Origin of the sequence: Sphingomonas sp. (genome assembly GCF_048595155.1) — a bacterium.
Classification (GTDB): Bacteria; Pseudomonadota; Alphaproteobacteria; order Sphingomonadales; family Sphingomonadaceae; genus Sphingomonas_I.
This window is the reverse complement of the sequence record NZ_JBMDXN010000101.1, coordinates 57,672-224,842: the sequence shown is the minus strand read 5'-3', so window position 1 is coordinate 224,842 and position 167,171 is coordinate 57,672. Positions and strand designations below refer to the sequence as shown.

The following is a 167,171-nucleotide window of genomic DNA, read 5'->3' as shown; positions in this document are numbered from 1 at the left end:
CTAGCCAGTATGAAACCGCCGAGAGCGGGACGATTTACGACATCGTTTATGTCGGGATCCAGAAGGGCCAGCTCACCTTCGATCTGCGCGGCTACAGCATCGACGATCTGGCCCATGCCAGCAGCAGCCAGACGATGCGCTTCCCGCTGCCCCAAAAGTCGGTCCGCATCCACAATATCGACATCGCAATCGTGGAGGCCACGCCCCAACGCCTCCGCTTCCGCGCGGGCCTCGCGCCCAAGGAAGGAGACGACATGCCGTTCGTCTGCAACGATCCGGCCTGCGCATCGAAATGATGGGCGCTACTTGCGGCGGGCATCCTTGAGCATTTGCTTGAAGCGCTCCGCAGGTGCAGGACATCATGGCAATCTCGTGCCATGATCTCCGCATGTCGGACGATCCGTCTCAAGCACACTATCCGCCTGGACATCGATGGGGAGACCGTCATCCATCGCACTCACGCTTCAGGATGGGAGCGCTACGCCTCTTCCGTGCGGGCTTTTCAATACCGCCATTCTAAACGATGGCACGCCGAAATTGCGCGTTCACTTCCCCGGCCTTCCCCGCCGCATCACGAACACGAACACCGCCACCGACAGGCAGACCGTGGCGATAGCTATCCCTTTGCCATAGCGCGCTTCCGCCTGCTCGAAGGCCGGCCCCGCCAGATACCCCAAGCCGGTGAACAGGCAGCCCCACACAATTGCCGCGACAATATTGAGTGGCACGAACAACCAGGTCGGCAGCCGCGACGCGCCGATCGCCACCGGCGCCACTGCGCGCAGTCCGTAAGCGAAGCGGAACAGCAGGACGAAACGGATCGGATAACTCTCGATCAGTTCGATCGCGCGCTGGAAAGCCGGGCGCTCGGAGACTCGCCGTACGATGCGGGTCCGGCTGAAATAGCGGCTGAGATGGAACCAGAATTGGTCGATGCAGCAGGATCCGCCGATCGCCGCCAACACCGCGCCATAGACCGGCAGCGAGTGGCGGTGCGCCAATACGCCCCCCGCCAGCGCAAATGGCTCCCCTTCTATCCCTGCGCCCAAGAAGAGGAGGATCACGCCATAGCGCAGGATCAGCTCCTCCACAGCCGCTCCCAAGCAGGACCAGCCATTCGCGCGTTTCTTATGGACAAAACAGGAACAAATCCGTAGGCAAGCGGGCGGGCCGCCGCGTACTCCCGTCGCAACGCGTCGACGCTGTTTGACATTGTCTGTTTGAGTTTGCGGGTCGCCCAGGTCCGCTTCTGCCGCCGGACGCGCCATATCGGCAAAATCATCTAGTTCGTTTCTGATGTTTTTTGAATTTGCGGCACCGCCGAGCCGCTCTGAACCGCCACCGTCCAGCCCGGAGGCAGATAGTCGGTCGACATATAATAATACAGCCGGCAGCGCCCGTCGCCGGTATAGCTCGATCCCTTCACCAACCCGAACGCGATCGTGCCGCTGAACACCGGGCCGCCGCTGTCGCCGCCTTTGCAGGTGGGGCCGCGCACCGCGACCCAGGTCGGCGTGCACGGGCCGGCGCACAAATCGCCCGGCGGCGCATAATCGACGAACAGCACCTCCGCGCAGCTATAGCCGGTACGCTCGCCGCGATGGCACACGACATCGCCCGATCGCGTACTGTCGCGATTGCGCCAGGTCATCACCGGTCGCGACACGGTCTTGCCCTTATCGGCATAGAAAAGCGGCGCGAAGGCTGCACCGCCAAGGTGGATCTGCACGTCCTGATAGCGTGCCCCCCAGGCGCCGATCATCGTCAACGGCACGTCGCCGCCGCTAGGCTCGACATAATCGAGCTGATCCGGGCAATGCGCGGCGGTGGCAAAGCCGATCTGGGTGCCGTCGGTCACGACAAACCCGCTGGTGCAGACGCCGCGGCGGCCGATCGCGGGATCCATGCCGATCACCCGTCCCCCGCCCTGTGCGGCGAGATCCACGTCGGCATCCGACCACACACGGATCTGCACGGGGACGCCGGCAATTTCCCCCAATCGTGCCGCCAGTGCATCGGCACCGTCGTTGCCGACATCCTGTGCCTTGACCATCACGACCAGCGTGCCCGTCCGGGGATCGACGCCCATGCCCGGCGGGCTACGGAGCTCCGCCCGAATATCCGCCTGATGCGTGGCGATCGCGGCAAGGATCTGGCTGCGCGTCGCGGGTGCGCCTGTCTGGAACGTCACGGGGATCGTCAGGCCGGCGGCCTGGATCGTCTGGTCGGGCACCGCTGCATCGCCGGTCAACAGCACGACAATGCGAAGCCCGCCGTCATGCGCGATCCACAGGCCGGCCAGCCGGTCGCGATAGCTCTGCTGCAACGCATCGGTGGCCGCGACACTGTCCTGCTGCGCCTCCAACTCCCGGATCGCCTGCGGCAGCGTCACGCCATAAAGACGCGCATATTCGGCGCCGTCCTGTGCCAGCGCCTCAACCGGCGTCTGGATAACCGGCGGCGCGGCTATTGCCCGGTCGGGCACGACCGGCGCAGCGCGCGACATGACCGTCGGCTGTGCCATGGCCGGGGCCCCGCCCAGGACCAGAAGCCCCACCTCCATTGCCGATCTCCACCGCACACCCGGCTATTGAAATGGATATGGCGCAGAAGCCAGTGAAATGGATACGTCTGGGGAACAGGCCCTCTTTCATGCGGTCCATCGCTTCTGTTAAGAATCCGACGTGGTTACTCAGACTTCGCCCGCCGGCCCGATCCGCTCCTTCGCTCTCCTGCTCCAGAAATGGGGCGGGATGGCCAAGTTCCGCCACCGTCCTCGACTGGCGGGCCTGCTCTATCGCGCCGCCCTTTTACTGGATGAGGACCTGCCCCTGTCCCGACGGGAATTGGCGAAAGCGCGCCCGCGGACTGCCAATGATGTCCCGCATCTGAATTCTGTCGGGATCGGCACGACCGGAACATGTAACGCGTCCTGCGTCCACTGCCCGACCGGCAAGGCCAGCACCGCCAATTCTCCCCGCGGCACAATGCCGATGGATCTGTTCCGCAAGATCATCGACGGCATCGTAGAAGAGGGCGTCGCGATCAACAGTCACATCGCTTTTGGCTTGTTCGGCGACGGCCTGGTCGATCCGTTGGTGGTGGAACGCGCCCAATATCTGCGCGCCGCCCTGCCCGACGCGTTGTTTTCGGTGAATACCAACGGGGCCGCCTTCAATGCCGTCAAGCATGCGCCGCTCTACGACCATGTGACGTTGCTCTCGCTCCATTGCGAATCCCTGACGCCGGCGACCTATGATTATCTGATGACGCCACTGCGGGCGAAGAACGTCTTCCCCAAATATGAGGCGATCCTGAAGACCTTCCCCGGCAAGGTGCGGGTGAGCGTGCCGGTAAGCCGCGCCAATCGCGACGAGATCGAGATGATGCGCGCCTGGTTCATGGATCGCGGTGCGCATGAGGTCGTGTTCGATCCGATGTCGAGCCGCTGCATGGAAGATCGCAGCCTGTACGAGAAATTGTCACTCTCCCCTGCGCGGATACACTGCACGTCCAGCGTGACGCGTGACCTGATCATCGATTGCGACGGCGTCGTCGTCCCCTGCTGCAATGATTTTGCGCGCGAACAGCCTCTGGGCGACCTCACCAAGGAAAGTTTCCGCGCGCTGATGACGAACTTGCAGCGGCGCGAATTCGCCGCCGCGATGGACGCCGGCAAGCACGACGCCATCCCGCTCTGCAGTCGCTGCTATGGCGATGTCCGCACCGCCAATTTCCCGTTCGATCATCCAGTCGTACCGCTCTCCGCCTGAGCGCCCCTCCTCCGGCGGCGGCGGGTTCACTCTTCGAAAGCTTGGCGATGCTGAATTGGCTGCGCAGGCGCCGCGAGCGCCGGACCGGATTTCCCGCGGCCCGCATCAACAATCGCGATCTGACCGCCTTGCTGTCCCATGTCAGCACGCGCGGCCATCCCAATCTGAACCGGCTGCGGCTGATCGCGAATGCGATCGACCCCTTGTCGCTGAACATCAAGCAGATGGGCTATCAGCTTGCCCGGCAGCTGGCCGACGCCCTGCCGCCGCCCACTGCGACCACCGCGCAGAAGCTTCACTTGCCCAGCAGCCTGTCGACCCAGGCGGCGATGGAGAGCGCTTGGGTCGCCCATTGGTGCGCGGAGCTCAAGATTCCGGTCACCTATCATCGCAAGCTGTGGGAGCTCTGCTTCGTCCTCCAGTGCCTGTACGATTATGACATGATCGCGCCGGGCCGCCGCGGGCTCGGCTTCGGCTGCGGGGTCGAACCTATCCCCAGTTATCTCGCCGCGCACGGCGTCTCTGTGACCGCCACCGATCTTCCGCCGGACCATGCCGGCCGATCCGGCTGGATCGACACGGGGCAGCATGCCACGCTGGATGCGCATTCCTGCATGGATCATCTGGTCGACCGCGCGGTATTCGACGCGCAGGTCGAGCTGAGGTTCGTGGACATGAACCGCATCCCCCCGGATCTTGCGGATTATGATTTCTGCTGGTCGATCTGCGCACTCGAACATCTCGGCTCGATCGCCGACGGCTTGGCCTTCGCCGAAAATGCGATGCGCTGCCTGCGTCCGGGCGGGGTGGCTGTGCACACGACCGAATTCAATATCCGCAGCGACGGCCCCACTATCGACAATTGGATGACTGTCGCGTTCCAGCGCCGCCACATGGAAGAGCTCGCACAACGGCTCCGCGCCAGCGGCCACGACGTTTCACCCTTCGACTTCACCCTGGGGAGCGGCGTGCTGGATCGCTTCGTCGATCTGCCCCCCTACCATGGCGATCTGCCGCCCGAACTCGCCGACTGGCTCGGGCCGCCGGCCCATCTCAAGATGACGATCGACGGGATGATCGTGACCTGCATCGGCCTGGTGATCCGCAAGGGCGGCCATTAACGGAGGGGCGCCGCCGGCCGGACGCGAGAAGAAGGGTGAAACGCAGCCCGTTATGCGCCATGAACAGCGCGAGCTATCGGGGCGAACCGCTTGGAAAACATGATCCTGCCAGGAAAGGTCCAGTTGGACAGCCGGGCGCTCGGCTGGCGTCACCTGCATCTTCTTCGTGTCGAGGATCCCAACGAGACCGATCCGTTCGACGTTTATTCTCCGGACGCGCAGACGATCGTCTTGGTCAAACATGCGGCCGAAAATAAGGGCGGTCCCAATATCGAAAGTCGGCGCGGTACCGGCTGGGTCGGCGCCCGCTACCGTGCCGGCGATGTCGGTATGACGGCGGCGGGCCGTGGCGCGACGCTTCGCTGGCGCAACAGCTCTCCCCACACCACGCTCCACCTCAGGCTGAGTGCACATCTGCTGGAGCAAGCAGCGCGGGAAACGAGCCGCACTCTCTCTCATGACGACCTCGATCGGCTCTCCCTGCACGATCCGATCCTTCAGACGATGATATTGGCGATGGAGACGGCCGTAGAGCGTGGCGCGACCCGCTTTTATGCCGATGCGGCGGCCCATTTCATCGCGGCACACCTGATCGATGGCGCGCCGCCCGTCACTCGCGTTTCGGCCGCTGCCAAGCAGAGCTCGGTCACGCTGCGCCGCATGGACGATGTCCTCCGTGCGCGGCTTGCCGACCAATTCGCCCTAACAGAACTCGCCGACTATGTCGGCCTGGGCGTGTTCCAGCTCATCCGCCTGTGCAAGCTGCACCATGGCGAAGCGCCGTTCCAGCGCCTGCAGCGCTTCCGGATCGAACGGTCCCGCCAGCTGCTGCAGCAGCGCCGCCTGAGCATCACCGATATCGCCTTCGAATGCGGTTATTCCAGTCCCAGTGCGTTCGGTGCCGCCTTCCGGCGCGCAACCGGCATGACCCCGCGCGCTTATCGCGATCTCTAGCGTGATGAGCTGCGCGATCTTCCCGGCCGCGCAATGCTGCGAGAGTGGCGCAGCCGTGCGAGAGACGCGCCGAACAGCCCTCGTATAGGAAGGGAGCCGCGACCATAGAAAGCGGCGACATCCATGTCAGGACAAGATTTCGGCCCGTCGGCAGCGGCGGCAGACCTTGAGCGGCGAGACGTTCTGGCGGGCGGTCTCGTCGGCGGAATAGGAATATTGGCGACACTTCCGGCCGGCGAAGCGGAGGCGGCAGCGGTCGCCGTGCGCGGCGAGACGTCCAGCCGGCTGTCCGTCACGATCAACCAGGCCCCACATGATGTCGACATCGACAATCGCGTTTCGCTGCTCGATCTGCTGCGCGAACGACTGGGCCTTTTCGGCACCAAGAAGGGCTGCGATCACGGCCAGTGCGGCGCCTGCACCGTCCACATCGACGGGCGCCGGGTAGCGTCGTGCCTGACCCCAGCCGTGCAGACGTCCGGCCGTTCCATCACCACCATCGAAGGCATTGCCCAGGGGGACAAGCTCCACCCCATGCAAGCCGCGTTCATCGAGCATGACGCTTTGCAGTGCGGCTATTGCACACCGGGCCAGATCATGGCGGCGATCGCCTGCGTAGGGGAAGGCCATGCGACGTCGCCGGACCATATCCGCGAATATATGAGCGGCAATATCTGCCGCTGCGGCGCCTATGCCAACATCGTTGCCGCAATCCTCTCGGCCGCGCCCAAGATGGAGCGGGAATGATGCAGCCTTTCAGCTATTTTCGCCCGACCTCGCTCGCCGAAGCGGTCAATAGTGCCGCACGCGTGCAGAATGCGCGATTTATCGGCGGCGGAACGACATTGTTCGATCTGATGAAACTGGACATCGAAGTCCCGACCACGCTGATCGATGTGACAGCCATTCCCGGATTGACGGGAATCGAGGCCGAGACACACCAGCTCATAATCGGGGCGCTCGCGCGAATGTCTGATGTCGCGGCCCATCCGATCGTCCGGGACCAGTATCCGGCCCTTTCCGAGTCCCTGTGGAAGGCGGCGTCGCAGCAGCTTCGCAACATGGCCACGGTTGGCGGCAATCTGCTGCAACGGACCCGCTGTCCCTATTTCCGTGGCGGCGAACCCTATCGCTGCAACAAGCGGGCTCCGGGCAGCGGCTGCTCCGCCAAGGATGGGATCGACCGTGGTCTTGCGCTGTTCGGCGGAAGCGACGCCTGTATCGCCAATTATCCGGGCGATTGGGCCATTGCTCTCCTTGCCTTCGACGCCGAAGTCGAGGTGGTAGGGTTGGGCGGCGTGCGCCGCATCCGGGTGGAAGATCTGCACCGCGAACCCGGCACGACGCCTCACATCGAGACCGTGCTGCGTCCGGGAGACTTCATCAGCAGGATCCTGGTTCCAACAACGAAATCAGCGCGCGCATCGACCTATCACAAGATCCGCGACCGGGAATCCTACGCCTTTGCGCTCACCTCGGCTGCTGTTGGCGTTGAGATGGACGGGAAGCGGTTCGGCGACATCCGGATCGCACTCGGCGGCGTGGGTGCAAAGCCGATACGCGCCCGGGCGGCGGAAGCCCTGCTTAAGGGGCAGCCTTATTCGCGCGAGATCGCGCTGCAGGCGGGCGAAGCCGCGTTCAGCGGCGTTCGCACATCCCCCCATAATGCTTTTCGCGTGCCGCTCGGCATCCAAACGGTCGCTGACGCGATCGACATCGCTGTGAAGAGGGCCTGAGCGATGACCAGAAGCTATCCGGAAATCGCGCGGGTCGATGCCGAGGACAAGGTCCGCGGACGCCCCATCTATGCCGCCGACCGGCATGTCGAGGGCATGCTCTACGCCATCCCCGTCACGGCAACGATCGGCAAAGGCAAGGTCACCGGCATCGATGCACGTGCGGCCCTTGCACGGCCGGCGGTACGCCATGTCCTCACGCATGAGGACATGCACGGATTGCAGTCCGCCGGCTTCCTTTTGGGTGGGGGATATGGCTTCCAGAGCATCCAGCCGATGATCGGAACCGACATCGCCTATCGCGGACAGCCGGTCGCGCTCGTCGTCGCCGACACGCTGGAAGAGGCGATAGCCGGAGCCAGTGCCATACGGATACGCTATGCGCCGGCACCCTTTCGCGCGATCCTGAACGGCGCGTCGGACGCCGATATTATCGATCAAGAGGGGTCCCCGCTCCCCCAGGAGATGTTCGGTGACCGCAAGGTCGGCGACGCCGATACCGCCTTTGCCGCAGCGCCAATCCAGGTCGATGGACGCTATAGCTCCCCGCCCCAGCATCAGAACCCGATGGAGCTGATCGCCACTGTGGCCGAATGGAAGAGTGACGCGCTAATCGTTCACGAAGGCACGCAGAATAGCGGTGCCATCAAGTTCGGGCTCGCCAAGCTGTTCAGCATCGATCCGGCCAAGGTGACGATCATATCGCCGCAGGCGGGTGGCGCATTCGGCCAGAAGAATTCGATGCAGATGCAGACGGCCCTCGCCGCAGTGGCCGCCCGCAAGACCGGTCGGCCGGTCAAGCTGGTCGTGCCCCGGACCCAGATCTTCCACGATGCCAGCTTCCGCCCGGCCAGTCGCCATCGCGTGCGCCTGGGCGCCAGGACTGACGGCAAGATCACGGCGGCAATCCACGAGGTGGATCAGCAGACCTCCCGCCATGACCTGTTTCCCGGCTCCTACGCCGAGGTGACATCGCGCTTCTACGCCATCCCCAACTTCCGCGGGCGTGAGCGGCTGGTACGCAGCGACGTCCAGACACCCGGCTACATGCGCGCGCCCTATGAGCATCCTGGCAGCTTCGCCTATGAAAGCGCGGTCGACGAGCTCGCCTATCGGCTGCGGATGGATCCGGTGCAGTTACGGATCATCAACGATGCCACGGCAGACCCGTTGACCGGCAAGCCCTTCTCGTCCCGCCATGTACGCGAGACGCTGGAGGAAGGGGCGCGGCGGTTCGACTGGCAGCGGCGTTCGCCAGCCCCCGGATCGATGACGACGCCATCGGGCGACAAGCTTGGCCTGGGCGTCGCGATCGGGATGTACAAAGGTGCGACAGCTGCAGCCCGCGCCAATCTCACGGTGACCGCATCGGGCTCTGCCGAGATTGCGGTGACCGGTCACGAAATGGGCCAGGGCATCCGTTCCGCCGTTGCCAATTATGTGGCCGACCGGCTCGGCCTTGCGTCGGACAAGATCGCCGTAAGCGTCGGTGATCCAGCTGCGGTAGCACAGCATTTGACCGCCGGATCCTGGGGCACCGCCACCGCCCTGCGCGCGGCGGCTGCGGCGATCGACGCTTTGGGTGAACAGTTGGCGATCGCGAATGCACGCGAGTTCCGGCAGGCCCTGCGCGCGCAAGGACGAGACCAGGTTCGTGTCACCGCGCAAAGCAAGGCGCCTGGGCAACCCGATCAGATTTTCGAGCGGCTCGATAGCGGCCAGGTGGCGGCGCTCGGCCCGGTCTATCCTGAATTCGTCACGATGAGTTCAATCGCGCAGTTTGTGGAAGTGCATGTCGAGCCGTCCACCCGCCGGATACGCGTGGCGCGGGTTGTCAGCGTCGCCGATTGCGGCGCGGTCGCCAGCCCGGTCACAGCGAAAAGCCAAGTGCGGGGTGGTGTCATCTGGGGCATTGGCGCGACGCTACGGGAAGCGAGCGAAACCGATCCCCGCTTCGGCGGCTTCCTCAATGCCGACCTTGCCGACTATGTGGTACCGGTGAACGCCGACATCGGCTCGATTGAGGTTGCTTTCGTCGACAAGGCCGATCCGCTGCTCAACGCGGCGGGTGTCAAGGGTTTGGGCGAGGTGGCCATGACCGGCGTTGCCGCAGCGATCGCCAACGCCGTCTACCATGCGACCGGCCAACGGTATCGCGACCTTCCCATCCGTCTGGATCAGATGTTCGCCTAGCCGGCGTCACGGCGCGGTCAAAGCAGGCGGAAACGCTGCTTGTCGCCGTCGATGGAACTCGTCGCGATCCACAGGTCGAACTCGCCCGGCTCGGTGATCGAACCGGTCTTGTTCCAGAAGGCGAGATCCTCGGGGCGGAGTTCGAAGCGTATTATCTTGCTCTCGCCGGGTAACAGGGAAACGCGCTCGAACCGTTTAAGCGCGCGCACCGGTTGAACCCGGCTCGCGACGACATCGTGGATGTACAATTGCACGACCTCCGCCCCCGCGCGAGGTCCGCTATTGGTCAGGCGCGCGCTGACGGAGAGGCGCTCCGTCATCGTCGCCGGCACAGACACGTCGCTGATGGTGAAGCTGGTATAGCTCAGGCCATGACCGAACGGGTAAAGCGCCTCGTTGGCGGTTTCACGATATTTGGCGCCGTAGGATTGGTTTGGATCCTTGGTGGGGCGCCCGGTGCTGGAATGGTTGTAGAAGTAAGGCTCCTGCCCGCCCCGGTTCGGGAAGCTGACGCACAGCTTGGCGGACGGGTTCACGTCGCCGAACAGCACATCGGCAATAGCGTGGCCGGCTTGCGAGCCCAGAAACCACGTGGCCAGGATGGCCGGTGCGTCCTTCACCGCACCTTCCAGCATCAGCGCACGGCCATGACGCAACAGGATCACCATCGGCTTGCCCGTTGCGGCGACCGCTTCGGCCAGGGCCATCTGCGCCGCGGGAATGACGATGTCCGTCCGGGATTGCGCTTCGCCTGACATGCCCTGCGTTTCGCCCAGCGCCAGCAGCACCAGATCCGCCGCACGCGCCGCAGCCACGGCGGCATCGATTCCGCCCGGCAGCGGGGTCTCCACACCCGAACCCGCGACGACCGTCATACTGGCATTACGCGCTCGCAGGCCTTGCGCGATCGACACACCGAGGGAAGGATCGGCCATAAAGGCCCAGGGACCCACAAGATTATCGCGATCTTCCGCGAAAGGACCGATCAACGCCAGGCGCTGCGATCCCGCCTTCAACGGCAGCAGGCCGCCATCGTTCTTCAACAGCACGATCGACCGGGCGCCGGCTTCGCGGCTGAGCCCGATCATGGCAGGCGTCGCCACGCTGGTGCGTTCCGCGGCAGGGTTGAGCGAGCGATAGGGATTATCGAACAGGCCCAGTCGCTCCTTCAACAACAGCACGCGCCGCACCGCTTCGTCGAGCCGCGCCATCGGCACCTCGCCCTTCGCGACGAGATCGGGCAGCCACTGATTATAGAGGTTGGACTGCATCGCCATATCTAGGCCGGCAAGGATCGCTTTCTTGGCGGCATCGCGACCGTCGGCCGCGAAACCGTGCGCAACCAATTCTTCATCCGCCGTATAGTCGCCGACGACCATCCCGCCAAAGCGCCATTGATTCCGCAACAGCTCCGTCAACAGCCAATGATTGCCGGTGGCAGGAACGCCGTCGATCGTGTTGAAAGCACTCATGATCGTAGCGACACCCGCGTCGACACATGCCTTGAAGGCCGGCAGATGGACGTCGTGGAGCGTGCCGGGCGACACTTCGGTGTAATTATACTCCATGCCACCCGACACCGCGCCGTAAGCCGCAAAATGTTTCGCACAGGCGGCAACCCGGGTCGGATCACGCAGGTCTTCGCCCTGGAAGCCGCGCACGCGAGCGGCGCCCAGCATCGCGCCCAGATAAGGATCCTCGCCCGCCCCTTCGACATTGCGGCCCCAGCGCTGGTCTCGCGCGACATCCACCATCGGCGCGAAGGTCCAGTGAATGCCCATCGCCGTGCTTTCCAAGGCGGCGGCGTGGGCCGTGCGCATGGCGAGGTCCGGGTCGAACGCGCATGCCTCCGCAAGCGGGACGGGATAAGCGGTCCGCAGGCCATGGATCACGTCGGCTGCGAACAGCAACGGAATGCCTAGCCGGCTTTCCTTGACGGCCGCATCCTGCGCCCGCCGCGCACCGGCCTGGCCGATGCCGTTGAACAACATGCCGACCTTGCCGGCACGGATATCAGCGAGTTGTGCGGCCGCGCCATCGGTGGGAAGGTTGGGATTGAACGTCTGCTGCGGCGGTCGGATCTGGTCCGAAAAGCAGCTGAGCTGGCCCGCCTTCTCGGCCGGTGTCATGCGGGCGATCAACGCTTCCACGGATCCGCTGCGCGCCGCGGAGGATCCCGTGCTCAGGGCCAGGCCGCCAAGCGCCAGGCCGCCTTTGATGAGATCGCGGCGTTGTAAGACAGGGGTCATTGCATCCTCCGGATGATGGCAGAGCCACAAGGCCGGCCAACATTCAACCATGATGCCGCGAGCGCCGTTGGGTCCAGGGTTGGCGACCGGAAGGCAGCATGAACCAATGCTAACAGCGTAATTCAGGAAGCTTCCATGCGGTCGCCTCTACTTCCCTGTTCAACAGAAAAGGAGAAGAATGATGTTCGGGAAGATCACCACGTCGTTGCTGTTGGGTGCCACGCTGGTGACGGGCGCTGCAGTACCGGCCGAGGCACGCAACCGGCACTACTGGAACGATCATGGTCGCTACGACCGCGCCTATGCGGGCCGGGACGGCTATTATCACCGGAATTATTACGGCCGCCGTTATCAGCGCCGCTGCTACGACAAAGGCAACGGCGGCCTGGCGATTGGCGCCATTGCCGGCGGACTGCTGGGCAACACCGTGGCCGGCCGTGGCGACAAGACGCTTGGCACCGTGCTCGGCGCGGCAGGCGGCGGCCTGCTCGGCCGGTCGATCGACCGCAGCGACGGGCGGCCTTGCTGAGGACCGAACCCTGAGAACTAGGATCGGGTGGTCGTACAGGTGCTCTACCGACGATCACCCTTCCTGCGCAGCGCCGCAATCGGCAGCGGCGGTTCACCGTGCGACACGATTGACGGCCGGATAAAATCAACCGCGTCATCCTAGTTGGACGGCGCCGCACGACCGGCATAGTCATCCTGAGGCTTGAGGATGATGGCATGCAAGGACCGGCCGCAAAGGGGCATTGGACGGGAGCCGCGGAGCCCTTGGCTTACGGCGGCCTCATGCCCGGTCACAGCTATGAGGTAGCCAAAGCCTTTCGCGACTATGATGGCGACCTGCATCCGCAAGGCGAGCGCTGGCGCTACCTGACATACAGCTTCCTGCCCTATGATGACGGACTATCCTTGTTCGTGGCGATCACGCCAGATCAGGAATGGCATATCCGGCTGCAGGATCGGCCGGAAGAACAAGGCGAAATCGTTCGCCATCTGAGCGACTACATCGCTCCGGATCTTGATACGGCTCCGCAGATCGCGCTCCTTCTCCCGTCGGAATGGGCGCGCACCCGTTCGCAACGCACTTTCCGCGCGCTCGGCGCGGCGGCCGGAGTGCTGATCCTGCTCCCCATCGCGGCGATCGGCGCGGCTGCGGTGCCCGGGCTGCTCCTGGCATGGGCCTGGTCGGTCGTGGCGGCCGGCGTCGCCGGCTGGTTCGTCGCCGGCAAAATCTGGGCGAAACGGCGGCTGCAGGAGGTACGGGGCACGTTTCCGCCGGGGATCGATGCCGCCGCAGTTGCACGATGGATCGGCGCGCCGCGTCAGGATCTGGATCTCTTCCCCGGCGACATCATGCGCCGGATGATCTACCCGCCGGAAACAATATTAGCTGGTGTACCACTCGGCATCATGCTGGCATTTGACTTCGACAGCCGTGATCGCCTTGTATCGGTCGAGCCGCTGCGGTGACCGTGGATCAGCCGCGTCCACCCCGCTCGCGTGCCAGGAGTTCCTGCTTGATGGAGAGACCCCAGGCATAACCCCCGAGGCTGCCGTCGCCGCGCTGGGCACGATGGCAGGGGATCAGCAGCGCGACGGGGTTCGCACCGCAGGCCGAGCCTGCGGCCCGGGCCGCGCCGGGCTTGCCCGCCCGGGCGGCAAGCGCTGCATAGCTGAGCGTTTGGCCCGGCGGGATGCGCGACAATTCGCGCCAGACCGCCTGCTGGAAGGCCGTGCCGCGCACGTCCAGCGGCAGCGTCATCGCCCTGCCTGGTTCGCTTACGTAGGCGACCGCGCCAGCGAGCAGCTCACGGAACTCCGCCCCGGCAGGTTCGATCCTGGCGTTGGGGAAATCGGCCTGCAAGCGGCTGTCGTCTGGCTCAAACGCGACGCGGCAGATCCCTCGCTCCGTCGCGGCAACCAGCAGGAGGCCAAGATCGGTTTCGGCGACACCCCAGCGGATCGTCTCGCCGCGGCCGCCATCGCGCCATCGCGTCGGCGTCATGCCCAAACGATCGGCGGCATCGGCATAGAAACGCGCGGGCGCGGCATAACCGGCCTCATAGACGGCATTGGTCACGGTAGCGGCTTCCTTCAGGCTTCGTTCGATCCGCTCGGCGCGGCGGCCGCGTGCATAAGCCGCGGGCGTAACGCCGGTGGCGCGGCGGAACAGGCGGTGGAAATGATAAGGACTATAGCCGGCCACGGCGGCGAGTTGCGCCAGCGCCGGCGGCTCTTCCGATGCTGCGATCAGCGCCAAGGCACGCGCAAGCCCGGCTTCGTCGGCGGCGATGTCGTCCGGACGGCAGCGCAAGCAGGCGCGCAATCCGAAAGCGCGCGCCTCTGCACCACTCGCAAAGAAGCGAACATTGCCTCGGCGGGGGTGCCGCGCGGCGCACGAGGGCCGACAATAGATACCGGTCGAGAGCACGCCCGTCACGAACTGGCCGTCGACCGCACGGTCGCGGCGCAACACAGCATCCCAGCGTTGATCATCGGTTTCAACCATCTCGGTGCCTCGTCCGCCCCATGATCCCTCTCGATCGCTGCAGCATCCTAGCTGCATCCGGTATCAAGCGCTTCCCGCAGCTTGCGGCCAAAGCGCGCCTCCGCCGAAATCCTTCATCCAGCGGGAGACGTGCCCCGCGATTGCCGACGGGATTGATATTACGGTTATTTGACCCCCCTTGCCTTGCATTCCGCGGCTGCCATTGCTAGTCGGCGCGCGACCGAAGTGGGTGGCTTTGCGGCCTGCCCGCTTTCGCCTTGCTCAACTGGCGCGAGGCACCACGAAATCAGGGGACGACGAGCGCGTGGAGCATTCCGGCGGCATACAGGCAAGTCTTAGCGGTCGATATGCGACCGCCTTGTTCGAGCTTGCGCGCGACAATGGCAAACTGGATCAGGTGGGCACCAGCCTGCGCGCGCTGCGGCAGGCGCTGACCGATTCGGCCGATCTGAAACGGCTGGTGGCGAGCCCGCTGATCAGCCGCAGCGACGCCGCCAAGGCGGTCTCGGCCCTAACCGGACCGCTTGGCCTGGATCCGTTGACGGCGAACTTCCTGGGAGTCCTGGCGCATAATCGCCGGCTGGGCGTGCTCGGCGCAATCATTCGCGACTTCACGACCCTTTCGGCACGGCATCGCGGCGAAACCAGCGCGCAGGTGATCACGGCACATCCGCTCGACTCCGGCCAGATGGCGGCACTGACCGCCCGGCTGAAGTCGATGGTCGGCAGCGAGGTCGCCGTTGACGCAACCGTCGACCCCAAGATTCTCGGCGGGCTGATCGTCCGCCTCGGCAGCCGTCAGATCGACGGCTCCATCCGTACCAAATTGAACGCACTCGCGACTGCGATGAAAGGCTGAACATGGAAATCCGCGCGGCAGAAATCTCCAAGGTCATCCGCGACCAGATTGCGGGCTTCGGCACGGATGCCGAAGTGTCCGAGGTTGGTTCGGTGCTTTCGGTCGGTGACGGTATCGCCCGCATCCACGGGCTGGACAACGTTCAGGCCGGCGAGATGGTCGAGTTCGCCAACGGCGTGCAGGGCATGGCGCTGAACCTGGAGGCCGATAATGTCGGCGTCGTGATCTTCGGCTCGGACGCCGAGATCAGGGAAGGCGATGTCGTCAAGCGCACCCAGACGATCGTCGACGTGCCGGTCGGCAAGGCCCTGCTCGGCCGCGTGGTCGACGGTCTCGGCAATCCGATTGACGGCAAGGGCCCGATCGAGACGACCGAGCGCAGCCGCGTCGAAGTGAAGGCGCCGGGCATCATCCCGCGCACCTCGGTGCATGAACCGGTGCAGACCGGTCTCAAGGCGCTCGACGCGCTGGTTCCGGTCGGTCGCGGTCAGCGCGAACTGATCATCGGTGACCGTCAGACGGGTAAGTCGGCGGTGGCTGTCGACACGTTCATCAACCAGAAGACGGCCAATGCCGGCACGGACGAGAGCAAGAAGCTTTATTGCATCTATGTCGCCGTCGGCCAGAAGCGCTCGACCGTGGCGCAGCTGGTGCGCACGCTGGAAGAAAATGGCGCGATGGAATATTCCATCGTCGTCGCAGCCACGGCCTCGGAGCCGGCCCCGCTGCAGTTCCTGGCGCCCTACACGGGCTGCGCCATGGGCGAATATTTCCGCGACAACGGCATGCATGCCGTCATCGTTTATGACGATCTGTCCAAGCAGGCGGTTGCCTATCGCCAGATGTCGCTGCTGCTTCGCCGCCCGCCGGGCCGCGAAGCCTATCCGGGCGACGTTTTCTACATCCACTCGCGTCTGCTCGAGCGGTCCGCGAAGATGAACGAAGCCAATGGTTCGGGCTCGCTGACGGCGCTCCCGATTATCGAAACCCAGGCGGGCGACGTTTCGGCTTACATTCCGACCAACGTGATCTCGATCACGGACGGCCAGATCTTCCTGGAAACCGAGCTGTTCTACCAGGGCGTGCGTCCTGCGATCAACGTCGGCCTCTCGGTCAGCCGCGTCGGTTCGGCCGCGCAGACGAAGGCGATGAAGAAGGTCGCCGGCTCGATCAAGCTGGAGCTCGCCCAGTATCGCGAGATGGCCGCGTTCGCGCAGTTCGGTTCGGACCTCGACGCCTCGACGCAGAAGCTGCTGAATCGTGGCGCGCGCCTCACCGAACTGCTCAAGCAGCCGCAGTTCCAGCCGCTGCCGTTCGAGGAGCAGGTTGCGTCGATCTTCGCCGGCACCAATGGCTATATCGACAGCATCCCGGTTGGCGACGTCGTCCGCTACGAAGCGGCGATGCTGGCCGACATGCGCGCCAATCATGCCGACGTGCTCGGCGCGATCCGCGACAGCAAGGATCTGAGCGACGACAGCAAGGCGAAGTTGAAGAGCGCGCTCGATCAGTTCGCCAAGACCTTCGCGTAAGGGAGTGGATTAACCCAGTTCGCCCCGAGCATGTCGAAGGGCTGTTCTTCCGGCGAAGAGCGAGGACGGGGTTTCGACAGGCTCAGCCCGAACGGGTTTATTGGATGACGAATGGCTAGTCTCAAGGCACTCAAGAACCGGATCAGCTCGGTCAAATCGACCCAGAAGATCACCAAGGCGATGAAGATGGTCGCCGCTGCCAAACTGCGTCGCGCGCAGCAGGCGGCCGAAGCCGGCCGTCCCTATGCCGAGCGGCTCAACGCGGTGATGGCGAGCCTCGCGTCCAAGGTGACGATCGGGCCCAACAGCCCGCGCCTGCTCGCGGGTACGGGTTCGGACCAGAAGCATCTGCTGGTCGTCGCGACGTCGGAGCGCGGCCTGGCCGGTGCGTTCAACACCAACATCGTCCGTGCCGCCCGCCGCACCGCGGATACACTGACCGCGCAGGGCAAGGACGTTCGCTTCTACCTGATCGGCAAGAAAGGCCGTGCGGTGCTGCAGCGCCTTTACCCGGGCAAGATCGTCCATCAGGTCGATCAGTCGCACATCAAGAATGTCGCCTTCACGGACGCGCTGGAGGTTGCTCGCGATCTGACCGCACGGTTCGAAGCCGGTGAGTTCGACGTGGCGCATCTCTTCTATGCGAAGTTCCAGTCGGCGCTGGTCCAGATCCCGACCGAACAGCAGATCATCCCTGTCTCCCTGCCCGCGAACGATCAGGCTCCGGCAGGCGCGACCGCCGCGGTGGAATATGAGCCGGATGAGGAAACGATCCTCGCCGAGTTGCTGCCCCGGAATATCGCTATTCAGCTGTTCCGAGCGATGCTGGAAAATGCTGCGTCCGAACAGGGCAGCCGCATGAACGCAATGGACAATGCGACGCGCAATGCCGGCGACATGATCAACCGGCTGACAATTCAGTATAATCGTACCCGCCAGGCCGCGATCACGACCGAGCTGGTGGAAATCATCTCGGGCGCAGAAGCGCTCTAAGTATCCGACAAGGCAAGGAAAGATAATGGCAACCGCCCCCGCAATCTCCGTCGGCACGAATAATGTCGGCCGCATCACCCAGGTGATCGGCGCCGTCGTCGACGTTTCCTTCGATGGCGAGCTTCCGGCAATCCTGACCGCGCTGGAAACGCGCAACCAGGGCAACCGCCTGGTGCTCGAGGTCGCGCAGCATCTGGGTGAGAACACCGTCCGCACGATCGCGATGGATTCCACCGAGGGCCTGACGCGCGGCCAGGAAGTGACCGACACCGGCGCGCAGATCAGCGTTCCGGTCGGCCCGCAGACGCTTGGCCGCATCCTGAACGTGATCGGCGAGCCGATCGACGAGCGCGGCCCGGTCACCTCCGACACCCGTTCGCCGATCCATGCCAAGGCGCCGGACTTCGTCGACCAGTCGACCGAGAGCAGCATCCTCGTCACCGGCATCAAGGTCATCGACCTGCTCGCGCCTTATGCGCGCGGCGGCAAGATCGGCCTGTTCGGCGGGGCTGGCGTCGGCAAGACCGTGCTGATCCAGGAGCTGATCAACAACATCGCCAAGGGCCATGGCGGCGTGTCCGTGTTCGCGGGCGTCGGCGAGCGTACCCGCGAGGGCAACGATCTCTACCACGAATTCCTCGACGCGGGCGTCATCGCCAAGGATGCCGACGGCAACCCGACGCCGGAGGGCTCGAAGGTGGCACTGGTGTTCGGCCAGATGAACGAGCCGCCGGGCGCGCGGGCACGCGTCGCTCTGTCGGGCCTGACCAATGCGGAATATTTCCGCGACGTCGAGGGCCAGGACGTGCTGTTCTTCGTCGACAACATCTTCCGCTTCACCCAGGCGGGTTCGGAAGTGTCGGCGCTGCTCGGCCGTATCCCTTCGGCCGTGGGTTATCAGCCGACGCTGTCGACCGACATGGGCGCGCTCCAGGAGCGTATCACCTCGACCAACAAGGGTTCGATCACGTCAGTGCAGGCGATCTACGTGCCCGCCGACGACTTGACCGATCCAGCGCCGGCAACCTCGTTCGCCCACCTCGATGCGACGACGACGCTGAGCCGCGCCATTTCCGAGCTCGGCATTTATCCCGCAGTCGACCCGCTCGACTCCACCAGCCGCGTGTTGACCCCGGCCGTCGTCGGCCAGGATCATTACGAGACGGCCCGTGCGGTCCAGGAAGTGCTGCAGCGTTACAAGTCGCTGCAGGACATCATCGCCATTCTCGGCATGGACGAGCTTTCGGAAGAAGACAAGCTGACCGTGCAGCGCGCTCGCAAGATCCAGCGCTTCCTGAGCCAGCCTTTCCACGTCGCCGAAGTCTTCACCGGTATCCCGGGTAAGTTCGTGCAGATCGAAGACACGATCAAGTCGTTCAAGGCGGTCGTTGCCGGCGAGTATGACCATCTGCCGGAAGCAGCCTTCTACATGGTCGGCGGCATTGAAGAGGCCGTCGAAAAGGCCAAGAAGATGGCGGACGCGGCCTGATATTTGCTTCCCCTCCCGCGTGCGGGAGGGGTTTAGGGACGAGCTGACACGGCTACTCCCTCGGACTTCCCTCCCCCGACCCCTCCCGCCCGCGGGAGGGGGGAGAATTAAAGATGCTGCATTTCGAACTGGTCACGCCTGAAAAGCTGCTCCGCTCGGAGGATGTCTATATGGTCGTCGTCCCCGGCACCGAGGGTGACTTCGGTGTCCTGGAGGGACATGCGCCGGTCATGTCGGTGATCCGGCCCGGTGATCTCACCATCTATTCCGGCCCGAACAGCGTGGCCGCGCGGATTCATGTCGAAGGCGGATTTGCCGAGGTGAACGAGCAGGGTCTCACCGTCCTGGCAGAGGCGGCCGACGAAGTCGCCTAAGGGACGCCCCCGTGCGGGGCGTTCCCGTTGCAACGTGCGCCGCGCCCCTTATTTGGCCAGCTTGTCGAGCTTCGCCTGGAGGGCCGCCAATTGATCCTTCAGCGCCGACAGATCGTCGCTTTTGGCTGCAGGCGGCGTGGCTTCGGCCGGCGTCGTCTCGCCCGGCACCTTGAACGCCTTGGCGGCGGCTTCAAAAATTTCCATGTTCCGCTTGGCGATCTCCGCAAACGGACCGCTCGCGAAGGTCCCCTCGATAGCCTGCCGGAATTGGCTCTGGTTGCGCCGGAAAGCTTCCATCGACGCTTCCAGATATTGCGGCACCATCGACTGCATCGAATCGCCATAGAGCGAGATCAGCTGACGCAGGAAGCTTACCGGCAGCATCGTCTGCCCGCGCGTTTCCTCTTCCATGATGATCTGCGTGAGGATGTTGTGCGTGATATCCTCTTCGCTCTTCGCGTCGATCACCTTGAAGTCACGCCCGTCGCGGGTCATCTGCGCCAGGTGCTCAAGCGTGATGTAGCTCGACGATTCGGTGTTGTAGAGCCGGCGGTTGGCGTATTTCTTGATTATCACCGTTCCCGAGTTTTCGGACGATTTCGCCATGCCTGTACAGCCTCCCGTTGATTGTAGCAGCGTAGCATCGTTCCATGATGCAGCGCAACACAGGCCGCGGCCGCTGCCTCTTTTCTTGAGTATGTTGCGCAGCGAAACCAGTGGAGAACCGGACCGCACCGCAGCAGCTCTGGCAGGATTGCGAAAATACCAGCAGGCAGACCGAACTTCCGGTCCACCCCCCTGCCCGATCCTTGCGCGCGTGGGCCGCGCGTCTGTTCGTGACTTTGGCGGCCACGGCCCGCTTGTTCTGTTCGTCCCGTCCCTGATCAACCCACCCGACGTACTGGATCTGGATTCCGATCGCTCGTTGTTGCGGTGGCTGGCGACGCAAGGCATGCATCCGCTGCTGGTGGACTGGGGCGCGCCAACGGCTGAGGAGCATGACCTGACTGTCGCGGGCCATGTCGAAACCATGCTGCTGCCATTGATTGATGCGATCGGTGCCCCGGTTGCGCTGGCGGGCTATTGCCTGGGCGGTACGATGGCGCTGGCAGCCGCGGCGCTGCGGCCGGTCACCGCCCTGACCCTTATCGCCTCCCCGTGGCGCTTTGCGGCTTATCCGCGCAAGACACGGGTGGCTCTGGACGAACTGTGGCAGACCGCACAGCCGGCGACCGACGCGCTGGGCCTGCTGCCGATGGAAATATTGCAGGCCGCCTTCTGGCGTCTCGACCCCCATCGCACGGTCGCAAAATACGAAGCCCATGGCCGGCGCGATCCAGAAGAACCGGCTGCACGGTCCTTCGTACGGCTGGAGGACTGGGCAAATGACGGACCGCCGCTGACGCGGGGCGCGGCACGCGAACTGTTCATCGACATGTTCACGGAAGACTTGCCCGGCCAGGGTAAGTGGCACGTGGGCGGGAAACTCATTGATCCCGCCGCATTGACGATGCCGGTGCTTGAGATCGCATCGACCACCGACCATATCGTGCCGGCATCCACCACGCCCGCCATCGGCGAGCGTATCGATCTTTCGCTGGGACATGTCGGGATGATCGTCGGTGGACGCGCCAAATCATCGTTGTGGGAGCCGCTCGCCGGGTGGCTTTCGCAAGCAACGCAGCCGCGCTAGGCGCGACGGCACATCGCAAGCAGGAGCATTCATGACCGACGTCGTCATCACCGCCGCCAAGCGCACTCCGGTGGGCAGCTTCCTTGGCCATTTCGCCTCCACGCCGGCCCATGAGCTTGGCCGCACTGCGATCGTGGCGGCGCTGGAGCAGGCAGGTGTGGACCCGGCCGACGTCGATGAAGTTATCCTGGGCCAAGTGCTGACCGCCGGCCAAGGGCAGAACCCGGCGCGTCAGGCATCGATGGCCGCAGGTGTCCCCAAGGAAGTCCCCGCCTGGAGCGTGCAGCAGGTCTGCGGATCCGGCCTGCGCTCGGTGGCAGTCGCAGCACAGTCGATCCGCTCGGGCGATGCCAGCATCATCGTCGCCGGCGGCCAGGAAAATATGTCGATGAGCCCGCACGCGCAGGCGCTGCGCTCCGGCACCAAGATGGGCAGCCTGGAACTGGTCGACACCATGATCAAGGACGGTCTGACCGACGTTTTCAACGGCTACCACATGGGTATCACCGCCGAGAACCTGGCCGAACAATATCAGATCACGCGCGAAGCCCAGGACGAATTTGCCTGCGCCAGCCAGAACAAGGCGGAAGCGGCGCGCCGCGACGGCCGGTTCGACGCGGAAATCGCGCCCGTGACCGTCAAGGGCCGCAAGGGCGATACGGTGGTCGACAAGGACGAATTCATTCGGGAGGGCGTGGTCGTGGCCAGTCTGGCCGGACTGCGCCCTGCTTTCAAGAAGGAGGGCACCGTCACCGCCGCGAACAGCTCCGGCCTCAATGATGGTGCCGCCGCGCTCGTCATCATGTCGTCCGAAGAGGCTGAAAAGCGTGGATCGCCGGTACTGGCACGGATCAAGAGTTGGGCGTCGACCGGCGTAGACCCGTCGATCATGGGTATCGGCCCGGTCTCCGCCAGCAAGAAGGCGCTAGAGAAAGCAGGCTGGACGTTCAACGAGCTCGATCTCGTTGAAGCGAACGAGGCGTTTGCGGCACAGGCGCTCGCGGTCGGGCAGGAGCTTGGCTGGGATGCATCGAAGGTCAATGTCAATGGCGGTGCGATCGCAATCGGCCATCCGATCGGCGCATCCGGCGCGCGCATCCTGACGACCTTGCTTTATGCCATGGAAGCGCGCGACGCGAAGAAGGGGCTGGCCACATTGTGCATCGGCGGCGGCATGGGCATCGCGGTCTGCGTCGAGCGCGATTGATCGCGGAACCGGCCGAACGGCGGAACAAGTTTCGGCTCCGCATCATTTCGGCCTGTATATGACGATGCCGACATTCCCTCTTCCCTCCCCCAGCCGCCGGCAGGCCATCGCCGGCGGCCTCTCTCTAGCGGCCGGGCTGGCACTGCCGGCGCAGGCAGCGGCCGGCGAGACCTTTTCGTGGGCCTGGCTGCAAGCCACCGCTGCGGATCTTGCCAAGAGGCCTTATGTCGCGCCGGCTGAGGCATCCAAGGCCGTATCGGCTGTGACCTATGATGCGCTGAACCATATCAGCTATCGGCCTGCGGCCACGATCTGGCCGCAGGCGGGCAGCGGCGGCGTCCGGCTCTTCCCGCTCAGTGCGATGTCTCCCCATCCGGTCTCGATCAATCTGGTCGAAAATGGCCGGACCAGGCCGCTGAGCTTCAGCCGCGACATGTTCGATGGCGCGGACCGCCTACCCCCCGACGCCGCCGGTTTCTCGGGTTTCCGTATCATGAACCCGGGTGGTCAAGGCGATTGGCTGGCCTTCCAGGGCGCGTCGTATTTCCGGACAGCGGGACCGCTCAACCAATATGGACTCTCCGCACGCGGATTGGCGATCGACACCGGGCTGAGCCGGCCCGAAGAATTTCCAAGCTTCACGAAATTCTGGCTCGAGCAAGGGCCGGGCGATGTGATCACCGTCTATGCGCTGCTCGACAGTCCAAGCGCCGCCGGAGCCTGGCGCTTCGTCAACCGGCGTACGCCTGCCGGCATTATCCAGGATGTCAGCATGTCGCTGCAGCTGCGCAAGGATGTCGAGCGTCTCGGCCTTGCTCCGCTGACCAGCATGTTCTGGTATGGCGAAGGCCAGCGTGACAAGGCGGTCGATTGGCGCCCCGAAATCCACGACAGCGATGGTCTGGCGATGGTCACGGGTCGCGGCGAGCAGATTTGGCGCCCGCTCAACAATCCGCCGCGCGCCATCCTCAACAGCTTCGCGGATCGCGATCCGCGGGCCTTCGCGCTGCTGCAGCGGGACCGCAATTTCGATCATTATCAGGATGACGGCGTCTTCTACGAAAAGCGGCCGGATCTCTGGGTCGAGCCCAAGGGCAGCTGGGGACCGGGATCGGTCGGCTTGTTCGAGATCCCCACCAACGGCGAAACATCGGACAATATCGTTGCTTTCTGGATGCCGGCGTCGCCCGCGCGGCGCGGCGCGCGCTACAGCCTCAATTACCGCCTGCGGTGGGCAGCGGGATCCGGCACGGCCAACGCGATTGCACGGATTGTGGATACCTGGCGGGGTGTCGCCGGCCGGCCTGGCCATGATCCGATCCCGAATGCCACGCGCCTGGTGGTGGATTTTGCCGGCGCTGCCCTGCGGGGCCTTGACCGCAATAGCGGCGTCGAGCCTGTCGTCACCTTGTCGTCCGGAGCGCCGATCAGCGTCGATGCCTATCCCGTCGTGGGTGCATCGGATCGGTGGCGGATGATCGTCGACATTCCCTATAGGAACGGCGAGACGCGCGATCTTCGCGGTTACTTGCGCCTAAAAGGTGGCGCACTGACTGAGACGCTATTGTATCAGTTGGTTTAATTTCGGCTCCGACACGGAACTTGCCGTCCGGATGAGCGATTGCAACCCGAGCTCCTAGAGAGAGCATCGGAGGGTAGCGTTTTGATCGGCGTCCATAAGGCGCAACAATGATGGTTCAGGATATTCGTTTAGCGATAGAGCGCAGCGACGCCGCGGCCGACTTGCCGATAGAGGCACCACTGGCGATGCCGGTGCAGGACTTCTATCGCCCGCCACATCCGGCGCCCGCATTCGTCACGTCCGCGGGCCTGTGGCGGCGCATTTTCCTGATCATTGGCAGCGGCATCATCGGCTTCATGGCCAGCATCGGCATCGCCGACGGTCTAGCCGGGGACGGCTATGATGCGATCGACCAGGTTCTGGCCATTCTTAGCCTGTCCCTGTTTGCCTGGATCGGTTTCGGTTTCCTGAACGCCGTCGTCGGCCTGATCGTTTCAATCCGGCGGCGTCACAAACAACCGGCCGCCGTGCCGTCCCCGACGCGGCCCGTGGCAGTGCTGATCCCCATCTATAATGAAGACATTTCGGCGGTCGGCGCGCGGATCGCGCGCATGACGGAGGAATTGCGGCAGAGCGGCGCGGCCGACCTGTTCCACTTTTTCGTCCTCAGCGATTCCAAACCCGGTGCGGAGGCGGCCGAACGTGCCGCATGTCGTCTGCTGCGCAAACGCGGCAGCTGCCCGATCTATTACCGCCGGCGCGAAGCCAATGTGGGCCGCAAACCCGGCAACATCGCCGAGTGGGTCAAGCGGTTCGGCGCCGCTTATGAATCCATGATCGTATTGGATGCCGACAGCCGCATGAGCGGCGAGGTGATGCTGCGGCTCGCGGGCAACATGGAAGCCGATCCAAAGCTGGGCCTTATCCAGACAAACCCGCAACTGACGGCCGGACAGACCCTGTTCGCGCGCTGGCAGCAATTCGCCGCCGCGCTCTACGGCCCCGTCTCCAGCGCGGGACTCAACTGGTGGTCAGGCGACGAGGCGACTTTTTGGGGGCATAACGCCATCTTGCGGGTCAAGGCGTTCGCGGAAAGCTGCGGGCTCCCCGCCCTGCCCGGTCGCGAACCGCTGGGCGGCGTCATTATGAGCCATGACATGGTCGAAGCCGCCTTGTTGCGACGCCGGGGTTGGCGCGCCCGCATGATGTTGCTGTCGGAAGGGAGCTATGAGGAATGCCCGCCGACGATGATCGATCATGCGATCCGCGACCGGCGCTGGTGTCAGGGTAATTTGCAGCACCTGCAGTTGCTGGACGCGGCGGGGCTTCACTGGGTGAGCCGACTGCAGTTGCTGATGGGGGCTTCGGCCTACCTCACGTCGCCCCTGTGGCTGTTCCTGCTCATGATGGCGCTGCTGCAGTCGATCCGCGTCGGCGCGCCGGTGCTGGATCATGGCACGCCGACTTGGCTGCTGGTCGGCACCCTGCTGCTTCTGTTCGGCAACAAGATGCTCGCGCTGATTTGGGCTGCGTTCGATCGCAAACTGGTGATCATGCTGGGCGGATGGCGCGCAATCCTTTTCGGTGTGCTGGTCGATATCCCGCTGTCCGTGCTGGCCGCGCCCATCATCATGGGATCGCAATGCCTGGCTATCCTCGAAATCTTGACCGGGCGGCCAAGCGGATGGGCGGCGCAGCGGCGCGAAGCCAGCAACATCTCAATCATCGATGCCTTCGATCATTATCGCTGGCACGTTTTGCTGGGCCTGCCCTTCCTGCTGGTCACCATGGATCCTTCGGCAACGGGCCTTTGGAACTTGCCGGTGGCGCTTGGCTTGCTGGGCGCGCCTTTGCTGGTGTCAGCCACGTCCCGGGTGGACTGGGGCACCCGGGCAGCCCAGTTCAAATTGTTTTCGGGCGACCCGGGCGAGCAACCGTCGGCGCTCCTGGCCGGGGCGGAACCGCCGCGCCCGGCCAGCACAGCGCTCGTTTAACGCTCTGGTGGCGTCTGTTCGGGCCGCCCTTTCGATTGAGTGTCGGCATCGTCCAGCGCCTTACCCGGATTAGGGTGTGGCGATTTCGACGGCGTGCCGATGCGTGCATCGCGATTGACGCCGTCAATATCGGAATGTGGGGTTGCTTCGGGCGGTTTTGCCATGATCCTTATCCTTCTGTGCGGATGATCAACGCGTAACAGAGCACTTCGCCGCATTGCCGGCGGCGTGGCCCGACGAAGCCCGCGACACCGTCTTACTCGGCCGATTACCATTGCGCCGCGAAACGCTTACAAGGACGGGCATCTGAAGATTAAGGGAACACGCATGGCGGACGACGTCACCAATAACGAAGCCAAAAACCGGTATGAAATCCACGCGGACGGCGGGGTCGCATTCGCCGTCTACGAACGGCAGGGCGACGTCGTCGCCTTTACCCACACGATCGTGCCGGAACGACTGCGGGGGCAAGGTCTGGCCGGGAAGCTGATTGAAGGCGCGCTGGCCGATGTTCGGCGTCAGGGCCTTAAGATCCTTCCGGAATGCTCGTTCGTCGTCTCCTACGTCGAACGCCATCCCGATGTGCAGGATCTGCTTGCTGCCCCGATGCCGGAGTGACTGCGCGCAATCACTCCCAGGTCAGGATCAGCCTTCCGCTCGCGGGAACCTGATAGTCGATGCGGTCGGCGGACGTGTCATGAGGACGGATTGTGTCGCCTCCCCCCGTGCTCAAGGACAATTTGGGCATTCTCTTGTGCTTGAGCCGGATCAGTCGCAGATTGGCGGTACAATTCTCCGCCCCATGCAAAGCAAGGGTGACGGCACGATCGCCCGTCCGCTCGATCCCACGCAAGAAATAGTCGCAAAAGAGCCGAAAGGGCGCATCGTCGATATCGTGAAAGGCGCGCGAGGCAAAGATCAGAGCGGCGCCCGCGCCATAGACTTCCTGGCCAACTTGCCCCGCCGGTTGGCCATCGGGATACAGATCCTCTAGCGGGAACGACAATCCCCGGTCGACATGACCGTTGAACTCGCGCTGCTTATCCGAGATCGCCGCCGGCGGCAGTGCGTCGGGATAATAATACCAGGCGCGCGACAATGCATATTTGCAATATTCGCTAACCAGCATGTTGGCCTCAGACTCAAGGTCGGGGCCACCGTCATTCAGATAGCGTTCGAAGGCGACGAAGCTGTCGAAGCATTCGTAAAGCGCCATGTAGGGCGCATCCTGCAGGCAGCTCACGCCCAAGAAGGTTTCGTAATGCGCCGCATGGCCGAGCTGACTTTCCCAGATTACCGCATTGTGCAGGAAGCTTCCGAGATAGACATAGCTCTGCTCCAAATACACGTCTCGATTGGTAATACGCCACATGCGCATGCAGGCGGCCGCGCCCCAGGCGGTCAGGTTGGCCTGATAATTGACGTTGAAGCGCAGCCCCATCGCGGCATCGAGCGCGGCACGGGCTTCATCCAGGAAACGCTTCTCGTCCGTCATTTCGAACGCCTGGAGCATCACCCAGGCATAGATGCCGCCGACGTCCGTCTGGCCGCGCCCATCGACTGGTGCGTCCTCCTCGATCACAGTGAAATCGGTGATCTTGTATTGGACCGGCCAGCAATAGTCGAAATGATGCGCTGCCTTGATCGCATAATCGATCGAATCGAGAAACAGGCCGCGCGCCTGCCTGTCGCCATTCAGGGCCAGGAGGCCCAGGTTCAGCAGGGGATGGTAGAGGTACCAGCTGTCGACCGCGTCGGCATCCTTGTCCTCGCCAACATTTGGCAGGTAGCGACGTAAGGTCTTCAGCTTCGGATCGTAAAATTTGCGCAGCCCGGCCTTCAGCTCCGCCTCCAGAGGATGCGGTTCGTTGCGCCACCTGCCCCACTGGTGCAGCGCCGCGATGACGGACATCTGCACCATGATGTCGGGATATTCGGCGGCCGTATAAGGATGGACGTACAGGTGCCCATAGTGGCGGACCGTGGCTTCGTCCGCGGTCGCGAGATCCCGCACCGTCCGGTCGGCTCGCTCGATCCAGTCGCGATACTGCACCGGCGGCAGCTCAAGCATCTGGTAGGCCGCCCCCAGCATCTGCACGAACTGTTTGGCCGAAGCCCGCTCCTGCGCGGATGCGTCATGCCGGAACACCAGGATCACATCGGACAGCGTGACCGGCTTACCTGGCTGCAGCGCCACCGCACCGGCATCCGCTTTCAAGGGCGGAGTCGGCAATGCGTAACCAAGCTCCGGCCATTCCCCTGCCACGGCCTCATCGGGTTTGGTGCCAGTCGCCCGAAAATAGTCGTTCGATGCGGTGAGATTCTGAAGATACAGAACGTTGCCAAAGGAAGGCCTCTCGATCCGGAAATAGAGCAGCCCCGCATTGATCCCGCGTTGGGAGGCTTCGACGACGCCTTCGGCTTCCAGCGGATCGTCCTTCGCACCCAGAGGATAAAGGTCGCGCGGCGCAAAAGGCAGCGTGATCGGACCGGCGGGCGTGAGCATTACCTGCACACGCAGCCGCTCCAGCGCCGTACGATTGGCAACGAAACTGATAACATGTTCGCCCATCGCGCTGTCGACGCGCACCCGGGCCGCTTCTTCGTCCTGCGCGGCAATGAGCTTGCAGGTGAAGGGAACACCCAGATAGGCGCAGCGCAATGCCAGTCCGCCACCATTGGGGCGCCGGATGAAGGCGAATACGGAATCCTGCGTTGTACGGATCTCCACTTCCAGCTCCCCCGTCTGGAAGCGGGCGAGCGGTGCGGCTGGCTTGTCCAGTGCATCTCGCAGCGCCAGCAGATAGGGGCTGGCCGACGGAGGTGTGTCGATGGTTGCCGTCTCTGACATTCAGCAGTCCTGCATCCAATAACGATGGACTTTTAAGCCGCTTGGCAACGGGTGGTTCCATCGTGAATCGATGTTTCCGACCTGTCCGTAATGTAGGTTAACCAATATCTTAGCCGAAACGGTGGTGCTGTCTGGCTTGTTACCAGGCTAGTCCTTTCGGCGGCTATAGCAGCGCCTGCTAGAGCAAAGGCCAAGCCGCTCGGCCGTTACGCCAGACGACTGACGCCCCCGATGGATGAGATGATGCCTTGCCATCATCCAACGCACCAGGATGGAGATATCCGCCATCGGCGCTGCCGCCATTCCCGCCTAGAGGCGCAGTCCCCGTCGCGCACAGCCCTCACCCTCGCGCGACCAACGGAGACAGACGTTGACGAACCCGGACGATACTCTTCCCGTACGGTGGCTTCCCGCGGCACCCTCGCGCGCGGACAATCCGCACATGACGCTAGCCTTCGCACGTGCCTATGAGCAGACCGCAACACGGATCACCGGCCCGGTCTCCTTCGCGGCGCTACGGCACATTCCCGCGTTCGGCCATGGTCTCCGAATTCTGGACGTGGCGGCCGGCACCGGCGCGCTGAGCGTGCCCGCTGCCCATGCGGGTGCCGCCGTCACCGCCGTCGACATTGCGCCCGGCATGGTGGAGGTGCTCGAGGAGCGGCTGGCGCCCTTCCCCACCGCCCAAGCCTGCCAAATGGATGGCGAAGCGCTGTCCTTCCCGGACGCAAGCTTCGATGCCGCGCTATCGGTGTTTGGTGTAAGCCTGTTCGGCGACTGGAAGGCCGGCCTCGCCGAACTGACCCGTGTCGTCCGCGGCGGCGGACATGTGGTAGTGGCGACCTGGCGTCAGCCGCCCGGCGGCGGCCCCTTCGTCGTCATGGCGGAAGCCCTTCGCGCTACGTTTCCCGACCGTCCGGTACCCGCCGGCCCGGAAGGCTTCCTGAAATTGGCCGCGCCCGATGCGATGACCGCAGCGCTTACGGAAGCGGGTTTGATCGATAGCGAGGTGGAGGAAATCGAAGCGATCTGGGAGGGGCCTGCCGGATTTGATTATCTCCTGCAGATGGCAGAACTCCATTCCTATATGGGCCCCTATGCCGCGCTCGATCACGAGCAGCGGCGTAGGGTCGATCAAGCCATTCTGGAGGCGGTCGATCGGCACGTGACTGACGGTCGGCTTAGCATGCGGACGACGGCAACGATCGGCACCGGGCTTCGGCCGGTCCGCCGTACCTAATCGCCCCTGCCCCTCGCCTTCCGCTGCAAAGCTGATCGCAGCGGAAGGTCCCACCATCGATATGCGGCCGTCGCGAAGAGGATCGTGAACAGGAAAAGCGAGACGGCGATGGCCGCTGTGGCCGCCGCCGTGCCGGTCTTCCCCACGACCCAGTTCATGTAGAGATACACGAAGGGGTAATGGGTGATGTAGAGCGGGTAGGAAAGCCGGCCCGCCGCCTTGCACAGGCGGAGCGTCGACGGCCCGCCAGCGGAATGGCGCCCCACGACCAGAATGGCGGGGAACAGGATAAGCACGCACGCCGCCTGATAAACGCCATTCCATTTGATGGCCCCGGAAGAGGGCCAAACCGGCGCGATGAAAGCGAGCGCCAGCACGATGCTGAGCGGGATGAAGCCGACCCGAAAGCGCGGCAGCCGATCATGCAGGCGGTAGATGAGCAGTCCGATCAGGAAGGGATAGGCCAGGCGAACGGGCGCGCCCCAAAAATTCGCAAGACCCCAGCCGGTATCGTAGGAACCGAGCGAAAGTGCGGTGACGGCCGAGATGATCGCTGCAATGACCGCCATGCCCGCCAAAGCGCGCGTGCGGAGCCGTCGCAGCACGAGAGCGTAAGCGATATTCCCGATATATTCCTGCAGCAACGTCCATGCGGGCGCGTTCAGTGGATGACTGTCACCCAAACGATTGGGAAGCGGCGCGGATGGCAGGGCGAGTAGCGCCGTGAGGAAGGCGAAGACAACCAGCGCGGCCGACGCCTCCTGCCGATCCCCTGCGAACGGATCGCCGAGATAACTCGCCAATCCTACGATCGCGCCGAGCACCACCAGCGGGTGGAGCCTGATTAGCCGACGAACCAGAAATTGACGGGTCGTCATCGTTCCCCAGCGGTCATCATAGGCATAGCCGACGACGAACCCTGAGAGCGCGAAGAAGAAATCCACGGCCAGATATGCGTGCGGCAACAAGAGACGCGGTGCATCGAACAGGACGGTAATGCCCTGGATGTGGAAGGCCACCACCAGCAGCGCCGCGGCACCGCGCAGGCCGTCGAGCACCTCAAAATGGGCTTTGCCGTCACCCGTACGGTCGGCGTCTGGATAGGTGTCCGAGGCGCTCATCGTGTCTGCAATCGCGCTGGATTACCCATGGCAGTGGCACCGGCAGGTACGTCACGCGTCACGACGCTACCGGCGCCGATAATCGCATCATCACCGATCGTAACGCCTGGCATAATGAGCGCGCCACCCCCGATCCAGACGTTCGCGCCGATGCGGATGGGCCGGCCAAATTCCAGCATCTGCGCGCGCAATGCGGGATCGCGCGGATGATCGGCCGTAAGGATCTGGACGCCCGGCCCGATCTGCGTTCCCGGCCCGATATCCACGCGCGCCACATCCAGGACGGTGCAGCCAAAGTTGATGAACACACCTGCGCCGACATGGATGTTGTAGCCATAGTCGCAATAGAATGGCGCCCGGATCGTCACGCGATGCCCGACGCTCCCAAGCCCCTCTTCCAGCAATGCGGCGCGGTCGCAGGTGACGGGATCGGTCGGCGCATTGTAGCGCGCGATCCAGGCCGCCGCGCGTGCACTGTCGGCCGCAAGCTCCGGATCATCGGCGGTATAAAGCGCGCCGGAAAGCATCTTCTCCTTTTCGCTCATCATGCTCAGCTCAGGTCGTGCAGATTTTTGCCGAGCGGCGGCGTGATCCGCAGATCGGAAAACAGGACACGCAGCCCCTGGCGCTCAGGCGTGCAGGCCATCGGCCCCACCTGATAAGAGGATGCCACGGGAAAAGGTGCAAGGCGCACGAGCGGCCAGATCTTTCCGTCGGAAGAGACCTGCAGGCGCAACACGCCGTTCGCAACGGTGGCGCGCATCCAGAAGTCGCGGGGGTCAGCCGCATAAGGCCCCGTCGCCCAGTCCGAACGGCCATCGGTCAGCACGCTGCTCAGCATCGCCCGCCCGTCGGACAATTCGATGCCCGCCTTGACCCAGCGGCGCTCGTCGAGGCGGACCATGATGCCGGCTTGATCGTAAAGCTCCTTATACTCACCGCGTATCCGCACCTGCGCCGTAAATGCCGCCGGAGTAGCGAAGCCAAGGAAGTGGCCGGAATCCCGCGTGAAGCCGTAATGCGTTTCGCGCCAGAAGTCGGTCGCCTTATCCGTCACAATTGTCAGGTCGCCTGCCGCGTCGCTGCTCCACACTTTGGGCGGATTGAGCCACTGGCCATCCCGCCGCCCCAATATCGAGCGGCTCACCGACGACGGCTGGGCGATCGCCGCACTGGGGAGCCCAAGCGCGATCGCGCCGCCGATCACGCTTCGGCGCGAGACTTCTGCTTCCTGCATGACCCAAGACCTCCTTGTGCGCTACGAGCCGCGGATGCCGCGGCCCTTTCCGATCCATGTGTACAAATGTACACATAAATGCAATGCAGCTCGTCATGGGTAGCGAAGCCGGCAAGCGAAACGACCCTGCACGACGCCAGCGCATCGTCGATGCGACGCTGGAGGCGATCGCCCAATTTGGCGTCACGGGTACGACGCACCGTCGTATTGCCGGGATCGCCCAGGTGCCGCTGGGATCGGTCACCTATTATTTCGAAACGCTCGACGCGCTCATCACCGCGGCCTTCCTGCAATTGGCCGAGCAATCGTCCCAGGATTTCGCCGCGCGAATGGCGCAAGCGACGGATCCCAGCAGCGCCAAGGACGCGATCATCGACATCATCGCTGGGTCGGTCTGGGCTACGCCTCGCACCTTGCTGCTCAGCTATGAGCTTTATGCGTTTGCTGCGCGTCACCCGCCCGTCGCGGCGGTTATGCGCGGATGGATGGGCAAGAGCCGGGCGGCGCTGGAACGCTATTTCGATCCGCTTACCTCCCGCGCTCTCGATGCGCTGGTGGAGGGCATTGGTATCCACAACTCGATTGACGATCACCCGCTCGATCGGGATGCCATCCGCGCGATCGTCGATCGGATCGCGAATTCCGCCTGATCGGGCGGACGCCGACGTCAGCGTAATCAGTCGCGATCCAAACCCTCATACCGGAAGAAGGCGAAGTCCGCTGGCGTAGCGAGGCCCGCCACATCCTGACAGGCAACGCCCACGAACGCGCCGGTGAAGTTGGGAAGCCCGGGCAGAGACGCCTCGTCCGAAAGAATGCTTGCATCCAGCGGATCGCCCCCGGCGCGCCAAGCCTGCTCCCCTGCCGCACGCCAGCTGAAGCGCAGGTCCGCCATGTTCAGCTCGGCCCGCAACTCGATCGGCCCGTCTGGCAGGTCGGGCGCGACGACCGACATGCGGAAGCGGCGATCGTCCGGCCAGGCCGACATGAGCTGCAATACCCGCCGGCCCTCATCACGGCTGACGTGCAGATAATGGAATTTGGTGCTGTTATAATAACAGATCAGCCCAGCCGCCTGCTGGTGGTCGATGGGATCGAACTCGAGCCGCGTCGTTGCGACATACTGGAAATGCTGCTGGCGCCGCGCGACCAGCGCCTGGCTGAACAGGCTGCCGACCGTTTCCCGTCCATAGAGCCGCAGGAAGCCTGGACGCGCCGACAGGCTGAACAAATGATCGGGCTCGGGAGAGCGCAGCCATTGCAAATCTCGCGGCAGTTCGCCGGGGCCGAAGCTGCCGTCCCATTCCGCCTCGTGCCAAGGTGCGGCCGGAAGATCGGGCACCGGGGGCGAAAGGTCCGGTTCGGCGTCGCCAGCGAGCGTCCGTAGCCAGCCATCCTCACCCCAGCGCATCGGCTGCAGCGCGGTTTCACGTCCAAGCGGGCACCGTTCCAGGCCTGGCAGCGGCCGACCGCATAGATAGACCAGCCACGGTGTGCCATCGGCCAGCTCTACCAGATCGCCATGGCCCGCCCGCGTCAGCGGGACGTCGCGACGGCCGTGGGATGTCAATACGGCGCCCTCGGGATGCACCTCATACGGCCCAAGCAGGTGGCGCGATCGCGCCATTACGACCGCATGGCCCCAGCTGGTGCCGCCTTCCGCCACCAGCAAATGATACCAGCCGTCACGCTTGTAGATGTGCGGCCCTTCCGTGAAGCCACGGTCGGTTCCGGTAAAGATCAGGTGCCGCTCGCCAATGAGCGCGCCGTGATCCCGATCGAATTCCTGTGCCACTATGCCGGCGAAGCGCGGCTTGTTCGGTCGATGGTCCCACAGCATGTTGAGCAGCCAGCTTCGGCCATCCTCGTCATGGAACAGCGCCGGATCAAACCCGCTGCTGTTCAGATAGACTGGATCCGTCCATTCGCCGTCGATGCGATCCGCACTGACCACATAATTGTGGAAATCGCGCAGCGTCACGCCGGTCGATCCATCCAGCGTCGACTGCCCGAACCTTTTCACATCGGTGTAGACCAGCCAGAAGCGGCCATGCGCGAAGCTCAGGTCCGGCGCCCATACGCCGCAGGAATCCGGATCGCCGCGCATGTCGAGCTGGGAGGCTCGCGTCAGCGGTCGTGCGGCCAGCCGCCAATTTACCAGATCCCGGCTGTGGTGGATCTGCACGCCCGGAAACCATTCGAAGGTTGATGTCGCGAGATAGATGTCCTCGCCGCGCCGCAGGATAGACGGATCCGGGTTGAAACCGCGCAATATAGGATTGCGGAAATGGGTCATGCGGGTTTGCGCACCATCGTCCAGAGAATGAAGGCACCGACCAGATCGAGCAGGCCCAGCACCACGAAGAAGGGGCCATAGCCGACCGTGTCGACCAAATGCCCCAGCGTCAGCGTGAAGATCAGGATACCGAGATTGCCAGCAAGGCCGGCGAAGCCGGCGACGGTCGCCACCTCGTCGCGCCGGAACAGATCGGACGCCATGGTGATGACCGTGACCGACAAGGTTTGGTGGGCGAAGCCGCCGATGCACAGCAGCGCGATCGCCACATAAGGATTGGTGGCCAGGCCAACCATCGTCATTGCCGTCATCAGGACAGCACCCAACGTGAAGGCCCAGCGCCGCGCATCGATGAGGTCGACGCCCTTGCGCTGAAGGAAGGCGACCACTGCCGGGCCGAAAAGACAGCCAAGGTCGGCGGCCAGAAACGGAAGCCACGCAAAGATCGCAATCTGGCTGAGATCGAAGCCACGCACACGCGCCAGATAGAGCGGCATCCAGAAGGACAGCATGCCCCAGACCGGATCAGCCAGCAGCCGCGGCAGTGCGATGCCCCAAAGCTCCCGCCGCCGGATCAGCTGCGCGAGCGGAGTGCGCTTTGCACCGACGGCAAGACGTGCCTCCTGCCCCCCTTCGATATAGGTTCGTTCCGCCGTGCTGAGGCGGCGGTGGCGGCTGGGGATCTGATACCAGAGCAACCAGGCGACACACCATAAAAGTCCGAGCGCGCCCGCGACGACAAAGGCAAGGCGCCAGCTTTGCGTCAATACCGCCCAGGCCACTAGCGGAGGCGCGAACACCGCGCCGAAGGATGCACCAATATTGTAGATGCCGCCGGCAACGCCGCGTTCCCGCGAGGGGAACCATTCCGCGATCAGCTTCTGCCCCGCCGGCTGTGCCGATCCTTCGGCCAGCCCGAGACCAAAGCGCAGCCCGGCAAAGGAAAACCAGCCCTGCGCGAAAACATGCGCCATCGTAATGAGCGACCACAACGCAGCGCACATCGTGAAGCCCAGCCTCAGCCCGGCGCTATCCAGCAGGAACCCGACCAGCGGCTGGAACATCACACCCAGCTGAAAGGCGCTGGTAATCCAGGAATATTGTTGGCTGGAGATGGACTGTTCGGCCAAGATCACCGGCGCCGCGACACCCAGAACCGATCGGGCGAGATAGTTGAGGATCATCGCGCCGACGAACAGCCCGATGATGGTCCAACGCACATACGGGAAGGCGTATCGCCCTGCCCCGTTCGGTGCCATGTCGCCGCTGGAAATCGCCACTCCACCCCCACGCTGTGCTTGTTGTGTTTGGGTAAACCATGTGCAGCAATGCCCCAGCGACACGCTCATGGCCAGCCCGCCAGGCCGTTCACGACCGATTGTTCCCTGCCCCAACTGGATGAGCTTATCCCGAGAGGAGACATCGCTGCCAATCGAGAGCTGATCGGGAGCGATCCATCACCATCCGACTTAGTCCGTATCCTCGCCCACCCCGGCCATCATTCTCGACCAGCCACGCGAGGATCCATGACTATCGCGCGCTTTCCGGAGAGGGCCGCCAACGGCCCAGCGATGCGGGCCGCACCGACCGGCTTTCCGAAGAAATCGTTCCCGATTGGGGCGATCTCGCGTACGGAGGGTAGCCGGCTGTCGCGATCGACCGTCAGCTTCAGCGTTGCTGGGTCAAAATCGATCGTCGTCTGTGAGGTTACGGACTGCATGTCCCAACCATAGGCCGCGCGCCAATGTGGCAAATCGCTATAGCCGATCGAGCGCCAGGCGGTCCCACCCGCTGCTGCCGCCGCCTGTGGATCAAGAAAGCCCTGAAAATCTTTGTGCATGTCGGCATAAACGTTGCCGTTCGCCTTGTTGTTACGGTTCAGGAAGACGATCCCGACCTTGCAACGCGTGATGATGTTGTTGGCCACGACGTTGCCGTCCGCCACCGGGCGCCCACGATCTGCCCGGACGATGGTAAAGACGGCGGCATTGTCGCAGCGCCCGATAAGATTATGCGCGATAATAAGGTTGCTGCTCGCATTGTCGAAGATGCCGGAGCCGGCGCATCCACGCTGCCCCGCTGTGCCAGGTTCTGCGTTGCGCACGTCCCAGATCACATTGTTGTCGATCATGTTACGCGTCGGCGTCATCTCGAAATGAACAGCCGCGGACACGGTCATCACATCGGTGAAGACGTTTTGCGTCACCCTGCAATTGGCGTTGTCGACATCCCACCAGGCGGCATTGCCGTGACGGATGTGGCGGATGACATTGCGCCGGAACAGCATGTTCTTGGCAAAATGGAATTTGACGGCGGAGGCTTCCCAACCGCGCTCGGCATCAGCCCAGCCGCACCATTCGAATAGATTGTCTTCGATCAGCGCGTCCGTGGTGCCCATGCCGCCGAGCCCTTCGACCCCGCAATAGCGGATGGTGTTGCGGCGGACGATGATCGAGGCGCCTGGCCGCGGCGCGTCGGTGCTCGCGCCGTCACGGCCGATCGCGAGAGCCATTCCGTTGGCCCATTCGAGAACATTGTCTTCCAGGATCCAATGATCGCCGCCGGCCAACGAGATCATGCCGTATTGCGGAAAGGGGTAGGCATTGCCGACGTGCTGGAAGGTAATGCCCTTCACGCGGATGAAGCCGATGCCGCTCCGTGCCGGGATCAGCGCATGTTGCCGGGTCGTGACCTCGATCCGATGGTCCGCCGGGGTGCCGGACGCCAAGCGGACATAGACTGCGGTTCCCGAATGATCCGCCCAGAAGCGTGCATTGGGCGTGCCGCCAATCTCTTGCATCAGCGGTCCGCCGCGACGGCGTGGCGGCAAGCCGTTCTGCGGCACCGCAGGACGCGTATAGTCGGGCGCTGCGGGCAGATCCGCCATGGCGAGCTCGCGCAACTGCTCCATCGGCTCGAGCGGCTTGCCGTCGACAAAGATCAGGCCGCGACGCCGCAAATAGGGGCCAAGGTCGACCGACGCCCCGTCCAGCCACCCCCACGACCCCATAATGCTGGGCAACGCGAACGGATTATAGGCATCGGGAAACATCGTGCCGGCCAGATCATGCCGCCAGACAGTGACCTCCGGACCGGCGGGACGACCGGGACCCGGGAAGCTGGACGAAACCGCTTGCTGCTGCCAGCCGTCCTTCAACACTTCCGATCCGGTAACCACCACCGTCGCGCCAGGCGCCGCTTCATAGCTGATCATCTGCCCCGGCCCACTGCCACCGCGCGCCGGACGAACACATTCGCGATAGGTGCCGGTGGCAACAACCACCCGCTCGCCGGGCTGCAGCACCTCGGCGGCTTTGCCGATGGTGCGGAAGGGCTGCGCCTCACTGCCGGGGCCGGAATCGTCGGCGTTGGGCGACCGATTGTCGACATGATAGGTCCGGGTGAAGACCAGCGGCTGTTCCCAGCGCGCGAACGCCGAACCGTCGGGCAAGAGTGCGTCGGCGGACGTTGGATCAGTGTGGCTTGCTCCTGCAGCGCCGGCGGGATCCCACCCCCTTAAGCCCAATATAGCGCTGGTCGCGGCAGCCTTCCGTAAGAACAAGCGGCGGTCGATGCTGCGATCGACGGCGATCAGCGGCGACGCGCATTCCGGCTGTTGTTCGCGATCGTTCGCCACGCCCTACTCCCTTGTTCTCGCTGCTTTTCTTGATCGCGCCCATGCACGACATAATGGAGCGGCTCAACTGGCCTTTCGGAACGATGTCATAAGACCGGCGCACGTGGCAGTTGCTGCGATCGCACGCCATATCGGACTCGATTGGCGATGGCGGCGCTCCGGGTCATCGCTTCGCCGCAGGTCGGAAGCTGGATCTCGCTGTGGACCGCCCGAAATTATCGACCTGCTGACGGCCTCGCAGATGCATCGACCCGCCCGCAGCGCTGATCCCACCATTGTCGATTCATCAAGGAGCGCGCGAGGTTGACCACCGTCCGCACCGGCGGCCATTCGGACCTTAGCCGAGTGACGCCGCGGGAGTGTGGATATGGCCGCAAAGGCACCGTCTTCGACACGCCGGACCCTGATTGCCAGCCTCGTCGGCACAGGGATCGAATGTTATGACTTCAACATCTATACCACCGCTGCCGCGCTGGTGTTCGGGGAGCTGTTCTTCCCGAAGGCATCCCATCCGGTTCAGCAGATGCTATCGTTCGCGACCATCGCTGTTGCCTTTGCTGCTCGGCCGCTGGGCTCGATCTTCTTTGGGCATTTCGGCGACCGGGTGGGTCGTAAATCGACCCTCGTCGTCTCGCTGTTGACGATGGGCATCTCGACCACTCTTGTCGCCTGCCTTCCCACGTATCACAGCGCCGGCTGGATCGCGGCGCTAATGCTTTGCGTTTTGCGCTTTGGTCAAGGCTTTGGACTGGGCGGGGAATGGGGTGGCGCAGTGTTGCTGGCGGTGGAGAATGCGCCGCCCGGCAGCAGGGCTCGCTACGGCATGTTTCCGCAGCTCGGCGTGCCGACCGGTTTCATCGCGGCTAACGGCCTGTTCCTGACGCTCGGCGCAATTCTCACACCCGAGCAATTCCAAGATTGGGGCTGGCGCATTCCGTTCGCGCTCTCAGCCATGCTGGTCGGCGTAGGCCTGTGGATCCGGCTCAAGCTTACAGAGACGCCTCAGTTCGCGGCCTCACTCGCCGAAGCGCCGCCACCGACCATACCCCTGGGCGAACTGGTGACGCGCCATTTCGGACCGCTCGCCGCCGGCACGATCGGCGCGATCGTCTCGTTTACCCTATATTATGTCGCGACCGCCTTCGCGCTTGGCTACGGCACCAAGACGCTCGGCTATGGCATGCGGCAGTTCCTGGCAGTGCAATTGGCTGCCATTCCCTTCATGGTCGCCGGCATCTATGCCTCGGCCCGGCTGGCGGATCTGCAGTTCGACGAACGCCGAATGCTGATCCTTGGCTGCATCGCGGCCATCGCGAGCGGTGTGCTGCTGGCGCCGCTGATGAGATCGGGCTCCTTGCTGCTGGTTTTCCTCTTCCTCGCACTGGCAATGACCAGCAAGGGCATGATTTTCGGCCCGCTCGCCTCCTGGCTCGCCAGCCTGTTCCCGGCGCGCGTGCGCTACACAGGCGTGTCGATGGCCTTCAACGTCGCGGGTGTGCTGGGCGGCGGCCTGACGCCGCTCGTCTCGCAAACGCTCGTCGTGCGTGGCGGCCTCTCTCTCGTCGGCGCGTATTGCAGCGCCGCAGCGGCGATGAGCCTGGTTGCGCTTCTCTTCGCCGGACGCGCCAAAGGTCTTCCTATAAGCCAGGCAGTTACACAGCCAGGCTAGGCATGATGCAGTCGATCAAGCCCAGCCAATTGCATGCGCTTAAGACACAGAGATCGGAGTGGATCGCCCTCCTCAGCGCCCAAAAAGCGATTCGCGTTAGCGTGAATCACGCCGCGAGCCGGGAGCATGAGCGAGGGTTGCGCTATGGCAGACCTATGCGCGGGATACGCCCGCTCATCGTCCGCGGAGTTATATTCGACTTATCAGGAAAATGGTGGAGCCGTGGGGGATCGAACCCCAGACCTTCGCAATGCCATCGCGACGCTCTCCCAGCTGAGCTACGGCCCCATCCTTTTCGCCGGCCCTGGGAGGTTCCGGCGTCTTCGAGGGCCGCGCCTTAGATCAGGCGCGGCGCTCGTGCAACGGGCGAAAACGCGCCCGCTGCATTTTTAGTGATCTTCTTCCTTTTCGCCGGTGTCGACGCCGATATCGTCGTCGCCGCCCAGATCGACATCGTCGTCCGCGCTCGGCTCCTCATCCTCATCGACATCCAGATCTTCGGCCAAATCCGCGTCATCGTCCTCCTTCTGCGCGGTCGGCTTCGGTGCGTCGAACGGCAGCGGCTGCTTGGACTTCAGTACGGTTTCGGCTTCGAAATTGGTGCCGCATTCGACGCAGGCGATCGGATCGTCCTTGCCAAGATCGTAAAAGCGCGTGCCGCACTTGGGGCAAGTGCGCTTGGTGCCCCATTCAGGTTTCACCACGGTAAAGCTCCGATAGAAAGAGGAGGAAGGCGATCCGGCCCGTGAAGGCGGATCAGCCCGACACCGCGCGCCTTGCCACGGGCCGGAGCCGCTGGCAAGGACCGCTGCCAATGCACCAGATGGCCCCCTCCCCCGCGGCGTTCAAGAGTGCGGGGCCGCTTTCCGGCCGCGTACGTGTTCCCGGCGACAAATCGATCTCCCACCGATCGCTCATGCTATCCGCGCTTGCGGTCGGCACCAGCAGCGTCGAAGGCTTGCTGGAGGGCGAGGATGTGCTCGCCACCGCCGCCGCGATGCGCGCGATGGGCGCACGGATAGAACGCGGCGCGGACGGCCGCTGGACGATCCATGGTGTCGGCGTGGGCGGCTTGCTCCAGCCCCAACAAGCGCTCGACATGGGCAATTCGGGAACCTCCACCCGCCTCCTCATGGGCCTTGTGGCAAGCCACGCGATCACCGCCACCTTTATCGGCGATGCATCCTTGTCCAAGCGCCCGATGAACCGCGTGATCGATCCGCTGTCTCTGATGGGCGCGGAATTTACCGCCAGCCCGGGCGGCCGATTGCCGCTGGTGCTGCGCGGCATCGCGCCTGCCGTGCCAATCGAATATCGCCTGCCGGTCGCATCGGCCCAAGTGAAGTCGGCGCTTCTGCTCGCCGGCTTGAACACGCCCGGCATCACACGCGTGGTCGAGCCGGTGCCTACCCGCGACCACAGCGAGCGTATGCTCCGTGGCTTTGGTGCGGAGCTGACCGTGGACCAGGACGGAACCGGCGCTAGGGTCATCTCAATCCGCGGCGAGGCGGAACTCCGTCCGCAACATATCGTCGTTCCCGGCGACCCGTCTTCCGCTGCCTTCCCTGTCGTGGCCGCCTTGCTGGTGCCGGGATCGGACGTGATTGTCGAAAATGTCGGGCTCAATCCGACCCGCGCCGGCCTGTTCGATGTGCTGCGGATGATGGGCGCTGATATTGAATTGGTCGATGCGCGCGAGGTCGGCGGCGAGCCGGTGGCCGATCTGCGCGTCCGCGGATCCTCCCTGCACGGCGTGGAGGTGCCGCCGGACATTGCGCCAAGCATGATCGACGAATTTCCGATCCTGTTCGTGGCAGCGTCCGTCGCCAAAGGGCGGACGGTGGCGCGCGGCCTTGAGGAACTGCGCGTCAAGGAAAGCGACCGCCTCGCCTTGATGGCGCGTGGGCTGGCGCGTCTCGGCGTGCGCGTGGAAGAGAGTAAAGACGGATTGATCATCGACGGCACCGACGGAGCGCTGCTCGCCGCCAACGGGCCGGTCGAGATCGCCGCGGAACTGGATCACCGCATCGCGATGAGCTTCGCTGTTGCCGGCCTGGTATCGGCGAACACCGTGACGATCGACGATATGGCGCCGGTCGCCACGAGCTTTCCAACCTTCCAGAGGTTGATGCAGAGCCTGGGTGCGACGGTCGCATGACCCTTGATCTCGATTTCCCGACGATCGTCGGTCTCGTCGGCAGCGGACTGATGATGGTCGCCTTCGCCTATTCCAATCTCGCTACCGTCGTGAACCTTGTTCTATTCAACCTGTTGAACCTGATCGGCGCGATCTTGCTTGGCTGGTCGTTGACGATCCATTTCAACATGGCCTCGCTCGTGCTGGAAATCGTGTGGGCGGCAATCGCCCTGTTTGGCCTGATCAAGGCCCTTGTCTTGCGGAGTCGCGCATGATCATCGCTGTCGATGGACCCGCCGCTTCCGGCAAGGGAACGATCGCGAAAGCGCTAGCCCGCCACTATGGCCTGCCCCACCTTGATACCGGATTGCTCTATCGCGCCGTGGGGCTTGCCGTGCTGGAGGCTGGCGGTGATCCCGCATCCCCCGACGATGCCCTGGAGGCGGCGCGCCACTTGAGCAGCGCGCTCGACGATCCAGGCTTGAAATCCGAAGCTGCCGGCAAGGCGGCCTCGCTCGTGTCCGCCCATCCCGGCGTGCGCGCCGCTTTGCTCGAACGGCAAAAGCGATTTGCCGAGCAGCCGGGCGGCGCTGTGCTCGACGGCCGCGACATCGGTACGGTGATTGCGCCTCATGCGGATGCGAAATTGTTCGTTACGGCCAGCCCGGAAGTCCGCGCGAAACGCCGCTGCGACGAGCTTCTCGGTATGGGCCTCGACGTGCATCTGACAGCCGTGCTGAACGATATCAGGGCGCGCGATGAACGGGATTCCGCGCGTTCCGCTGCCCCCCTCAAAATGGCCGAGGATGCGGCCTTGCTCGACACCAGCACACTTACGATCGAGCAAGCAGTCGCGGCGGCGATCGCGCTGGCCGAAGAACGGCCATTCACGGCTGCGAACGATTAGTTTCGGGATTACAAGATGGTACGGTCGCTTGTTGCGTCTTTGTTGTTGCTTGCTGTTGCTCCTGCCAACGCCGCGCCGGCACCACTTCCCAAGGTTGCCATCGTCACGAGCGAGGGGACGATCGTGGCGACGCTCGAGGCAAAACGTGCGCCGATCACAACCGCCAATTTCCTGCGTTATGTCGATGCCAAACGCTTCGACAACACCACCTTCTATCGTGCAGCCCGCAGCAAGCGCATCCCGGGGAAGGGGTTGGTCCAGGGTGGGATCAACCACAATATTCCCAAGAGCTTCCTGCCGATCAAGCATGAGCCGACCACGGTGACCGGGCTGCGGCACGTCGACGGTACGCTCTCGATGGCGCGCAACGCCGTGAATTCGGCGATGGGTGATTTCTTCATCACGGTCGGTCCGGCGCCCGATCTCGACGCGCGCCCCTCCTATCCGGGTTATGCCGCCTTCGGCCATGTCGTCAGCGGGATGGACGTGGCCAAGAAAATCCTCGCAAAACCGACATATCCCGGCGGCTTTGACGAATACACGATCGGTCAGATCATCCGCCAGCCCGTCAAGATCATCACCGTCCGCCGCATTCGGTAGCCGCCTTTCGCGCGTCCTTGCGGGCTGCTCCGACACCAGATGACGGATATAACATGCCGCGGAGCGCGGATGGAGGCGGACTTTCCCATTGGCCGTCTGCTCTGCCGGGCCTAAAGGGGCCGCCCGACAGCAGACGTGGACATCATGACCAAATCCGCCACCGATCTCATGCAGGAGATCATCTTTTCTTCCCTGATCGACGCCGTGGGCGCGTTGCGTACCGCGTCGAAGGGCGTGCCGAATGCGATGCTGCGGGACATCCAGGCGATCGGCCCGAACACCACCTTTGCCGATTTGCCTAAAGAGTTACAGGCAAGTATTGGAGAATCGGTGCGAACTGCCTTCAACCGACTGTTGAAGGAAGGCTATAGCGTTTCGCCCGGCAGGCCGGCCGCGCCACCGCCGCGCCCGCCAGCCCCCGGCGGCGGTCGTCCGTCCGGCGCCGGCGCTGGACGGCCGCCGCAGGGTCGACCCGGCCCGCGCCCCGGCAATGGCGGGCCCCGGCCCGGCAATGATCGTAACCGCCGCCCGCCCAAGCCACGCGGCTCCTAAGGGCGCGCGCTTGCCCGTAGCGCGCCTGTGCGCTATATACGACCTATCCAGCGAGCGATGCTCGCGGAGGACGGCGCGGAGTTGGGCGGCATGACCGCACCTCACGCGCCCTTTTCGCATTTTGCGCTGAGCCTTCCTCCGCATGCTTCATTTGAAGGATGCCGCTCGCGCATGAGGCTCGGGCGGCGGTTCGGCTGAAGACCTCCGGAGACAACCGGACGGCCGGAAACAGACTAAAGGACTATTCATTTTTATGGCCACTGCGGCATTCCCCACCCGCGATGATTTCGCGGCAATGCTTAACGAAACGCTCGGCGGCGAGAGCCAGGGCTTCGAAGGACGGGTCGTCAAGGGCACCGTCACCGGCATCGAGAACGACATGGTCGTCATCGACGTCGGCCTGAAGTCCGAAGGCCGCGTTCCGCTGCGCGAATTCGCCCCCGCCCCCGGCCAGAAGGCCGAACTGAACGGTGGCGACGAAGTCGAAGTCTATGTCGACCGCGTCGAGAACAGCCATGGCGAAGCGATGCTGTCGCGCGACCGCGCCCGCCGCGAAGCCGCGTGGGACAATCTCGAGCACGAATTCGCCGCCGGCAACCGCGTCGACGGCGTGATCTTCGGCCGCGTCAAGGGCGGCTTCACGGTCGATCTGAATGGCGCCGTGGCGTTCCTGCCCGGCTCGCAGGTCGATATTCGCCCGGTTCGCGACGTCGGCCCGCTGATGGACATCCCGCAGCCCTTCCAGGTGCTGAAGATGGATCGCCGTCGTGGCAACATCGTCGTGTCGCGCCGCGCCGTGCTGGAAGAGACCCGCGCTGAGCAGCGCACCGGCCTTATCCAGAGCCTGGCCGAGGGTCAGATCGTTGACGGTGTGGTCAAGAACATCACCGATTATGGTGCGTTCGTGGATCTGGGCGGCATCGACGGCCTGCTGCATGTCACCGACATCAGCTACAAGCGCGTCAATCACCCGTCCGAAGTGATCAACATCGGCGACACGGTGAAGGTGCAGATCATCCGCATCAACCGCGACACGCAGCGCATCAGCCTCGGCATGAAGCAGCTCGAGAGCGATCCGTGGGAAGGCGCGGCCGCCAAGTATCCGATCGGTGGCAAGTTCACGGGCCGCGTGACCAACATCACCGAATATGGCGCGTTCGTCGAACTGGAGCCGGGCATCGAAGGTCTGGTCCATGTCAGCGAAATGAGCTGGACCAAGAAGAACGTGCACCCGGGCAAGATCGTCTCGACCAGCCAGGAAGTGGACGTCATCATCCTCGAGGTCGACGAAGAGAAGCGTCGCATCAGCCTCGGCCTCAAGCAGGCACAGGCCAATCCGTGGGAGAAGTTCGCGGAAGCCCACCCGGTCGGCTCGACCGTGGAAGGCGAAGTCAAGAACGCGACCGAGTTCGGCCTGTTCATTGGCCTGGACGGCGAGATCGACGGCATGGTCCACATGTCCGACATCGCCTGGGGTGTGTCCGGCGAGGAAGCCCTGGCGCTGCATCACAAGGGCGAGACGGTCAAGGCGCAGGTCCTCGACATCGATCCCGAGAAGGAGCGTATCAGCCTCGGCATCAAGCAGCTTGAGCGTGCCGGCGCATCGTCCGGTGCTTCGGGCTCCAGCGGCGCCGTGAACAAGGGCGCGATCGTCACCGTCACCGTGATGGCGTCGGGCGATGGCGGTCTGGACGTGCAGGTCGGCGACGATGGCCCGACCGGCTTCATCAAGCGCGCCGATCTTGGCCGCGATCGCGACGAGCAGCGTCCGGAGCGTTTCCAGCCCGGCCAGAAGCTCGATGCGATGGTAACCGGCTTCGATCGTTCGAAGAAGCCCACCTTCTCGGTCAAGGCGATGCAGCTCGCCGAGGAAAAGCAGGCTGTTGCGCAATATGGATCGTCCGATTCGGGCGCATCGCTGGGCGACATCCTGGGTGCGGCATTGAAGGCACGCGACGAGGCATAAACGCCACAATCTCACGCCGGGCCGGGCAAAATCGCGGCCCGGCGTGATCCTTCAAGATTGATCTATATTTATTTCTACGACATAGAGGTGGCGGCTTAGGTTGCGGCTTCAAGGGACGCGGAAAGCCGATGCGTCATTGAGCCAGAGAAGGGGCAAGTCATTGATCAGGTCCGAGCTTATCGCTCTGGTGCACAAGGATCAGCCAGGGCTTTCCCCTCGCGAGGTCGAGCAGATTGTCGCCTGTATCTTTGACGCAATCTCCAAGCGCCTAGCCGAAGGCGGCCGCGTCGAACTCCGTGGCTTTGGCACCTTCACGACGCGCGCGCGCGATGGCCGCGTCGGGCGCAATCCTCGCACCGGCGAGGCGGTCGATGTGCAGCCCAAGCGGGTTCCCTATTTCAAACCCGGCAAGGAAATGCGCCACCGGCTCAACGTCTGAGCTTCGGTACTGGCGTTACCGCCCCCGCTGCGGCTAAGCGGCTATCCGTGCGGACGTGGCGAAACCGGTAGACGCAGAGGACTTAAAATCCTTTTCCGATAGGAGTGCGGGTTCGAGTCCCGCCGTCCGCACCAATTCCGGCTAAGAACGGCCAGGCAATCGTGGCACGATCAAACATTTAGTGTAATTTGCGTCCCTTCGCCACCGAGGTGCGTTGACCCTCTGAGATATCAGGAGGTTATCATGGGCGACGATCGAAACGGGCAGAGCCCAGAGGTCGAAATGGCGAATGATGAAGGCGCAGATCCTTCGCACGATATCGAACGCCAGAATGATGGCGCATCGTCCGACAGCGACGCCACGTCTACTACAGGGCCCGAGGATAGCGATACGGATCCTGAGGCGGAAGCGCATCCCAGCTAGCCACCGACAAGCGGTCAATCGCCGCTGTTACTGCCGTGATCGCCTCGATAAGGTCGCGGCCATGCGGTGGTTGCCTTCCGGTTTGCTGAGCGTGGTCTTGCTCCTGGCTGGGTGCCGCGGCGGGACGAGCGACGGACCCCTTTCCGTCAGCGTGATCGGCACCGATTGGAAAAGCCCCGAAGCGGCGGCAACGCTCGCGACGACGACCGATGTCGGCTTGGTCCGGCTGGATCGCGAAGGGCAGGTGATTCCTGGAGCAGCCGCCCGCTGGGCCATTCTGGATGATGGCGTCGACTATATTTTCCGTATCGATGATCAGGCCGGGCTCTCTGCCCGCGCCATTGCCCGCCGCCTGCGGGACGCCCTTCGCCGCAACACCGCCAACCCGGATCTTTCCGCCTTGCAGCCCGTCGAAAGCATCACGGCGGTCACCTCCAGTGTCATCGAGATGCGGCTGGATTCGCCGCAACCCGATCTCCTGCCGTTGCTGGCCCAGTCCGAGCTCGCCGTCGGCGGACCAAGCCAATGGCGTTCTACCAAGGAAAATGCCGGACAGATCCTGCTCACGCCTCCGCCCGGCGACGAGGAAGCGGCAGCGGTTCGTCTTCGTGCCGAACAGGTGGGCCGCGCCGTGGCACGCTTCCAGGCTGGCGGCAGCGCGCTCGTGCTGGGAGGCACCTTCGCAGATCTGGGCGTGGCCCGCGCCGCCGACCTGCCGCGTGAGGCGCTGCGTTTCGACCCCACATCAGGCTTATTTGGGCTCGCCATCCGCAATGCGCAGTTGGACCCGGCCCTCCGCACGGCTCTTTCGCTGGCGATTGACCGCGACCGGATCGTGTCCTTGATGGCCGCGCCTCAACAAACGAAGGCGACGACGATTGCCGGATCCACGATCGAACCCCCGCTGGATCAACGACGCGAGATGGCGCGCGCCCTATTGGCGGGCAGGGCGCCCCAGATCCAGGTGGGCATGCCACCTGGGCCCGGCGCCCGCGTGCTGTTTGCCGCATTGGCAAGCGATTGGCACAAGGTCGGGATAGAGGCGCACGCGGTCGAGCTGGGCGCGCCGTCGGATCTCTCGCTGGTAGACCGGGTTGCCCCTGCGGGGACGCTTGCGACGCTCGCCTGTGCCGTCAGCGCAGGCTGCAATCCGCGCGATCGGCTGGCGCTGATCAACCCGCCTTTCATCCCGATCGCGACGCCGATCCGCTGGTCTCTGGTTGCCCCGTCGCTCGATGCCTTCACGGCTAATGCGCTCGCCGCCCACCCTATCGATCAGCTCCGCACGCGGCGATAACGGAACCAACGCGACGCTCGCGCGATCAGCGTTTCATGGCGGATCGCACCAAGCCCTATCACGCTGCATTTGATCGTTTGCCGGGGCTGGGGCGGGATCCTCAGGCAGTGCGCAAGCGCGTCGAGGCGCTGGAGCATATCCTGGAGCGCATGATCGTCATTCCAGGCCTTAATCGCCCAATCGGATTGGATGTTCTACTCGATGCGCTTCCCGTGGCGGGCAGTCTGGTTGGGGCCGCCCTGGGTTCATACCTTGTCTGGGAAGCACGCAATCTGGGCATGTCGAAATGGCAGATGGCGCGCATGCTGGGCAATGTCGGCTTCGACGCATTGCTGGGCGCCATCCCCTGGGTCGGCGCTATTCCGGATTATTTCTTCCGGTCCAACAGCCGAAACGTGCGGATCATCCGCCGCCACCTGGATAAGCATCACCCCGCGACGGCGATCCTCGAGGGGCGGTAGAGGGCACGATCACTACGCGGCGGCGGCCGCGCCTGGCAGGCGGATCCGCACGATACGGTTTCCGCGCGTGGGCGTGCGGCAACGCTCCCGCCGGAACTTCGTATCAAGGCATAGCCAGACTTCGCGTAGCCAGCCGTCTCGATCCAGATTCAAGGTAACCATATCCGATGTCATACCGGGATTCGCGGCGGCGAAAGCGCGGGTGAAGCTGCCCGCATCCATGGTTTGCCCGGCAAGCGTCACCATGTCCGGAAAGCGGATCCGATAGAATAAGCGGCTGGATCGCTTGAAATAGGCTTTAGGCGTGATGCCCATGCAGGTGCCATGTTTGGCCCATTCATGCTGCATCAACTGAGCTGACGGGGTCGCGGCATGATAGGTGGTGATGATCCCTGGCGGGAGGATCGCCGCATCCGTGCACCATTGCGGCCAGCTCTTGCCCTGCCCGTCCGGCCACAGGCCGTGCAGGACGAACCCGCCCCTTCCGATCGGTCCGCACTGGAAGCTTTCCGCACCCGGCACCGGGCGCGCGCAATGCTCGGGCGCCCAGATCAGTGCCAGCGTGTATCCGCCGATCGGCTCCATGCGCCTCGACTGTTCGGCGCTCGGGCCTTCAGCATGCGGAACGGCAGCCGCGTCCCAAGCCGGTGCTGCTGCTTGAAGAGCGAGTAAGGCGAGCCACGCAATCATGATTCCACCAGGTCCAAACCGATGTCTGCTGCAGGCGCCGATTGGGTGAGACGCCCGACCGAAATATAGGTCACGCCGGTTTCCGCGATCGCCCGGATCGTGTCCAACCGAACTCCGCCCGACGCTTCGCTGGGGACCCGTCCTCCGATCATCTGCACCGCTTCGCGCAGCGTTGCCGGCACCATATTATCCAACAAGAGCCAAGTCGCTCCGGCATCAATCGCGGGTGCGATCTGATCGATATGGTCGACCTCGACGATGATTTGCTTGATGCCCGCCTCAACCGCGCGACCCACTGCCGGTGCGATACCGCCAGCCACGGCGACATGATTGTCTTTGATCATGGCGGAATCCCACAATCCCATGCGGTGATTGCGTGCGCCGCCCATACGCGTCGCGTATTTTTCCAGACGGCGCAGGCCGGGGATGGTCTTGCGTGTGTCCAGCAGGGTCGCGCCGGTTCCAGCAATTGCATCGACATAGGTGCGCGTGAGCGTCGCTATGCCTGAAAGATGCTGTGCCGTGTTCAAGGCGGATCGCTCGGCCGTCAGGAGCGCACGCGCGCGGCCGGAGACTCGGAGCAATTCCGTTCCGGCGGGCACCGCCGCGCCGTCCTCCACCAGCAAGACGATGTCGGCGGTGGGATCGAGATGGCGAAAGAATTCGGCAGCCAGTGCTAGGCCGGCTGGAACGATGGCGTCGCGACTGACCATCGTGCCATCGAAGCGCGCATCGGCCGGAATGACGGCGCGTGAGGTGATGTCTCCCCCCTCCCCCACGTCTTCCGCCAACGTCGAAACGACAAAGGCACCGGCATCGAAGCCGTCCAGTTCGAATGTCATCACGTCTCCCAGATCCGGCCGGTGGTAAGCCTGTCGATTCGACAGTAGCAGGGCATGCGTGCAACCCGATGAAGCAGCGAGAGGCATTTGACCATCTTCACGCCTGAGCACGGCTTGTCCGATACAATCGTCTCTGCATCCGTCGTGGCGCCGCCGCCCCGTGAACCGCGGACCGCCTGATCCATGCCGTTCACCCCATTCCACCTCGGTCCGGGCGCCGTCTTTAAGGCGATCGGCCGCGATCGCTTCAGCTTCCTGATGTTCGGAGGCACGCAGATCCTGATGGACGTGGAGCCGCTCGTCCATATCCTGCGCGGTGACAGGGTGCTGCACGGCACCAGTCATACCATTGCCGGCGCGTTGGCCATTGCGGGCGTCTCGATCCTGCTTGCGGTACCGATCATCCGCTGGTTGATGCGACATCTCACGAACGCCCCACCGCTTACCTGGACTGTCGCGACGATCAGCGCCCTTGTAGGGACTTACTCGCACATTCTTCTGGACGCGATCATGCATTCAGACATGAACCCGCTATGGCCCTTTGCCCCGGGCAACAGCCTGCAGGGCATTATCTCCGTCGACGGCCTGCATCTTTTCTGCATGTCCTGTGGCCTGATCGGCGGCGCCGCAATCGCGCTACGCGCCATGCGGAGGTCCTGATCGGTCAGCGCTTCAGTCGCCGGACGGTCGCTTATGCCCGAGATCCCCCTGCCCGCCAGTGGCGCTAGCCATTTCCAGCATGCGATCGAGCGGCCGCTTCGCGGCCAAACGCGTTTCTTCGTCCATCTCGATCCGCGGATTGAGATCGCGTAGCGCCAGGTACAGCTTCTCGATCGAGTTCATCGCCATGTACGGGCACATATTGCAGTTGCAATTGCCGTCCGCCCCGGGCGCGCCGATAAACGTCTTGTGCGGGGCCGCCTTCTCCATTTGATGGATGATATGCGGCTCGGTGGCGACGATGATCGTCTGCGCAGGCGACGCCAAAGCGAATTCTAGGATCGCGCGGGTCGATCCGACCAAATCCGCATGATCGAGGATGTAGGCCGGGCATTCCGGATGCGCCGCGACCGGCGCGTCCGGATACTGCACCTTCAGCTTAAGCAATTCGGTCTCGCTGAAGGCCTCATGGACGATGCAGGCGCCCGGCCACAGCAACATGTCGCGCCCCGTCTTGCGGTTGAAATAGGCGCCCAGATTCTTGTCCGGCGCGAAGATGATCTTCTGATCCATCGGCAGCTGCGACAGGATCTTCTCGGCCGATGAGGATGTCACGATGATGTCGGAGTGTGCCTTAACGGCGGCCGAGCAGTTGATGTAGGTCAGCGCAATATGATCGGGATGGGCCGCCCGGAAACGTGCGAACTGCTCCGGCGGACACGAATCCTCCAGGCTGCACCCCGCCGCCATGTCTGGAAGCACCACAGTCTTGTCGGGTGACAAGATCTTGGCGACCTCCGCCATGAAGCGAACGCCGCAAAAGGCGATCACGTCCGCGCTCGTCTCTGCTGCCTTCTTCGACAGATCCAGGCTGTCGCCAACGAAGTCGGCCAGATCCTGAATTTCCGGCACCTGGTAATAATGCGCCAGAATGACGGCATTCTTTTCCTGACGGAGCCGATTGATCTCGGCGCGCAAGTCCAGACCGGCGAGGCTTTGGGTAGGAGCGTTCATGCGCCCCAAATAAGAAGTGCCGGCCCGTTTGTCGAACGGGTGGATCATAACCGCTTCCTGCTGTTAGGGGCAGGGAAACAGGGAGATAGATGCATATGGCACGGATTTTGGCGGGCGCGGTGGCAATCCTGCTCGCAAGCGGTGCATCGGCAGCGCCGCTGGCGACGATCGATCGCAACGGCAGCATCGTCTCGGTCGAGCCCTATGCGCCCAACATCGTGCGCGTGACCATCGCGCGGGATCATGATCTTGCGGATGCCGCCCCCGGTTATGGTGTGACCGCGAAGAGCAACGCCAGCGGTTGGGCGCATAATAATGGTGTGGCCGGCGATGTCTTCACCTCGGGCGCAATCAACCTCACCATCGATGCGCAGCCTTGGCCGAAGGCCCCAACGCAGATGGAGCGCTATTTCGCGCCGTCGCTTCCGCCTGTCTCCCTGACCGTGAAGCGCGCCGACGGGCAGCCGATCGTTACCATGAAGGGGTGGGACATGGTCCCGCATGAGGTTGCGGGCGAACGGACCTTCAAGGTGGGCGCTAGCTTTTCCATCACGCCGGACGAGCATTTTTATGGCCTGGGGCAAAATCAGGAGGGCACGCTCGACCTGAAGGGTCGCACGATCGATTGCCGCCATTATTACGACGCGCCTGCCGGCGAGCAGGTTTGCGTGCCGGTCCTGGTCAGCTCCAACAATTACATGATCGTCTGGGACAATCCCTCGACCACGACCGTGTCGGTGGGGATGAACAATGCCACGCATTTCCAGTCGAATGTTGGCGAGCGCGTTTCCTTCTTCGTCATCACCGGCGCCGACAGCGACGATCTCTACAAGGGCTATCGTCTGCTGACCGGCGTCACGCCGCTGCCCCCAAAGGCCGCATTCGGGCTCATCCAGTCCAAGGCGCGCTACGAGACCCAGAATGAGCTGCTCGGCATTGCTAAGGGCTATCGCGACCGCGGCTATCCGCTCGACGTGATGGTGCTCGACTGGTTCTACTGGACGCGCATGGGCCAGCTCGACATCGACCGCACCTACTTCCCCGATCCCGGCGCGATGAACCGCCAGCTGCACGATTGGGGCATGCACAGCATCATTTCGGTCTGGCCGCGCTTCGAGAAGGAAAGCCGCTATTTCGATCTGCTCGCATCCAAGGGCTGGTTCCTGAAGGACAAGGACGGCAAGCCGGTCGATGGCCTTGCGGTACGCACGGATCGAGCCGGCGCGTTGATCGACAGCACTAATCCAGACGCCCGCGCCTGGTTCTGGACCAAGATACGGGACAATATCGCAAGCCAGGGGTTCGACTGGTTCTGGCTTGACGAAACGGAACCCGATCTTGTGCCTGACGGCTATTTCTATTCGATCGGGACAGGCGACCGTTATCATAACCTGTTCCCGCTGTTGCATACGGGCGGCGTCGCCGAAGGCTCTGCACGCGATCGTCCGCAATTCCGCAACCTGATCCTCGCCCGCGCGGCCTATCTGGGTACCCAGGCCAATGGTGCGATTTTCTGGACGTCCGACGTCCAGTCCACCTGGGAAGCGCTCAAGCGCCAAGTTCCGGCAAACCTCGGCATGGCGGCGAGCGGCATCGCTTATACGAGCAGCGACACGGGCGGCTGGCAGTGGCCGAACGGCCCCAAGGCGCAACGTCCCGTGCTGGTCGATCCGGCCGGCGCCACCGCGATGGCCCCATCCTATACCGACTATCCGGAATTGTTCGTCCGCTGGTTCCAGCTCAACACGTTCACGCCGACGTTGCGCATCCACGGCCAGCGCCCGGCGGCGGCAATCTGGGAATATGGCAAAGCAGCCGAACCGATCCTCGCCGATTATCTGCGGCTACGCTACCAGCTGATGCCCTATCTCTATGCTCTGGGTCATGACACCTATCAGACGGGTGCGCCGTTCATGCGCGCCTTGTTCATGGACTTCCCCAAGGACCCGGTCGCCGCGACCGTAGGCGATCAATATATGTTCGGCCCCGCTTTCCTGGTCGCGCCTGTGACTGATCAGGGCGCCACGACGCGCAAGGTCTATCTGCCCGCAGGGAGCGACTGGTACGACTGGTGGACCAACCGCAAGATTACAGGCGGCCAGTGGATCGACGCTGCCGCGCCGATCGAACGGATGCCGCTGTTCGTGCGCGCCGGATCGATCGTGCCGCTCGGCGCGCCCATCCAGAACACGGCGACGCGTCAGCCGCTGTCGGAAATCCGGGTCTTCCCGGGACGCGATACAAGCTTCGCCCTGTATGACGATGACGGCGTGACCAACCAGTATCAGAAGGATGGCGGCAAGACCGCGACCCTGCGTTGGGACGAAGCCACCGCCCGGCTTTCGGCGAGTGGCGCGCTGCCGAGCGGACAGTCACCGGCGGCATTGGTGAAGGTGATCCGCGCGCAATGACAATTCTTGTTGGATTGTCGGGAAGCCTGCGGCATCACAGCTTCAACAGCGGACTCCTCCGTGCGGCCGTCGAGGAGATGCCGGACGGTGCCCGCCTAGACATCGGGTCGATCGCGGACGTGCCGCTCTACAATGGCGACGTGGAGGCCGAAGGGATACCCGCGGCGGTTATTCGCTTGAAGGATCAGGTCGCCGCCGCTGACGGCCTGCTTCTCGTCACGCCCGAATATAACAATGGCATACCCGGCGTGTTCAAGAACGTAATCGACTGGTTGAGCCGGCCGTCGAGCGATATTGCGCGTATATTCGGCGGGAAGGCGGTTGGCGTGATCGGCACCTCACCAGGTCGCTTCGGCACCTTGTCGGCACAGACCGCCTGGCTACCGGTGCTGCGTACGCTGGAAGCCGATCATTGGAGTGGCGGCCGGCTCGTCGTTTCGGACGCGTCCGCGCTTTTCGATGGATCGGGCGATCTTGCTGACGGGGCAACCCGGGCACGGCTACGCAAATATCTGGCCGGATTCGTGGCGCATATCCAGCGGACGTAAATCCTGCGCGACGACCGCGCTGACATCGAGTTGGGGGAAATGATGCGGGTCTGCTTGATAATCGCTATCTTGTTCGGCGCCGTCGCGGCCGTTGCACAGGCTCCGCCCCTTACCCTCGCCGATATCGGCTTGGTCGGCTCGGAATGCGCGCGCTACGATGCCGCGGCAGATCGTTACATCGTCTCCAACATCAATGGGCCCAACCCCGGTTTTCTCTCCGTCGTCACGCCCGACGGCACTGTCGAGACACTGCACTGGATCGACGGCAGCGCGAGCCGGCTCGCCGATCCCTTCGGTCTCTTCATCGAAGGCGAACGCATCTATGTGGCGGATGTTGATGCGGTCCGCATCTATGATCGCCGCACGGGCGCGCCCGCCTCCAGCGTCGTCGTGCCCGGTGCGCTGCGCCTCAACGATCTGACCGTTGCCAAGGACGGCACGATCTATGTGACCGACTCAGGCAAGGGTGATCAGCCGGGCGCGATCTATCGCATCTCGCGCCGCGGGAAGGTTGTACAATGGGCAGCCCGCAACGACGCGCTGGAGAAGCCGAACGGCATTGCCCTGCTGCCCGACGGTACGATCGTTCACGGCGGCCGCGGGGTGAACCTGGTGTTCCGCAACGCCGCCGGAAAAGTCTTGCGCGAACGCACATTGCCCACCGGCCGGATCGACGGCATCGTCGCACTAAAGGACGGCAGCCTGTTCGTCTCCAGCCAGGACGGCCACGTCGTCTATCATGTCGGCCCCGGCATGGGCCCCATCACTGTGGTTGCCAAGGATATCGAGGTGCCCGCCGCCATCGGCTATGACAGCAAGCGCAACCGGCTGATCGTGCCGCAGATCCGCGCGGCATCGCTGACCTTGGTCGACTTGCCGCCGCGCTAGGCTTCGCCCTGGAACTTCGCGACGACGGTCGCATCGATCCCGGCGGCCTTCAGCGGCATGGCGAAGCTGCGCTGGATCGCATTACGAGCCGCATCGCGCGCGAGCTTCATCGGCAAGGCATCGCGCGCCTGTCGCACCAGTTCCGCCTGGCCGGCCGCCTTGTTGGCGGCATCCAACCGGGTCTCGATAGCCGTCAGCGCCATCAGCACCCCGCCCTCGCCATAACTTTGAACATGGCGCAGATCGACCTCCGGCGCCGATACGGACAGCGGCGGCAAGGTCACCGCCAATGTCCGCGTCGCCGCATCCCAACGCAGGTCACGCTGCTGCAGCGCGGACAGGTCCAGCTCGTACCGCACCATGCCCGGCATGATCAGCGTCTGCTTGGCCGAGAAGCCGAACCGATGCTGCTCCGACGTCACCACCGCCACGAACCGCGCGGCAAACGGCACCAGCACCGCCTGTTCGCGCACCGCCTGCAGGCTGGCCGCGGCCACCGTCACCGGATCGGGGTTGAGCTCCTTGCGAAGCTTCCAACCCAGCGCGAAGATGATCCCGGCCGCGATCACCACCACCAGTAGCAGCGCGCCGAGGAATTTGGCGACCGGCCGGATCATGCGGCGATCGCCCACAAGTCGCCGTCGCGCCATACGCGATCGCGCGCTTCCAGATCGATCAGATGGGCGAGAACGCTGCGCCCGGCGGCGCCGTGCAAGCGGGGGTCAATGCCGCGATACATGCTCTGCACCATTACGGGAATCGGCAGCGATTCCTGTTCCAGCAGATCGAGTATCTGGCGTTCGCGCTGGCGCCGGTGCGCTGCGACGGCCCGCACGAAACGCTGCGGTTCGCGCACGGGATCGCCATGGGCCGGATAATAGATGCGATCGGTGCGTCCGACGAGTTTGTCGAGGCTCGCCATATAAGCGGCCATGTCGCCGTCAGGCGGCGATACAACCGTGGTCGACCAGCCCATGATGTGGTCACCCGAGAAAAGGGCACCGCTCTCCTGCAATGCCAGGCACAGATGGTTAGAGGTGTGGCCCGGCGTCGCCACCGCTTCCAGCGTCCAGCCGGGGCCGCACACCGTCTCGCCATCCTGCAACACGCGATCCGGACGATAGTCGGCGTCGAACGCCGCGTCGGCGCGAGGCCCGTCATCGTCCATCGTCAGCGGCGCGCAGCCGATGATCGGGGCGCCGGTTCGTGCCTGCAGCGGACGGCTGGCGGGGCTGTGATCGCGGTGGGTATGCGTGCACAGGATCGCCGTGATCCGCTCGCCCGCCGTCGCTGCCAGGATGGCATCGACATGATCGGGCAGATCGGGGCCGGGATCGATCACGGCCACCTCGCCCCGCCCAACGAGATAGGTTTCGGTGCCGGTATGCGTGAAAGCCGAAGGGTTCGGCGCCAGTAGACGGCGCACCAACGGCTCCAGCGTGACCGGCACGGCGGTCAGGTCGCGCGCGGTCACTGTGCGGCGGAGACGCCCTGCTCCTGCATCAGCTGGCCCAGTTCGCCGCTCTCGTACATCTCCATCATGATGTCCGATCCGCCGATAAACTCACCCTTCACGTAGAGCTGCGGTATGGTCGGCCAATCCGAATATTCCTTGATGCCCTGTCGGATGCCCTGATCTTGCAGCACATCAACGGTCGTATAAGCGACCCCCAGATGCTCCAGGATCGCAACGGCGCGGCTGGAAAAGCCACATTGCGGAAACAGCGCTGTGCCCTTCATGAACAGGACAACATCATTGCCCTTCACGGCGGTATCGATGCGGGAGCGTGCGTCTTCGGTCATAACCAATACTCTATCAGGGTGTTGCAGTAGTAAGCTGAAGGGCGTGCAGCACGCCCCCCATATTGCCGCCTAGGGCTTCATAGACGCGCCGCTGCTGCGCGACCCGCGTTTGCCCCCGGAAGCTTTCCGATACGACGCGCGCGGCATAATGATCGCCATCGCCGGCAAGATCGGTGATTTCGACCTGCGCGTCGGGGATCGCCGCGCGGATCATGGCTTCAATCTCGTCCGCCGCCATCGGCATCAGTTTTCGACACCCATCAGCTGGCGGCGCGCCTCGATCGTCGCTTCGTGAAGCGCGGTGCGCACGCGGCTTTCGTCCGTTTCCACATTGGCGGACAGCAGGTCGCCGACCAGCTTGCGCACGACATCCTCGTCGCCCGCTTCCTCAAAATCCGCCTGCACCACCGCCTTGGCATAAGCGTCGGTCTCTTCCGGCGTCAGGCCCATCAGCCCCGCCGCCCAGGTGCCGACCAGCCGGTTGCGGCGGGCGGTGACGCGGAACGCCATCTCCTCGTCGCGCGCGAACTTCGTCTCGAACGCGCGTTCCCGGTCATCAAATGTGCTCATTCCAGCAGGCTCCCTTGTTCAGGGAGAAGATAGGGGCGGCTGAGGAACCGCGCAACCGAGCCCTTAAAAGGGCAGCATCAGCCGCAGGCGCATGTCGGTGTAGCGCCGGCGGAAATAGACATCGTCCTCTGCGTCACCGACCTTCTTTCCGTCCGCCTTAAGGGCTACCGTGGCATTCCCGATCTTCGCCTCGGCGCGGACAGGCTTTTGGCCATATCGGTCGTCGTCTGCGGGACGCAGCCGAAATGTCTCATCGCGATCCTGATTGCCGCACACGACCACTTCATCTTCACGCGCACGGCTGTCGCAGCCATCGGTCGGCGGATGAAGATAGATATGCGGCGATGCGGGTGCGTCCGCCGGCGCGGCTGACGGGGGATCGATCATGACGGCGAGAACATAGACCAGCATCGCGATCCATCACTCCGCAGGAGCAAGACCGCTTCGTCTCATCGGATTGCGGCCTTTTTGTGCCGCCGTTCAATCGTCGCGGATCAGCGCGTCTCCTTCGATGCGGCGATAATAGCAGCTGCGCTCGCCGGTATGGCATGCAGGGCCGGCGGGATCGACCTTGAGCCAGACCGAATCCTGGTCGCAATCGATGCGGATGTCCGTGACCCGCATTACATGGCCGGATGTTTCGCCCTTCTTCCACATGGCTTGGCGGGATCGGGACCAGAACCAGGCTTCGCCGCTGTCGATCGTGCGCCGGAGCGCCTCCTTGTTCATATGGGCCACCATCAGCACGTCTCCGCTGCGGCGGTCGGTCAGCACCGCGGTGATCAATCCGGCGGCATCCCAGCGCGGCGCCAACAGGCTGCCTTGTTCGATATCTTCAGCCATTTCGTCCCTCTTGCGGACCGGATTGAATCCGAAAAAAACGTCACGAACCTGTAATGGGGGCGACATTCCGATTTAGCGCTCCTATATGAGCCGCGACGGCGGCAATAGGGCTGAGATGCTCACCACCAATCCTTTCGATGACGACAAGCTGCGCGAAGAGTGCGGCGTCTTTGGCGTTTATGACGCGGAATCCGCGGCGGCAGTTGTCGCGCTCGGTTTGCATGCGCTTCAGCATCGCGGCCAGGAGGCGGCTGGCATCACCAGCTGGGACGGTCACCTGTTCCACAGCCACCGCGCCATGGGGCATGTCGCGGGCAATTTCGATCGAGACGACACGATCCGCGCGCTGCCCGGGCGTGTCGCCTGCGGGCACGTCCGCTATTCGACGACGGGTGAGACCGCATTGCGCAACGTGCAGCCGCTATTTGCCGAATTGGCCGGCGGCGGCTTCGCGATCGCGCATAACGGCAACCTTTCCAACGCGGTTCACCTGCGCAATGAACTCGTCCGGCGCGGTTCGATCTTCCAGTCTACCAGCGATACCGAGACTATCATCCATCTCGTCGCTACCTCCACCTATCCCACGCTGATCGATCGCTTCATCGATGCGCTGCGCCGAATCGAAGGCGCCTATTCACTGATCTGCATGACGCGCGAAGGCATGATCGCTTGCCGCGATCCGCTCGGCATCCGGCCGCTGGTCATGGGCAAGCTCGGCGATTCGACCATCTTCGCGTCGGAGACTGTTGCGCTCGACGTGTGCGGCGCCGAATTCGTGCGCGAGATCGAGCCAGGTGAGATCGTGATCGTGTCGGATACGTTGGTCCGTTCGATCCGCCCCTTTGCCAAGGTCGCGCCCCGTCCCTGCGTGTTCGAACATGTCTATTTCTCGCGTCCCGACTCCGTCGTCGACGGGCAGTCGGTCTATTCTGTGCGTAAGGCGATCGGCGCCGAGCTGGCGCGTGAGATGCCGGTCGATGCGGACTTCATCATCCCCGTGCCTGATTCCGGCGTCCCCGCCGCGATCGGTTATGCGCAGGAATCTGGTATTCCGTTCGAACTGGGAATCATCCGATCCCATTATGTCGGCCGCACCTTCATCCAGCCGGCCGACAATATTCGCCACCTGGGCGTGAAGCTGAAGCACAATGCCAATCGTGCCTTGCTGGAAGGCAAGCGGATCGTGTTGGTCGACGATTCGATCGTGCGCGGCACCACCAGCATGAAGATCGTGCAGATGATGCGCGATGCCGGCGCGAGCGAAGTGCATATGCGCATCGCCTCCCCGCCGACGCGGCACAGCTGCTTCTATGGCGTCGACACGCCCGAGCGGGCCAAGCTGCTGGCGGCCCGCATGACGGTGGAAGAGATGGCGAAGTTCATCGATGCCGATAGCCTGGCGTTCGTATCGGTCGATGGCCTGTACCGCGCCTTGGGCGAACAAGGCCGCACACCCGGCCGGCCCAGCCGCTGCGACGCCTGCTTCACCGGCGAATATCCGACCCCGCTGACCGATCATGAAGATGTTGCCGATCAATTGGCCATGTTGGAGCCGGTTCCCGCCTAAGATCGGGCGGACAGGCTGAGAAGGCTTTTCTCAAACGGGCGATCCGGTAAGGCGCCTGCATGACCGACCTTCCTCTTTCCGATCATATCGCTCTCGTCACCGGTGCCAGCCGCGGCATCGGCGCCGCCACCGCGCGCGCGCTCGCGGCCAAAGGCGCGCACGTCATTCTGGTTGCGCGAACGGTCGGCGGACTGGAAGCGACCGAGGATGCCATTCATTCCGCCGGTGGCACTGCGACGATCGCGCCGCTCGATCTCGCCGACGGCGATTCGATCGGGCGCCTTGCGGAGGCGGTCGGTCAGCGCTGGGGACGGCTGGACCTGCTGGTGCTGAACGCTGCCATCCTCGGGACGCTCACACCCGTTCCTTCGATCGACGCTACGGAATTTTCCCGCCTGCTCACGCTTAACGTCGGCGCCAACCAGGCGCTGATCGCAGCCTTCGATCCATGGATGCGGCAGAGCCGCGGCCCCCGCTTGGTGGCCGTGACGTCCAGCGTCGGCGCCCACCCCCGCGCTTATTGGGGCGGCTATGGCGCATCGAAGGCCGCACTGGAAACGCTCACCCTTGCCTATGGCGATGAGATGGCCGGCCTGGGCGACATGCGCGTGGCCATCGTCGATCCCGGCGCGACGGCAACGGCAATGCGGACCGACGCCTTCCCCGGTGAGGATCCCGCGACGCTGAAGCAGCCGGATGTCGTCGGCAACGCGATTGCGGATCTGCTCGCGTCGGACTTTCCGTCCGGTCACCGCCTCAGGGTTGGGGAGCCGGGCTCGGCGTAGCGCCGGACCGCCGCGACAGCAGCAGGGTCCGCAGGAAAGTTCCTCGATCTTCCTCGGGCAACTGTTTCACCACGTTGATCAACCGATCATTGTTATACGTGCGTAGCTGCGCCTGCGCGGCATCTTCCTGCCTCAACGCGGCCGCGACTTTTTCAACGTCGATCGCAGGCGCCATGATCGTACTGGTCAGTTGCTCATGCGCGGCACGCACCTGCTTGATAAGGGCCTGCCGTTGCGGGTCGGGGGCGGTCTGCGCCTTGGCTAAAGCGGCGTTGCCGGCCTCGGATACGCCGGGAAATCGCGTCGGTGTGGGCGCTTGTGCGGCCACGGCGAAGGCTGGCGCCACGGCGCAGCACAGCAGCAAAGCGGGACGGACGATGCGTTTCATCATAGGGAGCTCCAGCATATCGCGGGCTTAATGGGCCTCCAGGGCTGAACACAATCTTGATCCCTCTGCCGATCTGAACCAAGCGGGATATATGAGCACCCTTCCCTACCGACCCGCGGCCGGCATCATGCTTTTGAATCCGGAAGATAAGGTGTGGGTTGGGCTGCGAATCGATAATGTCGCTGAGGCCTGGCAAATGCCGCAAGGTGGGCTGGACCCCGGCGAAGATGCCGAACAGGGCGCGCTACGCGAACTCGAAGAGGAAACCGGGATCGGCCGGGACATGGTGGAGGTCATCGCCCGTTCATCGCGCGAGTTTGATTATGATCTTCCGCCGGAGCTGGTCGGCAAATTGTGGAAGGGGCGCTACCGCGGTCAGCGCCAAACCTGGTTCCTGCTGCGTTTTACGGGACGGGATCAGGATATCACGCTGGAGACGCGTCATCCTGAATTTCGTGCATGGAAATGGGCGAACCCGCGGGACCTGCCCGACATGATCGTCCCGTTCAAGAAACAACTGTATCGCGACGTCCTCGCCGAATTCACCCCCTTCCTGACCAGGCTTTCATGAGGATCCATGTTACGCCGTCATCACGCCTTGCTGATCCCTTTTGTCACCATCGGCTCGCCCGCTTTGGCGGATGCGACAGCCGGTCTGGCAGCGCGGCCAATCGCCCCCGCGGACACGATCGCGGCCATGCTTGCCGCGGCCTACAAGACGGGTGACGATGCGACGATCAAGGCAGTCGTCGGCGTCGCCAAGGCCACCTTTCCGGACGACATTGCAGAGATAGATCGGCTGTCGGCCGGCAATGCGGCGGTCCTTGCGTCATCCCGCAAGGAAGAACAGCTGGCCGAACAGGCGCGTATCGCCGCGGCAACCTTCTTCGAAATCTGGAAGGGTGAGCTGGAGGCCGGCGCCAGCCGCTCGACCGGCAGCTCGCGCGTTTTCGGCTTGTACGCGTCCGCCAAACTAAGCCGCGATGGCCTGCGCTGGCGTCAGACCTTCGCCGGACGCATCGACTATCAGCGGACCGACGGCGAAACGACCACCGATCGTATGCTGTTTGCCTACCAACCCAATTATAAATGGAATGACGACCTCTATTCCTATGGGCTGGTTCAATATGAGCGCGATCGCTCGCTCGGCTATGCCAATCGCGAGACGGTCGGCGCGGGCCTTGGTATTACTGCCTATAAGAGTGCTGCAGGCACGTTGAATTTGGAAGGCGGTCCTGCGGTTCGTGAAACCGACTTTATCGGCCAGGAAGCACGGACGACTTTGGCTGCACGCGCGTCGCTGGCAGCGCGCTTCGCGATCAGCCCGACGCTCAGCTTCAGCCAGGACGCTTCGGTATTCTTGGAGTCGGGTGACACGACGGCCATGTCGACGACCGCGATCGACACCCGCCTGATCGGCCGCCTCAAGGCGCGCCTGTCCTATAACGTCCAGTATGAGCAGGATAATCTGGGCACCCGCAATTCGCTCGATACGATCGGCCGCGCCACCTTGGTCTATTCATTCTAATGTCGGCGGTGGTTCGCATTGCGCGCACGAAAGATATCGATGCGCTCTATGAAATGGCCAAGCTGACCGGGGGTGGATTTACCAATCTGCCGGCCGATCGCGACGCCTTGGCGGCGAAGCTCGCCCGCTCCGACGAGGCGATCGATCATGACAAGGATGTGCCAGGCGACCATCTTTATGTGCTGATGATGGAAGATCTGGAAACGGGCCGGGTCGCCGGCACCGCGCAGATCATGGCCCGTGTCGGCGAAAGCCAGCCTTTCTATTCGTATCGATTGGGCGCCGTTTCGCAGCAGTCGATTGAATTGGGCCGGACCTTTCGGGCGGATATGCTGACGCTGGTCACCGATCTGGAAGGTTCTTCCGAAGTCGGCGGTCTGTTCCTGCATCCCCGCTATCGCGCCGGCGGGCTCGGCATGCTGCTCGCTCGCAGCCGCTATCTGTTCATCCGCCGCCATCGCGCACGCTTCAGCGATCGGCTTTTAGCCGAATTGCGCGGCGTGATCGACGAAGCCGGCAACGCGCCTTTTTGGGATGGCCTTGCCGGCCGCTTCTTCGGTATGACCTTTCGCGAGGCCGATGCCTTTAATGCGGTACGCGGCAACCAATTCATTGCCGATCTGATGCCCAAGCACCCGATCTATCTGGCCATGCTGACCGAGGCCGCACGTGCAGTGATCGGCGTGCCCCATCCCACCGGCCGCGCCGCGATGCGGATGTTGGAGGACGAAGGCTTTACGGCCGAAGGCTATATCGACATTTTTGACGGCGGCCCGACGATGACGGCACCCACCGATCGCGTGCGCACGGTGCGCACGGCAGCCGAAGCCGTCTTGACCGGGCTCGATGCCGAAAGCGGCGAGCGGGCGATCCTATCCGCGGGTCGGCTCAGTCAGTTCCGCGCGACGCTGGGCGAAGTGTCGCTGGTGGATGGGGTGCGGGTGGATCCGGCCAGTGCAGCGGCGTTGGGTGTCGAGATTGGCGACACCATTCTTCACGCCGCGCGCTGACCGTCATGATCGAGATCAACTTCGACGGCATCGTTGGTCCCAGCCATAATTATGCCGGTCTGAGCCCCGGCAATCTTGCTGCCAGCGCCAATGCCGGCCGCGCCTCCTTTCCACGGGCAGCTGCGTTGGAAGGCATCGCCAAGATGCGAGCCAACATCGCTTTGGGATTACGCCAGGGCCTGTTGCTGCCGCACGCCCGGCCGGATCATGTCTGGCTGGCCAGCCTTGGGACCGACGCCGCGAGCGCGCCCGCATGGCTTCGCGCCGCCGCCTTGTCAGCTTCACCCATGTGGGCGGCCAATGCGGCGACCGTCTCGCCTGCGGCGGACGCGGGGGATGGGCGCTGTCACCTGACAGTCGCCAATCTGATGACGATGCCCCACCGCAGCCATGAATGGCCGCAAACACTCGCGCAGTTGCGGCTGGCGTTCGCCCATCCGGCTTTTCAGGTGCACGCCCCCGTCCCGCCCCCCTTTGGCGATGAGGGTGCGGCCAACCATATGCGGCTTGCGGCCACAACCGACTCCGCCGGCGTCGAGATATTCGTCCATGGTGTCGGCGGTGGCGGCTTCCCCGTTCGCCAACATGCGGAAGCCGGACGCGCCATTGCCCGCGCGCACCAATTGGATCCTGTCCGGACTCTCCATATCGCTCAGTCGGAGGCGGCGATCGCGGCGGGCGCCTTCCACAACGATGTGGTCGCGGTGGCCGACGGGCTGACGCTGTTCGCCCATGAGCAAGCCTTTGCCCAACCGGCTGATGTTTATGCGGAATTGCGGCGGCTGTTGCCTGATGTGACCATCGTGGAGGTGCCGGCCGCAGAGGTCTCGCTGGACGATGCGATCCGCTCCTACCTCTTCAATGCGCAGCTGGTCACGCTCCCGCAGGGCGGTCAAGCGCTGATCCTTCCGGCAGAGGCGCGCGAGACGCCTGCGGTTTGGACATGGCTGGAGAAGATGGTCGCTGGCAACGGCCCGATCCGGCGACTGGAGCTGGTGGACGTGCGTCAATCCATGGCCAACGGCGGCGGTCCTGCCTGCTTGCGGCTGCGGGTCGTGGCGGATCCCGCGACGATTGATCCCCGCTTTCTGGCGGATGATGCAAAACTCGAGCGCGTTGCGCATCTCATTGAGGAGCATTGGCCGGAGCAAATTCTGCCTGAGGATCTCGAGAATCCCGCGCTTTGGGTCAGGCTCGGCGAGGCGCGCGCCGCCCTGTTGAAAATGCTGAGGCTGACCGAGCTCGTCTGAGGGTCAGGAGCTGCCGCCCTTTTCCGGGCTGCCTTGGCCCGGCGTTTCGATCCGGCTTCCCGTGATGCGTCGATCCAGCCGTTCGGTCTCGGACTTTGTCGCCGCCCGTTCTGCCTTCGTGCGGCCATGATAGGCCCGCGCCTGCTGGGCGGCCTGTTCGCTCTCCCGCCGCAGCTTCGCCTTGCGCATCTGCCGCAGGTTGATGACGTCTCCGGTCACGCGGGGAGCGCCATGGAAATCACGCGCCGGGCGACCTTTGCGGCTACTGGGGTCTTGGCGAGCACTTCGCCGTCGATCGAGATGGACAGCGGCGGATCCGTGACAACCCGGAACTGACGGCCTCGGAACTCCCGCACCGTGCCCTTGACCTGACTCGGCCCACCCAGGCTCATCCCCCAGCTCCACAACAGCTTCAGCGGCAGCCTCCCCTCAATCACCTGAATAACGATCTCGCCGTCGTCGACCGCCGTCTCGACCAGTTCGGCGCCGCCATGGAAACGCCCATTGGCGATCCGTACTTCCAGCGCATCCATCTCCGTGACCTCGTCACCTTCGCTGATTTTCAGGCGGAAGGGCTTGAAGCGCGCCATCTGCAACGCCGCCCAGGCCAGGTAGCCTGGCCGGCCCAGCCATTTCTTCAATCCGTGTGGGACGGACTCGGCGATCAGCGGCGACAGGCCGATCGCGGCGCAATTGGCAAAATAATCGTCATCGATCATGCCGAGATCGATCTTCTTGGACTGCCCACCCGTGATCACGCCGACCGCGCCGGCAACATCCAGTGGGATGTTCACAGTCCGGGCGAAGCTGTTGGCCGTTCCCAGCGGCAACAGCGCAAAGACAGTATCCGTACCCACAACATAGTCTACCGAGGACGAGATGGAGCCGTCACCCCCGCCGACGATCACCATCGGCACCTTGGCCTCCACCGCCTTGCGGACCTCATCGGAAAGCTTGGAGGGGTCTTCCACCGCCTCGGCGATCGGCAGTTCCACGCCCCCTTCTCGTAGCAGGCGGCAAGCCTCGCGGAAGGCATCCTGCCCGATCCGCGATTTCGTGTTGACGATCAGGGCGGCGGTGCGTGGGAGCTTGTTCACACCCACCCAACGTCTGCGAACCATTTCGGATGCGTCACTCATTTGAAGCTGCGCGCAGGCGCTGCAATGCGGCCTCCGGTCTTTTCACCCAGCGAATCGCTACCGTCTTGCCCGATAACGTTTAGGACGACGCGATGACCCAATCCTCCTATCCGTCGCTTCGCCTGCGCCGCACCCGCACTTCGCGCTGGAGCCGCGCGATGGTGGCCGAAACCTCCCTCTCCCCTGCCAATCTGATCTGGCCGCTGTTCGTTACCGAAGGAGAGCAGGTTGAGGAGCCGGTCCTCACCCTCCCCGGCGTATCGCGTTGGTCGGTTGATAATATCGTTGCGCGCGCGAAGGAAGCTGCAGAGCTCGGCATTCCGTGCATCGCGCTGTTCCCGAACACGCCGGCTCATCTGCGATCCGAGCGGGGTGAGGAAGCCACCAACGCTGACAATCTGATGTGTCGCGCAACGCGGGCCATCAGCGCAGCCGTTCCCGACATCGGCATTCTCACCGATGTCGCCCTGGATCCGTATACCGCCCATGGTCATGACGGGATCGTCGATGATCGCGGCCGCGTGCTCAATGATGAGACCATGGCCGTATTGGTGGAGCAGGCGCTCGTCCTGGCACGCGCTGGGGCCAGCATCATCGCGCCGTCGGATATGATGGACGGGCGCGTCGGCGCGATCCGTATCGCCTTGGAGGCGGAAGGTTTCCACGATGTCCAGATCATGGCCTACGCCGCCAAATATGCCTCCGCTTTCTACGGGCCGTTTCGCGACGCAGTCGGCTCAGGCGGACTGCTCAAGGGCGACAAGCGGGGCTATCAGATGGATCCGGCGAATGCGGAAGAAGCGCTCCGCGAGGTCGCGCTTGATCTCGCAGAAGGCGCCGACACCGTGATGGTAAAGCCGGGACTGCCCTATCTCGACATCATCCGCCGCGTGAAGGAGCGTTTCGAAGTGCCTGTCTTCGCGTACCAGGTGTCAGGGGAATATGCGATGATCGAGGCGGCGGTTGCGGCTGGCGCCGGTGATCGCGACGCGCTGGTGCTGGAGACGCTACTCGCCTTCCGGCGGGCCGGCTGCTCCGGTATCCTCACCTATCACGCGGCGCATGCCGCACGTCTGCTGAGGACATGATCGAAACCGCGCGTCTGCTGTTGCGCCCCTGGCGTGGCGGTGATCGCGCAGCCTTCGCCGCCTTGTGCCGCTCACCCGCTGTCATGGCCCATCTGGGCGGACCTATCAGCCCCGAACAGGCCGACGCGGCGATCGATCGTGCCTGTGCCAAGCAGGATCAGCATGGTTTCAGCTTCTGGGCGATGGAACGCCGCGCCGATAGGGCAGTGTTGGGCTTTTGCGGTCCCAACGTTGTCACGTCTTCACTGCCGGTGGATGGCGAGGTGGAGATTGGTTGGCGCCTCGACGAACAGGTCTGGGGCCAAGGCTATGCGCGCGAAGCGGCGCTCGCCACCCTACGGTGGTGCTGGCGTGAAACCGCGCTGTCACGGGTGATCGCGATGACGGTACCGGCGAATCGCCGTAGTTGGGGACTGATGGAGCGGATCGGCATGGTGCGCGATCCGGACCACGACTTTGGGCACCCGCTCTTCCCCGATGGCCATCCGCTCCATCGGCACATCGTCTACACGATCGCGCGACCGCGCTAGTTCAGCTTCGCCGAAAGCTCACCGACCGCACGGCTCTGCGCCTGTGCGATTTGCGTGATCTGTGCGGCCGCCGCTTCGATCGCGTTGCGATTTCCCGGTGCTGCATTGGCAGGATCCTCCCGCAAAGCGTCCAACGAAGCTGCCGCGTCGCGGGTCGCCCCGCGCGCCGAATCAAGCGACGTCAGTGCCTCCTGCGCGGCGATCCAGGCATCGCTGCCTACGCCCGCGCCCGCCGCGCGGCTGATCGCCGCCGCCGCAGCCGCCTGATGCTCCACAAAATCTTTTTGTCCTGCTTCGGCGGCCGCCACCAGGGATGCGATACGCTGCGTCAGGGCGGCGTCGGCCGGCTGTTCGGCCTCGCTGCCATCCATCAACGGCATATCGATCGGCTGTTTCTCTACCGCGCGCGGCCCGAGCGACGGCGCGGCGATCTGGCTCGCACAGCCTGGCAGGACCAGCAGGACGGATAGGATGGGGGGAAGAAAAGTGGTGCGCACGGCCATTCCACTACTGATCGATCTTCATGGAAGCAACGCATGGGGTTGCGCCGCACAAATCGGTCGACTAGGGGGTGCATCCGCAGGCGCCCGTAGCTCAGCGGGATAGAGCATCAGACTACGAATCTGAGGGTCGGACGTTCGAAGCGTTCCGGGCGCGCCACCTCTTCTGACGATCTGCCGATCGCTTGTTCAAACAAGCGTTGGGTGGGTCGTCACAAGAGAAGCGCTTCACAAGCCGCTGATCGTGATTGCATCTTTGAACGGGACTTCCAGCACCAGCTGCCCGTCCTCTCCCCGGACCAGAATGCGGCAGCCAAGGCAGAGCCGGCCGTCCGCCACTTCCGCCACCATGATCGAGCGCGCGAATTTGATCGCGATGTCCCGTGCCACACGTTCGTTCGACAGATCATGCCCCTCGACATCTTCGACGATATCGCCGCACTCGTTCAGATCGAAGAAATATCGAGGCATGCGGCATCAATGCGCGGCAGGCGCATCTTGTTGCGTAAATTGAAGACTTTACGCGCTTCTTGCCGCTGATTTGCCAGGCAAGCGGCAGGTTGCCGAAACGATCAGGCGTGGCCGCTGGTCGGCGCTAGCAGCCGTACGTCGATCCCGGCTGCGGCGAACGCACGTGGCCAGCGTTCCTTGACCGGTGTCTCGAACAGCAGCTCGTCATTCGCCGCCACCGTCTGCCAGCCATGCCGCTGCATTTCCTCATCCAGCTGCTCTTCCCCCCAGCCGGCATAGCCCAGCGCGATCAGCCAACGATCCGGCCCTTCGCCGCCGGCAATCGCCCGCAGCACGTCCAGCGTCGTGGTAAGCGACAGGGTCGGAGAGATGGTCAGCGTGTCCTCGCCGCGCCAATCGGGCGAATGCAGCACGAATCCCCGCTGCGGATCGACCGGTCCGCCTAAATGGATCGGCGCATCCGGGGCCGCGCCGGGATCGATCTCCAGCTGGCGCAGCAGCGCATGCAGCTTCAGCCCCGGCACCAATTGGCCAATGCCAACCCCCATCGCGCCGTCGGGCTGATGCAGACACATCGCGATCACCGCCTGCGCGAAGCGCGGGTCACCAATACCGGGAAGCGCCAGCAGCAATTCCCCGGCGAGCGAGCTGAATTCTTCAGATGCCATCACGCTGTTATAGTCATCGATCATCTTTGCTCCAACCGCTCCGCCGGCCTTCCGGGTTCCCGATCCGGCTGATAGGAGGCAACAAAGGAGATCAGCCATGACAATAGCTGTTGGCGATACGCTGCCCCCCGCCAGCCTGGCGCGGATGACCGAAAACGGTCCGGACAAGGTGGATTTGCACGAATATTTTGCCGGACGCCGCATCGCCCTCTTCTCCGTACCGGGCGCCTTCACCCCGACCTGCTCGGCGCGGCATCTGCCCGGCTTCATCGAAAAGGCGGACGCCCTCAAGGTCAAGGGCATTGACGAGATTGTCGGCATGGCGGTGAACGACGTGTTCGTCATGGCCGCCTGGGGCAAGAGCGCGCGGGCCGAGGGCAAGGTAACCTTGTTGTCAGACGGCAACGCCGAATTCGTGAAGGCGCTCGGCCTCGATTTCGACGGCAGCGCCTTTGGCATGGGCACGCGCGGCCAGCGCTTCGCCATGGTCGTGAACGACAATGTCGTGGAAAAGCTGTTCGTCGAGGCGCCGGGCGAATTCCGGGTCAGCGCGGCCGATCACATGCTGACGGAGCTCTGATGCCGTCAGCCCAGAGCCTTGCCCACGTCGACGCGCTCGAAGCGCTGTACCGCGAATCGGTTGCGATGCTGCGCGCCGCCTTGTCGCGCTATATCGCCACCGGCGAGCGTCCCGATCCCGCGACCCGCGCCGCCGGCGCCTTCTGCTATCCCGAAGTCCGCGTCCGCTATGACGGCACGCCCGCGTCGACCGCGCCGGGCCGCGCGTTCGGTCGACTGCACGTGCCGGGAGACTATGCGATCAGCGTCACCCAGCCGGCGCTCTTTCGCGACTATCTCGCCGAGCAGCTCGATTATCTGATCGAGGATTACGGCGCCGAGGTCAGCGTCGGGCGCAGCGATGAAGAGATCGCGTATCCTTATGTGCTCGATTCGGAGATCGATCTGACGGGTGCCGCCGCGGTCGAGCTTGCCCGCATCTTCCCCGCCACCGAACTCGCCCACATTGGCGACGAGATTGCCGACGGCACCGCCATCCCCGGCACGGCGCCGCGCCCGCTCGCTCTGTTCGAAGCAGGCCGGACCGATTTCAGCCTCGCGCGCTTGCGCCACTATACCGGCACCCCGCCCGCCCATGTGCAAAAGTATGTCCTGTTCACCAACTATCATCGCTACGTCGATGAATTCGTGACGTGGGCCTGCGGTGAATTGGACGCCGGCAAGGGCTATACGATGCTGAGCGGCGCCGGCGGCCTGGAAATCCGCCCCGGTGATCCCGACCCCGCCCGTGCCATCGCCGACAGCGCCTGGCGCCGTCACCAGATGCCGGCCTATCATCTGGTCGCGCCCGATCGCTCCGGGATCAGCCTGGTGAATATCGGCGTCGGCCCGTCCAATGCCAAGACGATCACCGATCACCTCGCCGTCACCCGGCCTGAAGCGTGGCTGATGATCGGTCATTGCGGCGGCCTGCGCCCGAGCCAGCGGATCGGCGACTATGTTCTGGCCCACGCTTATCTGCGCGATGACCATGTCCTGGACGATGTGCTGCCGCCGGAAATCCCGGTACCCGCCATCGCGGAGGTCCAGCTGGCCCTCGGCCGAGCGGCGGAACGCGTGTCCGGTGAGAGCGGCGATCAGCTCAAGGCGCGCCTGCGCACCGGCACCGTCGTGACAACCGACGATCGCAATTGGGAGCTGCGCTACACCAGTTCGGCGTTGCGCTTCAGCCAGAGCCGCGCGGTCGCGATCGACATGGAATCGGCCACGCTCGCGGCGCAGGGTTTTCGCTTCCGCGTGCCGTACGGCACATTGCTGTGCGTGTCCGACAAGCCGATCCACGGCGAGATCAAGCTGCCCGGCCAAGCCAACCGCTTCTATGAGCGCGCCATCGCCGAGCATCTGCGCATCGGCATCGCCGCCATCGACGAACTGAAGCTTGCCGGTGATCAGCTCCACAGCCGCAAGCTGCGCGCCTTTAACGAGCCGCCCTTCCGGTAAGGGCTTAGCTTCTTCGCTCGCCCTGAGCCTGTCGAAGGGCTGTTCTTCGCAAGGCGAAGGACCGTGCTTCGACAGGCTCAGCACGAACGGATGGGCAGCTCGCGCCGAGCCCTAAGTATCGAGCAAAAAGTCCGCAATCTCCTGGCCCAGTTCGGGCCGCAGCACGCTCGTCATGTGATTGCCGGGGATTTCCGCCAGACGCCCGTTGGGGAGCACCTCTGCCAGGTCCGCCGCCGATCCATTGTCATGATCGTCGACACCCGCCAGCACGAGCACCGGCATGATGATCCCCGCAATCTCCTGCTCGGTCGTATCGACGAAACTGTCGAGCAGCGGCAGCATCGCCTGGGCATCGCCACCGGTCGTCCGCAGGAAGCCCTCCGCCAGCCAGGCACCCGATCCGCGCTTATGATTGCCCAGATGTTCCAGCACGTGGCGAAAGAAGCCGCGTCGCTGATGCACATCCAATATGCCCGCCAGCCCCATGCCGGCCAGGACGGCGCGGCGCGGCTGCGCCCCATCGACCAGCATGCGCAGGGTCGTCCGCCCGCCGAGCGAATAGCCGCCCAGGTCATAATCGGTCAGGCCCAGCTGTCGCACCAGCGCCAGCCCGTCCTGCGCCAATATGTCCGGCGGATAGGAGGCCGCATCATGCGGTGCGGCGCTTTCGCCATGGCCGCGCAGGTCCGGCATGATCACGCGAAAGCCGCGCTCCACCAGCAATTGCGCATGGCCGTAGCGGATCCAGTTGACCCAGCTGTTCGAAAACAGGCCGTGGATCAGGATGAGCGGCCGCCCCTCCCCCATCTCCCGATAGGCAAGGTCGAGGCCGTCTGCGCTGCGAAAGTGGCGAACGGGAAAATCAGCCGGGGAGCTTGCCAACGCTCTTCATCCATCGCTCCGTGACATTGGAATTTTCGTCCGAGCGCATGCCCGGAAGGTGGGACGTATCCTGCCAGGCCGGCAGGATGCTTTCGGTCGCATAATTATGCACCGGCTTGAATCGGGACGGATCGTCGAACGATCCAACCGTGACGTCCATATTCTTGGCATCGTCGACGAACCGGAAGCCCAGCGGCGTCCCGCAGGCGGCGCAGAAAGGCCGCTCCGCGATCGGCGAGGATCGATACCAATCGGGCTCCTGGGTCCAGGTCGCATTTTCCAGCGAGACGCTGACGAAGGCGATCGATGCGCCGCCGGTCGCATGGCGACACATCGTGCAATGGCATAGATAGGCGTCGTCGCTTTCGATCTGCACCGCGTAGCGCACCCGCCCGCACTGGCAGCCCCCGGTCATGGTCTCGCTCATGCGCAAGCGTTGGCACTGCGCAGACCCGCTGGCAAGACGGCGCGACCCATGCCACGGCGGGGAATGGCCGGTTCCGAACGATATGATGCGATCATCCTGGGTGCAGGTGGCGCCGGCCTCATGTGCGCCGCCGTCGCCGGGCAACGCGGGCGGCGTGTGCTCGTGCTCGATCACGCCGACGAGGCGGGCAAGAAGATCCTCATCTCCGGCGGTGGCCGATGCAACTTCACCAATCTCGGCACCGCGCCCGATCGCTTCCTCTCGGCCAACCCCCATTATGCCCGCTCGGCGCTGAGCCGCTACACCGCCCGCGACTTCCTCGACATGGTCGAACGGCATCATATCGCCTGGCATGAAAAGACGCTCGGGCAACTCTTCTGCAACGGCTCCGCGCGGCAGATCGTGGCGATGCTGCTGGACGAATGCGCGGGGGGCGACGTCACGCTCCACCTTGGCAACGCGATCGCGGACCTCACCCATGCCGATGCCGGTTTCACCGTCCGCTATGGGGATCGCACCGCGGCCGCGCCTGCGCTCGTCGTTGCGACCGGTGGCCCGTCCATTCCCAAGATCGGCGCGACCGGCTTCGCTTATGATCTCGCCCGCCGGTTTGGGCTGAAGGTGGTCGAACCACGGCCGGCCTTGGTGCCGCTGACTTTGCCGCAGGATGAGGCATTGTTCCGCTCTTTGTCCGGCGTCGCCGCGCCGGTCGTCGCTCGTGCCGGCAAGGCCGCCTTCGCCGAAGCCGCTTTGTTCACCCATCGCGGCCTCTCCGGCCCCGCCATCCTGCAGGTCTCCTCTTACTGGCGCCACGGGCAACCGATCGGCATCGACTTCCTGCCCGGCCGGCCGAACTGGCTGACCGACGCCAAGCGCACCCGCCCCCGCGCGACGCTTCGGTCGGTGTTGGGCACTCTGCTGCCGGATCGCCTCGCCGCCGTGCTCGCCGATCGGCTCGCCATCGATACGCCGCTCGATGAACAGCGGGACGCCCAGTTGCGGGACATCGAAGCCAAACTCGCCGACTGGCAATTCCAGCCGGACGGCACCGAAGGTTTCGCCAAGGCAGAGGTCACCGTCGGCGGCGTTTCGACCGACGGCCTCTCATCCAAGACGATGGCGGCGCGCCATCTGCCCGGCCTCTATTTCGTCGGCGAAGCCGTCGACGTGACCGGCTGGCTCGGCGGCTATAATTTCCAATGGGCCTGGGCCAGCGGCTGGGCAGCGGCCCAGACGATCTAACTAGCGGGTGCTCGCACGCCCCGCACCAGCAACCAGGCCGATGCCAACGCGCCGCCGAGCATCGCGATCGCCATGTCCTTCTGGGCGTCCCACACGTCGCCTTGCTGGCCGTTATAATCGTCCGCCATGCCCGGCGCGAGAACCAGCGTCAGCCACCATTCGAACACCTCGTACAGCGCGCTGACCGCGCCGACGAACAGGAACGCGCTCAGCACCGCCGCCTTCCACCCCATCCCACCATAGCGCCGGGCAAGCTCCGCAAACGGCAGCACTGCGCACAGACCAAAACTCAGATGGACCAGCCGATCGAAATTGTTGCGCGTGAGACCGAAGGTCTGATTGATCGAGACGTCGAACAGCGCCCGGCCCCACGCCTCATAGGGCACGTTCGAATAGGTATATCGCCCCGCAAATGTGTGCAGCAGGAAGAAGGCCAGCACGCTGCCGACCGCGCCCTTGGAAAGCGGCCAACGGCGCAGCAGCAACGGCGCCGCCAGTATCAGCAACAGCGTCGGGATATGCTGCAAGGGCGCGATATCGGGGTAAGGCTGACGAATATTCGCCGCGATCACCGCCACTGCCAACGCGACGATCATGCTCAGCTGAGACGCCGGCAGGGCACCCCAGCTGCGCAGATAGTTCAAAGCCTTACGCCGCTTTCTGCAGATGGCGTCGGCCGAGCAGCTCGGCAATCTGGACCGCGTTCAATGCCGCGCCCTTGCGCAGATTGTCGCTGACGCACCACAGGCTGATCCCGCTATCGACGGTCGGATCCTCTCGGACGCGGCTGATATAGGTCGCATATTCGCCGACGCATTCGATCGGGGTGACGTAGCCGCCATCCTCATGCTTATCGACCAGCATGATGCCGGGCGCCTCGCGCAGGATCGACTTGGCCTTGGCCGCGCTGATCTCATCTTCGAATTCGATGTTGATCGCTTCGGAATGGCCGACGAATACGGGCACGCGCACGCAGGTCGCCGTTACCTTGATCTTGGGATCCAGGATCTTCTTGGTCTCGACCACCATCTTCCATTCTTCCTTGGTCGATCCATCGTCCAGGAAGCTGTCGATATGCGGGATCACGTTGAACGCGATCTGCTTGGTGAACTTCTTGGGCTCGGCCGGGTCGCCGACGAAGATGTTGCGGCTCTGCTCGAACAATTCGTCCATGCCCGCTTTGCCCGCGCCGGAAACGGACTGATAGGTCGCGACGACGACGCGCTTGATCGTCGCGGCGTCATGCAGCGGCTTCAGCGCCACCACCATCTGCGCGGTCGAGCAATTTGGGTTCGCGATGATGTTGCGCTTGCGATAGCCGTCGATCGCCTCGGCATTCACTTCCGGCACGATCAACGGCACGTCCGGATCCATGCGGTAGAGCGAGCTGTTGTCGATCACCGTGCAGCCCGCCGCGGCCGCGATCGGCGCATATTTCTTCGTGCCTTCCGAACCGATCGCGAAAAGAGCCATGTCCCAGCCGGCCCAATCGAAATGTTCGATGTTGCGCACGGTCAATTTCTTACCGGTCTCGCCGAAATCGATCACGTCGCCTGCCGAACGGGACGATGCCAGGACGGCGATTTCATCGGCAGGAAACTCCCGCTCGGCCAAGATGTTGAGCATTTCGCGCCCGACATTGCCGGTCGCGCCCGCTACAACCACACGGTAACCCATTGTCTTCTGCTCCTTTGACGTGCGCGGCAATAGGCATAACGGCTGTCATGTCCAGCCACGTCCACCCGAGGAATTCTTTGCGTCCATGAAAGCGAGCCATGTCGAACCGATCGGCGGCGGATTGCAGGGTCGCCGCCTCTTTTTCGCGGTAGCGGCGATCAGTCTCGGCACGATGCTGACCATCATCGACGGCGCGATCGCGACGGTGGCCTTGCCTACCATTGCGCGCGATCTGCGGGTCGACGGCTCTTCGGCGGTGCTGGTGGTAACCGTCTACCAGCTCGTGCTCGTAATGGCGCTACTGCCCTTTTCGGCATTGGGCGATCGGATCGGCCTCAAGCGGCTCTACCAGGGTGGCCAGCTTGTCTTTACGATCGCGACCATCCTGTGCTTCTTCGCCCACAGCCTCGGCTTCCTGCTGGTCGTCCGGGCGCTTCAGGCAACCGGCGCGGCCGCCGCGCTCTCCGTGATGGCGGCGATGATCCGTCGGGTCTATCCGGCCAAGCATCTCGGCCGCGGATTGGGTCTCAACAACATCATGGGTTCGGTTTCGGCTGCGATGGCGCCCACCGCCGGCGGCCTGATCCTTTCGGTCGCTCCATGGCCGTGGGTATTCGCCATTGCCGCCCCCTTCGCAATCCTTTCGCTCGCGCTTGGCCGGTGGGCGCTGCCGGACGTGCCGCCGATCGCGGGAAGCTATAACCTGGCCGGCGCGATGCTCAACATGGCGACTTTCGGATTGGTCATCGCCGGGCTCGAAGCGCTCGTCCACGGCAATTCGCCGGTGGTCAGCGCGGCGCTGGTGGTGATCGGCCTACTGTTCGGCTTCGCGCTCGTCTTTCACGAACGGCGCGAACCCTTCCCGATCCTGCCCGTGGACCTGCTGGTGCGCCCGGTACTGGCGCTTTCGGTCGCGGGCGCCTTCATGGCCTTCTTCGCCTCGCAGACGCTGATCCTCTCATTGCCCTTCCGCCTGCAGCACGGTTACGGGTTTGCGCCCAGCGAAGTGGGGGCAATGCTCGCCCCCTGGCCGCTGACGACCATGATCGTCGCGCCGATCGCGGGCACGCTGTCCGATCGCTATCCGGCGGGCCTGCTGGGCGGCATCGGCATGACGATCGCCACCATTGCCCTCGTTCTGCTCTCCTTCCTGCCGGCCCACCCCCAATATTTTGACGTCGCCTGGCGCATGGCCTTGTGCGGCGCGGGCTTCGGCCTGTTCCTCTCGCCCAATGCGCGCCTCATCGTCGGCTCGGCGCCGCGCGATCGGGCCGCCTCGGCGGGCGGATTGGTCTCCACCACCCGGCTCGTCGGCCAGACGATGGGTGCGACCGGCGTTGCCACCATGCTCGCGCTCGGCTTCGGAACGTCTTTCATTCCGCCGCTCATTGCCTGCGGCCTTACGATCACTGCGGGCATCTGCAGCCTTTCCCGCCTGCGCCCGTCGATCCGCAATCCGTCCGCCCGGGAGGTAAGCACGGCCCAACCCGGCAGCCATGGCGACGTCGGCGCTGCCTGATCTCTCATGTCGCCGGATCGACCGGGCGCGCTCCGCTACCCGAACCCCTGCGAGCCGGCCGAAACAGATCGACCACGCTGCCCGGTGCCGTGGCGCCGAAGAACAAGTCTTGGTTACGGGCGGATTGCCGGGCGGCCCGGCCGCTTCGCTCGAATAGGGAAGATTCATACCGGGCCACGGCTGCGCCGAAATCGTCGGGACTTGCCGCAATCGAGAGAGCAAGCTCTGCGCCGTCATACAGGGCGAGATTGGCGCCCTCGCCCGCGAATGGCGACATGAGGTGTGCCGCGTCCCCGACGAGGGTCATGCCATCGCGTTGCTGCCAACCTATGTCCGGGGGAAGAGCATAGATCGGCCGCCGTGTCGGCTCGGCGAAGCTTCCGGTGATAAAATCGGTCAGGTGCGGTGCCCAGCCATTGAATCGCTCGGCGAGCATGGCCAGCCCCGCCTGAACATCGGCGAATTCGGGAGCGCGGATACGATCCTCCGGTTCCTCCAACGCGGCATAGCCTGCAACGCTGCCGTCCGCATTGCGGTGAACCAGGATGGCTCGGCCGGGCGCGATTGCCATCAGGGTGCCCGTACCGACCGCTGCGATGCTTGCCGCATAGCGGCTGTCACCGGCGGCAAGCCCTATCTCGATAAAACAAATGCCCGAATAGGCGGGTGCGGCATCGGTCAGGAGCGGCCTGACCTTCGACCAGGCGCCGTCGGCACCAACGATCAAGTCTGCCGAAGCGACGGTCCCTTGCACGAAGGCGATCGCTTGGCGGCCGTTTTTTGAAGGTCCCACCGCCGCCACTTTGTGGTTCCATCGGATCGTGCCTCCGGGGAGCGAACCAATCAGCAGGGCACGGAGTGTCCCTCGATCAACCTCCGGCCGGGACGATGACGGATCGCCCGCACGATCCAGCAATATTCTTCCATGTCTGTCTACTACGCGCTTGGCGTCTTCGCCTGGGCGGACGAGCGGCAAGAATTGGTCGGTCAGCCCCGCGGCCTCGATCGCACGTTGACCGCTATCGGCATGGATATCGAGCGGCCCTCCCTGCTTCCTGGCGGCCGGCGATGCCTCGCCTTCGTAGATCGTGGCATTGATCCCATGTCGATAAAGGACACGAGCGAGCATCAAGCCACCCAGGCCCGCACCTACGATAGCGATTTTCTGTGACATGAATGCGCTCCGATGACCGCGGCATTTCCACGCACGCGGTTGGTCTGGAGACGCTGGTCGGCCCTGCGAAAGCAGGGCGACGTGTACGCGGGAACCTGCGGACTTCTTATATGAACCACAGGCAGCCGTTTTTCGCGACCGCCGCGCACTATAAGGACCGCTCCCATATGGCAATGGAGTGGCAGACCGGCCCCAGCCTGACATGCGACCTCACGGTAGCAAAGAGTGAGGCCGATCCGCATATCGCGCGTTTGGTACATTCCTAACTGCCGGAGGTGACCGATGCCCTACATCAACACGCATGACGACGTGGACCTTTACGTAAAGGATTGGGGTTCGGGTCGTCCGATCGTGTTGATCCACGGCTGGCCATTGAACGCGGACAGCTGGGAAGATCAGGCCCTCGCGCTTGCCGAAGCAGGCCATCGCGTCATCGCCTATGACCGCAGGGGCTTCGGGCGGTCGAGCCAGCCATGGGACGGTTACGACTATGATACGTTGGCGGACGATCTTTCGCAGGTGCTGGAAGTAACCGGCGTCGACGATGCAACTTTGGTGGGCTTCTCCATGGGCGGCGGGGAGATCGCACGCTACATGTCCCGCCATGGCGGCAAACGGGTACGCAGCGTCGCCTTGGTCGCCTCGGTCGTACCCTACCTCCTGAAGGACGATAGCAATCCGGACGGTGTCGACGCCGCCATTTTCGACGATCAGATGAAAGCGCCGATCCGCAAGGATCGCGCCGCTTTCTTTGCGCACTTCGCCAAAGCTTTTTACGGGGTCGGCTTCATCTCCAGCCCGGTCAGCGAGCAGGTGCTGCACCATTTCGAACGGCTCGCATCGCAAGCCGGCATCAAGGGTGTGCTGGATTGCATCGACGCGTTCGGCAAAACCGACTTCCGTGCCGATCTCGCCGCATTCACCGTCCCGACCCTGATCGTCCATGGCACCGCGGATCAGACTGTCCCCATTGAGATCTCAGGCCGCGCCGCCGCCCGCGCAATCCCCCACGCGCAGCTCATCGAATATGAAGGGGAGCCGCATGGCCTGACCGTCACAGCCAAGGAGCGGCTGACGCGGGACCTTATCCGCTTCATCAGTAACACGGATCAGCCCCTGAACGGACGGCTATGATACGGATGTAGAAAACCTAGTGCAGCAGTGGGTTAATCTCGGTTGCGAGCCGAGGTTGCCCGCGCCAAGAGCATATCAATGACGAAAACGCCGTCCCCTTTTTCCTTCCGCGACTACCGCTTCTACTGGCTTACGCGGTTCAGCACCACGATCGCCCAGAATGCCATGGTCGTGGTCATCGGCTGGCAGGTCTATGACATCGCCCGTCGCACGATGTCGCCCAAGGAAGCCGCCTTCCAACTCGGCATGGTCGGCATTGCGCAGTTCGTTCCGCTCGCCGTCCTGACTCTGGTCACCGGCTGGACGGCGGATCGGGTCGATAGACGTTGGATCGCACGCATCGTGCTGCTGGCCGAAGCGACCTGTGCCGGCTGGCTGGCGCTACTGGGTTGGCATGACAGCACCACCCTGCCTGCCATTTACGTCGTCGCGATCTTGCTGGGCATTTGCCGTGCTTTCGCCAACCCCGCGATCGGCGCGCTCGCACCCAATCTGGTTCCTGCGGCGGTGTTACCAACCGCGATCGCGGCATCCGCCATCGCCTGGCAGGTCGGCGCGATCGGGGGGCCGGCGCTTGGCGGCTACCTCTATGCCGCCGGACATTGGCTGCCCTATACCGTCTCCGCCGGGCTGTTCCTGATCGCCGCGGCATCGATGATGTTCATCCGGCCGATCCCCAAGACGACGCTGGATCGCAAGGCCAACCCATGGCGCCAGATGATCGACGGCCTACACTATGTTCGCCACAACCGGGTCGTCCTGGGTGCGATCAGCCTCGATCTTTTCGCGGTTCTGCTCGGCGGCGCCACCGCCATGCTTCCCATCTATGCGCGCGATATTCTCAAAGTGGGTGCTGAGGGGCTCGGCCATTTGCGTGCGGCGCCCGCGCTGGGATCGGCCGCGATGGCGCTCTATTTCTCGATCAAGCCGCTGAAGCATAATGTCGGTGTGAAGATGCTCTTCGCGGTCGCGCTCTTCGGCGCTGCCACGATCGGGTTCGGACTGTCACGCTGGGTGCCTTTATCGCTGGTCTGCTTGGCCGTGCTGGGTGCCTGCGACATGCTGTCCGTCTATGTTCGTCAGTCGCTGATCCAGATCTGGACGCCGAACGACATGCGCGGCCGGGTCGGCGCCGTCTCCACGCTGTTCATCTCCGGCTCCAACGAGCTGGGCGAGGCCGAAAGCGGCTTCCTGGCGGCACTGATCGGCGCCGTGCCGGCCGTCGTACTCGGTGGCTTCGGCGCTATCGGTGTAACCATATTATGGTCCCGACTGTTTCCGGAATTGGTACAGGCGCGTACATTCGATCCCCCCAAGACCCTTGAGAATATTCCAGGCCAGGAGATGGCAAAATGAAAGTGAACAGCGTTCTCGAAACGATCGGCAACACGCCGCACATCCGCGTCCAGCGGCTGTTCGGCGACGCCGAGGTATGGATCAAGTCCGAACGTGCCAATCCGGGCGGTTCGATCAAGGATCGCATCGCGCTGGCCATGATCGAGGCGGCGGAAAAGTCCGGAGACTTGAAGCCAGGCGGGACCATCGTCGAACCCACGTCCGGCAATACCGGCGTCGGCCTTGCAATGGTCGCGGCGGTCAAAGGCTACAAGCTCATCCTGGTGATGCCGGAGAGCATGTCGCTGGAACGGCGTCGTCTCATGCTCGCTTACGGAGCCACCTTTGATCTGACCCCGCGCGAAAAGGGGATGAAGGGCGCGATCGAGCGCGCGATCGAGATCATCGGCGAGACTCCCAACAGCTGGATGCCCCAGCAGTTCGAAAACCCCGCCAATATCGACGTGCATGTGCGCACCACCGCGCAGGAAATTCTCAACGATTTCCGCGACACGCCGATCGACATGATTATCACGGGCGTCGGCACCGGCGGGCACATCACCGGCGTCGCCGAGACGCTGAAGCAGGTCTGGCCGAACCTCAAGACCTTCGCGGTCGAACCCACCTTGTCGCCGGTGATCTCGGGCGGCCAGCCCGGCCCGCACCCGATCCAGGGCATCGGCGCCGGCTTCATTCCCGCCAATCTCCACACCGGGGCATTGGACGGCGTGATCCAGGTCGATCCGAACGATGCGAAGGAATTTGCGCGTCGTTCGGCGAGCCAGGAAGGCCTGCTGGTCGGCATCTCCTCGGGCGCAACCCTGGCCGCCATCTCGCAGAAGCTCAAGGACGCGCCCGGCAGCCGCATCCTCGGTTTCAACTATGACACGGGTGAGCGTTACTTGTCCGTGCCGGATTTCCTCCCGGAATAAGCGCGTGAAAGCGGACCGCAGAACCCTTCTCGCAAGTCTTGTCGCGGCGGCCGCCGCCGGAACAGCGCTGAAAGCGCAGCCGGCGGCCAAGCCGCGGCCGGCTAAGAACGTCGTATTGGTCCACGGTTTGTTTGCCGATGGGTCGAGCTGGTCGGAGGTTATACCTCGCCTTCAGGCGCGAGGGCTTAACGTCACCTCCGTTCAGAACCCGTTGACCACGTTGGACGATGCGGTAGCCGCCTGCCGCAAGGTCCTTGACCGCCAGGATGGCCCCACGGTTCTCGCCGGCCATTCCTTCTCGGGAATGATCGTGACGGAAGCAGGTGTCCACCCCTCCGTGTCTGCTCTCGTCTATGTGGCGGCGCGGGCACCGGATGCGGGCGAAGATTATGGTGCGCTCGCCACCCGTTACCCCGCCCCGCCCGCATCCGCCGGCATCGTCTATGACGGGGATGAGGGGCGGCTGAGCGAAGAGGCGTTTCTCAGCGACTTTGCCGGAGATCTTCCAAAGGCACGCGCGAAAGCGCTGTTCGCCGTACAGCAGCCGTTTCTGAAGCCCCTCCTCACCGGGCGTACCAGCCAGGCCGCGTGGCGCAGCAAACCCAGCTTCTATGCGGTTTCGACCGAGGATCGGACGATCAATCCGGATCTACAGCGCTTCATGGCGGCGCGGATGAAAGCGTCGACGATTGAACTGCGATCGAGCCACGTCTCCCTGCTGTCCCATCCCGGGGAAATCGCCGCCTTGATCGAGCGAGCCAGCGGACGCACCGCCTGACTGTCCATCACGCCCGCGGGTGCGCGTTGCGATAGACGTCCAGCAGATGAGCCGCATCGACGCCGGTATAGACCTGCGTCGAGGACAGGCTGGCATGGCCGAGTAGCTCCTGCAACGACCGCAAGTCCGCCCCACGGCCCAACAGATGGGTCGCAAAACTGTGGCGCAAGGCATGCGGCGTCGTGCGATCGCCGAGCCCCAGTCGCGCCCGCGCGGCACGTACGGCGCGTCGGATGAGGTCAGCCGAAAGAGGGCCACCCTTGGCCCCGCGAAAAATGGGTTGGTCGCGGCTGACGCCCCAGGGGCACGCATCGAGATAGAGCTGGATGGCCTCGCGCACGGGCGCTAGCAGCGGCACCATCCTCGTCTTGGCACGCTTGCCGGTGACGATCAGTGTCTCGCCCAGCGGCAGCACCGCTCCCGTCAGGGACATCGCCTCGCCCACCCGCAGGCCTGCGCCATAGAGCAACAGCAGCACCGCCCGGTCGCGCAAACCGATCCAGGGCTCCCGCGCTTCATCCTCGGCATCGTCCGCGATGGCGATAGCGTCGGCGGGGGAAACCGGCCGGGGCACGCCCTTCTTCACGCGCGGCCCACGTAACCGCGGCGGGGCAGCAGCCCCATCGCCCTTCGCGACATAGGCCAAAAAACCGCGCAGCGCTGACAACTCGCGTGCCGCAGACGCGTTGGCCAGCCCCTCGCTACGACGGGCCGCCAAAAAGGCGCGCAGGTCCGCTGCATCCACGCCGGCGAGATCGCTGCGACTGATCGCGCTACCCCGATGCTGGCCCAGAAACTGGACGAGCCGTCGCGCCGTGGCACCGTAAGCGCGGATCGTATGTTCGGAACGACGCCGATCCTGCCGCAGATGCGCTTCCCACGCGGCCGTATCCGCGAAGGCCGGATGCGTATCCAGGGTCAATGCCGGTGCCACCGCCTTACCATAGGACAAGTCCGCGCCGCCCGGAAGCAGAAGGGTTCAGCCTGATCGCTCAGGCATAGCCGTTGGCGCGCATCAGGTCTCCGCAGGATTTTTCCAATGCCGCCAGCGCCTCCGGCTCGAGCCGCCCGACCAATCGCCGGCGATGCCCAGGCATGTCCCCCGGCGCCGATGAAGCTGAGCCGCTCGCGGGTGCCCTCCGCCACCTGCTCGGATACCCCGGAGCGACGGGCATGATGCATCCGCGCGATCGCGACATCGCGAGGATCCCGGACGATATTGATGATGCGCATGTGCGGGAAGAGCCGCAGCAGCGCCTGGAGCCCATGGGTGTAGCGTGGTGTCTTGTCGCCGATCCAGCGCACGCCTGGCTTTAGCGGACGTGTCTTCAGCCGATCGAGGATGAAGCTTCGCACCAGTCGGTCGAGATCGGCCTGCGCGACGGGCGGGTAAAAAGGCGTTCCCTCATAAACCAGGCGAGAGACGACGCCCATATGCTTGGCATAATCCCGCAATAGCTGGGCCAGCGGGACACTGAAGCGTTCGATGAAATGGCCCTCCCCCGAAGATTGCACTTCGGGATGATAATCAAGCACGCGCTGAAGCCAAGTCGTGCCGGATTTAGCTGCGCCGCAAACAAAGAAATAACCCAGATCAGTCATCTAATCCCCCGGCGTCACCTAAGCAGGGGCGGCGCCGGGAGACAAGGATGGCATTACCGCATCAAGACTAATTCTTCAGCCATGCTGGGATGAAGTGCGACCGTGTCATCGAAAGCCTGCTTGGTCAGGCCGGCCTTCACTGCCACCGCTGCTGCTTGCAATATTTCCGGCGCATCCGGCCCGATCATGTGCAGGCCGAGCACGACGTCCGTCTCCGGATGTACAATCATCTTGTACAAGGCGCGTTCGTTGCGACCGGCCAGCACATTTTTCATCGCCCGGAAATCGGAGGTGAATACTTTGATCGCGCCATATTTCTCGCGCGCTTTGCCTTCCGTCAGGCCCACTCCCGCCATCGGCGGATGGCTGAAAACAGCGGAGGGCACATTGTCATAGTCCACCCGATGCGGCTTGTTCCCGAACACCGTGTCGGAGAACGCCTGGCCCTCGCGGATCGCGACCGGGGTAAGCTGGATACGGTCGGTGACGTCACCCACCGCATAGATGCTCTCGCAGGTGGAGCGGTTGTCGTCATCCACCTTGATCGCACCGCGATCGTTCAGCTCGACGCCCGCATTCTCCAGCCCCAGATTGGTCAGCGGCTGGCGGCCGGTCGCGAACATGACCGCGTCGCAGGCGATCGGATCATCATCGGCGATATAGACGAGCAAGGACCCGTCCTCCTGCTTCTCGATCCGCTCGATCTCCGCATCGAACTTGAAGTTGATCCCCTTGCCGCTCGAGATCTGGAGCAGGCGATCCCGGATTTGTTCGTCATAGCCGCGCAGGATGACATTGGTGCGATTGACCAGTGTCACGCGCGCACCGAATTCATGGAAAATGCCGGCAAATTCGTTCGCGATATACCCTGCACCCGCAATCACGATCCGCTTCGGTATCGCCTCCAGGTTGAAGGCTTCGTTGGACGTGATCCCCAATTCCTTGCCCGGAATGTCGGGAATGGCCGGGGTCGCGCCGGTGGCGACCAGGATATATTTGGCGGTGACCGTGCGGCCGCTGGCCAGCTTCACCTCATGCGGCCCAGCCACGGTTGCGCGTTCATGGATCACCTCGACCTTATTATTCTCCAGCGTCTCGCCATAGATGCCGGAAATACGGGTAACCTCGCTGAGCACATTGTCGCGCAGCGTCTTCCAGTCGAACTCGCAGTCGGGCACCTTCCAGCCGAAGCGACGCGCATCCGCCAGATCCTCGGCGAAATGGGCGCCGTAGACGAGCAGCTTCTTCGGCACGCAGCCGCGAATGACGCAGGTCCCGCCGACGCGATATTCCTCCGCAATCGCCACTTTGGCGCCATGGCCCGCGGCTACGCGCGCGGCGCGCACCCCGCCCGAGCCCGCACCGATCACGAAAAGGTCAACGTCGAACTCTGCCATCATGTCTTCCGATGAAAAGGAAGGCTGCGATGTAGGCGGCGCTCCCCGCCCCCGCAAATGCGAAAGCGCGCTCAGTCTCATCGATGCAGTTCGCAAATCGCCCGAAGAGGGGCGCTCAATCCTGCTCGGCCGGCTTCTTCTTGGGCGGTTTGGTCCAGCGCGAGAGCGTCAATTTGTCGGTCGGACGCACCTCCGCACCCATGCTCTGCTTCATGATTTCCAACGCCCAGCGCCGCCGTTCCCGCGTCTGCGCGGCCACCGCATCTTCCGGAATCCACAGCGAATAGTCGCGCATATGCGCGTCCGCGGCGGTGAACATCACGCAAATATCAGCCGCAACGCCCGTTATGACCAGCCGATCGACCCCCAATTTAGGCAGCAGAACCGGCAAATTGGTCGCGTAAAAGCCCGAAAATTGCGGCTTTATGATGAAATAATCGCCGTCCCGCGGCGCGAGCTTGGCCACGAATTCGCGCGATGTGTCGCTCGCCATCGCACGTTCGACCAGCCGATAGCGCTCCGAATGCCACTCGCCGAAATTGTCATTCACATAGATGACGGGCAGCCTTGCCTTGTCCGCCGCTTCGCGCAGTTTCAGGATGCGATCCGACGCACTGATCGTGTCGCGCAACATCGCCTCGGCACCGGTGAAATCCATTTCCGTGATCATATCGAGGATCAGGAGAGCGGTATTTCCGCGAGGAGCATCGCGAAAGGGCGCCGTTGCTCGTCCCTGGTTCAATATGCTTTTGGCCATGGACCATCAACGGCGCGCGCGGGAGTTCGTTTCCGTCTAAATACCTGCATCTTCAGCGATAATTTTCGCGATGCCGGACCAATCGATCTCCTCGCCCTCGCGCGCGACCGTCGCCATCAGATGGTCGCGCAGCACCGACAAGGCGGGCATCGGCACGCGCGCAGCGGTCGCCGCTTCGCTCACCAGGTTCATATCCTTCAGGCCCAGCGGCGCTGCGAAACCAGCGGGGCGGAAGGCATCGCGCACCATGATGTCGCCATAGATTTGGTAGGCGGGCGAGCCGAACAAGGTGCCCGTCGCAACCTCCAGCAGCGTCGCCTTGGCAACGCCGTTCTTCTCGGCCAGCGTCATTGCCTCGGCCATCGCCTCCACCGCCGCCAGGATCATGAAATTGCCGCATAATTTCACGATATTCGCTGCAGGCGGATGATCGCCAATGCGGAAGGTTTTCTGCCCGATCGTATCGAATACGGGCTGGCAGGTCTCCAGCGCGTCAGCCGGTCCGGCCGCAGCGATAAACAGCTTGGCTGCCTCCGCTGCAGCAGGACGACCGAACACCGGCGCCGAGACCAGGACCGATCCGTGATCCGCATGCGCCTGGGCCAGCCGCTCAGCCAGCTTCAGGCTGATCGTGCTGTGCGACACATGGATTGCCGTGGACGGCGCAGAAAGGATGCCATCCGGGCCAAAAGCGACCGCCTCCAGTGCCTTGTCGTCGGCCAGCATCGTCTGCACTACGTCACCTTGGGCGGCTTCAGCCGGCGTTGCCGCGCGCCTGGCGCCGTCGGCAACGAGGGCATCGGCCTTGCCTGGCGAGCGGTTCCAGACAGTGACCTCATGCCCCGCCTTCATCAGGTTGCGGGCGATCACGCTGCCCATATTGCCGAGGCCGATAAACCCGATCTTCATGCTCACGCTCCATAGAAAAGGCCGCCCCGGCGTCTACCGGAGCGGCCCCAATTATCACACCGGCCTTATTGGTCGGCGTTGCTGGACTCCTTGGCGGTTCCGGGCTCCGCCATCATCGTATGGCGGTGCGCCAGGACGCTGTCCGGCGTGATATGACTGATCGCCGCCTGCAGCTTGTTCATCCAGCCCGAGACGACATGGCCCGAGCCCGCATTCATGGCCTCCCAGCCGTTCTTCGCGGTGGCGGCCGGATCCTCCTTCTTATCGACGCCGACCTTCGTATCCATCATGTCGGCGCGGTCGAAGAATTCGGTTTCGGTCGGCCCGGGCATCAGCACGGTGACCGTAATGTCGGTATCGCGCAGCTCTTCCCGCAGCGCGTAGGAGAAGCTGTCGAGATAGGCCTTGGTGCCGTTATACACAGCCTGATACGCGCCGGGGATCAGGCCGGCGATCGAGCCAGTGATCAGGATCTTGCCCTCGTTACGCGCCTGCATCTGCTGCGCCACCTTCTGCAAAAGGTAGGTGGTGCCGGTGACGTTGGTATCGATCACACGGCGCCAGTCGGCGACGTCCTGGTCGACGAAGGCGCGGCCCAGCCCGCGACCAGCCTTGGCCACGAGCACGTCGATCGGCCGCCCATTCGCCGCAGCCAGCAGCTGATCATTGCCCTCGAACGTGGCGAGGTCAGCCTCGATCGAGGTCACCTGGGTGCCATGCCGCTTAAAGTCATCGGCGGCATTGTTGATCAATGGTTCGTCCGCAACGACCAGCAGATCATAGCCATCCTGCGCCGCGAGATGCGCGATTTCGAAGCCGATGCCGGTTGACGCGCCGGTGACGATCGCAAGCTTTCCGTTACCCATGGTAGCTCTCCGAAGTAGGCATTTCGACGTTGATCTTCTCCAGACCGGGCTTGAGCACGATCTTGGTCGCGACATCCTGATGGTCGTGGAACAGCTTGTAGCCGTCGGGCGCATTCTCCAGCGGCAGGCGGTGCGAGATGAGGAAGGTGGTATCCACCTTGTCCTCCATGATCGCGTTGAGCAGGCCGGGCAGATAATGCTGAACGTGGGTCTGGCCGGTCTTCATCGTCAGCCCCTTCTCCATGAAGGCGCCCATCGGGAATTTATCGACGAAGCCACCGTAGACGGCCGGGACCGACACGCGCCCGCCCTTGCGGCAGGCCAGGATGACCTGGCGCAGCGCATGGATGCGATCGGTGCCGAGGAAGGTCGAGACCTTGAACTGATCGATGACGTTGTCGACGAACAGGCCGTGCGCTTCCAGGCCGACGCTGTCGATCACCGCGTCGGGGCCAATCCCGCCGGTCATCTCCATCAGCGCGTCATAGACCTTGGTGTCGTTGAAGTTGATCGTCTCCGCGCCGAACTTCGCGGCCAGCTCCAGCCGGCGCGGAAAATGGTCGATCGCGATGACGCGGCGCGCGCCCATCAGGAAAGCGGACTGGATCGCGAACAGGCCGACCGGGCCGCAGCCCCAGACCGCAACCGTATCGCCCGGCTCGATATCGGCATTCTCCGCCGCCATCCAGCCGGTCGGCAGGATGTCCGACAGGAACAGCACCTTGTCGTCGTCCACGCCATCCGGAATCACGATCGGGCCGACATCCGAATAGGGCACGCGCACATATTCGGCCTGGCCGCCAGCATAGCCGCCGGTCATATGGCTATAGCCAAACAGGCCGGCCATGCGGTTGCCGTAGGCGAGTTCCGAAATATCCTGATTGTCAGCCGGGTTGGAATTGTCGCAGCAGCTATATTGATGCTTCTGGCAGAAATAGCAGGCGCCGCAGGAAATGGTGAACGGCACTACCACGCGCTGCCCCTTCTTGAGCGTCGACCGCGAACCGGTTTCCACCACCTCGCCCATGAATTCGTGGCCGAGAATGTCGCCCGTCTGCATCGTCGGGATGTAGTGGTCGTACAGGTGAAGGTCCGAACCACAGATGGCGGTCGACGTGATCTTGATGATGGCGTCGCGGGGATTGATGATCTCCGGATCGTCCACCGTTTCCATGCGGACGTCGTGTTTGCCGTGCCAGGTAAGAGCGCGCATTCGGCGTATCCTTGAATGAGGTTCGGTTAGGCGGCGGTCGGGAGATCGGTCGCCTGGGCGCGGGTCCGCGCGGACGTGCTAATCTCGCCCGTCTCCATGAATTGCTTGAAGCGGCGCAAGTCGCGGCGGGACTGCAGAGCCGGCTCGCGCTGGAACAGCTTGGCAAAGAATTGCGCGATCGCGCCCCCCGGCGGATCATAGGCGATGACCGCGCGCACCACCGTGCCCCGGTCCGGCACCTCGTGAAACTCGACCTTGCCGGAATTGCGAACTTCCGAGCCTTCGACCGATTCCCAGGCAATCAGTCGGCCAGGTTCATCCGCCGTGACGAGCGAATCCCACTGGACCATGCGATCGCCGGGGGCCTTGACGATCCAGCTCGAGCGGATCGGATCATGGACATCGATACGCTCGATATTTTCCATGACCTTCGTCAGGTTCGAGAAGTCACGCCAGAAATCGTAAAGTTCCTGGGCAGGCTTCGCGATGGTCACAACCGAGGCAATGACGGTCTTCTCATCGCGCGGCGCTTCGCTGGTGCGCACGTCGCCGTCGCGCGCGGCAGTTGCCGGCGCGTCTATACTGTCGGGGGCGCTCATTTCCGCTCCTGCAATTGTCTTGGGCTCTGCCGTCATCAACCAGTCGGGGCGGTCGCGGTTCCGCCTCAACACCGCGAACCGGTCCGTCAATGAGACAAAAAGTCGAGGAACTAACGCAAGTTAGCCCGACCGCTTGCCGATAGAGGGAAGCCGCCGCAATGTACCGTCATGAGACAGATCGCCCATTTGATACCTGCTTTCCTGCTGATAGCCGCCGCGCCTGCGCCCAGCCCCAAGGCACTGGAAGCGTCTGTGTCTCACCTGGTGAGTTTCGGCACGCGGCATACATTGTCGACGACGACGGATCCCGCTCGCGGGATCGGCGCGGCGCGGCGATGGGTGGCAAGCGAATTCACCTCCCTGGGGCGGCAGTGCGGCTCTTGCCTGACAGTCGAAACCATCGGTGATCGCTTTACCGGGCCACGCGCCCCAGACGGCGTGCGGGTGGAAGATGTGATCGCCATCCAGAAGGGTGTCGGCGATCCCGATCGGGTCATCATCGTTCAAGGGCATATCGACAGCCGCGTGAACGATGTGATGGATGCGACCAGCGATGCGCCTGGCGCCAATGACGATGCTTCCGGCGTCGCCCTCGTTCTGGAAGCGGCGCGGCTGCTTTCGCGTGAGAAGTTCGCCGCGACGATCGTCTATGCGGCCCTATCAGGCGAGGAGCAGGGACTATGGGGCGGCAAGCTGCTGGCGAACACGGCCAAGGCGCGCGGCTGGAAGGTGGCGGCCGTACTCAACAACGACATTGTCGGGAACACGCACGGCATTGGCGGCGAGCATATCACCGATCGCGTTCGAGTATTTAGCGAAGGCATCCGCACGGCCGCCGATGCCGACGGGCTGAAGCAGCAACGCGCAACGGGTGCCGAAGATGATAGCCCGTCGCGGGCCTTGGCCAAGGCTGCCGTCATGCAGGCAAACGCGCATCGCGAGATCGGACTGCAGGTCCTGGCCGTGCGGCGGCCGGACAGGTTCCAGCGCGGCGGCGACCATATACCGTTCCTGGAAGCGGACTACCCGGCCATCCGCTTCTCCGAAGCGACCGAGAATTATGATCGGCAGCACCAGTCCCTGCGGACCGAGAATGGTCGCGTCTATGGCGACACGATCGAGTGGGTGGACTTTCCCTATCTGGCCAAGGTCACGGCTTTGAACGTCGCTCTACTGCGGCAACTGGCCTCCGCTCCGGCCGCGCCAGCCAGGGTGACGATTGCCGGCGCGCTGAGCGACGACACCCATGTCGCGTGGGAGCCAGTTGCCGGCGCGGCTGGCTACCGCATTCGTTGGCGCCGTGCGGACGGGGCAAGCTGGACCGATCAACGGGATGTCCCAGCCGGCACGACGACGGCGGATCTGCGCCGCGTGAATATCGACGACACCTTTTTCGGCGTCTCCGCCCTGGCAGTGAATGGAGCGGAGAGCCTTGTCACGTTCGGCGGCGTCCCCCCTGCACCGCCGCTCGGCAGCAAGCGCTGATGCGTAGCCAGCATGTCGGACGCATCCAAGGATTATAGCCGCACCTTCGGCGGCGAAGCGCTCGGGGCGCGGCTACGCCGCCTTTCGGAAAGGATCGATCGCGACGGCACGCGTATCTATGCCGAGCACGGCATACGCTTTGAACAACGCTGGTATGGCGTGTTGCGGCAGCTGGTCGCGAACGGGCCGATGTCGGTAGGGCAGATCGCGACGGCGCTGCACATCTCGCATGCGTCGGTCAGCGAAGCTCGCCGCTCGCTGGAAAAGGCCGGCATCATCGCCAATAGGCCCGCGCCGGAAGATGGCCGGCGCCGAATGCTGGCCTTGACCGAACAAGGCCATGCTTTGTGGGATAGGCTCGCCCCACTGTGGGAGGATTTCAACCTGGTCGCGAAAGAGTTGAACGAGGAGGCGCAGGATGTGGTGCGCCTGCTCGATCGCCTCGACGATGCGCTGGCACGCCGATCAATGTACGACCGGATCATGGATCGTATCGCGGATCGCGAAAGCGAAATTGACGATACGTAGGCGCCTACGTAGTTTGCTGCTTTCCGTTCAGGGGGTGGCGATGAACCGGCGAACGCTTTTGAAATCTGGGGCTTGGGCCATTGCTGGAGTCGCCCTGCCCGGTCACGCGAGACGCGCCGGACGATCCGCTGCGCCTGTCATAGATGGAAATCTCGTCGCGCCGCTGGATCCCGACACGCCTCTGGATGCGGCTACAGTCGCGCAAGTGCGGGCATCTGGCCTCACCGCGTTCAAGATGACGCTGGGCGGGAGCGGCAATCAGAGCAAGGTCGAGACACAGGCTGAGATTGCCGACCTTGGCAAGGGTATCGCGCGTAACCCCGATCTGTTCAGGCAAGTCCTTACCGCGAAGGATCTGGCACCCGTGCCGTCAGGCGCTATCGGCATAATCTATTCGTTCGAAGCGGCGGCGATGCTGGAAGGTCAGATCGCCAATATCGACCATTTCCGCGCGGCCGGGGTGCTGGTGATGGGGCTGAGCTACAACACGCTGTCACCCTTCGCCTCCGGCGTACTGGCACCGCAAGCGACCGGGCTCACACCGCTGGGACGCGAAGCGATCGATCGGATGAACCGCCTGGGCGTCACAATCGACCTGAGCCACAGCGACGAATTGTCCAGCATCGCGGCGATCGCCGCATCGCGCCAATCCACGCTTGTCACGCATGCCGGATGTTCCGCCATCCATCCACATCCGCGCAACAAATCGGACACGCTGATGCGCGCGCTCGCCGACACTGGTGGGGTCATCGGCATATACGAGCTCGCGTTCCTGGTCCCCGCCCCGGCGCAGCCGGTCCTGGACGACTATGTGGCGCACCTGATCCACGCGCTCGACGTGTGCGGCGAAGATCATGTGGGGATCGGCACGGACGGCCTGCTGACACCGTTCGATACCTCGCCAGAGAGCATGAAGGCCTGGGATGCCGATATCGCACGACGCAAGGCGTCCGGCGTCGGCGCCCCCGGAGAGGGGCCGCCGCCGTTCGTGATCGGCCTCAACCGGCCTGATCGCTATGCGGTGATCGCCGACGCGCTGCGGCGGAAAGGTTATTCTGCTCGGATCATCGACAAGATCCTGGGCGAGAATTTCCGTCGGGTTTTCCGACAGACGTGGACACGCTCCTGACCGGGACGGTCCGCAGGTAATGCTCGCCCAGCATGTTTCGATCGTGCAGGGACCAGTGATGAGCAAAGCCCCGCCCTCCGCCTTCTGGACGCAGCCCGTGGTGGATCTGGCGCGCGCTTTGATCGGTTGCCAGCTTCTCGTCGACGGCGCGGGCGGGACCATCGTCGAGACGGAGGCCTATGACGTGGATGATCCCGCCAGCCACGCCTTCGGCGGGCCGCGCGGCCGCAACCTGGCCATGTTTGGACCGGTCGCCCACGCCTATGTCTACAAGATCTACGGCATTCATTGGTGCCTCAATTTCGTCGGCGGCGTGCATCCCGGCAGCGCCGTGCTGATACGTGCGATCGCGCCGACCCAGGGCATCGAGACGATGATCGCACGACGGGGCCTGTCTGATCCACGGAAGTTGTGCAGCGGCCCCGGCAAGCTCGCTCAGGCATTGTCGATCGACAGACGCCTGGACGGCGCACCGCTCGACCAAGCGCCGTTCGCGCTTACGCTGGGAAATGAGGCGGACATCGTCGTTGGGCCGCGGATCGGCATCAGCAAGGCGATCGATCATCCTTGGCGCTTTGGCGCGCGCGGATCGCCCTTCCTCAGCCGCGCGTTCCCCAAGGATGGATGACGCCTTCCATCTCGACCGCTTTCTCGCCGCGCAGGCGGACATGTTCACGATTGCGCTCGGCGAATTGCAGCGAGGCCGCAAGACCATCCACTGGATCTGGTTCATTTTCCCGCAAATCGCCGGCTTGGGACGGAGCTCTACAGCGCAACATTATGCGCTCCGCTCACTGGATGAAGCACGGGCCTATCTGGACCATCCGATCCTCGGCATGCGGCTTCATCAATGTCTGGATGCATTGAGCAGCCTCACCAGCATCGATGCTGAGCATGTGTTCGGCGCGTTGGATGCGATGAAGTTTCGATCGTCGCTTACCTTGTTCCACGCCGCCGATCCCGCCGATGCCCACGTCACCGCCGCTCTGGACCGTTGGTTTGGGGGAGAGGAGGATGAGGCTACGCTGACGCTTCTCCGTCGCGCGTGATGCGCTATGGCTAGGAGATGCTGAGACGAATCGCTTTTCTCCTCTGCCTTCTCGCTGCGCCGGCCCTAGCGCAACTGCCCGCGCCGGAGCCGGCTACCGCGCCTGCCCCAGCCACCAAGCCGGCCACGGCCCGCGTCGCGATCGAGACTACCGCCGGCACGATCACGGTCGAGTTGGAGACCGAGCGGGCGCCGATCACGTCCGCCAACTTCCTGCGCTACGTCGATCAGAAGCGCTATGACGGCACCTCCTTTTACCGGGCGGACCCGGTGGCTCCCAATTTCGGGCTGATCCAGGGCGGCGCCAGCAACGATCCGAAGCGCGTGCTGAAGCCGATCCCGCACGAACCCACGACGAAGACGGGCCTCAGCAATACCGACGGCGCGATTTCCATGGCACGGGGCGCGCCGGGAACCGCAACGAGCGATTTCTTCATCATCATCGGCGATATGAGCGCGCTGGACGCGAAGCCCGATCAGCCGGGCGACAATCAGGGATTTGCCGCCTTCGGCCATGTCGTGGAGGGTATGGACGTCGTGCACAAGATCCTGGCCTCCCCTACGTCGCCGACGGCGGGCGAAGGGATCATGAAGGGGCAGATGCTGGAGCCGAAGATCACCATCCTAAGCGCCCGTCGCGTCAGCTGAGAGGTTAGAATGGGGGACGTACCACCCGCAGAGGCATCCGGGCCGGATTTTGGGGGACGCGGGGAACAGATGTTCCCGACGCTGACGGCGGCGCAGATCGAAGCAGCGCGCCGCTTCGCCAGCGGAGAGCCGCAGCGGTTCGAACCCGGCACCGAGATGTTCGCGGTGGGCGCGCGCAACGCGCCCGCCTGGCTGGTTCTGGAAGGGTCGATCGATGTCGTACGCCGCGACGGCCTGGGTCATGAATCGGCGGTGGTCACGCATCATGCCGGACAGATTTCCGGGGAAATCAGTCAGCTTGGCGGACGCGCCTCGCTTGCCGCCGGTGTGGCGGGCAAAGATGGCTGTCTTGCGGTACCGTTCGACGCCGCACACCTTCGCGCTCTGCTGATCGGTTCCGCCGATTTGGGCGAGTTGCTGATGCGCGCCTTCATCTTGCGGCGCGTAGGCCTGATCAACGCCGACAATGTCGGCTCGATCCTGGTGGGCCGCCAGGAAGATCCGGATCTGGTTCGATTGGCAGGCTTCCTCACGCGCAATGGCTATCCCCATTCCACGGTCGACGTGGAGACGGGCGAAGGCCGCGAATTGATGGAGCGCCTGGCGGTTCAACCGAACGATCTGCCGTTGATGATCTGCCCGAACGGGACGGTGCTGAAGCGCCCAGGCGATGCGGAAGCGGCCTTGTGCCTGGGCATGACGCCCGAGCTGGAACCCGACAAGATTTACGACGTCGTCGTCACCGGGGCCGGCCCTGCCGGCCTTGCCACCGCCGTCTATGGTGCGTCCGAAGGTTTGTCGGTGCTGGTGCTCGATACGCGTGCGTTCGGTGGGCAGGCGGGCGCATCGGCCCGGATCGAAAATTATCTGGGCTTTCCGACGGGAATTTCCGGCCAGGCTTTGGCCGGGCGCGCCTTTACCCAGGCAACCAAATTTGGCGCGGAACTGGCGATACCGATGTCGGCCCAGCATCTCCATTGCGACGATGAAGCGGAGGTCGGTTTCAAGATCGATCTGGACAATGGCACGACCATCCGGTCGCGCACCGTGGTGATCGCCTCCGGCGCCCGCTATCGCCGCCCGAAAATCGACAAGCTGGATCAACTGGAAGGCGCCGGCATCTCCTATTGGGCGTCTCCGATCGAGGCCAAATTATGTGCAGGCGAGGAAGTGGCGCTGGTCGGCGGCGGTAATTCCGCAGGCCAGGCGACCGTGTTCCTGGCCCCGCAGGTCGAGAAATTGCACATGGTCGTGCGCCGCCCGCTCGAAGAAACCATGTCCAAATATCTGATCGACCGGATCGCGGCGCTGCCGAACGTGCAATTGCATATCGGCAAGGAAGTCGTGGCGCTGGAGGGGGACCGCGCGACCGGCTTGAAGGGTGTGACCTTTCGCTGCCGCTCGACCGGATCGGAATATCATAGCGCGATAAGCCACCTGTTCCTGTTCATCGGCGCGGATCCCAACACGGGGTGGTTGAACGGCTGCGTGGATCTGGATGCGAAGGGCTTCGTGAAGACGGGCGAAAATGGCGCCGCGCCGTTGGAGACCAGCCGCCGCGGGGTGTTTGCTGCCGGCGATGTAAGGTGCGGATCGACCAAACGCGTCGCCGCGGCTGTCGGTGAAGGCGCCGCCGTGATCGCGCAGATCCATGCGTATCTCGGTGCGGAGACGACGTCGGCCTAGGTGGTTTTGCCCTGCCCGGTCAGCGACTTATCGTCGTTCTTTTGATACGATCCGATTGTGTGCGGCGGGGCTCGGGCATGGGCAATTGCGACGAGCGGAGGTTCCAGGGGTGGCGATCGTCGCCGCGCACCGTGCGCAGCTTTGCGCGCGTGAGATCGATCGTGACGCCGCCTGTCTGCGCCAGCATCGTTCGATCCAGCTTCAACCAGCGGGGTGCGCACGTGCGCGGCAGGCGCCGATCGCTCACGGCTATATCCGCCCAGGCGCAGGCCGTCTTGAACTGATCCAAATCCAGCATGTACGGGCTGCGCGTCGCGAGCAAGTGCCAGGCGCGGCCGCCGCGCGAGATTGCTGCCAGACACACGTCACGCGTGCAGCGAGCGGCGGGAAGAACGTCAAGATCGAGCGCCTCCGCCTTGACGCCGGAGCCCTCCCCCAGCTGATCGCGCACATAATCGCCCGCGCGCGGGCGCAGCAGGTGGAGCGCGCCGTCCGACGTCCGCACCGCAAGATGCTTGCCATCCCCGGTGATCAGCACGTCAGGCGGCGGCGTCACCAGCGCCCAGGCGGCGCCCAGCGCCAGCGGGATCATGCCGATGCGCCGCATCCGCGTTCGCCACAATGCGATCCATAGCCCGCCGGCCACCATTAACAGAAAGGCACCGAGCGGCATGGATGGCAGCGCCGCGACCGCACCGGGGAGAGCCGACACGTGCCGTGCCAGACCGATCAGGAGGGCCAGCGCCTTGCCGGTAAGCCACCAGATCGGGCCACCCAATCCGACGCTGTCGAGAAGGAGCGCCAATGCCTCCAGCGGCATTATGACGAAGGTTGTGAGTGGGATCGCGATGATATTTGCGAAAGCGCCGTAGAGACCCGCGCGGTGGAAATGATAGGCGGCGATCGGCATCAGCGAGAATTCGACGAGAAGACCGGTCGCCAACAGAACCCCTAGCTCCCGCAACAGGCGACGCGGCCATCCTTCTTCGCGCTTCGAGGCCCAGGTGCGCATGCGAGGATGTTCGTGGAAGGCGATGATCGCGGTTACCGCGGCGAAGCTGAGCTGAAAGCTCGGTCCCACCAGCGCCTCGGGCCAGAGCAGCAGAACGATCAATGCGCCGGTGGCGACCAGACGCAACGTCATCGCCTCGCGCCCCAGCGCGATACCCGCCAGGACCAGCAATGCCGCGACGCAGGAGCGGACTGTCGGCACTTCGGCGCCGGACAGCAAGGTATAGCCAATGCCAGCCAGCGCGCCGGCGCCGGCGGCGATGAGCAGCAGGGGCGCGTGCAAGGCGAGCCGCTGCGACAGGGCCAGGAGCCGCAACGTGAGCAGCATCGTCGCGACGATCACGGCGGTGACGTGCAGGCCGCTGATCGAGAGCAGATGGGCCAGACCGGACTGGCGAAACGCCTCGGTATCCGCCTCATTGATGGCACCGACATCACCGGTCACGAAGGCCGCGGCCACACCGCCTTGACTGCCCGCCAGCCGGCTCTGGATATGCGCGGTCAGCCGCGCGCGTTGTGCCCCCAGCCACGCCATGAACCCGCCGCCGCCCGGCGCGGGCGTGACCAGTTTTGCTGGGCCGAGCGACTTGCCGGTCGCGCCGATCTTTTGAAACCAGGCGACCCGCGCGAAATCGTAGCTGCCCGGCAGAAGCGGCGGAGGCGGTGGCACAAGGCGCGCCCGCACCGCGATACGTGCACCCGGCGCAATACCCGAAGGTACCTCTTTCTCGTCCAGCGACACGCGAACCTGCGGTGGCAGGGTCGGCTGCGCCTCGGGCGCCAGCAGCAGCCGGATCTTCTCCTTGGCCGGCAGTTTTGCCACGGCATTGACCTTGGCGGTCATGGTGACGACGACGGGGCGCCCGAGGACCGGCGCCGCGACGCGCTCGCTCCGGGCCCAGGCCAATCCGCAGCCGAGCACGGCCGCGAACAATAGCCAAGACAGCGCGCGACCTGCCCGGCCGCCCCGCGCCGAAAAGAAAGCCAGCACGGCGCCGATGCCGCCCGCCACCATGAAGGCGCGCCAGGCGCGTGCGTCCGGCAAGCCGAACCAAGCCGCTATGCCAATGGCGATGCCGACCGGCAGCCATAAGGGCAGTTGGTCGCGCTCGGCTTCCAACCACAGCTCAATATGCCCGGCTAGTCGACGAGCATGCATCGAAATACGCGCTCGGCCCGTTTGTGGGCTCCGAAGGGCTATGCTAGGGGCGCTCACCATTTCATCGGCCATGGCCGACACAGCTTGGGAGACAGGCGCTTTGGGCGCAAGCACCGCTTCTGGCGGCGAGGTCGTGACGCGGTTCGCGCCCTCCCCCACCGGCTTCCTCCACATTGGTGGGGCGAGGACTGCCTTGTTCAACTACCTCTATGCCAAGCATATGGGCGGCAAATTCCTGCTGCGCATCGAGGATACGGACCGGGCCAGATCGACCCAGCCGGCAATCGAGGCGATTCTCGACGGTATGACATGGCTCGGCCTCGATTGGGACGGCGATGTCGTCTACCAATTCGCACGCGCCGCGCGGCACGCGGAAGTGGCGCAAGCGCTCCTGGATCGCGGCGCGGCTTATCGGTGTTATGCGACCGCCGAGGAACTGGAGGCGATGCGCGCCGAGCAGCGCGCGGCCAAGCAGCCGATGCGCTATGACGGGCGCTGGCGCGATCGCGTGGCCGGCCCCGATCAGGAGGGTAAGCCTTTCGTCGTCCGGCTGCGTGCCGAGCAGGAAGGTGAGACGACCATCCAGGATCGCGTACAGGGGCCGGTGACGGTCAAGAATGCCGAACTCGACGACATGGTGCTACTCCGGTCCGACGGCACACCTACCTACATGCTGGCGGTGGTGGTCGACGATCACGACATGGGGGTGACCCATGTTATCCGCGGTGACGATCATCTGAACAATGCCTTCCGTCAGATGGGCATCATTCGCGCAATGGGCTGGGCCGAGCCCGTCTATGCCCATATCCCCCTGATCCATGGTGCGGACGGCGCGAAGCTGTCCAAGCGCCATGGGGCTCTTGGCGTCGATGCCTATCGCGACGAGTTGGGCATGCTGCCGGAAGCGGTGAACAATTATCTGCTGCGGCTTGGCTGGGGCCATGGCGATGCCGAGTTCATCACGCGCGATCAGGCGGTGGAATGGTTCGATCTGGACGGCGTCGGCCGGGCGCCAGCGCGGTTCGACATCAAGAAGCTGGAGAATCTGAACGGCCATTATCTGCGTGAGGCAGACGATGCCCGGCTGGCGGAGCTGGTCGCCGCGAAAATGGGTAGCGCTACCAGTCCGAAGCGGTCCGAAATGGACGTTGATTTGCTGCGTCGCGCCATGCCTTTTTTGAAGGTGAGAGCGAAATCTATCAACGAGATAACGGAGAGTGCGAGCTTCCTGTTTCGCAGCCGCCCGATCGACGTGGACGAAGCCGCGGCGAAGCTGCTAGAGGACGGCGCTCGCCAGCTTTTGGCGCGCGCCCGGGACGCTCTCGCGGCCGTCGGGGACTGGAGCGCAGGCGCGCTCGAGGCCGCGATCCGCGAGGTAGCAGAGGAAGCCCAGATCGGCCTTGGCAAGGTCGCGCAGCCGCTGCGCGCCGCCCTGACCGGCCGGACCACCTCCCCCGGCATCTTCGACGTATTGGCGCTCCTCGGTCGCGAGGAGAGCCTGGCTCGGCTTTCGGATCAGATCGATCTGGCGGCGGAACATTGATGGAGTTGAGTGAAATGGCCGACAGCACGATCAGCATCGGGGGCAAGGATTACGATTATCCGGTCCTTTCGGGCACCACCGGGCCCGACGTCATCGATATCCGCAAGCTTTACGGTCAGACCGGCGCCTTTACCTACGATCCGGGCTTCACCTCCACGGCGAGCTGCGAAAGCGGCCTGACCTATATCGACGGCGATGCCGGCGTGCTGCTGCACCGTGGCTACCCGATCGATCAGCTGGCCGAGAATTCGAGTTTCCTCGAAGTCGCCTACCTGCTGATCCACGGCGAGCTGCCGACCGCGGCCGAGCTCGATACGTTCACGTCGACGATCACGCGTCACACGATGCTGCACGAGCAGCTCGCCACCTTCTATCGCGGCTTCCGGCGCGATGCGCACCCGATGGCGGTGATGGTCGGCGTCGTCGGTGCGCTATCCGCCTTCTACCCCGATTCGACGAACATCACCGATCCCCAGCAGCGCATGATCGCGATGCACCGGCTGATCGCGAAGATGCCGACGATCGCGGCGATGGCGTATAAATATTCGATCGGTCAGCCGTTCGTCTATCCGCAGAACGATCTGTCCTACACCGCCAATTTCCTGCGCATGACCTTCTCGGTCCCGGCCGAGGAATATGTGCCGGATCCCGTGATCGTCGATGCGATGGACAAGATCTTCATCCTGCATGCCGATCATGAGCAGAATGCGTCGACCTCCACCGTGCGTCTTGCCGGTTCGTCGGGCGCGAACCCGTTTGCCTGCATCGCGGCCGGCATCGCCTGCCTGTGGGGCCCGGCCCATGGCGGCGCCAACGAAGCGGCCCTGAACATGCTGCGCGAGATCGCCACGGTCGATCGGATCCCGGAATATATCGCCCGCGCCAAGAACAAGGACGATCCGTTCCGGCTGATGGGCTTCGGCCATCGCGTCTACAAGAATTTCGATCCGCGCGCGAAGGTCATGCAGAAGACCGCCGCCGACGTGCTGGAGAAGCTCGGCGTGACGGATCCGATCTTCGACGTGGCGCGCGAGCTGGAGCAGATCGCGCTCAAGGATGATTATTTCATCGAGAAGAAGCTCTATCCGAACGTTGATTTCTATTCGGGCGTGATCCTGTCTGCGATCGGCTTCCCGACGACGATGTTCACCGTGCTGTTCGCGCTGGCCCGCACGGTCGGCTGGGTCGCGCAGTGGAACGAGATGATCTCGGACCCCGACCAGAAGATCGGTCGCCCGCGCCAGCTGTACACGGGCCCCACGCAGCGCGACTACGTGGCCGCTGCCCAGCGCTGATCCCGGCTTAGCGTTCCCCGGCTGCGGCCGGGGGACGCCCATGATAATAACGCGCCCGGAATTCGGTGGCCCAATCGGCCAATTGCCCCGCTGCAATCGCCGAACGCAGTCCAGCCATCACCTGCTGATAGAACCACAGATTGTGCTGGGTGAGCAGCATCGCGCCCAGCATTTCTCCCGCCTTCGTCAGATGATGAAGATAGGCCATGCTCCACCCGCCGATCGGTGATTGCGGGTCGAGCGGCGCCAGATCCTCGGCCCATTTGGCGTTGCGCATATTGATTGGGCCATCCCAGGTGAAAGCCTGGCCGTTGCGGCCTGAGCGGGTCGGCAGGACGCAATCGAACATGTCGATCCCGCGCTCCACTGCGCCGACAATGTCATCCGGCTTGCCGACTCCCATCAGGTAGCGCGGCTTGGCCGGATCAAGCTGGCCCGGCGCGAAATCGAGGCAGGCGAACATCGCCTCCTGCCCCTCGCCGACTGCCAGACCACCGACCGCATAGCCGTCGAAACCGATATCGAGCAGTGCATCGGCCGATGCCTTGCGCAGGCGCTCGTCCAGCGCGCCCTGCTGGATGCCGAAGATCGCCGCGGCCTCGGCATGTGCGCCGCCCGCGTCGAAGGCCGCCCGGCTTCGCTTGGCCCAGCGCATCGACCGCTCCATCGCCGCCAATTGCACCTCTGGCGTCGAGGTGGTGGGCACAAGTTCGTCAAAGGCCATCACGATGTCCGACCCCAGCAGCCGCTGGATCTCGATCGAGCGTTCGGGGTTCAACATGTGGGTGGAGCCATCGAGGTGGCTCTTGAACGCAACCCCATCTTCGCTGCGCTTGGTGAGCGCGGACAGGCTCATCACCTGATAGCCGCCGCTGTCCGTCAGGATCGGCCGATCCCAGCCCGAAAAGGCGTGGAGCCCGCCCAATTTGGCAACGCGTTCCGCGCCCGGCCGCAACATCAGATGATATGTGTTGCCGAGGATGATGTCGGCACCAGTGTCGCGCACTTCGGCAGGCCGCATCGCCTTCACCGTCCCGGCGGTCCCAACCGGCATGAAGGCGGGGGTGCGGATGGTGCCGCGCTTCATGGCGATTGCGCCGGTGCGCGCCTTGCCGTCGGTGGCGTGAATGGTGAAGTCGAAACGAGGGGTCATAGCTGGTCGCTTAAAGGCTGCCGGGACGAGGGGAAAGCACGGGTCAGAGCGACGCGGCGCGTGCCGCATCCGCTCAGTGTCCGTCGAACTCGATCAGGTGATGCACCGTGACGCCGGCCTCGCGTAATTTCTCCGCGCCGCCCAGTTCGGGCAAATCGATAACGAAGGTCGCGGTATCGATCACCGCGCCCGCCTGGCGCAGCAGTTCGACCGCCGCCAGCGCGGTTCCACCCGTGGCGATGAGATCATCGACCAACGCAACGCGCATGCCCTCGCCACAGGCATCGGCGTGCATTTCCAGCCGGTCCGTGCCATATTCCAGCGCATAATCGACGCCGATGCGGGCGCCAGGCAGCTTACCGGGCTTGCGGAGCATCAGCAGACCGCATTTGAGCTTGTAGGCGAGCCCGGCGGCAAAGACGAAGCCGCGGGCCTCGATGCCGGCCACCAACTGCGTCCCCTCCCCTGCAATGGACGCGGCCATCCGATCGATCGCCTCGGCAAAGCCGGGGCCGTCCAGCAACAGCGTGCTGATGTCCCGAAACTGGATACCGGGTTTCGGATGATCGGGGATGGTGCGAACCAGCGCCTGAAGATCAGCGTCCAGCGACATTGCAGCACTCCAAGAAGAAAAAGCTCATTCTGCGGCGGCTTCCAGCAGGGCGACGATCGTCGCATTGATCGGGGTCGGGATGCCGTGAACCTGCCCGAGGCGGACGATGACGCCGTTGCGGGCATCCAGTTCCATGGGACGCCCGGCCGCCCGATCGGCATGGATCGAGTTGATCGAATCCCGCGGTGCCTCGCGATATTTGTCGATGACAATGTCGGGCAGGTGTTCCGGAAGGTGGGCGCCTTCGGCACGGCCGACGGATACACATTCGCGAACCATGGCGCGTTGAATATCGGCGATGCCCTCACGCCAGGCGACACCGCCGGGTTTCATTACCAGCGCAGAGATCGCTCCCGCGCAATTGAAGGCCAATTTGGTCCAGGCAACAGTCCGAAAATCATCGCTGGTCGCGACGGCGATCGGTGTCGCGGCGAATAGGCGTACGAATGCGTCACCAGCTGGTCCATCGGGAACGACGATCGTGCCGAGACGCCGCTGACGAATACGTCCAGGTGCGCTTCGTTCACCCGGTATATCGACGATCGCGGGCAATATCCGGTCTGCCGGAACCACCGCCGCGAAGCGGGCAACGTGCTCCACGCCGTTCTGCAACACCGCAACCTGCGTTGTTGGGCCGACCAGCGCCTGCAGCCATGCGGCGGTCCCGCTGGCATCATAAGCCTTCGTAGCGATCAAGACCCAGTCAAACGGGTTCGCCTGCGCGGGCTGGGTCAGGATTTCGGGCTTCGCCTCAATCGTCCCGTTGGGCGTTTCGACAACGAGGCGTTCGAATGGCGTACGCGCGCACAGCGTCACCTCCAGACCCTGCGATTGAGCGAGCCAGACGGCGACGCTGCCGCCGATGGCGCCGGGACCGATGATGGCGATACGCGTCGGCATTTTCCCGGCGGATAGCGCGTGCCCGCGGAAAGTCATCCCTTTGCGTCGTCAGGCTCGATCCGCTGCGGTGTCTGCCTTCGGCAGGAGCAGCGAGGCATCGCCATAGGAATAGAAACGGTAACCATGCTGGATAGCATGCGCATAGGCTGCCTGCATCCGTTGCCGCCCCATGAGGGCCGAGACCAGCATGAACAAGGTCGAACGAGGGAGATGGAAGTTGGTGAGCAGTCCGTCGATTGCGCGGAACCGATAGCCTGGCGTGATGAAGATGGACGTATCCCCCTCGAACGAGCGGATCACCCCATCCTCGCCGGCTGCGCTCTCGATCAGGCGCAAGCTGGTCGTGCCTACCGCGATGAGGCGACCGCCAGCGGCGCGTATTTGATTGAGGCGATCGGCCGTGGCTGCATCGATCCGCCCCCATTCAGCGTGCATGCGGTGGGCTTCGGTATCCTCCGCCTTGACCGGCAGGAACGTGCCTGCGCCGACATGCAAGGTCAGCGTTGCATGGGAGATCCCGGCAGCCTCCAATCCGTGCAGCAAGTCTGGCGTGAAGTGCAGCGCTGCGGTTGGTGCTGCAACGGCACCTGGCTCATTTGCGAACATCGTCTGGTAATCGGCTAGATCGCGCTCATCCGTGGCGCGCTTTCCTGCGATATACGGTGGCAACGGCATCCGGCCGGCGCGTTCCAGCAGAAGCTCAACCGGCTCGTCACCTTCGAATTCCAGCAATAGCGATCCATCGTCGCGCTTCTCGGTCGCCAGAGCCGAGACATCGGCGCTGAAATTAATGCGATCCCCGACGCGGACCCGCTTGGCGTTGCGCACGAAGGCGACCCAGGCGCGCGGTCCCTCCCGCTTGTGGAGCGTCGCGCCGATGGCCGCCTCCCCCCGCCGGCCTTCCAGTTGCGCCGGGATGACCCGCGTGTCGTTGAACACCAGGCAGTCACCACGCCGCAGCAATGTCGGCAATTGGTTGACGATGCGATCTTCCGTACGATCTCCATCAAGCAACAGCAGACGCGCGCTGTCGCGCGGGCTGACCGGCCGCAGGGCTATGCGGTCTTGGGGAAGCTCGAAATCGAAGAGATCGACGCGCATCGGATCATCCAGTTCGGCATCCGCGGCCGAGCGCGCCCGCTCAGTCGGAGACCGTCACAATAGCTGGCCGGCTGCCCTAGGGACATCCAGCCCAATAGCGCCTTATCGCGGCCGACGCTTCTTCTGCGCCTGCTGAGATGCCGCAGCCGCATCGCCCGCCGCCTGAGCCGCCGCCTGCGCGGAAAGCTGTGCCGCGGCGGCACGCTCGGTGGCGACACTAGCGTTGCCGGCCTTCGCAGCCTTCGCGGCATCCCCTGCCGCAAGCGATGCCTGGGCGGCCTGAGCCGCTGCCGTGTCGGCTGCCGCCGAAGCCGCCTGGGTCGCGACCGGCGGCGTTGCCGCGTCCGCGGGCGGAGCCCCAATCCAGGCCCGTACGATCTTGGTCGGGTTCGCCGGCGGCTCGCCCTTCTCAATCATGTCGACATAGGCCATGCCGGCATAGACCCGCCCGACCACCGTATATTTCCGATCGAGCGTGAGATTGGGCGCGAGCATGATGTAGAATTGACTGTTGGCGCTGTCTTCGCTCTGCGCGCGCGCCATTGCCATAGCGCCGCGGACATGCGGCAGCTCGTTAAACTCCGCCTTCAGATCGGGAAGATCGGAACCGCCTTCGCCGGTGCCCTTCGGGTCGCCGCCCTGGGCCATGAATCCTTCGATGACGCGATGGAACGTCGTGCCGTCGTAGAAATGGCGGTTCGCGAGCGTCTTGATGCGCTCGACCGAGTTCGGCGCCTTGTCGGGTCGCAGCAGGATCGACACGACCCCACCGGTCGAAAGCTGCACATTGAACGTGTTTTCGGGCGTGGGCGTAGGAGCGGCGCCGACCTCCGGCACAGCCATTTCCCGCACCTTTGGCTCCGCATAGCCCTGCGGCCCCGTCACCGTCGACTGCGCAAGCAATGGGGTGGCGAAACCGACCAGGCCCAGTGCAAACAACTTCAAAGACAAAGGATTGAACTCCGTTCTATCAACGCGTGTGAGCGCGTATCTCGGCAGCGACCGCGGCCGGCACAAAATGTTCGATACTGCCGCCACCGCGCGCGACATCCTTCACCAGCGACGAAGCGATGGGAGCGAAGGCAGGCGCGGCGACCAGGAAAACCGTATCAATCTGAGGTGTCATCGTGCCATTCATCGCCGCCATGGCACTTTCATAATCCAGATCGGTGCCGCTGCGGAGCCCACGCACGACGAACTGCGCGCCGACAGTCTGGGCGAAGGCCACGGCCAGGCCGGCGAATTCCTGAACGTCGATATGGGAGGCGATTGTGGCCACCTCGCGGCGCAGCGACGCAACCCGCTGATCCAAAGTGAACAGCGGTGATTTCAGCGAGTTGGTGGACACACCAACGATGAGCCTATCTGCGAGCCGTGCCGCCCGGCGGATGATATCGACATGACCGAGGGTGAGCGGATCAAAGGTACCGGTATAAACGGCAACCCGGTTCACCGGTCGCGCTCCACCACATAACGGGCGATCGCCCGCAGCAGCGCCGCCTCCTCGCCGAAACCGGCAAGATGGCCGATTGCCTGGTCGACCAGAATCTGTGCCTGCTGCCGGGCACGGTCCGGCCCCAACAGTGATACAAAGGTCGCCTTGCCCTGGGCTGCGTCCTTGCCGACCGCCTTGCCCGTGATATCGGCGGCGCCTTCCACGTCGAGCAGATCGTCCGCAATCTGGAAGGCCAGGCCAATGTCCCGCGCATAGGCGCGGATCAGGCGACGTCCCTCCGGCGGCACCCGCCCCAGGATCGCGCCCGCCTCAAGGCAGAAGCCGATCAGCGCGCCTGTCTTCAACTGCTGGAGACGGGTGACGGCACCCAGATCGAACTCCGCGCCATCCGCCACCAGATCCATCATTTGTCCACCGGCCATTCCGGCCGGGCCGGAGGCCTTGGCAAGCTCGGCCGAAAGTTCGACGCGCACGAACGGATCGGCGTGCGTTTCCGCATCCGCGAGCACTTCGAACGCCAGCGCATGGAGGGAATCGCCCGCCAGTACGGCGGTCGCTTCGTCATAAGCCTTGTGCACGGTCGGACGGCCACGACGAAGATCGTCGTCGTCCATGCAAGGCATGTCGTCGTGGATCAGGCGGTAGACGTGGATGCACTCGATCGCGACGCCGACGCGCAATGCGGGGACCCGATCGACCAGGAAGAGATCCGCAGCCGCGCGCACGAGCAAGGGCCGCAATCGCTTGCCGCCGCCGATCGCGGCATGACGCATAGCCTCATATAAGCGGGCCCGCGGATCGGCGGGAACGGCGAGCAGGCGATCGAACATCTGATCGACGTCCGAAGCGATCTGTTCCATCGCCGAGCGAAGGGAAAGCGGCACCACGCTCATCTGCGTCTCAGCCGGCATCGAAAGACTGGGTGCCGCGCGGGCCGCCGTCCGGGCCGAGCGTTATCTTCTCGATCCGCGCCTGCGCGGCCTGCAGCCGCTGCTCGCACTGCCCGCGCAGCTTGTCGCCTTCGGCATAAAGTTCGATCGATTCATCGAGACTTGCCTCACCGCTTTCGAGACGGTGCACGATCGTCTCAAGCCGCTTCAGCGCATCTTCGAAGGACAATTGGGATATGGTGGGATCGTCGCTCATCGGCGGCGACTCTTGGGACCGGAGCGTGTCAGGGTCAAGGCGGCCGCACCCGGTTCGTCCGATCGGCAGGCGTCCGTCAGAGCGCAGCCCAGTCGATTGCATTTGTAGTGAGGGTGCGGGACAGATCCGGCAAAGGATATTTGAGGCCGGTCGCGCAGTTGAACAGCATCACGCGATCTTCGGCGCGGACTAGACCGTCCGCCCGAGCCTTGCGATAGGCCGCCAGCGTCGCACCGCCTTCCGGACAGAGAAGCAGGCCGTCCTTTCGCCCGGCATCCTCCACCGCCTCCCCAATTGCGGCATCCGAGACTGCCATGGCAAAGCCGCCGCTCGCGCGCACGGCATCCAGGATCAGGAAATCCCCGACCGCCTGGGGCACGCGGATCCCCATCGCAATGGTGTGAGAATCTTCCCAGCGACGTGCATGGCGTGCGCCCTCTTCGAACGCGCGTACGATCGGGGCGCAGCCTTCGGCCTGGACGGCCACCATGCGCGGGCGCTCCGACCCGATCCAGCCAAGCGCCTCGAGCTCGTCAAAGGCCTTCCACATGCCGATCAATCCCGTCCCACCTCCGGTAGGATAGAAGATCACGTCAGGCAGTTGCCAGCCGAGCTGCTCGGCCAGCTCCAGACCCATCGTTTTCTTGCCTTCTATCCGATAAGGCTCCTTGAGCGTGGACAGATCGAACCAGCCGCGTTCCTTCACGCCTTGGGCAACGAGCTTGCCGCAATCGTCGATCCGCCCGTCAACGCGATAGACGCGCGCGCCCTGCGCCGCGATTTCGCGAACATTGATCTCCGGCGTGTCGGCCGGGCAGAAGATCACGGCATCGATACCGGCCCGGCTGGCATAAGCCGCAGCGGCCGCACCCGCATTGCCGTTGGTGGGCATGGCGATGGCGGTAACACCCAATTCCTTGGCCATGGAGAGCGCCATGACCAGCCCGCGCGCTTTGAAGGAGCCGGTCGGCAGGCGCCCTTCATCCTTCACCAGCAGCGCGGATGCCCCGCATTCCCGCGCGATCGTGTCGAGCGGTACGATCGGCGTCACCGTCTCGCCAAGGCTGATGATATTTTCGCGGCGGCGCACCGGCAGCAATTCGCGATACCGCCACAGATCGGCGGGGCGCGCCGCCAGCTTATCCTTCGACAGCGCAGAACGCACAGCATCCAGATCATAGCGCACCAGCAGCGGGCGGCCGACGCGAGACAGGCCGTGAAGCCTGTCCGCCTCATAGCGTTCGCCGGTGAGGCCGCATTCGAGATGCGAAACGAAGGTCGGGCGATCGGCCGTCAGATTGTCATCGTGCATTGCCGTTCCCGCCAAAGATGCCTGATGCCCGACCCGGCTTGCCGCGCAGCCGCCGTCAAGATGCCCGATCAGATCCGCTGATATCCTGCGACGTCATGAGCGCCGCGCAGGATATCGTGTCCGAAGATCAGTCGCGCTTGCCGAACAGTGCGTCCACGTCAGACAGGATCGCGTCGCCGGCATGGGAAGCGGTCTCACGCTCCTGGCGCAACTGGCTGATCAGCGCCTCGCGATCCCCATCGAGCCGCGTGTCGATCGGCGCCTCAATCCCGGCAGCCTTGGCCGCCTTGGCAACCACGGCGTCCAGCTCGCGCTGAGACGTCAAACCGAGCGTCACCGGATCCTTCGGCGTGATGTTGGCGATGTTCCAGTGGGTCCGGTCGCGGATCGCGGCGATGGTCGTGCGGGTGGTACCGATCAGCTGGCTGATCTGGCCATCGGACACTTCGGGATGATTGCGGATGATCCAAGCGATGCCATCGGGCTTGTCCTGACGCTTGGACACCGGCGTGTAGCGCGGGCCCTTGGTGCGGCGGACCGGCTCGGGACCCTTGGAGATTTGCAGCTTGTAGTTGGGATCGGCCTGGCCCTTGTCGATCTCTTCCTGCGTCAGCTCGTGCGCGCGCACGGGATCGCGGCCCGTCAGCTTGGTCGCCGCGGTATCATCGGCGATGGCCTGGATTTCCAGAATATGGAGCCCGCAAAACTCCGCAATCTGCTGAAAGCTCAGCGATGTATTGTCGACGAGCCAGGAGGCGGTCGCGTGGGGCATGAGCGGCTGGGCCACTGAAACTCTCCAGATAAAGAAAGGGCCGCCCCTCGCGGAGCGGCCTGAATATGGGCGGAATGTAGAACGAGCCCGCTTTCGGAGCAAGGGTTTGTCTTGCACCCAGGATTGCGGGCGGTCCACGATCCTGGCGTGACACGCTGATGCGCCTTCAGCGGCTCAAGCGTCCAACGATACATGCCCCGGTGCGGCCGACACCGCGTCGATCCAGCGTTGCACAGCGGGCCAGCGCGACAGATCGAAGCCTCCCTCATCCGCGACATGGGTATAAGCGTAGAGGCTGATGTCGGCCAGCGTGACCCTATCCGCGACGAAGAAGTCTCGTTGGGCGAGATGATCGTTCATGACCGCAAGGGCCGCCTCCCCCGCCAGCCGCTTGGCCGGGATCTGCGCTGTCTGGCTTGCCGTGAGGCGCTCTTCCCCAATGAATGCCTTCCAGAAGCGCAGGGTCGCTATATTGGGTTCGTGATTATATTGTTCGAAGAACATCCAGCGCAGCATGTCCGCCTGTTCGAACCTGTCGTCCGGGATGAGCGGCGTGCCGGTCGCCAGATACCAGCAGGCGGCATTGCTTTCGGGCAGCAAACGGCTTCCCACCTGCAGCACGGGAATGCGCCCGTTTGCGTTGATGTTTTGCAGGAAGGCCGGGGTGCGCGTCTCGCCATGCATGATATCATAGTGCCGACGTTCGAGCGGCAGACCTAGCAGCGCGGCAGTGAGCCTTATCTTGTAGCAATTCCCAGACGGGGCATATTCGTGCAGGACCATCGGCTCCATCGTCACCCTCCTGGGGCAAGGCGACCACCGGCCTCGCCATCGGCATGGCTATGTTCGGCGGCTTCCGCTTCGATCACGCTACCGATCATGCCCGGCGCGCGCCAATTGCCGTAGCGATAATAAGCGATTGCCAAGACGAGGGAAATGGCCGAGCCGAGCGGAAAGCTCCACCAGAGCACGTCTATCCCGTAACGCGGCATCAGCGCGGCGGCGAAGCCCAGCCTCCCAACCAGCACGCTCAGGATCAGGATGATCAGCGGCGCGTAGACAGCACCATTGGCGCGCACGGTAGAGAAAAGCACCAGGGTCACGCCGAACAGTATGAAGCTCCAGCTGCCGATCAGCTGGATGTGCCGCGCGATCGGTATCGCCGCACTCTCGCCGCCGACGAAAAGGGCGAAGATCGGGCGATCGAACAACAGCATGACAACAATCAGAGCGCCCGTCATGACGATGTTGGTGATCACGCCCGCGCGGGTGATTTGACCGACCCGATCCCAGCGCCCGGCCCCTATATTCTGTGCCGCCATCGCCGACACCGCCGCGCCGATCGCCAGGGCAGGCATCTGCACATAGGTCCAAAGTTGCTGGGCAATGCCGTAGGCCGCGGTCACGTCGATCCCGGCGCGGTTGACCAACCCCACCATCACCAGGCCCGACAGGCTGAACACGAGCATCTGCATGCCCATTGGCAGGCCCTTGATCGCGATCACCTTCAGCAAGGCACGATCGGGACAGAGATAGCGAAGCTCCGTACCCCGCAGCCGGATCGGCAGATCACGCGCATAAATGTAGTAAATGCCGACAAGGAGCATCACATAATTGGCGGCCAAAGTAGCCACGGCCGAACCCGCAATGCCCATGCGGGGAAAGGGCCCTACGCCCGCGATCAACAGCGGGTTGAGCCCTGCATCGAGAATGACCGAGAGGATCATCAGTCGCAGCGGCGTGACGCTATCCCCCGTGCCCCGCATGCCCATGGTCAGCAGAACGCCGATGAACATGGGTGGCATCGCAAGGAAGATCACGCGCAGATAGGCCAAAGCGAGCGCCTGAGACTGGGCGGGCGTCGCCAATATCTCCAGCAGGTGCGGGGCGAAAAGCCACCCGAAGAGCGCGATCAGAACCGAGATGATCGCGAACAGGCCGAGGGCCGTACCCATGGCACGGCGGGCCCCCTGAACGTCCCCGGCCCCCATGCTCTGGCCCACGAGAATGGTGGCTGCCATCCCGAAGCCGAAGCCGAGCGCGAACATCAAGAACATGACAAGGTTGGCGTTGGTGGTCGCCGCCAGCGCGCCTTCGCCAAGGAAACGACCGACCCAGATCGAATTGATCGAACCATTGAGCGACTGAAGTACATTCGAGCCCAAGGTCGGCAGGGCGAACAACAGCAATGTCCGGGCGATCGGGCCTTGCGTCAAATCGCGCCGGCCCGCCTGCGCGGCCGGTCCGGACATTTTGGTGCTAGCGATTGCCCCCTCCTTTGGTCGTAGATGAGATGCTATAGCATTTGCGCGGTCGAGCTATATCGCTAACCTGCTGCGGCAGTTCCGTTCGCCTGCGTGAAATGCCGGAAAGTCGATACGTAGCGTAGCGACTCATCGCCGGCCTTCGCCCAGCATGACCGGGTTCACAAAGGGCGAGGAGAGCGCGAATGACCGGCATCAACAGACGTGAGATGGTGGTCGCAGCCGGCGGCGTTGCCGCGGCGGTGGCCCTTCCGGGCGCGGCTCGAGCGGCCGATCCGAACCGCAAGCTGGGCTATGCGATCGTTGGCCTCGGCACGTACGGCCTGAAGGTCATCATCCCCCAATTCGTCAATTGCACGAACAGCCGCCTCGCCGCAGTCGTCAGCGGCGATCCGGAAAAGGCGAAGCGCGTCGCCGCCGAACATGGCCTGCCGGATCGCGCGATATATAATTACCAGAACTTCGACACGATCCGCGACAACCCAGACGTCGACATCGTCTATGTCTGCCTGCCCAATTCGATGCACCATGACTATGTCGTGCGCGCCGCCAAGGCCGGCAAACATGTGATGTGCGAGAAGCCGATGGCGATCTCCGTCGCGGAATGTGAATCGATGATCGCGGCCTGCAAGAAGGCCGGCAAGAAGCTGATGATCGGCTATCGCGTCCATTTCGAGGCCACCAATCTGGAAGCGATGCGGCTGGCATCGTCAGGAGCGATCGGCACCCGCAAATATCTGCGCAGCGAGCATGGCTTCGTGCAGCCGAACCCGAATATGTGGCGCCTGAAGCGAGCCCTGTCAGGCGGCGGATCGCTGATGGACATGGGTGTCTACAGCCTGCAAGCGGCGCGCTACATGACAGGCGAGGAGCCGATCGCCGTCTATGCGCATGAAAGCACCGACAAGAGCGACCCGCGCTTCCAGGAGGTTGAGGATCGGATCGAGTGGGAGCTGGAATTCCCGTCCGGCGTGATCGCATCCTGCCTGTCGATGTACAGCGCCAATCAGAACCATATCCTTTTGATGGGGGACAAAGGCCGGATCGAGCTGGAGCCGGCGACACGCTATACGGGCAACAAGATGTGGACCGGGCGCGATGGCCGCGAGACCGAGATCGCGAACCCGCCCCCCGGCCCGCGCCCGACGCAATTTGCCGGGCAGCTCGACCACTTCGCCGAATGTATCGCGCAGAATAAGGAGCCGATCGTATCGGGCGAAGAGGGTCTGCGCGACCTTCGCATCGTGGAGGCGATTTATCGATCGGCGCGTGAGAAGAAGCGTATCACGTTATAAGCTCCTCTTCCGCTTCAGGCTCTCCTTCGCAAAAAAAGGGCGCGCACTCGATGATGCTTACCCGCCGGACTTTACTGGCTTCGACCGTGGCGCTTGCGGCCGCGACCGCCTGGGCCGACGCGCCGGGCGAGGTTGCGCCCACCGTCCGCCGCATATCGCCCAAGCTGGATCGCATCATCGATCCTGGCGCCAAGGCGGAAGTGATCGCGACCGGCATCAAATGGGCGGAGGGGCCCGTTTGGGTGAAGCAGGGCGGCTACCTCCTCTTTTCCGATCCACCGGCGAACATCATGCGCCGCTGGAGCCGCAGAGACGGCGTGTCCATCTTCCTGGAACCGTCAGGCACTGGCGGGCTGGATCCGAAGCTGGTCCGTGAGGCCGGCTCCAACGGATTGGCCCTGGACCATCAGGGCCGCCTGTTGATCGCCAACAGTGGTGGCCGGTCGATCGATCGCGTCGACCTGCGCACCAAGCAGCGCACGACGCTGCTCGGCCGTTATGAAGGCCATAGGTTTAACAGCTGCAACGATCTGACCGTGTCCAGATCCGGCGCGATCTACTTCACCGATCCTCCTTACGGCTTCGCACAGTTTAACGAGTCACTGCTGAAGGAAACGGCGCAGAACGGCGTCTATCGCTGGAAAGAGGGCGGCGAGGTGCAACTGGTGGAGGGCGGGCTCACCTTCCCCAACGGCATCGCATTGTCGCCGGACGAGAAGCGCTTATTCGTGTCCAGCTCCGACCCGCAGAACAAGAAGATCATGGTCTATGATCTTGGAGCCGACGGACTGCCCTCCAGCCCCGGCCGCGTCTTCCTCGACGCCGGCGACATGCCCGGCCCCGGCAATCCGGACGGCATGAAGATCGCGGCGGACGGCACGATGTTCTGCTCCGCGCCAGGAGGCATGTGGATCTTGGCGCCCGACGGGGAGAAATTGGGCCTGATCGAAGACGGCGCGGCCATCGCCAATTGCTGTTTTGGAGATGACGGCCGGACGCTTTACCTCACGTCCAACACACGCGTGTTGCGTCTGCCGCTGCGGATCAACGGCTGGCGCGCCTGATCGGAGAAGCTATCCCGCCGGCCCCGCCAAGGACAGGATCTGGTTCCGCCGCAGCAGTGCGGCCTGGAGCTTCGCATAAGCGACATCCTGTACCGAGGTGCCGCCATCGATCGCCAATGACGCCGCCGCCGCCGCGGATTCGCCCAGGATCATGAAAACGGGCTCCATCCGGATCGAACCGTAGGCGATGTGGGATGCCGACAGGGCGACCGGGACCAGAAGGTTGCTGGCTTCCGCGCGCTTGGGCACGATAGCGCGATAGCTGATCGGATAGGCATCGCCGGGCGAAACTTCGATATTGCCCTCGTTGCGGACGAAGCCGCGGGCATCGACGATCCGCTGCACATTATGGGAATCCATATTGTAAGATCCCATGCCGATCGGCTCCGGCGTCGACTTGGCGCGGGTCAGATAGGGTTCGGCCATGACGAAATCGGAGACCATCCGCCGGCCTTCGCGCACATAGATTTCACGCGGCCAGTTGGCGTTGCGGGTGAACTCGTCGCGACAGAGGCCCCAGCGCTGCATCTCGGTACGGATCTTTCCCGGCACAGCCGGATCATGCGCAAGATACCAGAGAACGCCCTGCTGATAGCGGCGATGTGCAGCGAGGATCGTCTCCCGCTCGATATAGCTGGCGGTGGGATAATCATAGTTCATCCCGATCGCATCGAAGGAGAATGCGCCCCAATTGTTGACGTCGGTCTTGCCGTTGGGGATTCGATCGAACTTTCGGAAGACATCGTCGACGCCGCTGGCGAGATAGCGGCCGAGCAGCGCGAACTCGCGCGGATCGTAGCCCTCCGGCCGCGGCAGCGGCGCCTGGTTGGCGGCTACGTCGGTCAGGCAGAGCCGATACATATAGGCCTGAACCTTGCGGTCTGCCGATCCATCCGGATCGGCCCGCTCCGCCGAAATATGGGGGAGCAATCCGCTGGCAGGCCGGCCTGGCACGACATAAGGATCGATGTCCTTGGTGAATTGATGCTTGACGCTGTTGCGCGTCTGCACGCCGTTCAGCGTCTCGCCATAGGTTGCGTTCGCCTCCCGTCCCACCGCGAAGGAAACGCCGGACGCGGCCATCAGATCGCCTTCATAGGTGGCATCGATGAACATCTTTCCGCGATAGAGCACGCCGCTTTCGGATCGGATTGCCACGATCCGCGCCCCGTCCTTGCGCACCCCGCCCGCGCTGCGATCCAGCCGCTGGTTACGGACGATCTTTATGGTCTTTCGCCGTAGCCAATCCTCATAGATGCGCTCCGCAACGTGCGGCTCGAAAATCCACTGCGCGCCATCATTGACGAAGTTTTCCGTCGCGTCGGACGGGCGGGCACTGGCGGTCCACGCCCCCGGCTGGTCATACCAGCGTTTGACCTCCCGATAGAAGCGCAGCGCCATGCCGCCGATCGCGCGGTGGTTACCGGTATCCGACCAACCAAGCCCGTTGGTGGTCATGCCCCCGACATAGTCGCCCGTACAGAGCAGCGTGACGGTCTTGCCGAGGTCGCTTGCCGCGGTGGCTGCGGTTACGCCGGCCGACGTGCAGCCGTAGACGACAAGATCCGCCTCGGCCGCCACCGGCGTTTTCGCGCGCGGTGGGGCCGCATCGACAGAGACGGAGCCAAAGCCGACCGCGGCCATCATGGTCAGGATGATGCGCATGATCTGTACCTCAGAAGGTCGCCGCGACGCCGAAGAACAAACGCCGATCTTCGCGCGTGGTCAGGAAAAGGCGATTGGGGTATTGCAGATATTGGTTGGTGACGGACTTGTTGAGGTTGACGCCTTCAACGATGAGACGGACGGATTTTGTCAGGTTGATCTGTGCCGATGCGTCCAGCTGGCCTGTCGAAGCCTGATACAGACTGCCGCCACTGGCCGCGCTCTGCACGGCGATGAGATATTTGTCGCGGAACGTATAGGCCACGCGGGCCGAAATCAGGCCATCTTCATAGAAGGCGATGAGATTGTAGTTGTTCTTGGATAGTCCCGGCAGCGGCAGTCTTCGGGCCGTGAGCGGATCGATCAATGGGGTTCGGCTGTCGACATAGGTGTAGTTGGCCTGGACACCCAGGTTCCGTAATATGCCCGGCAGGAAGCGCAGGGTTTGTTGATACCCCACTTCGAACCCCTTGATGGTGCCATTCTCGCCGTTGGTCGGTTGGCTGATATTGAAAAGTCCATATGTCTCGGAGAAGCCGGGGATGAACTCCTGGGTCACGGTGTTGACCGTGAAGGAGTTCACATCCTTCTTGAAGAGGGCCGCCGTCAGTGAACTCGCGGGCGCGAAATACCATTCAAGGCTGGCATCATATTGCTTCGCCTCGAACGGGCGCAGGCCGGGATTGCCGCGCGATCCGGTGAAGGACACGGTGTTGGGAACGAAGCTGACGCTGACGTCGCCGATATTCGGCCGCGCCACCACCTTCGCAGCTGCCAGGCGCAGCGATAAATCGTCCGTAAAGTCGAACTTCACGTTGGCGCTCGGCAGGACATAGTTGAATTTGTAGGTCGCCGATGTGGGCGTACCGACCGCGAGATAGCCGGACGATGTGCGCGACGTGGAAAGGAAGCGCAGACCGGCATTGCCCGAATAGCGAATAGTGCCCAAGTCTCCGCCGAAATTCGCCTTCACATATTCCGCGGTGGTTTCCTGTTTGATGTTGGCGATCGATGTCACGCCTACCGTGATGGCGGCATAGGGATCGAGCGTGGGAAGATTGAGGCCGTCGCGCGCGGCCGTGGCGTTGGCCGTACCGGTCAACAACTGCCGCGGGAAATTGGCGCTGGCGCCGGGATAGAATTTGCTGGTGATCCGGTCATATTGGACGCCGGGGAGTTCATCGAGGCCGATGATCCCATCGCCATTCTTGTCGCCCGTCGCCAGCAGCGCCGCAGCACCAGGCGTATTCTGTGGATAGGAGCCGAATAGAGACAGATGTTCGTAGCGGAACCCGGTCTCGACGGACTTTAGCGGCCCAAAATCAAGGTCGTAATGGCCATCGATCCGCGCATCATACCCCGTATTATCGGACTGATTATCGGAATCGAAGACCGAGTTGAGCCGATATTGCGCCGGATCGTCCCGGTTGAAGTTCGTGTTTAGCGAAAGATCAGGCAGCAGATGCCCCGGAACGAAATTGTAGGAGGCGTTGGTGATGTTGCCGGCTCTGGGGACTACCACATAAACGAAGGACGCGCCCGGGCCGCCGTCCGTCCCCTTGGCCTTGCTGTAGGAGCCATCGACGCTGATGCGCAGGCGGCCGGCTTCATATTTTCCCGAAGCGCCGAAATTGGTGGTCTGCAGCTTGGTCGGTTCGTCGTAGATCAGCGGACGTAGCGTGACGCCGTTGAAGGTGCCGCTAACAACGGTGCCATTGGCGTCCGCCCGCGCATCAACATCGTTGTCGTTAAGCAACACCTGATAATTGGTGTCGTTGCGCTTGCGCGAGAGCCGCGAATAGGTGCCGTCGACGATGAATTCCAGCGTATCCGTCGGGCGCCACTGCGCCGTACCATTGGCGGTCAGCCGGTTCTCACGCCGATCATAGATGCGCGCCATGATCCGATTGGGACGGAACAGCCCCGGATCGGCCACGCCGTCACCATTACCGTCGATATTGTCCGTCCGCGTCCAGCCTCCGGAATCGTAGGAGTAACCCAGCGTATCAAGTTTGGTGTAGGCAAGGCTGGCAAGGACGCCGAACCGATCATCAAAATTCTTCGACACCAGTGCCGATGTCCGCAATCCCGCTTTATCCGCCTGATCCGTATAGGCACCCTGGACGCGCCCGGAGACGACGAGGTCCGCCAGCTCCAGCGGCCGCTTGGTCTTGAGATTGACCGTCGCGCCGAGCGCGCCTTCCGGCATGTCGGCCGAGGGCGTTTTGCTCACGACGATGCTGGACAGGATCTCGGGGCTGAGCGTCTCCAACGCCGGCGTACCGTTCGCCGTCGGCCCAAGATAGGTTCGCCCGTTAATCTCCAATCGGTTTTGCGAAATGCCGCGGACGGTGAAGTTGGAGCCTTCGCCCTCTCGCCGGCTGATCTGCACACCCGTGATACGGCTTAGAGACTCTGCGACATTTTGATCGGGCAGCTTGCCGATATCCTGCGCGCTGATGACGTCGGCGATATTGCCCGCGGCCCGCTTGGTCGCGATCGACTGCTGAAGTGACGCGCGAATGCCGGTGACGACCACCTCATCCCCTTCGCCCGCCCCGGCGGCGATCGGCGCGGTCGTGCTTGGCACAACCTCCTGCGGTGCCGCCGCAGGCTGGGCGGCTTGCGCAAAAGCCAGAGGCCGCGGCTTCAAAGCGCCACCATTCGTATCGCGACGCCGCAGGATAATCGCCTGACCCACCGCAACTGGCGTGAGGTCGGTTCCCGACAACAATGTGCGAAGAGCGGTAGGAACGTCCATGGATCCCTGGAGGCCGTTCAAGGTCACGCCGTTGGTAATCGCGCCAGGCGCAAGGATCTGGATGCCGGCCTGATGCGCGAACATTGGTATTCCGGTCGACGCAGCCTGAGCCGGAATGTCGAAGCGGCGAACCTGCGCCGCGGCTGGAACAGCCACCACGCACAACCCGATCGTGGCGCCGCCAAGCAGCAGAATAGTACGCGCGTGGATCATCGCAATTTCCCCTCCCGAAGACGGCGCCCATTTTTTGTGCGCTCTCGATCCTTCGAGTCTGCAACTGCGATTTTCCGTCAGTGCATTTCCAACTTTTTTCGGGACAACTGGATTTCATCGGTCGTTACACGAACGGAAACCCCGAACGATGCTTCAAGCGTCCTGGCAAAATCGGTGGGATTGTCGATCCTGAACAGCCCGACAAGACGCTCATGGCCTAGATCGGGATCCACGATCACCAATTGCTGGTGATTGTAGCGGTTGAACTGGGCGATCGCGTTGCTCAGCGGCTCATCCTGCAGCGCAATCTCACCCTCCCGCCATGCCAAAGAACGCGCGATGGCCGCAGGGGCGGTGCCGGTCGACGGCGGTGCATCCGCCCCGTTGAAGATGGCATATTGACCAGCCTGAAGGATGTTCATGGCACCGTCGGCGCCGCTCGGCCAGACCGCGACGGTACCCTCCGTCACCGCGACGTTCACGATGTCGCCGGTCCGGCTTACGGAGAAGGCGGTACCGACGGCACGGACCTGCGCGATGCCGGCGTCGACGATGAAGGGCCTCTTGCGATCCTTGGCAACCTGGAACCAGGCTTGTCCCTGGCGCAGCGCGATCCGGCGGCTGTCGCTGGCGAGCACAACCCGCATATCGCTACCGGTGTCGATCGTCGCGATCGATCCGTCCGCCAGCGGCAGGCGCCGGATTTCTCCACGGGCCGTCTGGACATGCTGCCCCATCAGGCGCGGCCATCCCACGAGGCCGGCAAGTGCAGCCGCCATGGCGCTACCGATCCCCGTAACCACCCAGCGACGGCTTAGACGCTGCGGCCCGCGAACGGGGTCGCCATCCTGCTCCGGCACAAGGGCAGAACCGATCAGCGAAAGGGCGGCGCGGGCACGCAAGAGGGCGCCCTGATTGCGCGGATCTTCGGCTAGCCATGCCGCCATTTGCGCCTGCCCGACATCGTCGAGGGGCTCGCGCAGCGCCCAACGGGCCGCAAGATCGTCAACGGGTTCGGACATGGCTCGTGCCCCCCGCAATGGGTGCTGGCGCATCATCGGCGGCCGGCTCAACCATGAACTTCAAGATAGCGCGTAGACTGCGGCTCGCCTCATTTTCCACAATGGTTTCGGTTACGCCCAGCCGCTGCGCAATCTCCTTCTGCGCAAGACCGTCCAAACGGCGCATGAGGAAAATACATCGCGCTCGATCGCTCAAGGTAGACACTGCCGCCTGTACACGCTGTAATTCCTGTCGTGCGCTGGCGATGCGTTCCGGCGAGAGATGGTCGCTTTCAAGCATCGGATCGCAAACCCCGTCCGAAGCATCCAAACGCACGACCCGCGCCCGCTGACGTTGTCGCTGGACCAGATTGCGCGCCATGGTGAACAGGTAGGCCCGGGGGACTGCAATGTGGCTGACATCGGACAATTGAGCGATCGCGCAATAACATTCCTGCACGACATCCTCCACATCTGCGGCAGCCACGAGCCGCCGTTGGAGCCACGCCCTCAAGTCGCGCTCATGCGGCAGGATCTCGCGTCCGACCCATTCGGCCAAGTGTCCAGGTTGCGTAATCACTCTCCTCCGGAAGCAAAGAGTCGCTCCGGCCCAATTTCCGTCTTTGGCGAGGAAATCTTTTTTCGAGCGCGATTGTTACACAGGCATTGAGCGCCGGCAACGTGGCGCCCGCAGCACGCACCGAGCCGGATAATACCGGCTTAAAAGAGTGGTTGGCACCCCATCAGGCGTGGGTTGCCTGGTGTCGAATGACTGCCGCTGCGCCGGCAAGAACCGCGCTATCTTCAACAAAGCCGGTCGGCGTCTGGCCATAGCGACCTTGCGCAGCCATTCGGGCGCGCCAGCCGGGATAGGATGCCACGAGTGCGGTGGCGCCGCCGACCGCCGCCCCGAGCCAACGCCGACGGCGCGGCGCCAGCGCAGCACCAGCAATGGCATTGGTTATGAAGCGGGCCGCTAAACCGATAGGCACGATCCGGTCAGGCGCCGTCTTCTGCTTGTCGCCCGCCATCTCCCCAACGGCTAACAATAAGGTTCCCGCAGCGACAACTGGATGGCCGAGCAGAGGCGGCGCACCATTGTCGGCGGCAAGTTCGCCGCGTGCGGCCGCCATCGAAACCATCGCGAGCGGTGTCATCGCCCGCTGCCCACCAACGAGACCCATAAGAAAAGATGCCAGCATGATGATCTCCACAGCGAGGTGCCGGCATAACGCCGCGGTCGGCCGTCAGGTCCCATTTGCATCCGATCGGCTGGGCCGCATTGAGCGCCCATTTTCACTGCGCGGGGCGAGTTCTGAATGGAATATTGACGAAGCGTGACAAAGCTTGCTGTGCTATGAACAGATCAAATTAAATGTGAGGCTTTTTGGCATCGCTCACCCATTTCGGATCAAGATGTTGAGTTGAAAACGGGATGAGTTGAGGAACACTGCCTATTCTGAACGCTTGTTTTGCCCGACAGGGGTGACGATCACTACGTAAGGATAGCACATGCGTACAACATTTTTGACGGCCGTGGCTGCCGCATGCCTGGTGGGATCCGCAGCCACCGCCCAAGACACTGCATCGACCAGCAGCAACGGCACCAGCTTCCGCGGGTTTCGCGCTGAAATTCAGGCCGGCGGCGACCGCTTTCAAAGCCAGGGCACGCACGACCATAATTTCGCGTTCGGCGGCGCGATCGGCTATGATGGCCTGATCGGCGATCGCATCGTGGTGGGGCCTGAATTCACCTATTGGCGTGGCCGTGGTGAGAACAACACGCCCGGCGTGAACGGCGGCACCGTCTCGCACAAATCGTTCAACGAGCTCGGCGCAGGGGTGCGTGCCGGCTACCTCTTCAATCCGAAGCTGCTGGGCTATGTCAGCGGCGGCTGGGTGACGGACGAGCAGCGCAAGGCGTTCACCGGCACCGCAACCGAAACCGGCTTCTACGACCATTTCAACACGGATGGGTATCAGGTCGGCGCGGGCGTCGAATATTCGCTGACCGACCGCTTCTACACCGGCGTTGGCTACAAATATTCGAACTACCAGGATCACACTGCACGGCAGCGACTGTTCCTCAGCGCCGGCGTCCGCTTTTAATGATCGGGAGGGCGCCCGGCGGCGATCGGTGCGCCCTCCCCCTTTCCTCTCAGCGCCTGCGAGTGCCCCCGCGCCCGACGGACAGGCCCATGCGCAGTCTCCCGTACCGATCCGGACTAACTCGCCAAAACCATAGCGGTTAGATCAGCGACAAGTCCGCTGGCTTGCTTTCGGGGAATATGGTGGCCAGACGATCGCCCGCCAGGGAGAATTGCCGTCCAACCAGCCCGCCGATCATGGCGCGGTAATCGGTCAGGACGGGAAGATCACGCGACTGATTGAGGGCATCAGGCGTGATGGGATCCTGCGGGCCAGCGATGCGCCCACCATTCACGCCCCCGCCCAGCACCCAATAGATGCTACCATGGCCGTGATCCGTGCCCTTGTCCCCATTCTCATGAAATGTGCGACCAAATTCCGAGATCACGACGACCGTCGTCTTCCTCCACGCTTGCGGGCCAAGTTCATCCGCCAGGCCGACCAGACCGCGCCCCAGCTCAGCGATGTGCGATGCAAGATATCCTTGCGCGCCACCTTGGTTCACATGCGTGTCCCAACCCCCGACATCGACAAAGGCGAGATTGAACTGATCCCGCATCAGGCGCCCGATGCGACGTGCCGATAGCTCGAAGCCTTTCGGGCTGACCGCACCGCGATTGGCCTCTTCCATTTCCGCGCTGGTCTTGAAAACCTCATCACGGACCTGAAAGCCTTGCGCAACCGAGTTGCCGAGGTCCACGGATCCGCTGCGCTGCCCCTGATACATTTGTGCGATCAACGCGGCATCCTGTGCAGGGACAGCCGGTTTCGATCCAACCGCCGCAAGGCCCACGTTCGGGATGATCGGACCTCCACGAAAGCAAAGAGGTAATTGATCGGTGAAGGAAATCGGCCGGTCCTTACCCAGCGTCTCGGCCAGGCGCGCCATAAAACCGGAGCGATAATCCCGATGGCCACCAACCGGCTGGCCCAACTCTACCGTGTCCTGCGTCTCGAAGTGACTGCGAGTCATATCATCGGTGCCGGCGAAGGGAATGAAGGCAATCTGCTTCTTCTGCCAGAGCGGATAGATCGATTCCCGCAGCGCCGGGTGGAGGCTCCAGTCGGCGTTGAGCTCAAGCGCGGCATTGGGATCGCTGGGGTTAGGCTTGGCAAGCGCGATGTTAGGACGTGCGCTGTGGTAGAAGTCGCTCCCCGTCGGGGCCACGATGTTGGCAGCATCATAGCCGCCGCGCAGGAATACAACCAAAAGGCGACTTCCTGCAGCGGGCGCTGCGAAGGCCCGCCCCGCGATCAGCATGGGGCTTAACACGGCGCTCGCGGCGAGGAATTGACGGCGATCCAACGACATGGTGTTCTCCGTTAGTATCAGCGGCGCATGAATTCGGGCGACGACAGAAACAAAGCGTTCCACTGGGCGGGCGCCTTCGCCTGCGCCAACACGGCCTTGGTCGGACCGGCGAGATCGGGTCCGATCGTATCGTACAATGCGGAGTTTTGCAGCCGGGGAAGCGGCGGCGTGGCGCTTGCGGGGGCCGGCCGGGTTACAAGCGCGGAAATAGGCCGCAGATTCAAGACGAACGGCACTGCACCGGTCCCCGGCAGCACCGCGCTGACGACGGTGGGCACAGGCGGTGGCGGGGCGACGACGAACAGCCCCCCGCCCCCGGAACCGATCTGCCTTGCCACCTCGAAACGGGCAGCCATCTGGCCCGGCCCAATCCATGCGGCATTATCCATCGGATATCCGTCGGGCGTGTCATGCGCGTAGAGACCTTCGCCCATGCGGTTCAGCCAGCTTATGGCGGGCCGCATGTTCACGATCGTGGGCTGATCCCCGTACATCAGGCGCAATGCCGATACGGTGAAATGGACCGGATCCTTCATCGCCGTTTGCAAAGACTGCTTGAAAGCCGATGTGCGTATCAAGGCGCGCAGCACGGTTGGAATATCGCCATCGCTACGCTTCCAGGCGGCTGCCATGCGATCGACGACCTCTGCAGGCGGATCGCCGCCCATGAAATAGGCCGCCAATTGCTTCGACACGTGGTGCGCCGTTGCCGGAGATGCGGCGATCAGGTCCAGCGCCTCTTCGACTTCGGCGAAACCGGCGCCTTTGATCGCGTGGTTCAGGAACTTCTTTTCGCCGAAATCATGGCGATCCGGATTGAACTCGAACACGCCTTCGCGAACGTAGAGCGCTTTGTGATCGTCCTTCAGCTTAGGAGGATCGCTTTTGATATTGACGCCGACGCCTGTGAGTATCCGCGCCAGCTCCTGTACATCTCCTTGCGTATATCCGGATCCCACACCCATCGAGTGTAGCTCCATGATTTCGCGCGCATAATTCTCGTTAATATGTTTTGCGGCATTCTGATCGTTATCGAGGTAACGCAGCATCGCCGGATGCTTCAACGTCACCTCTAGCAGATCCCGAAATCTGCCAAGAGCGTGAGACCGGATCGTGTCTTCGTAATCCCCGACGGTAATCCGTATATCTGCCTTACCGGACGACACGTTGAAATGGTTGAACCAGAACCAAGTAAGCTGTTCGCGCAATTGATCGGGAGCAGAGACGTCGCGCAGCAAAGACCGCGTCGCAGCGTCTGTCATCAGATCGTTGACGTGCTGGTTATTGATCGCGCGCGCAGCGTCCCTCTGCGTGGGATCAGCGAGCTTGTTTGCGGCGCGCTGTGCCGCATCCTGCTCCACCAGCAACTCGGCGACGGATTTTTGGCTGATCTCCATCGATGCGATCTGAGCCGCCATGGCGGGAGGCAGCCTATCGTCAGGATGCGGCGAAAGCTGCGCATTTAACCACGCCGCGGTTCCCGGCTGCGGACCAGCAATCGGCTGCGAAGAAACGCCCCAAGTGAGGCGGTTCGCCCATGCGAATCCATTCGGCTTCCTGCTTTCCGCAGTGACTGGCGTAGCCACAAATGTAGCCAGGCCGATCGCCAAAGTGACACCCAAAGCTGGATTTTTGCCCATGCCAACTGTCCTTCGGACCTGCCCGATACCGCTATAAATCTTAACCCTGCCTGTCCTGCACGCGCACGACTTGGTAGTGCTTGCAGGGTCGGCTTGGCGCCGCCACAAGGCAGCCTCATTTCACCGAAAGTTTGTTGATGCGTTTCTTTGTCGTTCCGGCCACAGCTTTTATCACGACGTTCCTGGCCCTGAGCCCTGCCCTGGCACGTCCAGATGCGCCTTCTCCGATTCTTACCACGCCGGATGCCCGCGACACCTTATCCTATGCGCAGCCGCAGATCGCACGGGTCACCCACGTAGACCTTAACCTGACGGTCGATTTCCGCACGAAGACGATCGGCGGCACGGCCGCGCTCGATATTCTCGCGGCGCCGGAAGCGCAGGAGATCGTCCTCGACGACAACCGGCTCGTCATCAGCAAGATAACCGACAGTGCGGGACGCGCGCTTTCCTACACGGTGGGTGCCCATGACGACTATAAGGGTGCCCCGCTGACCGTTGAGATCGGCCAGGCGCGGCGGATCATTGTCACTTATCGTTCCGGCCCGGATGCCAGCGCGCTGGGTTGGCTGGCACCAGCGCTCACCGCGGGCAAGAAGAAGCCGTACCTCTACACCCAGGGCCAATCGATCAACAATCGCAGCTGGATCCCGACGCAGGACAGCCCAGGCATCCGCCAGAGCTGGACGGCAAAGATCACGGTTCCGTCAGACCTGGTAGCGGTGATGAGCGGCGAGCGGCTGACGCCCAAGGGCGTCCCCGCGGGACGCGGCCGCCACAGTTATCGCTTCCGCATGGATCATAATGTGCCGCCCTATCTGATCGCGCTGGCGGTGGGCGATCTCGCCTTCCGGCCGCTCGGCCCGCGCACGGGCGTCTATACCGAACCATCGATGCTGGAACGGGCCGCGCGTGAATTGAGCGACACCGAGAAGATGGTGGACACGGCGGAGAAATTGTACGGGCCCTATCGGTGGGGCCGGTACGACATCCTCGTGCTGCCGCCGTCCTTCCCTTACGGCGGGATGGAAAATCCGACGCTGACCTTTGCGACCCCCACCATCATCACGGGCGACAAATCCAATGTCGACGTCATCGCCCATGAACTTGCGCACAGTTGGTCAGGCAATCTCGTCACCAACGCGACCTGGTCGGACATCTGGCTGAACGAAGGCTTCACCACCTATTTCGAAAACCGCATCGATGAGGCCGTCTATGGGCAAGCGCGGGGTGCGACTTTGGCTGATCTGTCATGGGACAATCTTCAGCGCGATCTGAAGGAAGCAAAGCCGGACCAGACCCGCCTGCACGGCGATCCCGAGGGCACCTACGGCGAACTCGACTATAACAAGGGAGCGACCTTTCTGCGGACCATTGAGGTTGCCGTCGGTCGGCCGCGGTGGGACGCGTATCTGTCCTCCTATTTCGACCGCCACGCCTTCCAACCCCAGACCACGGCCGGCTTCCTCGCCGATCTACGCGCCAATCTGATCAAGGGCGACAAGGATCTGGAAGCGCGGCTGGATCTCGACAAATGGGCCTATCGCTCCGGCTTGCCGGCCAACGCGATCCACATCCGTTCGGCGACGCTGTCCAAGATCGACGAAACGTTGGAGCGTGTAAATGCCGGCGCGGCGGCCGCATCGGTCGACACATCCCGTTGGTCCACCCAAGAGTGGCTGCGTTTCCTTAACGGGCTACCGCGCAAGCAGACGCTGGCGCGCCTTGCGGAATTCGATCGGGATCTGCACCTGTCCTCATCCAACAATCCTTATGTCCGATCGGCCTGGCTCGTGCTTGCGGCGCAGAACCGCTATGAGCCGGCCGTGGCCTCCATGACCGAATTCCTGCCGCGGGTGGGCCGGGGTCTGTTGATCTTCCCGGTTTACCGCGCGCTAGCCGACCAAGGCGACTGGGGACGCACGATCGCACGCCGCATCTATGCCAATGCACGGGCGAATTATCACCCAACCGTCGTTACGACGCTCGACAAGCTGCTGGGCGAGAAGGCGGGTAGCTAACCGTCCGATTGGCTGCAGGTAGACCTTAGAAGGTCCAGTCAGCCTGCAGCCAAAGCTTGTCCGTGTCGGTGGAAAACCGGTCTGCCTCATAGCGGGCGTAACGCACTGACAGCGTTGTACGGCCTTGCTTGGCGCTTGCCAGAAGATCCCATTCATTGCCGTAATGCTGGTGCTGCCGATCGCTGGTGAAGCGGTGATATGCGGCAGTCAGGCTGATCGCGTCGGCGAACCCGACATTCTTCCAGGCATAAGCAAGGGAGCCATAGCGGTCGCGGACGCCGTCCGGCGGTGTCGTCGTGAGCTTGTCGGCCCAGCCCTGAAAACCGAAAACCGATCCGATAGGCGTCTGTACGCTGGTAAGCGCTACGCCCTTGTCCGCACCAAGCACCTCCAGGCCCACCTTGCCGGTGAGTGCGCTGACAGTAATGGCGCCTTCGAGCAGCCAGTAATTGGCCGAATAATCGTTGGGATTGCGGTGATAGTCGCTCTGCCGCGCCCAACTCGCGACATAGCCCAGCTTGACGTCTTTGTTGAGCGGCGTGCTGCCTGCGAAGCGCACGCCATAGGTCTGGCTGGACAGTCGGAATCCCTGCACGGCTGCCTCATCCTGATCGATCAGAGAGGCGAAGCCCGTCAGCGTACCGATCTTGGTACCATAATTGAGAAGCGCGAAGACATTGTCGCCGCTGACCGCCTGCTGGCGCGCACCTGTACCGCGTCGACCGTTAATGGTGCGATCGCTCCAGGCATATGTCAGGTCGGCACTGAAGCCGTTCCCCTGCCCCCATTGCAGCCGGACGGCATCGAAGGTTTGCTGGTTTTGACGGAAGTTGGCCGAGCCGACGAAACGCTGATCGGCAAGTTCCAGCGCCTGCCGGCCGGCCGTAACGGCGAAACCGTTATTGCCCGCATAGCGGATCAGCGCACGATTGATCTCAGTATTGGGCGGATCGTAGATGCTGGGATATCGCGTCTTGCCATTCGTTCCGTCGTTATAGCCATGCGCGAACACGGCAGTCGCCTCTCCTTCGATCAGCGCCGACCAGCGGTCACGCGACACCTGCACACCGGGCCGCACGCGCAAGGTAAGGGCATTCGCCTCGCGGCCGAAGTCTTCCTGATCAACATTCTCGAACCGAAGGCGTGCGTCCAGCAGTGGCTGGACGGCAAGTTCCTGGGACGAGGCGGCGCTGGCCATCAGCGCGCCGGAAATCAAGGCGAGTGGTTTCATCATTCTTTCTCGAGAGAGACCCCACACCCTCAAGCCATTGGCGAGGACGCTTTGATGGCCGGTTCAAGAGGGTCCTAGGGGAAATGACCGCAGATTCCAGCCAAAATCAGGCATTTCGTGCAGCCAGCCGTCCCGGCACGGAGCCCAACTCGCCCCGTGCACGCGCCTGACGACCATAGACGAATTCGAATAGCGGGCTCGCCATCATGGTCGTGACGATCGCCATCAGCACCAGCATCGAGAACAAGGTCGGGCCGATAATGCCCTTCTGCAGCCCGATATTGATGATGATCAGTTCCATCAGGCCGCGCGAGTTCATCAGCGCGCCGATCCCCAGCGCGGTGCGATTATCCTCACCCATCACCCGGGCCGCCGCATAGCAGGCACCGAATTTGGCAAGGATCGATGCGACCAGAATACCCACCGCGATCAGCAGGAGCCCCGGCGAATTCACCATATCCATGCGCGTATTGAGACCGGAATAGGTGAAGAACATCGGCAGCAGCAGCACGACCGCGATCGGCTCCACCTTCTTTTCCATTTCCTGCACAAACAGGCCGCGCGGCATGAAAACGCCCAGAATGAAACCGCCGAAGATGCCGTGGATGCCGATAGCATCCATGAAAAAGGCGGAAGCGCAGAACAGGAACAATGTGATGGCGAGGACCGAGACTGTCATTTCGCCGTCCCGTTCGACCATCCGTCCCAGCGGCGCCAGCAGCCGGCGCCCGAACAGGGCCAGAAAGCCGACATACAGGACACCTCCCCCAATCGCGAGTACCGCAACGCCCGAACCTGCCCCGAACGTCGCCAGCACGATCGCCAGGACGCACCAGGAGGCCGCGTCGTCGAACGCACCAGCCGTCAACGACAGCGTGCCAAGCCCGCTGTCCGCCAGGCCGCGTTCGTTGATGATGCGCGCCAGCATCGGAAATGCTGTCAAGGCGATGCATGCGCCCATGAACAGCGTCGCGTTGGCCTGACTGATACCGTCGGCGAACAGGCCAGGCACTTTCAGCAGGAAGGGTGTGATGATCGCCGCGATGAGGAAAGGTGCGATAACGCCGGAGGCCGAAACGGCCGCCGCACTACGCGCCTTGGTCTGAAAGTGATCCAGACGCAGCTTCAGGCCGACCATGAACATGTACAGCGCGACGCCGAGTTGCGCGCCAGCGTAGAGAACGTTCTTTGTTTCCTTGGGAAATATCGCTGCTTGCAGGTCCGGCCATATCAGCCCGATCAAGGACGGCCCGAGGACGACACCCGCGATCATCTCCCCCACGACCTGCGGCTGAGCGAGAAGTTTTTGCCCCAGCCAGCCAACAACCCGGCATGCCAGGATGATCACCGCCAGTTGAAGGAAGAAGTGGACGCTGAAGTCGCCGGGCGCATAACTTTTCACTGCGGCCGGAACGGCCGGGCCGTGCGCCGACAACATCCCGCTCACCGCCGCGACGAAGCTATCCCACATCCCCTCAGTCATCGATGAAATCCTCCCCGGATCGTACTTGATCTACCTGCGCATCTTGATGTGCGGCCAAGCCACCGGAGCCGAACGGCCCACCCGTCGCAATGCTAAAGCGACGTTCCGCCGACGATTGGCCGCCATGTCGCGGATTCTGTTGCGGGGCAGCTACAATGTAGTAATGTGCCTACATCCGATCGAGATAATTGCTGGCTGCCAAGAGAAGGAAGACGCCATGAAAGTGGTTAGCAGCCGCGATTTCAACCAGGATGTCAGCCACGCCAAACGTGCCGCCCGAATCGAACCCGTCTTCATCACCGATCGCGGACGGCCCACGCATGTGTTGATGAGCATCGAGAATTTTCGTCATCTCACCGGCCAGACGGAAACCATCGTCGATCTGCTGGCCATGCCCGAGCCACGGGAGATTGACATCGACGGCGGTCAATCGGCGCCATGGGATCGTCGGGCGACGCTCGGCTGATGTATCTGTTGAACAGCGAAGTTGTGCTGGAATTGCGCAGGGCCAAGGCGGGGCGCGCGGATCCGGGTCTTTCGGCCTGGGCAGCCGGCGTGTCCCGCCATCACCTTTTTCTATCGGCCCTTACCTTGCTGGAACTGGGAAATGGCGCGGCGCAGGTGGAGCGGAAGGACAAACTAGGCGGCGCCGCGCTGCGGGACTGGATCGAAGGCCCGGTCACGACCGCCTTTGAAGGGCGCATCCTGGCTATCGATGCCGCCGTAGTGCGCCGCAGAGCACGCCTTCCCTATGCAGACGCCCGCGACGCACTGCTCGCTGCAACCGCGATCGAACATGGCCTGACGCTCGTCACGCGGCACACCGCCGCTTTCAAAGCGGGGCGCGTCAAGCTGTTCAACCCCTGGGGCTATACGCCGGACGATACCGATGACGGCGACTGGCGCCAGGCGGCGCGCAGCGGGCCGGTATGGCTCAAAAACCTGTTCGTGAGGGCCTGAACCGTGGATCACAAACGTTCAATCCTCATCGTCGGTGGCGGCACGGCCGGCTGGCTCACCGCGGCGTATCTCGCCAAGTTCCTGGATCTTGCACGAAATCCTGCGCTGGAAATCACAGTGCTAGACTCGCCGGATATTGGCACCATCGGGGTCGGCGAAGGCGCCTTCCCGACGATGCGAACGACGCTGCAATTCCTAGGCATCGATGAAAGCCTCTTCATCCGCGAAACGGCAGCCACGTTCAAACAGGGCATCCGCTTTGTGGATTGGCTGCGTACGCCGTCCGATAGTGAGAGCAGCCACTATTTCCATCCCTTCGAGGCACCGTTCTACACCGAGGATGCGAGCCTCGTCCCTTATTGGCTGTTGCAGGATGAGCGGCATCGCCGGCCGTTCGCGGAAGCGGTGACGATCCAGAACCAGGTGGCGGATGCAAGGCGCGGTCCTAAGCGGCCGGAGGAAGGTGCGTTCACCGGGCCATTGAACTACGCCTACCATTTCGACGCCAGCAAGCTGGGAGCGATGCTGGCGAAGCGGGCCAGCGAGCTTGGCGTACAGCACCTCAACGGGCGCGTGACCGACATCCGCTTGCGGCAGGACGGCGCGATCGACACGGTGACGACGGTGGAACATGGCGGCTTGTCGGCAGATCTTTTCATCGACTGCTCCGGGTTCCGGGCCGAGCTGATCGGCGGCGCCTTGGGTTCACCCTTCAAGTCCGCCAAGCGCTATCTGTTCACGGATCGCGCATTGGCCTGCAAGCTGCCCTATCCCAAGGCGGACGGACCATTGGAGAGCGTCACGGTCGCGACTGCGCATCAAGCCGGCTGGACGTGGGATATCGGGCTCGCCGGCGCACGCGGTATTGGTACGGTCTATTCCAGCGCACATATGGACGATGCCGCGGCCGAACAGGTCCTTGCGCGCTATGTCGGCGCCCGGGCCGATGCAGTGTCTCCACGTCTGATCACCTTCGAGCCCGGCTATCGCGAGCAGCAATGGATCAAGAATTGTGTTGCCGTCGGGCTGTCGGCCGGTTTCCTAGAGCCGCTGGAATCGACGGGCGTGGTCCTGATCGAAGCGGCGGTCAGCATGATTGCCGAGCTGTTCCCACATAACGGCCCGATCGACGCGCCGGCAAAGCGCTTCAACACGCTTATGACCGCGCGTTTCGACAACATCATCACCTTCCTCAAGCTTCATTATTGCCTGAGCAGACGAGAAGAAGCCTTTTGGCGCGACAACGTCGCGCCGACCTCAATTCCGGAGCGCTTGCAAGAATTGCTGGAGCAATGGCGCTACCGCCCGCCCAATCGTTACGACTTCATCCTGGACCTGGAGAGCTTCGCCTTCTTCAATTACCAATATATCCTCTATGGCATGGATTTCAGAACCGATCTGTCGTCAGGACGGGCAGATTTTCCCAATGCCCGGGCGGCCGAAAAGCTATTCCAGAAGATACAATTGTTCGGCGAGCGAGCGACTGCAGAGCTGCCAACACATCGCGCATTGATAGAGCAGATCGCCGCATCAGCTTAGCGGTCGTTACCTTCTGCCAATGGCTTGGCAGCTGCCGACTTCGTGGCCAGCACTTTGCTGATCGCCCTTCTCGATCATGCCGCTGTTCCGATCCAGAATAAATCCGCTATGGTGCGGATCCAGGAGGAAAAGCGGTGGCGCATCGGTTGGCCAGCATTGCTATCCCCCCGGAGCGGCGGGTCCCTACACGCGCCGAGGCGGCGATCTTCGCGGCGAAGGCTTGGCTATTGCGACGACGGCGTGCGCTGATCGACCTTCTGCCGAACGCCCCTCCCCGGCTTCGTCGAGGCACCTCGCTGATCGACGCCCCGATCATAGCCTCAATCCGCTCGCCCTTGCGCACCACCGACGGCGGCGAGCTTGATCGCCTGCTCAACGCGGGGAAGGTGCACAATCTGCGTACCGCGATCCGCCAGATCGACGGTGTCGAAGTTCCCGCTCAAACGGTCTTCAGCTTCTGGCGGCAGGTCGGCAAACCGGTACGCCGTCGTGGCTTCGTCGCCGGACGAGAGTTGCGCGAAGGGTGCATGATCGCCGCCATCGGCGGTGGGCTGTGCCAGCTCTCGAACGCCCTGTACGAGGCCGCACTGGACGCTGGGGTCATGGTGGTAGAGCGGCACCCTCATACCCGCGCCGTGCCCGGTTCCCGCGCGGAAGCGGGGCGGGACGCGACGGTATTCTGGAATTATATCGACTTGCGTCTGCGCGCGCGAACACGCTTTCGCATTGAGGCGCGCATGACCGCCGACATGCTGGAGATTGCTTTCAGGGGTACGCCCGCCTCGCCGAGCGAGGCCGAACCGCCCGCCATCGCTTACGCAAGACCACATGACTGCCTGAGCTGCGGCCAGCTGACCTGCCATCGCCACACGCCCGACCGGCCGGCATCCTTCCTCCCCACCGCCTGGCTCGTCGACCGGGCGACATCAGAGTTCAGCCACTATGCTCAAAAAGAAGCGAAAGCTCACGACCTATTGCTTCGGCCGAGCCGACGCTTCGCGAAGAGCGCGCGGGGTTGGCCCGCATTTGGCGAGGAGCGCGGCGCGGCGATAGCAACGCTTCGGCGCGCGCTGGATCTTCGCTTGGCCCCTGTCCGCCGGCCGCGCGCGGCGATCCTATTGGCGGCGGACGCACGGCTCGCCGCCGCCTATGCCCATACGCTGTCGCATCGTTACGAGCATCTCGTTGTCGCTCAGAACCTGTTGCCGCATCTGTGGCAGAAGGGCGTCCTGCAGGGTCGGACCTTCGACGTGCTGCTGGACCGTTGGCCCATCGAATGGCTGCACAAAATGTTGAATGAGGCGCGAGCGCATTATCCGGAAAGCTCAACGCTCGGTGACTTCCGAGCTCCGGACGCGATCGCCCGAGCGGAAAGCGAGGCCTTGGCAGCGGCCAACCGTCTGATCACGCCGCATCGATCCATCGCCGCGCATTTTCCCAATGGCCGCGTGCTTCTTGTGGATTGGCGGCCGGGAGCGCCCTACCCTGCTCGGCAGGCCGGGCCGACCATCCTGCTGGCGGGTGCTCCCGTTGCCCGTAAGGGAATTTATGCCCTGAGAGACGCGATAAGCGGCCTCGATATGACATTGCTGTTGCCCGCGGGTGCCGAGGAGGCGCCCGATTTCTGGGTGGGTGTCGCTAATGTTCGGCGCATGGCCATCGGCGAGCAGCCCCAGGAACTGGCCGGTGTGGTGCTACCAGCGCTCATAGAGCATCATCCTGCCCTTCTCTTGCGCGCCTTGGCTGCGAACATCCCCGCAATTGCGACGCCGGCCTGCGGGTTGCCGGCACATCCGCTGCTCACGACCGTCCCGACCTATGATGCCGCCGCCCTGCGCATCGCCTTGGAAGCGCTCATCAATAACCCGGCCGAGACGTCGGGCCGATCCGTCATAATTGCTGCCAACGCCTAAGCAGGTTCGCCGGGCTGAGCCGATCAGGAAAGAAATTCGCGTACGTAATCGGAAGCAGGACTGCTTCTAATGACGTCCGGCGCGTCGAACTGCTCGATCTGCCCCTGCCCGAGGATCGCGACCTTATCCGCCAGTGCAAAGGCCTCTTCATAATCATGCGTGACGAAGATGGAGGTCAAACCGACGCGATCATGGATCTCCCGTAAAGCCTCGCGCAGCTCTCGGCGGACCTTTGCATCCAAGGCTCCGAAGGGCTCATCCAACAGCAATATGCTGGGTTCGCGCGCGAGCGCACGGGCAAGCGCGACCCGCTGGCGCTGGCCGCCGGACAATTGCGCCGGATAACGATCGCCGTAGCCAGGCAATTGAACCAGCTCCAGCAGTTCATCCACCCGCGCCTTGATCACCGATTTTTGGGGGCGCTGCGCACGCTTCATCACTTCCAGGCCGAAAGCGATATTGCGAGCCACCGTCATGTGCCGGAACAGCGCATAATTCTGAAAGACGAAGCCGATCCCGCGATCCTGCGGTGCGACGTCGGTAACGTCGTTGCCGCCGAACAGGATGTGCCCGCTCTCTGCACTCTCCAACCCAGCGATGATCCGCAGCAGCGTGGTCTTACCCGATCCGGAGGGGCCCAGCAGCGCGACGAAAGCGCCATCCTCGATGTCGAGCGAAACGCGCTTCAACGCCGGATAATTGCCGAAGCCCTTGACGATATTGCTGACGGTAATGGTCATTTAATGTCCCGAGGCGGCAAGCTGATCGCTGTGGCGCCATTCGAGGAAGGTTTTCACCGCCAACGTCACGAGCGCCAGGCCCGCGAGTAGCGATGCGACAGCGAAAGCCGCAGCGAAATTATATTCGTTGTAGAGAACTTCGACTTGCAGCGGCATCGTGTTGGTCTCGCCCCGGATGTGGCCGGAGATGACCGATACCGCGCCGAATTCCCCCATCGCCCGCGCATTGGTCAGCAATACGCCGTAGAGCAGGCCCCACCTGATATTCGGCAACGTCACCCACAGGAAGATACGCCAGCCGGATGCGCCGAGCGTCAGCGCCGCCTCTTCCTCCTCGCGGCCCTGCGCCTGCATCATCGGGATAAGTTCCCGCGCCACAAACGGCAGCGTGACGATCAGCGTCGCAAGCACGATCCCAGGTTTAGCGAACGCAATTTGAATATCGTGCGCCAACAGCCAGGGACCGAACCAGCCCTGCGCGCCGAAAAGAAGCAGATACATGAGGCCGGCAACGACTGGCGAAATGGAGAAAGGCACGTCGATCAAGCTGATCAGCAGATCCTTGCCGCGAAAATCATGCTTCGTGATCGCCCATGCGGCCGCCACGCCGCCAACCATGTTGACGGGCACCGATATTGCCGCGACCGTCAGCGTAAGCTTGATCGCGGACAACGCGTCGGGATCTGTGATCGCGGTCTTGAACGCACTCAAGCCATGGCGGAACGCTTCGCTGAAAACGGACGCCAGCGGAAGCAGCAGGATCAGGGCGATATATGCGAACGCAGCCAGGATTAGCAGCGTGCGCGTGACGACACCTTCGGTGGTCGCTTTCAACTTCGCGCTCACGCCGAACGCCTCCGCAATTCGCGCCCTTGATAGGCGTTGATCGCCAGCAGCAGCACCAGGCTTGCCAGCAGCAGCACCGTGGCAATTGCCGTGGCACCGGCATAATCATATTCTTCCAGCTTCGTGACGATCAGCAGCGGCGCGATCTCGGATTTGAACGGCATGTTGCCGGCAATGAAGATCACCGAACCATATTCCCCGACGCCGCGCGCGAAAGCGAGGCTGAAACCGGTGATCAGCGCTGGCAGGATCTCGGGCAGGATGACACGCCGAAAGATCGTCCAGCGGCCGGCGCCCAGCGTCGCCGCAGCTTCCTCAATCCCCTTGCCCAGATCCGCCAGCACCGGCTCGATCGTCCGCACCACGAATGGCAAGCCGATGAACGTCAGGGCGATCACGACGCCGACCGGATTATAGGCAAGGGTCAACCCGAACAGAGAGGCCGGCTTACCCACCCAGCCGTTGTTGGCATAGACCGCCGTAAGCGCGATACCGGCGACCGCCGTGGGAAGCGCGAAGGGCAGATCGACAAGCGCGCTGAGCAGCCGCCGTCCGGGGAACCGGTAGCGGACGAGAACCCACGCCACCAGCAAGCCGAAGATGGCGTTTACGGCGGCAGCCGCGAGGGCCGCGCCGAAACTGAGCTGGTAGGACGCAAGCGCGCGGCGCGAGAAAGCCGCTTCCACAAAATGCTCCGGCCCGAGCGCGATCGACTTCGTGAAGAGCGCCACCAGCGGCAGCAGAAGCAGGATCGTCAGCCAGGCAAAAGTGATGCCGAGCGTCAAGGAAAGTCCGGGGAGCGGGGATTTCGTCCGCGTTCGCCGCCCTTTCGGCGGCAGTGGCAATGATGCTGTCGCCATCGTCATCCTAGAAATCAAACTGCAACCTGGTGGCGTAGGCGTCACCCTTGGCGGTCGTACCGAAGGTTGCCACAGGGGCAACCACCAATGGTGAATTTGAGCCTTTGAACCGAATATAATTGAAGACGAACCGTGTATTGGGGTTGAGATACCAGTTGACGCCGCCCGTCCATGATGTCGCAAGATGCGATAAGGGAGAGACGTTCCGATCAGTCAGATCCATTCGATCGTACCGCGCGGCCAGCTCCAAAGCCCCCCAGCCACCATTTTCCAGATTGAAATCATTGAACGGCTTTACGCGTTCCTCGATACCGCCCCTGAATACACGGCTCTCCCCGGTAAGGAAGAGGGTCGCAAAACCGTAGAAGCCATCGAAATTGGCCGACGCGACGTCATAACGATCGACGTTCAGGTGGCCATATTCGCCCTGGATGGACAGCGGCCCGTACACGATCGCGCCTTCGGTTCCCCAATACGTGGCATCGCGGACGCCGCGCGTGCGATCGCCGGCGTCACCGCTGGTGATCGGACCCAGCGTAACGGCTTCAATCAGCCCGCCGTCGACGCGTGTTCCGGGCCGGTCCCCCAGAAGGATGCTTTTCCCCGCGAGGTGACTGACATGATAGGCGGCCGCGCCGACATGCACCACCCGCCTCTTTTCCAGGATCGGCTCCAGCGTAACACGCCCGTTCACGCTATAAGCCTCGTCCGGTGTCGATGGATTGCGCTGCACACCTTCCGGCGCGCCGAACAGGCCTAAGGTCGCCGTCAGCTTTTCCGTGATATAAGCGGCGCTGACGCCGACCCGGCGTTCCGCGCCCACCGCGCTGAACGCATTGATGATCATACCGCGTTCGAGAAAGCTGCCATTTGTGTCGCTGCTGTTCGCTTCCAGGCTGAAGGGCGCCTTATGCTGGCCGACCGTCAGCAAGACGTTCTTGATCCCTGCATATTGAACATAGGCGTCCAGCAGATTGACGTTGTTCCTGACGAATTCCGCTTCGATCCGGTAGCGCCACACCTTCCAGGCGGTTCCCTCAAAGCCGAAGCGGCCACGGCGCACGTCCGTACCATTATTATAATCATAGCCCCCGGCGCGGGAGCGATAGCCCGCATATTCAAGCTGGATTGTGCCGCGCGGGTGGAAACTGAACGTGTCGGTCGGATCGCCGAAGGTCGGCGCCACGCCCGGCTGAACGCCTTTCGCCGCGCCAACCTCGACCTTCTGGACCCGCGTCTGCGTTGCAAGCGCCTCGGCTTCCAATTGGCGGTTGCGCGCTTCCAGCGCCTTCACCCTTGCTTCCAGTTCGTTGAGCCGATCGAGCACAGCATCGCCCGTATGCGCCGCGGGCGCGGGCGGCACCGTTTGCTTTCCGGGCAGCACGGCGGCGGCACCAGAAGCCTGTGCCTGAGGTTCGATCACGCCCCCCGCGACACCGGGCGTGGCGCCGGTGAGCGCAGCCGCATGGACCAACAAGAGGCGGCGGATCATGAACGTGGCTCCTCCCGCTCCTCCAAGGCGCGCGACTTTAGCGCTTGGCGTCCGCAAACACCTGATCGAACATGCCGCCGTCGCTGAAATGCGCTGCCTGCACCCGCTTCCATCCGCCGAAATTCTTATCGATGGTGAACAAGGGCAGGCTCTTGAAGCGCGCCTTATACTGCGCGGCGAAAGCAGGGTCGCGCGGACGGTAGAAGTTCTTGGCGATCAACTGCTGGGCGGGTGCCGTGTAGAGGAACTTCAAATACGCTTCGGCCACGGCGCGGGTGCCCTTGCGGTCGACGACCTTGTCGACCACTGTCACCGGCGGCTCCGCCAATACGGAAACGGACGGGTAGACGATCTCCAGCTTGCCTTTGCCGAGTTGGTTGGCAGCCAGATAGGCCTCATTCTCCCATGCCAGCAGGACATCCCCCTGCCCGCGCTGGACGAAGGTTGTCGTGGCGCCACGAGCGCCGCTATCGAGGACGGGCACGTTGCGGAAAAGCTTGGTCATATAGTCCCGTGCACCGGCGACGGAACCGGTCTTGCTCTGGGCATAGCCCCACGCCGCCAGATAATTCCACCGAGCGCCCCCGGATGTCTTCGGATTGGGGGTGATGACTTTCACACCCGGCTTGATCAGATCGCTCCAATCCCGGATCTGCTTGGGATTGCCCTTGCGGACGAGGAAAACGATCGTCGAGTAATAAGGCGTTGAATTTTCGGGCAGCCGGGCTTGCCAATTGGCCGGCAACGCCTTTGCCTTGTCGGCGATTGCGTCGATGTCTGCCGCAAGTGCGAGCGTCACAACATCCGCCGCGAGCCCGTCGATCACGGCCCGCGCCTGCGCACCGGAGCCGCCGTGGCTCTGCTTGATGGTGACGACCTGTCCCGTCTTGGCTTTCCACTGGGCCGTGAATGCGGCATCCACGTCGCGATACAGTTCGCGCGTCGGATCATAGCTGACGTTCAGCAATTCCACAGGCGCCGCGGCCGTGGCCGCGATCGGCGCGAAGGCGCTTATCGCCATTGCTGCCGCGACGATCAAAGCCCGACGGTGCATAGAAACTCCCTCATGTTCGAGAGAACGCTATTATACTAATTCCTACCCGACAATTGGGGTTACGGCTGGCGCGGCCTAGCTTTTCTTGATCCCGCAAAACCGTCAGGCTGCAGACAACGCCTCAGCCGCCAATTCGACCCGTGCCGCATCCGCGAGCGACGTATTTTCCAGGATAGCGACGGCGCTATCCCGCACTTGCGCCAGTACGCGCCGGATCGCGCAGGTCGCCTCATCATGGCAGTCGCCGCAACGCGCGTAGAAATTCTCGCTCGCGCACGGCACCAGCGCAATCGGGCCATCGATCGCCCGAATGACCTCGACGAAGCTGATCTCCGACGCGGGCCGCGCGAGCACATAGCCACCGCCAGGGCCACGCCGGCTGGTCACCAGCCCAGCCTTCTTCAAATCGACCATGATGAATTCGAGATATTTGCGCGGAATCTGCTGCGTCTCCGCCATCTCTCCCACCTGGATCGTCCGGGACGCGCCATGTTCGACGAGGTGGAGGAGCGCACGCAGCGCGTAACGGGCTTTTTGCGAAAGCATGGAAAGGAGATAGCGACGGCAGCGGCCAAACGCCACTGTGATAGGACGAATGGATTGCGCTGGCTTGTGGGGACAGGCCGTGCCGCTATGGCCCGCCCCTCACGGTTTGAGCCGCCCCCTAGCGCGGCAGCGCCAGAGTGCCGTCCATGGCGAATGTGCCCATGCTGCCGGCCGCACCTGTGCCCGGCTGACCGCCGCCGACCCACAGATTGTAGGTGGTCGGCACGATCCGCATCACACCCTTGGCATCGGCGAACGCCATATCGCGGGGGGCGAGGCGGAAAGTGACCGTCTTGGTCTGGCCAGGATTGAGGCGCACGCGCTGATACCCCTTCAGCGAGCGTAACGGCGCATCCTTGATGCCGGGGGTCGACAGATACAGCTGGGCAACCTCCTCACCCGCGACCTTGCCGGTGTTCCGCACCCGCACGCTGACTGTCTGCTCCTTGCCCGCAACGACGCGGCCAGCCGCGATCGTGGGCGTCGAATAGGCGAAGGTCGTGTAGCTGAGGCCGTGACCGAACGCATATTCAGGCTGACCGTCGAAATAGCGATACGTCCGGTTCTTCATTGAATAGTCAACGAAGGGCGGCAGATCCCCGGTCGATTTGTAGAAGGTCACCGGCAGGCGGCCGCTGGGATTAACGGATCCACGCAGAACCTCGCCGATCGCCTGGCCCCCCTGCTCGCCCGGATACCACGCCTGCAGAATGGCGCGCGCCTTGGCATCATCGGCGCCCAACGCGATCGCCGAACCGCTCTGCATCACGACGATGAGCGGCTTGCCCGTTGCGGCCACCGCGTCGAGCAAGGCGAGCTGCGCCTGCGGCAATGCGATGCTGGTCCGATCGCCACCATCGAAGCCCGGCACCTTGAGCGGCATTTCCTCACCCTCTAGCCAGGCGTTCAGCCCGACGAAGGCCACCACCACATCGGCGTCTTGCGCATTACGGACCGCCTCGTCGCGAAGCGCTGTCAGCGGCGCCTTCCAGGATAGGGTGATGTCGCCGGCGCCGCCCGACGCGTGGGTAAATTCAAGGGTGAAGTCACGCGGCATAGTATCGGTGAAATGCACCATCAGCGGCTGCGGCGCCTGCTCGCGACCGCCGCATTTGGAATTAACCTTCAGGTCGGGCGAACCGGCGACACGGATCGTGTAGCTGCCCGTGCCCGCGCCGCGCTCACAATTGCCGCGCGTTTCGAGCTGCAGCGCATAATCACCGGGCGCAGGAACGGCGATCTTGCCAGTCCAGCGCACCGAAAACGCCTTCTGGCTGACGCCCGGCGCAGGATCAACCAAGGCCCAATTGAAGTCGATCTGCTTGTCTGTCCGACGTGCAACCACGGGACCGGTAAAGTCAGCGCCGTTGTAGAAGCTGGCCTGCAAGCCGCCCGGGAAGGCGGTGCGCGGAACCGGCACGGCCAGCTGTTCCGTGAACGGCGCGCCCTGCGCATAGCTGACGTTGGATTTCCCGAATGCTGCCTCGACCCCGTCGAGCGGCAGGATCGGTTCAGTCGGCGTACCGTTATAATTGCCTTCCAGGCCAATGAGCGAGGTCGCGGTTGGCCCGACGACCGCGATTTTGGTACCGCGCGCCAGCGGCAGCATCTGCTCATTCTTGAGCAGAACGATCGATTCCCGCGCGGCGCGAAGCGAGACCGCCTTGTGCGCGCTGCTATGATTCTGATCGATCCCGATCCGCGAGAAGGGCACCATGTCGACCGGATCGAACATGCCGAGCCGCATGCGTGCGGTGAACAGGCGCTTCACGGCCGTGTCCATGTCCGCTTCCTTCAGATAGCCCTGCCGGACCGCCTTGGGCAGATCCAGCATTTCATCCTTGAAGTCGCAGCCAGTATCCGTTCCCATCCGCACCGACAGCGCAGCCCCCTCCGGGTTGGTCTTCGTATTATGATGGCCAGTGGTGATGTCGTCGATCGCGCCGCAATCCGACGTGATGAAACCCTGAAATCCCCAATCGCGGCGCAAGATATCGCCGAGCAGCGTCCCGTTCGCGCACGCCGCCTTTCCGTCGACCGCATTATAGGCGCACATCAGTGAATAGGCTTGGCCTTCCACGATCGCCCTTCGGAACTGCGGCAAATAGGTTTCGGTAAGATCGCGCGGGCTTGGATCGACGTTGAAACCATGGCGCAGCGGCTCTGGGCCCGAATGGACGGCGAAATGTTTGGGGGTAGCGATCGCCTCGAAATATTTGGGATTGTCGCCCTGGACACCTTTGATGAATTCGGTGCCAAGCGTGCCGCTCAGATAAGGATCTTCGCCCAGCGTTTCCTGGCCGCGCCCCCAGCGCGGGTCGCGAAAGATGTTGATGTTCGGCGACCAGAAAGTCAGCCCGAAATAGCGTTCGTAGTTTCGTTCCGCCTGCGCCTTGTTATATTTGGCGCGTCCCTCGGTGGCGACCACTCGCCCCTCTTCGCGCATGAGATCGGCGTCCCAGGTCGCGGCCATACCGATCGCTTGCGGAAAAACGGTGGCTTCGCCCGCGCGGGCAACCCCGTGAAGCGCCTCGTTCCAATAATCATAGGCGGGAATACCGAGGCGCGGGATAGCCGGCGCGGTATTCTGCATCTGCGCCGCTTTCTCCTCCAGCGTCATCCGTCCGACCAGATCGGACACACGGGCCGCCAAGGGTGCCGTAGGATCCTTATAGAGTTGCGCGCCCGCCGACTGCGTAATCGCGATAGCGCTACCATAAAGAGCCAAGCGGCCGGCGAGACGTCGATTGATCACGGCTATCCTCTCTGCTGATGCGCCCCATCATAAAGCGAGACGTCTTGCAGCGCTGTTACGTCAGGGAATCCCTGGGGGGAAGGTCAATCAGCGCGGTGGCGCCAATGTCTCCATCGCCAAGTACCGCGCCTGGCCCGGGAACGGCGCTGCGCGCGTCTCGACATCGATGATCTGACGCTGGATGACCTTGTCGTCGATCGAGGCGGCCGCCCAAGCCGGCAGACCGCCGCCATTTGGATTTGCGGTCTTGATGAAATTGGCGAAGTAGCCGGTCATCACGGTCGACAGCCGGCGATCTTCGTCGGTCCAGGCATAGGCTGGGTTCGCATCCAGATTGCCCAAGGCATATTCGATCTCGGCACTGTGCACGGCGCCGAACGGCGCAGCCCCTGTCGCCGTGTAGGCCGTCGGACGCGGGCGGACATGCTGATAATAATAATAGAAGGTCGGCGCGCCCGTTCGACGGTGGGCGTCGAACCAGCGCCAGGTGGCGGCGCCGAGAAATCGATCGCTCGCAAGATCGGTGGCCACACGCACCACATCGGCATCGCGCGTTGCGGGATACAGGGCGAAGACAGCGTCGGCTTTCTCGGCATAGAGGCGCGTCAGGGCGGCGCGATAATTGGCAAGCGTCGGCAAAGCATCGTTCAAGACGCCGCTGGCTGCCGCTTCCTGTGAGTTCGATCCGACCAACAGCGGCACCTTGGCAGCCTTGCCGCTGGCATAAGTGACGGCGGGTTGTTCCGGTAGGAAATAGCCATCGATCACTGGCCCGAACCGCCGCCCGTCCGCACTTTGCGCCGCCAACAAAGTCTCGGCAGGAACGGCGCGAAGAGCCGCCAGAGAGAGGGCGTTTTGCGAAGCGGCGAACGCCGTACCCTCAGCCTCGCCTTCAGCCCGGGTCGGAACCTTGGCAGAGAGCATCAGCGAACCGCTTTCTCCGATTGCGCCGGCGATACTGCCACGGCTCAGAGGCGAGGTGACCAGCCCGCTGACAGACATGGATCCCGCGGATTCCCCACCTATCGTTATACGGCGCGGATTGCCGCCAAAGCGGGCGATATTCTTCCTGACCCAGGCAAGCGCCGCCGCCTGGTCCATCAAACCGTAATTGCCGGATGCATGGTGGCGGGACTCCGCCGTCAATTCCGGGTGGGCAAGAAAGCCAAAGATGCCCAGCCGATAGTTCAGCGTGACGACGACGATACCCTGCGACGCCATGGCTGCACCATCATAGCGCGGCTCCGATGCATCGCCTGCGAGGAACCCACCGCCGTAGATATAGACCAGCACGGGCAACTTCGCGGCGGATCGGGCATGCAGGTCCGCCGGCGTCCAGACATTCAGATATAGACAATCCTCGCTGGCCGCAGGCGAACGAAAGAACATGTCGTCCCATAAGCGCTTCTGCATGCAGCGCGGGCCGAATTGGTCGGCCGAGCGCACGCCGCTCCAGCGTTGCACCGGCTGCGGTTCACGCCAGCGGTTCTGCCCGATCGGTGGACGGGCGAAGGGGATCCCGCGGAATATCTGCACCGATGAACCGGACGCCGCCGCGACACCCTCTACCGTACCGCTTGCTGTCTTTACCAGCGGCCCACCGGAGGCCGCGTGCACCGGCGCAATTGCCAGAACCATGGCCGCAGCCGTCATTCGCGCGAGGCGCATTCCGTCTCCTCTTGTGTGCCGATGTTCGGCATCGTTCGGGGCAGGCAGGATCGCCCCGCCTGCCCTCGTTTCTTACCGTCCGGTTGGGAGCCCATGTTCTTGCAGCATCGGGCCGATATCCGGATCCTTCCCGTAGAAGGCGCGGAACATCGTGCCATAGTCCTGGGTGTGCCCGCGCGACAGGATCAGATCGCGGAAGCGCTGGCCGTTTTCGCGCGTCATGCCGCCGTGGTCCATGAACCAATGATAGGCGGCGTGCTCCAGCATCTGCGTCCATAGATAAGCATAATAGCCTGCGGAATAGCCGTTCGCCCAGATATGCAGGAAATAGCTTGTCCGGTACCGCGGCGGCACATTGGCGGTATCCAGCCCCATGTTATCCAAAGCCTTCTTCTCGAACGCGTCCACATCCTGACGCGGCTCTGACGCGGTCAGGCTATGCCAATCCATGTCGAGCGTGGCTGCCTCAACCGTCTCGCCCAAGGCATAGCCCTGGTTGAACTTTGCCGCCTTCTTGATCTTGTCGACCAATGCCTGCGGCATCGGCGCGCCGGTGCGATAATCCTTTGCGTAGTTCGCGAGCACCTTGGGATCGAGTGCCCAATGTTCATTGAACTGCGACGGGAATTCAACCCAGTCGCGTGCAGTAGCCGTGCCCGAGATCGCCGGATAAGTCTGGCTGGCGAATAGGCCGTGCAGGGCATGACCGAATTCGTGGAACATTGTGGTCGCATCGTCGAAGCTGATCAAGGCCGGCTGACCAGCAGCCGGCTTGGTGAAATTGGCAACGTTGTAAATAACCGGTTTGGTTTTCAACAGATAGGATTGTCCGACGAAGTTCGACATCCACGCGCCGCCGGATTTGTTGTCGCGCTTGAAGTAGTCGAAGTACATCAACCCAAGCTCGGACCCGTCCTTGTCGTAGACGGTGTAGACGGTGACGTCCGGCTGATAGACCGGAATGTCTGTCCGCCGCTTGAAGGTGAGGCCGTACAGCTGGTTGGCCGCGTAGAATACGCCCTTCTCCAGCACCGCATTCAGCTCAAGATAAGGTTTGACCTCATTTTCATCGAGGTCATATTTCGCCTTACGAACGCGCTCGGAATAGCGATCCCAATCCCACGGTTTCAAGGTGAAATTCTCACCCCCGGCTGCGATCGTACGCTGCAATTCCGCCGCCTCATTCTTTTGCTCGGCGGCAAGTGCCGGCACCAGCTGCTTCATGAACGCCTTGGCGGCCTGAGGCGTCTTGGCCATCTGGTCCTGCAGAACATAATCGCCCCAGGTCGGGAAGCCGAGCAGCTGCGCCTTCTGCGCACGCAGATAGGCGATTTCGCGGATCGTCGAGCGGGTATCGTTGGCATCGCCCTTCTCCGCACGCGTCCAGCTCTGCATGAACAAGGCTTCGCGCGTGCTGCGATCCGCGAGGGATTGCAGCGCCGGCTGCTGGGTCGTGTTCTGGAGCGGAAGTACATATTTTCCGTCCAGCTTCCGCTCGCTCGCGTCCTTGGCGGCCGCGGCAATCGCACCGTCATCAAGCCCAGCCAGCTTCGCCTTGTCGTCCACCACCAATGCGCCGGCCTTGGCGGCGGCGAGCAGCTTCTGCTGGAAGGCTGTCTCCAAGGTGGAGAGCTGCGTGTTCAGGGCGCGCAGCTTGCTCTTGTCGGCATCGGACAGTTGCGCGCCGGCCCGAATGAAGTTGGCATGATAGATTTCCAGCAATTGCTGCTGTTCGGGGTTCAGCTTGAGCGTGCCGCGCTGTTCGTAGATCGTCCGCACCCGAGCAAATAGCTTGGGATCCAGATAGATGGCATCGGAATGCTGGGTCAGCTTGGGGGATTCGACCTCCTGCACCTTGTCCAGCGTTGGGTTGGTATTGGCCTGGACGACGCCGAAGAAGGTGCTGGTGACGCGATCGAGCAGCCTGCCCGAGCGCTCGATCGCGACGATCGTGTTGTCGAACGTCGGGGCAGCCGGGTTATTGGCGATGCGCGTGATCTCGGCGGCTTGTTCCGCAATGCCGGCCTCGATCGCGGGCTGATAATCCTGGTCCTTGATGCGATCAAAACGCGGCGCCTGGAACGGCAAGTTGCTCGGCTGCGCGAACGGGTTGGCCGCGGGAAGTGCGGCTGCGGCCATGGAAGCGGCAAGGCACGCCGACGTCGTCGAGAGCGCGAGCCACGTCATCATCTTCATGAGGGAGAAAATCCTTTGGATGGGTTCGGCAGGCGCCGATGCGGCAGCGTGGAACGACCGGCGCGGATAATCAAGCGGGGAGACGGGCAAGTCGCACCTGCCGGCCTCCCCTCGTCGCGTTCACAATTGGAAGACGTCAACGCACCAGCGGGGTCTCACCAAGCGGCACGACAGGCCGGCCAAACGTGGCGTTCGTGACGATGCCGAAGCTGCCATAGAGCGCGAGGCAGCCGCACAGCAGCCCCAGCCATCCGCCAGCGTGGGTCAAGCCTGCATCGCCCTGGATGGCGCCCAGCCCGAGCAACGCGAAGGTCACCCAGAGCGTAAGGAAGATCAGGAAGAGGATCTTGGGCAGCCGGAAGGTGCTGATCCAAAGATAGAGGGTAAGCACACCCCACAATAGCAGTGCCACGCCCACCGTCGGCCCGACTGCCGACAGGTCAATCCAATGATTATGCCCGAACAGGAGCAACAGCGCGAACCACCACCAGAACGCGCCGTAGCTGAGGAACGCCGTCATCCCGAAGGTATTGCCGAGGCGAACCTCGAAGACGCCGGCGAAGATCTGCATGAGGCCGCCGAAGGCGAGCGCCAGGGGGATGACAACAGGCTCCCCACCCGCCGGAAGAATGCCTGCGTTGATCAGGCTCAAGAGAACGGTGGTCAAGCCAAACGCGACCAATCCCAACCCAGCCGGGTTGGCAACCGGCGCAACCGGCGCAGTCGTCACACTGTCTTCAGCCATTTCGTATCCCCTCCTTGCCCTAGCTTGTTGATCGCTGGATGCACCTGGGAGGCTATGGTGACCCCGCGGCGGGGTCAACCTATGTCACTCGACCTCCCGGCCCATCATGAGACGGCCGAGACGTACGAAATTGGGCTTGGCCCCTGCGTTGAGCAGGCTCGCCCGAAATACGCGGCCGAGCAGCACCACTTCTGCCGCCACGAATAGCGCCAGCACCAACCCGCAGCCGACGATTTCCCACGCGGGTACGCTCGTGCCCAATCGCGCGAGCATGATGAACGGAGCATAAAGCGGAATCCAGCTCATGATACGGACTGCCAGGCCGGAGGGATCACGCAGGACCTGCTGCGCAATGATCGCGTAGGGCATGGCGATCACCAGCAGCACCGGTGTGAGATAGGCCTGCGCGTCCCGAAAACTGTCGCTCATCGCGCCGATCGCCAGGAAGATCATCGCCACCATCAAATAGCCAGCGACGAAATAGAAGATCATAGCGATCACGATGCCGGGCGAGCCGAGCGGCGCCAAGGCGGGCCGCAGGAATTCGGAGATAATCCCCTGTGTGGCGAAAGCAGCCCCAACGGCGCAGAGCAGCCAGAACAGCACCATGGTCAATCCGACAGCGACCGTCCCGATCAGCTTGCCGTGCATCAGTTCGTTTGGACTAACGCAGGCCAGCAGCGTTTCGATCAGCTTGTTGGATCGCTCTTCCACCGTACCCTGCAGCATCCAGGATCCGGACAGCATCAAGGACACCAGCAGGACATAGGAAATCAGCAACGGCAGGATCGATCGTACGATCACTTGCTGATGCCCCTCGCCTCTCGGCGGCTGGTTGATCCCGATCGCCGGCACGATCCGCCCAGCGGCGGCTGCGGTTACGGATGCCACGCCATGATCCTCCAGGAAGTGATTTCGCAGGATGCGGGTCAGTTCGGCCTGCACCGCATCCATCAGCCCGGCCGAGGGCGCGCCGTCGGACCAGATCTGGACGCCCCGACCTTCAGCAAGGAAGTCGGCCGGAATATAGACGGCATAGTCCAGTTCCTGCGATCGACGGCGTTGTTCGGACGGGTTGATCAAGCCGGGCAGAGCGCGCGTCAGGGCGGCAGCATCCCGGCCTCGTATGTCCGGCGGCGGGAGGACAAAGCGATAGTCGGGCTGGGGCGGCGCGAAATCGGGCGTCCCCGGCGGTGCCACGCGCGCCATCGCCTGCGATGCATGTGCGGCGCCGCCCTGCGCGAGAAAGGCCGCGACCTCGCCGTCGGAGAAATAATGCTCCGGCAGCGCCCAAGATGCCGACGGCTCCGCCCGCGCCAGACCGTATCTCGCCGCATAGCGAGCGAGCGCACTGAGGACGCGGCGTTGCTGCTCAAGCTCGATCCGGTGCTGGATGGCCGGCGCAACCCTGCCCGTTGCATCGATCAGCATCACGCTTTCAGTGTTCGGCTTCTCCATGAAATGAGAAGCGATGGGGCCGAGCGCCAGTGCCAAGGGGATGATCAGTAGGGTAATCCAAAAACTGCGCGCAGCGGCGATCTGCCGGAACTCGCGCGCGGCGACGATCACGATGCGGCCGTTCACGGCCGCCCGTCCCCACCGCCGACAACATGGAGAAAGACGTCGTGGAGGCTCGGCCGGCTCTGCTCAAAGTGCCGCAAAGCAAACCCGCGTTCGGTACACACCTGCAGCAGGTCGGCCGGGTCCGCGCGGGGTGCAAGGCGAACATCCCACCGTGTCCAGTCTCCCTCCTGCTCAACCACCTCTGCCGCGATGACGTACGGAAGTGTGAGCGGCGTCGCGCGCGACACCAGCGAAAGTCGAACGGGCAGCAGGGCACGCGCCTGATCCTGCGTGCCTTCGAACAATTTGCGTCCTTCCGTCAGGAGCAACAGGCGATGGCAAAGCCGTTCCGCGTGCTGCATGACATGGGTCGAGAAGACGACTGTCGATCCTTGCTGCGACAGACATTGGATCTCCGCCTCCAGTAGCCCCTGATTGACGGGGTCCAGTCCCGAGAAAGGCTCATCGAGGATCAGCAAGGCCGGCTTGTTGACGATCGCTGTGGCCAGCTGGACCTTCTGCGCCATCCCCTTGGATAAGCGGTCGATCCGGCTACTTGCCGCACTGCCGAGGCCGAACCGGTCGAGCAGTCGCAATCCTTCTTGTCGGGCATCGGCGCGGCCCATGCCCTTGAGCCGACCGAAATAGGTGATCGTCTCAAGCGCGGTCATGGTGCGATAGAGACCGCGTTCTTCGGGCAAGAAGCCAAGCCGCGGCCCGTTCTCGCGCCCCGGCCGCCGCCCCAGAACCTCAATACGACCGGCAGTGGGGCGGATGATATCGAGGATCATGCGCAAAGACGTCGTCTTGCCCGCGCCATTACCGCCAAGGAAGCCGAACACTTCTCCGTTTGCGACAGCGAAACTGAGATGATCGACAGCCCGCTTGCCGCCGAAATCCTTCGTGACGCCGTCAAGGAGAAGCGCCGTCATTCCACGTCCCGCAACCCGTTTGACCGGAGCAACCGGATAGGCCGATCACCCTGCACGCGCAATCCGGCGGCCTTCAGCTTGATCGCAACGCTTTGCTGGGCCGTCGCGATCAAGCTTTTTGCCTCAGAACCGTTGCGACATTTTGATGCCGAATTGCTGCGGCTTGACCGGATAGGATCGCGCATATTGGCCGCAATAGGTCGGCACGCAGAAGGTATTGCGGCTGAGTATCCCGCGTTTGTCGAACGCATTGGTTATGAACGCCTCGAACGACAGGCTGCTGAAGCGGATTCCGGCCGAGAAGTCGAACGTGGTAAAGCCTCGGGTGTCGCCGACTGCATCGTCATCGGCGAGGCCGAGGAAGTTGCGCACGCCCGATTGGTGCAGGATCGTCCCTTGCAGGAAGCTTGGGTGACCGGCGATATCGAGCTGATATCGCGCGGTCGCCGTGCCCTTGAATTTGGGCTGGACTGGCAGCCGCGTGCCCTTGGGTGCCGTAAGAGTGCCGAGCGTACAATCCGGATTGCCATCCGTGCCGATGGAGCAAAAATCGGAGCCCAGCTTGGCATCGGTATAGGCCGCAGATCCCGACAGGGTGAGCGCACCGATATACGCCGAGGCATCGGTCTCAATGCCATAGATGTTGGCCTTGCCGACATTGTAAATGTTGGCCACGCCCACCGCACCCACGGGGGCGAGCGCATATTGAACGTTATTCCATCGCTCGTAGAACAAGGCCGTATTCCAGCGCAGCTTGCGATCGAACCAATTGGTTTTCCAACCAATCTCATAATTGTCGAGCGTATCGGCCTTATAGGGATCGATGCCGGGCCGGCGGTTATTGCCGCCAGGCCGGAAGCCCGTCGAGTAGGTCGCGTAGACCATCTTGGTCGGCGTGATGTTCCAGTCGAGGCTGACCTTATGCGTTTCGCCGCTTTGTTTGTAACTCTTATCGACATTGACGCAGCCGGCCGTAATCGGAACAGTACAGCCGACACTCTCCGCATTGCTGGCAAAACCGGAGAAGCCCATCAACGTGTTGTGGGCCTTGAATCCGCGTATGCCACCGGTCAGCGTCAACGTGTCGGTGAGGTCTAACGAGGCTTGCGCAAAGGCCGCATAGTCGCGATTGACGATATGGGTGCGCGTGACGAAGATGTCGTCACCTATGACAGCGGGGCTGTTCGGTATCGACCCCAGCCCCGGGACAAAATAGTCCGCCACATTCCGATTGGCCTGACGCTGATAGAATAAGCCAGCGGTAACGCGGAATCGCTCGCCCGACGGCGAGCTGATCCGGAGCTCGTGCGTCTGTTTCGTGAGCGCCTGATGATTGTGATACCGCTGGGTCGGATCGAGGAAACCGCCCTTGCCGTCCGGAAAATGCGTGTAGCCGGGAATATTATCGTAATAGACAGTATAGTAGGAATAATCCTGATCGTTATCGATCGATCTTTGCAGATAGCCGCCCGAATAGACCAGATCGAAATTGCCGATCTTGCCTTCGACCGTCAACGCCGCCTGATACCATTTGTCCAGGTTGCGATCGGGTGCGAATTCGTGAACCTCAAGATCGCCCACCCGCGGATCGAACCCGAACGTGCCGTGCGCGAGCTGATGCTGCGCCACGAGCGAGGGCGTGACCGTCCAATTGTCATTCAGGTCGACGGCCAGGGCAATGCGGCCGCCATAGGTATCGACATCGTTGAAGTTTTTCTTGACGAATTCCGAATTGTTCACGGTCTTGTCGTTGCTCGGATCGTCGTCGGACAATGTGTAGGTCCGCTGCCCGGGCGTATTGTCGATATATCCGCCATCATGCTGATAATAGCCGACGATCCGGACCGCCGCACTTTCGCTCAAAGGAATGTTGACGAAGCCTTCGGCCGATCCGCCCGCATTGCCTTTGCCGAACTTGTTACCTTCCAAATCATACCCGGCGGCAAACTTCGAGGGATCCGGCTTGTTGGTGATGATCCGCAAGGTGCCGGCGAGCGAACTAGCGCCGAACAAGGTTCCTTGCGGGCCCGCCAAGGCCTCGACCCGGGCAACGTCGTAGACGTGGACGTCGAGCAAGGCACCCGTAGTCGTGATCGGAATCTCATCAAGATAGACGCCGGTCGCAGACAGCGCGCCACCCGGAAGATCGATGCCGCCGGTCGCGACGCCGCGAAAGGTAAGCTGTTGCTGCGAAGGGCCATAGGTCTGATAGGACACGCTGGGCAGCAGCTTCGTATAATCGTCAAAGCTCTGCACCTGGTGCTGCTCCAGCGTCTCGTTCCCGAGCGCCTGCATGCTGATGGGCACCTTCTGGATATTTTCCGCACGCTTGTTGGCGGTCACCACGATTTCGTCAGGAACGTCCGGCGACGCGCCGGTGGCCTGCTGATTGGTCGCAGGCCCGTTGGTCTGGTTGGTGCGGACGGCCGCTGCTGGGGCCGCTTGCTGGCCATCCTGGGCGACGGCGGCACTGGCCGGCACCAGCATGGTCGTGGCCAGCAATATGCGGCCCGCGGAAAAGCGGGATCGGCGCCTGGACAATAGGTCTTGTGCAGTCATGTGACTCCCTTTCGTTCGAACTTTCGTTCGCCCCTGCTTGTCCCGCGCCGCATTTTCTCTGCGGCTGCGAGCTATTCACGGCCTCGTCGGCGCCTCCCAATCGTTCAGCGCCGGGCCCAATGCGGTTTTGAGAGGTGCAAGCTCCCCTTCGAAGCGGCGCCAGCGATCAATGCCGTCGCGGTTGACCGGGCGTCGCACCTGTTCCGAACTGGCGGTTCGAACCGCCCGATCCGTCTTCCAGAAAGACAGGCAGGCGGGATCGAACGCGAGCCCGCAATGGTCCAGCAATTTGCGGACCTCACCCTCTACATCCTCGATCAAGCGCTCGTGGATTACACGGTGGATCCGGCCGGGCATTATGGCATCGAAATGCGCCATCGCGGTCACATAGTCGCGATAGTAAAGCCCAACATCCTCTAGGTCGTAGGTAAAGGCCTGGCCACGCGCGAAATGCTGGCGATAGGCCGAAAAGCAGCAGTCCATCGGGTGACGGCGGGCGTCGATGATTTTCGCATTCGGCAGGATCAGCGCGATCAATCCGGCATGCAGCCAATTGTTTGGCATCTTGTCGATGAAGAAAGGGCGGCTCGTCTTGCGCTGCACCTTGGTACGGGTGAGATAGGCCTCACCCCAATTGCGCAGCTCCTCCGCGCCCGCTTCGCGCAACCGCTCCGGATAGCGATCCTCCCGCCCGGTCAATTCGCGCACAATGGCCATCAGATCGGGCAGCTCCATCGTGCCTTCGACCAGCGGGTGAGATGCCAAAATCTGCTCCACCAGGGTCGAACCCGACCGTGGCAGACCGACGATGAAGATGGGATCGCGCGCATCGCACCCCTGCCCGCCCCGCTCACGGATCATGGCAGAGTCGAAGGTCGCGATCGTTCGCGCCACTTGGCGGTGAATGCGATCGGGGTCGTAGCCAAGCTGGTCCCGGCGCAGCGCATTCCCACTGCGATAATGATCGAAAGCCAAGGCATCTTCGCCACGATCCTCCCGCGCCTTGGCCAGCGCGAAATGAAGATGCAGCCGATCCTCTTCGCTGATTCCGGCGACGCGCAAGGCGCCGTCCATCGCGCCGATCGCCTCATCCCCGAACCGGTAGGTCTTCAGGTTAGCGAGGCTCCACCATGCCTCCCCCAGCGTCGGCTCGATCTCCGTTGCGCGTCGATAGGCAGCTACGGCATCGTTCTGACGACCAACCGTCTTCAACGCATGTCCGAAACTCATCCAATTACGGGCAAGCGTTGGATAATCCGCCAGCAGCCCCTCGTAGAGCGCAATCGCCGCATCATATTCGCCGAGCCTGACCAAGGTGGCGGCCTTGACCGTGCGTGCGCCACCCTGACGCGGATCCTGTGCCAGCAGCACGTCAATCTCACGCAGCGCCTCGGCCGGGCGGTTGTTGCGCTGAAGGATCATCGCATAGGCCTGCCGTGCCGCATCGAAAGCGGGCGCCAGCTGCACGACCTGCGCCAAAAGCGCCTGCGCGTCGTCCAACCGTCCCAACCGCGCCGCGAGCTCCGCCAGCATGCGCATCGCCGCCACGTTGCCCGGCCGCGTACGTAGTTGCTGGCGCAGCAGCGCTTCCGCGGTGGGAAGATCATTGTCCTGCAAAGCCATGGCCGCTCGCATCAACACCGGATCCTGGGTCGACGCGCGCACCGTTGCCAGTTGGGCTGCATTGGCGGCAGCATCGTCGCCGGCGGTGCGGAGCGCATCCGCGAGGATCGCCCACGCATCAGCCCATGCCGGCTTAAGCGTGAGCGCATGACGGAATTGTGCGATTGCGCGGGGAAGATCGCCGTCGGCACGCAGGGCAAGCCCCAGCTCCAATGCGGTTGCAGCCGATCCGGATTGCTCGACCGCCAGTCGTTCCAGCAGACGGCGCGCCTCGCGCGTCTGGCCAATCAGACGAAGCGCGCGTCCCCGCACCAACAATGCTTGCGGATGCCCCGGAGCCACGGCCAAAATTTCATCGACTTGTTCCAGCGCAAGTGTCGGACGGGTCGAGGCAAGACGTTCGGCCTGCGCCAACGCCATGTTCAGGGAACCGACCGGCTGCTCCGTGCGCGTTGCCATCCCTGCCCTTTTGCCTGGCTTTACGCCGTGATGGCGGGATGAGACGCCGCGCAAACAGTCTTGTCAACGCGATGTTGCGGCTGCGAAGCTAGTCTTCTACTCTTCTGCGACATCATGGCCACAACTTCCCTGACCGCGCAGCGCCACGATCCGGATGATGGCTGGAGCCTGCCGGCTTGGCTCTATGCCGATCCTGAATATTTCGAAGTCGAGCTCAAGCAGATCATCCGGCCGGCCTGGCAAATCGTCTGCCACGTCAGCGACATCGCTGCTCCCGGCGACTGGATGGGATTGGACTATGCAGGCGAGAATATCGTCGTGCTCCACGGAGCTGACGATGAGATTCGCGCCTTCCATAATGTCTGCCGCCATCGCGGCGCGCGTATTTTGGACGGCTCGTCCGGCTGCGCCAAACGGATCGTCTGCCCCTATCATGCCTGGACCTACGCCAGCGACGGTCGCCTGGTCGGCGTGCCCAGTCGGGAAAGCTATGATCCTACAGATCTGGCGGGAATAGGCTTAGTTCCGGTTGAGCATGAGATCTGGGAAGGGTTCGTGTTCGTCCGCCTGGAGAGTGGCGGGCCGAGCGTGGCGCGAATGATGGCACCTTATGCGCAGGAAATCGGGCCCTATCGTTTCCCCGAACTGCGCAAACTTGGGCGCGTGACCTTGCGTCATCGCACCGTCAACTGGAAGAATATTGCCGATAACTATTCGGATGGCCTACATATTGCCGTCGCCCATCCCGGCCTGAAGCGGTTGGTGGGCGACGGCTATGGCGTCGAATCTACCGATTGGGCCGACAAAATGTGGGGTCCGTTGGTCGATCGTCCGTCGTCCAATCCGTCCGAGCGGGCCTATGCGCACTTCCTGCCGCGGGTCGCGCATCTGCCAGCGGACCGACAGCGGCTGTGGACCTATTTCAAGCTTTGGCCGAACGTCGCCTTCGACATCTATCCCGATCAGGTCGACTTCATGCAGTTCCTGCCAATCTCCGCCACGGAGACCCTGATCCGGGAAATCAGCTACGCCGTTCCGGATCCGGAAGCTTCCGACGATGCCCGCCGCAGAATGAGAGCGGCGCAATATCTGAACTGGCGCATCAACCGCCAGGTGAACGCCGAAGACACCGAGTTGGTGGCACGCGTGCAGCAGGGCATGGCTTCCTCCAGCTTCTCCGTGGGGCCGCTCAGCCGTGAAGAGGTGGCGCTTCGCAACTTCGCGCGGCGGGTGCGCGCTTTGATCCCCGAGGCGCGCGATCATGCGGCACCGCCCCCTGGATGGAGTCGCGCTTATCGCTGAAGGATCCGTCGCCCTTTGTCAGATAGGCTGCGAAAGGTGATCGACCAGCGCGGCACATCCATCGCCGCAATGCTATGCTCCCAATCATGGCGCGCCGTTCCGGAGAGATGATAGATCGAGCACGGGGCGAGATGCGCGGAGGCCCGTTCGAACCCGGACGACAGGCGCCGGCGAAGCCGCAGGGTGGCAGGGTTTCCCAATGAGATGCCGGCTACATGCTCGAAAACCGGGCGGTCGCGATGCCACCCGATTCCCGCACCGGGATCATAACGGATCAGCAGCACCTGCACGAATTCCCCTGGATCCAGCCCGGCGAGGGCCGCAGCCTTGTCGCGCGCGGGCAACAGCCAGCCGGGAATGGGATCGGCCTCGGCCAAACGCGCGGCATCGAAATCATAATTCCATCCGAAGCTGCGTGTCAGCCGCTTGCCGGTCCAACCCTGAAAACGGAATGGCGACAAGTCTTCCGCATCGATCCGCGCGATCAACGCGCGCTCTTCCGCCGTTGTGAACGCCGCCTCGATTTGGTTGAAGCCCGGGACCGGCGCAACGCCGAACAAATCATGCATGTGGATAATGTAGGAAGGCGCCAAGGCAGCCGCATCCTGTCTCCGTCAAATCTTGATCAAGGGCGGACTCTGGATACCTCAATGGCGACCTTTCAGGCGCATCTTCGCGGGCCGAATGCATCTTGGTCATCTGGCGTTCATGTGCCATCGCCATTGGCCGATTGGATCAAAAGGGGTCGGGGAGCGACATTTACGATGGCCATGGCGGGTGCAATCCGGCATGAAGCCGCCGCGCAATCACAAACATGTGATATGCGCCAGCGGCGCTCCCACCCCGCAATGCCACGAAATCACGTCCATCCTTGCGCGTAGGTCCTGACAGCCACCGAGGCCTCTTCCACCAACTTCAGCAGCGAGAATTGTTCATGCGCCTGGCGCTCACCGCAACCTGCATCACCACCCTTGCCACTCTGCTCGCCGCTGAAGCACGCGCCGACACATCGATCAGCACCGCAACCACGACGCCGGTGCAGACGTCGAGCGGCGGCAATATCACGGTCACGGCCGATGGTTCGATCGCACCGACGAGCGGCACGGCCATCACGATCAACAGCAACAATACGGTGAGCAGCGCAGGCAAGATCACCTTTTCGGGGGTGAACAATGCCGCCGGCATCGTCGCAAATGGCGGCCTTACCAGCAGCATCACCAACAGCGGGACAATCACGCTCGACGAAAACTACACCCGCACGGACACAAACGGCGACACGGTGCTGGATGGCCCCTATGCACAGGGCAGTAATCGCTACGCGATCCGGATCGATGGCACAGCGCCCTTTACCGGCGCGATCAACAATACGGGCGCGATCACGGTGCGCGGCAACGACTCTGCCGGGATTTACGCCTCGGCACCGATCGTGGGCAACGTCACCGCCAATACCGGCGCGATCAGCGTGACGGGCAACAACACCTATGGTGTTCGGCTCGGCGCGGTGAACGGCAACATCGCCTTGTCCAGCTCGGTCAGCGTCCTCGGCGGCAACGCCACGGCTGTCGCCTTGACCGGCGACGTCGCGGGGCAGGTCGTCGTCCACGGCACGTTCAGCAGCACGGGCTATAGCTCGACGACGCTGCCGACCGACGTCACCAAGCTGACGCCGGAAAATGTGCAGCAGGCCGGATCCGCCATGGTCATCGGCGGCAGTGTCAGCGGCGGCGTCCTCATCGCCGCGGCGCCGACAGACACCACCAACACCACCGCGGACGTTGACAAGGACGGTATTGCCGACGCGACGCAGCAGACCGCATCGCTGACGACCTATGGCAGCGCGCCGGCGCTGCTCATCGGCTCAGCCACCGCGCCGATTACGCTGGGCACCTTCACCGGCAATACCAACGGCCTGATCGTCAACGGCAAGATCGCGGGCATCGGCGTCTATTCCGGCATCGGCGCCACCGGCGCTCAAATCGGCGGTCTGGGTGCGCCGGTCACCATCAACGGCGGTATTGCCGTCGCCGGGCAGATTGCCGGCAGCTCCAACGGCGGAACCGCCTACGGCCTGCGGCTGGCTTCGGGTGCCACGACGCCGCAACTCACCGTCAGCGGCAGCATCGGCGCGGGCGGCTCTGCAACCGCCGGCAGCGCCTCTTACGGCGTCGTGATCGAGAATGGCGCCAGCCTGCCGACGATCGTCAACAGCGGCACGATCTCCGCGCAGACGACGGCGACCTCGGGCAACGCGAAGGCGATCCTCGACAATAGCGGTACACTGACCAGCGTCGTCAACAACGGTACCATCATCGCCGCCGCCACCTCCGGCAGCGACACGGATCAGCGTGCGATCGACGTCACCAGCAATACGACGGGCTTCACCTATACTCAGGCGCTTGCCAGCTCGACCCAGACCACCACGCCCGCGCTGACGGGTGGCGTCTTCACGGGAAGCGGCAACGACACGTTCACCGCATCCGCGGGCGTCATCCAGTCGGTCATCGATCTCGGTGCCGGCAACGATACGATCGCGATCAGCGGAAACGTCACCGCCGCGATCGACGCCCGGCTGGGCGACGGGAATGACAGCATCACCCTCTCCGGCACCAGCACCACGTCGGGCAAGATCGACTTCGGAACGGGCAATGACTCGTTGACGATCGGGAGCGGCGCGACTTTTGCCGGCGTATTCGCGAATGGGGATAGAGCCGGATCGAACATCACGGTCGGGCTGAATGGCGGCACGCTGCGCTTCAATACGACCGACACCAACACCATGACGACCCTGAATGCTACCGGCGGCACGCTGGGCGTGGTCATCGATCCCGCCAAGAATACGGGCACGCTGGTGAACGTGACAGGAGCGACCACGATCAGCGGGCCGACGACACTGGCCGTCGGCGTGACCTCCTTCGGCACCACCACCACCCCGATCACCGTCCTGCGCAGCGGCACGCTGAGCGGAAGCAATAATCTGACCCTGTCCATCAACTCGTTGCCCTATCTGCTGAAGGGCGATCTGGTGGCGAGCGACAGCTCCGGCACGGTTGGCGTCGCGATCCAGCGCAAGACGGCCACGGACCTGCAGTTCCGCCGCTCCGAAGCCGCAGCCTACGATGCGGTGTTCGCCGCGATCCAGGGCAACAGCACGCTGTCCTCCACCTTCCTCGGCCTGACCGACCGGGATTCGACCCTGTTGCGCTACCGTCAGATGCTGCCTGACCATCAGGGCGGCGTGTTCGATGTGTTGACCCAGGGCACGCGCGCCCTCGCTCCGACTGAGAACGTGACACCCTGGGCCCAGGTTGGCCGCGTCAACCTGTGGGTCCAGCAGGCGCTGTGGGATGCGCATCAGGATGCCAATGACACGCCTGGCAATGGCGGCAACGGCTGGGGCCTGACCGGCGGCGGTGACGTGCCGGTGGGAGAGAATAGCCGCGTCGGCCTGTCGATCGGCTACATCCATGGCGATGTGCGCGACAGCGGCGACAATGAAGTGTCGGCCAATCAGTTTGGCGGCGGCGTTCACTGGTACAGCACCTTTGGCAATTTGAAGTTCGCTGCCTTTGGTTCGGCCGGATATGTCCGCCTGTCAGAGCAACGCTCTCTCTCCGCATTGACGTCCGGCGCGCCGGCCATTTTCACGAGCAAGGGCAAGTGGAACGGCATCAATGCGGCCGCTGGCGCCAAGGTCAGCTACGAGAAGGCCTTGGGTACATTCTACCTGCGCCCCTCGGCACAGCTGAGCTACAACCGTCTGTCGGAAAAGGCGCATAACGAGACCGGGGGCGGCACTGGTTTCGACCTGTCGATCGGCAAGCGGACCAGCAGCGAAGCGGCAGCCACCGGCCTGTTGGCGGCGGGCCTTCGCTTCGGCGACCTGTCAAACCCCGATGCGGCGACCTTCCGCATCGAGCTGGAAGGTGGCCGGCGGCAGATCATCGACTCCAAGCTCGATGGCACCCGGGCACAGTTCGCCGGCGGCAACGAATTCATCCTGCTGCCGGAAGATCGCAAGAGCGGCTGGATCGGCGGGGCCAATGCCTCGCTGGGCTCGTCGGCCTTCCGCTTCGTTGCCTCGGGCGTGGTCGAGACCCGCTCCAACGGGCAGCGGATCATCTCCGGCCGCTTCGGCTTCCGCGGCGCTTTCTAAGGAAGGAGAACGGCGCCGGTGCGATCTGCCCGGCGCCGCTGTTCAGTTCGCGCCAGCGCCGGCCCGGTTGGCGTCGGCGACATTCTGCCAGCCGCCACCCAATGCGCGGAAAAGATCGACCTGCGCCGAGGCCACCGCATATTGCGACTGTGCCAGCGCCGCCGCGGCTTCCGCGTCGGTGCGTTGCGCATCCAGCAATGTCAGGAAATCGACCTGCCCTTCCCGCTGGCGGGCTTGCACGATACGCGATGCGGTTGCTGCGTCATCATAGGCAGTCTTCAGCGCCTGACGCCGGTTGAGGGACTCGGCATAGGCTGACAAGGCCGTGTCGGTTTCCTGCAATGCACGCAGGACCGTTCCATCGAACGTGGCCAGCGATCCGTCACGATCGGCGCGGGCTTCCGCGATGCGCGCACGTGCGGCCGCCTGATTGGGGAAATTCCAGCTGATCAGCGGGCCCAGCAGCCAGCGAAGCGGGCCGGCGCCGAACAGGTTGGAAAAGCCCGTGCTGGTCTGGCCGACCGAACCACCCAGGGTGATACGGGGATAGAGCTCCGCCGTCGCGATCCCGATCCGGGCGGTATTCGCGGCCAGGCGGCGTTCCGCCGCCCGCACGTCAGGCCGCCGCGCCAGCAACGTCCCCCCATCCCCGACCGGAATGAGCTGGCGAATTTCCGGCGTCGTGTCGCGGACCGTTGCTGCGGTGGGAAGCGCATCCGGCGTTCGGCCGGTGAGCATCGCCAGGCGGTACAATGCGGCCTGCCGCTGCGCCACCAGCGGTGGGATTTCCGCCCGGCGTTGATCGGCGAGCGTGGTCAAACGGATGATATCCAGCCGCTCCGAACGCCCCGCTTGGAACCGCTTCTGCGTGATGTTCACCGAACGATCGAGCAATGCGACGATCGACTGTGCGACCTTGATCTGCTCCGCGGCGGATGCAGCCTCGACATACGCACCGATCGTCTGTGCCACGATCGAGACGCGGACCGCATCCACATCGCCTGCAGCGGCACCGACATCGCCCTTGGCCGCCTCAATCTCACGACGCACCCGGCCAGACAGATCGAGTTCATAAGAGACGTCCAACCCCGCATCGACCTGCCAACCTTCCCGTTGGAGGCCGGGGAGCCGCTGGATGGTGGGCCGGCGGCCGTAGGCGGGGTTGGCGCTAAGGGTGGTCTGCGGAAGCAGATCGGAACGCGCCCCGCGCAGCGATGCCTTGGCCCGGTCGAGGCGCGAGATCGCCACACGGATGTCCGTGTTCGCCGCAAGCGCATCGGCGACCAGCCCGTCCAGAACGGGATCGTCATACATCTTCCACCAATCGCCCGGCGTCTGCGCGTCGCTGACCGGTGCCCCGCCGGCCAGCAGTGGCGCCTGGGCCGCAGCAGTGGTTGCCGGCGGCACGTAATTTGGCCCGACAGAACAGGCGACGAGCGCCAAGGCCGAGACGGCCGGTAACAATTTGACCAATGCCATAGTGATTATCCTATTCGGCAGGCTGCAGCGCGGGGCTGCCTGCTTGGCCACGGCGGCGGCGGGCGAAGCGATCGCCCAGCGCCCGGCACACCACATAGAAGGTCGGCGTGAAGATCAGGCCGAAGCCGGTCACCCCGATCATGCCGAAGAAAACGGCCGTTCCCAGCGCCTGCCGCAGCTCCGAACCGGCGCCTGTGGCAATCACGAGTGGGACCGCACCCAGAATGAAGGCGAAGCTGGTCATCAGGATCGGCCGCAGTCGGGTCCGCGCCGCATGAACCGCGGCATCGACCGGCGACATTCCCTGCTCTTCCTCCGCCTGCTTGGCGAACTCGACCACAAGGATCGCGTTCTTGGCCGCAAGGGCAATCAGCACGACCAGCCCGATCTGCGTCAGCACATTATTGTCCAACCCACGTATGTTGACGCCGATCATCGCCGCCAGCAGGCACATGGGCACGATCAGAACGATCGCGAGCGGCAGCGTCAGGCTCTCATATTGCGCCGCCAGCACCAGGAAGACGAACACCACCGCCATGGTGAAGACGAGCGCAGATGTGCTGCCGGCCGCCTTCTGCTGGTAGGCAATACCCGTCCAATCATGATCATAGCCGCTGGGCAATGTCTTGTCGGCCAGCGCATCCATCGTCTTCAAGGCCGTGCCCGATGACGTGCCCGGCGCAGTGTCACCATCGACCTCGACCGCGGGGAAGAGGTTATAGCGGGTGACGCGATAGGGTCCGGTCTTGTCCTTGAAGGTCGCAACCGATCCGATCGGCACCATCGCCCCCGAATTGGATCGCGTCTTCAGGTTCGCCACATCAGCGGTCGTGTTCCGGAAGCGGGCGTCGGCCTGTGCCGTGACGCGATAGGTACGACCCAGCAGGTTGAAGTCATTGACGAAGGCAGAGCCCAGATAGACCTGCAACGCTTCGAACACGCGCTCTGGCGGAACCCCCAGCAGATCGGCCTTGCGACGATCGATATCGGCAAAGACGCGCGGCGTGTTGGTCGCGAAGAAGGTGTAGATCTGCTTCAGGCCCTTGGTCTGGTTGGCCTGACCGATCAGCCCGTAACTGACCTTGCCCAGATCCTCATACCCATGGCCGCCAATATCCTGGACCATCATCCGATAGCCACCGGCCGAGCCGATGCCCTGGATGAGCGGCGGCGGCACGATCAGCAAGCGCGCCTCGGTAATGTCGGCGGTCGCCTTCTGCGCCTCGCCCATGATGCTACCGATCGAGACGCCGAGCTTTTTACGCTCTTCGAAGCTTTGCAGCGGAACATAGGCGGCCGCCGTGTTCGGGGCGAGCGTCTGCGAAGGGCCGTCGAAGCCGGCAAGCATCACCGATCCCTTGACGCCCTTGAGCGGCAGGATGCGGGCGGCGACCTTCTTCATCACCGCGTCGGTTCGTGCGATCGACGATCCGGGCGGCAGCTGAATAACGGTCAGGAAGTAACCTTGGTCCTGCGCCGGTACGAAGCCGGTCGGCGTCGCCCAGAACACGCCTATGGTGAGCGCGATCAGGCCCGCATAGGCCATCATCATCCGGGCTGGCTTCAGCACCAGTCGGTGGGTGAGCCGGCCATAGCCCTGGCTCATCCGCTCGAACCCGTGGTTGAAGCGATCGCCCGCATTCCGGATCATCTGACGCCAGCGCGGACCACCCTCGTCATGCGTTTCATGCGGCTTCAGCAGCAGCACGGCCAACGCGGGCGACAGCGTGAGCGAAAGGATCAGCGAAATGATCGTCGCGGCCGAGATCGTGACGGCGAACTGGCGATAGAATGCGCCGGACAAGCCGCTCAGGAACAAGGTCGGCACGAACACCGCGCACAGAACCAGCACGATCGCGACGAGCGCGGTGGACACTTCGTCCATCGACGTCCGGGCCGCCTCCAGCGGAGTCAGACCCCGTTCCAGGTTACGCTCGACATTCTCGACCACGACGATCGCGTCGTCGACGACGATGCCGATCGCCAGCACTAGGCCGAACAAGGACAGGTTGTTGAGCGAATAACCCACCGCCTGCAGCACCGCGAACGTACCGATCAGCGATACCGGGATGGCAACGATCGGGATGACCGCGGCGCGCCATTTCTGCAGGAAGACCAGGATGACGAGGACGACCAGGATCATCGCTTCGGCCAGCGTATGCATCACCGCATCGATCGACTGGGAGATGAACTCGGTCGGGTTGTAGATCACGCGATAGGCCAGGCCGGGCGGGAACTTGCCCGACATCTCCTTCATCGCCGCCGACACACCTTCGGCCGCAGCCAGTGCGTTGGACCCCGGCCGCTGGAACACGGCGACAATCACGGTCGGCTTGCCACTGAGATAGGTGTTGGTTCCATAATCCTGGGCACCCAGCTCGACCCGGGCGACGTCCGACACGCGAACCTGACGGCCATCGGGATCGGTGCGGATCACCACGTCGGCAAACTGCTTCGGATCGGTCAGACGCCCCTGCGTTTCAACGTTAAGCTGGAAGGCCTGGCCCGTATCGTAAGGTGGCTGGCCCAAAGCGCCGGAGGCGACCTGGACGTTCTGCGCCCGCAGGGCCGACACGATGTCACCCGCGGTCAGGCCCAATGCAGCCGCACGGCCTGGATCGATCCACACGCGCATCGAAAAGTCACGGCTGCCGAACAGCTGCACGTCACCTACGCCATCGATGCGTGCGAGCCGGTCGCGGACGCGCGTGAGCGCATAGTTGGAGATATAACCGCGATCCAGGCTCTCATCCGGCGAGATCAGATTGACCACCATCAGGAAGTCCGGCGACGTCTTCTTGGTGACGACGCCAAGGCGCTGTACCTCTTCCGGCAAACGGGGGACGGCTACTGCCACGCGGTTCTGGACGAGCACCTGCGCCGCATCGAGATCGGTCCCGATCTTGAACGTCACCGTGATCACCAGCTTGCCGTCGCCCGTCGATTGGGACGATTGGTACAGCATGTTGTCGACGCCGTTGATTTCCTGCTCGATCGGCGCGGCGACCGTTTCGGCAACCGTCTCCGCGCTCGCGCCCGGATAATTGGCCGTCACTGTCACGGTTGGCGGCACGATGTCCGGATATTGCGAGACAGGCAGCGCGAAATAAGCCAGCGCACCGACAATGGTGATGGCGATAGCAATCACCGCGGCAAAGATAGGCCGCGTGATAAAAAAGCGCGAAAAGCGCATGATCTTTGTCCTTTTGGACCGGCTTTAGCCGGCGAAGGTAGCCTGGGCAGCGGCTGGCGCGGCAGCGGACGGCGTCGCGCTGGCGTCAGCATCGGGGGCAATTTTCCCGGGATGGGCATCCACCGGCATGCCGGGCAAAGCCATCTGCGTTCCGCTGATGATGATCCGATCGCTGGGCGAGATGCCGGAGGCGACGACACGAAGTCCATCGACGACCGGCCCGAGCTGGACCGGCTTCACGACGACCTTGCCGTCCTTGCCGACGACCAACAGCGTCTTGCGCGCCTGATCCGTCTGGATCGCGGAATCCGGAACCAGCAGCGCGGGCTGGGTGCCGCCGCTCGCAAGCCGCATATTGCCGAACATACCCGGCGTCAGGAAGTAATTGGGGTTTGCCAACACGGCACGCCCGCGGATCGTGCCGGAGCGCGGATCGAGCCCATTGTCGGTAAAGTCGAGCTTCCCCTTCCAGCGATAGCCCGCCTCATCCTGCAACTGGATCTCCACCGGCGAGGCCGTGCTGCCGGCCGCCCGCGCGCGCTGCGCCTTGATGAAGAGAGCCTCCGAACCGTCGAAGGTGAAGTAGATCGGATCCAGCGCATTGATCGTCGTCAGGAGGCTGCCTGTAGTCCCCTCGCCGCCTGCAACCTGGTTGCCCGCATCGACGCGGCGGTCGGAAATACGGCCGGCGATGGGCGCACGCACCTGCGTGAACTCCATGTCCAGCGCACGTTCCCGAACCCGCGCATCCGCTGCGGCGACGGCGGCCTGAGCTGCCTGGACGCGCGCCTTCAATGCATCAATCTCGCCCGCGGAAATCGCCTCATCGCCGACCAGACGATTGGCGCGACCAAGATCGGCCCGTGCCAGTGCCAGCGTGCTGCGCGCGCTGGCGCTGTTGGCCCGCGCCTCAGCTAAGGCAGCACCGAAGGGACGTGGGTCGATCGTGAACAGCAGCTGCCCCTGACGGACGATATCGCCATCCTTGAAATGGACGCCGACCACCTGCCCCGATACGCGCGGCCGCACTTCCACCGTTTTGCTGGGTGCGAAGCGGCCGACATAATCGTCCCAGGCGCGTACCTCTCGCGACAGCGGTGTCGCCACTGTGACATTTGCCGGCGGCGGAGCCGCGGCGGCAGGCGCATTGTGGGTCAGCTTCCATGCTCCGCCGGCAACCAACAGGGCAGCCACGACCGCGATGCTGCCGTTCCGAACGGAGCGCGATCTGGACGATCCCGCCGGTTCTTCGGCGTGTATGTCGTGGGTCAGCATGTTCATGCGTTCAGGCTCCGCGAACGATCGAGACGCTTGGAGGCGATGCTGGCAAGCAAGGTCTCAACCTGCCCGGACGAGAATCCGGCAGCGAGGAAGCGTTTGATTTCCGAAACAGGCAGGGTGTAGCCCCGCCGCCAAGCGTGGACCGCAATCCGGCGCAGCGCCTCCAGCTTGGGATCTGCGAGCATGGACTTGCGCCCCAGCCCGAACAGCCCGCCGAATGCGCGAGCAAGCGGGCCCGGTGCGCTCAGGCTGGAGATGCTGTCGCGCCGCGACATTGCGATGACCGTCCACTCCAGCGCGCTGAAGTCGATGCGGCCCTCATCCGGCGCCGCCCACGGTGCTGCGACGGCTTCTGCGCCCGCGATCGCAAAGGCGGATGCGTGATCGAGATAAGCCATGCGAAATTCCTTGTTCTTTAAAGGCAGCCGCGACCACGCACGGGGACGCAGGGATGCGACCACGTTCGCCCGACAGGCGGCGCAAGACTTCAGGCGCGAGCGGATACGCAGCTCACGTCTTCGAATGTTTACTGATGGAG

The 167,171-nt window shown here is 63.4% G+C and carries 155 protein-coding genes and 3 tRNA genes; 73 read left to right on the top strand and 85 right to left on the bottom strand.

Going from position 1 to position 167,171, the window contains the following annotated elements:
- The coding region (locus ACOJSI_RS15990) for a hypothetical protein (protein WP_420139288.1) at window positions 1–296 on the top strand (296 nt) is incomplete at its 5' end.
- Window positions 297–545: 249 nt separating this feature from the next.
- Here ACOJSI_RS15990 and ACOJSI_RS15985 read toward each other — a convergent pair.
- A complete protein-coding gene (locus ACOJSI_RS15985) occupies window positions 546–1,091 on the bottom strand; it encodes a DedA family protein (protein ID WP_420139287.1) in 546 nt (181 codons plus the stop codon).
- A 191-nt stretch (window positions 1,092–1,282) separates the two neighbouring features.
- Window positions 1,283–2,563 (bottom strand): hypothetical protein, encoded by a 1,281-nt coding sequence (locus ACOJSI_RS15980; protein WP_420139286.1) that lies wholly within the window; start codon window positions 2,561–2,563, stop codon window positions 1,283–1,285.
- 121 nt (window positions 2,564–2,684) lie between these two features.
- Between ACOJSI_RS15980 and ACOJSI_RS15975 the strand changes: the two genes are divergently transcribed.
- The 6 genes from ACOJSI_RS15975 (at window position 2,685) to ACOJSI_RS15950 (ending at window position 9,777) form a co-directional block, all read left to right on the top strand.
- Entirely contained in the window at window positions 2,685–3,773 is a 1,089-nt protein-coding gene (locus ACOJSI_RS15975) for an SPASM domain-containing protein (RefSeq protein ID WP_420139285.1), read from the top strand.
- 47 nt (window positions 3,774–3,820) lie between these two features.
- Complete coding sequence (locus tag ACOJSI_RS15970) at window positions 3,821–4,894, top strand: SAM-dependent methyltransferase (protein WP_420139284.1); 1,074 nt, start codon at window positions 3,821–3,823, stop codon at window positions 4,892–4,894.
- Between the two features lie 99 nt (window positions 4,895–4,993).
- Entirely contained in the window at window positions 4,994–5,848 is an 855-nt protein-coding gene (locus ACOJSI_RS15965) for a helix-turn-helix domain-containing protein (RefSeq protein WP_420139283.1), read from the top strand.
- Between the two features lie 123 nt (window positions 5,849–5,971).
- Window positions 5,972–6,595 carry a (2Fe-2S)-binding protein gene (locus ACOJSI_RS15960; RefSeq protein WP_420139282.1) on the top strand — a complete coding sequence of 208 codons (624 nt, stop codon included), beginning with the start codon at window positions 5,972–5,974 and terminating at the stop codon, window positions 6,593–6,595.
- Window positions 6,592–7,584, top strand: a complete 993-nt coding sequence (locus ACOJSI_RS15955) for an FAD binding domain-containing protein (protein ID WP_420139281.1) — start codon at window positions 6,592–6,594, stop codon at window positions 7,582–7,584. Before ACOJSI_RS15960 ends, ACOJSI_RS15955 begins: the two co-directional genes overlap by 4 nt.
- 3 nt (window positions 7,585–7,587) lie before the next feature.
- Window positions 7,588–9,777: a xanthine dehydrogenase family protein molybdopterin-binding subunit gene (locus ACOJSI_RS15950; RefSeq protein ID WP_420139280.1), complete on the top strand. Its 2,190-nt coding sequence runs from the start codon at window positions 7,588–7,590 to the stop codon at window positions 9,775–9,777.
- 17 nt (window positions 9,778–9,794) lie between these two features.
- Here ACOJSI_RS15950 and ACOJSI_RS15945 read toward each other — a convergent pair whose 3' ends face one another.
- Window positions 9,795–12,026 carry a glycoside hydrolase family 3 N-terminal domain-containing protein gene (locus ACOJSI_RS15945; protein WP_420139279.1) on the bottom strand — a complete coding sequence of 744 codons (2,232 nt, stop codon included), beginning with the start codon at window positions 12,024–12,026 and terminating at the stop codon, window positions 9,795–9,797.
- 181 nt (window positions 12,027–12,207) lie between these two features.
- Between ACOJSI_RS15945 and ACOJSI_RS15940 the strand changes: the two genes are divergently transcribed.
- Together ACOJSI_RS15940 and ACOJSI_RS15935 are read left to right on the top strand one after the other, a co-directional pair.
- A complete protein-coding gene (locus ACOJSI_RS15940) occupies window positions 12,208–12,555 on the top strand; it encodes a glycine zipper 2TM domain-containing protein (RefSeq protein ID WP_420139278.1) in 348 nt (115 codons plus the stop codon).
- A gap of 197 nt (window positions 12,556–12,752) precedes the next feature.
- The gene (locus ACOJSI_RS15935; RefSeq protein ID WP_420139277.1) at window positions 12,753–13,502 is read left to right on the top strand and encodes a DUF3601 domain-containing protein; all 750 of its coding nucleotides are present in this window, start codon (window positions 12,753–12,755) and stop codon (window positions 13,500–13,502) included.
- A 7-nt stretch (window positions 13,503–13,509) separates the two neighbouring features.
- Here ACOJSI_RS15935 and ada read toward each other — a convergent pair whose 3' ends face one another.
- Window positions 13,510–14,541, bottom strand: coding sequence for a bifunctional DNA-binding transcriptional regulator/O6-methylguanine-DNA methyltransferase Ada (gene ada, locus ACOJSI_RS15930; RefSeq protein ID WP_420139276.1), 1,032 nt, complete (start codon window positions 14,539–14,541; stop codon window positions 13,510–13,512).
- A 304-nt stretch (window positions 14,542–14,845) separates the two neighbouring features.
- Between ada and ACOJSI_RS15925 the strand changes: the two genes are divergently transcribed.
- The 5 genes from ACOJSI_RS15925 to ACOJSI_RS15905 all read left to right on the top strand — a co-directional run bounded on the left by ACOJSI_RS15925 (window position 14,846) and on the right by ACOJSI_RS15905 (window position 19,788).
- The gene (locus ACOJSI_RS15925; RefSeq protein WP_420139275.1) at window positions 14,846–15,400 is read left to right on the top strand and encodes a F0F1 ATP synthase subunit delta; all 555 of its coding nucleotides are present in this window, start codon (window positions 14,846–14,848) and stop codon (window positions 15,398–15,400) included.
- 2 nt (window positions 15,401–15,402) lie between these two features.
- Window positions 15,403–16,932 carry a F0F1 ATP synthase subunit alpha gene (gene atpA / locus ACOJSI_RS15920; RefSeq protein WP_420139274.1) on the top strand — a complete coding sequence of 510 codons (1,530 nt, stop codon included), beginning with the start codon at window positions 15,403–15,405 and terminating at the stop codon, window positions 16,930–16,932.
- A gap of 111 nt (window positions 16,933–17,043) precedes the next feature.
- Window positions 17,044–17,925 (top strand): F0F1 ATP synthase subunit gamma, encoded by an 882-nt coding sequence (locus tag ACOJSI_RS15915; RefSeq protein ID WP_420139273.1) that lies wholly within the window; start codon window positions 17,044–17,046, stop codon window positions 17,923–17,925.
- Window positions 17,926–17,950: 25 nt separating this feature from the next.
- Window positions 17,951–19,414 (top strand): F0F1 ATP synthase subunit beta, encoded by a 1,464-nt coding sequence (gene atpD / locus ACOJSI_RS15910; protein WP_420139272.1) that lies wholly within the window; start codon window positions 17,951–17,953, stop codon window positions 19,412–19,414.
- A 113-nt stretch (window positions 19,415–19,527) separates the two neighbouring features.
- On the top strand, window positions 19,528–19,788 hold the full coding sequence (locus ACOJSI_RS15905) for an ATP synthase F1 subunit epsilon (RefSeq protein ID WP_420139271.1): 261 nt from the start codon (window positions 19,528–19,530) through the stop codon (window positions 19,786–19,788).
- 48 nt (window positions 19,789–19,836) lie between these two features.
- Here ACOJSI_RS15905 and phaR read toward each other — a convergent pair whose 3' ends face one another.
- Window positions 19,837–20,394 (bottom strand): polyhydroxyalkanoate synthesis repressor PhaR, encoded by a 558-nt coding sequence (gene phaR / locus ACOJSI_RS15900; RefSeq protein ID WP_420139270.1) that lies wholly within the window; start codon window positions 20,392–20,394, stop codon window positions 19,837–19,839.
- Window positions 20,395–20,605: 211 nt separating this feature from the next.
- Between phaR and ACOJSI_RS15895 the strand changes: the two genes are divergently transcribed.
- The 4 genes from ACOJSI_RS15895 to mdoH all read left to right on the top strand — a co-directional run bounded on the left by ACOJSI_RS15895 (window position 20,606) and on the right by mdoH (window position 26,204).
- Window positions 20,606–21,481 carry an alpha/beta hydrolase gene (locus tag ACOJSI_RS15895; RefSeq protein ID WP_420139269.1) on the top strand — a complete coding sequence of 292 codons (876 nt, stop codon included), beginning with the start codon at window positions 20,606–20,608 and terminating at the stop codon, window positions 21,479–21,481.
- A gap of 31 nt (window positions 21,482–21,512) precedes the next feature.
- Window positions 21,513–22,688, top strand: coding sequence for an acetyl-CoA C-acetyltransferase (locus ACOJSI_RS15890; protein ID WP_420139268.1), 1,176 nt, complete (start codon window positions 21,513–21,515; stop codon window positions 22,686–22,688).
- Between the two features lie 58 nt (window positions 22,689–22,746).
- Complete coding sequence (locus tag ACOJSI_RS15885; protein ID WP_420139267.1) at window positions 22,747–24,270, top strand: glucan biosynthesis protein; 1,524 nt, start codon at window positions 22,747–22,749, stop codon at window positions 24,268–24,270.
- 107 nt (window positions 24,271–24,377) lie between these two features.
- The gene (gene mdoH, locus ACOJSI_RS15880; protein WP_420139266.1) at window positions 24,378–26,204 is read left to right on the top strand and encodes a glucans biosynthesis glucosyltransferase MdoH; all 1,827 of its coding nucleotides are present in this window, start codon (window positions 24,378–24,380) and stop codon (window positions 26,202–26,204) included.
- Here mdoH and ACOJSI_RS15875 read toward each other — a convergent pair.
- Window positions 26,201–26,368 (bottom strand): hypothetical protein, encoded by a 168-nt coding sequence (locus ACOJSI_RS15875; RefSeq protein ID WP_420139265.1) that lies wholly within the window; start codon window positions 26,366–26,368, stop codon window positions 26,201–26,203. The two genes, mdoH and ACOJSI_RS15875, sit on opposite strands and share 4 nt — an antisense overlap.
- Window positions 26,369–26,531: 163 nt before the next feature.
- Between ACOJSI_RS15875 and ACOJSI_RS15870 the strand changes: the two genes are divergently transcribed.
- Window positions 26,532–26,822, top strand: a complete 291-nt coding sequence (locus ACOJSI_RS15870) for a GNAT family N-acetyltransferase (RefSeq protein WP_420139264.1) — start codon at window positions 26,532–26,534, stop codon at window positions 26,820–26,822.
- A gap of 10 nt (window positions 26,823–26,832) precedes the next feature.
- Here the strand turns inward: ACOJSI_RS15870 and ACOJSI_RS15865 are convergent, their stop codons facing one another.
- Entirely contained in the window at window positions 26,833–29,055 is a 2,223-nt protein-coding gene (locus tag ACOJSI_RS15865) for a hypothetical protein (protein ID WP_420139263.1), read from the bottom strand.
- A 370-nt stretch (window positions 29,056–29,425) separates the two neighbouring features.
- Between ACOJSI_RS15865 and ACOJSI_RS15860 the strand changes: the two genes are divergently transcribed.
- Window positions 29,426–30,295 carry a class I SAM-dependent methyltransferase gene (locus tag ACOJSI_RS15860; protein WP_420139262.1) on the top strand — a complete coding sequence of 290 codons (870 nt, stop codon included), beginning with the start codon at window positions 29,426–29,428 and terminating at the stop codon, window positions 30,293–30,295.
- Here ACOJSI_RS15860 and ACOJSI_RS15855 read toward each other — a convergent pair.
- From ACOJSI_RS15855 to ACOJSI_RS15845, 3 genes are read right to left on the bottom strand one after another with little or no spacing between them, the layout of a single operon-like run.
- Window positions 30,292–31,416, bottom strand: coding sequence for an acyltransferase family protein (locus tag ACOJSI_RS15855; RefSeq protein ID WP_420139261.1), 1,125 nt, complete (start codon window positions 31,414–31,416; stop codon window positions 30,292–30,294). The two genes, ACOJSI_RS15860 and ACOJSI_RS15855, sit on opposite strands and share 4 nt — an antisense overlap.
- A complete protein-coding gene (locus tag ACOJSI_RS15850) occupies window positions 31,413–31,964 on the bottom strand; it encodes a sugar O-acetyltransferase (RefSeq protein WP_420139260.1) in 552 nt (183 codons plus the stop codon). Before ACOJSI_RS15850 ends, ACOJSI_RS15855 begins: the two co-directional genes overlap by 4 nt.
- 2 nt (window positions 31,965–31,966) lie before the next feature.
- Window positions 31,967–32,653 carry a DUF1349 domain-containing protein gene (locus ACOJSI_RS15845; protein ID WP_420139259.1) on the bottom strand — a complete coding sequence of 229 codons (687 nt, stop codon included), beginning with the start codon at window positions 32,651–32,653 and terminating at the stop codon, window positions 31,967–31,969.
- Between the two features lie 95 nt (window positions 32,654–32,748).
- Here ACOJSI_RS15845 and ACOJSI_RS15840 point away from each other — a divergent pair, with 95 nt between their 5' ends.
- Window positions 32,749–33,303 carry a TetR/AcrR family transcriptional regulator gene (locus ACOJSI_RS15840; protein WP_420139258.1) on the top strand — a complete coding sequence of 185 codons (555 nt, stop codon included), beginning with the start codon at window positions 32,749–32,751 and terminating at the stop codon, window positions 33,301–33,303.
- Window positions 33,304–33,329: 26 nt separating this feature from the next.
- Here the strand turns inward: ACOJSI_RS15840 and ACOJSI_RS15835 are convergent, their stop codons facing one another.
- The 3 genes from ACOJSI_RS15835 to ACOJSI_RS15825 form a co-directional block, all read right to left on the bottom strand.
- The gene (locus tag ACOJSI_RS15835) at window positions 33,330–34,949 is read right to left on the bottom strand and encodes a glycoside hydrolase family 43 protein (RefSeq protein WP_420139257.1); all 1,620 of its coding nucleotides are present in this window, start codon (window positions 34,947–34,949) and stop codon (window positions 33,330–33,332) included.
- Window positions 34,946–36,208, bottom strand: coding sequence for an MFS transporter (locus tag ACOJSI_RS15830; RefSeq protein WP_420139256.1), 1,263 nt, complete (start codon window positions 36,206–36,208; stop codon window positions 34,946–34,948). The genes ACOJSI_RS15835 and ACOJSI_RS15830 overlap by 4 nt, the downstream gene beginning before the upstream one ends.
- A 239-nt stretch (window positions 36,209–36,447) precedes the next feature.
- Entirely contained in the window at window positions 36,448–38,586 is a 2,139-nt protein-coding gene (locus tag ACOJSI_RS15825; RefSeq protein ID WP_420139255.1) for a right-handed parallel beta-helix repeat-containing protein, read from the bottom strand.
- Window positions 38,587–38,953: 367 nt separating this feature from the next.
- Between ACOJSI_RS15825 and ACOJSI_RS15820 the strand changes: the two genes are divergently transcribed.
- Entirely contained in the window at window positions 38,954–40,255 is a 1,302-nt protein-coding gene (locus ACOJSI_RS15820; RefSeq protein WP_420139254.1) for an MFS transporter, read from the top strand.
- A gap of 212 nt (window positions 40,256–40,467) precedes the next feature.
- Here the strand turns inward: ACOJSI_RS15820 and ACOJSI_RS15815 are convergent.
- Together ACOJSI_RS15815 and ACOJSI_RS15810 are read right to left on the bottom strand one after the other, a co-directional pair.
- A tRNA-Ala gene (locus tag ACOJSI_RS15815) sits at window positions 40,468–40,543 on the bottom strand.
- 101 nt (window positions 40,544–40,644) lie between these two features.
- On the bottom strand, window positions 40,645–40,959 hold the full coding sequence (locus ACOJSI_RS15810; protein WP_420139253.1) for a TIGR02300 family protein: 315 nt from the start codon (window positions 40,957–40,959) through the stop codon (window positions 40,645–40,647).
- A gap of 110 nt (window positions 40,960–41,069) precedes the next feature.
- On the opposite strand from ACOJSI_RS15810, the gene aroA reads away from it, so the two are divergent.
- The 11 genes from aroA (at window position 41,070) to ACOJSI_RS15755 (ending at window position 49,037) form a co-directional block, all read left to right on the top strand.
- Window positions 41,070–42,413 carry a 3-phosphoshikimate 1-carboxyvinyltransferase gene (gene aroA, locus ACOJSI_RS15805; RefSeq protein ID WP_420139252.1) on the top strand — a complete coding sequence of 448 codons (1,344 nt, stop codon included), beginning with the start codon at window positions 41,070–41,072 and terminating at the stop codon, window positions 42,411–42,413.
- Window positions 42,410–42,667 (top strand): CBU_0592 family membrane protein, encoded by a 258-nt coding sequence (locus ACOJSI_RS15800; protein WP_420139251.1) that lies wholly within the window; start codon window positions 42,410–42,412, stop codon window positions 42,665–42,667. The genes aroA and ACOJSI_RS15800 overlap by 4 nt, the downstream gene beginning before the upstream one ends.
- A complete protein-coding gene (gene cmk / locus ACOJSI_RS15795) occupies window positions 42,664–43,299 on the top strand; it encodes a (d)CMP kinase (protein WP_420139250.1) in 636 nt (211 codons plus the stop codon). The genes ACOJSI_RS15800 and cmk overlap by 4 nt, the downstream gene beginning before the upstream one ends.
- 15 nt (window positions 43,300–43,314) lie before the next feature.
- On the top strand, window positions 43,315–43,899 hold the full coding sequence (locus tag ACOJSI_RS15790) for a peptidylprolyl isomerase (protein ID WP_420139249.1): 585 nt from the start codon (window positions 43,315–43,317) through the stop codon (window positions 43,897–43,899).
- Between the two features lie 144 nt (window positions 43,900–44,043).
- Window positions 44,044–44,451 carry a hypothetical protein gene (locus ACOJSI_RS15785; RefSeq protein WP_420139248.1) on the top strand — a complete coding sequence of 136 codons (408 nt, stop codon included), beginning with the start codon at window positions 44,044–44,046 and terminating at the stop codon, window positions 44,449–44,451.
- Between the two features lie 253 nt (window positions 44,452–44,704).
- Window positions 44,705–46,417 carry a 30S ribosomal protein S1 gene (gene rpsA / locus ACOJSI_RS15780; protein WP_420139247.1) on the top strand — a complete coding sequence of 571 codons (1,713 nt, stop codon included), beginning with the start codon at window positions 44,705–44,707 and terminating at the stop codon, window positions 46,415–46,417.
- A gap of 160 nt (window positions 46,418–46,577) precedes the next feature.
- Complete coding sequence (locus ACOJSI_RS15775; protein ID WP_420139246.1) at window positions 46,578–46,856, top strand: integration host factor subunit beta; 279 nt, start codon at window positions 46,578–46,580, stop codon at window positions 46,854–46,856.
- Window positions 46,857–46,905: 49 nt separating this feature from the next.
- Window positions 46,906–46,990: transfer RNA gene (locus tag ACOJSI_RS15770), tRNA-Leu, on the top strand.
- Window positions 46,991–47,099: 109 nt separating this feature from the next.
- Window positions 47,100–47,279: a hypothetical protein gene (locus ACOJSI_RS15765; RefSeq protein ID WP_420139245.1), complete on the top strand. Its 180-nt coding sequence runs from the start codon at window positions 47,100–47,102 to the stop codon at window positions 47,277–47,279.
- Between the two features lie 61 nt (window positions 47,280–47,340).
- A complete protein-coding gene (locus tag ACOJSI_RS15760; RefSeq protein WP_420139244.1) occupies window positions 47,341–48,576 on the top strand; it encodes an ABC transporter substrate-binding protein in 1,236 nt (411 codons plus the stop codon).
- A 35-nt stretch (window positions 48,577–48,611) separates the two neighbouring features.
- Window positions 48,612–49,037, top strand: coding sequence for a DUF4112 domain-containing protein (locus tag ACOJSI_RS15755; RefSeq protein WP_420139243.1), 426 nt, complete (start codon window positions 48,612–48,614; stop codon window positions 49,035–49,037).
- A gap of 12 nt (window positions 49,038–49,049) precedes the next feature.
- Here ACOJSI_RS15755 and ACOJSI_RS15750 read toward each other — a convergent pair whose 3' ends face one another.
- Entirely contained in the window at window positions 49,050–49,622 is a 573-nt protein-coding gene (locus ACOJSI_RS15750) for a ribonuclease T2 family protein (RefSeq protein WP_420139242.1), read from the bottom strand.
- 101 nt (window positions 49,623–49,723) lie between these two features.
- Window positions 49,724–50,569 (bottom strand): carboxylating nicotinate-nucleotide diphosphorylase, encoded by an 846-nt coding sequence (nadC, locus tag ACOJSI_RS15745; RefSeq protein WP_420139241.1) that lies wholly within the window; start codon window positions 50,567–50,569, stop codon window positions 49,724–49,726.
- Between the two features lie 183 nt (window positions 50,570–50,752).
- Between nadC and ACOJSI_RS15740 the strand changes: the two genes are divergently transcribed.
- Window positions 50,753–51,229 (top strand): hypothetical protein, encoded by a 477-nt coding sequence (locus ACOJSI_RS15740; protein ID WP_420139240.1) that lies wholly within the window; start codon window positions 50,753–50,755, stop codon window positions 51,227–51,229.
- A 12-nt stretch (window positions 51,230–51,241) separates the two neighbouring features.
- On the opposite strand, the gene nadA is transcribed toward ACOJSI_RS15740, so the two are convergent.
- Window positions 51,242–52,243 carry a quinolinate synthase NadA gene (gene nadA, locus ACOJSI_RS15735; RefSeq protein WP_420139239.1) on the bottom strand — a complete coding sequence of 334 codons (1,002 nt, stop codon included), beginning with the start codon at window positions 52,241–52,243 and terminating at the stop codon, window positions 51,242–51,244.
- Window positions 52,244–52,338: 95 nt separating this feature from the next.
- Between nadA and ACOJSI_RS15730 the strand changes: the two genes are divergently transcribed.
- Genes ACOJSI_RS15730 through ACOJSI_RS15720 form a run of 3 tightly spaced genes read left to right on the top strand, consistent with a single transcriptional unit; the run spans window position 52,339 to window position 56,090 of the window.
- Complete coding sequence (locus ACOJSI_RS15730) at window positions 52,339–54,654, top strand: TIM-barrel domain-containing protein (protein ID WP_420139238.1); 2,316 nt, start codon at window positions 52,339–52,341, stop codon at window positions 54,652–54,654.
- Entirely contained in the window at window positions 54,651–55,202 is a 552-nt protein-coding gene (locus ACOJSI_RS15725) for an NADPH-dependent FMN reductase (RefSeq protein WP_420139237.1), read from the top strand. The genes ACOJSI_RS15730 and ACOJSI_RS15725 overlap by 4 nt, the downstream gene beginning before the upstream one ends.
- Window positions 55,203–55,256: 54 nt before the next feature.
- Window positions 55,257–56,090 (top strand): SMP-30/gluconolactonase/LRE family protein, encoded by an 834-nt coding sequence (locus tag ACOJSI_RS15720; protein ID WP_420139236.1) that lies wholly within the window; start codon window positions 55,257–55,259, stop codon window positions 56,088–56,090.
- Here ACOJSI_RS15720 and ACOJSI_RS15715 read toward each other — a convergent pair.
- The 7 genes from ACOJSI_RS15715 to hisI all read right to left on the bottom strand — a co-directional run bounded on the left by ACOJSI_RS15715 (window position 56,087) and on the right by hisI (window position 59,306).
- Entirely contained in the window at window positions 56,087–56,707 is a 621-nt protein-coding gene (locus ACOJSI_RS15715; RefSeq protein ID WP_420139235.1) for a DUF4230 domain-containing protein, read from the bottom strand. The two genes, ACOJSI_RS15720 and ACOJSI_RS15715, sit on opposite strands and share 4 nt — an antisense overlap.
- A complete protein-coding gene (locus ACOJSI_RS15710) occupies window positions 56,704–57,564 on the bottom strand; it encodes an MBL fold metallo-hydrolase (RefSeq protein WP_420139234.1) in 861 nt (286 codons plus the stop codon). The genes ACOJSI_RS15715 and ACOJSI_RS15710 overlap by 4 nt, the downstream gene beginning before the upstream one ends.
- Window positions 57,561–57,893, bottom strand: coding sequence for a Grx4 family monothiol glutaredoxin (gene grxD, locus ACOJSI_RS15705; protein ID WP_420139233.1), 333 nt, complete (start codon window positions 57,891–57,893; stop codon window positions 57,561–57,563). Before grxD ends, ACOJSI_RS15710 begins: the two co-directional genes overlap by 4 nt.
- Before the next feature lie 13 nt (window positions 57,894–57,906).
- Entirely contained in the window at window positions 57,907–58,137 is a 231-nt protein-coding gene (locus ACOJSI_RS15700) for a BolA/IbaG family iron-sulfur metabolism protein (protein WP_420139232.1), read from the bottom strand.
- Window positions 58,137–58,463, bottom strand: a complete 327-nt coding sequence (locus tag ACOJSI_RS15695; RefSeq protein WP_420139231.1) for a DUF1476 domain-containing protein — start codon at window positions 58,461–58,463, stop codon at window positions 58,137–58,139. The genes ACOJSI_RS15700 and ACOJSI_RS15695 overlap by 1 nt, the downstream gene beginning before the upstream one ends.
- Before the next feature lie 63 nt (window positions 58,464–58,526).
- Window positions 58,527–58,874: a hypothetical protein gene (locus ACOJSI_RS15690; protein ID WP_420139230.1), complete on the bottom strand. Its 348-nt coding sequence runs from the start codon at window positions 58,872–58,874 to the stop codon at window positions 58,527–58,529.
- 69 nt (window positions 58,875–58,943) lie between these two features.
- On the bottom strand, window positions 58,944–59,306 hold the full coding sequence (gene hisI / locus ACOJSI_RS15685) for a phosphoribosyl-AMP cyclohydrolase (protein ID WP_420139229.1): 363 nt from the start codon (window positions 59,304–59,306) through the stop codon (window positions 58,944–58,946).
- Window positions 59,307–59,421: 115 nt separating this feature from the next.
- Between hisI and purF the strand changes: the two genes are divergently transcribed.
- Both purF and ACOJSI_RS15675 read left to right on the top strand, forming a co-directional pair.
- Window positions 59,422–60,873, top strand: coding sequence for an amidophosphoribosyltransferase (gene purF, locus ACOJSI_RS15680; RefSeq protein WP_420139298.1), 1,452 nt, complete (start codon window positions 59,422–59,424; stop codon window positions 60,871–60,873).
- Between the two features lie 59 nt (window positions 60,874–60,932).
- Window positions 60,933–61,658, top strand: coding sequence for an SDR family NAD(P)-dependent oxidoreductase (locus ACOJSI_RS15675; protein ID WP_420139228.1), 726 nt, complete (start codon window positions 60,933–60,935; stop codon window positions 61,656–61,658).
- Here the strand turns inward: ACOJSI_RS15675 and ACOJSI_RS15670 are convergent.
- Window positions 61,630–62,049 carry a hypothetical protein gene (locus tag ACOJSI_RS15670; RefSeq protein WP_420139227.1) on the bottom strand — a complete coding sequence of 140 codons (420 nt, stop codon included), beginning with the start codon at window positions 62,047–62,049 and terminating at the stop codon, window positions 61,630–61,632. The genes ACOJSI_RS15675 and ACOJSI_RS15670 overlap by 29 nt on opposite strands.
- 88 nt (window positions 62,050–62,137) lie before the next feature.
- Here ACOJSI_RS15670 and ACOJSI_RS15665 point away from each other — a divergent pair, with 88 nt between their 5' ends.
- From ACOJSI_RS15665 to ACOJSI_RS15650, 4 genes are read left to right on the top strand one after another with little or no spacing between them, the layout of a single operon-like run.
- On the top strand, window positions 62,138–62,617 hold the full coding sequence (locus ACOJSI_RS15665; protein ID WP_420139226.1) for an RNA pyrophosphohydrolase: 480 nt from the start codon (window positions 62,138–62,140) through the stop codon (window positions 62,615–62,617).
- Between the two features lie 6 nt (window positions 62,618–62,623).
- Window positions 62,624–63,574 carry a DUF481 domain-containing protein gene (locus ACOJSI_RS15660; RefSeq protein ID WP_420139225.1) on the top strand — a complete coding sequence of 317 codons (951 nt, stop codon included), beginning with the start codon at window positions 62,624–62,626 and terminating at the stop codon, window positions 63,572–63,574.
- A complete protein-coding gene (locus ACOJSI_RS15655; protein ID WP_420139224.1) occupies window positions 63,574–64,584 on the top strand; it encodes an arginine N-succinyltransferase in 1,011 nt (336 codons plus the stop codon). Before ACOJSI_RS15660 ends, ACOJSI_RS15655 begins: the two co-directional genes overlap by 1 nt.
- A 5-nt stretch (window positions 64,585–64,589) precedes the next feature.
- A complete protein-coding gene (locus ACOJSI_RS15650) occupies window positions 64,590–65,834 on the top strand; it encodes an N-succinylarginine dihydrolase (RefSeq protein WP_420139223.1) in 1,245 nt (414 codons plus the stop codon).
- A gap of 3 nt (window positions 65,835–65,837) precedes the next feature.
- Here ACOJSI_RS15650 and ACOJSI_RS15645 read toward each other — a convergent pair whose 3' ends face one another.
- A complete protein-coding gene (locus ACOJSI_RS15645) occupies window positions 65,838–66,053 on the bottom strand; it encodes a DUF4169 family protein (protein ID WP_420139222.1) in 216 nt (71 codons plus the stop codon).
- A complete protein-coding gene (locus tag ACOJSI_RS15640) occupies window positions 66,050–66,973 on the bottom strand; it encodes a YegS/Rv2252/BmrU family lipid kinase (RefSeq protein ID WP_420139221.1) in 924 nt (307 codons plus the stop codon). The genes ACOJSI_RS15645 and ACOJSI_RS15640 overlap by 4 nt, the downstream gene beginning before the upstream one ends.
- A 92-nt stretch (window positions 66,974–67,065) precedes the next feature.
- Between ACOJSI_RS15640 and hemB the strand changes: the two genes are divergently transcribed.
- Window positions 67,066–68,061, top strand: coding sequence for a porphobilinogen synthase (gene hemB, locus ACOJSI_RS15635; protein WP_420139220.1), 996 nt, complete (start codon window positions 67,066–67,068; stop codon window positions 68,059–68,061).
- A complete protein-coding gene (locus tag ACOJSI_RS15630) occupies window positions 68,058–68,591 on the top strand; it encodes a GNAT family N-acetyltransferase (RefSeq protein ID WP_420139219.1) in 534 nt (177 codons plus the stop codon). Before hemB ends, ACOJSI_RS15630 begins: the two co-directional genes overlap by 4 nt.
- Here the strand turns inward: ACOJSI_RS15630 and ACOJSI_RS15625 are convergent.
- Complete coding sequence (locus ACOJSI_RS15625) at window positions 68,588–69,088, bottom strand: hypothetical protein (RefSeq protein WP_420139218.1); 501 nt, start codon at window positions 69,086–69,088, stop codon at window positions 68,588–68,590. The genes ACOJSI_RS15630 and ACOJSI_RS15625 overlap by 4 nt on opposite strands.
- 86 nt (window positions 69,089–69,174) lie before the next feature.
- Here ACOJSI_RS15625 and ACOJSI_RS15620 point away from each other — a divergent pair.
- Window positions 69,175–69,251 (top strand) — tRNA-Arg (locus ACOJSI_RS15620).
- Window positions 69,252–69,319: 68 nt separating this feature from the next.
- Here ACOJSI_RS15620 and ACOJSI_RS15615 read toward each other — a convergent pair.
- Entirely contained in the window at window positions 69,320–69,562 is a 243-nt protein-coding gene (locus tag ACOJSI_RS15615) for a DUF6894 family protein (protein WP_420139217.1), read from the bottom strand.
- Between the two features lie 101 nt (window positions 69,563–69,663).
- Entirely contained in the window at window positions 69,664–70,254 is a 591-nt protein-coding gene (locus ACOJSI_RS15610; protein ID WP_420139216.1) for a YqgE/AlgH family protein, read from the bottom strand.
- A gap of 73 nt (window positions 70,255–70,327) precedes the next feature.
- On the opposite strand from ACOJSI_RS15610, the gene ACOJSI_RS15605 reads away from it, so the two are divergent.
- Window positions 70,328–70,810, top strand: a complete 483-nt coding sequence (locus ACOJSI_RS15605) for a peroxiredoxin (protein ID WP_420139215.1) — start codon at window positions 70,328–70,330, stop codon at window positions 70,808–70,810.
- On the top strand, window positions 70,810–72,249 hold the full coding sequence (locus tag ACOJSI_RS15600; protein WP_420139214.1) for an AMP nucleosidase: 1,440 nt from the start codon (window positions 70,810–70,812) through the stop codon (window positions 72,247–72,249). Before ACOJSI_RS15605 ends, ACOJSI_RS15600 begins: the two co-directional genes overlap by 1 nt.
- A gap of 111 nt (window positions 72,250–72,360) precedes the next feature.
- On the opposite strand, the gene ACOJSI_RS15595 is transcribed toward ACOJSI_RS15600, so the two are convergent.
- Entirely contained in the window at window positions 72,361–73,131 is a 771-nt protein-coding gene (locus ACOJSI_RS15595) for an alpha/beta fold hydrolase (protein WP_420139213.1), read from the bottom strand.
- A complete protein-coding gene (locus ACOJSI_RS15590; RefSeq protein WP_420139212.1) occupies window positions 73,112–73,558 on the bottom strand; it encodes a GFA family protein in 447 nt (148 codons plus the stop codon). Before ACOJSI_RS15590 ends, ACOJSI_RS15595 begins: the two co-directional genes overlap by 20 nt.
- A 63-nt stretch (window positions 73,559–73,621) precedes the next feature.
- Here ACOJSI_RS15590 and ACOJSI_RS15585 point away from each other — a divergent pair, with 63 nt between their 5' ends.
- Window positions 73,622–74,800 (top strand): NAD(P)/FAD-dependent oxidoreductase, encoded by a 1,179-nt coding sequence (locus ACOJSI_RS15585; protein ID WP_420139211.1) that lies wholly within the window; start codon window positions 73,622–73,624, stop codon window positions 74,798–74,800.
- Here ACOJSI_RS15585 and ACOJSI_RS15580 read toward each other — a convergent pair.
- Window positions 74,797–75,396 (bottom strand): DUF2238 domain-containing protein, encoded by a 600-nt coding sequence (locus tag ACOJSI_RS15580; RefSeq protein WP_420139297.1) that lies wholly within the window; start codon window positions 75,394–75,396, stop codon window positions 74,797–74,799. The genes ACOJSI_RS15585 and ACOJSI_RS15580 overlap by 4 nt on opposite strands.
- A gap of 52 nt (window positions 75,397–75,448) precedes the next feature.
- On the bottom strand, window positions 75,449–76,477 hold the full coding sequence (locus tag ACOJSI_RS15575; protein ID WP_420139210.1) for an aspartate-semialdehyde dehydrogenase: 1,029 nt from the start codon (window positions 76,475–76,477) through the stop codon (window positions 75,449–75,451).
- Window positions 76,478–76,562: 85 nt separating this feature from the next.
- Between ACOJSI_RS15575 and ACOJSI_RS15570 the strand changes: the two genes are divergently transcribed.
- On the top strand, window positions 76,563–77,996 hold the full coding sequence (locus ACOJSI_RS15570; protein WP_420139209.1) for an MFS transporter: 1,434 nt from the start codon (window positions 76,563–76,565) through the stop codon (window positions 77,994–77,996).
- 4 nt (window positions 77,997–78,000) lie between these two features.
- Here the strand turns inward: ACOJSI_RS15570 and ACOJSI_RS15565 are convergent, their stop codons facing one another.
- A complete protein-coding gene (locus tag ACOJSI_RS15565; RefSeq protein WP_420139296.1) occupies window positions 78,001–79,125 on the bottom strand; it encodes an FAD-dependent oxidoreductase in 1,125 nt (374 codons plus the stop codon).
- 327 nt (window positions 79,126–79,452) lie between these two features.
- On the opposite strand from ACOJSI_RS15565, the gene ACOJSI_RS15560 reads away from it, so the two are divergent.
- The 4 genes from ACOJSI_RS15560 (at window position 79,453) to ACOJSI_RS15545 (ending at window position 83,349) form a co-directional block, all read left to right on the top strand.
- Window positions 79,453–80,304, top strand: coding sequence for an alpha/beta fold hydrolase (locus ACOJSI_RS15560; protein ID WP_420139208.1), 852 nt, complete (start codon window positions 79,453–79,455; stop codon window positions 80,302–80,304).
- Window positions 80,305–80,382: 78 nt separating this feature from the next.
- Window positions 80,383–81,660 (top strand): MFS transporter, encoded by a 1,278-nt coding sequence (locus tag ACOJSI_RS15555; RefSeq protein ID WP_420139207.1) that lies wholly within the window; start codon window positions 80,383–80,385, stop codon window positions 81,658–81,660.
- Complete coding sequence (gene cysK, locus ACOJSI_RS15550) at window positions 81,657–82,571, top strand: cysteine synthase A (RefSeq protein WP_420139206.1); 915 nt, start codon at window positions 81,657–81,659, stop codon at window positions 82,569–82,571. The genes ACOJSI_RS15555 and cysK overlap by 4 nt, the downstream gene beginning before the upstream one ends.
- Window positions 82,522–83,349, top strand: a complete 828-nt coding sequence (locus ACOJSI_RS15545; protein ID WP_420139205.1) for an alpha/beta fold hydrolase — start codon at window positions 82,522–82,524, stop codon at window positions 83,347–83,349. The genes cysK and ACOJSI_RS15545 overlap by 50 nt, the downstream gene beginning before the upstream one ends.
- Before the next feature lie 7 nt (window positions 83,350–83,356).
- On the opposite strand, the gene ACOJSI_RS15540 is transcribed toward ACOJSI_RS15545, so the two are convergent.
- The 8 genes from ACOJSI_RS15540 to ACOJSI_RS15505 form a co-directional block, all read right to left on the bottom strand.
- Window positions 83,357–84,283: a tyrosine recombinase XerC gene (locus ACOJSI_RS15540; RefSeq protein ID WP_420139295.1), complete on the bottom strand. Its 927-nt coding sequence runs from the start codon at window positions 84,281–84,283 to the stop codon at window positions 83,357–83,359.
- Complete coding sequence (locus ACOJSI_RS15535; RefSeq protein WP_420139204.1) at window positions 84,268–84,951, bottom strand: sulfotransferase family protein; 684 nt, start codon at window positions 84,949–84,951, stop codon at window positions 84,268–84,270. Before ACOJSI_RS15535 ends, ACOJSI_RS15540 begins: the two co-directional genes overlap by 16 nt.
- Window positions 84,952–85,004: 53 nt before the next feature.
- The gene (gorA, locus tag ACOJSI_RS15530; RefSeq protein WP_420139294.1) at window positions 85,005–86,348 is read right to left on the bottom strand and encodes a glutathione-disulfide reductase; all 1,344 of its coding nucleotides are present in this window, start codon (window positions 86,346–86,348) and stop codon (window positions 85,005–85,007) included.
- A gap of 115 nt (window positions 86,349–86,463) precedes the next feature.
- Window positions 86,464–87,105 (bottom strand): isochorismatase family cysteine hydrolase, encoded by a 642-nt coding sequence (locus ACOJSI_RS15525; protein WP_420139203.1) that lies wholly within the window; start codon window positions 87,103–87,105, stop codon window positions 86,464–86,466.
- 36 nt (window positions 87,106–87,141) lie between these two features.
- A complete protein-coding gene (locus tag ACOJSI_RS15520; RefSeq protein WP_420139202.1) occupies window positions 87,142–88,014 on the bottom strand; it encodes an NAD(P)-dependent oxidoreductase in 873 nt (290 codons plus the stop codon).
- 65 nt (window positions 88,015–88,079) lie between these two features.
- On the bottom strand, window positions 88,080–88,880 hold the full coding sequence (locus ACOJSI_RS15515) for an SDR family NAD(P)-dependent oxidoreductase (RefSeq protein ID WP_420139201.1): 801 nt from the start codon (window positions 88,878–88,880) through the stop codon (window positions 88,080–88,082).
- Complete coding sequence (locus ACOJSI_RS15510; protein WP_420139200.1) at window positions 88,873–90,093, bottom strand: zinc-dependent alcohol dehydrogenase; 1,221 nt, start codon at window positions 90,091–90,093, stop codon at window positions 88,873–88,875. The genes ACOJSI_RS15515 and ACOJSI_RS15510 overlap by 8 nt, the downstream gene beginning before the upstream one ends.
- A gap of 26 nt (window positions 90,094–90,119) precedes the next feature.
- The gene (locus ACOJSI_RS15505; protein WP_420139199.1) at window positions 90,120–90,692 is read right to left on the bottom strand and encodes an SRPBCC family protein; all 573 of its coding nucleotides are present in this window, start codon (window positions 90,690–90,692) and stop codon (window positions 90,120–90,122) included.
- A gap of 168 nt (window positions 90,693–90,860) precedes the next feature.
- On the opposite strand from ACOJSI_RS15505, the gene ACOJSI_RS15500 reads away from it, so the two are divergent.
- Genes ACOJSI_RS15500 through ACOJSI_RS15470 form a run of 7 tightly spaced genes read left to right on the top strand, consistent with a single transcriptional unit; the run spans window position 90,861 to window position 97,216 of the window.
- Window positions 90,861–92,177: a M20/M25/M40 family metallo-hydrolase gene (locus ACOJSI_RS15500; protein ID WP_420139198.1), complete on the top strand. Its 1,317-nt coding sequence runs from the start codon at window positions 90,861–90,863 to the stop codon at window positions 92,175–92,177.
- A 12-nt stretch (window positions 92,178–92,189) separates the two neighbouring features.
- Window positions 92,190–92,705, top strand: a complete 516-nt coding sequence (locus ACOJSI_RS15495) for a MarR family winged helix-turn-helix transcriptional regulator (RefSeq protein WP_420139197.1) — start codon at window positions 92,190–92,192, stop codon at window positions 92,703–92,705.
- Complete coding sequence (locus tag ACOJSI_RS15490) at window positions 92,596–93,834, top strand: dipeptidase (protein ID WP_420139196.1); 1,239 nt, start codon at window positions 92,596–92,598, stop codon at window positions 93,832–93,834. Before ACOJSI_RS15495 ends, ACOJSI_RS15490 begins: the two co-directional genes overlap by 110 nt.
- A gap of 58 nt (window positions 93,835–93,892) precedes the next feature.
- Window positions 93,893–94,462 (top strand): DNA-3-methyladenine glycosylase, encoded by a 570-nt coding sequence (locus ACOJSI_RS15485; protein WP_420139195.1) that lies wholly within the window; start codon window positions 93,893–93,895, stop codon window positions 94,460–94,462.
- Entirely contained in the window at window positions 94,455–94,883 is a 429-nt protein-coding gene (locus ACOJSI_RS15480) for a DUF1810 domain-containing protein (RefSeq protein WP_420139194.1), read from the top strand. Before ACOJSI_RS15485 ends, ACOJSI_RS15480 begins: the two co-directional genes overlap by 8 nt.
- A 17-nt stretch (window positions 94,884–94,900) precedes the next feature.
- Complete coding sequence (locus ACOJSI_RS15475) at window positions 94,901–95,530, top strand: peptidylprolyl isomerase (protein ID WP_420139193.1); 630 nt, start codon at window positions 94,901–94,903, stop codon at window positions 95,528–95,530.
- A gap of 9 nt (window positions 95,531–95,539) precedes the next feature.
- Window positions 95,540–97,216 (top strand): FAD-dependent oxidoreductase, encoded by a 1,677-nt coding sequence (locus ACOJSI_RS15470; RefSeq protein WP_420139192.1) that lies wholly within the window; start codon window positions 95,540–95,542, stop codon window positions 97,214–97,216.
- A 19-nt stretch (window positions 97,217–97,235) separates the two neighbouring features.
- Here ACOJSI_RS15470 and ACOJSI_RS15465 read toward each other — a convergent pair whose 3' ends face one another.
- A complete protein-coding gene (locus ACOJSI_RS15465) occupies window positions 97,236–99,386 on the bottom strand; it encodes a ComEC/Rec2 family competence protein (protein WP_420139191.1) in 2,151 nt (716 codons plus the stop codon).
- A gap of 100 nt (window positions 99,387–99,486) precedes the next feature.
- Here ACOJSI_RS15465 and gltX point away from each other — a divergent pair, with 100 nt between their 5' ends.
- Both gltX and gltA read left to right on the top strand, forming a co-directional pair.
- The gene (gltX, locus tag ACOJSI_RS15460; protein WP_420139293.1) at window positions 99,487–100,929 is read left to right on the top strand and encodes a glutamate--tRNA ligase; all 1,443 of its coding nucleotides are present in this window, start codon (window positions 99,487–99,489) and stop codon (window positions 100,927–100,929) included.
- Between the two features lie 14 nt (window positions 100,930–100,943).
- On the top strand, window positions 100,944–102,224 hold the full coding sequence (gltA, locus tag ACOJSI_RS15455) for a citrate synthase (protein WP_420139292.1): 1,281 nt from the start codon (window positions 100,944–100,946) through the stop codon (window positions 102,222–102,224).
- Window positions 102,225–102,231: 7 nt separating this feature from the next.
- Here the strand turns inward: gltA and tgt are convergent, their stop codons facing one another.
- From tgt to ACOJSI_RS15395, 12 genes are all read right to left on the bottom strand, one after another.
- Complete coding sequence (gene tgt / locus ACOJSI_RS15450) at window positions 102,232–103,377, bottom strand: tRNA guanosine(34) transglycosylase Tgt (RefSeq protein ID WP_420139190.1); 1,146 nt, start codon at window positions 103,375–103,377, stop codon at window positions 102,232–102,234.
- A gap of 73 nt (window positions 103,378–103,450) precedes the next feature.
- A complete protein-coding gene (locus tag ACOJSI_RS15445) occupies window positions 103,451–103,990 on the bottom strand; it encodes an adenine phosphoribosyltransferase (RefSeq protein WP_420139189.1) in 540 nt (179 codons plus the stop codon).
- A 24-nt stretch (window positions 103,991–104,014) separates the two neighbouring features.
- On the bottom strand, window positions 104,015–104,890 hold the full coding sequence (locus ACOJSI_RS15440) for a 2-dehydropantoate 2-reductase (RefSeq protein WP_420139188.1): 876 nt from the start codon (window positions 104,888–104,890) through the stop codon (window positions 104,015–104,017).
- 48 nt (window positions 104,891–104,938) lie between these two features.
- Window positions 104,939–105,991, bottom strand: coding sequence for a tRNA preQ1(34) S-adenosylmethionine ribosyltransferase-isomerase QueA (gene queA / locus ACOJSI_RS15435; RefSeq protein WP_420139187.1), 1,053 nt, complete (start codon window positions 105,989–105,991; stop codon window positions 104,939–104,941).
- 102 nt (window positions 105,992–106,093) lie between these two features.
- A complete protein-coding gene (locus ACOJSI_RS15430) occupies window positions 106,094–106,843 on the bottom strand; it encodes a peptidylprolyl isomerase (RefSeq protein ID WP_420139291.1) in 750 nt (249 codons plus the stop codon).
- 118 nt (window positions 106,844–106,961) lie between these two features.
- Window positions 106,962–107,444: a pantetheine-phosphate adenylyltransferase gene (gene coaD, locus ACOJSI_RS15425; protein ID WP_420139186.1), complete on the bottom strand. Its 483-nt coding sequence runs from the start codon at window positions 107,442–107,444 to the stop codon at window positions 106,962–106,964.
- Window positions 107,441–108,307 (bottom strand): polyprenyl synthetase family protein, encoded by an 867-nt coding sequence (locus ACOJSI_RS15420; RefSeq protein WP_420139185.1) that lies wholly within the window; start codon window positions 108,305–108,307, stop codon window positions 107,441–107,443. The genes coaD and ACOJSI_RS15420 overlap by 4 nt, the downstream gene beginning before the upstream one ends.
- Before the next feature lie 40 nt (window positions 108,308–108,347).
- Window positions 108,348–108,593 carry an exodeoxyribonuclease VII small subunit gene (locus tag ACOJSI_RS15415; RefSeq protein WP_420139184.1) on the bottom strand — a complete coding sequence of 82 codons (246 nt, stop codon included), beginning with the start codon at window positions 108,591–108,593 and terminating at the stop codon, window positions 108,348–108,350.
- A gap of 76 nt (window positions 108,594–108,669) precedes the next feature.
- A complete protein-coding gene (locus tag ACOJSI_RS15410) occupies window positions 108,670–109,905 on the bottom strand; it encodes a threonine synthase (RefSeq protein WP_420139183.1) in 1,236 nt (411 codons plus the stop codon).
- A gap of 127 nt (window positions 109,906–110,032) precedes the next feature.
- On the bottom strand, window positions 110,033–110,692 hold the full coding sequence (locus tag ACOJSI_RS15405) for a DUF1013 domain-containing protein (protein WP_420139182.1): 660 nt from the start codon (window positions 110,690–110,692) through the stop codon (window positions 110,033–110,035).
- A gap of 159 nt (window positions 110,693–110,851) precedes the next feature.
- Window positions 110,852–111,469 carry a glutathione S-transferase family protein gene (locus tag ACOJSI_RS15400; RefSeq protein ID WP_420139181.1) on the bottom strand — a complete coding sequence of 206 codons (618 nt, stop codon included), beginning with the start codon at window positions 111,467–111,469 and terminating at the stop codon, window positions 110,852–110,854.
- 2 nt (window positions 111,470–111,471) lie between these two features.
- Window positions 111,472–112,929: an MATE family efflux transporter gene (locus ACOJSI_RS15395; RefSeq protein ID WP_420139180.1), complete on the bottom strand. Its 1,458-nt coding sequence runs from the start codon at window positions 112,927–112,929 to the stop codon at window positions 111,472–111,474.
- A 197-nt stretch (window positions 112,930–113,126) separates the two neighbouring features.
- On the opposite strand from ACOJSI_RS15395, the gene ACOJSI_RS15390 reads away from it, so the two are divergent.
- Window positions 113,127–114,236 (top strand): Gfo/Idh/MocA family protein, encoded by a 1,110-nt coding sequence (locus ACOJSI_RS15390; RefSeq protein WP_420139179.1) that lies wholly within the window; start codon window positions 113,127–113,129, stop codon window positions 114,234–114,236.
- A gap of 50 nt (window positions 114,237–114,286) precedes the next feature.
- Window positions 114,287–115,300 carry an SMP-30/gluconolactonase/LRE family protein gene (locus ACOJSI_RS15385; RefSeq protein ID WP_420139178.1) on the top strand — a complete coding sequence of 338 codons (1,014 nt, stop codon included), beginning with the start codon at window positions 114,287–114,289 and terminating at the stop codon, window positions 115,298–115,300.
- A gap of 9 nt (window positions 115,301–115,309) precedes the next feature.
- On the opposite strand, the gene ACOJSI_RS15380 is transcribed toward ACOJSI_RS15385, so the two are convergent.
- The 5 genes from ACOJSI_RS15380 to ACOJSI_RS15360 form a co-directional block, all read right to left on the bottom strand.
- On the bottom strand, window positions 115,310–116,965 hold the full coding sequence (locus ACOJSI_RS15380; protein WP_420139177.1) for an FAD-dependent oxidoreductase: 1,656 nt from the start codon (window positions 116,963–116,965) through the stop codon (window positions 115,310–115,312).
- Window positions 116,966–116,975: 10 nt separating this feature from the next.
- Entirely contained in the window at window positions 116,976–119,939 is a 2,964-nt protein-coding gene (locus ACOJSI_RS15375) for a TonB-dependent receptor (RefSeq protein ID WP_420139176.1), read from the bottom strand.
- 77 nt (window positions 119,940–120,016) lie between these two features.
- Window positions 120,017–120,961, bottom strand: a complete 945-nt coding sequence (locus tag ACOJSI_RS15370; protein ID WP_420139175.1) for a FecR family protein — start codon at window positions 120,959–120,961, stop codon at window positions 120,017–120,019.
- Window positions 120,945–121,520, bottom strand: a complete 576-nt coding sequence (locus tag ACOJSI_RS15365; protein ID WP_420139174.1) for an RNA polymerase sigma factor — start codon at window positions 121,518–121,520, stop codon at window positions 120,945–120,947. The genes ACOJSI_RS15370 and ACOJSI_RS15365 overlap by 17 nt, the downstream gene beginning before the upstream one ends.
- Window positions 121,521–121,683: 163 nt before the next feature.
- Window positions 121,684–122,142 carry a DUF4126 domain-containing protein gene (locus ACOJSI_RS15360; protein ID WP_420139173.1) on the bottom strand — a complete coding sequence of 153 codons (459 nt, stop codon included), beginning with the start codon at window positions 122,140–122,142 and terminating at the stop codon, window positions 121,684–121,686.
- A gap of 310 nt (window positions 122,143–122,452) precedes the next feature.
- Here ACOJSI_RS15360 and ACOJSI_RS15355 point away from each other — a divergent pair, with 310 nt between their 5' ends.
- On the top strand, window positions 122,453–123,049 hold the full coding sequence (locus ACOJSI_RS15355; RefSeq protein WP_420139172.1) for an outer membrane protein: 597 nt from the start codon (window positions 122,453–122,455) through the stop codon (window positions 123,047–123,049).
- A gap of 139 nt (window positions 123,050–123,188) precedes the next feature.
- Here ACOJSI_RS15355 and ACOJSI_RS15350 read toward each other — a convergent pair whose 3' ends face one another.
- Both ACOJSI_RS15350 and ACOJSI_RS15345 read right to left on the bottom strand, forming a co-directional pair.
- Window positions 123,189–124,400: a DUF1501 domain-containing protein gene (locus ACOJSI_RS15350; protein WP_420139171.1), complete on the bottom strand. Its 1,212-nt coding sequence runs from the start codon at window positions 124,398–124,400 to the stop codon at window positions 123,189–123,191.
- Window positions 124,401–124,417: 17 nt separating this feature from the next.
- Window positions 124,418–126,040 carry a DUF1800 domain-containing protein gene (locus ACOJSI_RS15345; RefSeq protein ID WP_420139170.1) on the bottom strand — a complete coding sequence of 541 codons (1,623 nt, stop codon included), beginning with the start codon at window positions 126,038–126,040 and terminating at the stop codon, window positions 124,418–124,420.
- A gap of 137 nt (window positions 126,041–126,177) precedes the next feature.
- On the opposite strand from ACOJSI_RS15345, the gene ACOJSI_RS15340 reads away from it, so the two are divergent.
- Window positions 126,178–128,061: a M1 family metallopeptidase gene (locus ACOJSI_RS15340; RefSeq protein ID WP_420139169.1), complete on the top strand. Its 1,884-nt coding sequence runs from the start codon at window positions 126,178–126,180 to the stop codon at window positions 128,059–128,061.
- 25 nt (window positions 128,062–128,086) lie between these two features.
- Here ACOJSI_RS15340 and ACOJSI_RS15335 read toward each other — a convergent pair whose 3' ends face one another.
- Window positions 128,087–129,292, bottom strand: coding sequence for an alginate export family protein (locus ACOJSI_RS15335; RefSeq protein WP_420139290.1), 1,206 nt, complete (start codon window positions 129,290–129,292; stop codon window positions 128,087–128,089).
- A 106-nt stretch (window positions 129,293–129,398) separates the two neighbouring features.
- Window positions 129,399–130,775: a cation:proton antiporter gene (locus ACOJSI_RS15330; protein ID WP_420139168.1), complete on the bottom strand. Its 1,377-nt coding sequence runs from the start codon at window positions 130,773–130,775 to the stop codon at window positions 129,399–129,401.
- 25 nt (window positions 130,776–130,800) lie between these two features.
- Here ACOJSI_RS15330 and ACOJSI_RS15325 point away from each other — a divergent pair, with 25 nt between their 5' ends.
- The 4 genes from ACOJSI_RS15325 (at window position 130,801) to ACOJSI_RS15310 (ending at window position 135,187) form a co-directional block, all read left to right on the top strand.
- The gene (locus tag ACOJSI_RS15325) at window positions 130,801–131,241 is read left to right on the top strand and encodes a type II toxin-antitoxin system Phd/YefM family antitoxin (RefSeq protein ID WP_420139167.1); all 441 of its coding nucleotides are present in this window, start codon (window positions 130,801–130,803) and stop codon (window positions 131,239–131,241) included.
- Window positions 131,214–131,735, top strand: a complete 522-nt coding sequence (locus ACOJSI_RS15320; RefSeq protein ID WP_420139166.1) for a PIN domain-containing protein — start codon at window positions 131,214–131,216, stop codon at window positions 131,733–131,735. The genes ACOJSI_RS15325 and ACOJSI_RS15320 overlap by 28 nt, the downstream gene beginning before the upstream one ends.
- A 3-nt stretch (window positions 131,736–131,738) precedes the next feature.
- The gene (locus ACOJSI_RS15315; protein ID WP_420139165.1) at window positions 131,739–133,274 is read left to right on the top strand and encodes a tryptophan halogenase family protein; all 1,536 of its coding nucleotides are present in this window, start codon (window positions 131,739–131,741) and stop codon (window positions 133,272–133,274) included.
- A 134-nt stretch (window positions 133,275–133,408) separates the two neighbouring features.
- Window positions 133,409–135,187, top strand: a complete 1,779-nt coding sequence (locus tag ACOJSI_RS15310; protein ID WP_420139164.1) for a VanW family protein — start codon at window positions 133,409–133,411, stop codon at window positions 135,185–135,187.
- Between the two features lie 23 nt (window positions 135,188–135,210).
- Here ACOJSI_RS15310 and ACOJSI_RS15305 read toward each other — a convergent pair whose 3' ends face one another.
- The 14 genes from ACOJSI_RS15305 to ACOJSI_RS15240 all read right to left on the bottom strand — a co-directional run bounded on the left by ACOJSI_RS15305 (window position 135,211) and on the right by ACOJSI_RS15240 (window position 155,225).
- Window positions 135,211–135,927, bottom strand: coding sequence for a sulfate/molybdate ABC transporter ATP-binding protein (locus ACOJSI_RS15305; RefSeq protein ID WP_420139163.1), 717 nt, complete (start codon window positions 135,925–135,927; stop codon window positions 135,211–135,213).
- On the bottom strand, window positions 135,928–136,773 hold the full coding sequence (gene cysW, locus ACOJSI_RS15300) for a sulfate ABC transporter permease subunit CysW (protein ID WP_420139162.1): 846 nt from the start codon (window positions 136,771–136,773) through the stop codon (window positions 135,928–135,930).
- On the bottom strand, window positions 136,770–137,558 hold the full coding sequence (gene cysT / locus ACOJSI_RS15295) for a sulfate ABC transporter permease subunit CysT (RefSeq protein WP_420139161.1): 789 nt from the start codon (window positions 137,556–137,558) through the stop codon (window positions 136,770–136,772). Before cysT ends, cysW begins: the two co-directional genes overlap by 4 nt.
- An 82-nt stretch (window positions 137,559–137,640) precedes the next feature.
- The gene (locus ACOJSI_RS15290; RefSeq protein WP_420139160.1) at window positions 137,641–139,125 is read right to left on the bottom strand and encodes an OprO/OprP family phosphate-selective porin; all 1,485 of its coding nucleotides are present in this window, start codon (window positions 139,123–139,125) and stop codon (window positions 137,641–137,643) included.
- A 37-nt stretch (window positions 139,126–139,162) separates the two neighbouring features.
- Window positions 139,163–140,179, bottom strand: a complete 1,017-nt coding sequence (locus tag ACOJSI_RS15285) for a sulfate ABC transporter substrate-binding protein (RefSeq protein WP_420139159.1) — start codon at window positions 140,177–140,179, stop codon at window positions 139,163–139,165.
- 102 nt (window positions 140,180–140,281) lie between these two features.
- The gene (locus tag ACOJSI_RS15280; RefSeq protein ID WP_420139158.1) at window positions 140,282–140,725 is read right to left on the bottom strand and encodes an RrF2 family transcriptional regulator; all 444 of its coding nucleotides are present in this window, start codon (window positions 140,723–140,725) and stop codon (window positions 140,282–140,284) included.
- Window positions 140,726–140,843: 118 nt separating this feature from the next.
- On the bottom strand, window positions 140,844–143,480 hold the full coding sequence (locus ACOJSI_RS15275) for a glycoside hydrolase family 3 C-terminal domain-containing protein (protein ID WP_420139157.1): 2,637 nt from the start codon (window positions 143,478–143,480) through the stop codon (window positions 140,844–140,846).
- 87 nt (window positions 143,481–143,567) lie between these two features.
- Window positions 143,568–145,148, bottom strand: a complete 1,581-nt coding sequence (locus ACOJSI_RS15270) for a carboxylesterase/lipase family protein (RefSeq protein ID WP_420139156.1) — start codon at window positions 145,146–145,148, stop codon at window positions 143,568–143,570.
- A 72-nt stretch (window positions 145,149–145,220) separates the two neighbouring features.
- Entirely contained in the window at window positions 145,221–147,344 is a 2,124-nt protein-coding gene (locus tag ACOJSI_RS15265; protein WP_420139155.1) for a M3 family metallopeptidase, read from the bottom strand.
- Window positions 147,345–147,480: 136 nt separating this feature from the next.
- Window positions 147,481–148,089, bottom strand: a complete 609-nt coding sequence (locus ACOJSI_RS15260; RefSeq protein WP_420139154.1) for an acetate uptake transporter — start codon at window positions 148,087–148,089, stop codon at window positions 147,481–147,483.
- An 84-nt stretch (window positions 148,090–148,173) separates the two neighbouring features.
- Window positions 148,174–149,673 (bottom strand): ABC transporter permease, encoded by a 1,500-nt coding sequence (locus tag ACOJSI_RS15255; protein WP_420139153.1) that lies wholly within the window; start codon window positions 149,671–149,673, stop codon window positions 148,174–148,176.
- On the bottom strand, window positions 149,670–150,584 hold the full coding sequence (locus ACOJSI_RS15250) for an ABC transporter ATP-binding protein (protein ID WP_420139152.1): 915 nt from the start codon (window positions 150,582–150,584) through the stop codon (window positions 149,670–149,672). The genes ACOJSI_RS15255 and ACOJSI_RS15250 overlap by 4 nt, the downstream gene beginning before the upstream one ends.
- Before the next feature lie 123 nt (window positions 150,585–150,707).
- Window positions 150,708–153,143: a TonB-dependent receptor domain-containing protein gene (locus ACOJSI_RS15245; protein WP_420139151.1), complete on the bottom strand. Its 2,436-nt coding sequence runs from the start codon at window positions 153,141–153,143 to the stop codon at window positions 150,708–150,710.
- Window positions 153,144–153,218: 75 nt separating this feature from the next.
- Window positions 153,219–155,225 (bottom strand): tetratricopeptide repeat-containing sulfotransferase family protein, encoded by a 2,007-nt coding sequence (locus ACOJSI_RS15240; RefSeq protein WP_420139150.1) that lies wholly within the window; start codon window positions 155,223–155,225, stop codon window positions 153,219–153,221.
- Window positions 155,226–155,339: 114 nt separating this feature from the next.
- On the opposite strand from ACOJSI_RS15240, the gene ACOJSI_RS15235 reads away from it, so the two are divergent.
- Window positions 155,340–156,527: an aromatic ring-hydroxylating oxygenase subunit alpha gene (locus tag ACOJSI_RS15235; RefSeq protein ID WP_420139149.1), complete on the top strand. Its 1,188-nt coding sequence runs from the start codon at window positions 155,340–155,342 to the stop codon at window positions 156,525–156,527.
- On the opposite strand, the gene ACOJSI_RS15230 is transcribed toward ACOJSI_RS15235, so the two are convergent.
- On the bottom strand, window positions 156,518–157,096 hold the full coding sequence (locus tag ACOJSI_RS15230; RefSeq protein ID WP_420139148.1) for an alpha-ketoglutarate-dependent dioxygenase AlkB: 579 nt from the start codon (window positions 157,094–157,096) through the stop codon (window positions 156,518–156,520). The genes ACOJSI_RS15235 and ACOJSI_RS15230 overlap by 10 nt on opposite strands.
- 365 nt (window positions 157,097–157,461) lie before the next feature.
- Between ACOJSI_RS15230 and ACOJSI_RS15225 the strand changes: the two genes are divergently transcribed.
- Window positions 157,462–160,680, top strand: coding sequence for an autotransporter domain-containing protein (locus ACOJSI_RS15225; RefSeq protein ID WP_420139147.1), 3,219 nt, complete (start codon window positions 157,462–157,464; stop codon window positions 160,678–160,680).
- A 42-nt stretch (window positions 160,681–160,722) separates the two neighbouring features.
- On the opposite strand, the gene ACOJSI_RS15220 is transcribed toward ACOJSI_RS15225, so the two are convergent.
- The 4 genes from ACOJSI_RS15220 to ACOJSI_RS15205 are packed head-to-tail and all read right to left on the bottom strand — an operon-like array spanning window position 160,723 to window position 167,031.
- Window positions 160,723–162,159: an efflux transporter outer membrane subunit gene (locus ACOJSI_RS15220; protein WP_420139146.1), complete on the bottom strand. Its 1,437-nt coding sequence runs from the start codon at window positions 162,157–162,159 to the stop codon at window positions 160,723–160,725.
- Window positions 162,160–162,169: 10 nt separating this feature from the next.
- Complete coding sequence (locus ACOJSI_RS15215; RefSeq protein WP_420139145.1) at window positions 162,170–165,352, bottom strand: efflux RND transporter permease subunit; 3,183 nt, start codon at window positions 165,350–165,352, stop codon at window positions 162,170–162,172.
- 24 nt (window positions 165,353–165,376) lie between these two features.
- Complete coding sequence (locus tag ACOJSI_RS15210) at window positions 165,377–166,633, bottom strand: efflux RND transporter periplasmic adaptor subunit (protein ID WP_420139144.1); 1,257 nt, start codon at window positions 166,631–166,633, stop codon at window positions 165,377–165,379.
- Entirely contained in the window at window positions 166,630–167,031 is a 402-nt protein-coding gene (locus tag ACOJSI_RS15205; protein ID WP_420139143.1) for a hypothetical protein, read from the bottom strand. Before ACOJSI_RS15205 ends, ACOJSI_RS15210 begins: the two co-directional genes overlap by 4 nt.
- Between the last annotated feature and the right edge of the window lie 140 nt (window positions 167,032–167,171).

What these genes read in the sequence shown, in the direction of transcription:
- ACOJSI_RS15980 (WP_420139286.1), bottom strand. Translation starts at nt 2,563, where the DNA reads ATGGAGGTGGGGCTTCTGGTCCTGGGCGGGGCCCCGGCCATGGCACAG.
- ACOJSI_RS15970 (WP_420139284.1), top strand. Translation starts at nt 3,821, where the DNA reads ATGCTGAATTGGCTGCGCAGGCGCCGCGAGCGCCGGACCGGATTTCCC.
- ACOJSI_RS15965 (WP_420139283.1), top strand. Translation starts at nt 4,994, where the DNA reads ATGATCCTGCCAGGAAAGGTCCAGTTGGACAGCCGGGCGCTCGGCTGG.
- ACOJSI_RS15960 (WP_420139282.1), top strand. Translation starts at nt 5,972, where the DNA reads ATGTCAGGACAAGATTTCGGCCCGTCGGCAGCGGCGGCAGACCTTGAG.
- ACOJSI_RS15955 (WP_420139281.1), top strand. Translation starts at nt 6,592, where the DNA reads ATGATGCAGCCTTTCAGCTATTTTCGCCCGACCTCGCTCGCCGAAGCG.
- ACOJSI_RS15950 (WP_420139280.1), top strand. Translation starts at nt 7,588, where the DNA reads ATGACCAGAAGCTATCCGGAAATCGCGCGGGTCGATGCCGAGGACAAG.
- ACOJSI_RS15945 (WP_420139279.1), bottom strand. Translation starts at nt 12,026, where the DNA reads ATGACCCCTGTCTTACAACGCCGCGATCTCATCAAAGGCGGCCTGGCG.
- ACOJSI_RS15940 (WP_420139278.1), top strand. Translation starts at nt 12,208, where the DNA reads ATGTTCGGGAAGATCACCACGTCGTTGCTGTTGGGTGCCACGCTGGTG.
- ACOJSI_RS15935 (WP_420139277.1), top strand. Translation starts at nt 12,753, where the DNA reads ATGCAAGGACCGGCCGCAAAGGGGCATTGGACGGGAGCCGCGGAGCCC.
- ada (WP_420139276.1), bottom strand. Translation starts at nt 14,541, where the DNA reads ATGGTTGAAACCGATGATCAACGCTGGGATGCTGTGTTGCGCCGCGAC.
- atpA (WP_420139274.1), top strand. Translation starts at nt 15,403, where the DNA reads ATGGAAATCCGCGCGGCAGAAATCTCCAAGGTCATCCGCGACCAGATT.
- ACOJSI_RS15915 (WP_420139273.1), top strand. Translation starts at nt 17,044, where the DNA reads ATGGCTAGTCTCAAGGCACTCAAGAACCGGATCAGCTCGGTCAAATCG.
- atpD (WP_420139272.1), top strand. Translation starts at nt 17,951, where the DNA reads ATGGCAACCGCCCCCGCAATCTCCGTCGGCACGAATAATGTCGGCCGC.
- ACOJSI_RS15905 (WP_420139271.1), top strand. Translation starts at nt 19,528, where the DNA reads ATGCTGCATTTCGAACTGGTCACGCCTGAAAAGCTGCTCCGCTCGGAG.
- phaR (WP_420139270.1), bottom strand. Translation starts at nt 20,394, where the DNA reads ATGGCGAAATCGTCCGAAAACTCGGGAACGGTGATAATCAAGAAATAC.
- ACOJSI_RS15890 (WP_420139268.1), top strand. Translation starts at nt 21,513, where the DNA reads ATGACCGACGTCGTCATCACCGCCGCCAAGCGCACTCCGGTGGGCAGC.
- ACOJSI_RS15885 (WP_420139267.1), top strand. Translation starts at nt 22,747, where the DNA reads ATGACGATGCCGACATTCCCTCTTCCCTCCCCCAGCCGCCGGCAGGCC.
- mdoH (WP_420139266.1), top strand. Translation starts at nt 24,378, where the DNA reads ATGATGGTTCAGGATATTCGTTTAGCGATAGAGCGCAGCGACGCCGCG.
- ACOJSI_RS15875 (WP_420139265.1), bottom strand. Translation starts at nt 26,368, where the DNA reads ATGGCAAAACCGCCCGAAGCAACCCCACATTCCGATATTGACGGCGTC.
- ACOJSI_RS15870 (WP_420139264.1), top strand. Translation starts at nt 26,532, where the DNA reads ATGGCGGACGACGTCACCAATAACGAAGCCAAAAACCGGTATGAAATC.
- ACOJSI_RS15865 (WP_420139263.1), bottom strand. Translation starts at nt 29,055, where the DNA reads ATGTCAGAGACGGCAACCATCGACACACCTCCGTCGGCCAGCCCCTAT.
- ACOJSI_RS15855 (WP_420139261.1), bottom strand. Translation starts at nt 31,416, where the DNA reads ATGAGCGCCTCGGACACCTATCCAGACGCCGACCGTACGGGTGACGGC.
- ACOJSI_RS15850 (WP_420139260.1), bottom strand. Translation starts at nt 31,964, where the DNA reads ATGATGAGCGAAAAGGAGAAGATGCTTTCCGGCGCGCTTTATACCGCC.
- ACOJSI_RS15845 (WP_420139259.1), bottom strand. Translation starts at nt 32,653, where the DNA reads ATGCAGGAAGCAGAAGTCTCGCGCCGAAGCGTGATCGGCGGCGCGATC.
- ACOJSI_RS15840 (WP_420139258.1), top strand. Translation starts at nt 32,749, where the DNA reads ATGGGTAGCGAAGCCGGCAAGCGAAACGACCCTGCACGACGCCAGCGC.
- ACOJSI_RS15835 (WP_420139257.1), bottom strand. Translation starts at nt 34,949, where the DNA reads ATGACCCATTTCCGCAATCCTATATTGCGCGGTTTCAACCCGGATCCG.
- ACOJSI_RS15830 (WP_420139256.1), bottom strand. Translation starts at nt 36,208, where the DNA reads ATGGCACCGAACGGGGCAGGGCGATACGCCTTCCCGTATGTGCGTTGG.
- ACOJSI_RS15820 (WP_420139254.1), top strand. Translation starts at nt 38,954, where the DNA reads ATGGCCGCAAAGGCACCGTCTTCGACACGCCGGACCCTGATTGCCAGC.
- aroA (WP_420139252.1), top strand. Translation starts at nt 41,070, where the DNA reads ATGCACCAGATGGCCCCCTCCCCCGCGGCGTTCAAGAGTGCGGGGCCG.
- ACOJSI_RS15800 (WP_420139251.1), top strand. Translation starts at nt 42,410, where the DNA reads ATGACCCTTGATCTCGATTTCCCGACGATCGTCGGTCTCGTCGGCAGC.
- cmk (WP_420139250.1), top strand. Translation starts at nt 42,664, where the DNA reads ATGATCATCGCTGTCGATGGACCCGCCGCTTCCGGCAAGGGAACGATC.
- ACOJSI_RS15790 (WP_420139249.1), top strand. Translation starts at nt 43,315, where the DNA reads ATGGTACGGTCGCTTGTTGCGTCTTTGTTGTTGCTTGCTGTTGCTCCT.
- ACOJSI_RS15785 (WP_420139248.1), top strand. Translation starts at nt 44,044, where the DNA reads ATGACCAAATCCGCCACCGATCTCATGCAGGAGATCATCTTTTCTTCC.
- rpsA (WP_420139247.1), top strand. Translation starts at nt 44,705, where the DNA reads ATGGCCACTGCGGCATTCCCCACCCGCGATGATTTCGCGGCAATGCTT.
- ACOJSI_RS15765 (WP_420139245.1), top strand. Translation starts at nt 47,100, where the DNA reads ATGGGCGACGATCGAAACGGGCAGAGCCCAGAGGTCGAAATGGCGAAT.
- ACOJSI_RS15760 (WP_420139244.1), top strand. Translation starts at nt 47,341, where the DNA reads ATGCGGTGGTTGCCTTCCGGTTTGCTGAGCGTGGTCTTGCTCCTGGCT.
- ACOJSI_RS15755 (WP_420139243.1), top strand. Translation starts at nt 48,612, where the DNA reads ATGGCGGATCGCACCAAGCCCTATCACGCTGCATTTGATCGTTTGCCG.
- ACOJSI_RS15750 (WP_420139242.1), bottom strand. Translation starts at nt 49,622, where the DNA reads ATGGAGCCGATCGGCGGATACACGCTGGCACTGATCTGGGCGCCCGAG.
- nadC (WP_420139241.1), bottom strand. Translation starts at nt 50,569, where the DNA reads ATGACATTCGAACTGGACGGCTTCGATGCCGGTGCCTTTGTCGTTTCG.
- ACOJSI_RS15740 (WP_420139240.1), top strand. Translation starts at nt 50,753, where the DNA reads ATGCCGTTCACCCCATTCCACCTCGGTCCGGGCGCCGTCTTTAAGGCG.
- nadA (WP_420139239.1), bottom strand. Translation starts at nt 52,243, where the DNA reads ATGAACGCTCCTACCCAAAGCCTCGCCGGTCTGGACTTGCGCGCCGAG.
- ACOJSI_RS15730 (WP_420139238.1), top strand. Translation starts at nt 52,339, where the DNA reads ATGGCACGGATTTTGGCGGGCGCGGTGGCAATCCTGCTCGCAAGCGGT.
- ACOJSI_RS15725 (WP_420139237.1), top strand. Translation starts at nt 54,651, where the DNA reads ATGACAATTCTTGTTGGATTGTCGGGAAGCCTGCGGCATCACAGCTTC.
- ACOJSI_RS15715 (WP_420139235.1), bottom strand. Translation starts at nt 56,707, where the DNA reads ATGATCCGGCCGGTCGCCAAATTCCTCGGCGCGCTGCTACTGGTGGTG.
- grxD (WP_420139233.1), bottom strand. Translation starts at nt 57,893, where the DNA reads ATGACCGAAGACGCACGCTCCCGCATCGATACCGCCGTGAAGGGCAAT.
- ACOJSI_RS15700 (WP_420139232.1), bottom strand. Translation starts at nt 58,137, where the DNA reads ATGCCGATGGCGGCGGACGAGATTGAAGCCATGATCCGCGCGGCGATC.
- ACOJSI_RS15695 (WP_420139231.1), bottom strand. Translation starts at nt 58,463, where the DNA reads ATGAGCACATTTGATGACCGGGAACGCGCGTTCGAGACGAAGTTCGCG.
- ACOJSI_RS15690 (WP_420139230.1), bottom strand. Translation starts at nt 58,874, where the DNA reads ATGCTGGTCTATGTTCTCGCCGTCATGATCGATCCCCCGTCAGCCGCG.
- hisI (WP_420139229.1), bottom strand. Translation starts at nt 59,306, where the DNA reads ATGGCTGAAGATATCGAACAAGGCAGCCTGTTGGCGCCGCGCTGGGAT.
- purF (WP_420139298.1), top strand. Translation starts at nt 59,422, where the DNA reads ATGCTCACCACCAATCCTTTCGATGACGACAAGCTGCGCGAAGAGTGC.
- ACOJSI_RS15675 (WP_420139228.1), top strand. Translation starts at nt 60,933, where the DNA reads ATGACCGACCTTCCTCTTTCCGATCATATCGCTCTCGTCACCGGTGCC.
- ACOJSI_RS15670 (WP_420139227.1), bottom strand. Translation starts at nt 62,049, where the DNA reads ATGATGAAACGCATCGTCCGTCCCGCTTTGCTGCTGTGCTGCGCCGTG.
- ACOJSI_RS15665 (WP_420139226.1), top strand. Translation starts at nt 62,138, where the DNA reads ATGAGCACCCTTCCCTACCGACCCGCGGCCGGCATCATGCTTTTGAAT.
- ACOJSI_RS15660 (WP_420139225.1), top strand. Translation starts at nt 62,624, where the DNA reads ATGTTACGCCGTCATCACGCCTTGCTGATCCCTTTTGTCACCATCGGC.
- ACOJSI_RS15655 (WP_420139224.1), top strand. Translation starts at nt 63,574, where the DNA reads ATGTCGGCGGTGGTTCGCATTGCGCGCACGAAAGATATCGATGCGCTC.
- ACOJSI_RS15650 (WP_420139223.1), top strand. Translation starts at nt 64,590, where the DNA reads ATGATCGAGATCAACTTCGACGGCATCGTTGGTCCCAGCCATAATTAT.
- ACOJSI_RS15640 (WP_420139221.1), bottom strand. Translation starts at nt 66,973, where the DNA reads ATGAGTGACGCATCCGAAATGGTTCGCAGACGTTGGGTGGGTGTGAAC.
- hemB (WP_420139220.1), top strand. Translation starts at nt 67,066, where the DNA reads ATGACCCAATCCTCCTATCCGTCGCTTCGCCTGCGCCGCACCCGCACT.
- ACOJSI_RS15630 (WP_420139219.1), top strand. Translation starts at nt 68,058, where the DNA reads ATGATCGAAACCGCGCGTCTGCTGTTGCGCCCCTGGCGTGGCGGTGAT.
- ACOJSI_RS15615 (WP_420139217.1), bottom strand. Translation starts at nt 69,562, where the DNA reads ATGCCTCGATATTTCTTCGATCTGAACGAGTGCGGCGATATCGTCGAA.
- ACOJSI_RS15610 (WP_420139216.1), bottom strand. Translation starts at nt 70,254, where the DNA reads ATGATCGATGACTATAACAGCGTGATGGCATCTGAAGAATTCAGCTCG.
- ACOJSI_RS15605 (WP_420139215.1), top strand. Translation starts at nt 70,328, where the DNA reads ATGACAATAGCTGTTGGCGATACGCTGCCCCCCGCCAGCCTGGCGCGG.
- ACOJSI_RS15600 (WP_420139214.1), top strand. Translation starts at nt 70,810, where the DNA reads ATGCCGTCAGCCCAGAGCCTTGCCCACGTCGACGCGCTCGAAGCGCTG.
- ACOJSI_RS15590 (WP_420139212.1), bottom strand. Translation starts at nt 73,558, where the DNA reads ATGAGCGAGACCATGACCGGGGGCTGCCAGTGCGGGCGGGTGCGCTAC.
- ACOJSI_RS15585 (WP_420139211.1), top strand. Translation starts at nt 73,622, where the DNA reads ATGGCCGGTTCCGAACGATATGATGCGATCATCCTGGGTGCAGGTGGC.
- ACOJSI_RS15580 (WP_420139297.1), bottom strand. Translation starts at nt 75,396, where the DNA reads ATGATCGTCGCGTTGGCAGTGGCGGTGATCGCGGCGAATATTCGTCAG.
- ACOJSI_RS15575 (WP_420139210.1), bottom strand. Translation starts at nt 76,477, where the DNA reads ATGGGTTACCGTGTGGTTGTAGCGGGCGCGACCGGCAATGTCGGGCGC.
- ACOJSI_RS15570 (WP_420139209.1), top strand. Translation starts at nt 76,563, where the DNA reads ATGAAAGCGAGCCATGTCGAACCGATCGGCGGCGGATTGCAGGGTCGC.
- ACOJSI_RS15565 (WP_420139296.1), bottom strand. Translation starts at nt 79,125, where the DNA reads ATGCTCGCTCGTGTCCTTTATCGACATGGGATCAATGCCACGATCTAC.
- ACOJSI_RS15560 (WP_420139208.1), top strand. Translation starts at nt 79,453, where the DNA reads ATGCCCTACATCAACACGCATGACGACGTGGACCTTTACGTAAAGGAT.
- ACOJSI_RS15555 (WP_420139207.1), top strand. Translation starts at nt 80,383, where the DNA reads ATGACGAAAACGCCGTCCCCTTTTTCCTTCCGCGACTACCGCTTCTAC.
- cysK (WP_420139206.1), top strand. Translation starts at nt 81,657, where the DNA reads ATGAAAGTGAACAGCGTTCTCGAAACGATCGGCAACACGCCGCACATC.
- ACOJSI_RS15545 (WP_420139205.1), top strand. Translation starts at nt 82,522, where the DNA reads ATGACACGGGTGAGCGTTACTTGTCCGTGCCGGATTTCCTCCCGGAAT.
- ACOJSI_RS15535 (WP_420139204.1), bottom strand. Translation starts at nt 84,951, where the DNA reads ATGACTGATCTGGGTTATTTCTTTGTTTGCGGCGCAGCTAAATCCGGC.
- gorA (WP_420139294.1), bottom strand. Translation starts at nt 86,348, where the DNA reads ATGGCAGAGTTCGACGTTGACCTTTTCGTGATCGGTGCGGGCTCGGGC.
- ACOJSI_RS15525 (WP_420139203.1), bottom strand. Translation starts at nt 87,105, where the DNA reads ATGGCCAAAAGCATATTGAACCAGGGACGAGCAACGGCGCCCTTTCGC.
- ACOJSI_RS15520 (WP_420139202.1), bottom strand. Translation starts at nt 88,014, where the DNA reads ATGAAGATCGGGTTTATCGGCCTCGGCAATATGGGCAGCGTGATCGCC.
- ACOJSI_RS15515 (WP_420139201.1), bottom strand. Translation starts at nt 88,880, where the DNA reads ATGGGTAACGGAAAGCTTGCGATCGTCACCGGCGCGTCAACCGGCATC.
- ACOJSI_RS15510 (WP_420139200.1), bottom strand. Translation starts at nt 90,093, where the DNA reads ATGCGCGCTCTTACCTGGCACGGCAAACACGACGTCCGCATGGAAACG.
- ACOJSI_RS15505 (WP_420139199.1), bottom strand. Translation starts at nt 90,692, where the DNA reads ATGAGCGCCCCCGACAGTATAGACGCGCCGGCAACTGCCGCGCGCGAC.
- ACOJSI_RS15500 (WP_420139198.1), top strand. Translation starts at nt 90,861, where the DNA reads ATGAGACAGATCGCCCATTTGATACCTGCTTTCCTGCTGATAGCCGCC.
- ACOJSI_RS15495 (WP_420139197.1), top strand. Translation starts at nt 92,190, where the DNA reads ATGTCGGACGCATCCAAGGATTATAGCCGCACCTTCGGCGGCGAAGCG.
- ACOJSI_RS15490 (WP_420139196.1), top strand. Translation starts at nt 92,596, where the DNA reads ATGTGGTGCGCCTGCTCGATCGCCTCGACGATGCGCTGGCACGCCGAT.
- ACOJSI_RS15485 (WP_420139195.1), top strand. Translation starts at nt 93,893, where the DNA reads ATGAGCAAAGCCCCGCCCTCCGCCTTCTGGACGCAGCCCGTGGTGGAT.
- ACOJSI_RS15480 (WP_420139194.1), top strand. Translation starts at nt 94,455, where the DNA reads ATGGATGACGCCTTCCATCTCGACCGCTTTCTCGCCGCGCAGGCGGAC.
- ACOJSI_RS15475 (WP_420139193.1), top strand. Translation starts at nt 94,901, where the DNA reads ATGCTGAGACGAATCGCTTTTCTCCTCTGCCTTCTCGCTGCGCCGGCC.
- ACOJSI_RS15470 (WP_420139192.1), top strand. Translation starts at nt 95,540, where the DNA reads ATGGGGGACGTACCACCCGCAGAGGCATCCGGGCCGGATTTTGGGGGA.
- ACOJSI_RS15465 (WP_420139191.1), bottom strand. Translation starts at nt 99,386, where the DNA reads ATGCATGCTCGTCGACTAGCCGGGCATATTGAGCTGTGGTTGGAAGCC.
- gltA (WP_420139292.1), top strand. Translation starts at nt 100,944, where the DNA reads ATGGCCGACAGCACGATCAGCATCGGGGGCAAGGATTACGATTATCCG.
- tgt (WP_420139190.1), bottom strand. Translation starts at nt 103,377, where the DNA reads ATGACCCCTCGTTTCGACTTCACCATTCACGCCACCGACGGCAAGGCG.
- ACOJSI_RS15445 (WP_420139189.1), bottom strand. Translation starts at nt 103,990, where the DNA reads ATGTCGCTGGACGCTGATCTTCAGGCGCTGGTTCGCACCATCCCCGAT.
- ACOJSI_RS15440 (WP_420139188.1), bottom strand. Translation starts at nt 104,890, where the DNA reads ATGCCGACGCGTATCGCCATCATCGGTCCCGGCGCCATCGGCGGCAGC.
- queA (WP_420139187.1), bottom strand. Translation starts at nt 105,991, where the DNA reads ATGCGCGTCGATCTCTTCGATTTCGAGCTTCCCCAAGACCGCATAGCC.
- ACOJSI_RS15420 (WP_420139185.1), bottom strand. Translation starts at nt 108,307, where the DNA reads ATGGAACAGATCGCTTCGGACGTCGATCAGATGTTCGATCGCCTGCTC.
- ACOJSI_RS15415 (WP_420139184.1), bottom strand. Translation starts at nt 108,593, where the DNA reads ATGAGCGACGATCCCACCATATCCCAATTGTCCTTCGAAGATGCGCTG.
- ACOJSI_RS15410 (WP_420139183.1), bottom strand. Translation starts at nt 109,905, where the DNA reads ATGCACGATGACAATCTGACGGCCGATCGCCCGACCTTCGTTTCGCAT.
- ACOJSI_RS15400 (WP_420139181.1), bottom strand. Translation starts at nt 111,469, where the DNA reads ATGGAGCCGATGGTCCTGCACGAATATGCCCCGTCTGGGAATTGCTAC.
- ACOJSI_RS15395 (WP_420139180.1), bottom strand. Translation starts at nt 112,929, where the DNA reads ATGTCCGGACCGGCCGCGCAGGCGGGCCGGCGCGATTTGACGCAAGGC.
- ACOJSI_RS15390 (WP_420139179.1), top strand. Translation starts at nt 113,127, where the DNA reads ATGACCGGCATCAACAGACGTGAGATGGTGGTCGCAGCCGGCGGCGTT.
- ACOJSI_RS15385 (WP_420139178.1), top strand. Translation starts at nt 114,287, where the DNA reads ATGATGCTTACCCGCCGGACTTTACTGGCTTCGACCGTGGCGCTTGCG.
- ACOJSI_RS15380 (WP_420139177.1), bottom strand. Translation starts at nt 116,965, where the DNA reads ATGCGCATCATCCTGACCATGATGGCCGCGGTCGGCTTTGGCTCCGTC.
- ACOJSI_RS15375 (WP_420139176.1), bottom strand. Translation starts at nt 119,939, where the DNA reads ATGATCCACGCGCGTACTATTCTGCTGCTTGGCGGCGCCACGATCGGG.
- ACOJSI_RS15370 (WP_420139175.1), bottom strand. Translation starts at nt 120,961, where the DNA reads ATGTCCGAACCCGTTGACGATCTTGCGGCCCGTTGGGCGCTGCGCGAG.
- ACOJSI_RS15360 (WP_420139173.1), bottom strand. Translation starts at nt 122,142, where the DNA reads ATGCTGGCATCTTTTCTTATGGGTCTCGTTGGTGGGCAGCGGGCGATG.
- ACOJSI_RS15355 (WP_420139172.1), top strand. Translation starts at nt 122,453, where the DNA reads ATGCGTACAACATTTTTGACGGCCGTGGCTGCCGCATGCCTGGTGGGA.
- ACOJSI_RS15350 (WP_420139171.1), bottom strand. Translation starts at nt 124,400, where the DNA reads ATGTCGTTGGATCGCCGTCAATTCCTCGCCGCGAGCGCCGTGTTAAGC.
- ACOJSI_RS15345 (WP_420139170.1), bottom strand. Translation starts at nt 126,040, where the DNA reads ATGGGCAAAAATCCAGCTTTGGGTGTCACTTTGGCGATCGGCCTGGCT.
- ACOJSI_RS15340 (WP_420139169.1), top strand. Translation starts at nt 126,178, where the DNA reads ATGCGTTTCTTTGTCGTTCCGGCCACAGCTTTTATCACGACGTTCCTG.
- ACOJSI_RS15335 (WP_420139290.1), bottom strand. Translation starts at nt 129,292, where the DNA reads ATGAAACCACTCGCCTTGATTTCCGGCGCGCTGATGGCCAGCGCCGCC.
- ACOJSI_RS15330 (WP_420139168.1), bottom strand. Translation starts at nt 130,775, where the DNA reads ATGACTGAGGGGATGTGGGATAGCTTCGTCGCGGCGGTGAGCGGGATG.
- ACOJSI_RS15320 (WP_420139166.1), top strand. Translation starts at nt 131,214, where the DNA reads ATGGGATCGTCGGGCGACGCTCGGCTGATGTATCTGTTGAACAGCGAA.
- ACOJSI_RS15305 (WP_420139163.1), bottom strand. Translation starts at nt 135,927, where the DNA reads ATGACCATTACCGTCAGCAATATCGTCAAGGGCTTCGGCAATTATCCG.
- ACOJSI_RS15290 (WP_420139160.1), bottom strand. Translation starts at nt 139,125, where the DNA reads ATGATCCGCCGCCTCTTGTTGGTCCATGCGGCTGCGCTCACCGGCGCC.
- ACOJSI_RS15285 (WP_420139159.1), bottom strand. Translation starts at nt 140,179, where the DNA reads ATGCACCGTCGGGCTTTGATCGTCGCGGCAGCAATGGCGATAAGCGCC.
- ACOJSI_RS15280 (WP_420139158.1), bottom strand. Translation starts at nt 140,725, where the DNA reads ATGCTTTCGCAAAAAGCCCGTTACGCGCTGCGTGCGCTCCTCCACCTC.
- ACOJSI_RS15270 (WP_420139156.1), bottom strand. Translation starts at nt 145,148, where the DNA reads ATGCGCCTCGCGCGAATGACGGCTGCGGCCATGGTTCTGGCAATTGCG.
- ACOJSI_RS15265 (WP_420139155.1), bottom strand. Translation starts at nt 147,344, where the DNA reads ATGAAGATGATGACGTGGCTCGCGCTCTCGACGACGTCGGCGTGCCTT.
- ACOJSI_RS15260 (WP_420139154.1), bottom strand. Translation starts at nt 148,089, where the DNA reads ATGGCTGAAGACAGTGTGACGACTGCGCCGGTTGCGCCGGTTGCCAAC.
- ACOJSI_RS15250 (WP_420139152.1), bottom strand. Translation starts at nt 150,584, where the DNA reads ATGACGGCGCTTCTCCTTGACGGCGTCACGAAGGATTTCGGCGGCAAG.
- ACOJSI_RS15245 (WP_420139151.1), bottom strand. Translation starts at nt 153,143, where the DNA reads ATGACTGCACAAGACCTATTGTCCAGGCGCCGATCCCGCTTTTCCGCG.
- ACOJSI_RS15240 (WP_420139150.1), bottom strand. Translation starts at nt 155,225, where the DNA reads ATGGCAACGCGCACGGAGCAGCCGGTCGGTTCCCTGAACATGGCGTTG.
- ACOJSI_RS15235 (WP_420139149.1), top strand. Translation starts at nt 155,340, where the DNA reads ATGGCCACAACTTCCCTGACCGCGCAGCGCCACGATCCGGATGATGGC.
- ACOJSI_RS15230 (WP_420139148.1), bottom strand. Translation starts at nt 157,096, where the DNA reads ATGCATGATTTGTTCGGCGTTGCGCCGGTCCCGGGCTTCAACCAAATC.
- ACOJSI_RS15225 (WP_420139147.1), top strand. Translation starts at nt 157,462, where the DNA reads ATGCGCCTGGCGCTCACCGCAACCTGCATCACCACCCTTGCCACTCTG.
- ACOJSI_RS15220 (WP_420139146.1), bottom strand. Translation starts at nt 162,159, where the DNA reads ATGGCATTGGTCAAATTGTTACCGGCCGTCTCGGCCTTGGCGCTCGTC.
- ACOJSI_RS15215 (WP_420139145.1), bottom strand. Translation starts at nt 165,352, where the DNA reads ATGCGCTTTTCGCGCTTTTTTATCACGCGGCCTATCTTTGCCGCGGTG.
- ACOJSI_RS15210 (WP_420139144.1), bottom strand. Translation starts at nt 166,633, where the DNA reads ATGAACATGCTGACCCACGACATACACGCCGAAGAACCGGCGGGATCG.
- ACOJSI_RS15205 (WP_420139143.1), bottom strand. Translation starts at nt 167,031, where the DNA reads ATGGCTTATCTCGATCACGCATCCGCCTTTGCGATCGCGGGCGCAGAA.